The organism is Mycolicibacter senuensis (assembly GCF_002101885.1).
GTDB classification, from domain to species: Bacteria; Actinomycetota; Actinomycetes; order Mycobacteriales; family Mycobacteriaceae; genus Mycobacterium; species Mycobacterium senuense.
In genome coordinates this window covers 1-230,686 of record NZ_LQPS01000043.1, presented here as the reverse complement: position 1 = coordinate 230,686, position 230,686 = coordinate 1, and the positions used below count along the sequence as shown (strand labels likewise).

Genomic DNA, 230,686 nt, shown 5'->3' with positions numbered 1-230,686 from the left:
GACTGGCTTCCCGTTTGCAAGTGCGCGCTTCTCCGGGAGCGGCATCCGTCTCATTCGCGGCTCCAATGTCAAACGTGGCGTGCTGGATTGGTCGCCCGACATTGCAATGTACTGGCCGGCAGAGGACCCCATCGCTTCGCGCCTTCCGGCTGGTAGACGGCGACATCGTCGTTGCCATGGACGGTGCTCTTGTCGGTCGAAGCCACACGCGGATATCTCCCTCCGACCTGCCCGCCTACCTAGTACAAAGGGTTGCTCGCCTTCGCGGCATGTCTATTCATCAGGAACTTCTACATCAGTGGATAGCGTCGGACCACTTTGTGCAGCATGTCGACTCGGTTAAGACGCACACTGCGATCCCCCACATCAGCCCGCGTGACATCCGAGATTTCCAACTCCAGATTCCCGCAAGCGTCCGTGAGCAGCAGCAGATTGCCGACGCGCTTTCAGACGCTGACAAACTCGTCGCCGCGCTCGAACGGCTGATCGCCAAGAAGCAGACGATCAAGCAGGGCATGATGCAGCAGCTCCTTACGGGCAAAACCCGCCTTCCCGGCTTCGCCGCGCCATGGAAAGCGGTCAGCGTGGGCGACTTGATGGAGTTCAGAAACGGCCTCAACAAGGCAAGTCAGTTCTTCGGGTCGGGTACGCCGATCGTGAATTTCATGGATGTGATGAACGGGCCGCTCATTACCACCCGAGATGTAGGGGGGCGAGTCACTCTTACTGGCGATGAGATCAAGCGGTTCTCCGCGAAGCGGGGCGACATCTTCTTCACTCGAACCTCTGAGACCGTTGAAGAAGTCGGAACGGCGGCCGTTCTCATCGACGACATACCCAATGCAGCCTTTAGTGGCTTCATACTGCGAGGGCGGCCATACTCAGGCAAGTGTGATTCGCGATTCCTCGCCTATATGTTTCAAATCAGCGATGTTCGAAAGCAGATTACCGCGTCGGCCAGTTGCACTACGCGCGCGTTGACCAACGGTAAGTCATTAAGCCAGGTAGTCGTGCAGATCCCGCCGGTGAAAGAGCAAGTTGCGATCACCTCGGTGTTCGAGGACGTTGTTCGCGAAATCGCTGGTCTCCAAAGACGCCTCACCAAAACCCACGCCATCAAACGAGGCATGATGCAGCAACTCCTCACCGGCCGCACCCGCCTACCGGTCCTCGAACCATGAGCGAGCTGGAACCCACCCCCAGCCAGTTTCTCGTCTACCGCGATGAAGCCGGCAACACCCGCGTCGACGTCCGGTTCGACGGCGAAACCGTCTGGCTGACCCAATCCCAGATCGCGGAGCTGTTCGAGACCACGCAGCAAAACGTCAGCCTGCATATCCTGAACATCCTGGAGGAGCAGGAGCTGCCCCGGGAAGGAACTCACAAGGATTACTTGTCGGTTCGTCGCGAGGGCAGCCGCGACGTGCGGCGCACGGTTACGCACTACAACCTGGACATGATCATCTCGGTCGGCTACCGGGTGAAGTCGCGGATCGCCACCGCGTTCCGGATCTGGGCCACCCAGCGGCTGCGCGAATACCTCGTCAAGGGCTTCGTGCTCGACGACGAGCGGCTGAAGAACCCCGACCTGCCGTTCGACTATTTCGATGAACTGCTGTCGCGGATTCAAGACATCCGCACCTCCGAGCGGCGCTTCTATCAGAAGATCACCGATGTGTACGCCACCTCGCTCGATTACGACCCGGCCGCCGAGCTCACGCAGACGTTCTACGCCACCGTGCAGAACAAGCTGCACTGGGCGATCACCGGCCAAACCGCCGCCGAGGTGATCCGCCGCCGTGCTGATGCGGCAAAACCCAACATGGGCTTGACCAGCTGGCGCGGGCGCTCGGATCAAAAAGTCCGACACCACGATCGCCAAGAACTACTACACCGAGGACGAGCTGCGCGCGCTGAACAACCTGGTCGAGCAGTACCTGGTGTTCGCCGAAGGGCAGGCACAGCGCCGGGTGCCGATGCGGATGGCTGACTGGGTCGCCAAGCTCGATGGGTTTCTCACTCTCAACGACCGCGACATCCTGACCTCAGCCGGCAAGGTCTCCCACGACTTGGCGGCCGAACACGCAGCGGTGGAGTTCGACAAGTTCAAACTGCAAGAGTCCGAAGCTGTCGAGTCGGACTTTGACCGGTTCAGCAGGGGGATGCTCGATCGAGGCAAAAACGACGATCAACCAGAGCCGGGAGGACAAGCATGAGCGTCGGCAAGTCGGTGCGGCTCTTCCTGGCCGATGGCACGCCGGGCGGGTTGCTGACTGCGGAGATCATGAACTGGACCGGCCATGTGGTTGCCGCTCCCCGCTCCGAACTGGCGGACTTGCTGAAGCGTCCGGAGACCTCGCGTACCGGTGTCTATCTGCTGCTCGGCGACGACCCGGACAGCATGGGCGGCCAGGTCGCCTACATCGGCGAGGGTGATGACATCAGCAAGCGTCTCTACCAGCATTCGCGCCCAGAAGATCAGGGCGGCAAGGATTTCTGGGACCGTGCCATCGTGTTGACCAGCAAGGACGCCAACCTGACCAAGGCTCATGCCCGCTACCTGGAGAGTCGGTTCATCACCTTGGCGCAGCTGGCCAAGCGTGCCAGGCTCACCAACGGAACAGCGTCAACCCCCATCGCCCTGCCCGAGGCAGACGTATCGGACATGGAGTACTACATCGCCCAGGCCAAGATCATCCTGCCGGTGCTGGGCGTCAACCTATTTCGTTCGGCAACGACCGCCATCGTTGCAACGGCCGCGTCCGCTGCCGATCGCGTTCCGGTGGCCGTTGAATCTCCCATTTTCGAGGTGCATCTGAAGAAAGAAGGCATCACCGCCCATGCTCGCGAGATCGACGGTGAATTCACGGTCATCGAGGGATCTCATGCCCGGGCGACGTGGGTCGGCGTTGGCAACGACGGCTACAAGGCGCTGCATGAAAAGCTCCGGCAGGATGGGACTATCACCCCCAACGGCGAGGGGCCACTACGCTTCACCCACGACCAGGTCTTTGCCAGCCCGAGTGCGGCGGCTGCGATCGTCCTCGGCCGCAGCGCAAACGGCCGTATCGAATGGAGGACCCAGGATTCGGGTACCAGCTATGGCAGCTGGCAGAGCCAGGGCGTCGACGAAGCTGCCGGAGACCAGCCATGAGCACCGTGGGCCAGAGTGAACGCAAAACCCAGGAACACGTCGTCGAGATCTTCCGCGACACGCTGAAGTATGACTACCTGGGCAACTGGGCGCACCGGGACGGCAATTCCAATGTCGAAGTCGAACTGCTGGAAGCCAACCTGACACCTCGCGGCTATCACCCCAACTTGATCAACAAGGCCATCGATCGGCTGAGAAGCGACGCCTCCCTCGGTAGTGGCCGCGACCTCTACGAAGCCAACCGCGACGTCTACGGATTGCTGCGCTACGGAGTCAAGGTCAAAGCCGGCGCCGGGGAACACTATGAAACGGTCTTTCTGATCGACTGGAAGAACCCGCAGGCCAACCAGTTCGCCATCGCTGAAGAGGTCACCGTCGCCGGTAACCACACCAAGCGGCCCGACCTGATGCTCTACGTCAACGGCATCGCGATCGCCACCATCGAACTCAAACGATCCAAAGTGGCGGTGTCCGAGGGGATCCGCCAGACCATCGGCAACCAGAAGGCCGATTTCATCCGGCCGTTCTTCACCACCGCACAGTTTGTGTTCGCCGGCAATGAGGTCGAGGGCCTGCGGTATGCCGTGATCGACACCCCGGAGAAATACTGGCTTGCCTGGAAAGAACCCTCCGACATCGCGGCGCCGCTGGACCGGGCAGTGACCCAGATGTGCGGCAAGGAGCGGCTGCTGGAACTCATCCACGACTTCATGGTGTTCGACGCCGGGATCAAGAAGACCGCCCGGCACAACCAGTACTTCGGGGTCAAAGCCGCCCAGTCCCGCGTCGCCGCCCGGGAGGGCGGCATCATCTGGCACACCCAGGGTTCGGGCAAATCGCTGACGATGGTGTGGTTGGCCAAGTGGCTGCGCGAACACCAGCCCGATGCGCGGGTGCTGCTGATCACCGACCGCACCGAGCTCGACGAGCAGATCGAGCAGGTCTTCAGCGGCGTCGACGAGCAGATCTACCGCACCACCTCCGGCGTGGACCTGTTGGCCACCCTCAACCAGAGCGCGCCGTGGCTGATCTGCTCATTGATCCACAAGTTCGGCGTCGCCGAAGGCCGCGACGACGACGGCGCGGACTTCATCGCCGAACTGAACTCCACGATGCCGAAAGATTTTGCCGCCAAGGGCAATCTCTTCGTGTTCATCGACGAGGCACACCGCACCCAATCGGGCAAGCTGCATGAGGCGATGAAGACCCTGCTGCCCCGGGCGATGTTCATCGGGTTCACCGGCACCCCGCTGCTCAAAGCCGACAAAGCCACCAGCATCGAAACCTTCGGCAGCTTCATCCACACCTACAAGTTCGACGAGGCGGTGTCCGACGGAGTTGTGGTCGACCTGCGCTATGAAGCCCGAAGCATCGACCAAGACCTCACCTCCCCCGCCAAGGTCGACCAATGGTTCGACGCCCAGACCAAAGGCATGACCGACCTGTCCAAGGCCGAACTCAAAAAGCGCTGGGGCACCGCGCAAAAGGTGGTCAGCTCCGAGCCCCGCGCCCGCCAGATCGTCGACGACATCCTGATGGACATGGCCACCAAACCGCGCCTGATGGATGGGCGCGGCAACGCCATGTTGGTCAGCTCCAGCATTTATCAGGCCTGCAAGTTCTACGAGTTGTTCTGCCAGGCCGGATTTGCCGGCAAATGCGCCATCGTCACCAGCTACTCCCCCAGCCCGGCCGACATCGCCAAGGAGGACTCCGGTCACGGCGCCACCGAGAAGCTGCATCAGTACCAGATCTACCGGCGGATGCTCGCCGAGCATTTCGGTGTATCCGAAGACACCGCGATGGGCAAGGTCGACCAGTTCGAAAAGGACGTCAAGCACACGTTCGTCACCGAGCCGGGCCGGATGCGGCTGCTGATCGTTGTGGACAAGCTGCTGACCGGCTTCGACGCACCCAGTGCCACCTACCTCTACATCGATAAGACGATGGCCGATCACGGCCTGTTCCAAGCGATCTGCCGAGTCAACCGGCTCGACGGCGACGACAAACAGTACGGCTACATCGTCGACTACCGCGACCTGTTCAACTCGCTGGAAACCGCGATCACCGATTACACCGGCGGCGCACTCGACGGCTATGACAAGACGGATATCGAGGGCCTGCTCACCGATCGGCTGGCAAGTGCACGTTCCGATCTTGACGAGGCACTGGAGCGGATCCGGGCGTTGTGCGAGCCGGTCGCCCCGCCCCGGGGCATTCAGCAGTTCCAGCACTATTTCTGCGCCGCCGAGCAAGGCAACGCCGAGCAGATCAAGGCCAATGAGCCCAAGCGGGTCAAGCTGTACAAGATGATCGCGGCGGTGACCCGGGCCTATGCCAACCTTGCCAACGACATGACTGCCGCCGGCTACAGCGCCGCGGACGCGGCCGCCATCAAGATCGAAGTCACCAGATACACCTCGCTGCGTGACGAGATCAAACTCGGCGCCGGGGAGAACGTCGACTTCAAGCAGTATGAGGCCGGTATGCGGTATCTCCTCGACACCTACATCAGTGCCGAGCCCTCAGAGGTGGTGTCGAATTTCGATGATACCGGCCTAGTGCAACTGATCGCCCGACTCGGCGCGGGCGCGATCGATAAGCTGCCGCAGGGGATCAAGAAGGACCCGGAGGCGGTCGCCGAGACCATCGTCAACAACATGCGCAAAGTCATCGTCGACGAACACCCCACCAACCCGAAGTATTACGAGGCCATGTCGGCACTGCTCGACGCATTGCTGGCGGAGCGCCGCCGCGGGGCCCTGGAGTACCAGGCATATCTGGCAAAACTGTTGGAGCAGGCCGAGAAGCTCGGCAAGGGTGAGACCGACACCGTCTACCCCGATTGGGCCGACAACCGGGCGCGGCGTGCACTGATCGACTTCGGCTGGCCCGACCCGGCCACCCCGGTCAAGATCGACGAGGCGATCCTGACCCACAAGCATCACGACTGGGTCGGCGACCCGCTGAAGGAGAAGGTGGTCAAGCGTGCCATCGCCGCGGTGCTGTCCGACGGGTTCGATCGGCTCGATGAACTCTTCGACCTGGTGAAGGCTCAAGATGGCTACTGGTAGCGGCTATCTCAGTGTGGCCGGAATCGATGTCGACGTCGTCTACAAGGACATCAAGCACCTGCACATCGGGGTCTACCCGCCGCTGGGGCGGGTGCGCGTGGCCGCCCCCCGGCGTCTCGATGATGAAGCCGTGCGCTTGGCGGTGATCGACCGCCTGCCGTGGATCAAACGGCAGCGTCACCGGCTCCAGGCGACCGTACGCCAGTCGCGACGCGAAATCCTCACCGGCGAATCACATTACGTGTGGGGCGTGCGGTACCGCCTCAAGGTGGTGCAGCGTCCCGGGCGGGCGCACGTGGAACTCGACGGCGACCGCCTGTTGCTGTACACCCCAGCCGAATCCGAGTCCGAACAGCGGCACGACGTACTCAACCGCTGGTACCGCCAGCAGCTGCGTGACGCTCTGCCGCACCTGATCGCCAAATGGGAGCCCGTGATCGGTGTTTCGGTTCCGCGCTGGAGCATCCGGCGGATGAAGACCAAGTGGGGCTCGTGCAACCGCGAGAGCGGCCATATCTGGTTCAACATCGAGCTGGCCAAGAAGCACCCGGATTGCCTGGAGTACATCGTGGTTCACGAGATGACTCACTACCGGGAACGCCACCACGGCGAGCGGTTCACCGCGCTGATGGACGGGTACCTGCCGGACTGGCGGGCGCGGCGCGACCTGCTGAATGATTCGCCGTTGGCGCATGAGGAGTGGGCTGGGTAGTCAGGCAAGCAGAGCAGTCGCAATTCACCGACAGGCACTCATGCCCGAGATCACGAAAATCCGGGTATAGGCACCGTTCTAACTAATCGGGCAGCGGCACAGCATTCCCGCTATCCGCCGGTTATGGGACATGGCGTCCGCAATCACCAGTCCACACCACAGCGCGGGTCGTTGAGCCGGAAGATGTCGGACCCCCCTGCCATGCTGAAGTCATGTCCTCGATCACCACTGATGCCGGCCCGCAGGCGGGTCCTACCCAGCGTCTTGAAGGGCTGTTCGAGGAGTTGGCGGAGTTGACCGGACAGCGCAACGCCATCGATGGCCGCATCGTGGAGATCGTCGCCGAGATCGACCGCGACGAACTGTGGGGCGCCACCGGGGCGCGCTCGATCCCGGCCCTGGTGGCCTGGAAGACCGGAGTGTCCCCGAGCAACGCCCACACCATCACAGCAGTGGCGCAACGAAGCGCGGAGTTTCCCCGCTGTGTCCAGGGCCTGCGGGAAGGCCGTGTCTCGCTGGACCAGGTCGGGGTGATCGCTCAGCGGGCCGCCGACGGCTCCGATGCGCACTACGCTCAGCTGGTCGAGGTGGCCACCGTCAGCCAGTTGCGGACCGCGGTCAAACTGGAACCCCGCCCCGACCCCGAACCTGATCGCCGGCCCGAGCCGGAACGCTCGGTCAGCAAAACCAGCGACGCGCACGGCAGCTGCTGGCGGATCACACTGAACCCTTTGGATGCCGCCAAATTCGACGCGGCGCTGCAATCCCACCTGGATACCCTGATAGCCGAGTGGAAACACGACCACGATGGCGCGGACTGCGACCAAGCACCGCCGCTGCCGACCACTGGGGATGCGTTTATGCGCCTGGTCGAAACCGGATGGGACGTCGAGGCCGCGCGCCGGCCCCACGGGCAACACTCCACCGTGGTCGCCCACCTCGATGTGCAGCAGCACGCCGCCGCTGTGCACCTGGGCCCACTACTGACCGACGCCGAACGCCAATACCTGCTGTGCGACGCCACCTTCGAAGTGTGGTTCGAACGTGACGGCGTGCCCATCGGCGCCGGCCGCAGCACCCGCGCCATCAACCGCCGACTACGCCGTGCCCTCGAGCACCGTGACCGCAGCTGCGTGATCCCCGGTTGCGGGGCCACCCGAGGGCTGCACGCCCACCACATCCAACACTGGGAAGACGGCGGCTCCACCGACCTGAACAACCTGGTACTGGTCTGCCCGTATCACCACCGGCTGCACCATCGCGGCATCATCACCATCACCGGACCCGCCACCGACCTCACCGTCACCGACAACAACGGGCACCCCCTTCGCCCCGGATCACTGGCCCGACCACCCACCAACCCACCACCGGCGGCCCCACCCTGCCCCGGACCACTCGGCGAACGCGCCGACTGGTGGTGGTACCAACCCTTCCAACCCCAAGCACCCCCTACCACCAATTAGACCGGCCACCCGTTCCTTGCCGGAACTCAAATACATTGGAGCGTTGCGGAATTCATTCGCACTGCCCGCGCTGCCGCATCGAGAAAGCCGGCCAGGCAGGAACCAGTCGGCGGCCGTGACCTGCCGGTGCAGCGGATTCGAGATACGCGCCCACATATAACGCGCCTACGAGCCCAGCTTCGCCGCCAGCCGCCGGTTCACCGGTTCAGGCAGCAGATCGGAGACATCCCCACCCATCGAGGCCACCTCCTTGGCCAGCGACGACGACACGAACGAATAGCGCGGCGTGGTGGCCACGAAGAAGGTGTCCACCCCGGCGATGTGCTTGTTCATCTGCGCCATCTGCAGCTCGTACTCGAAGTCGGTGCCGGTGCGCAGGCCCTTGATGATCGCGGTCAGTTTCCGTTCCCGGACGAAGTCGACCACCAGCCCCTGGCCGGATTCAGCCCGCACGTTGGGCAGGTGCGCGGTAGCTTCGGCGATCATCTCCAGGCGCTCGTCCAGGCTGAACATGCCCTTTTTGGCCGGGTTGATCAGGACGGCTGCCACCACCTCGTCGAACTGGGCGGCCGCACGCTCCAGGATGTCGACGTGTCCCAGGGTCACCGGGTCGAACGAGCCCGGGCATACCGCGCCACTCATGGTCCATGACGCTAGCAGCACGGGTCAGGCCAACTCGGCCAGCTCCAACCGGGTGTCGCCGTAACGGCGATCCGGCCACGCATCCCATCCGTCCGGCCACGCCACCGGCGGGCTCGATGCGGCGCGTTCGATCACCACGACGGTGCCCGGACCGGCCCAGCCGCCGGCGACCAGCAGCCCCGGAAGCGCATCGATGTCGGCGGCGGAAACCTCATAGGGCGGGTCGGCCAGCACCAGATCCACCGGGGCGTCAATACCACCGGTCAGCACCGCGGTCACCGTGCCGCGGCGCAGCGTGGCGCCGGGCAATCCCAGCGCGGCGATGTTGCCGGCCAGCACGTCGGCGGCGCGGCGGTCCGATTCGACGAACAGCGCGCTGGCCGCCCCCCGCGACAGCGCCTCCAATCCCAGCGCCCCCGAGCCGGCGTAGAGGTCCAGCACCGCCGTCCCGTCCAGGTCCAGCCGGGCATCGAGCACGTTGAACAGTGCCTCCCGCACCCGGTCGGTGGTCGGCCTGGTGCCGCGCGGTGGCACGGCAATGCGTCGCCCGCCCGCGACGCCACCGACGATGCGGGTCAGCTCAGCACCACCAGCAGGTCACCACCTTCGACCTGTGCGGTCTCGGCGACCGCCACCCGCTCCACGGTGCCGTCGGCCGGGGCGGTGATGGCGGCCTCCATCTTCATCGCCTCGATGGTGGCCACGGTCTGTCCCGCGCTGACCTGTTCGCCCTCGGCCACCCCGATGGTGACGACTCCGGCGAACGGCGCAGCGACGTGGCCGGGCTTGGAGCGGTCGGCCTTCTCGGCCACCGGCGCCTCGCTGGCCACACTGCGGTCACGCACCTCGACCGGCCGCAGTTGGCCGTTGATGATGCACATCACGGTCCGCATGCCGCGTTCGTCGGGCTCGGAGATGGCTTCCAGGCCGATCAGCAGTTCCACGCCGCGCTCGAGGCGGACCCGGTGCTCCTCGCCTTGGCGCAGTCCGTAGAAGAACTGGTTGGCCGACAGTTGCGAGGTGTCGCCGTAGAGGTCGCGGTGCTCCTCGAATTCCTTGGTGGGGCCCGGGAACAGCAGCCGGTTCAGCGTGGCTTGGCGCTTCGGGCCGGTCAGCGCCAAGACCGCCTCGTCGTCGGCGGACAACTGCTGCACCTCGCGCGCCTGCCCTCGACCGTCCAATGCCTTGGTGCGCAAGGGTTCCGGCCAGCCGCCGGCCGGCTCGCCGAGTTCCCCGCGCAGGAAGCCGATCACCGAGTCGGGGATGTCCACTTTCGCCGGGTCGGCCGCGAACTCCTCGGCGGTGATGCCGGCACCGACCAAGGCCAGCGCCAGGTCTCCGACCACCTTCGAGCTCGGGGTGACCTTGATCAGCCGGCCCAGCACGGCGTCGGCCCCGGCGTAGTTGGCTTCGATCTCCTCGAACCGGTCGGCCAGCCCCAGCGCTTTGGCCTGCTGGTGCAGGTTGGACAGCTGGCCGCCGGGAATCTCATGCCGGTACACCCGACCGGTCGGTCCTGCCAATCCGGATTCAAACGGCGCGTAGACCTTTCGCACGCCTTCCCAATACGGTTCCAGGTCGCACACCGCGGCCAGCGACAGGCCGGTGTCGTAGTCGGTGTGGGCCGCCGCAGCCACGATCGAGCTGAGCGCAGGCTGGCTGGTGGTGCCGGCCAGCGGTGCGGCCGCCCCGTCGACGGCGTCGGCGCCGGCGTGCCAGGCCGCCTCGTAGGCGGCCAACTGCCCACCCGGGGTGTCGTGGGTGTGCACGTGGATCGGCAGGTCGAAGCGGCTTCGCAGCGCACCGACCAACGTGGTGGCCGCCGCCGGCCGCAGCAGCCCGGCCATGTCCTTGATGGCCAGCACGTGCGCGCCGGCGTCGACGATCTGCTCGGCGAGCTTGAGGTAATAGTCCAGGGTGTAGAGGTTCTCGGCCGGATTGGTCAGGTCACCGGTGTAGCACATGGCGACTTCGGCTACCGCGTTGCCGGTTTCGCGGACCGCGTCGATCGCCGGGCGCATCGAGTCGACGTTGTTGAGCGCATCGAAGATCCGGAAGATGTCAATGCCGGTTGCGGTCGCCTCGGCCACGAACGCCGAGGTGACCAGCTCCGGGTACGGCGTGTAGCCCACGGTGTTGCGGCCCCGAAGGAGCATCTGCAGGCAGATGTTGGGCAGCGTCTCGCGCAGCACCGCCAGCCGCTCCCAGGGGTCCTCTTTCAAAAAGCGCAGCGCCACATCGTAGGTCGCCCCGCCCCAGCACTCCATCGACAGCAGTTGCGGGGTGGTCCGGGCGATGTAGGGAGCCACGTTGAGCAGACCTTTGGTGCGCAATCGGGTGGCCAGCAGCGACTGGTGGGCATCCCGGAACGTCGTCTCGGTGACGGCAACGGCCGGCGATTCCCGCAACCAGCGCGCGAACCCCTCCGGCCCGAGTTTCATCAGCCGCTGCTTGGAGCCCGGCGGCGGTGTGCTCGACAGGTCGATGTCGGGCAGCTTGTCGCGCGGGTAGACCGCCGAGGGTCGCCCACCGTGAGGCTGATTGACGGTGACGTCGGCCAGATAGGTCAGGATCTTGGTGCCGCGGTCAGCTGATGCGTGTGAGGTCAGCAGTTGCGGGCGCTCGTCGATGAACGACGTGGTGATGTGGCCGGCCCGGAAATCCGGGTCGTCGAGCACGGCCTGCAGGAACGGGATGTTCGTCGAGACCCCCCGGATACGGAACTCGGCGATCGCCCGGCGTGCCCGGTTCACCGCGGTGGGAAAGTCCCGGCCCCGGCAGGTCAGTTTGACCAGCATCGAATCGAAATGCGGGCTGATCTCCGCGCCCAGGTGGGTGCCACCGTCCAGTCGGATGCCGGCGCCGCCCGGGCTGCGGTAGGCGGTGATTCGCCCGGTGTCGGGCCGGAATCCGTTCGCCGGGTCCTCGGTGGTGATCCGGCACTGCAGCGCCGCGCCGTGCGAAACGATGGCGTCTTGGCGCAGCCCCAGGTCCTGCAGGGATTCCCCGGCGGCAACCCGCAGCTGAGCCGAGACCAGATCCACGTCGGTGATCTCCTCGGTGACCGTGTGCTCCACCTGGATTCGCGGATTCATCTCGATGAACACATAGTGGCCGCGCTCGTCGAGCAGGAACTCCACCGTGCCCGCGCAGCTGTAGCCGATGTGGCGCGCGAAAGCGACCGCGTCGGCGCAGATCTTGTCCCGCAATACCGGATCCAGGTTCGGCGCCGGCGCCAACTCGACGACCTTCTGGTGGCGACGCTGCACGCTGCAGTCCCGCTCAAACAGGTGCACGATGTTGCCGTGGGTGTCGGCCAGGATCTGCACCTCGATGTGGCGTGGGTTGATCACCGCCTGCTCGAGGTACACCGTGGCATCCCCGAACGCCGATTCGGCTTCCCGGCTGGCCGCCTCGACCGCCTCGGCCAGCCCGTCGAGGTCGGCGACCCGGCGCATCCCGCGACCGCCCCCGCCGGCGACCGCCTTGACGAACAGCGGAAACGCCATGTCGGCTGCCGCCGACACCAACTCGTCGACCGAGCGTGACGGCTCCGATGACGCCAGCACCGGCAGGCCGGCCTCACGCGCTGCGGCCACTGCATGCGACTTGTTGCCGGCCAGCGCCAGCACGGCTGCGCTGGGCCCGACGAACGCGATGCCGGCGTCTTCGCAGGCCTGCGCCAACTGCGGGTTCTCCGAAAGGAAGCCATAGCCCGGGTAGACCGCATCGGCGCCGCAGCGCTTGGCGGTGTCGACGATGGCCTCCACCGACAGGTAGCCGCGCACCGGATGACCCGGCTCGCCGATCTGGTACGACTCGTCGGCTTTGAGGCGGTGCACCGAATTGCGGTCTTCGTAGGCATAGACCGCCACTGTGTCGATCCCGAGCTCATAGGCGGCGCGAAACGCGCGGATCGCGATCTCTCCGCGGTTGGCGACCAGCACTTTGGAGATCACACCGCACCCCTTAAACCAACGTCAACCAGTAGTCCTGAAATCTGATGAATACCAACAGGAATAACCCGATAAACCATAATGCAATCAGCGTCCACCGCCACTGCTGCAAAAGTTGCAAACTTTTGTGTATTCGGCCGGGCTGCGATGCCAAGGCCGCGAAGGCCACCAACAGCAGCATCGTGGCCGCCCAGACCACCATGCAATAGGGGCACAGCGCGCCGATCCGATACAGGCTCTGGAAGATCAGCCAGTGCACGAAGCCGGCCCCGGCCAGGGTCCCGACCGCCAGTGCGGTCCAATACCAGCGCGGCAGCGGCACTTTCGCCACCGCCAGCACCCCGGTGACCACCACGACGGTGAACGCCACGATGCCCATCAGCGGGTTCGGGAAGCCCAGCACCGAAGCCTGCGGGGTGGCCATCACCGGGCCGCAGGACAACACCGGGTTGAGATTGCACGAGGGCACATATGCCGCATCGGTGAGCAGCCGGATCTTCTCCACCGTCAACGTGACCGACGCCAGCAACCCGATGGCCCCGGCGATCAGCGTCACCCAGGCCGTTGATGGCGCCGGTTGCACCCCCGACGCCGGCGGCGCGGGTGCTTCGACCGTCGAAGTGGCGATGCTCACGACTCCTGGGCCGGCGGCACGTCCATACCCGGCAGATCGCCGACGATCTCCCGGATCTTGGCGACCAGGGCCTCCGGTGTCGACGGGCGGTAGTCCTCACCGTTGATGCGCAGCGTCGGGGTGGCGTGGATGCCGGCGGCCTGGGCCAGGCCGCCCACCATCTTGAGGTACTTGCCGCTGTTGATGCAGGCCGGAACGCTGCCGGCGGCGCCGGCCTGGCGGGCCAGCTCGATCAGCCGCTTGTCGTCGGGGAACTCCGTGCCGATCTCGGACGGCTGCAGTTCGGCGGTGAAGAGCGCGTTGTGGAACCGGCGGAACGCGTCGATGTTCTCGTCGGCGACGCAGTAGGCCGCCGCCCCTGCCCGCGATGAGTAATTGTCATTCTGCGACCGGTCCAGAATCGCGACCATGTGGTAGTCGGCCGCGATCGCCCCGCTGTCGATCAGCCGGGACACCGTCGGGCCGAGCACCCGTTCGAGGTTGCCGCAGGCCGGGCAGAGGAAGTCCTCGTAGAACGTCAGCACGGCCTTGGGCTCGTCGCTGTCGTCCTTGGTGACCAGCTTGCTCGAGGTCACCCGGACCGCCTCACCGGCCCCGGCGCCCTTCTTGTGACTGTTGGACATCACGATGTAGCCGATCAGTCCCACCGCGAACACCACCACGATGGCGATGAGCCCGATCTGCAGGGCGAGGTTGCGTTTGTGATCGCCGGCCTTCAGGCCGGAGGCGCCGGGGCGTTTGGGTTTGCTGGCCACAGTCGGTTGATCCTCGTGTTCGGTGGTCGGGTTTGCGGTTCAGCGTACCGGCGTGGGCTCGGCGGCTCAGCTGCGGCTGAGGTGGGCGCGCAGCGCCGAGATCAACGCGTCGGTCGCGGTGGCGCTGCCGCCGCCCAGGCCGAACAGGTTGATGAATCCGTGCGTCAACGACCGCATCCGCCGCAGATCGACCACGACCCCGGCGTCGCGCAGGGCGGCGGCGAACTGTTCGCCTTCGTCGTGCAGCGGGTCGAAGCCGGCCACCGTGATCAGCGCGGGCGGTAACCCGGACAGGTCGCCGGCCAGCAGCGGTGACACCCGCGGGTCGGTCGGCTCCAGCTGCGAGCGGCCCACGTACTGGGCGGTGAACCAGTCGATGTCGTGCTTGGTGAGCAGGTAACCGTCGCCGTAGAGGGTGCGTGAGCGGGTCACGGCCACGCAGTCGGTCACCGGGTAGATCAGCCACTGCAGGATCGGCGCCGGGCCGGAGTCGTCGCGGGCCAGCAACGCCACCCCGGCGGCCAGGTTGCCGCCGGCGCTGTCGCCGCCGACCGCGATCCGCCCCGGGATACCACCCAGTTCGTGGGCATGCTCGCAGGCCCACCGGAACGCCGCGTAGGCATCGTCGAGGGCGGCCGGCGCCGGATGTTCGGGGGCCAGCCGGTAATCGATCGACAGCACCGCGACATCGGCGTCGCGGCAGGTCAGCCTGCACACGGCGTCGTGGGTGTCCAAGTCCCCCACCACGAATCCACCGCCGTGATAGAAGACCAGCAGCGGGTGGGCGGTGCCGTCCGGCCCACCGACCGGGCGGTAGTGCCGGGCGGCGATCTCCCCGGCCGGGCCCGGCAGCACGATGTCACGGACCTCGCAGCCGTGGATGTCGGCCCCGCCGAGCCCCGCGGTCAGCTCCCGCAACTGGGCCCGGGAGGCGGCCGCGTCGTCGTCGACGATGATGCCGTTGATGCCCAGCGCGCGCTGCCCGGCCAACGCCAGCCGCAACGTCGGGTCCAAGGTGTTGCCGTCGATGGTCACCGACCGTCCGCCGGTCATCAGCCGCTGCAGCCCGATGGGCAGCATCGGCGTCACCTTCATGCCGACGTTGAAGACGGTGCTCTGTAGCTGTTCGGCCCACCGCGCCGCCGCCCCCGGGCCGGCCCCGGATGGCAGACTTCCTGGCATGACTGTTCGACGTAACTTGCGCTCGGTCACGCTCAACGACGGTAATTCGATCCCCCGCCTCGGTTTCGGGGTTTACCAGATTTCGCCCGCCGAGACCGAACAGTCGGTGAGCACCGCACTTGCGGCCGGGTACCGCCACATCGACACCGCGGCGCTCTACGGCAACGAGCGCGAGGTCGGCCGTGCGGTCGCGGCGTCGGGGCTGGTTCGCGACGAGGTGTATCTCGTCACCAAGGTGTGGAACGCCGACCAGGGATACGATTCGACGCTGGCCGCGTTCGAGAAGAGCATGGACCGGCTCGGTCTGGACGTCCTGGATCTCTACCTGATCCATTGGCCGCTTCCGGCACGTGGCAAATTCGTCGACACCTTCCGGGCGCTGGCCCATCTACGCGATCAGGGCCGGATCCGCTCGATCGGGGTGAGCAACTTCGAACGCGAGCACCTCGAGTTGCTCATCGACGGGACCGGCATCGTGCCGGTGGTCAACCAGGTCGAGCTGCATCCGCGATTCAGCCAGCCCGAATTGCGTGAAGTGCACGCCCGCCTGGGTATCGCCACCGAGGCGTGGGCGCCGTTGGGGCGCGGCTCGCTGCTGGCGCACCCGGTGGTCACCGAGGTTGCGCAGCGTTGCGGTAAGACTCCGGCGCAGGTGCTCATCCGGTGGCATCTTCAGCTCGGTAATATCGTGATTCCGAAATCGGTGAACCCTGAGCGCATCATCAGCAACTTCGAAGTCTTCGACTTCGAACTCGGCGCGGCCGAGATGGCCGCGATATCCTCGCTCGACGACCGCGCCCGACTGGGACCCGATCCGCGCACGTTCGATTACACAGGTAGGTGAGATGACGCCGGGAACTGCGATCCCCACCGTCGCGCTCAACGACGGCCATTCCATGCCGACGCTGGGCCTCGGGGTGGCCGAATTGTCCGACGCCGAGACTGAGCGCGCGGTCGCCGCCGCGCTCGAGTCGGGCTGCCGGCTGATCGACACCGCCAAGGTGTACGGCAACGAGGCCGCGGTGGGCCGGGCGATCGCCGCCTCAGGGATCCCGCGCGAGGAGGTGTTCGTCACCACCAAGCTGGCCAACGCCGACCAGGGACTGACCGCCGCCATCGAAGCCTGCAAGGCCAGCCTGGAGCGGCTCGGAATGGACTATGTGGATCTGTACCTGGTCCACTGGCCGGCTCCCTCGTTGGGCATGTACGTCGACAGCTTCGGCGGCCTCATCCAGACCAGGGAACTGGGACTGGCCCGGTCCATCGGGGTGTGCAACTTCACCGCGAACCACCTCGAGGACGTGATCGACCTGGCGTTCGAGACCCCCTCGGTCAACCAGATCGAGCTGCATCCGCTGCTCAACCAGGCCGAGTTGCGGGCCGTGCACGCCGAGCGCGGCATCATCACGCAGGCCTACAGCCCGCTGGGTGTGGCCCGGTTGCTCGACCACCCGGCGGTGACCGCGATCGCCGGCGAGTACTCCAAGACCCCGGCTCAGGTGCTGATCCGGTGGAACCTGCAGCTGGGCAACGTGGTCATTCCGCGGTCGTCCCAGCCCGAACGCATCGCGGCCAACCTCGACGTGTTCGGTTTCGAGCTGGCCGACGAACACATGGCCAGCCTCAACGGGCTCGACGACGGCACCCGCTTCCGCGAAGACCCGCTCACCTACACCGGTACCTGAGTCTGCCCTGCCGGCGAGCGGTGTCGCAGCCCTACCCGGCCGGGCACGTCGCAGCGGCTTCGCGCAGCGCGTCGGCCGACGGCTGGTCGAGACGCAGGGCGTAGCCCCGCAGCACGGCGATGTAGGCGACCGCGTACTGGCAGGCGAACGATTTGTTCGGCGGCATCCATTGCCCCGGACCGGCGTCGCCCTTGTCCTGGTTGGCCTGCCCGGCGACCGCCAGCAGGTTGGCCGGGTCGTTGGCGAACCGCAGCCGCTGCCGGTACGGCCATGCCGAGGCGCCCATGTCCCAGGCGTAGGCCAGCGGCACGATGTGGTCGATCTGCACCGCCTCACCGATCTTGGCGCCGCGGCTGAAGGCGACCGCGGCGTTGGTGTAGGGGTCGTGCAGGATGCCGGTGGCGACGGCGGCCGCGCAGCGTTTCGTCGACACGTGGGTGATGTCGACCAGGTCGCGGTTGAGGATGTCGTTGCGGGTGTCGCAGCCGTTGCGCCCACCGGGCGCGTCGTTGTCGTCGTTCCAGGCGTCGCCGAACAGTGCGCGGCGGTAGTCGTAGCGGTGGGTGCGCGCCGGCACCACCGTGATCCCCGCCAGCACGTCGGCGCCGGGCGCCACGGTGGGCATGCCGGCCTGCGCGGCGATGGCACGGCTGTCGTGGTTCGCTGCGGACACGGTCTGAACGGCTACGACGACGGCCAGCAGCGCCGCCGCGGCCAGCCACAGCAGGGTCTTGCGGCTCGGGTTCATGCCTTGTCCAGATATTCGATGTCGGTGAAAGGCTCGGCCAGCAGTGCCAAGCCGGGATCGGACGGGTCGGCGGCCCAGGCCTGCACGCAGAAGTCGCGGGCGGCTTCGATCAGCTCACCGTGATCGGCCAGCGAAAGCAGTTTCAGGCCGCCGCTCCAACCGGACTGGTTGCGGCCCAGCACATCTCCCTCGCCGCGCTCGGTCAGGTCCAGGTCGGCCAGCGCGAACCCGTCCAGTGTCCCGGCAACGGCCTCCAAACGTTTTCCGGATTTGGATTTCGGGCTGCTCGAGGTCACGAACAGGCAGAGGCTGGCGTGCTGGCCGCGGCCGATCCGGCCACGCAACTGGTGCAGCTGGCTGATGCCGAACCAGTCGGCATCGGCGATCAGCATGACGGTGGCGTTGGGCACGTCGACGCCGACCTCGATCACGGTGGTGCACACCAGCACATCCACCTCCCCGGAACGGAACGCGCTCATCACCGCGTCCTTCTCGTCGCCGCTGAGCCGTCCGTGCATCAAGCCCAGCCGCAACCCCGACAGCGGTCCGGCCCGCAGCTGATCGAACAGGCCGACCGCGGTGGCCGAGGTTCGGCCGTTCTCCTCGGCCCCGCCGGACCTGGTGTCGTCGGACTCATCGATGCGGGGCGCCACCACATAGGCCTGTCGGCCGGCGGCGACCTCTTCGCGGATGCGCTGCCAGGCCCGCTCCAGCCAGGCCGGTTTCTCCTTTTCGAAGATCACCGAGCTGACGATCGGCTGGCGGCCGCGCGGTAGCTCACGCAACGTGGAGGTCTCCAGGTCACCGTAGACGGTGAGCGCGACGGTGCGCGGAATAGGCGTCGCGGTCATCACCAGCAGGTGCGGGGTGATGCCGTCGGGGGCTTTGGCGCGCAACCGGTCTCGCTGTTCGACGCCGAACCGGTGCTGCTCGTCGACGACCACCATGCCCAGGTTGGCGAACTCGACCGCGTCGACCAGCAAGGCATGGGTTCCGACCACGATGCCAGCCCGACCGTCGGCGATCTGGGCGCGAGCCTGCTTCTTGGCGGCCGCCGGCATCGAACCGGTGAGCAGCGCCACCGCGGTGGCATTGTCCGACCCGCCCAGCTGACCGGCGAGCGCCAGCGGCCCGAGCATGTCTTGGATCGACCGAACATGTTGGGCGGCAAGCACTTCGGTGGGGGCCAACAACGCGCATTGATAGCCGGCATCAACCAGCTGCAGCATCGCCAGCAGCGCCACGACCGTTTTTCCCGAACCGACTTCGCCCTGCAGCAGCCGGTTCATCGGGCGCGACGCGCCCAGCTCGGCCTTCAACACGTCGAGCACATCACGCTGCCCGGCCGTCAGCTCGAACGGCAACCGCCGCAGCAGTTCTGCGACCAACCCGTTCGCACGGCGCGGCGCGGGCAAGCCGGATTCGGACAGTTCACTGTGCCGGCGCATCGCCAGCGCCCATTGCAGACCGAAGGCTTCGTCGACGGCCAACCGGTCGCGGGCACGGTCCCGTTCGGCTGCCTTCTCCGACAGATGGATCCCCCGCAACGCGTCGTCTTCGCTGAGCAGACCACGTTCGGTGCGCACCGCGGCCGGCAACGGGTCGGGCACCGGATCGAGCACCGCGAGAACCTGCCGGACACAGGCGAAGATGTCCCAGCTCTGCAGTTTCGCGGTGGCCGGATAGATCGGGTAGCAGCTGCGTTCGAAGTCCGACTGGTCGATCTGCCCGCTGACCTTCTGCGATGCGTCGGCGATGTTGCGCAGCGAACTGCTGCCGAAGTTGCGGTCCTGCGCTTCGCCGTCGGCTTCTTTGAGTACCAAAAAGTCCGGATGGGTGAGCTGGATCGCGCCCCGGTACAGCTTGACCTCGCCGGACAGCATCACCCGGGTGCCGGGCGTCAGCCGCCAACGCAGGCCTTTGGGGTTGAAGAAGGTCGCACTGACCTTGTTGCGGCCACTACCGACGGTGACGGCGAGGAATTTGCCCTTGCGGCGCTGCATGTCTTTGAGCACCGCGGAGGAGATGGTGTCGACGACGGTGATGTGGTCGCCTTCTTCGGGGCGGCTGTCCGCCGCGCCGCGGACCCCGGTGCCTTCGACGTAGCTGCGCGGATAGTGCCGCAGCAGGTCACCGACGGTACGGATGCCGAACGCATCGTCGAGCTTTCCCGCGGCATCGGAGCCGACGATGAAATCCAGCCGGTCAGCCAGCGTGACCATCGCTACTCGACCCCGATCAGCAGCGCGTCGCCCCGGTGCCCGGTGACGTAGGCCGCCAATTCGATGCCCGGGTGCCGATCGTGCACGTGCTCGGCCAGCACGTCGACGACATTGCCCGGCAAGCCGTCGTGCTCAGCCCCGATCAGCACCGTGACCAGTTCACCACCGGCGGCCAGCAGCAGGTCGATCAGGCCGATCGCGGCAGCGCCCACGTCACCGGCCACGATCAACACCTCGTCGCCGGCGATGCCGAGCCCGTCGCCGGGGCGGCAGGTGCCGGCCCAGGTCAGCGCCTGCTCGGTGGCGACGCGCACCGAGCCGTGCCGGGTGGTGCCGGCCACCCGGGCCATGGTGTACCCGTCGTCGACGACCGGCCGGCCCGGATCGTGGACGGCCAGCGCGGACAGCCCCTGCACCATCGACCCGGTCGGAACCGGGACCACGTCGATACCCCAGCCGATGGCCGCGGTGCACCCGGCCACCAATTCCTCGGCGGCGACATAGCCGTTGGGCAGCAGCATCACCTGGGCGGCACCGGTGTCGACCACCGCCCGCAGCAGCTGCTGGGCGGTGACCATCATCGTCGGGTCGGCGCTGTGGGCGTCGGGCCGCAGCACGCAGGCTCCCTCGCCGTGGAACAACTCCTGCGCGCCCTCGCCGTCGACCACGGCCAGTACCGCGCGCTCACGGGCCCAGCTGCCCGGCGGCAGGCCGGTGGCGCCGGCCAGCGCCGAGATCTGGATGCGCCGCGGCCGGCCGAACGCCAGGCCCGCCTCCACGGCGGCACCGGCGTCGTCGGTGTGGACGTGCACCGAATAGCCGCCGACCACCCCCGACGTCGCGATCGCCACCGATTCGCCGAGCTGGGTGAGCCGTTCGCGCAGCGCTTCGGTGTCTTCGGGCGCGCATTCGCCGAGCAGGTACATCACCTCGAACTGCGGTGCGGGTTGCTCGGTGACGGCTTCGGCGGCCCGCGGCCGTGGCGACGGCTGGTAAACCGGCCGGACGGGCGCCTGTCCGGTGATCGTCGACCGCAGCGCATCGAGCAACACCAGCAGTCCGCGGCCGCCGGCGTCGACGACACCGGCCTGCGCCAGCACGTCGAGTTGTTCGGTGGTCTTGTCCAGCGCCTCGGCGGCGGCATCGGTGGCGGCGCTGACCGCCACCGCCAGCCCGGCCCCCCGGGCGGCGCACTGCTCGACGGCCGCGGCCGCCGCCTGCAGCACCGAGACGATGGTTCCCGGCACCTCGCGACCGCCCATCGAGGTGATCACCAGCCCGACGCCGTGCCGCAGGCCGGCGCCGAGCAGCGCGGCATCAACGACGGTGGGGTCGGCGGTGCCCTCTTCGGCGGCGGTCACATCGGCCAGGCCGCGCAGGATCTGCGACAGGATCACCCCGGAGTTGCCGCGGGCCCCGTGCAGCGCCCCCGACGACAGCGCGGCGGCGACCCGGGCCACCTCCCCGGAGGCGGCCTCGGTGTTGGCCTCGGCCAGGGCCGAACGCATGGTGAACAGCATGTTCGTGCCGGTGTCGGAATCGGCGACCGGGAAGACGTTGAGCTGGTTGATCTCGTCGGTGTGGGTGATCAGATCGCCGACCGCGGTGTGCGCCCAGTCCCGCAAGGTGGCCGCATCCAGCCGCCGATCCGGGTTGCCCACCGCCACGCACCTTCCTGCCGCCACCACCGGTGGCTGCAAGCCTAATCATTGCGGGCGACACCACAGCTCACGCCGCGTCGCGAGCCGTGCCGGGGCGTTTTGGTGGTTGCCCGGCCCGGCGGGTATCCTGATCAGGTTGTCGGGCCACCCGCTCTGAGGTTGTTGGCCCTCAAGCAGACGTTTTGAGGAGTGTCACATATGGCTGCGGTGTGCGATATCTGCGGAAAGGGACCGGGCTTCGGCAAGTCGGTGTCCCACTCGCATCGTCGGACCAGCCGTCGATGGGACCCGAACATCCAGGTCGTGCACGCTGCCCGCCCCGGCGGCAACAAGCAGCGCCTGAACGCCTGCACCTCCTGCATCAAGGCCGGCAAGGTCCTGCGCGGCTGAGTCCGCCCCCTGCCCCTTCCTGCGCGAGCGCCGCTATTCCAGGCGCCAGTCGATCGGCTCGGCTCCCAGCTGTCCCAGCAGTTCGTTGGCGCGGCTGAACGGCCGGGATCCGAAGAATCCCCGTGACGCCGACAACGGCGACGGGTGCGGTGACTCGATCGCGACGCAGTTGTCGGCCAGCATCGGCTTCAGCGTTCCCGCATCGCGACCCCACAGGATCGCCACCATCGGCTGACTGCGGGCCACCAGCGCGCGGATCGCGCACTCGGTGACCGCCTCCCAGCCCTTGCCCCGGTGGGAGGCGGGGGTGCCCGACCGCACCGTGAGCACCCTGTTGAGCAGCAGCACCCCGCGTTGCGCCCATACCGACAGGTCACCGTTGGCCGGGCGGGGATAACCGAGGTCGGCGGTGTATTCGGTGAAGATGTTCTCCAGGCTGCGCGGCAGCGGCCGCACGTCCGGGGCGACCGAGAAGCTGAGGCCCACCGCGTGCCCGGGAGTCGGATACGGATCCTGCCCGACGATCAGCACCCGCACGGCATCGAACGGAAACGTGAACGCCCGCAAGATGTTCTGCCCGGCAGGCAGGTAGTGCTGCCCGGCTGCCGTCTCCTCCCGCAGGAACTGCCCCATGGCGGCGACGTGCTCGGTCACCGGCGCCAGCGCGGCGGCCCAACCGGTCTCGACGAGTTCAGCAAGTGGGCGCGCGGTCATGGTGTCTCAACGTAACGGGCCCGGCGAACCGTAGGACTGCCAGCCCGCATCCCCATCCCATGGCGCCCCGTCGACCAGCACCCGGGCCGGCCCGTCGGCGACCCGCCCGATCGCCCGCCAGCCGGCCGGAACCGCGCCGGGAAATGTGGCGACCAGCGCATGGTCCTCTCCCCCGCCCAGCACCCATGTCCAGGCGTCCGCGCCGACGGCTGCGGCGGCCGCGCCCAGCGCCTGTTGATCGGCCGTCAGCGCGGCGGTGGACACCTCGATCGTCACCTGCGACGCGGACGCCAGGTGTCCCAGATCGGCGACCAGGCCGTCGGAGACGTCGGTCATCGCCTGCGCCCCGGCGTCCGCGGCCGCCGCCCCCTGCCCATAGGGCGGCTCCGGGACGAGGTGACGGCGACGCAGCTCATCGAAGTTCTCCGAGCCGGCCACCCCGCGCTCCCAGAGTCGATAACCGGCCGCTGAGCGGCCCAGCCCGCCGGCCACCGCCACCACCGCGCCCGGTCGCGCCCCGGAGCGCAGCACCGGTGCCCGGCCGGCCAGCTCACCGAGCACCGTCACCGCGACCACCCAGGAGTCGGCCTGCACCAGATCACCGCCGACCACGCCGGCACCCAATCGCCCGGCTTCCTCCCACATCCCGTCGGCCAGCGCCGCGGCATCGGCGGCCGCGGTATCCGCCGGGGCGCCGAAGCCGACGACGAACGCGGTGGGCCGCGCGCCCATCGCCTCGATGTCGGCGGCGTTCTGTGCGATCGCTTTGCGGCCGACGTCGTGCGGGCTGGACCAATCGAGCCGGAAATGCCGGCCTTGCACCAGCATGTCGGTGGAGATCACGGTGCGACCGTCGGGGCAGCGCACCACCGCCGCGTCGTCGCCGGGCCCCAATTCGGTGCTGCCGGGCTGACGCCGACCGGCCACCAGCCGGTCGATCATGGGAAACTCTCCAAGCTGACCCAGCGTGGGCTCGTTACCGCGCACAGCCACCGAGTGTAAGTGCGAACAGATAGGTGGGCGGGCTTGATCGATCCCCGAGACGACGCCGACGGGCCGCCGCGTGTTGCGCTGATCGCTGCGTTGGTGGTCGCCGTCGCCGCGGTGGTGGCCGCGTTGGCGGTCGCGGCCGCGCACCGGCCGGAAAGCCAACCGGAGGCGCCGCTGCGCATCGCCACGGTGCCGGCCCCGCATGCCGGCGGCGCGGCCTGCCGTGCCGTTCTCGACGGGCTGCCCCAGCAGCTGGGTGATTATCACCGGGCCGAGATCGCGGACCCGGCCCCGGAGGGCGTGGCGGCGTGGACGGCCGGCGCCGACGGGTCGGTGGTGCTGCGATGCGGGCTGGACCGACCGGCCGACTTCGTGGTGGGTTCGCCGATCCAGGTGGTCGATCAGGTGCAGTGGTTCGAGGTCCGCGAAGGCGAGCGCGCCACCTGGTATGCCGTGGATAGGCCGGTCTATCTGGCGCTGACGCTGCCCCGGGGCTCGGGGCCTACGCCGATCCAGGAGTTGTCCGATCTGATCGCCGACAGGGTGGACGCCGTGCCGATCAGGCCGGGTCCGCCCGGCTAGCCAACGTGCGCAAAAACGTTTGAGCACGCGGCGTGTCGAGCGGGGACACGCTCCCCCGCAAGCGCGAGGTGCCCCCAACTCGCGGGAAGAGGTGCTAGCGCAGCCCCACCCCGCGGGCCAGCGCGGTGTCGACCATCGTCGCCAGCAGCGTCGGGTAATCCACACCGCTGGCCGCCCACATCCGCGGGTACATCGAGATCGTGGTGAACCCGGGCATGGTGTTGATCTCGTTGACCACCGGACCGGCGTCGGTGTGAAAGAAGTCCACCCGCGCCAATCCCTGGCAATCCAGCGCAGCGAAGGCACGAATCGCCAACTGCCGCACCGTGTCCGCGACGTCGTCGTCGATCTTGGCGGGCACGTCGAGTTCGGCGGCGTCATCGAGGTATTTGGTGGCGAAGTCATAGAAGGAATCGTCACGATCGCGCACCCCGGCCACCCGGATCTCGCCCACCGTGCTGGCCGCCACCGTGCCGTCGGGGAATTCGAGCACACCGCACTCGAGTTCGCGGCCGACGATGGCCGCCTCGACGATCACCTTGGGGTCGTGCCGGCGGGCTTCGGCGATGGCGGCGGGAAGCTCGTCGTGCGACGCCACCCGGCTGACCCCGATCGACGATCCGCCGCGCGCGGGCTTGACGAACAACGGCAGCCCCAGGCGCTCCCGGTCCTCGATCGACAGCGTCGCCTGGTCGGCCCGCAACACCGCGTACGGGCCGATCGGCAGCCCCTCGGCGGCCAGCAGCTTCTTGGTGAACTCCTTGTCCATCCCGGCGGCGCTGGCCAGCACCCCGGCACCGACATAGGGCACCCCGGCCAGCTCCAGCAGCCCCTGCACGGTGCCGTCCTCGCCGTATGGGCCGTGCAGCACCGGGAACACCACGTCGACCGACGCCAGCAGCTCCGTGGGCGCCCCGCCGGACAACGCGACCAGCTGGCCGCTTCGCTGCGGGTCAGCCGGCAACGTCAGTTCGGCGCCGGATGCCTTGCTCACCGCGGGCAGCTGTCGGCCGCTGATCGCCCAGGCGTCCGGGTCGCCGCTGGTGAGCACCCACACTCCCTCCGGCGTGATCCCCACCGCGATGACCTCGAAACGCTGCGGATCCAGGTTGCGCAGGATGCTGCCCGCGGACACGCAGGAGATCGCGTGCTCGCTGCTGCGCCCGCCGAACACGACGGCCACCCGGGTGCGTGCGTGGGAATTCACACGCCAGAGGGTACGGCAACGCCGAACTCACTCCGGTTTCGTGCGACGTCCCAGCAGCAGCGCCACCGCCTCATTGACCGACAGGCCGGTGTGGCAGACCCGGTGAACGGCCTCGGTCAGCGGCATCTCCACGTCGTAGCTCGACGCCAGCGCCAGCACCGACTGGCACGACGTCACGCCTTCGACGACGTGGCCGTCGGTGGTGCTCGCCAGGCCCGTTGACCCCGGCAACGGCGGCATGGCCTCGCCCTGGCCGAGCCGTTCGCCGAACGACCGGTTGCGTGACCGAGGCGACGTGCAGGTGGCCACCAGATCGCCCACCCCGGCCAGACCGGCCAGCGTGGCGCCTTTGGCGCCCAGCGCCACACCCAGGCGGATGATCTCGGCCAGCCCGCGGGTGATGATCGCCGCCGCCGTGTTCTCGCCCAGCCCCACCCCGGCCGCCATCCCGCAGGCCAGGGCGATGACGTTCTTGCAGGCGCCGCCGATCTCGGTGCCGATCACATCGGCGTTGGTGTAGGGACGGAAGTAGCCGGTGTTGAGCATTCGCTGCAGCGCCACGGCGCGGCCGGAGTCGGTGCAGGCGACCACCGTCGCGGCCGGCTGCTCGGCGGCGATCTCGGCGGCCAGGTTGGGGCCGGACACCACTGCGACCTGGCCGGGGTCCACTCCGGTCACCGAGGCGACCACCTGGCTCATCCGCATCAGGGTGCCCAGTTCGATGCCCTTGGCGACGCTGACCAGGGTCGCGCCGTCGGTCAGCTGCGGCACCCACGCCTCGAGGTTGGCCCGCATGGTCTGCGCCGGCACGGCGAGCACCACCGTGGTCAGGCCGTCCAGCGCCTCCGCTGCGTCGGTGGTGGCGCGGACCGCCTCCGGCACGGTGAAGCCCGGCAGATAGTCGGGGTTGCGGCGGGTCTCGTTGATCTGGGCGGCGATGTCGGACCGGCGCGCCCACAGCCTGACCTGGCTGCCCGCGTCGGCAAGCACCTTGGCCAGCGCCGTGCCCCACGCCCCGGCTCCCATCACTGCGACAGTGTCCTCAGCGCCCTCGGTGCCCAACGCACACCACCTCCCTATAGGGGGATCACCCTAGCGGGGTGGAGCCGGACCGAGCGGGCCACCGCCGACTGCCCGCGCGGGGACGATGCGTCGATCGCCGAGAACCCGGCGCTGGCAGGATGTCGGTTGTGAACGCCATGGCCGAGGACCCCGGGATCGGCCTGATCATCGCCGTCAAGCGGCTCAGCGTGGCCAAGACCAGGCTGGCGCCGGCATTTCCGGCGCCGCTGCGAGAGGCCGTGGTGCTGGCGATGCTGGTCGACACCATCACCGCGGCGTCGGCGGTGCAGGGCCTGCAGCACATCACCGTGGTCACCCCCGACGCGGCCGCCGCGGCGGCCGCGGCCGAGCTGGGGGCAGCGGTGCTGGCGGACCCGACCCCGGACGGGCACCGGGACCCGCTGAACAACGCGCTGGCCGCCGCGGAACGCACGGTGGCCGAATCGGTGCGCAATATCGTTGCACTGCAAGGCGATCTGCCGGCATTGCAGTCCTACGAGCTCGACGAGGCGATCGCCGCGGCCCGCGCCCACCCGCGCAGCTTCGTGGCCGACCGGCACGGAATGGGCACCGCTGCGCTGTTGGCGTTCGGCACCGCGCTGAATCCGCGGTTCGGCCGGGATTCCTCAACGCGGCACCGGCAATCCGGCGCCTTGGAGCTGACCGGGGTCTGGCCTGGCCTGCGCTGCGACATCGACACGCCCGAGGACCTGGCGGTGGCGCGCCGCCTCGGGGTCGGTGCGGCCACGGCGCGCGCGCTCGCACAAGCCAAGACCGGTGGCAGTGCCACCCGCGATGAGCAATGATCTCGGAGTGGATGAAATCGAGGTCGGCCAACGTACCGAACCGCGCGCCGACGAAACGGACTGGCGCCCCAACGACGCCACGCCGAGCGCCCCGCCGGCCGCCACCGCGGTCCCGCTGACCGAAGACGCCGACGAACTGCCCGCGAACCGCTACCTGAACCGGGAGCTGAGCTGGCTGGACTTCAACGCGCGGGTGCTCGCGCTGGCCGCCGACACCTCGCTGCCGTTGTTGGAGCGGGCCAAGTTCCTGGCGATCTTCGCCTCCAACCTCGACGAGTTCTACATGGTCCGGGTCGCCGGGCTCAAACGCCGCGACGAGATGGGACTGTCGGTGCGTTCGGCCGACGGTCTGACGCCGCGCGAGCAACTGCGCCGGATCGGCGAGCAGACCCAGCAGATCGCCACCCGTCACGCCCGGGTGTTCCGCGAGTCGGTGCGACCGGCGCTCGCCGACGAAGGCATCCACATCGTCACCTGGGCCGACCTGCAACCGGGCGAACGCGAGCAGTTGTCGGAGTACTTCCAAGAGCAGGTGTTCCCGGTCCTGACGCCGTTGGCGGTCGACCCGGCGCACCCGTTCCCGTTCGTCAGCGGCCTCAGTCTGAACCTGGCGGTGACGGTCAAGCGCCCCGAGGACGGTGGAAACCACTTCGCCCGGGTGAAGGTTCCCGACAACGTCGACCGGTTCGTCGAACTCGACGCCGGCGCCAAGGGCGGCGAAGACCGCGGTGAGATCCGTTTCCTGCCGATGGAGGAGTTGATCGCGGCGTTCCTGCCGGTGCTGTTCACCGGTATGGAGATCGTCGAGCATCACGCCTTCCGCATCACCCGCAACGCTGACTTCGAAGTCGAAGAGGATCGCGACGAGGACCTGCTCCAAGCGCTGGAAAGGGAGTTGGCGCGACGCCGATTCGGGTCACCGGTGCGCCTCGAGGTCGCCGACGACATGACCGAGAACATGTTGGAGCTGCTGCTGCGGGAGCTCGACGTGAATCCCGGCGACGTCATCGAGGTGCCCGGGCTGCTGGACCTGTCGTCGTTGTGGCAGGTGTACCGGCAGGACCGCCCGGATCTCAAGGACCGCACCTTCGTCCCGGCGACCCACCCGGCATTCGCCGAACGTGAAACCCCCAAGAGCATTTTCGCCACCTTGCGCGAGGGTGATGTCTTGGTGCACCACCCCTACGACTCGTTCGCCACCAGCGTGCAGCGGTTCGTCGAACAGGCCGCCGCCGACCCGGGGGTGCTGGCCATCAAACAGACGCTGTACCGCACCTCGGGTGATTCGCCGATCGTCACCGCGTTGATCGACGCCGCCGAGGCCGGAAAACAGGTCGTGGCACTGGTCGAGATCAAAGCCCGGTTCGACGAGCAGGCCAACATCAAATGGGCCCGCAAGCTGGAACAGGCCGGGGTGCACGTGGTGTACGGCCTGATCGGGCTGAAGACGCACTGCAAGGTCTCGTTGGTGGTGCGCCGCGAGGGGTCGGCGATCCGGCGGTACTGCCATATCGGCACCGGCAACTACAACAGCAAGACCGCGCGGCTTTACGAGGACATCGGGTTACTGACCGCCGACCCCGATATCGGCGCCGACGTCACCGACCTGTTCAACTCGCTGACCGGTTATTCGCGCAAGGACACCTATCGCAACCTTTTGGTGGCTCCGCACGGCGTGCGGGCCGGGATCGTCGAACGCATCGAACGCGAGGTCGCCGCGCACCGCGACAGCAGTGCGCAGGGACGGATCCGGTTGAAGCTCAACTCCCTGGTCGACGAGCAGGTGATCGATGCGCTCTACCGCGCCTCGCGCGCCGGTGTGCAGGTCGAGTTGGTGGTGCGCGGAATCTGCGCACTGCGGCCGGGTGTCGAAGGCTTCTCCGAAAACATCGTCGTTCGGTCGATTCTCGGTCGTTTCCTGGAGCACTCGCGCGTCATCGAATGCAGTGCCATCAACGAGTTCTGGATCGGCAGCGCCGACATGATGCACCGCAACCTGGACCGGCGGGTCGAGGTGATGGTGCAGGTGAAGGATCCGCGATTGAGCGCGCAACTGAGCGACATGTTCGATTCGGCGATGGACCCCGCCACCCGCTGCTGGGAACTCGGGCCCGACGGCCAGTGGACTGCGGCACCACGAGACGGAGCGACCGTGCGCGACCACCAGGTGTCCCTGATGGAACGACACCGCAATCCCTGAACCGAAACCGCCGGCAACCGCCGTCGAGCTTCGTCGATGAGGCCCGAATCGACCTGCAGGAGTGAACGTGCACACAAAGTCCTCGTCGAACGGCTCCGTTCCACCGGACAGAACCATCCACGCCGCAGGGGCGGTGCTGTGGCGGACGCGGCGCAAGACCGTCGAGGTGGCGCTCATTCACCGACCCCGTTACGACGACTGGTCACTGCCCAAGGGCAAGGTCGATCCCGGCGAGACCGAACCGGTGACCGCAGTACGAGAGATCCTCGAGGAGACCGGCCGGCATGCCGAGCTGGGGCGCCAGCTGGGATCGGTGAGCTACCCGGTCGCCCACGGCATCAAAAAGGTGCGCTATTGGAGCGCCCGGGCGCGCGCCGGTGACTTCGTACCCAACCGCGAGGTCGACGATCTGGTCTGGTTGCCGGTCGGCGATGCACTCAAAGAACTGAAATACCCCTACGACCGGAAGATATTGCGGCGGTTCGCCAAGGCTCCCGCCGACACCCGGACAGTGCTGATCGTGCGGCACGGCACCGCTGGGCGCCGGTCCCGGTTCTCCGGCGACGACACCCTGCGCCCGTTGGACAAGAACGGCCGCGCGCAGGCCGAGGCGCTGACCGAGTTGTTGCTGGCCTTCGGCGCCACCGATGTGTACGCGGCCGACCGGGTCCGCTGTCATCAGACCGTCGAACCGTTGGCGGCCGAGCTCGGTGTGGTCGTGCACAACGAGCCGACGCTGACCGAAGAGGCCTACTCCGATGCGCCGAAGAAGGCCCGCCGCAGGGTGCTGGAGATCGCCCGGCTCGGCGGCACACCGGTTATCTGTACGCAGGGCAAGGTGATTCCGGACCTGATCTCCTGGTGGTGTGCCCGCGACGGCGTGAGCCCCGACAAGTCGCGCAACCGCAAGGGCAGTACCTGGGTGCTGTCGCTGTCGGGCGGGCGGTTGATCGCCGCGGACCACATGGGCAGTCCGCTGGCGAAACAAGTGCTGGTGTGAACAACCGAGCGCCGCGGGGTTCACCCCGCGGCGCTCGGCTATTCGTGGTTACTTACGGCCTTTTCGTGCTGTGGCCTTGGTCGCTTTGCGGGCCGGGGCCTTGCGCGCCGCGGTCTTCTTGGCCGCCGTCTTCTTGGCGGTCACCTTCTTGGCCGGGGCCTTGGTCGCCGCCTTCTTGGCGGTCACCTTCTTGGCCGGGGCCTTGGTCGCCGCCTTCTTGGCGGTCACCTTCTTGGCCGGGGCCTTGGTCGCCGCCTTCTTGGCAGTGACCTTCTTGGCGGCGGCCTTCTTCGCCGGTGCCGCCTTGGTGGCCTTCTTCGCCGCGGTCTTCTTGGCGGCGGCCTTGGTGGCCTTCTTGGCCGGCGACTTCTTCGCGGCCTTCTTCGCCGCCGTGGTGCCGGCGCCGGCACCGCGCTTGACCGCGAGCCCCTCGGATGGGACGCGCTGCGCGCCAGAAACAATCGCCTTGAACTGCGCGCCCGGACGGAATGCGGGCACCGAAGTCGGCTTTACCTTGACCGTCTCACCCGTGCGGGGATTCCGGGCCACGCGCGCGGCGCGCCGGCGGCGCTCGAACACGCCGAACCCGGTGATGGTGACGCTCTCGCCCTTGTGGACGGCGCGCACAATGGCATTGACGAAGTGCTCGACGGCTTCGGTCGCCGACCGACGGTCGGTGTCCAATTCCTTTGTGAGCACCTCGATGAGCTCTGCTTTGTTCATCCAATCCCTCCGAGACCAGTGGCCCTACTTGAGCCGACTAGAGCACACGGTAAACCCTGATACCACTGATATCCAAGAGCCACGCGCAATTTCAGATGAGATTATCGGCGAATTCCGCAATCCGGTTACTGCCCTTGGGAGCTGGCCAGACTGCTCGATCGACCGGAATTAGGCTCCGGCGGGTGCCGTCAAGAGGCCGGAACGGTACGCGGTTTCCAACTTGGGCGGTCGGCCTCGAACGCGGCGATCTCGTCGAGTTTCCGCAGCGTAAGGCCTATATCGTCAAGCCCTTCGGTCAGTCGCCAAGCGGTGTAGTCGTCAATAGTGAACGCCACCACCGTCGTTCCGGCGGTGATATTCCGATCTTGAAGATTGACAGTGATTTCCAGCCCCGGGCTTGCCTCGATGAGTTTCCAGAGCAGTTCCACGTCGTCCTGGGCCACCTGGGCCGCCAGCAACCCCGCCTTGCCAGCATTGCCGCGGAAGATGTCGGCGAAGCGTGCGGAGATCACCACCCGGAACCCGTAGTCCAGTAGCGCCCACACCGCGTGTTCCCGCGACGATCCGGTGCCGAAATCCGGCCCGGCGACCAGCACCGAACCTTCGTCGAACGGCTTGAGATTCAAGATGAACGACGGATCGGTGCGCCAGGTGGCGAACAGGCCGTCCTCGAATCCCGTCCTGGTGATGCGCTTCAAATAGACCGCCGGAATGATCTGGTCGGTGTCGACATTGGACCGCCGCAGCGGGACGCCGATTCCGGTGTGGGTGTGAAAGGCTTCCATGAGTAAACTCCTTTAAATACCGTGGCGGTCAGTTCAAGTCGGCGGGCGCCGACAACGTCCCGCGCACGGCGGTGGCGGCGGCGACGGCCGGAGAGACCAGGTGGGTCCGCCCGCCCTTGCCTTGCCTGCCCTCGAAATTGCGGTTGGAGGTCGACGCGCACCGCTGACCCGGCGAAAGCTGATCCGGGTTCATTCCCAGGCACATCGAGCATCCGGGCTGGCGCCATTCGGCACCCGCGGCGGTGAAAACCTCGGCGAGGCCTTCGGCTTCGGCCTGGTTGCGCACCCGCATCGATCCCGGCACGACGAGCATCCGCACGCCCTCGGAGACCCGCCGGCCGCGCAGCACGTCGGCCACCGCGCGCAGATCCTCGATGCGCCCGTTGGTGCACGACCCGACGAACACCGTGTCGACCGCGATGTCACGCATCGGCGTCCCCGGATGAAGGTCCATGTAGGCCAACGCCTTCTCCGCGGCCCGTCGCTGTGCCTCGTCGCCGATCGTCTCCGGGTCGGGCACCGCCGCGCCCAACGGCACTCCCTGCCCGGGGTTGGTGCCCCAGGTGACGAACGGGGTCAGCGTGGCCGCATCCAGGAACACCTCGGCGTCGAACGTCGCGCCCGGATCGGTGCGCAGGCCGTCCCAATGGGCGACGGCGGCATCCCAGTCCGCACCGGCCGGCGCGTGCGGCCGCCCCCGCAGGTACTCGTACGTGGTTTCGTCGGGCGCGACCATGCCGGCCCGGGCTCCGGCCTCAATGCTCATGTTGCAGATCGTCATCCGGGCCTCCATCGACAGCGCCTCGATGGCGCTGCCCCGGTACTCGATGACGTAGCCCTGGCCACCGCCGGTGCCGATCTGGGCGATCACCGCCAGGATGACGTCCTTGGCCGTCACCCCTTCGGGTAGCACTCCCTCGACGTTGACCGCCATCGTCTTGAACGGCCGCAGCGGCAGCGTCTGGGTGGCCAGCACATGTTCGACCTCCGAGGTGCCGATACCCATCGCCAGCGCACCGAATGCGCCGTGGGTGGAGGTGTGGCTGTCGCCGCAGACCACGGTCGTGCCGGGCTGGGTGAGACCCAGTTGCGGTCCGATGATGTGCACGATTCCCTGCTCGATGTCGCCCATCGGGTGCAACCGGATGCCGAACTCGGCGCAGTTGTGCCGCAGCGTCTCGACCTGGGTGCGCGATACCGGGTCGGCGATCGGTTTGTCGATGTCGATCGTCGGCACGTTGTGGTCCTCGGTGGCGATGGTCAGATCCGGGCGCCGGACGCCACGGCCTGCCAGGCGCAGGCCTTCGAACGCCTGCGGGCTGGTGACCTCGTGCACGAGGTGCAGGTCGATGTAGATCAGGTCGGGCTCGGTCCCGCCGCCTGAGACCACGACATGGTCGGCCCAGACCTTTTCGGCCAGCGTACGAGGCTGTTGCTTCTTGGACATCACTGTCTTCCCCAAATCTCTACGTCTCATATGCTGAGACGCTAGTATCTGTATATGGGACAGCATAGCGGCATCGGTGTTCTGGACAAAGCTCTGGTGGTGCTCCACACTGTCGCCGAATCACCCTGTGGCCTGGCCGAACTGTGTGAACGCACCGGCTTGCCCCGGGCGACGGCACACCGGCTGGCCGCCGGCCTGGAGGTCCACCGGCTGCTCGGGCGCGACGACGACGGGCGCTGGCAGATCGGTCCGGCGGTCAGCGAGCTGGCGTCCCGCGCCGACGATCCGCTGCGGGCGGCCGGTGCGGCGGTGCTGCCGCGGCTGCGGGAGATCACCGGCGAGAGCGCGCAGCTGTATCGCCGCGAGGGATCCTCCCGGGTCTGCGTCGCGGCGCTGGAACCTCCTGCGGGGCTGCGTGACACGGTTCCGGTCGGCGCCCGGCTGCCGATGACGGCCGGTTCCGGCGCCAAGGTGCTGCTGGCATTCGCCGATCCGGCGCTGCAGCAGGAAGTGCTGGCACAGGCGAAGTTCACCGGCCGCACCCTGTCGGAGGTGCGCCGGCGGGGCTGGGCGCAGAGCATCGCCGAGCGCGAACCGGGGGTGGCCAGTGTCTCGGCGCCGGTGCGCGACCGGCGCGGGACGGTGGTGGCGGCCATCTCGGTGTCCGGCCCGATCGACCGGATGGGACGACGCCCCGGGGCACGCTGGGCCACCGACCTGCTCGCGGCCGCCGACGCACTCACCGCCCGGCTATAACGGATCTCGGTGACCACCTGCCAGACTGCTGGCATGGGAACCAAGCAACGCGCACAGATCGTCATGACCGACGCCGAGATCGCCGACTTCGTCACCACCCACCGCACCGGGACGCTGGCCACCATCGGCGCCGACGGGCAACCGCACCTGACGGCGATGTGGTACGCGGTGCTCGACGGCGAGATCTGGCTGGAGACCAAGGCCAAGTCGCAGAAGGCGGTCAACCTGCGGCGTGATCCGCGCGTCAGCTTCCTGCTCGAGGCCGGCCAGACCTACGACACGCTGCGCGGGGTGTCCTTCGAGGGCGTCGCGGAGATCATCGACGACCCCGACATCCTCTTCCGGGTGGGCGTCAGCGTCTGGGAGCGCTACACCGGCCCCTACACCGACGAGATGAAGCCGGGCGTCGACGCCATGATGAACAACCGGGTGGCTGTGCGCATCGTCACACGGCGCTCCCGGTCCTGGGACCACCGCAAGCTGGGCCTGCCGGCGATGCCGCTGGCCGGTTCCACCGCTCCGACGGGCGGCTGAACCGACCTCCAAGACCACAACGGCCCGCGCCTCGTGCGAGGTGCGGGCCTTGCGGTATGTACCCCCGATGGGATTCGAACCCACGCTACCGCCGTGAGAGGGCGGCGTCCTAGGCCGCTAGACGACGGGGGCCAGAACTTCCGGGTTGTCAGCATAGCCCAACCCACACGGGCCCGCCTAATCGCTTGTGGCGGACCGCTTTTGCTGGGGTACCAGGACTCGAACCTAGAATGGCTGAACCAGAATCAGCTGTGTTGCCAATTACACCATACCCCAATGACCCCTAGAGGCCTGGCCATAACCGCTGGTCAGAGCGCCGGTTGGGCGCTTCGAGCCAGCTGCTTCGGGCCGACGTGCAGACTACCAAACTTCTACCGCGAAGTACTCATCGCACTCACCCGAGGCCGTCGCGGGCGGCCCGCAACCGCGCCAGGCTGCGCGCCGAACCCAGCAGCTCCAGCGACTCGAACAACGGCGGGCTGACCAACCCGCCGGTGACGGCGACCCGGACCGGGCCGAACGCCTTGCGCGGTTTGAGCTCCAGACCGTCGAGCAGCGCAGCCTTCAGTGCGGCCTCGATCCCGGCGGTGGTCCAGTCCCCCACGGCCTCCAGGGCGGTGATGGTCGCGTCCAGGACGGCAGCCGCGCCGGCGCCCAACTCCTTGGCCACCGCACGCGGGTCGAGCGCGTACTCGTCGTCGTTGAAGAACTTGAGCAGTCCCCAGGCGTCGCCCAGCACGACGACACGGGTCTGCACCAGCGCCGCAGCGGCCGCGAATCCGGCCTCGTCGAGCCCGGTGCGGTAACCGTGGGTGTCGAAGTAGCCGCGCAGCCGCGTGGTGAAGTCGTCGGCATCCAGCAGCCGGATGTGCTCGGCGTTGAGCGCGTCGGCCTTCTTCTGATCGAACCGGGCCGGGTTGGAGTTGACGTCGACGACGTCGAATGCGGCGACCATCTCCTCGAGACCGAACACGTCGCGGTCATCGGCGATGGACCAGCCCAGCAGCGCCAGGTAGTTCAACAGGCCCTCCGGGATGAAACCCCGATCGCGGTGCGCGAACAGGTTCGACTGCGGATCGCGCTTGGACAGCTTCTTGGTTCCGTCACCCAGAACTGTTGGAAGATGGGCGAATTCGGGAATCCTGTCGGCCACCCCGATGCGCATCAAGGCCTGATACAGCGCGATCTGGCGTGGCGTGGACGGCAGCAGGTCCTCGCCACGCAGCACATGGGTGATCTTCATCATCGCGTCGTCGACCGGGTTGACCAACGTGTACAACGGATCCCCGCTGGCGCGGGTGAGCGCGAAGTCGGGAACAGTGCCCGCCGGAAAGCTCGTCGGCCCGCGCACCAGATCCTGCCAGCCGAGGTCGCCATCGGGCATGCGCAACCGCAGCACCGGCTTGCGGCCCTCGGCGAGGTAGCCGGCGCGCTGATCGTCGGTCAGGTCGCGGTCGAAGTTGTCGTAGCCCAGCTTGGGGTTTCGGCCGGCGGCCAGGTGGCGGGCCTCGACCTCCTGCGGTGTGGAGAAGGCCTCGTAGACCTCGCCGGCCGCCAACAGCCGTGCCACCACGTCCCGGTAGATGTCGGCGCGCTGCGACTGACGGTAAGGGCCGTACGGTCCGCCCACTTCGGGGCCCTCGTCCCAGTCCAGACGAAGCCAGCGCAGGGCCTCGAGCAGCGCCTGATAGCTCTCCTCGCTGTCACGCTCGGCGTCGGTGTCCTCCACCCGGAACACCAACGTGCCGCCCGTGTGTCGGGCATAGGCCCAGTTGAACAGTGCGGTGCGGATCAGCCCGACGTGCGGCGTCCCGGTCGGTGACGGGCAGAACCGGACCCGCACCGGTGAATCAGCCTGGAAACCTTGAGTCACGACATTCCTTTGCGAATAACCGGGTTGGTGAGGGTGCCGATGCCTTCGACGGAGACCGACACGGTGTCCCCGTGTTCGATCGGGCCGACGCCGTCGGGGGTACCGGTGAGGATGAGGTCACCGGGCAGCAGGGTCATCACCGCGGAGATCCATTCCACGATCGCGCCGATGTGGTGGATCATCAGCGAGGTGCGGCTGTCCTGTTTGGTCTGGCCGTTGACCTCGGTGCGGATCGCCAGGTCCGTCGGGTCGAGGTCGGTGACGATCCAGGGCCCGATCGGGCAGAACGTGTCGTGCCCCTTGGCGCGGGTCCACTGCCCGTCGGATTTCTGCTGGTCACGGGCCGACACGTCGTTGCCGATGGTGTAGCCCAGGATGTTGTCCTTGGCCCGGGCGGCCGGAACGTCCTTGCAGGGCCGGGAGATCACCACCGCCAGCTCGCCTTCGTAGTGAACCGGGGAAGCGTTGGCGGGCAGCTGAATCGGAACGTTCGGCCCGATGATCGCGGTATTGGGCTTGAGAAACATCATCGGGTTGGTCGGCGGCGCGCCACCCATCTCGGCGATGTGGGCGGCGTAGTTCTTCCCGATGCAGACCACCTTGCTGGCCAGGATCGGGGCCAGCAGGCGCACGTCGGCCAGTGGCCAGGATCGGCCGGTGAACTCCGGTGTGCCGAAGGGGTGCTCGGCGATCTCGCGAGCTGTCATCTCGTGGGGCCGGTCCGGATCGCCCTCCAGGCTGACGAAGGCGACGCCGTCCGGGCTGGCAATTCGACCGAGGCGCATTCGAGCAAGCCTAATGGCGATCGCAAGCGCGGCGGAGCCGGGCGCTGGGGGTCGCCATCAAACCCGCACAGGCGATCGTCACCGGACGGATGTCGCACCTGCACGGCGTTAACTTGTGGAACCATTGCCGGGTGACCACCGAGTCGATCAGCAGCGCCGCGCGCTGGTCAGTGGTACTCGTGGCGCTGGCGGCGACGTTGTGCTCGTTCGTGTTCATCAACGGGATCGCGTTCGTCATCCCGATGCTGGAGACCAAGCGGGAGACCAACCTGGCGCTGGCGGGTCTGCTGGCCTCGATGCCCAGTTTCGGCATGGTGCTGACGCTGTTCGCGTGGGGCGCGCTGTTGGACCGCATCGGGGAGCGGATCGTGCTGACCGTCGGCTCCGCGCTGACCGCGCTGGCCACCTTCGGGGCGGCCTCGATGAACTCCCTGGTTGGGGTCGGAGCCTTCCTCTTCCTGGGCGGCATGGCCGCCGCCAGCGCCAACAACGCCAGCGGCCGCCTGGTGACCGGCTGGTTCCCGCCGCACCAACGCGGTCTGGTGATGGGTATCCGCCAGACGGCGCAGCCGCTGGGAATCGCGTTGGGGGCCGCGGTGATTCCCGAACTGGCCGAACACGGGCTGGCACGGGCGCTGATGTTCCCGGCGACACTGTGCGCGGTAGCGGCCGTGGCGTGTGCTCTCGGGGTGGTCGACCCGCCGCGCCGGCCACGTTCGGCGGCGACCGGCAAAGAGCTGGCCAACCCCTACACCGATTCGAAAGTGCTGTGGCGCATCCATTGGTCGTCGTCGCTGCTGATGGTTCCGCAGTGCGTGTTGTCCACCTTCATGCTGGTGTGGTTGATCGTCGACACGAACTGGTCGATCGCCGCCGCCGGCGCCCTGGTCACCGTGGCGCAATTGCTCGGTGCGGCCGGGCGCGTGCTGGCCGGTCGGTGGTCCGACCGGGTCCGTTCGAGACTGCGGCCGATCCGCAGCCTCGCCGTCGCGAGCGCGGTGGCCATGTTGGTGCTGGGAGTGACCGATCACCTGCACTCCCACCTGGCCGAGACGGCGTTCGTCGTCGCAGCGGTGATCAGCGTGCTGGACAACGGATTGTCGTCGACCGCGGTCGCCGAGATCGCCGGTCCGTACTGGAGCGGGCGTGCGCTGGGCACGCAGAACACCACCCAGCGACTCACCGCCGGCATCGCTCCCCCACTGTTCGGCGCGCTGATCGGTGCCGCCGGTTATCCGGTGGCGTTCGCGCTGTGCGGGTTGTTCCCGCTGGCCGCCGTGCGGTTGGTGCCGGTCAGCGCCGAGCCGGAGGGCCGCTCGGTGCTCCAGGCGCTGCGCACGTTGCGGGTGCCGCCGCAGCCGTTGCCGCCGGTACGACCCCCTCCGGAGGGCTGACACCCGCCATCCCCGGCCGACACCGAGATCGGCTGCCGGTAGCGTCGACGAGATGACCGAACCGGCTCACATCGCGCTCCGGACACCGACGGTGGCCGACGGCCCGGCCCTGTGGAAGATGGCCCTCGACAGCGTCACACTCGACGTCAACGCCCCTTATGCCTATCTGTTGTGGTGCCGCGACTTCGCGGCCAGCTCGGTGATCGCTGAGGTCAGCGGCGAACCGGCCGGTTTCATCACCGGCTACCGCCGCCCGGATCAGCCGCAGACCCTGATGGTCTGGCAGGTCGCTGTGAACGACGCGCATCGCGGGATGGGCCTGGCCGGCCGGATGCTCGACCACCTGGGGACCGCTCTGGTCGCCGATGGCGGCACCCATCTTGAGACGTCAATCACACCGGACAATGAGGCCAGCCGACGGCTTTTCGGGGCATTCGCCCGGCGATGGGACGCCGGCCTGGAATGCTCCGAGTTGTTCGGGGCCAGCTTGTTTCCCGAATCCCATCTGGCCGAGGAACTGTTTCGAATCGGGCCACTGCGGGTAAACATCGACCGTTGAGGACAGCATGGCAAGGTTGAGATCACAAAACGGTCTCGGTAAGGTCACGTCCGCGCAAACGTGAGCCCCGGCAGACCTAGCCGGGGGCATCCGAGCGGGGTGGTGGGTCGAGCCGAAGATCACCCACGGCACGAGTTTTGAAATCGACCTGTCGTTCCGTTCCGTTGTATGTGACCGACGGACGGAGGAAATCATGACTATTTTTGAAACCCTTGAATCCGAGGTGCGGAGCTATTGCCGATCCTGGCCGGTGACATTCGACCGGGCCCTCGGTTCCCGCATGTGGGATGTCGACGGCAATGAATACATCGACTTCTTCGCCGGCGCCGGTGCGCTGAACTACGGACACAACCATCCCGACCTGAAGGCACCGCTGCTGGAATACCTGACCGCGGACCGGGTCGTGCACAGCCTCGACATGAACACCGTGGCCAAGGGCGCGTTCCTGGAACGGTTCGAAGAGGTGATCCTCAAGCCGCGCGGGCTGGACTACAAGGTCCAGTTCCCCGGCCCCACCGGCACCAACGCGGTCGAGTCGGCGCTGAAACTGGCCCGCAAGGTCACCGGCAAGGAAAGCATCATCAGCTTCACCAATGCCTTCCATGGCATGACGCTGGGCTCGCTGAGCGTCACCGGCAACTCGATGAAGCGCGGCGGCGCCGGGATCCCGCTGGTGCACGCCACCCCGATGCCCTACGACAACTACCTCGACGGCGTCACTCCGGACTTCATCTGGTTCGAGCGACTGTTGCAGGACAGCGGCAGCGGCCTCAATGAACCGGCCGCGGTGATCGTCGAGACCGTGCAGGGCGAAGGCGGGATCAATGTGGCCCGGCTGGAGTGGCTGCACGGGCTGGCCGAACTCTGCAAGCGTCACGGGCTGCTGCTGATCGTCGACGACGTGCAGATGGGTTGCGGACGCACCGGGCCGTTCTTCAGCTTCGAGGCGGCCGACATCGTGCCGGACATCGTCTGCATGTCCAAGTCGATCAGCGGCTACGGGCTGCCGATGGCGCTGACGCTGTTCAAGCCCGAACTGGATGTGTGGGAGCCCGGCGAGCACAACGGCACCTTCCGCGGCCAGAACCCGTCCTTCGTCACCGCCACCGCGGCGCTGAACTTCTGGAGCGACAACCTGCTGGAGAAGCAGGTACTCCGCAAGGGTGAGCAGATCGACCAGGCCCTGCGCGAGGTGATAGCGCCCTTCGACGGGGTCGAGTCCCGGGGCCGCGGCCTGATCCGCGGTGTGGCCTTCGACCGACCCGAGCTGGCCGGCGCCGTGCAGAAGGAGGCCTTCTCCCGCGGCCTGCTGCTGGAGACCTCGGGACCGGAGGGCGAGGTGGTGAAACTGATGCCACCGCTGGTCATCGATGACAACGATCTGGCCGAAGGGCTGACACTCGCGGCCCAATCGATCGAGGCGGTCGCCGCCCGAGAACTTGCCGGTACTACCTCAGGAGCCAAGCAATGATCGTTCGTACCCTCGCCGAGATCAAGGGCACGGACCGCGATGTCCAGGCCAAGACCTGGAACAGCCAGCGGCTGCTGCTGGCTCGCGACGGCCAGCGGTTCTCGATGCACGAGACCATCCTGTACGCCGGTACCGAAACCGCGATGTGGTACGCCAACCACGTCGAGGCGGTGTACTGCGTCGGCGGCGAGGGTGAGCTGATCAACGAAGAAACAGGCGAGACGTTTCCGCTTGCCGACGGCACCCTGTACCTGCTCGACGGTCATGAGCACCACCGTGTTTCGGCCCACACCGACCTGCGCATGGTGTGCGTGTTCGACCCGCCGGTCACCGGGCGGGAGGTGCACGACGAGACCGGCGCCTACCCCCTGCTCACCGAGGAACCTCAAGAAGCTGCGCCATGACCCGTCCCATGACCAAGGCTCTCACCGACCACTACCCCACTCGCAACAACGTCACGATCGGCATCGAACCGCGGCGCGACCCGGTGGTGTGGACACCCCCGGGCGGAGGCGGTCCGCTGAGGCCTGACAGCGTCGCGGCATTCGACGCCGACGGCTTCCTGTCGGTGGACGACCTGGTGGATGCCGATGTCGTCGCCGACCTGCGCAACGAGTTGGACAACCTGCGCGCCGACCCGGTGCTGGCCGTCGACGAGCGTTCGATCTGCGAGCTCGACAGCGGACAGATCCGGTCGATCTTCGAGGTGCACCGGATCAGCCCGGCGTTCGCCGCACTCATCGCTGACCCGCGGCTGGTCGGCCCGGTCCGCCAACTGCTCGGCTCGGAGGTGTATGTGCACCAGAGCCGGGTCAACTTCAAACCCGGCTTCAACGGCCGGGAGTTCTACTGGCACTCCGACTTCGAGACCTGGCACGCCGAGGACGGAATGCCCACACCGCGGGCGGTCAGCGTCTCGGTGGCGCTCACCGAGAACCTGGACAGCAACGGCTCGCTGATGATCATGCCCGGATCGCACCGCTGGTTCGTGTCATGTCCGGACGAGACTCCGCCCGACCACTACCGCTCGTCGCTGAAGCAGCAGGAGATCGGCACCCCCGACGACGACAGCCTGGCCTGGATGGCCGACCAGCACGGCATCCGTCAGATCACCGGTCCGGCCGGGTCAGCGGTGTTCTTCGACAGCAACTGCATGCACGGATCCAGCAGCAACATCACCCCCTATCCGCGGTCGAACGTCTTCATCGTCTACAACAGCGTGGAGAACACCTTGCTGGAACCGTTCGGCGCCGCTGCGCCGCGGCCGACGTTCATCGCCAGCCGCACCTTCGATCCGGTGTAGGGACCCGACCGGCGGGAAGAGGTTTTCCGTGGCACGTTTTCTGTCCATCACGTTGACCAGCCGCGGTGTGGCCTGCCGGGCGCGACTGCTCGACGACGAGGCCCCCCGCACCTGCGCCGCGGTGTGGGATACGTTGCCGGTCACCGGCCAGGCCTATCACGGCAAGTACGCCCGCAACGAGGTCTACACACTGTTGCCGCCGTTGGGCACGCCGGGCCGGGAGAACACCACCGTGACGCCGATCCCCGGCGACGTCTGTTTCTTCAGCTTCGGCCCGGGCGAGATCGGCAATCCGGCCTACGGCTACGACGAAGGCGCGCAGGCGAATTCACCGGCCGGTGCAACCGACCTGGCGATCTTCTACGGCCGCAACAATCTGCTGCTCAACGGCGACGTCGGCTGGGTGCCCGGCAATGTGTTCGCCACTATCGAAGACGGCTTGGCCGAGATGGCGGCCGCCTGCAACGACCTGTGGATGGCCGGTGCGGTCGGCGAACAGTTGGCGTTCGCCCGCGCCTGAGTCCCGTCAGAGACCCAGCACCCGCTCGGCGAACAGGCCGGCCGCCAGCACCAGATCGTCACTGTGCCGCGGTCCGACGATCTGCAGGCCGATCGGCAGACCTTGCGAGGTCGTACCGATCGGGATGCTCAACGCCGGCTGTTGAGTCATGTTGAACGGGTAGGTGAATGGCGTCCACTGCGCCCACCAGCGCATGCCGGAGTCGGTCGGCACGTCGTGGCCGGCGGCGAACGCCGGGATCGGTGTGGTCGGCGTGATCAGCAGGTTGTGGCGTTCATGGAAGCGCCCCATGATCAGACCCAGGTCGACACCGACCTGGCGGGCGGCCAGGTAGTCGACCGCTGAGGCCGCCAGGCCGCGTTCCCACATCTCGGCCAGGCCCGGGTCGACGAGCCCGCGGTCCGCCTCGTGGCCGCGCAGGCTGCCTGCCGCCCCGGTCGCCCACAGCATTTCGAACGCGTCGACCGGATCGGCGAAGCCGGGGTCGGCCTCGGTGACGTTGAGTCCGGCGTCGGCCAGTACGCGGACCGCCGCGGCGACCGCGGCCTCGATCTGCGGATCGACATCGGCATAGCCCAGGGTCGGCGAGTAGGCGACGCCCAGACCGACCACGTCGCGCCGGACTTCGCCGCGGTAGGTGGTCAGCGTCGGCGCCAACGACGTCGGGTCGCGGTGATCGGGCAGCGCGATGATGTCCAACAGCACGGCGGCGTCCTCGACGGTCCGGGTGATCGGGCCGGCGTGCGCCAGGGGCCCGAACGGGCTGATCGGATACATCGGCACCCGCCCGTGGGTGGGTTTGAAGCCGACGACGCCGCAGAACGCGGCCGGGATGCGGATGCTTCCCCCGCCGTCGGTGCCGATCGCCAACGGCGCCATCCCGGCGCTGACCGCGGCGGCGCTGCCGCCCGACGACCCGCCGGCGGTCCGGGTGATGTCGACAGGGTTGCGGGTGATACCGGTTCGCGGGCTGTCGGTGACGCCCTTCCATGCCAGTTCCGGGGTGGTCGTCTTGCCCAGCAGCACCATGCCGTCGTCGCGCATCTTGCCGACCGCCGGGCTGTCGTCGGGCCACGGCCCGGCGGCGTCGGAGAGCAGCGATCCCCGCAGTGTGGGCCAGCCGGCGGTGCGGAACACGTCTTTGACGGCGACCGGGACCCCGTCGAGCAGGCCCTTGGTGTAGTTGCCGCTCCAACGGGCTTCGGATTTGCGGGCCGCCGACAGCGCGGCCTCCTCGTCGACGAGGCAGAAGGCGTTGACCTCACCGTCGTGCGCGCTGATCACCGAGAGCGCGGCCGCGGTCGCCTCAACCGGCGAGAGTTCGCCGGAGGTGTAGGCGGCGACCAGTTGCAAAGCCGTCAGTTCGGTGGGATGAGTCATGTGACACGCCTCCTCAACCAGTCCCGCTCGGCGCGTGTCCGTGGCCTTTGTCGATGACGTTATGGAGCGGTTGGCCGGCCACGTACCGTTGAAAGTTGGCGATGAACTGCTGCTGCAACGCATTTCGCCAGCCCTTGATGTCGCCGCTGTTGTGCGGCGTCAGGCGGACGGTGGGCGCACTCCACAGCGGATGGTTCGGCGGCAGCGGTTCGGGGTCGACGACGTCGAGTGCGGCACCGGCGATCGCGCCGTCCCGCAATGCCGACACCAGCGCGTCGGTGTCCACCAGTTCGCCGCGTCCGACGTTGATCAGTCGCGCGGTGGGGCGCATCGCCGCCAGCACGGCGGCATCGACCATGTGTCGGGTCTGCGGTGTCAGCGGTGCGGCGAGCACGACATAGTCCGCGTCGGCGACCGCGGAAACCACATCGGTGGTGATGGCGCCGAAGTCGGGGTCATCGCGTGGGGAGCGCCCGACGCCGCGCACCGACATGCCGACCGCGCGCAGCAACCGGGCGACGGCCCGCCCGACCGGGCCGGGGCCGACGACGGTGACCGACGATCCGGCGATCGGCTCGGTGTCGAAGTGCTGCCACCGCTGGGCGCCCTGCGCGTCCCAGGTCCGCCGGAAATCCTTGGCGAAGGCCAGGATCTGGCCCAGCACGTACTCGGCGATCGGTTCCTCGAAGATGCCGCGGGAATTGGTGACGACGACGTCGCTGTCGATCAGCGCGTCGAACAACACCGCGTCGACCCCGATGGCGGCGACTTGGACCCAGCGCAGCGCGTCGGCGTCGGACCACACCGACGCCAGGGCCGGAGAGGAGAAGTCGTAGACGAACAACACGTCGGTCCCGGCGATCGCCTCACCGAGCCGCGACGACGGAATCATCCGCAGTTCCGCTGCTGCGCTGATCGAATCGAGTTGGGCGGGAACCGACTCACCGTGCTGGACGGTCACCACCGGTCGCGCGTCCACATTGACACGGTAGAAACCGATCGTATGATTGTCAACAATCCAGGGGCGGCCTGGGGTTGCGACGTCAGTATGGGGACACGCATGGATCTGTCCCAGTTGCCGGACTTCGACGGGCCGGTCGATCAGCGCGGTATCGGCATCATCGCGCCGTTCGATCTGGCCATCGAGCGCGAACTGTGGCGCTGGATACCCGCCGAAGTCACGCTGCACCTTGCGCGGACGCACTACGAACCCGTCCCGGTGAGCCGGGCGATGGCCGAACTGGTCTCCGATACCAACCACCTGCAGGCCGCCACCCGCGACGTACTGCACGTCGAGCCGGAGGTGGTCGCCTACCTGTGCGCCTCGGGCAGCTTCGTCCACGGCGTCGAGTACGAGAAAACGCTGGTGGCCGCGATCGAGACGGCGGGCGCCAAAGCCGCGGTCACCACCTCGGGGGCGCTGGCCGAAGCGATCATCGCGCTGAACATCTCCCGGATCTGCGTGCTCACCCCCTACGACGAGGAGCTCACCGACCTGCTGCGGGTCTTTCTGAATCAATTGGGGGTGGCGGTGCGTCATTCGGATTACCTCGGCCTGGGCGGGGGCATCTGGAAGGTCAACTACCGGACCGTGGCCGAGCGGATCCTCGCCGCCGACCGCCCGGAAGCCCAGGCCATCTTCGTCAGCTGCACCAACCTGCGCACCTACGACATCATCGCCCCGCTGGAGCAGATGCTCGGCAAACCGATCCTCACGGCGAACCAGCTGACGATGTGGGCGTGCCTGGGCCGGATGAACCTGCCGATGATGGGCCCGGGCCAGTGGCTCCGCGACGTCTTCACCGGAGCCCCGCAGTGAGCCGCGCCGGCTTCATCTATCCCGGCCATGCCGCCGAGTCCGACTATTCGCTCGCCGCCGGGCTGCTGGGGGTGGAACTGCCCGTCGTACACATCTACGGCACCGACCTGCACGCCCTACCGGAGCTGCTGGATCTCGGCAGTCCGGCCAGGCTCGCCGAGGGGGCCGCGCTGCTGGCCCCGCAGCAGCCGGCCGCCGTGGTCTGGGCCTGCACGTCGGGCAGCTTCGTATTCGGCCCCGACGGCGCCGCCGAACAGGTCGACCGGCTGGCCGCCGCAGCCGGTGTGCCCGCGTCCAGCACGTCGTTCGCCTTCGTGCACGCCCTGGCCGCACTGGGCTGCCGCCGCGTTGCGGTCGCCGCCAGCTATCCGCACGACATCGCCACGATGTTTGCCGATTTCGTTGCGGCCCAGGCCGTCTCCGTCGAGTCGATGGGCGACGCCGGCATCCCGACGGCCGCGCAGGTCGGCCGGCTGACCCGCAGTCAGATCCGGGATCTGGCGCGGGTCAACGATTCACCGCGGGCGCAGGCGCTGTTGATCCCCGACACCGCCATGCACACCGTGGACCAGGTCGACGAGCTCGAGCAACTGCTCGGCAAGCCGGTGCTGACGGCCAACGCCGTGACGATATGGGAGGGTCTGCGCATCGCCGGGATATCCCGGCGCACAACGGGGCTCGGCGCCTTGTTCGAACACCTGACGCTCGAGGACAACCGATGACGCTCTCGCACGAGGCCGGGTTCGAGCCGTTGAGCAGACCCTCGACGCCCGAGCTGATCGCCGAGCGGCTCCGGGAGGCGATCACCCGCGGCCGGCTGTCGCCCGGACAACAACTCGGCGAAGCCGGCCTGGCCGGGCAGTTCGAGGTGTCTCGCGGCCCGCTGCGCGAGGCCATGCAGCGGCTGGTGGCCGAAGGCCTGCTGCGCAGCGAACGCAACCGGGGCATCTTCGTCGTGGAGCTCAGCGATGACGATGTCCGCGACGTCTACCAGGCACGCAAGGCCATCGAGCGCGCCGCCGTGATCGACGTGCTGCGCGGCGACCCGGCGGCGGCCGCCGCCCGGTTGCGGGGCCCGGTCGAGGCACTGCGCGCCGCCGCCGCCCGGGGCGACGGCTCCGCGGTGGCCGACGCCGACCAGGCCTTCCATGAGGTCTTGGTCGACTGCGCGGGCAGTCCCCGCCTGCTCCGGGCGATGCGGACCCTGCTCTCGGAGACCCGGATCCTGCTCGGGGAGCTCGAAGAGGCCTATCCCGATCTGCGCGAGCAGGTCACCGAACACGTGGTGCTGCGCAAGGCGATCGCGGCCGCCGACGAGGCCGCCGCGGTCCGGCTGATCGACGAGCACATGGACGATGCCGTCCGCCGGCTGCTGGCGCGCCGAGCGCAACCGGTGTTGTAGCCGCCGGCTACCCGATCTGGTCGCCGATCTCTTTGGCGGCCTCGACCAGCAGGGCCGCCACCGCCCGGTACCGCGACGGATTCAGTCGGTGAACCGGCGCGGCGGCATTGAGCGCCAGCAACACACCGGGCGCACGCGTCGGAATGGGAACCGCAACCGAGGCGACACCCTCCTCACTCCCCTCCCGGTTCACCGCGTACCCCTGTTGGCGTATCCGGCTGAGCTCCTGCTGCAATTCGGTCCTGGTACCGGCCGAATGCGCCGTGACGCCCTCGAGTTCGTCATCCGGGTACAGGCGGGCGATGTCGGCATCAGACAGTCGTGCCAGCAGCGCCTTACCCGTCGAGGTGCAGTGCGCCGGCATCGTGCGTCCGAGCCGGGATGCGACCCGAACCGCCGTCGGCCCCTCGGCGGCCGCGATGAACCGAACGTGGCCGCCCTCGATCATCCCGATATGAACCGACTCCTTGAGCTCCTCACTGAGACGACGCAGCACCGGACTCGCCATGCCCTCGATGTCGAAGCGGTTGAACACCGACGACGCCACACTCATCAGCGCGGGCCCGGGGTAGTAGGCCTTGGACACCGGATCCTGGCGCGCGAAGCCGCGGTACTGCAGCATCGCCAACAGCCGATGGGCCGTCGATGACGCGACGGCCAGGTGCTCGGCCGCGTCCGTCAACCGCAGCCGCGGTCGTTCCCCCAGCAACAGGATGAGCTGCAGTGCCCTGTCCACCGATCCGATCGGGTACTGCGGGATCCCGTGCTCGGCGGCCGCGGGGCCGCCGGGCACTGTCCGGGCCCGCCGGTGTCTCTGCATACCAGAAACGATACCGGGCCAATTGACCACTGACCCGGGTTTCTGGCAGAATTTCCGCTATCGACCAGGGCTTTTCTCTGTACAGCAGACATCTTCCTGGCGAACTCGAGACTGGAGTCGCATCGATGAGTGATCACCGGCAAGTCCTCGACGAGGTCCGGCGAGGGATGATCCCGGCGCACATCTACAACGACGCCGAGATCTTCGAACTCGAGCGCGAGCGGCTCTTCCGCCGCGCCTGGATGTTCGTGGCGCATGAGTCGGAGATCCCGCAAGACGGCGACTACGTCGTACGGCGCCTGCTCGACGACTCGTTCATCATCGCCCGCGACTCGAAGGGCGACGTGCGGGCCATGTTCAACATGTGCCTGCATCGCGGCATGCAGGTCTGCCGCGCCGAGATGGGCAATGCCTCGAATTTCCGGTGCCCGTACCACGGCTGGTCGTACCGCAACGACGGGCGGCTCACCGGCCTGCCCTTCCACCAGGAGGCCTACGGCGGCGAGGCGGGGTTCCAGAAACGCGGCCAGACGCTGTTGCCGGCACCGAATCTCGCCAGCTATAACGGCATGATCTTCATCAGCCTCGACGCGCAAGCGCCGCCATTGGAGGAATTTCTCGGCGACTTCAGGTTCTACCTCGACTTCTACACCAGGCAAAGCGGGGCCGGTTTGGAGGTGCGCGGTCCGCAACGGTGGCGCATCAAGGCGAACTGGAAGATCGGCGTCGAGAACTTCGCCGGCGACATGTATCACACACCCCACACCCACGCCTCGGTCGTCGACATCGGGTTGTTTCGCGAACCCAAGGCGCAGAAACGCAAAGACGGCGCAACGTACTGGGCCGGCTGCGGCGGTGGCACGACTTACAAGCTGCCGCCGGGCACCTTCGACGAACGGATGCGCTACGTCGGCTACCCCGACGACATGGTGGGGCGGATCAAGCAGATGTGGTCCGACGACCATCAGCGCGTCGTGGGTGACGACGGCTTCATGATCTCGGCGGCATCCTGTTTCCCGAACATGAGCCTGGTGCACAACTGGCCGAAGATCCAGGACAGCGACGATGTGTTGCCGTTCATATCGATTCGCACCTGGCAGCCGATCAGCGAGAACGAAACCGAGGTGTACTCGTGGTTCGCGGTCGACGCGGCGGCGCCCGATCAGTTCAAGAAGGACTCCTACAAGGCCTACCTGATGTGCTTCGGTTCCACCGGCATGTTCGAACAGGACGACGTGGAGAACTGGGTCTCGCTGACCAACACCGCTGCCGGATCCATGGCCCGCCAACTACTGCTCAACGGCCGGATGGGCCTGCTCGCTGACGGAACCCCGGTGGTGAATGCGCTGCCGCCCGAACAGTTCCACGGACCGGGCGTCGCCCAGGTCGGCTACAACGAGAACAACCAGCGCGCCATCCTGCGGATGTGGGCCGATCACCTGGAGATGCCTCCGGTGGCGCCGAACCCGGCGACCATCGGCGGCCGGCCCGACGGGATCACCCCGCTGGCGCAGACCAACGGCACTTCTGCATGCCAAGCCGCCCACCAGGAGGTCTAGTTATGACATCCGCCGAACGAAACGGGCGCGCCGGGTTCCGGTGGCCCGACGACGCCGCACGCCCATGGCAGCTGGCAGTCCTGGGCGGCCACGCGCCCCAGCAGGTCCGCACCGGCAATCCCTTGCCGTTCCACGATGTCCGGCACCAGCAGGCGCATCAGTTCCTGGTCGACGAGGCCTATCTGCTCGACGCAGCGCGCTACGGCGAATGGCTCGACACCCTTACCGACGACATCCACTACTTCGCCCCCGTCCGGGTGACCACAGCCGCGGGCGCCGGTTTCGACACCTCACCCGGCATGGCCCACTTCGATGAGAACAAGTACTCGCTGAACCGGCGCGTGGCGCGCTTTGCGACCGAACACGCCTGGACCGAGGACCCGCCGTCACGGCTGCGCCATCACATCACCAACGTGCGCACCTTCGCCTGCGACGATGACGCGCACCTGATCGTGGAGTCGGCCGAGTTGCTGTTCCGCAGTCGTGGCGATGTGAACGAGGCGGCACTGATCTCCTGCGGCCGAGAGGATCTGCTGCGTCTCACCGATCAGGTCTGGAAGCTGGCACGCCGCACGATCCATCTCGACGAATCGGTCCTTCGCATGCAGAATCTGGCGGTGTTCCTGTGAGCGAACTCGATGACCTCATCGACTGCGCGGTGGGCGAAACCATCGCCATCGCCAATGAATTCACCGAGGTGACCTTGCGTCGAGTCGACACCCGCAACGGTTCGCGGCTGCTGGTCACCTCACCGAAGTCGGGACAGTGGATCAGCCTCGACGCCTTGGAGATCGAAGCCCTGACCTGGCAGAACAGCTACACGCTGGCGGCGATGGTCGGAAAGATGCACGAACCGCTGCTTCGCGACGAAACCGAACTGCCATGACGCGGTGGCTCGAGGGCAAACGGGCGCTGGTCGTCGGCGCCGGGTCCGGCATCGGTCGAGCGGTCGTGGACGCGTATCTCGAGGAGGGAGCGCAGGTCGCCGTACTGGAGCGCGATGCCGCCAAATGCGCTGCCCTGCAGCATGAGTTACCGGGGCTGCCGGTGACCCAGGGAGACGCGACGACGGCCGAGGCGAACGAGCGGGCGGTCGCGACAGCCGTCGCGGCCTTCGGCGGGCTGGACACCCTGGTCAACTGTGTCGGGATCTTCGACTTCTACAAGGGAATCAGTGACATCTCGATCGATGAGCTGGCACCGGCCTTCGACGAGATGTTCACGACCAACGTGTTGAGTCACCTGCAGTCGGTGAAGGCCGCGCTGCCGGCGCTACGGGCCCAGGAGCGATCCTCGATCGTTCTCACCGAGTCCACGTCGTCGTTCCACCCGGGCCGCGGCGGTGTGCTCTACGTCGCCTCGAAGTTCGCGGTGCGCGGCCTGGTCAGCACGCTCGCTCACGAACTCGCGCCGCACATCCGCGTCAACGGCGTCGCACCGGGTGGAACGTTGCACACCGACCTGCGCGGCCTGCGCAACCTGTCGCTGGACCATATCCGCCTGGACGACACCCCCGACCGTGCCCGCGATCTGGCGGCGCGCACTCCGCTCAATGTGGCCCTCACACCGCAGGATCACGCCTGGAGCTTCGTCTTCCTGGCATCGGACCGCTCCCGCGGCATCACCGCCGGAAGCATCCATCCCGACGGCGGTTTCGGGATGGGTGCAGCGCCTACCGGGGACAACGCGTGACGACGGCCGAGCTGGCGGCCGCGCGGGCCGAGATCGCGCAAGCGTGCCGGGTGGCCGCCGCGCGTGGCCTGGTCGACGGCATTCTCGGACACATCAGTGCCCGAATCGACGAAGACCGTCTGCTCATCCGGTGCCGCAGCGACTCCGACGACGGTGTGGCATTCACCCGCCCCGACGACATCCGGCTCATCCGCTTCGACGGAACACCCGGGGCGACCGGCGAACTGGACGGCTACCGGGTACCCAACGAGTTGCCGATCCACGTCGAGACGCTGCTGGCACATCCCGAGCACCGCGCGGTGGCCCACCTGCATCCACCGGCCGTCGTGGCGGCCGACCTGGCCGGTATCACGATCGAACCCATCTACGGCGCCTTCGATATCCCGGGCGCGTGGCTGGCCCGTCACGGTGTTCCGGTCTACCCGAAGGCAGTGCTGATCCGCACTGCGGAACTGGGCAAAGAGATGGTCGCCGCCATGGGAGACAGGCCGGTGGTGATCTGTCGTGGCCACGGCATAACCAGTGCCGCCGCCACGGTCCCGCAAGCCGTCCTGCAAGCGATCAGCCTCGACCAGTTGGCGGCCATGTCGCTACGCATCCGCGCCGCAGGCGGTACGTTGACCCCGATCGACGAATCGGATTGGGCGGACCTGCCCGACCTGGGCCCGTCGTTCACGGCAGACGCCGCCTGGCGCCACGAGATCGCCCGAGTGGAAACCGGCTGAACCGATGACACCTACCGATACCGTGTCGCTATGACCGGCCAGGCGGAGATCAGCGCCGAGATCGCGGCGATCCAGACCGGGTACCGGGCCGCCGGTATCGCGGAAAGCCAACCGAGGCTCGACTATCCGCCGTACCGCAGCAGCGTTCTTCGCCATCCCCGGCACCCGTTGCACCTCACCGATCCGGAGACCGTCGAGTTGACGGGGCCCTGCTTCGGCGAAACCGATGTCGACGCAGCCGACGCAGATCTGACGGCCCGGCACACCGGCGCCCCGATCGGGGAGCGCACGGTGGTGACCGGGCGCATCCTCGACGGTGACGGCAGACCGGTCCGCCGGCAACTCGTCGAGATCTGGCAGGCCAACGCCAGCGGGCGCTACATCCACCACCGGGACCAGCACCCGGCGCCGTTAGACCCCAATTTCACCGGTGTGGGACGGTGTCTCACCGACGACGACGGCCGCTATCGGTTCACGACGATCAAACCGGGCCCCTACCCGTGGCGTAACCACCACAACGCATGGCGCCCGGCGCATATCCATTTCTCGGTGTTCGGCAGTGATTTCACCCAGCGGATGATCACTCAGATGTACTTCCCCGGCGACCCGCTGCTGGCCTTGGACCCGATCTACCAGGCGATCACCGATCAGCAGGCCCGCGACCGGCTCGTCGCGAGCTACGACCACGACATCACCAGCCACGAATGGGCCACCGGCTACAGGTGGGACGTGGTGCTCACCGGCGCGGCCGCAACGCCGTTGCAGGAGCCGCGGTGAGCAGACCGACCGCCACTCCGGGGCAGACCGTCGGCCCGTTCTTCGGGTTCGCGCTGCCGTTCGACCGTGGCAACGAACTCGTCTCCCCCGGCTCCCACGATGCGATCCGGTTGCACGGCACCGTCACCGACGGCGCCGGAGCGCCGGTTCCCGATGCGTTGCTGGAGATCTGGCAGACCGACAACGACGGCGCGGTTCCAACGGCCACCGGATCCCTGCTGCGGGAGGACCGGGCGTTCACCGGCTGGGGACGCGCTGAGACCGACGCGCATGGCCACTACCACTTCACCACCGTGAAACCCGGTGCGCTGCAACAGTCGACACCATTCATTGCCGTCACGGTATTCGCGCGAGGTCTGCTGAACCGGTTGTTCACCCGCGCCTACCTACCCGGCGACCAACTGCACGCCGACCGACTGCTCAGCTCGCTGCCCGACGATCGGCGCCATACCCTCATCGCGGTGACCGACGAACACGGATTTCGCTTCGACATCAGGCTGCAGGGCCCCGATGAGACGGTGTTTCTGCAGTATCGGGGGCAACCGTGACGGACTTGTTGTGGCCCGGCGACCACCGGGCCGGGCACCTCTTCAGCGACACGGCCTGGCTGACCGCAATGGTGCGGGTCGAAAACGCCTGGCTGGGCGTGCTTGTCGACGCCGGTATCGCGCCGGCGTCGGCGCGAGCAGACCTGACCGCGACGATCACCGCAGCTGACGTCGAGCCGGTGGCCGTAGCGGCCGATGCCACCGGCAACCCGGTGCCCGGGCTGGTGGCCCTGCTTCGTGAGCGCACCGGCGGTGAACCGGCGCGCTGGGTGCACCGAGGCTTGACCAGCCAGGACGTCGTCGATACCGCGCTGATGGTCTGTCTTCGTGAGGCGCTGGACCGACTCCACGGTGAAATCGTTGCGCAGGTGCGCCGATTGGCCGAGCTGGCCGAGACCTACCGCGACAGTCCCATGCTCGCCCGCACCCTGACCCAGCCCGCGTTGCCCACGACGGTCGGCATGAAGGTCGCACATTGGCTTGGCGGGGTTCTCGATGCGGCTGACTCCCTGACCGCACTGCCGGCACTTCCGGTTCAGGCCGGAGGTGCCGTGGGCACGCTGGCCGCTGCCACCGAGCTGGCCGGCTCACCCGGTGAAGCCGTCACACTGTCGCAGCGACTGGCCGCCGCGCTCGGCCTCACTGACAGCCCGCCGTGGCACACCACTCGCTCCGTTCTGACCCGCGTGGGTGACGCGTTGGTGACGTGTTGCGATGCCTGGGGTCACATCGCCGGCGATGTTGCGATCGGCAGCAGGGCCGAGATCGGCGAACTGGCGGAGGGCCGGGGTGGCGGCTCATCCACCATGGCGCACAAGAACAATCCGGTGTTGTCCATCCTGATCCGGCGTGCCGCGTTGGTTGTGCCGTCGCTGGCAGCCGCCTTGCACGTCGCGTCGGCGGTCGGCGTCGATGAGCGCTCCGACGGCGGCTGGCATGCCGAATGGGCCACTCTCCGGACATTGTGCCGTCACACCGTCGTCGCCGCCGCTCAGACCACCGAACTGCTCGCCGGCGTGGTGATCGACACCGACCGCGCCGCGGCGAACCTGGCCGCCGCCGGTGACCTGCTCGCAGAGCAGCGATCGATGACCGAGTTGACCGGTCGGACGGCTCGGCCCGACTACACCGGCGCGGCAGACCATCTCATCGATGCTGTACTGAAACGCGCACACCACACAACGGAGGCGACATGAGCGTGCCGCGGCTGGTCGGCACCGACTTCGGCGGACCGCAGGACGCCGACCTGCTGCTGCTCGGGCCATCCCTGGGCACATCGGCAAGCGCGCTGTGGGGCCCGGCCGCTGAACAACTCGCCGCGCAGCTGCGCGTCGTCGCGTGGGATCTTCCCGGGCACGGCCGTAGCCAGGCAGCGCGGTTCCGGATACCGGATCTGGCGGCCGGTGTGCTCGCCTTGGCCGAGGAGCTCCGCCCGCACACCGCGTTCCACTACGCCGGTGTCTCCATCGCCGGGGCGGTCGGTCTGCAGCTGCTGCTCGATGCGCCCGAGCGGTTGTCGAGCGCCACGCTGTTGTGCACCGGCGCCAGCATCGGGCGGGCCGAGGATTGGTCCACACGTGCCGCCACGGTGCGCACATCGGGCACCGGCGCGGTCATCGAATCGTCCCAGCAGCGCTGGTTCGCCCCCGGTTTCGCCGAGCGCCGGCCCGATGTCGCCGCGGCGCTGTCGGAGGCGCTGGGCCTCACCGACGCCGAATCGTATGCGCAGGCGTGCGAGGCCCTGGCCGAGTTCGATGTCACCGCGCGACTTGCTCAGATCGCTGCGCCGGTGTTGGCCGTTGCGGGCTCAGAAGATGTCGCCACTCCCCCGGAATCGCTGCGGCGTATCGCTTCCGGTGTCCGGCACGGCCGGCTGGTGACACTCGACGGTGTTGGCCACCTTGCCCCGGCGGAGGCGCCCGATGCCACCGCCAACCTGATTCTCGACCAGCTGATGGTGCGCGATCCGGTCTACACCTCGGGAATGGCCGTGCGGCGACAGGTTCTCGGCGATGACCACGTCGATCGGGCGATCGCGCACACCACCGACTTCACCGCCGACTTCCAGGACCTGATCACCCGCTACGCGTGGGGCAGCATCTGGACCCGGGACGGCCTCGACCGACGCAGCCGGTCGATCGTCACGCTGACCGCTCTGGTGGCCCGTGGCCACCATGAGGAGTTGGCGATGCACCTGCGCGCGGCGCGCCGCAACGGTCTCAGTGACGACGAGATCAAGGAGGTGCTGATGCAGACCGCCGTCTATTGCGGTGTGCCCGATGCCAATGCGGCGTTCCGCATCGCGGCGCGGGTGCTCGCCGGCCCCGCGGGTTCCGACGGCGACTCACGCTGATTCCGGGCCGCGACAGGACCGCTGCCGCAGCCTCAGAGCAGGCCCAGGATCCGATCGCCGGTCGCGGCCGTGGACAGCTTCGTCTCACCGCGGGTGGCCAGGTGCTGGGCGACGGCCTCGTCGACCCGCTGGGCGGCGGCGTCCTCGCCGACGTGGGCCAGCAGCAGCGCCACCGACATGATCGCCGCGGTCGGGTCGGCGATGCCCTGACCGGCGATGTCCGGCGCGCTACCGTGCACCGGTTCGAACATCGACGGGTTGGCGCGGGTGGCGTCGATATTGCCGCTGGCTGCCAGTCCGATTCCGCCGCAAACCGCAGCGGCCAGGTCGGTGACGATGTCACCGAACAGGTTGTCGGTGACGACCACGTCGAACCGGCCCGGGTCGGTGACCAGATAGATGGTCGCGGCGTCGGTGTGGCAGTAGGCGATCTCGACATCGGGGTATTCGCCCGCGATCTCCTGCACCGTGCGCCACCACAGGTCCCCGGCGAAGTTGAGCACGTTGGTCTTGTGTAACAACGTCAGGTGCTTGCGTCGGCGCTGGGCCCGGCCGAACGCATCGTGCACCACGCGGCGCACCCCGAAGGCGGTGTTGACGCTGACCTCGGAAGCGATCTCGTGCTCGGTACCGCGCCGCAGGAAACCACCGGTGCCGGCGTAGGGCCCCTCGGTGCCCTCGCGCACCACCACCAGGTCGATCTCCGGATTGCCGACGAGCGGGCCGCTGACCCCGGGATAGAGCCGGGCCGGACGCAGATTGACGTGGTGGTCCAGCGCGAAGCGTGCTTTGAGCAACAGGCCGCGCTCCAGTACCCCGGACGGCACCGACGGATCGCCGATCGCGCCGAGCAGGATCACGTCGTGTCCGCCGAGCTCCTCGAGCACCGAGTCGGGCAGGACCTCACCGGTGGCGTGATAGCGCCTGGCCCCGAGATCGTAGGTGGTCTTCTCGGTGCCGGGCAGTACCGCGTCGAGCACCTTGACGGCTTCGGCGATGACCTCCGGGCCGATGCCGTCGCCGGGGATGACCGCGAGTTTGACACTCATGCGAGGTCGACCTCCTCGAACTTGTTGGCGCCCACAGCGGCGGTGATCGCCGACTGCACGTCCGCCGGTACCGAGCGGTCCACCCGCAGCAGGATCGTCGCCGCCGGCCCTTCGGCGTCTTCGGACAGTTGCGCGGCATGGATGTTGATGCCGGCCGAGCCCAGCAGGGTGCCGATCTTGCCGAGCGCCCCGGGCTGGTCGGAGTAGTTGATGATCAGGTTGACACCCTCGGCGCGCAGATCGAAGTGCCGTCCGTTGATCTGGACGATCTTCTCCACCAGCTGCGGGCCGGAGAGGGTGCCGGCCACGGTCACGGCCGCACCGTCGGCGGCGACCGCCTTGAGCTCGACCACGCTGCGGTGGTTGGGACTTTCGGTGGCCGTGCCGATCTCGGCGTCGACTCCCCGCTCAGCGGCCAGCGCCGGCGCATTGACGAACGTCACCGGGTCTTCGATGACCGCCGAGAACAGCCCCCGAAGCGCTGAAAGACGCAGCACCCCAACGTCGTCGGACGCCAACTCACCACGCACCTGCACCGACAACGACACCGGCAGGCCATCGGAGAGCGCACCCGCCAGCAGCCCGAGCTTGCGCACCAGATCCAGCCAGGGAGCCACTTCCTCGCTGACCGCACCGCCGCCGACGTTGACCGCGTCGGGAACGAATTCCCCGGCCAATGCCAGCTTCACGCTCTTGGCGACGTCGGTTCCGGCCCGGTCCTGGGCCTCGGCGGTCGAGGCCCCCAGGTGCGGGGTCACCACCACCTGCGGCAGGTCGAACAACGGGGAGTCGGTGCACGGCTCGGTGGCGAACACGTCCAGCCCGGCGGCCCGCACATGGCCGTTGGTGATCGCATCGGCAAGCGCCGCCTCATCGATGAGCCCACCGCGGGCGGCGTTGACGATGATCACCCCCGGCTTCGTCTTGGCCAGCGCGTCCTTGCCGATCAGGCCCGCGGTCTCGGGGGTCTTCGGCAGGTGAACCGAGATGAAGTCGGCGCGCCCGAGCAACTCGTCCAGGGACAGCAACTCGATGCCCAACTGGGCGGCGCGTGCGGCCGACACATACGGGTCGTAGGCGATGATGTGGGCGCCGAACGCGGCCAGGCGCGCCGCCACCAGCTGGCCGATCCGGCCCAGGCCGACCACGCCGACGGTGTGGTCGAAGATCTCGGTGCCGGAGAACGACGAGCGTTTCCATTCCTTGCCGTGCAGCGAGGCATCGGCGGCCGGGATCTGCCGCGCGGCGGCGAGCATCAGCGCGATGGCATGCTCGGCGGCGCTGTGGATGTTCGAGGTCGGGGCGTTGACCACCAGTACACCCCGCGCGGTGGCGGCGTCGACGTCGACGTTGTCCAAGCCGACCCCGGCGCGGGCCACGATCTTGAGCTTGGTGCCGGCCGCGAGCACCTCGGCGTCGACGGTGGTCGCCGAGCGCACCAGCAGCGCGTCGGCTTCCGGTACGGCGGCCAGCAGCTTCTCCCGGTCGGGACCGTCCACCCAGCGAACCTCGACCTGATCACCGAGGGCGGCGACGGTGGATTGGGCGAGTTTGTCAGCGATCAGTACCACGGGCAGAGTCACCCGGACAGCCTAACGATGGCCCCCGGAGCGGCGTAGCCGGGCGCGGGCGGGACCTCACTGCGGGCCGCGCCGTTTCGGCTGCGGCTGGAGCGCGCCTGAACCGGAGCACTTTGATCGGCGACCATATTCCGAAGGCACAGACCTACCGGGGCCATAAGCCGTAGTTTCCACTAATTTTTAGCTAAGTATGGACTTTCTTGCACTTGAGTGTAATCTCAGTTCGTCTATGACGAACGTCACACACGACGAGCGTCGCGACGCAGATCACATCCCGTTAGAGGAGCAGCCATGAACGCCACCCTTCGTCCGTTTGCCCTGGCGGGCGCCGCGCTCATCGGCGCTGGCGCAATCGCCGCCACACCCGTGATCGTCGCACCCGTGCACGTGCCGATATCGGCCATCGAACTCACCGCCGACGACAGCGGCGCGTTCGATGGCGTATTGGGCTCCCTCGGCGACATTCTGAACAATCTGCTGGGTGGCCTGAACCTGTCGGAGCTCATCTCCGACATCTTTGGCGGCCTGAACCTGTCCGAGCTCATCAGCGACCTCTTCGGCGGCCTGAACCTGTCCGAGATGTTGGGCGACTTCTTCACCAACTTCGACTTGTCCAGCCTCTTCAGCGGCATCACCGACTTCTTCGCCAACTTCGACCTGTCCGGCATCTTCAGCGGCATCACCGACTTCTTCGCCAACTTCGACCTGTCCGGCATCTTCGCCGGCATCACCGACTTCTTCGCCAACTTCGACCTGTCCAGCCTCTTCAACGGGATCGGCGACTTCCTCGCCGACCTCGACTTCTCGGAGCTGCTGGGCGGCCTGGATCTGTCCGGCTTGCTCGACGACGTGTTCGGCATGCTGTAAACCGGCGGCGCCGAACATAGCGGTGCCCGTGTCGACCTCGGGTTCAGCCGCACCCGTGACAACAACTGAGTGGCCCCTTTCATGGAAGGGGCCACTCGTTTCGCTGGACTGCGTTCGCCACCGTAGCCGTTGAGCGCCAACAACTTCGACAGCCTATGAGTCTTCCCAGACATCAAGCGTGCCCCTCGTTGTCGTCGTCTTCGAACAGCGGCCGGATGCCGTGGCGGCCCGGATCTCGTCGTTGCTGATTCCGGCGGCCACCCTCGGCCACGACTGCGCGTCCGCGCCGACGACGAAGTCGATCAACACCGGGCGGTCGGCACGCGGCCGACTCGGGCCCGGACGCTTGAAAGGTTTCTGACGTTGGAGAATATTTCTAATGCTCTTCCTATGTTACTCAAGAGTATGTAGGGTGCCCTCTGAGTCAGTCCAGAACATGTAACCCAAAACGATGGGTACCCGGAAGAGGAGTTCCGACATGCAACACCGCACCCTTTGGGCGGCAGGCGCCGCTAGCAGTGGCCTCCTGGCCACTGCGTTCCTGTCAGCGGCGGTCGCCGTCGCCGAGACCGGCGCCGACAGCACCATCACCGACAACGCGTTCACCATCGGCGCCTTCACCTTCGACCCGGGCGATGACGGATACACCTCGATCCCCCCGCTGTCTCAGCTTTCTCCGCTGTTGGGCATCGGGGGCGCCTCGATCAACCAGTCGCTGACCTCAGCTGGGCTTGCCCGGCAGGACTTCGACGTCTACGGCAACGACGGCACCGCGCTGGGAACCGTCGAGACCAACGTCAACGTGCAGAACCTGTTGGGCATCGAGTCCATCCAGCTGCGGGTCATCGACGCCGACGGCGGCACCGACGCCGCGGGCCTGCCGGCGGTCGGCACGGTCTACAGCGTCACCGACCTGGGTGGCGGCTTCCAGAACATCTACATCGCCACGCCGGGCGCCGACGGTGGCCCCGGCACCGTCACCGATGTGCTGGTGACCCCGCTGGGCAACATGAACCTGGACTGGCTCTTCGCCGGCTACGACGCCACCCACGGGCTCAACCCCGGCGATGCCTTCGCCGGCCTGGGCGCCGGAACCGGCGAGTTCAGCGAACACGCCTTCACCATCGACGGCACGACGTTCGACCCGGGCGCCAGTGGGTTCCACGAGGCCAACGAGCTGTTCGGGATCGCGCCGCTGATGAACCTCGGTGGCGGCGTCGCCGTGCTCGGCGGCATCTTCGAGCTCCCGATGTACAAGCAGGACCTCGACATCTACGGCGCCGACGGCACCGAACTCGGGACCGCGCACACCACGGTCAACACCCTCAACCTGCTGGGCATCGACGCCACCCAGTTCACCGTCACCGGCAGCGACCTTGCCGACGGTGGCGAAGGCGGCCTGCCGGCTGACGGGACGGTGTACTCGGTCACCAACCTCGGCGGCGGCATCATGAATATCTACACCGCGGTCCCCGGAGCCGACGGCGGGTCGGCCACCATCACCGACACTTTGGTGACCCCCTGGGGCACCACCGACCTGAGTTCACTGTTCGCCGGGTTCGACGCCACCCAGCCGCTTGACCCGGGCGCTGCGCTCACGGCGCTTGGCGTCGGTGCCGGTGACTTCGGCGAAGACGCCTTCACACTCGGCGGTCTCACGTTCGACCCCGGCGCCGACGGCTTCGCCGGCATCAACCCGATGTTCGGTGTCGCCCCGCTGCTGGCGATCGGTGGCGGTGAGCTCGCCGGCTCTGCATTGGCGCCCCAGGATCTCTTCGTCTACGGCACCGACGGCAACCTGCTCGGCTCGGTCGAGACCGCGGTGAATGTCTCGAACCTGTTCGGCATGATCGAGACCACCCAGTTCACCGTCACCGGCGGTGAGTTCGAAGACGGTGTCACCGCCGGCCTGCCCGCAGACGGCACGGTCTATTCCGTGACCGACCTGTTCGGCTGGACGAACATCTACCAGGCCATCCCCGGTACCGGCGACGATGCGGCGAGCATCTCCGACGTGCTGGTGACGCCGTTCGGCAACATGGACCTGAGCTGGATGTTCAGCGGGTTCGACGCCACGGCGGCATTCGACCCGGGCGACATCCTCGCCGGACTCGACTTCGATCTCGGCTAGAACCGCGGGCTACGCGAAAACCCCACCTGGCGAAGCCGCCAGGTGGGGTTTTCGTTTTCGCTGTTGCGCCGCCACGGCTCCCGGATGTCCGAAAGGCCACGGAGCGGGCGCCCCTACCCCGCGCTCGCGCTGAAGGGGGTCAGGCGGTCTCGGTAATGGGCCGGTCCACCCAGCTCATCAGGTCCCGGAGCTTCTTGCCGGTGACCTCGATCGGGTGCTCGGCGTTGGCCTTGCGCAGCCCTTCGAGCTCCTTGTTGCCGCCTTCGACGTTGGCCACCAGGCGCTTGACGAACGTGCCGTCCTGGATGTCGGCGAGGATGTCGCGCATCCGCTGCTTGGTGTCGGCGTCGATCACTCGCGGACCCGACACGTACCCGCCGAACTCAGCGGTGTCGGAAACCGAGTAGTTCATTCGGGCGATACCGCCCTCATACATCAGGTCCACGATCAGCTTGAGCTCGTGCAGCACCTCGAAGTAGGCCATCTCCGGGGCGTAGCCCGCCTCGACCATCACCTCGAAGCCGGCCTTGACCAATTCCTCGGTGCCACCGCACAACACGGCCTGCTCACCGAACAGGTCGGTCTCGGTCTCCTCCTTGAAGGTGGTCTTGATGACCCCGGCCCGGGTGCCACCGATGCCCTTGGCATACGACAGCGCCAGCGCCTCACCGTCACCGCGCGGGTCCTGCGCGACCGCGATCAGCGAAGGCACGCCCTTGCCGTCGACGAACTGCCGGCGCACCAGGTGCCCCGGCCCCTTCGGGGCGACCATCCCGACGGTGATGTCGGCTGCCGGCTTGATCAGACCGAAGTGGATGTTGAGTCCGTGGCCGAAGAACAGCGCATCCCCGGCCTTGAGATTGGGTTCGATGTCGGTTGTGAAGATCTCGGCCTGGGCGGTGTCGGGTGCGAGCAGCATGATGACATCAGCCCAGGCGGCCACTTCCGCTGGCGTGTCGACCTCCAGGCCCTGCTCGGCGACCTTGGCGCGCGACTTCGACCCCTCCTTGAGGCCCACCTTCACCTGCACGCCGGAGTCGCGCAGGCTCAGCGAGTGCGCATGGCCCTGGCTGCCGTAACCGATCACGCCGACCTTGCGACCCTGGATGATCGACAGGTCGGCGTCGTCGTCATAGAACATCTCAACTGCCACTTTGTGTCACTTCTTTCTGTTCGTTCTTCGATGAAGTATTCGCGGGGACTACTTGGCCGTGCCGATGCCGCGCGGACCGCGCGACAACGATACGAGACCCGACTGGACGATCTCGCGGATGCCATAGGGTTCCAGCACCCGCAGCAGTGCCTCGAACTTGGCCGGGGTGCCGGTGGCTTCGATGATCAGCGACTCCGGCGAGACGTCGATCACCCTGGCGCGGAACAGGTTCACCGCCTCGATGATCTGCCCGCGGGTGCCGGCGTCGGCGCGGACTTTGATCAACGCGATCTCGCGGGAGACCGAGTTGTCGTCCTCCTGCTCGACGATCTTGATGACGTTGATCAGTTTGTTGAGCTGTTTGGTAATCTGCTCCAGCGGGGTGTCCTCCACCGAGACGACGATCGTCATCCGTGACATGTTCTTGGTCTCGGTGGCACCGACGGCCAGTGACTCGATGTTGAAGCCGCGCCGGGAGAACAGCGCCGCGACCCGCGCGAGCACGCCGGGCTTGTCCTCGACCAGCACCGACAGCGTGTGGGTCTTCCAGGCGGTGGTCATCAGGCGTGCCCCTCGTTGTCTTCATCGTCGAACAGCGGACGGATACCGCGGGCGGCCTGGATCTCGTCGTTGCTGGTGCCGGCGGCCACCATCGGCCACACCTGCGCGTCGGCGCCGACGATGAAGTCGATCACCACCGGGCGGTCCGTGATGGCCCGGGCCGCCTTGATCACGTCTTCGACGTCTTCTTCACGCTCGCAACGCAATCCGACGCAACCGAATGCCTCGGCCAGCATCACGAAGTCGGGAATGCGGTGTGAGTGGGTGGCCAGGTCGGTCTGGCTGTACCGCTCCCCGTAGAACAGGGTCTGCCACTGCCGCACCATGCCCAGGTTGCCGTTGTTGATCAGCGCGACCTTGATCGGGATGCCCTCGATCGCGCAGGTCGCCAACTCCTGGTTGGTCATCTGGAAGCAGCCGTCGCCGTCGATCGCCCACACCTCGGCGTCCGGGCGGCCCATCTTGGCCCCCATCGCCGCCGGGATCGCAAAACCCATGGTGCCCAGTCCCCCGGAGTTGAGCCAGGTGCGCGGCTTCTCGTATTTGACGAACTGCGCCGCCCACATCTGGTGCTGACCCACGCCGGCGACGTACAGCGCTTCGGGTCCGGCGATCTGGCCCAGTTTCTCGATCACGAACTCCGGACCGAGGCTGCCGTCGCTCTGCGGCCCGTAGCTCAGCGGATAGGTGGAGCGCACATCGTCGAGGTAGCCCCACCAGTCGGTGAGTTCCAGTTCGACCTTCTCATGGCGAAGCGCGGCGATCAGCTCGGTGATAACGGCCTTGACGTCGCCCACGATCGGCACGTCGGCATGCCGGTTCTTGCCGATCTCGGCCGGGTCGATGTCGGCGTGGATGACCTTGGCGTCCGGGGCGAACGAGTCCAGCTGGCCGGTGACCCGGTCGTCGAAGCGGGCGCCCAGGGTGATCAGCAGATCGGAGCGCTGCAGGCCGGCCACCGCCGACACCGTGCCGTGCATACCGGGCATGCCCAGGTGCTGGCGGTGACTGTCCGGGAAGGCGCCGCGGGCCATCAGGGTGGTGACCACCGGGATGTTGGTCAGCTCGGCCAGCTCACGCAACTCCGCGCAGGCCTCGCCGCGGATCACCCCGCCGCCGGTGTAGAGCACCGGCCGGCGCGCCGCGGCGATCAGCTTGGCGGCCTCGCGGATCTGCCGGTTGTGCGGTTTGGTGGTGGGTTTGTAGCCGGGCAGGTCCAGTTTCGGCGGCCAGGCGAAGGTGCACTGACCCTGCAGGATGTCCTTGGGGATATCGACCAGAACTGCTCCGGGCCGTCCGCTTGCCGCGATGTGGAATGCCTCGGCGATCACCCGGGGGATGTCGTCGCCGTTGCGGACCAGGAAGTTGTGCTTGGTGATCGGCATTGTGATGCCGGAGATGTCGGCCTCCTGGAAGGCATCGGTGCCGATCAGGGACCGGCCGACCTGCCCGGTGATGGCAACCACCGGAATCGAGTCCATCTGCGCGTCGGCCAGCGGGGTGACCAGGTTGGTGGCGCCCGGTCCCGAGGTGGCCATCATGACGCCGACCCGCCCGGTAGCGTGCGCGTAGCCGCTGGCGGCGTGCCCGGCGCCCTGCTCGTGACGGACCAGCACGTGGCGCAGCTTCTTGGAGTCGAACAGCGGGTCATAGACCGGCAGCACCGCACCGCCGGGGATGCCGAAGATGACGTCGACGTCGAGTTCCTCCAGCGACCGGATCACCGACTGGGCACCGGTGAGCTGCTCGGGGGCGACGGGCCGGGCCGCGGGTTTGGCTTTCTCGGCGGCGGGGGTCCCGTTGGCCGGCTGCGGCCCCTCGGTTGCGGCCGACCGCTGCGACGGTCGCGTGGTGGGTGCGCTCACGGTTTCCTCTTTGTCTCTGGTGATCTGGACTGGTGGCAACAAAAAACCCCCGCCAGCTCAGCTGCTGCACGAGGGTTGCGCGTTGGTGGTTGAAAGCTCAGGCAACAACCAACGCGCAGGGGGCTACTACGAGCATGCCGTTGTCCATAGCCGAAGACGGTAGTCGCTGGACCCACCAGGGTCAAATGGCCCCGGCGGGTGCTCAGTGCAGGTGGTCGACGAGCGAGCCGCGTTCGCCGAAGAGCTCGGACTCCCAGCGCCCCAGCAGCACGCTGTTGTCGTGGTCGTCGGGGTGGAAGCCGGGCCGCAGGTAGTCGCCGAGCCGGCGAAAGACCGCGCGGGTCAAAAACGGTGAGTGCCGCAGCGCGGCGAAGCTGCGGACCAGGCGCACCGGATGGTAGGCGGCTCGGTCGGAGAACAGCGAGATGATGGTGTTCATCGTGACCGCGATGGGAAAACTGAACCGGATGACGCGCATCGTCCGGATCCGCCGGGTCTCGTCGCCACCGACCGCGCGGTAGACGTCGAACGCCACCGAGCGGTGCTCGGATTCCTCGACGGCGTGCCACAGCAGCATCGACCGCACCTCCGTCGTGCCGAGCAATTCCTGGGCCCGCTCATCGGCGAGCAGGGTCTCGGCGAAGACCGCGGTGAAGTGTTCGAGTGCGGCCGTGATCGAAAGCCGGGTCAGCGGCGAGAAACGTCGCTCGGCCGCCTTCAGGCGACGGTGCACCAGTCGGTCGATCCGGCGGGTCGGGTAGCCCATCTGCTGCAGCCGCTCATTGAGCGCTCGGTGCTCGCGGCCGTGGGTGACCTCCTGGCCGATGAAGCCCTTGACCTGATCCCTCAGGACCGGGTCGGTGATATGGGCGGCGTAGTGGCGCACCGAACGAATGAAGAAGTCCTCGCCTTCGGGGAACACCGCCGACAGGTGCGCGATCATGTGGCTCATCACCAGGTCGCCCTGCACGAAGTGACGCTGCAAGGCCGCCACCGGGTAGTTGAACCGGATGCGGCGCGGCTGCACCGCCGGATGCGTGGAAGGCCGGCCGCTGTTCTCGACGGTCATGACGTCTCCTCCGGTTGTTCAGCTGTTGGTTGTCGATCTGCCGGGCCGGCCACCAGCGGCCGGGCCAGCGTCTTGAAGGTCTCGAGGATGTCCTCGGGCGGCACGGGTTCGTAGCCGTCGATCGACCGCGACATCGCCAAGCCGTTCATCAGCACGAATGCCATCTGCAGGCCGACGCGTGAGGGCGGGGCAGCGGCTCCGGCGGCGTCGGCCGGCCCGAGCAGTTGGTCGTAGACCCGCTCGCAGGCGTCGGCGAACTGGCGATCGGTTGCGATGACGGCCGGCGCCAGGTCCGGGTCGGTGCGCGCCGCCACCCACAGTTCGATCGTCGCGGTGAAAGTCGGGCCGGAGAACATCGACCACAACAGGTCGAATGCTTCGTCGAGCTTGTCGGCCGCGGGGTCCAGGCTCGCCATCAACACCTGGAACTCCTCGATGCGGCGGTTGAGCGCGAACTCGATGGCGGCGGTCAGCAGGCCGATCTTGGTCGGGAAATGTCCTTGCAGCGCCCCTACCGAGACCCCGGCCCGACGGGCCACCTCGGTGGTCGTGGTGCCTTTGAAACCCACTTCCACCAGCGCGTCAAGCGTCGCGTCCAGCAGCGCCCGCCGAGTCTCGGCGGTCCGCTCCGCCTGGGTTCGGCGGGGTTTGGTCGGTGGCACGCGACCATCATGTCGTACAAAAAATAAGTCGTCAATATTTTTTTAGCGGGGTTGGTCGTCTCCCCAGCTCATCCGCCCGTCCGTACCCGATCGGAACGGCGGTGACATCATGCGGGGGTGCCCTCCGCATCACACGATCCCGAACCGTTGGTGATCCGCATCTCCCCGATGGCCCACTTCGCGGTCGGCTTCTTCGCCCTGGGCCTGCTGATCCCGGTGATGACCTGGCCACTCACCGCGCCGCTTCTGCTGCTACCGGTGCTGGTCTCGGCGCTGATCGTGCGGTGGCGGACCGTCGCCGACGCCGAACAGGTCACGGTGCAGACCCTGCTGGGAAGCCGGTCGGTGAGCTGGGATGACATCGCCGGCCTGGGGTTCAGCCGGGGTAAGTGGGCGCGGGCGCACCTGCGCAGCGGCGAGCGGTTGCGCCTGCCGGCGGTCAGCTTCGCGACGCTGCCACTGCTCACCGAGGCCAGTGGCGGGCGGGTGCCCAACCCGTATCGGTGAGGCCGTCCTCGACTCCGGCCCGCCGGATGCGCACTGCCGGAAAAGCTAGGCCAGCGGGTTCGCCCCGTTGAGGAACACCCACATCGCCACGCCGCCGGCGACCCCGAGCAGCAACGCCGCAACCGACCCGATGAACGGGCGCCGGGCCCAGCCGCGGTCACCGTCGAGCCCGTAGCGGCCCGGCCCGACCAGCACGATCGCCACCGCCACCACGATCAGCATGATGTGGTACTCGTGGCCGTCCGGCAGGAAGTAGGCGAAGCGCCCCTGACTCTGCGCGGAGACACCGGCGAGCACACCGTTGATCAAATAGGCCAGGGCGCCGGCGGCGGCCAGCGGCGTGAACAACCCGAGCACCAGTAGCAGACCGGCGGCGATCTGCCCGCCGCCGGCGGCGTAGGTCAGGATGTCGGCGTGCTGGTAGCCGACCTCGGCGATCGAGCTCTTCAATCCGGTCAGTCCCTGGCCGCCCCACCAGCCGAACAGCTGACGCAGCCCGTGGGCAACCAGCGACACCCCCAGGCCCAGCCGCAGGATCAGCAGACCCAGATCCTGGGTCCCGCGACGGTCCTCCACCCGGAACGGGTCGTCGGCGTCCGCATCAGCGCCACCGGAACCGATCACCCGCCCGGCGGTGGCCTGCGGCTCGGCGTAGGGCAGCGGGTTGTAGTCGCCACCGAGCGGGCGCGCACCGGTCGGGTCGTAGGGCGGGATCGCCGCAGTCTCGAAATCACCGGTGTAGGTCGGCGATGGCATGTCGTCCTCCGGATCTACCAGACGTGCCGACTTGGGACGTCCTTTGCCTGCGTCGCCAGCATCACCCGGCCGACGCCAGTGTGAGCCCTCACCTTGACTCTTCACCCTGCAAGGGTAAGGGCAACCCCCGCGGGATTGGGGATTTGAACGGCTTCGTTAGCGAATCGATTCCGGCCCGGTGCAGCCGGGGCGAGGCGCCGCCGCGGTGATGCCGCGGCGGGCGTCGTGGCGAAACCGGACCCGGTATCCGTACCCTGTCGGGCATGCGGATGCGCAGGGCGGTTCTCCGGGTGCCTGTCGTGCTGGGCGTGGCCTTGCTGGCTCTGACCGGTTGCGCGCATTTCGACGACGCCCAATCGCAGCCGTTCACCACGGTGCCGCGCCGCGGGATGGCGCCCACCACGACGCCTCCGCCGCCCCCGCCGCTGCCCGCCAACCCGTTCCCCAAGCAGTGCCCGGCCCCCGGGGTGATGCAGGGCTGCCTGGAGAGCACCAGCGGGTTGATCATGCACGCCGACAGCAAGTCGGCGTTGGTAGCCGAACGGACCACCGGCGCGGTCAAGGAGGTCTCACTGACCGCCGAGCCCAAGGTGAAGACCGTCATCGGTGTCGACCCGGCCGGCGATGGCGGGTTGATGGACATCGTGCTGTCGCCGACCTACCGGCAGGACCGGCTGATGTATGCCTACATCAGCACCCCCACCGACAACCGGGTGATCCGGATCGCCGACGGCGACGTGCCGAAGGACCTCTTGACCGGCATCCCCAAGGGCCCGACGGGCAACACCGGCGCGCTGATCTTCACCAGCCCCACCACGCTGGTGGTGCTGACCGGGGATGCGGGGAACCCGGGCGCGGCCGCCGACCCGGATTCGATGGCGGGCAAGGTGCTGCGCATCGAGCAGCCGACCACGATCGGACAGGCCGCCCCCACCACCGCGCTGAGCGGTCTGGGCGCCGGCGGCGGGTTGTGCATCGACCCTATCGACGGCTCGCTCTACGTCACCGACCGCAGCCCCGGCGGCGACCGCCTGCAGCGCATCACCAAGGACTCCCATGTGTCGACGGTGTGGACGTGGCCGGATAAACCCGGCGTCGCCGGTTGCGCCGCGATGGACGGGATCATCCTGGTCAATCTGATCGACACCAAGCAGACCGTCGCCGTGCGACTGGCCTCCGGTACCGGTTCGGTCACCAGCGAACCCGAGGTCATGCGTCAGGACACCCACGGCCACGTCTGGGCTGTCGAGATGTCGCCGGACGGCAACGTCTGGGGTGCGACGGTGAACAAGACCGCCGGCGACGCGGAGAAGCTCGACGACGTGGTGTTCCCGCTGTTCCCATCGGGCGGCGGTTTCCCGCGCGCCAACGACGACAAAGACTGAGCAACGATTCGCTGACCTGAACGCCTACTAAGCGATCTCAGCCCAAGGTTCGTCTCTGCCCGAAAACACGGTCGCTCGTGTCGCCTCCGCGTGAACCGGAAGACGGCGCTGACTCGGCCGCGGACGCCACCGCCGGAATCCGCCAAATCACTACTAACTGGGGTTTTTCCTGGGAGCAAGTCCGACGATACGCACCATAGTCCGGCATCTGGTCACGGTCGTGTCAAACAAATCGGCCGCCATTGGCACCTAAGCTACTTTCAAGTAACCTTTCATCCGCTGTGCCACCTGTCACATAAATTGTAATTAGGAGCCCCATGCAAAACGTTGTTCGCTCGCCGTTGGTCATCGCCGCCGCGGCGCTCGCCGGCGCCGGCGCCATCGCCGTCGCCCCGGTCACCACCCCGCTGCCGAGCCTGCCTGCCGGCAACTCGCCCGCGGTGGTGCTGACCGCGGACTTCGATCCGTTCGCAGCCTGGCAGGACATGTTCGACACCGCCAAGACCAACGCCACCACCCTGTTCGACCAGATGTCCGCGGCCCCGATGGTGGCCGGACAGCAGCTGATCTACGACCTGATGCACGGCGTGAACATCGACCCGCAGGCCATCATCGACGCCGTTGTGCAGCCCAGCATGCAAACCGACCTGCCGATGTCACCGCTGCTGCTGAGCAATGACGCGCTGCAGGCACTGATCACACTGGTGCTGCCGCAGTACATGCCCGAGGACTTCCCCCTGTCCACCGATGAGCTGACGCCGGTTCTCTCCTTCCTGGCGTCACCGTTCAGCGGTGTGCTGATCGGTGCGCTCGGCCCGTCCATCAGCCCGCTGATTGCGCTGAGCAACAGCATCAGCGACATCAGCACCGCACTGTCCGGCGACAGCCCGGACTGGACGGCGGCGCTGCAGGACATCGCCAACCTCCCCGCCAACATGGTCGGCGGGCTTCTCAACGGGGCCACGCTCAACCTGGACGCGCTGCTGCCGAGCCTGACGGAGGCCGGCCTGCTGTCCGCGGACCTGGACGTCTCCGCGCTCAGCTACACCTTCGGCGGGCTGCTGTCCCCCGGCGTCACCGGTACCGACGTCGAGGGCTTCGTCAACTTGATCAACGATGGCAGTTCCCCCGGTATCGGCGGCTCGATCATCAACGGACTGGGACTGACCACCGGGCTCATGGGCTTCCCGCTGGTGGTCGACGGCCACGGCGTCGGCCTGCTGGGCGCTTGGCAAAGCCTGCAGGAGATCATCGCCAACGCTCTGGGCTGGGACGGCGTGGGTAATCCGCTCGACGATCTGGCCGGCAGCGGCAGCTCCGCGGCGGGCGACCTGCTCGCCGATCTCGTGAGTTCGATCGGCCTGTAAGACCTTCCCCCGGCGCGGCAGTGGCCCCTTTCGATCCCGAAGGGGGCCACTGTCGTTGTCGACGCCGCCGGATCGGTTCTCACCAAAGCTTTACCGACCCCGCCCGACCGCCTTAAATATCCGGCCTACCTTGGGAGTCATCTAGGGAAAAGGATGACGACACAATGTTGATCGACGTTCGGTGGCTGCAGTTCATCTTCGAACACTGGAACCACCCGCCGGCTCGCAGGCCGCAGCAGATCAACGGCGGCGTCTCCGGCTGACGCCTCGCGGCTACCCGCAGGCCGCCAGTACCAACTCTCGGACCCGAGCGGCATCGGCCTGACCCTTGGTGGCTTTCATCACCGCACCCACAATCGCACCGGCCGCCTGCACCTTGCCGCCCCGGATCTTCTCGGCCACATCGGGATTGGCGGCCAGCGCCTCGTCGATCGCCGCCTGGATCACCGAATCGTCTCGCACCACGACCAGGCCACGGTCGGTCATCACCTGCTCGGGTTCACCCTCACCGGCCAGCACCCCCTCGACCACCTGGCGGGCCAGCTTGTTGGACAGCTTGCCCGAATCCACCAACGCCACCACCTCGGCGACCTGCTTCGGGCTGATCGCCAGCGCGTCGAGTTCGACACCCGTCTCGTTGGCCTTTTGCACCAGGAAGTTTCCCCACCAGGCCCGAGCCGCCTCGCTGCCCGCCCCGGCCGCCACGGTGGCCGCCACCAACTCGACCGCACCCGCGTTGACCAGATCGCGCATCACCTCGTCGGAGACGCCCCATTCGTCTTGAATCTTCTTGCGGGCCAGCCACGGCAGCTCTCCGATGGTGCCGCGCAGCCGTTCCACGAGTTCGGCGCTCGGCGCCACCGGCTCCAAGTCGGGCTCAGGGAAATAGCGGTAGTCCTCGGCGGTCTCCTTGGTCCGTCCGGGGCTGGTGTAACCGGCCTCGTGGAAGTGCCGGGTCTCCTGGATGACGATGCCGCCGCCGGTGAGCACCGCACCCTGGCGGCGCATCTCGTAGCTGACGGCCACCTCGACGCTCTTCAGTGAGTTGACGTTCTTGGTCTCGGTGCGGGTTCCGAATTCGGTTGCCCCGGTGGGCATCAGCGAGACGTTGGCGTCGCAGCGCATCGAGCCCTGATCCATCCGCACATCGGAGACATCCAGCGAGCGCAGCAGGTCCCGCAGCGCGGTCACATATGCCCGGGCGATCTGCGGGGCGCGCTCGCCGGCTCCGGTGATCGGCTTGGTGACGATCTCGATCAGCGGGACGCCGGCCCGGTTGTAGTCGACCAGTGATTCGCTGGCGCCCTCGATGCGGCCGGTGTCGCTGCCCACGTGGGTGAGCTTGCCGGTGTCCTCCTCCATGTGGGCGCGCTCGATGTCCACCCGCCAGATCGTGCCGTCGTCGAGCGGCACGTCCAGGTAGCCGTTGAACGCGATCGGCTCGTCGTACTGGGAGATCTGGTAGTTCTTCGGCTGGTCGGGATAGAAGTAGTTCTTGCGGGCGAACCGGCACCAGGAGGCGATCTCACAGTTGAGTGCCAGCCCGATCCGGATCGCGGACTCCACACCGACGGCGTTGAGCACCGGCAGCGAACCGGGCAGCCCGAGACACACCGGACACACCTGGGTGTTGGGTTCGGCGCCGAATTCGGTCGAGCAGCCACAGAACATCTTGGTGGCCGTGGACAGTTCGACGTGTACCTCCAGGCCCAGCACCGGGTCGAAGCGGGCGACGACGTCGTCGTAGTCGAGCAGTTCGGCGACAGCAGCGGTCATGGAAGGAAAGTCTAGGTGACCGGGTCACACCGGCCAGTCCTCCATCCGGTGGGCGGCGTCGAAGAACATCCACTCGTAGCGCGCGCTGGTGTGGAAATGCCGCCGCATCAATTCCTGCGTGGCCGGCGACGCCTGCGCGCCGATCCCGTCGGCGACGGCGAGCACCTCATCGACCACGGCCTGGAAATCCTGGCCGGCATAGGTGTCGATCCAGCGTTGGAACAGCGGCTCCGGTGAACCGTGGCGCTGTAGGTGTTCGCCGACCCGCGCGTAGACCCAGTAGCAGGGCAGCACCGCTGCGACGGCTTCGGCGTAGGAGCCCGATCCGGTGACGGCCAGCAGGTAGCTCGCGTAGGCCTGCGTTGTCGGGGCGATCGGCAGCGCTGCGGCCCGCTGGGCGTCCGTTCCCAGTTCGGTGAGCAGCCCGGTGTGCAGGTCACGCTCGGCGCCGAGCGCCACCCCGGCATGCTCGACGAACATCGTCAGCTCCGCTTCAACCGGCGCTTTGGCCGCGCAGCCGGCGAGTGCCCGGGCGTAGGCCCGCAGGTAGTGGGCGTCCTGGGCGATGTAGTAGCGGAATCGGTCGTGCGCCAACGACCCGTCGGTCAGCCCGGTGATGAAGGGGTGTTCGCAGATTCGCCGGTAGATCTCGGCGATACCGGCCCAGAGCACGTCGCGCATACGGTCTGCCATGCCTCAGGCTAACCGGGCGGTACCGTTTGGCCATGGCTGAGCGCAACGTACTGGGCGGCCCGCTGGAGCCGTGCGGCAGCGACCCCGTCACCGGCTTCTACCGCGACGGCTGCTGCTCGTCCGGACCGGAGGACCTCGGACTGCACACCATCTGCGCGGTGGTGACCGGCGAGTTCCTCGAGCATCAGCGCTCGATCGGCAACGACCTGTCCACGCCGATGCCGGCCTACCGATTCCCCGGGCTGACCCCCGGTGATCGCTGGTGTGTCACCGCGCTGAACTGGTTGCGGGCGCACCGAGACGGCCGTGCGGCCCCGGTGGTGCTGGCCGCCACCCATGAACGCACCCTCGACGTGGTTTCGCTGGATGTGTTGCGCGCCTACGCCGTTGATGTGCCCGATGACCCGGGCGAGCTGTGAAGCGTCAGTAGCCGAGCACGGCGCCGATACCGCCGTTCTGCTGCTGCTGCTGGCGGCGTTGGACATACCGGACGAATTCGTCGACCAGGCCGCCGTATTCGGGACAGTCCACGGTCACCGATCCGGCCAGCATGCGGCCTGTCTGGTTCTCGGGCAGCCCGCTGGTCCCCAGGATGTGGTTGACCGCGCCCTTGACCCCGGCCAGATTGGGCTGGTCGTCCATGAACGCACAGACCTCGCCACCGTGATCGGCGACGTAATCGCTTACCGCGTCGCCGATCCCGTGAGCCGGTGCGGCCAGCACAAAGCCGATCGGCAGCGCCCCCAGCGCGGTGGCCGTCCGCGACAGCTTTCCCATTCCGGCCCCCCAACCTTCGTCCACCCGGCAAGCGAACAGTAGTCCACCGAACATCCGGCGACCATTCGGTGACTATTGCCCCAATAGACCGTGCACAAACGCGGGCTACCCGAAGAACGCCGCCGCGTCGTCGTAGCGGCTCTGCGGCACCACCTTGAGCTGGCGCACCGCGTCGGCCAGCGCCACCCGACCGATCTCCTGGCCGCGAAGCGACACCATCATCCCGTACTCGCCGGCGTGGGCGGCGTCGGCGGCATTGACACCGAACCGGGTTGCCAGCACCCGGTCGTAGGCGGTCGGGGTGCCGCCCCGCTGCACGTGGCCGAGCACGGTGGTGCGCACTTCCTTCTTGACACGGCGCTCGATCTCGACGGCCAACTGGGCGGCGACCCCGGTGAATCGCTCGTGGCCGAACTCATCGATCCCGCCGGAGCGCAGTTCCATCGACCCGGCCGCGGGTTTGGCCCCTTCGGCAACGACGCAGATGAAGTGCGACGAGCCGTGCTGGAAGCGTTGCTTGACCAGCCGGCACACTTCTTCGACATCGAACGGCTGCTCGGGGATCAGCGTCATGTGCGCGCCGGATGCCAGCCCGGCGTTCAGTGCTATCCAGCCGGCATGGCGCCCCATCACCTCGACCAGCATGACCCGCTGGTGGGATTCGGCAGTCGAATGCAACCGGTCGATGGCCTCGGTGGCGACCTCCAGCGCGGTGTCGTGCCCGAAAGTGACGTCGGTGCAGTCGATGTCGTTGTCGATGGTCTTGGGCACCCCGACCACCGGGACATTCTCCTGGGACAGCCAGTGCGCCGCGGTCAGGGTGCCCTCCCCGCCGATCGGGATGAGCACGTCGATGCCGTTGTCGTCGAGGGTCGCCTTGACCTGGTCCAGCCCGGCACGCAACTTGTCCGGGTTCACCCGGGCGGTGCCGAGCATGGTGCCGCCCTTGGCCAGCAGCCGATCGTTGCGGTCGTCGTTGGCCAGCTGGATACGCCGGTTCTCCAGCAGGCCGCGCCAGCCGTCCTGAAAGCCGACCACCGACGAGCCGTACCGCGCATCGCAGGTGCGTACCACCGCCCTGATCACCGCGTTCAGCCCGGGACAGTCACCGCCACCGGTGAGGACTCCGATCCGCATGCCCCCATCTTGCCCGGTGGGCGGCCACCGGTTTTCCCATTGCCCGGATCAGACCTTGGGAACAGACCACTCCAACTCGAATTCGACCTGGTATTTGATGCTGGTGCCCTTGTCCTCGCGCTCGATCTCGATCTCGCGCTCCAGCGCCTCGGGAACCTCGAGGCTGCCGCCGGTTCCGTAGGAGATCGTCCCGGCCTCCAGTTCGTCGGCCAGCCGACGCAGGTCCGCCGCGGCCTCCGCCCGGGTCATCATCCGTTCTTCCTCGTGAATCGTCTCTTCAGCCATATTCCCAGGGTACGGAAGAAAATCGCCCTCAGAGCGGCGCCGGCAGTGCGCCGCGAGCGGCCTCATAGGCCGCGCCCACCCGGTAAAGCCGGTCATCGGCCAGCGCCGGCGCCATGATCTGCAGACCCACCGGCAGCCCGTCGTCGCCGGACAGCCCGGACGGCACCGACATGCCGCAGTGCCCGGCCAGATTCAGCGGCAGGGTGCACAGGTCGAACAGGTACATCGCCAGCGGGTCGTCGACCTTCTCGCCGAGCCGGAACGCCGTGGTGGGCGTGGTGGGCGAGATCAGCACGTCGACGGACTCATAGGCGGTGTCCAGGTCGCGGGCGATCAGGGTGCGCACCTTCTGCGCCTGGTTGTAGTAGGCGTCGTAGTAGCCCGCCGACAGCGCGTAGGTGCCGAGCATGATGCGGCGCTTGACCTCGGGACCGAAGCCGGCCGCGCGGGTCAGCGCCATCACCTCCTCGGCGCTGTGGCTGCCGTCGTCGCCGACCCGCAACCCGAAGCGCATCGCGTCGAAGCGCGCCAGGTTGGACGAGACCTCCGAGGGCAGGATCAGGTAGTAGGCGGACAGCGAGTAATCGAAGTGCGGGCAGTCCACCTCGGAGATCTGGGCGCCCAGCGCAGTCAACTGTTCGACGGCGGCGTTGAACGACGCCAGCACACCGGGCTGGTAGCCCTCCCCGCTGTGCAGCTGGCGCACCACCCCGATCCGCACGCCCGACAAATCCCCGGTGGCCCCGGCGCGCGCGGCGGCCACGACGTCGGGCACCGGAGCGTCCAGCGAGGTGGAATCACGCGGGTCGTGCCCGGCGATCACCGCATGCAGCAGCGCGGTGTCGGCGACGGTGCGGGCGCACGGGCCGCCCTGGTCGAGCGACGACGCACACGCCACCAGGCCGTAACGGCTTACGGTGCCGTAGGTGGGTTTGACCCCGACGGTGGCGGTCAGTGCGGCCGGCTGGCGGATCGAGCCGCCGGTGTCGGTGCCGATGGCCAGCGGCGCCTGAAACGCCGCCAGCGCCGCGGCACTGCCGCCGCCGGACCCGCCCGGCACCCGCTCGACGTCCCACGGGTTGCGGGTGGGGCCGTAGGCGGAGTTCTCGGTGGAGGAGCCCATCGCGAACTCGTCCATGTTGGTCTTGCCCAGGATCGGGATACCGGCTGCCCGCAGCCGGGCGGTGACGGTCGCGTCGTAAGGGGGCTGCCAGCCCTCCAGGATTTTCGATCCGCACGTGGTGGGCGCGTCCACGGTGGTGAACACGTCCTTGAGAGCCAGCGGCACGCCCGCCAGCGGTGAGGGCGCCTCGCCGGCGGCGATGGCCTTGTCGGCGGCCGCAGCGGCGGCCAGCGCTTCCTCGGCGCCGACGTGCAGGAAGGCGCCGTAGCGTTCGTCGGTCGCCGCAATCTGGTCCAGATGCGCTTGGGTGACTTCGACCGAGGACACCTCACCGGCGGCGATCCGAGCCGCCAGGGTGGTCGCGTCGGACCGGATCAGCTCGCTCACCGGCTCTCCCCCAGGATCTGCGGGACGGCGAACCGGTTCTCGGCGACGCGCGGAGCAGCCGCCAGCGCCTGCTCCTGGGTCAGACCCGGCACGATCTCGTCCGGCCGGGTGACGTTGACGGCCTTGAGCGGGTTGTCGGTGGCCTCGACGCCGGTGACGTCTACGGCCGCAATCGTGCTGACATGGGTCAGGATCGCATCCAGCTGGCCGGCGAAGCCGTCCAGTTCGTCGTCGGTCAGCGCCAGCCGGGCCAACCGGGCCAGGTGGGCGACGTCGTCACGGGAGATCTGGGGCACGACTGGCAAGACTAGTCGGCGTCACTTTCGGTGCGGCCACTGTGGGACAGTTTTGCCGTGTCTTCCTATCTGTTGCGCGTCGAACTCGACGACCGCCCCGGCAGCCTCGGCTCGCTGGCGGTGGCGCTGGGCTCGGTGGGAGCCGACATCTTGTCGCTGGACGTCATCGAGCGCGGCTCCGGATCGGCGATCGATGACCTGGTCGTCGAGTTGCCTCCCGGAGCGATGCCCGATGTGCTGATCACCGCCGCCGAGCGCCTGGAGGGCATCCGGGTGCACAGCGTTCGCCCACACACCGGGTTGCTGGAGGCGCACCGCGAGCTCGAGCTGATCGACCACGTCGCGGCGGCCGGTGACCGTCGAGCCAAGCTGCAGAAGTTGGCCGACGCAGCACCGCGGGTGCTGCGGGTCAGCTGGTGCACGGTGTTGCGCGCCGACGGGTCCGCTGCCGGGTTCCGCCGGCTCGCGGGCAGTGCGGGCACTCCCGAGACCGACGTCGGTGCGGTGCCATGGCTGCCGCTCGAGCGCGCCACCGTCCTGGACAACACCGCCGACTGGGTGCCCGCGGTGTGGCGGGAGATGGACACCGCGCTGCTGGCCGCCCCGCTGGGAGACCCGCGCACCGCGATCGTGCTGGGCCGCACCGGCGGCCCGCCGTTCCTGCCTGCCGAGGTGGCGCGGTTGGGTTACCTCGCCGGGATCGTGGCGACGCTGCTGAGCTAATCGGAGCTAATCGGTCGCGCCGTCGGCCGGCCCCTCGGCCAGCAGCTTGACGAAACCCGCCTCGTCGAGGACCGGTACGGCCAGCTCGACGGCCTTGTCGTACTTGGACCCCGGCGCATCACCGGCGACCAGATAGGCCGTCTTCTTCGACACCGAACCCGCCGCCCGGCCGCCGCGCGTGATGATCGCCTCTTTGGCCTCATCGCGGGAGAACCCGGTCAGCGAGCCCGTCACGACGATGCTCAGGCCCTCCAGCGTGCGTTCGATGCTCTCGTCACGTTCGTCGGCCATCCGCACCCCGGCGGCCCGCCACTTGTCGACGATCGCACGGTGCCAATCGACCTCGAACCATTCGGTGACCGCGGTGGCGATGGTGGGCCCGACACCTTCGACAGCGGCCAACTGCTCGGTGGAGGCAGTGGTGATCGCGTCCAGGCTGCCGAATTCGGTAGCCAGGGCGCGCGCCGCGGTGGGGCCCACGTGGCGAATCGACAACGCCACCAATACCCGCCACAACGGCTGGGACTTGGCCTTGTCGAGGTTGGTCAACAGTTGGCGACCGTTCTTGGACAGCACACCCTTCTGGGTGGTGAACAGCTCGGTGCGCAGCAGGTCGTCCTCGGAGAGGGTGAACAGGTCGCCCTCGTCGGTGATGACGCCGGCGCCCAGCAGCGCTGTCGCCGCCTCGTAGCCCAGCGCCTCGATGTCGAAGGCGCCGCGGCCGGCGACGTGGAACACCCGCTCGCGCAGCTGCGCCGGGCAGGATCGGGCGTTGGGGCAGCGGATGTCGACGTCGGCCTCCTTGGCCGGCGCCAGCAGGGTGCCGCATTCCGGGCAGTGGGTCGGCATGACGAACTTGCGCTCGGTGCCGTCGCGCAGGTCGACGACGGGCCCGAGCACCTCGGGGATGACGTCACCGGCTTTGCGGATCACCACGGTGTCGCCGATCAGCACCCCCTTGCGTTCGACCTCCGAGGCGTTGTGCAGGGTGGCCAGCCCCACCGTGGAGCCGGCGACCTTGACCGGGGTCATATAGGCGAACGGGGTGACCCGGCCGGTGCGGCCGACGCTGACCCGGATGTCGACCAGCGTGGTCTGCGCCTCCTCGGGCGGGTATTTGTAGGCCACCGCCCAGCGCGGCACCCGTGAGGTGGCGCCGAGGCGGCGCTGCAGCGTTCGCTCGTCGACTTTGACGACCACACCGTCGATTTCGTGTTCGACGTCGTGGCGGTGCTCGCCCCAGTAGGTGATGCGTTCGGCCACCGCCGCCATCCCCTCGACGCGCGCGGTGTGCGCCGAGACCGGCAGGCCCCAGGCCTTCATCGCGATGTAGGCCTCGTGCAGGGTGTCGGGGTTGAAGCCCTCGGTGTAGCCGAGGCCGTGGCACACCATCCGCAGGTTGCGCCGGGCGGTGATCGCCGGGTTCTTCTGCCGCAGTGATCCGGCCGCGCTGTTGCGGGGATTGGCGAACGGCGCCTTGCCCTCGGCGACCAGTCCGGCGTTGAGGGTTTCGAAGTCCGCCAGTCGGAAGTACACCTCACCGCGCACCTCCAGCACCGCCGGGATCGGGAATTCGCTGTCGGCGCTGAGGAATTCGGGGACGTCGGCGATGGTGCGCGCGTTGAGGGTCACGTCTTCACCGACCCGGCCGTCGCCGCGGGTGGCGCCGCTGACCAGTCGGCCGTCGCGATACACCAGACCCAGCGCCACCCCGTCGACCTTGAGCTCGCACAGGTAGCTGGTGTCACCGCCGATCTCACCGGCGACCCGGCCCGCCCAGGCCGTCAGCTCGTCGGGTGAGAACACGTCTTCCAGCGACAGCATCCGCTCCAGGTGCTCGGCCGGGGTGAATTCGGTGGTGAACCCGGCCCCGCCCACCAGCTGGGTCGGCGAGTCGGCGGCCCGCAGCTCCGGATGGGCGTCCTCGAGTGCGAGCAGCCGGTTGAACAACTCGTCGAACTCGCCGTCGGTGATGATCGGCGCGTCCTTGACGTAATAGCGGAACTGGTGTTCGCGCACCTCTTCAGCCAGGTCGTGCCACTGCCGCCGGATGTCGGGGCTCACGCTGTCGGCCTCTGGATTCACCCTCGCAGGCTATCGGCTGACTACCCTGTCGGCATGCCACACCCGATCATGTTCCGCGATGACGACCCGGGCCTGGCGGAGCTGCGCCGCATCGCGCTGGGCTTTCCCGAAGCCGTCGAGAAGGTCTCGCACGGCCGCCCGGTGTTCTGCGCCCCCAAGATGTTCGCGATCTACGGAGGTAGCACCAAGGCCACCGGGGAGATGGTGCGCTACCCGCACGCGCTGTTGGTCAAGGTCGACGAATCCGAGCGGCGGGCACTGGAGCAAGACTCGCGGTTCTTCTATCCGATGTACCTGGGGCCGTCCGGCTGGCTGGGGTTGAATTTCGGTGCGGCCCCGGTGGATTGGGGCGAGGTCGGCGAGCTGGTCGACGCCTCGTTTCGGCTGACCGCTACACCGCGGTTGATCCGGCTCCTGGACGGGGACTAAGCCGGACTAAGCCTCGACGTCCTCGGCCTGGCGCGGTGCGTCAGATGGCCTCCGGGTCACCCGCCAGCACCTCGCCCACCTGCCGAACCAGCCCGACCGCGGTGCGTGCCCACGCGGTGGTGGCGCCCGCCAGCCCGCAGACCGGGCTGATGCCGACCCGTTCGGCCAGCACCGGGCGGGCGAAGCCGATCCGGTCGGTGATCGCGGCGGCCGCGGCGGCGATCTCGTCGACGGCGGGTCGTCGTGCCGGCTGCACCGCGGGAATCAGCCCGAACACCACGGTGCGACCGGATTCGATGAACGCGCCGATCCCGTCGTAGTCGACCGGCCCCAACGCGGTGCAGTCCAGCGACAACGCGGCAATCTTACTGGGCTGCAGAACATTCCACGGCAGCTCTGCAGCACAGCTGTGCACGATCACCTCGCCGCCCACCGCATCGGCGCAGCCGTCGAGCAACGCAGTGGCCACCGCGTCATCGATCGCCGGTACCGGGCTCAGCGAGGTGACCCCGGCCAGACCTCCGGTCACCGCCGCGGTCAGCACCGGCTCGTCGAGCTGCACGACCACCTGCGTGTCGAGCCGGCGGCACAGCTCGGCCCGGTGCGCCCGCAGCCCCTCGGCCAGCGAGGCGGCCAGATCCCGCAGTGCCCCCGGGTCGGTGATGGCACGGTGCCCGTTGGCCAACTCCAGTTGTGCGGCCAGCGTGAGCGGGCCGGGCGCCTGCACCTTGACCGGGTGCCCGCTGCCACGCAGGCCGCCGATCTCCCAGGCCTCTTCGAGGGCGTCGGTGTCCTCGCCGAGCAGGCTGACCGCCCGCCGGGTCACCGCGCCGGGGCGCGCGGCCAGCCGGTAGCCGCGCGGGGCGGTGTCGATGGCGATGTCGACCAGCAGCGCGCCGGACCGGCCGATCAGGTCGGCGCCCACCCCGCGGGCCGGCAACTCCACCAAGTGGGCCAGGCTTGCGCCCAGCTCGCCGACGACCACCTCGGCCGCCTGGCGCGCCGAGGTGCCCGGCCAGGAGCCGATAGCGGTGGCGAAGGCATTCACCCGGCAACCGTATCGGGATAGCCTTTCAGCGGTGAAAACATGGCGGCGGGCCCTGATCTGTGGCCCGGCCGCGGTCGTGCTGGGCTGCACCCGGCTGATCGACGGTTCGGCTCTGCCGCCGCTCGCGCCGCTGGTGCCCGACGGCGCCGTGCACGTCGGCAGGCTCATGCTCGACACCCCCCGGATGCGCGCCATCACCGGCACCGGCGAGGAGCTGACGATCATTCCCACCATGGACTCCGCCACCCCGGTCGACATCGACGGGCTCGCCGCAACCGTGCCACCGCCGTGCCGCTTCATCTATGCCGAGACCACGGTGTTCGGCACCGAGCACACGCAGTTCCACAAGACCACCTACCAATACCCGCCCCGGGGCGCCTTGATCTCCGAGGGTGCCGCGGCCTACCCGGACCCGGAGTCGGCCCGGCGGGCCTTCGATGCTGTGGTGGCGGCCGTCGCCGAATGCGCCGACAGCCCCGCCGGACCGGGTTTGGTCGGCGACCAGACGGCCGACGAGCAGTTCCTGCACACCGGTGCCGGCGATTGCGGTCGCGCCTACCAGCTGAAGTCGGTGGTGCTGCTGGAGGTCACGCACTGCGGCTTCTCGGAGTCGATCGCCGATCTGGTGCTGACGAATCTGGCGGCCGGGATTCCCGGCTAGCCGGCGACTCAGGTGCCGGTGCCGGCGATCGTGGCGCTGGCGATCACCTCGTCGCCTCGCGCGTCCGGGCGGTAGCAGGCCAGGGTCTGGCCGCGGGCCACACCGCGCAGCGGTTCGCGCAGCCGCACCTGTAGATCCTCGCCGACCGGTTCGGCGACCGCACCGACCGTCTCCCCGTGGGCCCGCACCTGCACCTCGCACTCGACGGGCCCGTGCCACGCCCCACCCGAGGTGAATACCGGCGCCCGGCCGGTCAGCTCCAGCACCTCAAGGTCGGCGACGGTTCCCACGGTCACGGTGGCGGTGGCGGCATCGATGCCGGTCACATAGCGGGGCCGGCCGTCCGGGCCGGGGCCGGCGATGCCCAGGCCCTTGCGCTGCCCGATGGTGAAGCCGTGCACGCCGTCGTGTTCGGCCAGTACCTCGCCGCCGGTGTCGACGACGGCGCCGGGCCGCACACCGATGTGGCTGCCCAGGAAGGTCCGGGTGTCGCCGGTCGGGATGAAACAGATGTCGTGACTGTCGGGTTTACCCGCCACCGCCAGGCCGCGCTCGGCGGCCTCGGCCCGGATCGCCGGCTTGGGGGTGTCACCGACCGGAAACGCCGCGTGGCTGAGCTGTTCGGCGGTCAGCACCGCCAGCACGTAGGACTGGTCCTTGTCGACGTCGACCGCACGGCGCAGCCGTCCGTCGGCCAGCCGGGCGTAATGGCCGGTGGCCACCATGTCGAAGCCGAGCGCCAGGGCGCGGGCGGCCACCGCGGAGAACTTGATCTTCTCGTTGCAGCGCACGCACGGGTTGGGGGTCTCGCCGCGCGCGTAGGACTCGACGAAGTCGTCGATCACCTCTTCTTGGAACTGCTCGGAGAAGTCCCACACGTAGAACGGGATGCCCAGCACATCGGCGACCCGTCGAGCGTCGTCGGAGTCCTCCCGCGAACAGCACCCCCGGGAACCGGTGCGCAGCGTGCCCGGATTGCGTGACAGCGCCAGATGCACGCCGACCACGTCGTGTCCGGCGTCGACCATGCGGGCCGCCGCGACTGACGAGTCCACCCCGCCGCTCATGGCCACTACGACCTTCACCGGGCCACCTTCATGCCACCGGCCCCCGCGGCGGCCAGCATGGCGTGGCGTGCCCGCTCCACCGCGCCGGGAAGCACCGCCAGCACGGCGTCCACGTCATCGTCGACACTGGTGTGTCCCAACGACAGTCGCAACGAACCACGAGCGGCGACCGGGTCGGCGCCCATCGCGGTCAACACATGCGAAGGCCGCGCCACCCCCGCAGTGCAGGCCGAACCGGTGGAGCATTCGATACCGTTGGCGTCCAACAACATCAGCAGCGAATCGCCTTCGCAGTCGGCGAATGTGAAGTGCGCATTGCCCGGCAGCCGGTCGGTGCGCGACCCGTTGACGCAACTGTCCTCGATCGTCGCGAGCACGCCGTCGATGAGCCGGTCGCGCAGCGCCGCGACCCGGCCCGAGGTGGCTTCCAGCGACCCGACGGCGATCTGCAGCGCGGTGGCCATTCCGGCCGCGCCGGCGACATCGAGTGTGCCCGAGCGGATATCGCGCTCCTGTCCCCCGCCGTGTGTCAGCGGAACACACGTCACGTCGCGGCGCACCAGCAGGGCGCCGACGCCGCATGGCCCGCCGAACTTGTGGGCGGTCAGGCTCAGCGCCGACAGGCCGCTGGCGGCGAAATCGACCGGCAACTGCCCGACGGCCTGCACCGCGTCGGAGTGCATCGGCACCCCGAACTCCGCGGCGACCGCGGCCAGTGCGGCGATCGGCAGGACGGTGCCGACCTCGTTGTTGGCCCACATCACCGACACCAGCGCCACATCGTCGGCCCCGCCGTCGGCCAGTTCGTCGCGCAGCATCTCCGGGGAGACCGAACCGTCGGCTCGGGTGGGCAGCCAGGTGATCTCGGCGCCTTCATGCTCGGCGAGCCAGCCGACCGAATCCAGCACGGCGTGGTGCTCGATCTCGGTGGTGATGATCCGGCGGCGGCGCGTGTCGGCGTCGCGGCGGGCCCAGTAGATGCCCTTGACCGCCAGGTTGTCGCCGTCGGTGCCGCCGGCGGTGAACACCACCTCGGACGGTCGGGCGCCCAACCGGGCGGCGATGGATTCCCGGGACTCCTCCATCCGGCGCCGCGCGGCGCGGCCGGCGGAATGCAGCGAGGAGGCATTGCCGACGGTGCCCATCACGGCCGTCATCGCCTCGATGGCCTCGGGGTGCATCGGGGTGGTGGCAGCGTGATCCAGATAGACCATGACCCGCCCAGGATACCGGGCAGCTCTGCTCGGCCCGGTGGTGCGGCGAGCAGCCGGGTTCAACAGAAGATGCAGGCTCGTCGGCCCGGCAGCGGCTGGCACCCCACCCGGCAACCTACTGAGGCCTGACAGCGCGCGGCCAGTTCGCGCCGATCGGTCCCCGGCAGCTGCAGCGACGCGACGTGTACCTGCGCCACGGTGCGCCGCGCGGTGATCATTCGCCGCATCGAGGCCACCAGGGTGTCGTCGCCGACGAAGGCCGGCAGAGTCGAGCGTGACCCGTCGTGGTGGTGATAACCGAGCCGCAGCGGCTGCACCGGCCGCGACGCGTCCACAGCGGCCTGGAACATCGCCGGGTAGAACCGGCCGTGGGCCCGACCGCACCAGGTGGTGCCCTCCGGGAAGGCCACCACCGTGCGGCCGGCCCGCAACCGGGCTGCCACCGCCTCGACCACCGACGGCAGCCCGAGCAGGCTGTCCCGGTCGATCGGAATGATCCGCATCAGCCGGGCCAGCGCCCCGATCCCGGGCCAGCTGATCAGGTCGGCGCGCGCCACGAACGTTCCCGGCGAGACCGCCCCGACGACGAACACGTCCAGCCACGATGCGTGCGTACTGACCACCAGCATGCCGCGCAGGTTGCGCACCGGCCCGCCGGTGGTCATCACCCGCACCCCGAAGCAGCGCAACACCAACCGGCAGCAGCCGCGCTGGAACCGCACCCGGCCCGGCAGCGGTACCGCCAACAGCGGCAGCAGCGGCGCCAGCAGCACCACCAGGGCCAGCCGCAACGCCACCACCACCGGCGAGGCCCGGGCCACGCCGCCGCGCACGCACGCCGGCGTACAGAATCCCCGGGGCGCCCAGGGGTGCACCACCGCCGGGGTCACGCCGGCGCGGGGCCGTCGGCCGCTGACGACAGCGAGGACACCGCAGCCACCGACCGCAGCCGGTGCAGATAGCGGGTGTCGGCCTCGCTTCGGCACAGCAACGCCGGGAAGTCCCCCACGCCGAAGCCGGGGTCGTGGGCCGGCTCGCCGCAGATCCGCGCGCCCAGCCGCAGGTAGCCGCGCAGCAACGGGGGCAGGTTCGGCCGGGCCGGCGGCGCGATCTCGTCGAGACGCTTCCCGTCGACGATCACCGGCTGATACGGCGTGACCCGGTGCGGTGAGGCGTGGCGGCGCCGGACGAAGTCGCGGACACCGCGGATCTGACTGCCGGGCGCACCCTCGCCGTGGACGGGCACCGACACACAGCCCGTGACGTAGTCGTACTGGTAGCGGTCCAGGTAGGCCAGGATTCCGGCCCACATCAACAACACCACGGCGCCGTTGCGATGTCCCGGGCGTACCACCGCCCGGCCCATCTCGACCAGCGACGGCCGCAGCGGGTCCAGCGCGGAGACGTCGAATTCGCCTGCGGTGTAAAGGCCGCCGGCGGCGATGGCACCGGTCGGCGGCAGCATCCGGTAGCAGCCGACCAGTGCACCGGAGTTGTCGTCGCGCACCAGCAGGTGCTCGCAGTATTCGTCGAATCGGTCGGCGTCGAGGCCGGGGCGGTCGTCGGCGGAGCCGGTGAGGCGGAATCCCGGCTCGGTGCTGAACACCTCGTAGCGCAGCCGCTGCGCGGCTTCGATGAGGTCGGGTTGGGCTGATACCAGCAGCGAGTATCGCGGGGTGTCGTTCGTGGTGGTGGGATCGGGCGCGATGAGTACAGAACCAGTGCTCACACCGGTCACGGTCGCGTAGTCATGCGGCGCCCAGGCAATCACCGCATGACATGCCGGTGCACGCTCGGTGACGAATTCAGGCGGCCGCGCCACCACCGTCGGCGTGCAGGGTGGAGCCGGTGATGAAGCTGGATCTCGGCGAGGCGAGGAACAGCACGGCTTCGGCGATCTCGGTCGCTTGCGCGGTGCGGCCCAACGGAAGCGCCCGGCCCAGTTCGTCGTTGACGTCGCCCCATTCGGCGGCCACTCCCGCCGTGGCGGTGGGGCCGGGCGCGACGCTGTTCACCCGCACGCCGTGCGGCCCGAATTCGGCTGCCCAGGTGCGGGTCAGCGATTCCAGGGCGGCCTTGGAGGCGCTGTAGCTCGACGCTCCCGGGACGCCTTTGAAGGCGACCATGCTGGTGACGTTGACGATGCTGCCGTGCCCGCGCCGCAGCATGCCCGGCGCCAGCGCGGCCACCAGGAAGTACGCGCCCCGCACGTTGGTGTCGAACGTCGACTCGAACGACGAGACATCCTGTTCGACGGTCAGCGCACCGGGAAAGCTGGCGGCGTTGTTGACCACGATATCGACGCCGCCGTCGCCGCATTGGGCGACAAGGGCTTTCACCGATTCGAGGTCGGACAGGTCGGCGGCTACGAACCGCACCCCGGGTCCGAGCTCGGCGGCGGCCTCAGCGCCGCGGCCGGCGGACCGGCCGGTGATGATCACGGTGGCGCCGTGGCGGGCCAGCAGCCGCGCGGACTCCAGGCCGATGCCGGCGGTCCCGCCGGTCACCAGCGCGGTCTGGCCGGACAGCTCGTTCACCGGGTCGCCAGCCAGTCCGTCAGGCGGGTCTGGGACAACGTCGCGTCGGCTCCGGTGACCAGTCCGGTGTCGCCGACCTTGGTGCCGAAGTAGACGGCCGCCGGGTCGACGACGATCGGCAGGGTCTCGCCGCGGTGCGCCAGCGCCGCGGCGGCCAGCTCGGCGAAGGTCATCTTCTCCGGGCCGCCGACGTTGACGATCCCGTCGGCCGGAGCCGCCTGCGCGGCGCGGGCCACCGCGGCGGCCACGTCGGCGCCGGCGATCGGCTGGATGAGGCCCTCGGGGACCCGCACCACCCCGTCGACGGTCAGTGAGGCGGTGATCGCCTCGGCGAATTCGTGGAACTGGGTGGCGCGCACGATGGTGTAGGGCAGCCCGGATTCGGTGATGATCCGCTCCTGGGCGACCTTGGCCCGCATGTAGCCGCTGTCGGGCAGGCCGTCGCAGCCCACGATCGACAGCACCACGTAGTGGCTGACGTCGGCTTTGCGGGCCGCCTTGACCTGGTTGGTGGTGGAGCGGGTGAAGAAGTCCAGCACCGGGTCGTCGTCGAAGTTCGGTGAGTTGACCACGTCGACGAGCACGTCGGCGCCGGAGAGCGCCTCGGCCAGGCCCCGGCCGCTGAGCACGTCGGCACCGGTGTCGCGCGAGGCGGACACCGGCTCATGGCCGGCGGCGGCCAACAGTGCGACCACCTTCGAGCCGATCTGTCCGCTGGCGCCCATCACAGTGATTTTCATCTCGCTAGACCTTCCCTTCTGCCGTGTGCCTTCGACACTGGCACCGCACCGAGGGTGGCCGCACCCTGGAAAACCCGTAGTCTCACCCCGGCGCGGAGCGGCGCCACGGGGCGTCGCGCAGTTCGCGGCGCGACCGGATGCCCAGCTTGGCGAAGACCTTGCGCAGGTGCCATTCGACGGTGTGCGCGCTGATGAACAGCTGCACACCGATCTCGGCGTTGGTCAGTCCCGCGCCGGCCAGCTCCGCGATCTGCTCTTCCTGCGTGGTCAACGCGTCACCGGTGGCGACCGGCTGCTTGCGGGCCTTCTCCCCGGTCGCCTGCAGCTCGCGGTGGCTGCGCGCGGCGAACGCTCGGGCTCCGAAACCGCTGAACATCGTGTGGGCGAGCCGCAGTTGGGTCCGGGCGTCACCGCGGCGGTTCTCCCGGCGCAGCCACTCCCCGTAGAGCAGATGGGTGCGCGCCAGCTGCACGGCGATCCGGGTTCTGCCCAATCGTTCGATCGCCTCGGTGTACAGGCTTTCCGCCGCGTCGCCGTCACGCAGCAGCGCCGCCGACCGGGCCCGCACCCCCAGCGCCCAGTCGGTTCCGGCGGCCCGGGTTCGATCGTCGAGTTGCTCCAGCGCATCGGCGGCCAGGGCGTGCCGGTCGGTTCGCACCGCGGCCTCCACCAGTTCCGCCAGGTTCCACCCGTAGAGCCCCAAGTCCTCGTATTCGCCGGCCCGGCCCAGCCCCTCGCAGGCCGCCTGGTAGCGCCCCAGCGCGTTGTTGAGCACCGCTCCGGCGTAGCCGGCCAGTGCGGTCACCCGTCCCTCGCCGCGCACCGTCGCGTAGCGCACCGCCGCGTCGAGCAGCCTGGTCGCCTCGGCTTCGTCGCCGATCCAGGCGGCCAGCGCCAGTTCGTGATAGCGCAGCGGGGTCTGGCCGGCGGCGGCCGTCAGGGCGCCGGCGTCGGCGATCAACGCCCTGGCCGAGGCGAACTCACCGGCCTGGACATGCACCCCGGCCAACGTGGTCAACGCCATCGGCAACACTGCCAGCGCGCCGGTGTCGGTGGCGACCCGCACCGCGTCCGTGGCGATCCGGTGCCAGGATTCGTCGTCCCACAATTCGTGCAGCACCGCCTCGTGGGCGATCGGAAAGGCCTGCCACGACCAGGATTCCGGGGTGATCGCCGCGATCGCGGCCCGCAGCGGCACCGCGGCGGCGGCGCACCCGTCGAGCACCCGGACGACCAGGGCGTGCAGCAGCAGGCCGGCCGCCCGGTTCGGGTCCGCCCGCACCCGGTCCGCGAGTGACACCGCGGTGGCAAAGCGCGCATCCTGTCCGAACAGCCGCCCGGTGTACATCGCCGCGCTGACCGCCTCCAGCAGCGCGTCCTGGCCCATGACGGTATCGTGTCGCTCCAAAGTCGCTGCGGCGTCGAATAATTGCCGTACCGACAGATTCAGCGTCGGGGCGTCTCCACTGCCCCGGCCCCGGGCGAACACCAACATCGCGCGGGTCCGCGCCGCCCGGGCACGCTGCAGGTCGTCCAGCGGCGCCAGCTCGGCGGTGTCCAGCAGGGCGTCAGCCGCGTCGAACTCGGCGGCGGCCCGCATCGCCTCGGCCGCGTCGAGAGCCCGTCCGCCGCGCCGGGCGGCATCCGGTGTCAGCTCAGTGGCCCGCGCCAGAAACGCTGCCGCCGCGGCGGTTCCACCGCGAAGCTGGGCCCGTCCGGCCGAGTGCTCCAGTTCGGCCGCGACCGATTCATCCGGGGCCGCCGCGGCGTGGGCGAAGTGCCAGGCGCGCCGGTCGGGATCGTGCGCCGAATCGGTCGCCTCGGCCAGCGCGCGGTGGGCCTGCCGGCGCTGCGCCGGGTCCGCGGCACGGTAGACCGCCGAACGCACCAGCGGATGCCGGAACCGCACCCGCCGGCCGGTCTCGGAAAGCCCGGCCGCCTCGGCCGGCGCCAGCGCCTCGGCCGGTAGCCCGAGCAGCCGCGCCGCGGCCAGCAGCAATGTCGGGTCCCCCACCGGTTCGGCCGCGGCCAGCAGCAACAACCGCTGGGTGTCGTCGGGCAGCGACCGGACCTGGGCGAGAAAGTGCTGTTCGAGCTGGCCGGCGACCGGCTGGACATCGGGCCGGTAGTAGCCGCCGGCCAGTTCGGCGGCCGACAGTCCCCGGGGCAACTCCAACAGCGCCAGCGGGTTGCCGTGCGTCTCGGCGACGATGCGATCACGCACCTGGGTATCGATGCGCCCGGTGACCGCGGAGGCCAGCAATTCGCGGGCGTCGGTGTCGCCGAGCCCGCGCAGCACCAGTTTCGGCAGTCCGGTCAGCCCGTCGACCGGCTCGCGCAGCGCGAACACCAGCGCGACCGGTTCGGCGACCAGGCGGCGCGCCACGAAACCCAGCGTCTGCGCCGTCACCCGGTCCAGCCAATGGGCGTCGTCGACCAGGCACAGCATCGGGTGTTCGCCGGCGGCCGCTGCCAGCAGGCCCAACACGGCGAGTCCGACCAGAAACCGGTCCGGGGCGGGACCCGAACTGAGCCCGAAGGCGACCTGCAGCGCCTCACGTTGCGGCTCCGGAAGCGCACCGGCGCAAGGCATCAGCGGGGCGCACAGCTGCTGCAGACCGGCGAAGGCCAGCTCCATGTCGGACTCCACGCCGGCGGTGCCGATCACCTCGAACCCGGTCGCGCTCTCGGCGAGATAGTCCAGCATGGCGGTCTTGCCGATGCCGGGCTCGCCCCGCAGGATCAGCACCTGACTGTCGCCGGCGCGGGCCCGGGCGAGCAGTTCCTGGAGCTGGCGCTGTTCGCCGCCCCGGCCCACCAGCCCGGGGCCCGACGCAAAGACCCCCGACACGCCTGGCGTGCGGGGGCCTTTGCCGTTACTGCTCACACAGAAGAAATTAACCCTTGCGGGCCTTGACCGCCTCGGTCAACTGCGGGGCGACCTTGAACAGGTCCCCGACGATGCCGTAGTCGGCGATCTCGAAGATGGGGGCTTCCTCGTCCTTGTTGACCACCACGATGGTCTTGGAGGTCTGCATCCCGGCCCGGTGCTGGATCGCCCCGGAGATGCCCAGCGCGATGTACAGCTGCGGCGAGACCGTCTTACCGGTCTGGCCGATCTGGAACTGGCCCGGGTAGTAGCCCGAGTCCACCGCGGCACGCGAGGCGCCCACGGCCGCACCGAGCGAGTCGGCCAGCTCCTCGACCACCGAGAAGCTCTCCGCGCTGCCGACGCCACGACCGCCGGCCACCACGATGGGGGCCTCGGTGAGCTCCGGACGGTCACCGGCCACCACGGGCTCCCGCGACGTGACCTTGGTGGCGTTCTCGTCGGCGGCGGGCACCTCCACGGTGACCTGCTCGCCCGCTCCGGCGGCCGGGGCCGGCTCCACGGCGCCCGCCCGCACGGTGATCACCGGGGTGTCGCCGGTGGGCTCGGCGTCGACGGTGTAGGCGCCACCGAAGATGGAGTGCACCACCTTGGCGCCTTCGGAGACCTCGACCACGTCGACCAGCAGACCGGATCCGATCCGGGCCGCCAGCCGGCCGGCCACCTCTTTGCCGTCGGCGTTGGCGGCGATCAGCACCGCGGCCGGGGCCGCCGACTCGGTCAGCGCGGCCAGCACGTCGACCGTCGGGGTGACCAGGTAGCCCTCCACCACGTCGGATTCGGCGACGTAGATCTTGGCGGCGCCGGCTTCCTTGAGTCCGTCGACCAGGGGCGCAGCGGCGCCGGGGGCGCCCACCACGACCGCGGACGGTTCGCCGAGCGCACGCGCGGCGGTGATCAGTTCGGAGCTGACCTTCTTCAGCGCTCCGTCGGCGTGCTCAACGAGCACCAGTACTTCAGCCATGTTTGTCTACTTCCGTCTCTCGTCTGGGCGCTTAGATGAGCTTCTGGCCGACCAGGTACTCGGCGATCTTGGTGCCACCGTCACCCTCGTCGGTCACCTTCTCACCGGCGGTCTTCGGCGGCTTCGGCGTCGTCGCGGTCACCTTGGAACCGGCGGTGGCGACGCCGACCTCGTCGGCCTCCACACCGATCTCGGCCAGCGTGTAAACGGTGACTTCCTTCTTCTTGGCGGCCATGATGCCCTTGAAGGACGGGAAGCGCGGCTCGTTGATCTTCTCGTTGACACTCACCACCGCCGGCAGCGAGGCCTCCAGGGCGAACACGCCGTCGTCGGTCTCGCGCTCGCCGGTGACCTTGCCGTCCGCGACGGTCAGCTTGCGCAGGTGGGTCAGCTGCGGCAGGCCCAGGTACTCGGCGATGATCGCCGGAACCGCGCCGCCGACGCCGTCGGTGGACTCGTTGCCGGCGATGACCAGCTCGGTGCCCTCGATCTGGCCCAGTGCCCGGGCCAGCGCCCAGGCGGTCTGCAAGACGTCGGAGCCCTTCATACCGTCGTCGAGGATGTGCACGGCCTTGTCGGCCCCCATCGACAGCGCCTTGCGGATCGCCTCGGTGGCCCGCTCGGGGCCGGCGGTCAGCACGGTGACGGTGCCTTCGGCGCCTTCCTTCTCACGGATCAGCAGCGCCTCTTCGACGGCCCGCTCGTTGATCTCGTCCAGCACGGCGTCGGCGGCGTCACGGTCCAGCGTGAAGTCACCGTCGCTGAGCTTGCGCTCCGACCAGGTGTCTGGGACCTGTTTGATCAGGACCACGATGTTCGTCATGAGTGTGGTTCGTCCTCCTCGAAGGGGTCCTGCGGCGGCGGGCCACAAGACTTCGGTCACGATTCACGCAGCCACACGGATGAGTTACTCATGGGTAACTTAGTGCGGTTCGCCTGTACAGAGTAGCGGGTCGTGATAGGGCCACTGCGGGGTAGCCGGTTCGCGGACCGTGGCGTTCGCGTTAGCCTGCCTGTGCGATGAAATCCACGAAACCCGCCGGGGACCCTGCCGGCACCCCACCCGGCGACGTCACGTTGATGCTGACCGGGGAACGCACCATCCCCGGGCTCGACGTCGAGAACTACTGGTTTCGCCGTCACGAGGTGGTCTATGAGCAGCTGGCGCCGCGCTGCGCCGACCGGGAGGTACTCGAGGCCGGGTGCGGCGAGGGGTATGGCGCCGACCTGATCGCGCAGGTGGCCCAGCGGGTGATCGGACTGGACTACGACGACGCGGCGGTGGCCCACGTAACCGCCCGTTACCCGCGGGTCGAAGCGGTGCAGGGCAACCTCGCCGAGTTGCCGTTGCCCGACGCCGCCGTGGACGTCGTGGTCAACTTTCAGGTCATCGAACACCTGTGGGACCAGGCGCAGTTCATCGCCGAATGCGCGCGGGTGCTTCGCCCCGGCGGGCTGCTGATGATCTCGACACCCAACCGGATCACCTTCTCCCCCGGGCGCGACACCCCGATCAACCCGTTCCACACCCGCGAACTCAACGCCGCCGAGCTGACCGAACTGCTGGTCGACGGCGGGTTCGTGATGGACGGGGTTTACGGCGTCTTTCACGGCCCGGCGCTGCGCGAGATGGACGCCCGACATGGCGGGTCGATCATCGACGCCCAGATCGAACGCGCCCTGGCCGATGCGCCGTGGCCGGAACCGCTGACCCGCGATGTGGCGGCGGTGCGCACCGCGGATTTCGAGCTGGTCCCGGCTGGTACGGACACCACAGCTCACGACATTGACGACAGCCTGGATCTGGTCGCGATCGCGGTGCGGCCGTGACCGAAAAGCCTTCGGCGCCGGGCCTGTTCACCCTGGTGCTGCACACCCACCTACCGTGGCTGGCCCACCATGGCCGCTGGCCCGTCGGCGAGGAGTGGCTCTACCAGTCCTGGTCGGCGGCCTACCTGCCGCTGCTGCGGGTGCTGCGGACGCTGGCCGCCGAAGGGCGGCGCAACCTGCTCACCTTGGGGGTGACGCCGGTGGTCGCCGCCCAACTCGATGACCCGTACTGCCTCGACGGCATGCACCACTGGCTGGCGAACTGGCAACTGCGCGCCACCCAGGCCACCACGTTGCCGGATCTGCGCCCCTTCGGCGACCACGAATGCGCCAGGGCCGAGCAGGCGCTCGACGACTTCGCGCTGCTGTGGCGCCACGGCGCCAGCCCGTTGCTGCGCGAGCTGGCACAGACCGGCACCGTCGAGATGCTGGGCGGCCCGCTGGCCCACCCGTTCCAGCCGCTGCTGGCGCCGCGGTTGCGCGAGTTCGCGCTGCGGGAGGGCTTGGCCGACACCCGGACGCGGCTGGCCCACGCTCCCACCGGGATCTGGGCGCCGGAGTGCGCCTATGCCCCCGGCATGGAGGCCGGCTACGCGGCCGCCGGAGTGTCGCACTTCATGGTCGACGGGCCGTCACTGCACGGCGACACCGCGCTGGGCCGCCCGGTCGGCGACTCGGGAGTGATCGCATTCGGTCGTGATCTGCAGGTCAGCTACCGGGTCTGGTCACCCAAGTCGGGCTACCCGGGCCACGGTGCCTACCGGGATTTCCACACCTATGACCATCGCACCGGGCTGAAACCGTCGCGGGTCACCGGCCGCAACGTCGACCCGGAAGACAAGGCGCCCTACGACCCGCAGCGCGCCGACGCCGCGGTCGACACCCACGTCGCCGACTTCGTCAAGGTGGTCCGCAACCGGCTGCAGGACGAGTCCGAACGCATCGGCCGGCCCGCCCACGTGATCGCCGCCTTCGACACCGAGCTGTTCGGCCACTGGTGGCACGAGGGACCGCAGTGGCTGGCCCGGGTGTTACGCGCCCTGCCGGAAGCCGGGATTCGCGTCGGGACGCTGTCGGACGCGATCGACGCCGGGTTCGTCGGGGACGCGGTCGAGTTGCCGCCGAGCTCGTGGGGCTCCGGCAAGGACTGGCAGGTGTGGTCCGGGGAGAAGGTCGCCGACCTGGTGCAGCTCAACAGCGAGGTGGTCGAGACCGCGCTGGGCGCGCTCGACAAGGCGATGGCGGCTGCCGCGACTCCGTCGGGGCCCAATCCGCGCGACCGGGTCGCCGACCAGATTCTGCGGGAGGCACTGCTCACCGTCTCCAGTGACTGGCCGTTCATGGTGAGCAAGGACTCCGCCGCCGAATACGCCCGCTACCGCGCCCAGCTGCACGCCCACGCCACCCGGGAGATCGCCGACGCGCTGGCATCCGGGCATCGCGACGTGGCCGAACGCCTGGCCGAGGGCTGGAATCGCGCTGACGGTCTGTTCGGCGCGCTCGATGCCCGTAGGCTGCCACGGTGACCCCCCTCCCGCGCGGTCGTGCGTGTGCCCGGCGCGACACGCCGCGCAACGACCGTTTCCGCGCACCCTCGCGCCGTGCACAGCGGCCGCGCCGACCTCAACGACGAGGACAAGCCACGTGAAGATCCTGATGGTGTCGTGGGAATACCCGCCGGTGGTGATCGGCGGGCTGGGCCGGCACGTCCACCACCTGTCCACGGCGCTGGCCGCCGCCGGGCACGACGTCGTCGTACTGGCCCGGCGCCCATCGGACACCGACCCGAGCACCCACCCCTCGTCGGACGAGATCACCGAGGGTGTACGGGTGGTCGCCGCGGCCCAGGACCCGCACGAGTTCTCCTTCGGCGATGACATGATGGCCTGGACCCTGGCGATGGGCCACTCGATGGTGCGCGCCGGCTTGTCGTTGAAGATCGACGGCGGCCAGACGTTGTGGCGACCCGACCTGGTGCATGCCCACGACTGGCTGGTTGCGCACCCCGCGATCGCGCTGGCCGAATTCTACGATGTCCCTTTGGTTTCCACGATCCATGCCACCGAAGCCGGGCGGCACTCCGGCTGGGTCTCCGGTCCGCTGAGCCGTCAGGTGCACGCAGTGGAATCGTGGCTGGCCCGGGAATCCGACTCGCTGATCACCTGTTCAGCCTCGATGCGCGACGAGATCACCGACCTGTTCGGCCCCGGGCTGGCCGAAACCACCGTGATTCGCAACGGTATCGACGCCGCACGGTGGCCGTTCGCCCGCCGCGGGCCGCGTACCGCACCGCCGGAACTGCTGTTCGTCGGGCGGCTCGAATACGAGAAGGGTGTACACGACGCGATCGCGGCGCTGCCGCGGATCCGCCGGGCCCACCCGGGCACCACGCTGACCGTCGCCGGTGACGGCACTCAGCAGGACTGGCTGACCGAGTGCGCCCGGAAACATCGGGTACTCAAGGCAACCCGGTTCGTGGGGCGGTTGGACCACGAGGAGCTGTTGCACCTGCTTCATCGAGCCGACGCAGCCGTGCTGCCCAGCCACTACGAGCCGTTCGGCCTGGCCGCCCTCGAAGCCGCCGCCGCCGGTACCCCGCTGGTCGCATCGAACGTCGGCGGCCTGGGTGAGGCCGTCATCGACGGCGACACCGGGATGTCGTGTCCGCCGCGCGATGTGCCGGCGCTGGCCGCGGCGGTCTGCGCGGTGCTCGACGACCCGGCCGCGGCCCAGCAGCGCGCCGTGGCCGCCCGCGACCGGCTCAGCGCCGACTTCGACTGGCACACCGTCGCCGACGAGACCGCGCAGGTGTACCTGGCCGCCAAACGCCGCGAGCGCGAGCCGCAGCCGCGCCGACCGATCATCGAGCACGCGCTACCCGACAGGTAACCCTCGCCGTGTGGGACCGCATCTCGGCCGGAGTCACGCACCGTGGTTCGTGGCTGCTGGCGCTGGTCATCCTCGCGGCCTCGGCCGCACTGATGGCGTTGGGCGGCAACAGCAGCGACGCCACCGCGTCGCCGGAACTGCTGCCCGGCTCCTCCGAGTCCGCCGCCGTCGCCGCGGCGCAGCACGGCTTTCCGCAGGGCGAGCAAGCCGCGGCGATCCTGGTCGTCACCCGCTCCGACGGTTCAGCCCTGACATCGGACGACCTGGCGGCGGTCGGGCAGGCACGCGACCGGATGCAGCGGATCCCGCAGGCGCTGCCCGGCGGGCCCGCCCCGGTGCCGGTCTCCGCCGACGGCAAAGCCGCGATCGCCACCGTGCCGCTCAACGGCGCACTGTCGGGCTTCGAGCTCCGCGACGCGGTGCAGGCGCTGCGGACGGCGGTGAACGGCGGACTGCCCGGTCAGCTCACCGCGCACGTCACCGGTGGCCCGGCATTCGGCGCCGATATCGCCGACGCCTTCTCCGGCGCCAATGTCACGCTGCTGGCGGTGACCGCACTGGTGGTCGCACTGCTGTTGATCGTCACCTACCGCTCGCCGGTGCTCTGGCTGTTGCCGCTGCTGGCCGTCGCGTTCGCCGATCGGGTCGCCACCGTGGCGGGCGGGGTGATCGCCGAGGCGGCCGGGGTGAGCTTCGACGGCTCGACGTCGGGGATCACCAGCGTGCTGGTGTTCGGCGCCGGCACCAACTACGCACTGCTGCTGATCTCCCGATACCGCGAGGAGCTGCGGCGGGCACCGGATCACCGGCTGGCGCTGCGCGCCGCGGTGCGTGGCGCCGGCCCGGCGATCGTGGCCAGCAACGCCACCGTGGTGCTGGCACTGCTGACCCTGATCGCGGCGAGCATTCCCAGCACCCGCAGCCTGGGGATCTGCGCGGCCTGCGGGCTGGTGGTGGCGGCAGTGTTCGTGCTGCTCGTGCTCCCGCCGCTGCTGGCGTTGTGCGGACGAAACATCTTCTGGCCGTTCATTCCCCGAATCGGTGACGGCCCGGCGACCACCGGCTGGCGGCGGATCGCCGAGGCGGTCGGCCGCCGGCCGGTCCCGGTCTGCGCGGTGGCGGTGGTGGCGCTGGCGGTCTTGACCACCGGGCTGCTCGGTACCCGGATCGGCCTGTCGCAGACCGAGCAGTTCCGGGTCCGCGCCGACTCGGTGACCGGCTTTCAGACGCTGGCGGAGCACTTCCCCGGCGGGGCATCCGACCCGACGGTCGTCATCGGTTCCACCGCCCGCACCGCACTGCTGCGCGATGCCATCATCGGGGTTCCCGGGGTGTCGTCGGCGTCTCCCACCGGGCTGTCGCCGGCCGGTTCGACCCGGTGGTCGGTAGTGATCGATGCCGCACCGTCCACCGCCCGGGCGTTCGACACCGTTACGGCGCTGCGGGATTCAGTCCGCGCCGCCGACCCCGGTGCGCTGGTCGGCGGCGCCGATGCCCAGGCGCTCGATATCCGCGACGCCGCAGACCGCGACCGTCGAGTACTGATCCCGGCGATTCTGGCGGTGGTGCTGGTGGTGCTCTACGTCCTGCTGCGCGCCGCGCTCGCCCCGCCGGTACTGGTCGCCGCGACCGTGCTCAGCGCGCTGGCCGCACTGGGCCTGGGCGGCTGGGCCAGTATCCACCTGTTCGGGTTCCCCGCGCTCGACAACGGCACGCCGCTGTTCGCATTCCTGTTCCTGGTCGCACTCGGTGTCGACTACACGATCTTCCTGGTGACCCGCGCCCGGGAGGAGACCGCCGAACAGGGCACCCGCGAGGGCATGGTGGCCGCGGTCGCGGCCACCGGTGGCGTGATCACCAGCGCGGGAATCGTTTTGGCCGCGGTGTTCTGCGTGCTCGGGGTGCTGCCGCTGATCGTGCTCACCCAGTTGGGCATCATCGTGGGCATCGGCATCCTGCTGGACACCTTCGTGGTCCGCACCCTGGTCATCCCGGCCTTGTTCACCATGGTCGGCGACCGCATCTGGTGGCCGTCGATGCCGGCGGGCACCCGGCATGATCACACGGTGCCTACAACGACTCCAGATACCGCACCCGGTCACCGATAACCCGTTGCGACACATCGGCGTCGGGCACCAGCAGGTCGAACGCGTGCGGACAGCCGGGGTACAGGTGCAACTCGACGGGCACTCCGGCAGCCAGCAACCGCTGCGCGTACCCGAGGTCCTCCGGGGCGAAGATGTCCAGCCCGCCGACGTCGAGGTAGGTGGGCGGCAGCCCGGCCACGTCGTCGGCGCGCGCCGGCGCGGCGTAGCCGGTTGCGGGCTGACCGCCCAGCAGCGCACCCCAGCCGGTGGCGTTGTCGTCGTAGCCCCAGGTCAGCAGCGCGCCGTCCGTCGGGCCGCCGGCACACGTCCGGTCGTCGAGCATCGGGTAGCTCAGCAACTGGGCGGCGATCGACGGCCCGCCGCGGTCACGCGCCAGCAGGCAGACCCCGGCCGCCAGTCCCCCGCCGGCGCTGTCTCCCATCACGGCGACCCGGGACGCATCGACGCCCAGTTCGCCGGCGTGGTCGGCCAGCCAGCGCAGTGCCGCATAGCAGTCCTGCAGCGGCACCGGATACGGGAATTCCGGGGCGACCCGGTAAGCGACGACCAGCATCGGTACGCCGGAGGCGGCGACGTAGCTACGCACCACCGCGTCATAAAGCCCACCGACGCGTTCCCAGTCCAGGATCATCCCGCCGCCGTGCAGGTAAAGCGCCGCGCTGCCGGGCTGGTCGGCCGCGGCCCGCCGATACCAGCGCAGCCCGATCGCGGTGCCGTCATAATCCAGCGAGAACTCTTGGGTCACAATGCCGGTGATCGGTGGCCGCGACGCCAACACGTGGCTGAACAGCCGGCCGGCGTTGCGCCGGCGGGTGATGACGTCGCCGATCGCCGCCGGCGGCACCTCGTCGGCGCCTTCGCGCAGCGCCAGCAACGCCGCGAGCACCTGCGGGTCGGGGGGCCCGCCCATCAGTGCACCGCCCGGTGAGCCGGGGTCGAGGTCGGCAGCGGTGCAATCCATTGATCGATCATGTCGTGGGCTACCGTAACGCCGGAGGAGGTGATCGGTCCGTCTCATGCCGCTATTGAGCGCCCTGCGCCTGAACATGACCAATGTGCCCGGCGCCGGGCACGCCCAGCGTTACCGGGCGGCATTGGAGATGGCGTCCTACGCCGACGCCCACGGGGTGACCGCCATCGGCTGCGAGGAGCATCACCTCGCGGAGACCGGCTGGTTGCCCTCCCCGCTGCTGATGGCCGCCGCCGTCGCCGGATGCACCCAGCGGATCCGGATCAGCGTCGGCGCACTGCTGGTGCCGCTGTATGACCCGGTGCGGCTCGCCGAGGACATCGCGGTCCTCGACCAGCTGTCGGCCGGGCGCGTCAGCTATGTAACCGGGATCGGTTATCGCCCGGCCGAATACCATGCCGTCGGCAAGGATTTCCGGCGGCGCGGACGGCTGATGGACGAAGCCCTGGCGGTGCTGTTCCGGGCGTGGGGCGACGAACCGTTCCGGTTCAACGGCCGATTGATCGATGTGACGCCCAAGCCGTACACCCGGCCGCACCCGGTGTTGTTCGTCGGCGGCATGAGCGTCGCGGCGGCGCGCCGGGCGGCCCGGTTCGGGTTGCCCTTCTCGCCGCCGATGCCGATGCCCGAGCTCGAAGCCGTCTATCAGGCCGAGTTGTCGCGAAACGGCAAGCAGGGATTCGTCTTCAGCCCGGCCAACGGCAACACCGTCACCCATCTGAGCACCGACCCGGACCGGGCCTGGGCCCGCTGCGGTGACTACTTCCTCAACGAGGCACGCGAATACAGCTCCTGGTCCGTGCCGGACGTGCCGCGCCCCAACGAAAGTTCGGCGCGCACCATCGCCGAGCTGCGCGCGGCCGGCACGGTGGAGGTGTTGACCCCGGACCAGCTCATCGCGCAGTGCCGCGACGGGCGTACCGGCGTGACCCTGCATCCGCTGATCGGCGGTCTGCCGCTCGAGGAGGGCTGGGGCGCCCTGCGGCTGCTGGTCGAGCAGGTGCTGCCGAAGCTGACGCCCTGAGTCCTCACGCCTGGGACGCGCCCGCCCCGGCCATTCGGGCAGAACCCCAGCTGCGCTGGATGTATCCCAGTACCCGATCCAATTCGGTCTGGGTGACCGCGGCCCGCTCGCCGGGTTCCAGCGGATCGAAGTGGAAGATGTAGAGCCGCGAGGCGAACTGATCGAACGGCAGCGACGCCTCGCCGAAGCGTTCACCGTGCCCGGCAGTGCTGACCACCACGCCGTCGCCCCAGTCCTGTCCGCTGTCGTTGTTGGGGTTGTAGAAATACACCCGCATGGTGCCCTCGGGGTCCAGGCTCACCCGCAGCACCGTGATCGCATGCCAGCCCACGAAGCGTGCGGAGCTGTCGGTCACGGCGACACCGGCCGGCTGCGGGTGGATCAGCGGTTGGTTGCCGTTGTAGAACGGGTGGTAGGCGGCGTAGAAATGCCGCAGAAACCCGTCGAGGTCAACCAGATTCCCGGTCTCGACATCGACATTGATGCGAAAGCCCCGCCCCGACCACCAGCCGTGGAACTCCGGATTGACCCACCGGTGCGGGTCGCCGTCGCGACCGACGCACCGCCGGAACATCTCCGCATAGACGCGGTCCAGGTGCGGGACCACCAGCAACGACACCGGGTCGAGGTCGACCGGCAGATGCGCGGCCACTCCCTCACCGCTGCCGATCGACGAGATCGGCTGCCCCTCGAAGTGCATGACGATCTCGTCATCGCGCGCCGCCCACGCGATGGTCTGCAGCAGATAGTCGGGATCGTTGTAGGACCACATCGACAGGGCACGCGCCGCCTGGCAGGTCGGGTTATCGCCCTGCCCGACGCCCAGGGGCAGCCCGAGCATCGACAACGTCCCCGCCAGCAGCCAGGTGTGCGGATCCTGCGCCGGCCCGAACACCTGGGTGAGCCGCTCCCGGGACTGTTTGGAGACCGGCAGCGCCAGTTGACGCCACAGCGACGGCGCCACCGGCGGCTGGTAGAGGATGCCGCGCTCCAGCAGCAGCGCCAGCCCGTAGATGCACTGCGCCGTCTCGACGTGCACGGCGCTCGAGATCAGGCTGTGCACCAGATCGTGGAAGCACAGCAGGCTGTCGCGGCCGGTGCTGGACAGGCCCAGCGCCTCGACGATCAGATAGTCGCTCTTCTCCAGCAGGAAGCGCAGCAGCACCGCGTGATACGGCGACACCAACCCGGTGTCGTGCATCGACCGCGCGAAACCGGCGGCCTCGTACTGCAGGGTCGGCTCGTCCATCGATTCCAGCCGGCTGCGGTACACCTGCACCCCGGGGTCCTCGCGGCAGCCGTCGGTGGTGCCGTACAGGCTGGTGATCAGCCGGTCGGTTCCCACCGCACCGCTGCCCAGGTCGATGCCCGGATCGGCGCGCACGATCGAGATCTGGGTGATCATCGCCTTGATCTGGTCGACTTGGATGGGCCGCTGCCGCAGGATCCGCCAGATCTCGTCGACCAGCCGGTCCAGCACGCCCTCATAGCCGATCTCGTCGACCAGGTAACCGAACAACTCCCGGGTCAGCCCGGCCATCCGGCCCTGCAGTTCGCGCTCCGCCTCGGTCGGCGGGGTCAGCAGCAGCGACAGGTTGATCGCCAGCACCTGCGCGAGATGGTGCCGCGCCTGCTCCGCGGTGATCAGCGGATGGACGTAGTCGCCGTTGGCGACTGCCAGCAGCCGCAGTTCGTTGACGGCCTCCAGCACCACGGTGTCCGGGTTCGGGCTGCGCAACGAACCGGTGGTCAGCGCCGGCAGCAGGGTGCGCGGCGACGCCCAGTCGGTCCCGAGGAACACCCCGGCCTCCTCCAGCGCGGCGCTGCGGGCCCGTACCTCCGGGTAGCCGCCCGGTTGCAGCAGTACCAGCCGAAGCCCGTCCAGGACGCGGCGCAGCCGGTCCGGCTTGCCCACCGCACCGGCCTCCGCCAGCGCCCTGGTCGCGTCGTCGAGCCGCTTCAGGCGGCTTTCCAGGGTCGCCGCCTCGCCGTTCGTCCGGCCCTCGGGTGAATTCCCAGTCACAACGGGTTCCTCACGTGCGTGCCGCCGCCTCAGACGTAGAAGTCGAGCCCTTCTTGCCGCTTGAGCAACCGCCGCATCTCATACGGATCCTCACCGATGAAGTAGACCAGACCCCAGTGGGTGCCGAATGCGGTGCGCTTGGTGACAGTCTCTTCGAGCGGCGCGGCGAGTTCGTGCGATTCGAAGTATTGGTGGTCCTCGGTCTCGGCGGGGATGGCGAGCCTGCTGACCACCCGGCGGCGGGGATACACCCCGAAACAGCCCGCGTGGCCGTCGGCGTCGACGATCTCGCGCGGGAAGAACTGCTCGAGTTCCTCCTCGGTGGTTTTCGGGTCGAACACCAACACCAGGGCCTGGTAGCCGTTGAACCCGTAGACACGCTCCAACAGTTCGAAGACCTTGAAGCCCGGTGGCCGGTAGGCGACCTCACCGAAGTACATCTCCCCGTCACTGGTCACGAAGTACTCGGGGTGGACGAATCCGAAATCGATGTCGAACGTCTTGATCAGTTTTTCGATCTGAGCGGTGATCTGGGACCGGTAGCGTTCCAATTCCGGCGATGCCGGCACGAACACCGAATAGCCCAGCGTGACGTATTCGGAAATGTTGAGAAAGCGGATCTTTCCGTTGTGCACCCACGCCTCGACGGCGAATTCCCAGCCGTCGAGATGCGATTCCATCAGCGCCGGGAACTCCTCGTCCGGAATCGAGTCGATGTCGTCGGGGGCGCGAATCACCCGATGCCCCAGGCAGCCGGCCTTGTCGAAAGCCTTGAAATGGATGGGGTCGTTGGGGTCGCCGTCGAGTTTGAGCAACGTCTGGTTGACCCGCTTGAGGAAACGGATGACGTCATCGCGGTCATGGGCTTCCTCGAAGATGCCGACCCGGATCCCGCCCAGTTGAGCACGACGCTTCATCAGCGATTTGTCCCGCAGCAGCATGGCTTGGCCGAGCAGTCGCGGATTGTCCAGCAGGACGGAGTTGATGGCCCCCGCCCATTCGACGGTCTCTTCGAAGAGCGGGATCGCGACGTCGACGCCGCGCTCCTTCAGAGTTTCGGCGATCTCCATCGATCGCTCATTGAGCCGCTCGAAATTCCAGGCGATATAGGGGATATCGTGCTGCTGGCAGTATTCTTCAGCCCAATCCGGCGCAACGACCACGTAGCGGCGATCAAAACGGTCAACCGCGTCGATGGCGTTCAAACTCCAACCGAGTAACGCGATATAGCCCTTGTCCGGATTCCGGCGTTTCTCCGAGGTCCGCTCAGCTGTGATCGTCGCGGAAGTCTGCAAAATCCCTCCATTACTTCGGGTTTGCTGCGTGCGCTTTCGCATCCACGGTACCTGCCGGGCGCAGGTGGGCACCGGCCCCCGCGGCGGGCCCCGGAGCGGCGCGCCCGGCCACCGGCGGGCGGCGGCGGCCCGGCAACGGCGGGCATCCCGCCGGTTCAGCCGAGCGTCAACGCGCGGCCTTCTTGCGTTCGATGTCGGCCAGCGCGGCGGCCAGCTCGGCCCGCTCGGCGGCCGTGGTCTCCCACGCCAGCTTGCGGTTCTTGACCACCTTGGCCGGCGCCCCCACCGCGATCGAGTAGTCCGGGATGACGCCCTTGACCACGGCGTGCGCACCGAGCACGCAGCCGCGGCCGATGCTGGTCTCGCGCAGGATGGTGACCTTGGCGGCGACCCAGGTGTCCGGACCGATCCGGACCGGACTCTTGATGATGCCCTGATCCTTGATCGGCACGTTGATGTCGTCCATCTTGTGGTCGAAGTCGCAGACGTAGCACCAGTCGGCCATCAGCACCGAATCCCCGAGTTCGATGTCGAGATAGGTGTTGATGACGTTGTCGCGCCCCAGCACCACCTTGTCACCGAAGCGCAGCGAGCCCTCGTGGGCACGGATGGTGTTCTTGTCGCCGATGTGCACCCAGCGACCGATCTCCATGTACGACATCTCCGGAGTGGCCTGGATCTCCACGCCCTTGCCGAGGAAGACCATGCCACGGGTGATGATGTGCGGGTTGGCCAGCTTGAACTTCAGCAGCCGCCAGTAACGCACCAGATACCACGGGGTGTAGGCCCGGTTGGCCAACACCCAGCGCAGCGAGGCCAGCGTGAGGAAGCGGGCCTGGCGCGGATCCCGCAGGCGCGAACCGCGCCAGCGTTTGTGGATCGGAGCACCCCACATGGTCGTCATGGCCGGAAAGCCTACGCGAGCGGCTCGGGCGCACGCGCTACCCTCACCTGGACTCGTTCACCGGTGATTGGGGATTGCCACTGTGTTGCGGCGACGTGGTGTCCTGGCGTCCATCGCGCTGCCGGCGCTGACGGCGGTCACCGTGGCACTGGGCGGTTGCGCCAACACCGACTCGTGGGTGGAGGCCACCCCCGCAGCAGGCTGGCCGGCCCAGTACGCCGACGCCGCCAACAGCAGCAACACCACCACCGCGGGGGCCACGGACCTGCAATTGGATTGGACCCGCTCGGTCAAGGGCGAGTTGGGCGCCGGCCCGGCGCTGGGTGCGCACGGCTGGCTGGTGCTCAACGCGCAGACCGAGGACGGTTGTTCGTTGATGCAGTGGGAGAACGCCGAGCACGGCAGGCAGCGCTGGTGCACCCGGTTGCATCAGGGCGGCGGGTTCTTCGGCCCGCTCATCGACGGCTTCGACAACGTCTACGTCGGCCAGCCGGGGGCGATGTTGTCGTTTCCGCCGACCCAGTGGATCCGCTGGCGCGCACCGGTGATCGGGATGCCCTCGACGCCACGGATTCTCGGTGACGGCCTGTTGCTGGTGGTGACACACCTGGGTCAGGTGCTGGTGTTCGACGCCCACCGCGGCACGGTCGTCGGGACGCCGCTGGACCTGGTGGACGGCGTCGACCCCACCGACTTCCGGCGTGGCCTGTCCGACTGCGACGGCGCCAGGCCGGACTGCCCGGTGGCGGCCGCACCCGCCTTCTCCGCGGCGAGCAACACCGTGGTCGTGAGCTTGTGGCAGCCGGGCGCCGAGGAGTCCGGCCTGGTCGGCATCAGGTACCACCCGGGCGGCACCCCGTTGATCACCCGGGAGTGGACCAGCGATGCGGTCGCCGCCGGGGTGCTGGCCAGCCCGGTGCTGTCCGCCGACGGCGCCACCGTCTACGTCAACGGACGCGACCAGCGGCTGTGGGCGATCGACGCGGCCGACGGCAAGGCGAAATGGTCGGTGCCGCTGAAGTTCCTGGCCCAGACACCGCCGGCGGTGACCCCCGGTGGGCTGATCGTGGCAGGCGGCGGGCCGGAGACCGAACTGGTCGCGTTCGCCGATCGCGGTGACTACGCCGAGCAGGTGTGGCGCCGTGACGACGTCACGCCGCTGTCGTCGTCGAGCCTGGCCGGCAAAGTCGGCTACACCGTCGCCGCCGGCACCAGTGTCGGCCCGGCCGGTTTGTCACTGCTGGTGTTCGACCCCGACGACGGCCACAGCGTCAACAGCTATCCGCTGCCCGAATCGCGCGGCTTCCCGCTCGGGGTGTCGGTGGGCCGCGACCAACGGGTGGTGGTCACCACCAGCGCCGGGCAGGTCTTCAGCTTCGCCCCGGTGTAGCCGACCGCTCAGATCGCCAGCGGCGGCAACGCGGTGCGCGGCACCTTGACCGAGGTGGCCCCCGCGCTCATCGGCAGCAGTTCGCCGGGCGCGAAGTAGAAGATCACCTCGTCGTTGGTGATGGCGAAGTTCTGGTAGTGCGACGGGTCCATCCCCGAACCCGCGGAGATCAGGATCGCCGGGACCCCGGTCTGGCGCTCGAGGTCTCGTTGCACCACCGGAAAGATCGTGTCCAGCGGCTTGCTGCCCGGCGCGAACAGCGTGTCGAAGGTGATCGGCTTGCGCGCCGCCAGGTCGTAGTTGAAGGACTGGTACCAGGTGGAGGGCTGCGGGCCCCCGAGGTCCTGGAAGATCTTCAGCACGACGCTCTGCGTGCCCTTGGGCGGCTGGCCGGAACGGTGCTGCTCGGAGATGGCGTCCATCTCGTAGGGCATGTCCCGCGAGCCGGGGGATTTGGCCACCGTCAGGAACCCGTCCCGGTTCTGCACCAGGTAGTCGGTCAGTGTCTGCTGGTCGGGGTAGTCGACCGGAAACTTCATGTCCAGCGTGTAATTGGCCGTCGAGGAGTGGACGTGGCACAACTGCCCGGACTCCACCGACCCGCCCAGTTCGGCGCAGGACGAGGTCGCCAGCGCCGACGGCAAATTCGCCACACCCAGCCAACCGCCCACAGCTCCGCCCGCCAACAGGGCGGCCACCAGAATGCGCATTGTTCGGTTCGTCTCGCTTTGTGTCGACTTGCCGCAGCAAGCAGGAATGGCCCCGAAGCCGATAGCCTACCGGGCCGCTCAGCGGGACGGACGGCAGACGAACGCAATCGGCCGGGCCGCAGTCCCCGCCCCGATGCGGGTGATCACGACCGACAACGACAGCCCGCCGCGTAGCCGCAACCGGCGCCGCAGTCCGTCGGGATCGGCCTGCGCGTCCCGCACGCCGCGGACCAAGATCTCCAGTGCACCGCAATCGTGTGCCACCAGCGCCTGACGAAGGCGCTTCTCGCTGTAGGGCAGTGCCTCGAGCACCTCGAATCCGCGCACCCCGTCCGGCAGCCGGTCACCGGACAGGTAGGCGATGCCGGGATCGAGTTGCCACAGCCCGTGCCGAACCCCGTACTGGCGGACCAGGCCGGCTCGCACCACCGCGCCGTCCGGGTCGATGATCCAGCGACCTGCCGCCCGTACGTCGCAGTCGTCCGGGTCGGCGTCGGTGAGCTGCTCGCCGCGGTCCAGGATCGTGGCGCGGCGACGAACACCGGGTGCGGCCAGGCCGGGCGACCACAGGCAGGCCTCGCGCACCGAGGCCCGCCATGAGGTGACCTCGATCTCGCCCTGAAACCCGAGCCTCGTGATCGTGTCGAAATCGATTCCGGGCGCGGTCTTTACGACCATGTCGCGGCCGGTGTAGACCTCCAGCAACCGATCCAGGGCGGGCTGGTAGTCGGCGGGGTCGAAGCGGCGGCGCCCACCGCCGCGGCGGCCCGGGTCGGCCAGCACCACCGCGTCGCGGGTGACCGGCGCCAGGGCGTCGGCTTGAACAAGACCGGCCAGGGTGGCCCCGGCCAGGTTGTGGCGCCCCATCGCCAGCCGCACCGGGTCGAGGTCGCTGCCCAGCAAGCGATCGGTCCGCTCGGACAGCGCTGCCAACTCGGTGCCGATCGAGCAGGTCACGTCGTGCACCACGGCATCGGGCGCCGCGGTGCTGATCCGGTGCGCGCGGTGCCGCGCGACCGGCGCCGCGCTGGCCTGCTGCAGCGCCTCGTCGGTGAACAGCCACTGCGATGTCCCCGGCAGCTCGGCCAGCTTGGCCGCCGCCCGCCGGCGCAGCAGGGTGGTCTCGACCAGGGCGGGTGTCCGGTCGCCGAACCGGCTCCGCAGCGCGGCGGTGTCGGCGAGGCGGGTGGCGTCGGTCAGCGCGAACCCGGCGACCTCGGCCAGGTCGGCATTGCCGGCCGCCGAGCTCAGGTAACCGACGTCGTCGGCCTGAAAATCTAGGACGGTTTGACTCCGGTGACCATCACGTTGTAGAACCAGCCCTTCGGCACCACCCGGCGCAGCACGTTGGCGTCGACCCAGCTCAGCGTCGTCCAGCTGCGGAACGCGAACTTCGCCCACCCCCAGCCGAGCTTGCCGGGGGGCACGGTCGACTCGAAGGTCCGCACCGGCCACCCCAGCATGGCGGCGGTGAACTCTTCGCTGGCGGTGCTCACCTGTACCGCTCCGGCGTTGGCCGCCATCTGCTCCAGGTCGCGCGGCTCGAAGGTGTGCAGGTCGACGATCCATTCCAGGGCCGCCGCCCGCGAGTTCTCGTCAAGCTCTTCCTGCGGCCGGCGCCAGGAGCCCATCCCGGGCAGCTTCATCGCGGCGACCGTGGTCTTCCAGGTCAGGTCGGCCAGCCGGCGCGCGTAGAAGTTGCCGACCGTGGTGGGTTCGCCGGCGAAGACGAACCGGCCGCCGGGCTTGAGCACCCGGACCACCTCGCGCAGCGAGAGCTCCACGTCGGGAATGTGGTGTAGCACGGCGTGGCCGACTACCAGGTCGAAGGTGTTGTCCTCGTAGGGAATACCCTCGGCGTCGGCGACCCGGCCGTCGACGTCCAGGCCGAGGTTCTTGCCGTTGCGGGTGGCGACCTTGACCATGCCCGGCGACAGGTCGGTCACCGATCCGCGCCGGGCCACGCCGGACTGCATCAGGTTGAGCAGGAAGAACCCGGTGCCGCAGCCCAATTCCAGGGCCCGGTCGTAAAGCGGCGCCGGCCCGGACCTTTCTGACGGGGGCACGATCACGTCGAAGCGGCCGCGCGCGTAGTCGATACAACGCTCGTCGTAGGAGATCGACCACTTGTCGTCGTACTGCTCGGCTTCCCAATCGTGGTAGAGCACCTGGGCGAGCTTGCTGTCGTGCCGGGCGGCCTCCACCTGTTCGGCGGTGGCGTGCGGGTTCGGCGTCGGTTCCGTACTCATGATCGGTCAGCCTAAAGCCTGGTTGCCGGGGTGGCGAAGCCGGGCGCAGCGACGATATCGCCGTGCCGGGGCCTGCCGCCAGCGGTTCAGCCCGCCAGGGTCGCCAGCGCGTCGCCGATCACGTCACCGGTGTCCGCGGCGCTGCCGCCGGCGGCGTCGCCCATGGCTCCGGTGAGGGTGTCCATCACGGCCTGCGGGAACCCGGTGAACGCCGCGACCACGTCGTTGAAGCCGGTCTGCAGCGCGGCGGTGATGTCGGCCGAGTCGCCGCCCTGGATGGCCTCCCACAGGTGCCACAGCGCGATCTGCGGCGCGGTGATCAGATCACGGAAGTCGACGAACAACCCGGTGAACAGGTCCGGGGTCGGCGAGACGGGTATGCCGTCCCAGCTGACCAGTGTCCAGCCGTCGGTCGGGTTGCCCTCGAGAACGGCCTGGCCTCCGTTGGGGGGCGGACCGCCGTTTTCGAGCACGGTCTGGATGATCGGCCAGACATCCGGGTTCTTGACGTTCATCAGAATCCAGATGGCGATGACGCCGCCACTGGAATACGCCACGTCGGTCATCGGACCGTCGCCGGCGAGGGTGTTGTCGTACATCGTCTGGACGGCGCTGTCGATCTGATCGTCGAACACCACCCCGTTGTAGGCGGTCCCGGGCTCCGAGACAAAGAGGTTGCCCAGAATCCACGACGCCATCGGCAAGAAGAACGAGGCTTCGGTGAGCAGGTTGCGGGGCTGTTCCTCGAACAGGCCGGCGGGGATCTCGTTGAGGTCCGACAGCACCTGTACGTCCGGCATCCCGGGCAGCAGGGCCAGTGCGGCCGCGGACTCCTGGGTCCGGACCAGTTCTGAGGCGTAGATCCCGGCGATACCGTCGGGGTACTCCTGCTGGATGGCGGCGGCGACGTCGTGCGCCTGCTGCTCACCCAGATCGGTCAGATGAGCACCGGGGGGCAAGGTGCCGAGAATGTTGTTGAGATCGTCAGTCGACTGGCCGTGCCGCACCAGATCCAGCGTGATGTCCTCGGCGGTCAGCGCGATGTCGAAGGCATGTGCGGACGGGGGCGGCGACGCCACCGGTATTGCGACGACGATCCCGGCACCGGCTACCGCGATGCCCGCACTGGCCCACCGATAGCTGATTAGTGGCAACATGTTAAGCCTCCCCCGAAGTTAACGCTGCGACTGCTCTCACGTTACTCACGTTTCGATCAGCTGAGCAATGCCCTTTCTCGGTGAATTCGACATCTCCGGTTCAGCCCGTGCTGACACGAAGCCGGGCGCAGCGGGTTTCCGCTGCGCCCGGCTCCGCTGTTGTTACGACCTAGCTCGCCAGGGCCTCCAGTGCGTCGCCCAGTGCGTCGGCCGCGCTGCTGCCGACGGTGTCGCCCAACGATCCGGTGATGGTGTCGATCACCGCCTGCGGGAACGCCGTGATCGCCGCGAACACGTCGTTGAAGCCGGTCTGCAGTGCGGCGGTGATGTCGGCGGGGTCGCCGCCCTGGATGGCCTCCCAGATATGCCAGCCGGCCATCTGTGGCGCGACCATCAGGTCGCGGAAGTCCACGAACAGCCCGGTGAGCAGGCCCGGATTCTCCGCCACCTCGGTTCCGTTCCAGCTGACCAGCGTCCAGCCGTCGGTCGGGTTGCCCTCGATCACGACCTGACCGGTGTTGGGCAGAATGCCTTGCAGCAGCGAAGTGAAGTAGAGCTCGAAGTCCGGGTTCTTGACGTTCATCATCACCCAGGTGGAGATCGACGCGGCGTGCGAGAACGCGACGCTGGTGAAGTCTCCGTCGGCGTCGGCGGCGCCGTTGCTGTAGATCTGTTCGACGGCGTCAGCGAACCGGTCCTGGAACGCCATGCCGTTCGGGTCGATCGTCGAACCCAACTGCGGCACCCAGTACTGGCCGAACATCCACGACAGCGGGCCGACCAGGTACAGCAACGCCATCAGCTGGTTGTCCTGCGAGGTGCCCTCGAGAAAGCCGGCGTTGAGCTCGTTGAGCCCCGACAGAATCGACACCGGGTGGTCCGGGGCGCCGGCTGCCGCCAGCCACTCGGTGGCGGTCTCCTGGGGTCGGAGGAACCCCGACGCGTAGATGCCGTTGTAGAAGTCCGGGTCGGCGAGGTGCTGCGGATTGGTGGGATCGGCGAGGTAGGCGGCCTGCTCGGCGCCTTCCTCGGTGATCGGCGCGCCCGGGGGCAGCGTCCCGATGATGCCTGCCACATTGTCCTCGGACTGGCCGTGCCGCACCAGGTCGAGCACCATGTCGACGGCGGTCAGCTCGATGGCGGGCATGGCGATGCCCGGCAACGGGCCTGAGATCGGGATGACCGGAGCGGCGGCCACCATGCCGGCGCCAACGAGCGCGACTCCGGTGGTGATCCACGGGCGGGTTTGGCGCATGACTTTCTCCTTCAGCGAATAGCATCACTTCCGTTACGATCCGATGCGTAGCGCAATGCTGTTTCTGAAGTTAACCCGTCAATTTACCTATGTCAATGCTTAAGCGGGCCGAAATCCCGCGGAAGCCTAGGCGCTGAACGCGTCGGTGAAGGTGTCGATCACTGCCTGCGGGAACGCGCTGATGGCAGCGACGACCTGATCGAACCCGGCTTCCAGCGCGGCGGCGATCTCGGCTTGGTCGCCGCCCTCGATCGCCTCCAGGATGTGCCACGTGGCGATCTGCGGGGCCGTGGTCAGATCCCGCCAGTCGACGAACAAGCCGGTGAACAGGTCCGGGGTGGCCGACACCTCGTGACCGTCCCAGCTGACCAGCGTCCAGCCGTCGGTCGGGTTGCCCTCGATGACCACCTGAGCGGCGTTGGCCAACGGACTGAGCGTCTTGATCCCTTCGCTGATGACCAGCCAGAGGTCGGGGTTCTTGACGTTCATCAGTGTCCAGATCGCAATGGTCCCGGCGTGCGCGAACGCCACGCTCGTCGTCGGGCTGTCCGGGTCGGAGATGGTGTTGCTGTAGATGGCCTCGATCGCCTCGGTGACGCGGTCGTTGAACACCACGCCGTTGACATCGATCGTCGATCCCAGTTGCGGCATCCAGTACTGACCCATGATCCACATGGCCGGCGCGAAGATGTAGCCGATCTGGGCGAGGGTGTCGAGCGACTGACCTTCCAGAAAGCCCCCGTGGAGTTCGTTGAGCCCGGCCAACGTGGTGATGTCCATGTTCAGCAGGTCGGCCAGCGGCTGTGCGGTGTCCTGGGCCCGCAGAAACTCCGAGGCGTAGATGCCGTCGATCCCGTCCGGGAACGCCTCCCGGATCTCGGGTGCGACGTCGGCCGCCTCCTGCTGCCCCAGCGCCGTCAGCGCCGCGCCGGGCGGGATGGTGCCCAGGACGTCCTCGGCGTTGTCCACCGACTCACCGTGTCGCACCAGGTCGAGCGTGATGTCCTGGGCGGCGAGCAGGATCTCGGCCGCGGCCGGGAGGGACCACGGCGCCGCGACCGGATTGACCACCGGCCCTGCCGCGACGGCGCTCGCGCTGACGAGCGCAACGGCGCCGGCGATCCAGGGGCGGGTGACACCTTGCTGCATTGACGTGTTCCTATCGGCGACCCCGCGGACTTCTCCGCGCCAACTTAAATGTTGGCTGATAGTAACATGAAAACGGACCATTTTCCGTGAAGGCGAACGACGCACGCCGAAGCGCGAGAAGGACGGCGAAGCGGTCCGGGATTCGCGTCGGGCAACCGCCCAACCGCACGCCGTGCTGTGATTCAGTTCACAGTCGCGAGCTAGGGCTGGTCGACGGATCCGTCGATCGCGGATTTGATCGCGGCCAAGGCCTGCAGCGGGGTGTCGACGAAGCGCCCGGCCCACTTGACCGCCGCGTCATAGACGCCGTCAGGGGCCACCATGTCGTCGACCACTCCCAGCGCCAGCGCCTCTTCGGCGTCGAAGAACCGCCCGCTGTACGCCAGTTCCTTGGCGCGGCTCGCGCCGATGGTGTGCGCCAACCGGGCCAGCCCGGCCACCTCGGGAACCAGGCCGGCCAGAATCTCGGTGGCGCCGAACTTGACGTTGTCGCCGCTGATCCGCCAGTCCGCGGCCAGCGCCAGCGCCAGGCCGCTGCCCAGCGCGTAGCCGGTGACCGCCGCGACCGTCGGCTTGCCGATGGCCGCCACGGCCTGCACGGCATCGTGGCGGACGCGGGCGAACTGCTCGGCCTCGGCGGCGATCAGGGTGCGCAGTTCGGGCACGTCGTCGCCGGCACAGAAGATCTCGTGCCCGCCGAACAACACCACTGCAGCGACGTCGTCACGGGTCGACACCTCCACCGTGGCCTCGGTGATCTCCCGGTAGACCTGCCGGGTCAAGGCGTTGGTCGGCGGACGCGACAGCACCAGGGTGGCAACCCCGGGGGCATCCGATGAGGTGTGGACGGAAACGAATTCGCTCATCCGGGCCACCGTTTACCGCGCGCCGCGTTGTAGCGCTCCGAGTTGAAGAATTCGATCTCCCAGTTGTCGCCGTGACGAGTCAGCCCCGGCTGCGTCACCACGATCTCGCGTTCCAGCGCCAGCACGTCCTCGACGCTGCGACCGGCCAGCGAATCCAGTTGGGTCCAGGTCGGCGGCAGCAGGAAGCTGCGTCCGGCCGCGAAATCCTCGATCGCGGCGTCGGGGGTGAGCCAGCCGGCCCGGTCGGATTCGGTGTTCTCACCGTCGGCCCGCTGCCCGACCGGCAGTCCGGCCACGAAGAAGTAGGTGTCATAGCGGCGGGTGCGCTCGGCTTCCGGCGTCACCCAGTTCGCCCACGGCCGCAGCAACTCGGCGTGCAGCACCAGGTTCTCGGTGCGCAGGAAGTCGGCGAACGACAACTCGCCGACGGCCAGTGCGCGGCGGGCGTCGGAGTACACCGAGGCATCGCCGACCACGCGCCGCGAGTCGTCGGCCGGCCCGGCGAACAGCACACCGGCTTCCTCGAAGGTCTCCCGCACCGCCGCGCACACCAGCGCCGCGGCCAGGTCCACGTCAACGCCGAAACGCTGTGCCCACCAGGCCGGCTCCGGACCGAACCAGGCGACCTCGGCACTGCGATCCCGGTCGTCGACACCGCCGCCGGGAAACACCATCACGCCCGCGGCGAACTCCATGGCGGCGTGACGGCGCATCAAAAACACGTCCAGGGGCCCGCGCCCGCTGTCCCCGTTGCGCACCAGCATCACCGTGGCCGCTGGTCGCGTCGGCAGCGGTGGTGGCTGCGGAGCGCTCATGCGCGCCTCCGGTGCGCTGCCCGGCTGCGGGTTCGGCGGGCGAAATACCGCCCGTCGATGACGTCCAGGGAGATCGACTGGCCGAACGCGGCCGACAGATTCTCGGCGGTCAGCACATCGCTGAGCAGGCCGGCGGCCACGGTGCGGCCCTCCGCCAGCAGCAGGCAGTGACTGAATCCGATCGGGATCTCCTCGACGTGATGGGTGACCAGCACCAGCGCCGGGGCGTCGGGGTCGGCGGCCAGATCGGCCAGCCGGGCCACCAGTTCCTCGCGCCCGCCCAGGTCGAGCCCGGCCGCCGGCTCGTCGAGCAGCAGCAGTTCCGGATCGGTCATCAGCGCGCGGGCGATCAGCACCCGCTTGCGCTCGCCCTCGGACAGCGTGCCGTAGGTGCGGTCGGCCAGGTGCTCGGCGCCGAGACTTTCCAGCAGGTCGATCGCGCGCTCGTGGTCGACGGCGTCGTAGCGTTCCCGCCACCGCCCCAGCACCGCATAGCCCGCCGAGATGACCAGATCGCTGACCGTTTCGTTGTCCGGTATCCGCTGTGCCAGCGCCGCGGAGCTCAGGCCCACCCGGGCGCGCAGCTCGGTGGTGTCGACCCGCCCGAGCTGTTCACCGAGCACGAAGGCGACGCCGGAGGACGGATGCTCGGTGGCAGCGGCGATCCGCAGCAGCGACGTCTTGCCGGCCCCGTTCGGCCCGATGATCACCCAGCGTTCGTCGAGTTCGACCGACCAGTCCAGTGGACCCACCATGGTTCGGCCGTCACGGCGCAGCGAAATCCCCTCGAAGTGGATCAACAGGTCTGGATCGGCCGCTGCGGGGTGGCCGGGGCGTCCGGTGTCGGGCACGGCCCTATGGTGCCGTACCCGGCCCCCTCGGCGACCGACGGGGGTGCCGGTGGCCCCGGGTGCGCCGAAAAAAGCTGCCCGGCAGGAACCGGCGGGCCGATGTTGTAACTTGAATCACAGTTAGCGCACACCTGTGCCTCGGTTACCGTTCAGGGGGCTCCCATGGTTCGTGGTTCCGGCGCAATCGCCGTCATCCTCACCGGCGCCTGCCTGTTCAACTCCCCCGCCCCGCCGGCGAGGGCCGCCGAGGTGCAGTCGCTGCGGCTCGCCTCGTCCATGGGCGGCGGTACCGCGCTGATTCTGGGCCCCAGCGGCATCTCGACCCCCAGTCAGGGCTACGCCGATCTCGTCAACGAGTTGTACCTGGCACCGCACGGCTTCACCGGCACCACCGAGATCCTGACCACCCCCCAGGGGCTGTACCCGTTCCTGGGCCCGTTCGGCGAGACCCTGGACAGATCACTGGTACAGGGCAATGAGGTCCTCGAGGCGGCGATCCTCGAACAGATCGCCGGCGGCCACGTCGACGCCGACAACCCGGTGGTGGTGTTCGGGTGGTCGCAAAGCGCGGTGATGTCCGCACAGCTGATGCAGCAACTCGCCGACCAGGGCGTACCGAGCGACTACGTCCACTTCGTCCTGCTCGGTGATGAGACCGTGCCCAACGGCGGCATGCTGGCCCGCTTCGATCTGCCGCTCGGGACGAACCCGACCATCCCCAGTCTGGGCCTGACATTCAGCGGCGCGCAGCCGACGACGCTGTTCCCGGCCGTCGTCTACACCCATGAGTACGACGGGTTCGCGTCCTTCCCGCAGTACCCGATCAACTTCCTGTCGGTGCTCAACGCCGTGATGGGCATCCTCTTCCAGCACAGCACCTATCTGGGGCTGACCCCCGAGCAGATCGCCGACGCCGTGCTGCTGCCGACCTCGGGGCCCGACGTGCTGACCGACTACTACATGATCCCGACAGAGACCCTTCCCCTGCTGGCGCCCCTGCAGCTGCTGCCGTTCATCGGCAACCCGCTGGTCGACCTGCTGCAGCCGGCCCTGCGGGTGCTGGTGAACCTGGGCTACGGCAACATCGAGAACGGCTGGAGCCCCGGCTTCGCCGACGTCCCCACCGGGCTGGGCTTCCTGCCGGATGCCAGTGTGCTGCAACAGGTTCCACAAGCGTTTGCCAACGGTGTCCAACAGGGCATCACCGACTTCTTCGCCCGGTTGGCCGATCCGGACAACTACGTCTACTCGCTGCCGGCCTGGGCCCAGCAACTGCTCAACGAGGCGCAGTTCCTTGCGGGCAGCGAATTCTCAGTACTGTCCATGGTGCCCACCACCTGGCAGGATCTCTTCGAGACCTTCCCTCCGCACACCGGCATTCCGCCGCTGGACATGCTCAGCGCAGTGTTGTTCACCCTGCCCGAGTACAACTACGAGATCTTCGCCTCCGAACTCGCCGACGGCAACCTGCTCGACGCGATCGGCATTCCGCTGGCCGCCGACCTGGGGCTGCTGCCGCTGATCATCGTCGGTGCGCTGTTCTGATCCGGCCCCGGGTCATGCCGGCGGGATCTCGACGCGGCGCAGCACTCCGTCGTGGGCGTCGGCGGCCTCGATCTCGGCGCGGGTGACACCCAACAGGAACAGCACCGTGTCCAGATACGGGTAGCTCAACGAGGCATCAGCGACCTCGCGCAACGCCGGTTTGGCATTGAACGCCACACCCAACCCGGCGGTGGTCAGCATGTCGATGTCGTTGGCGCCGTCACCGACGGCGACGGTCTGCTCCAGGGGCACGCCGGCCTTCTCGGCGAACTCCCGCAGCGCATCGGCCTTTCCGGGCCGATCCACCACCGGCCCGATCACCCGGCCGGTGAGTCTGCCGTCGACGATCTCCAACTCGTTGGCGGCCACGAAGTCCAGCTGCAGTTCGTCGGCCAGCGGTGCGATCACCTGCCGGAAGCCCCCGGAGACCACCCCGCACTTGAAGCCGAGCCGGCGCAGCGTGCGCAACGTGGTGCGGGCACCCGGGGTGAGCTCGATCTGCTCGCCCACTTCGTCGATGACATCGGCGGGCAGGCCCGCCAGGGTCGCCACCCGGTGGTGCAGCGACTCGGCGAAGTCGAGTTCGCCGCGCATCGCTGCCTCGGTGATCGCCGCGACCGCGTCGCCGGCGCCGGCTCGGGCGGCCAGCATCTCGATGACCTCGCCCTGGATCAGGGTGGAGTCGACGTCGAAGACGATCAGCCGCTTGGTCCGCCGCGACAGGCTGGCATCTTGGAATGCCACGTCGACGCGCTGCTGCGCGGCGACCTGGCTCAGCGCCGACTGCAACCGGCCCGATGCGCCGCCCGGCACCGATACCCGCAGTTCCAGACCGGTCACCGGGTAGTCCGAGACGCCCCGGATCATGTCGATATTGGCATCGATCTCGGCGATCTCGCGGGCCAGTGCTCCCAGCGCAGCCGGAGCCACCGGCCGTCCCAGCACCACGATCCGGTGCGTGGACGGCACCGCGATGATCGGGGCGTCGTCGCCGCGTTGGATCGTGACATCCAGGCCGACGCCGTGGATGGCCGCGGTGACCTCGGCCGCCAACGTCGTTCCGTCGGCCACCTCCGGTGGCGCCGACACCAGCACGCCCAGCGTCAGCCGGCCGCGGACCACGACCTGTTCAACGTTGAGCAGCTCGACCGGGTACTGCGACAGCACCTCGAAGAGCGCTGACGTCACGCCCGGCTGATCCACGCCGGTGACGGTGATCAACACCGGCAGCTTGGGCACGCTCACCCGCGGCGGCTGGCCGACCGGACCCGGCGCCGCCTCACCCCCGACGGATTCATCAGACCGGGGTGGGCTCGTACACCTCGTCGCCGGGGTGACGGCCGACGTGTGCCTCGGCACGGAGCCGATCGATCATGTGCGGGTAGTGCAGTTCGAATGCCGGCCGCTCCGAACGGATCCGGGGCAGTTCGGTGAAGTTGTGCCGCGGCGGCGGGCAACTGGTCGCCCATTCCAGCGAGTTGCCGTAGCCCCACGGGTCATCGACGGTCACCACCTCGCCGTAGCGCCAGCTCTTGAACACGTTCCAGGTGAAGGCGAGCATCGAGGCACCCAGGATGAACGCCCCGACGGTGGAGACGATGTTGAACGGCTGGAACCCGTCGGTGGGCAGGTAGTCGGCGTAGCGGCGCGGCATCCCCATGTTGCCCAGCCAGTGCTGGATCAAGAACGTGGTGTGGAAGCCGATGAACGTCAGCCAGAAGTGCAGCCTGCCCAGCCGCTCGTCGAGCAGCCGGCCGGTCATCTTCGGGAACCAGAAGTAGATCCCGGCGAACGTGGCGAACACGATGGTGCCGAACAGCACGTAGTGGAAGTGCGCGATCAAGAAGTAGCTGTCACTGACGTGGAAGTCGATCGGCGGGCTGGCCAGCATCACCCCGGTCAGGCCACCGGCCAAGAAGGTGACGATGAAGCCGAGTGAGAACAGCATCGGCGTCTCGAACGTCATCTGACCCCGCCACATGGTGCCGATCCAGTTGAAGAACTTCAGTCCGGTCGGGATGGCGATCATCAGGGTCAGCAGCGCGAAGAACGGCAGCAGCACGGCGCCGGTGGCGTACATGTGGTGCGCCCACACCGCCGTCGACAGGCCGGCGATGCTCATCGTCGCGTACACCAGGGTGACGTAGCCGAAGATCGGCTTGCGGGCGAACACCGGGATCACTTCGCTGACGATGCCGAAGAACGGCAGCGCGATGATATAGACCTCGGGATGGCCGAAGAACCAGAACAGGTGTTGCCATAGCAACTCGCCACCGTTGGCGGAGTCATAGATATGCCCGCCCAGGTGCCGGTCGACGGCCAGGCCCAGCAGCGCCGCGGTCAGCAGCGGGAAGACGATCAGCACCATGATCGAGGTGACCAGGATGTTCCAGGTGAAGATCGGCATCCGGAACATCGTCATCCCGGGGGCCCGCATGCAGGCCACGGTGGTGATCATGTTGACCCCGCCCAGGATGGTGCCCAGGCCGGCGACGGCCAGGCCCATGATCCACAGGTCAGCGCCGGCGCCCGGTGAGTGCACCGCGTTGCTCAGCGGGGTGTAGCCGGTCCAGCCGAAGTCGGCCGCACCGCCCGGGGTGATGAAACCGGCCAGTGCGATCGTCGCGCCGAACACGAACAGCCAGAACGAGAACGCGTTGAGGCGCGGGAAGGCCACGTCCGGCGCCCCGATCTGCAGCGGCAGCACCAGGTTGGCGAAGCCGAACACGATCGGGGTGGCATAGAACAGCAGCATGATCGTGCCGTGCATGGTGAACAGCTGGTTGAACTGCTCGTTGGACAGGAACTGCAGTCCGGGTGCGACCAGCTCGGTGCGCATCAGCAGCGCCAGCAGGCCGCCGATGAAGAAGAAAACCATGCAGGCGACGCAGTACATGATGCCGATCAGCTTGTGGTCGGTGGTCGTGACCATCTTGTACAGCAGGCTGCCCTTGGGGCCCAGCCGCGGCGGGAACGGCCGACTGGGCTCGAGTTCTGCGCGCGGGGGTGCTTCGGCGGTCAAGATTCCTCCAAACATGGGCATCCCGTGGTCTTGGGTCGAATCCTAACCCCGAGCAACGCCCCGCCGGTATAGGCCTCCTACAAAACGTCGTATTCGTCTCACCGGTGGGCGCGGCGCCGGTCGGTGTTACCGTCACCGCGTGATGAGGGCGGACCGGCGGGCGGTGTCGGCGGCGGCACTGGCCGTACTGGTGGTCGCGGCCTCGGGATGCGGGGGCAAGAGCGCCGAGACGGCCCCGACCGCCACCACCACGACCATGGTCGCCGGGGCCGGGGTGCTCGGCAATGACCGCCGGCCCGACGAGTCCTGCGCGGCGGAGCCGGCCCGCGCGGACCCGGGTCCAGCGATGCGCACGGTTCACAATGCGGCCGGGGTGGAACCACCCGGTGTCGAGGTCCCCGAGGAGCCGGAGCGCATCGTGGTGCTCTCCGGTGACCAGCTCGATGCGCTGTGCGCCCTGGGACTGCAGTCCCGCATCGTCGGCGCCGCGCTGCCGGACGACTCGGAGCACCAGCCGTCATACCTGGGCGCCGTGGTGCACGACCTGCCGGCGGTGGGCAGCCGCAGCCAGCCCGACATCGACGCGATCGCCGCGCTGCGTCCGGATCTGATCTTGGGCGCCCAAGGCCTGACGCCCGGCTATTCGGAGCTGGCGTCGATCGCCCCGACTGTGTTCACCGGGGCGCCGGGCGCGGCGTGGGAGGACAACCTGCGCGGTGTCGGCGCTGCCACCGCGCGCAGCGGCGCGACCGATGCGGTGCTCGACAGGTTCGGCCAGACCGCCGCTGAAACCGGCCAAGCCGGCGATGCCACCCACTTCCAGGCGTCGGTCGTGGTGCTCACCGACGCCGGTGTGCGGGTGTACGGGGCGGCCAACTTCGCTGCCAGTGTGCTCAAGGCCGTCGGTGTGGACCGGCCGCCGGCACAGCGGTTCACCGACCAGCCCTACATCGAGATCGCGGCCAGCGATGCCGACCTGGCCGGCCGGGCGGACTTGTCGGCGGCCGACGGTGACATCGTCTACGTCTCGTTCGCCTCGCCGGCGGCCAAAGCACGGGCGGCCGCCGTGTTCGACAGCGTGTCCTGGCGCCGGCTGGCGGCCAACCGTGACAGCCGGGTGTTCGTGGTCAACAACGAGGTGTGGCAGACCGGGCGGGGACCGATCGCCGCCCTCGGAGTGGTCGACGACCTGCACTGGCTGAACGCACCCATCAATTAGGCGGCCCCTGCCCGATCACCCGCCGCAGTTCGGCCGACGCCTGCTCCCTGGCCGCGGCTGCGTCCTCGCGTAGCCGGCGCATCTCGGAGTCCAGACCGCTGACCCGGTGCTGCAGGTCGTTCAGTTCGCGCACCTGCCTGGCCCGCAGGTCCCCTTCGGCGCCGTCGGTTCCGAGCACCTGCAGTTGCTCGGCGATGCGGCTCTGCGCGGTGTAGAGCGCGTCGCGCTGCTCTTCGGCCTCGTCGCATTGCTCGTCGAGCCGGCGAGCCGTGTTCTGGTGCTCCAGTACCTGCCGGAGCGCGTTGACCGTCTTCCGGCCCAGCGAGCGGCCCGCCAGCCAGTCCTCCAGTCGGCCCGGCTCCAGGTCCTCGTAGTCGATCTCCGAGGAGATCGGCCAGCTCTCCAGCACCGTCGCCTCGGCGGTCTGGTGCCCGGGAACCGTGACGCTGAAGCGGCGCCACCGCCCGTCCTGGCCGGCCTCGGCGGCACCATCCTGCGCGGTCACCGAATGGCCCGGGGACACCGCCAACTCGAAGATGACGTCGACCGGGTCGTCGTGGTCGTTCTCGGCGGTCAAGGTGTGCCACCGCTCGCGACGCTGCTCCTCGACGACCGCGTGGTCCGTCAGCCGAATCCGGGTGGTGACCGTCCGCAGCGTCGCTTCGCGGCGGCAGCGCACCGCGAGATCCTTGGCGAAGGCCAGCCGCACGTCGGCGCCGCGGGCGGTGAAGTCCAGCATGGCTTCTCCGGCATAGCCGTCCTGCTCGTAAACCACGGCGGGGCCCTCCTCGAGCACCAGGCCGGTGGTGTTGGTGAACGCCAGCACGATGTCGGGGGCGGCCCCGCGGTCTTCCCGCCAGACCACCTCTCGGCGCCCTGCATCGACGGGCGCCGCCGCCAACGGCACCATCGCCGCCCCGCCCCGCTTCAGCGACAGCGGGGTGGCCAGCCGGTATTCGAAATACTCACCGCGGTCCGCGGTTTCGACCTCCGCCACGGACTCGTCGTAGGCGCCTGCCGACGAGGGCAAGCCGTCCGGAACCGCCGACGCGAGCGGCATGCCTTCGCGCCCCCGCCGCGGCGCCGCGGCGCGCTCACTTTCGGCCACCACCACCCGCTGCACCCGCCGGCCGTGGTAGAGATCGATGTCGAACGAGATCGGTTGGCCGGTGGTCAAAGTCACCGCGACGTCGGTCAGATCCTCATCGATCGGATTGTGGATGATGCCGGTCGCGATCAGCGTCACGGTGTCGCCGTCGCGGATCGCCCGATAGGAGACCCGCCACATCGGCGCGGCGACGATGTAGGACACCCGCACGTCGTCGGCGGCGCCACGGATCTGCACCGTGACGTCGCAGTTGCGGCCGGCCGTGGCGGTGCGGGACCGGTCGATCAGGAATTCCAGGTCGTCTCTGGACGGTGCCTCGAGCAGTTCGATGCGACGGGCGTCGGTCAGGTCGACCAGGCTGATCACGCCGGAATCGGCCCGAAGCACCAGCAGTCGCCGGGCCGGCTCACCGGCGAGGTCGTCCACGCCGATCACCTCACCGCGGTGCGCCTGCTCGCCGGCGTAGACCTCGACGGCCCGGCCGCGCAGCGCGTCGAGCAGATCGACCAGCGCCTCCCCGGAGTCCAGGAGCAGGTTGCGGTCGGCCAACTCGGTACGTGGATCGGTGGGGGTGTCGAAGGACACCGCCCCTACCGATGCACCGCCGGCGACGGCGTGCACGGTCAGCGACTTCAGCACGTCTTTCATGTCGTCGCGACGGAATGTCAGTTCGAAGTCGCCGTCGACCGGGCCGCTGCGGCCCACGAAAGCCACGCCATGCTTATAGAGAACCAGTCGGTCAACCTTGGGACGTCTGTTCATACCCGGACCCTAATCTCGGGCGCCGACACCGTGCGGGTACCGGGCGCCGGGGTGAGCGGTGACCGAATTCACCGCGGCCGGACAACCGCTCCACCAATAAACTTTGCTAAGCTATGTTTTTATGCTTGATGCAGATCTGAAGAGGGATTTCCACTGATGAGCACCGTTTCCGCTTACGCCGCCACCTCGCCGGAGGCGCCACTGACCAAGACCACCATCACCCGCCGCGACCCCGGCCCGCACGACGTCGCCTTCGACATCGCCTTCGCCGGCATCTGCCACTCCGACATCCACACCGTCAAGGCCGAGTGGGGCCGCCCGCAGTATCCCCTGGTCCCCGGCCACGAGATCGCCGGTGTGGTGACCGCAGTCGGCGCGCAGGTCACCAAGTTCAAGGTCGGTGACCGCGTCGGTGTGGGTTGCTTCGTCGACTCGTGCCGCGAGTGCCCCAGCTGCCTGGCCGGCCACGAGCAGTACTGCACCGGCGGCGGCATGGTCGGCACCTACGCCGGCGTCGACCGCGACGGGCAGCCCACCCAGGGCGGCTACAGCGGCGCGATCATCGTCGACGAGAACTACGTGCTGAGCATCCCGGACGAGATTCCGCTGGATGCCGCCGCGCCGCTGCTGTGCGCCGGGGTCACCACCTACTCGCCGCTGCGCCACTGGAATGTCGGTAAAGGCAAGCGAATTGCGGTCGTCGGCCTCGGCGGACTGGGTCACCTGGCCGTCAAGCTCGGCACGGCGATGGGCGCCGAGGTGACCGTGTTGTCCCAATCCCTGAAGAAGATGGAGGACGGGCTGCGGTTGGGCGCCGAGCACTACTACGCCACCAGCGAACCCGAAACGTTCAAGAAGCTGCGCGGCAACTTCGACGTCATCCTCAACACCGTCTCGGCGAGCCTGGACCTGGGCGCGTACCTGAACCTGCTCACCCTGGACGGCACGCTGGTCGAGCTGGGCATGCCCGAGGGTTCGCTGGCGGTGCCGCCGGGCCCGCTGGTCCGGATGCGCCGCAGCGTGTCGGGGTCCTTGATCGGCGGGATCGCCGAGACCCAGGAGATGCTGAACTTCTGCGCCGAGCACGGCGTGCGCCCCGAGATCGAAGTGATCGAACCCGATTACGTCAACACCGCCTACGAGCGGGTGCTGGCCTCCGACGTGCGCTACCGCTTCGTCATCGATACCGCGTCGCTGCGCGGCGCCTAGCCCGGCCGCGGACGGTCGGCGGGGCCGCTCAGCTGCGGCGAATCCCCAGCACCCGTAGCAGTTCGGGCCGGCGCAGCACGAGCGCGATCCACACCAGCACACCGACGTAGACCCCGGACAGCACGAAGCCGGCCAGCGGTTTGTCGCCGTGCAGGTTGATCGTCACCGCTCCGCCCAGGTAGGCGGTCAGGCCCACGGCGCCCAGCACCGCGGTTCGCGGGATCAAGAAGGCGATCAGGCAGGCCAGCAGAACCCAGCCGATGACAGCGGTCTTGTCCGGGGAGAAGCCCAGTGCTTCGGTACCTTCGCGGGCGAACGACATTCCCACGATCTTCGGGATGGCGTCGATCGCGAAGAACAACCCGAGCACCGCGGTGATCACCGCTCCGGTGATCCATGCCCGGGAACGTGGCGTGCGGTCGGTCTCCGTGGTCATCGTGGTCTCCTGACTTCGATCGCCTGACCGCAACACTAGGCGCGGACCGGGGTGTCCGGCTCGCGGGCGCGCAGGAACACCGCGGTGTAGACGAACAGCAGCACCGCGGTGGCGACCAGCATCATCAACCCCACCGCGTAACTGTTCCGGGCCGCGTCGTAGGTCGCGCCCATCACCAGCGGCGGGAAGTAGCCGCCCAGTCCGCCGAAGGCCGCGACGATCCCGGTCACCGAGCCGACCGAGCCGGCCGGGGCCCGGTGGGAAACCCAGGCGAACACCCCGCCGGTACCGATGCCCAGCGCCACCGCCAGCGGCAGGAACGTCAGGCCCGACCAGATGTCGGCCGGCGGCTTGAACACCGAGATCAGGGTCTGCACCGCGATCCCGGCCAGCGAGGCCAGCACCACATACTTGGGCGCGATGTGGTCGGCCAGGGTCCCGCCGACCAGCCGGGCCAGCACGGCGGCCAGCGCGAACGCCGCGGTGCGCTCCCCCGCGCCGACCTGCGAGAACTGGTAGACCGCCTTGATGTAGATCGGCAGGTAGCTGGAGAACGCCACGAACCCGCCGAACACCAGGCCGTAGAGCAGCGACATCTCCCAGGTCACCCGCAGCCGGGCCGCCGCCTTCAGCTTCGGCAGCACCGGCGCGGTGTTGGGCACGAAACGCGGGCCGTTGCGCATCAGCACCACGCACAGCAGTACCGAAATCGCCAGGGCCGCAGCGACGACCAGGTGGGTGGCGAACAGGCCGACCGATGTCACCAACCGCGGGGTGACGAACGCCGATACCGCGGTTCCGACCATCCCCATACCGAACACTCCGGTGGCGAAACCGCGGCGTTGCGGGGCAAACCAGTTGTTGGCGAACGGAATTCCGATGGCGAACACGGTTCCGGCCACGCCGAGGAAGAACGCGGCCACAAGTATCAGCGGATAGGAGCCGATCTGCGCCGCATAGCCGACCACGAGCACCGGCACGATCGAGGCCAGCGACACCCCGATGAACATGGCGCGGCCCCCGAACCGGTCGGTCATCGGCCCGGTGACGGTCCGGCCCAGCGCGCCGATCAGGATCGGCGTCGCCACCAGCAGCGCCTGCTGGTTGGAGCTCAACGACATCCGGGTGGCGTACTGCGTCGAGAGCGGTCCGACCAGGTTCCACGCCCAGAAGCAGATCACCGAGACCCAGGTGCCCAGGAGCAGGTTGACGAGCTGCGATCTCCTGGATTCCGGGGTGCCAGCGACCGTCATGCGGTCATGAAAACACGGCCCGGGGCCGGGTCAGGCAGATTCAGCCCGTCACGTTGCGGACTTTCAGCATCGGCGCCGGGGTATCAGCGGCTCAGAACTCCCAGTCCTCGTCTTCAGTGATGACGGCCTTGCCGATCACGTACGACGAGCCCGACCCGGAGAAGAAGTCGTGGTTCTCGTCGCCGTTGGGGCTCAGCGCCGACAGGATCGCCGGATTGACGTCGGTCTCATCCCGCGGGAACAGCGCCTCATAGCCGAGGTTCATCAGCGCCTTGTTGGCGTTGTAGCGCAAGAACTTCTTGACGTCCTCGGTGAGTCCCACCCCGTCGTAGAGATCCTGGGTGTATTCGACCTCGTTGTCGTAGAGCTCGAAGAGCAGCTCGTAGGTGTAGTCCTTGAGCTCGGCGCGCTTGGCCTCGTCCAGGGTGGCCAGCCCGCGCTGGAACTTGTAGCCGATGTAGTAGCCGTGCACCGCCTCGTCGCGGATGATCAACCGGATCACGTCGGCGGTGTTGGTCAGCTTGCCCCGGCTCGACCAGTACATCGGCAGGTAAAACCCGGAGTAGAACAGGAAGCTCTCCAGCAAGGTGGAGGCCACCTTGCGCTTCAGCGGCTCATCCCCGCGGTAGTACTGCATGACGATGGCGGCCTTGCGCTGCAGGTTGGTGTTCTCCTCCGACCACCGGAACGCCTCGTCGATCTCATTGGTCGAGCACAGCGTGGAGAAGATCTGGCTGTAGCTCTTGGCGTGCACCGACTCCATGAACGCGATGTTGGTGTAGACCGCTTCCTCGTGCGGGGTGATGGCGTCGGGGATCAGGCTGACGGCGCCGACGGTGCCCTGGATGGTGTCCAGCAGCGTCAGGCCGGTGAAGACCCGCATGGTGAGCTGCTTCTCCTCGTCGGTGAGCGTCCCCCAGGAGGGCAGGTCGTTGGAGACCGGCACCTTCTCGGGAAGCCAGAAGTTTCCGGTCAAGCGATCCCAGACCTCGAGGTCCTTGTCGTCTTGCACCCGGTTCCAGTTGATCGCTGACACCCGGTCGATCAGCTTCAGTTTTTCGCTCACCAGAACCCCATTTCACCCGCGGAAAGCTAGGCCTCCGACACTACCCCTGGGGGCCGACAACCCGTGGCAACACAAGAAGTTGTGTCTGCGTGTCGCGTCAGCCGGCTCCGGAGAAGCGGTACTCGTCCGGGCGCAGCTTGCGGGTGACGCGGCGATACTGCCATGTCATGCCGCTCCACAGCGTCCGGTTGACGCCGTGCTCGTCGAGGTACCAGCTGCGGCAGCCGCCGGTGTTCCACACCGACCCGCCCAACTGCTGCTGCAGTTCGTCGTTGAAACGGTCCTGGGCGGCACGGGTCGGCGCCAGCGCCTGCGCCCCGACGGCGTCGACCGCGGCGATCGCTTCGGCGACGTAGTGGATCTGCGACTCGATCATGATCACCACCGAGGTGTGCCCCAGGCCGGTGTTGGGACCCAGCAGGAAGAACAGGTTGGGCATGTCGGCGACCGCGACGCCCCGGTGCGCCACCACCCCTTCGGTGTTCCACCGGTCCACCAGGTCCTCGCCGCCCGGCCCCTTGATGTCGACGTAGGTGTAGGAGTCGGTGACGTGGAAGCCGGTGGCGTAGATGATGACGTCGCACGGGTGCGCCACACCGTCGGCGGTGACGATGCCCCCGGCGGTGATCTTCTCGATGCGCTCGGTGATCAGCTGCGCCTTCGGGTTGGCGACCGCCTGGTAATAGTTGGGCGCGTAAAGGATTCGTTTGCAGCCTGCCCGATAGCTCGGGGTGAGTTTGCGGCGCAGTTCCTTGTCGCCGACGTTGCGGCGGATGTTCCAGCGGCCGACCAGCTCGACCGCCCGCAACAGGCCCGGACGCCGGGTCATGGCATAGCCCAGTCCCTCCAGCCCGCAGTAGATCCCGGCGCGCACCGCACGGCGCAGGCCCGGGATGGTCGAGAACGCCGTCAGCAGCGCCCGGGGAAACGGGCTGTTGGGCCGCGGCACCACCCACGGCGGGGTGCGCTGGTACAGCTGCACCTGGGCCACCTTCGCATCGTCGCGAACCAGCTCGGGCACGATCTGGATGGCGCTGGCACCGGTGCCGATCACCGCGACTCGCTTGCCGGTCAGGTCGATGCTGTGATCCCACTGCGCGGAATGGAAAGCCGCCCCGGCGAAGTCGTCCCTGCCGTCGATGTCGGGCAACCGCGGGATATGCAGTGCGCCGGCACCGGAGATCAGGAACTGGGCGCAGAACTCCTGGCCGGTGGTGGTGAACACGTGCCAGCGGAATTCGTCGTCGTCCCAGTGCGCCCGCTCGACCTGCGACCCGAACCGGATGTGGCGGAGCAATCCGTGCTTGTCGGCGACGCCCCGCAGGTAATCCAGGATCTCCGGCTGCGGCGAGAACAGTTTGCTCCAGGTCGCCTTCGGCTCGAAGGAGAAGGAGTACAGGTGCGACGGGACGTCGCAGGCGCAGCCGGGGTAGGTGTTGTCACGCCAGGTTCCGCCGATGTCGTCGGCCTTCTCCAGGATCAGGAAGTCGACGCCGCGGCGTTGCAGCTCGATGCCCATGCCGAGTCCGGAGAATCCGGTTCCGATGATCAGCGCACGGGTTTGCACCGGCTTGTCGCCGGGGGTTTCGCGCGCCGGACGCTCGGCTTCCTGCTTGACAACGGACATCTCACACCACTTTCCGGGAACGCCGGTACTGGGTATTTTCCAGTGTCGCCACGGCAGCGGTAGGTGTCAACGCGCTCCTGCGGCCGGCGCGGATTCGAGAATCAGGCGACGGGCTGGCGCTGAACGGCCTCATGAATCGGTTGATCGGGGTCCATCACGATTCCGAGGCTGTTGGCGGTGCCGTCGACGACGCTGATCATGATTGTCGTCAGGTAACCCACGAAGGTGTCGCGCGGCATTCGCCGCGGGCTGTCCAGCTCCGGACCGAGCCACCAGTCGGTGGCCGAGGTCGCCGTACCGAAGGCCGCGAACGCCGCCAGCTCGAGCGTCTCGCCGTTGAGGTCGAGCTCTCGCAGTTCATTGCTGAACATCTCGGCCATTGCCAGGGTGATCGTCCGGCCTTCGTTGAGCGTCCGCATCGTCGGCACGGACTGCGCGCGCACCCGGCCCTGAATGAAGAACCGCAACACATTGGGGTGTGCGTCGACCAGGGCCACGTACTCTTCGACACTGCGCTGGACGATCTCGCGCAGCGAGTTGGTGGCGACGTCGATGGAGGCGAAGATCGCCGTCCACAGGTCGTCGCGCAGCCGGGTTCCGACCGCCTCGAACAGGTCGTCCTTGTCCGTGAAGTGCCGGTAGATCTTGGGCTTGGCGGTGCCGGCCTCCTCCGCGATCTGCCGCACGCTCAGATCGGGTCCGAGCCGGTCGATCGCCCGGAAGGCCGCCTCGACGATCTCGCCGCGGACCTTCTTGCGGTGTTCGCGCCACCGCTCGCTGCGCGCGTCGACCTTCTGCTCACCGTTGTCGGCCGACTTGGCCTTACTCGTTCCGCGCACGTCAAGCACCATACCGCCTAGCCCTGGCTGACCTGGGGAGACCGCGCGGTGACCTGGTCCGTTAGCATCGATAGACGGTTCCGCGGCGCCTCGAGGCGCATATTTGAGACGAGAAGTAGTGACCCAACGATTCGACCTGGCCATCGTCGGCGGCGGCCCGGCAGGATCAGCGGCCGCCTGGCAGGCCCGTCAGGCCGGCGCGAGCGTCGTCGTCCTGGACAAGGCCGACTTCCCGCGCGACAAGCCCTGCGGTGACGGGCTGACCGCCCGCGCGGTCAGTTATCTGCAGAAGATGGGACTGGCCGAACAGGTTGCCAAGTTTCACCAGGTCAACCGGGTGAAGGTGTTCAGTCCCAGCGAGTGGGAACTGTCGTTTCCGCGCCGTCCCGGAATGCCCGACCACGGGTACGTCGCGCGCCGGCCCGAGCTGGACACCCTGCTGCTCAAACATGCCGAGTCCGCCGGCGCCCAGGTCCGGCAATCGGCCGAGGCCACCGCGCCGATACTCGACGATTCCGGCCGGGTCACCGGGGTCTTGCTGAAGAGCGGCGAGAAGGTGCTGGCCGACGCGGTGATCGCCGCCGACGGCGCTTACTCGCCGATCAAGCGCGCGCTGAAACTGGACTCGGACTACACCGGCTACTCCGCGATCGCGATCCGTGCCGAGATGCCGGCGGTACGTCCCGACGTCGACTCGCTCGACATCTACCTGAAGCTGGTGTTCGAGGGTGACCAGCTGCCCGGCTACGGCTGGGTGTTCCCGCTGGGCGACGGGCGGGTCAACATCGGCCTGGGCTACGTCAACAGTTACAAGAACTGGCAGGCCATCAACGCCACGCGCTTCCTCGGCGAATTCCTGGAAACCCTCCCGCGGGAGTGGGAGCTGCCGTCGATCACCGAGCTGAAACAGTCCAAGACGGTGCGGGCCTGGCGGCTGCCGATGGGCTTCACCGCGTGGCCGCCGTGGCGTCCCGGTGTGTTGTTCGTCGGCGACTCGCTGGGTGCGGGCCGGCCGACCTCCGGCGCCGGTATCTCCAAGGCGCTGGAATCGGGGCTGACTGCCGGTGAGTGCGCCGTCGCGGCGTTGACCAACGGCGGGCCCGACGACTTCACCAATTACGCCCAGCGGATGGAAGCGGCCTGGGGCCGGGAATACCGGCGCGGCCGGTTCTTTCACCGGCTGGCCGGCGTGCCGAGGCTGGCCGGCGCCGGCCTCAAGCTGCTCGACAACGCGCGCTTCCGCGAGATGATGCTCAAATACCTCTACGCCAAATCCGAAGGACGCCCCGACCACAGCTACTGACATCGCAGCCCGCATCGCCACGCGGTCGCCGAGACTGAATCTCACGACGCGACACACGCCGGTGCAGCGTCGCACACTTTCCCAATCGACGCGGCTCGGCCGGCTACAGGCCGCGGGCGCCCAGCCAGGCGTAGATGCGTTCTGCTACCGCTTCCCAACCGGGTTCGAGCATCATGTTGTGGCCCATGCCGGGCACGATCTCGGCGATGGTGCCATAGGCGCGCGCCAATGCGTGCTGCTCGGAGACCGCCAAGGCGCCGTCGTGCTCTGCACCCACGACCAGCAGCGGCGTGGTTATCCGCTGAGGTCTGACAGCATTCAACATCAGCACATCGAGCAATACTCGCTGGCTTTCCTCCTGCAGCAGCGCTTTGTAGCGCACGACGTCGGCGTCGGGAGTCGTCGCCGAGTAGAGCAGTTCCCGGACCCGTTCCGGCGTGTTGAACAACTGCAGCGATCTGCCCGTGAAATGAAAACCCATCATCAGCCAGGGGTGCCGGAAGTTCAGTCGCCGCGAAAGGCCGACAGCGCCGCGCGCCGATATGGACGCCAGCAGCACCCCCGCGGGGGCCGGCGACGACTCCAAATATTTCTGCACCACATAGCCGCCCATCGAGTGGCCGATCAGCACCGGCGGAGTAGGCAGAGCATGCGCCACCGAACGGACGTCGTCGACATAGTCCGCGCCCGAACAACCACGCAGCCGCTGCTGCAGCGAGCTCTTGCCATGGCCTCGCAGGCTGACCGCTAGTGCTCGATATCCCCTGCCGGCGAAGAAGTTCAGATAGTGTTCGGCCCAACACCACGCGCCATGCCAGGCGCCGTGCACGAACAGCAGCGGGGCTTGGTGGGCGGGGGTGCTGGCACCCACGTCGATGACTTCAAGCCGGTCGGCTTCGCACCGCTGGACTGAATTCTGCGGTCCGGGCTGCGCCGTCACAGCAGTGCGCCTTCCCGCGCCTTGATGCGCGCATAGATCGGCGCGGCGGCGACCGTGGTGAACGGTACCGCTAGCGGGAATTCATCGCTCAGCGAGCTGATTTCGCAGTGCCGCACGCAGGTGGCCAGCGCCAGGGTCGCTTCCAGCATGGCGAAGTGATCACCGATGCACTTGCGCGGTCCACCGCCGAACGGCAGATACTGCCATCGGTTGCGACCAGCGGAATTCTCCGGGCTGAAGCGGTCGGGGTCGAACTCGTCGGGCCGCTCCCACAGCGCCGGATCGCGGTGCAACGCGTAGACGCCGACCTCCACGATGGACCCGGCCGGCACCCGGTAGCCGTCGACGGCGATGTCGCGCACCACTGTTCGGCCGTTTAGCGCTCCCGGCGGACATAATCGCAGCGCCTCGTGCAGTACCTGGACGGTGTAGGACAGTCCGGCCACATCGTCAGGGGTCAGCTCCGCAGTCGGGACCGCCGCGACCTCGGCGGCGATCCGGCGCTGGATATCGGGGTGGTTGCCCAGCGCCCACAATGCGTAGGCCAGTACCGTCGCGGTGGTGTCGTGGCCTGCAAGCATGAACACGATCAGCTCGTCGCAGATCTCGCGGTCGGTCAACCCCCGGCCGGTTTCGGGATCGGTGGCGCCCATCAATCCGCGCACCAGCGGCGCGTCACGAGTCGGGTCGGATCGGCAGGTTTGCAGGATGTCGTCGGCGTAGCGATGCAACGTCGCGCTGGCGGCCCGCGCCCGGTACCGCGCCGGGGTCGGCAGCCAGCGCGGGGCACGCACCGGAGCGAACACCCGATCGGTGACATAAGCCAGCGCAACGCGCATCGTCTCGGCCACGGAATCGACGTGGTCGTCGAAGTCGACGCCCAGCACCGACCGCCCCAGTGCCCGCATCGTCAGCCTGCGGCATTCGGCATCCAGATCGACCGTCATGCCGTCGCGCCACCCGGTGGCCACCATCTCGGCAGCCTGCGCCATGCGTCCACCAAAGCCGCGGACGTGCTGCTTGGTGAACAACGGTTGCAGCATGCGCCGCCGGGGCAGCCAGGGCTCATTTCGGAGATCGAACAGGTTGGGGCCGAGCAGATACCGGACCTCATCGTGCGTCGGGGCGCGGTCGACGTCCCCGCTGCTGAGCACGTCGTGCGCGCCCTGCGGCGAGGTCACCACCACGATCGGGGGCGTCAGCCACGTCGGCGCCAGTACCACGCGGGTCACCGGCCCGCCGGCATCTCGCAGCTTCTCAATCCCGGTATGCATCTGCCGAACCTCGCGCAATCGCTGCCAGTACGGTAGCGGGTTCTTCGGCGCTAACGGCAGGGCGCGAACGTCGACGGTCTCGGTCATGGCGTGAGCCAATCAGGCCCGCAGCGCCGCCGCCTCATCCGAATGGTTGAGATTTTCCCAGGAAATCGGAGGGATCACCGCCCCGTCGAGGGAGCAGAATCTCCGTTATCCGGGCGACATGCCCCTTGAACGAGAGACCGGCGATGTCGACGACGATGGCCATTGACGACTTCTCGCGATTAGTTGCGGCCGTCTACCGCGCGGTGATGTCACCCGCAGACTGGACTGCGGTCCTGTGCGAACTGCAGCGGACACTCGACGCCCAGTGCGCATTAGTGCGCGTGGATGAGTCGGGCCGAACGATTCAGAATGCGAGCCTGGCAGCTGAAGCGCGCGCCGACTACGAACAGCACTACCGCCGGATCGACTACGTGCTTGCCGCCGTGGAACAGAGCCCGGTCGGGGTGTTGCGCAGTGGACGTTCACTGATCGCGTTGCAGGCCAAATCGGAGTTTCACGTCGACTGGCTGCGCCCGCTGGAGATGACCGACGGCTTGTTGGTGCGACTAACCGGTGGCCCCGCACCGCAGGCGTTCCTCGCCGCCGGGCCACGCTCGCCCGAGCCCTTCGTCCCGCTGATCAGTGCTCTGGTGCCGCATCTGCAGCAGGCGCTGCGCTGCCAAGCGCGTCTGGCAGCGGCAGATCGCCGTGCCGTGGACCTTGCCAACGTCACTGAGGCGCTGCGCCAGGCCGTCATCGTGGTCACCACCGACTCCCGAATCGTCTACGCCAACGCTGCCGCCGAGGACATGCTGCGGTCAGGCGGCGGACTCCGAATGCGCGGCGGGCGACTCGAAGCGGTAGCCGCCAGCGCTGACAACGCACTCCAACGCGGCATTCACGACGCCCTGGCGGCAGGAGACAGCACACCGTCTGGAAGCTCAGTGTTGTGCACCCGACCCGCAAACCAGCGTCCCTACATCATCGAGGTGTTGCCCGCCGAATCGGCCGCCGGCGGCTCCGCCAGGCGCGCTATGGTCATGGTCTTCGATCCAGAGCATGAATCCGACACCACCCCAGCGCTATTGCGCCGCCACTACGGCCTGACGGCCGGTGAGACCGAGGTCGCCGTCATGGTGCTGAGCGGCAGCGGCGTCAAAGACATCGCCGAACGCATGTCGCTGTCGCAGGCCACCGTCAAGACGCATCTGCAGCACGTCTTCGACAAGACGGGAACCCACCGCCAGGCCGATCTCATCCGGTTGCTGCTCAGCCTGCGCTCGCCCCGCCGGTGAACTCAGCGTCGACCGCGCTGGCCCGATCCTGGCTTCCTTGCGACCTTGCCCGCCGCGGCCCGGGCGGCCTGCTTGGCGAGGGTCTTCTCCCGCGCGGTGCGTTTCGGTGCCGGCTGAGACTGCCCACGCGACGACCCGGGTTTGCGGCCGCGCACGATGCCGACGAACTCGTCGACCAGTTCGGATTGCGTCCCTTCCGGGAAGGCGAGCGCCACGGCGCAGGTAGGCGCGTCGATGATCGGTCGGTAGGTCAGGTCCTTGCGGTGATACAGCCGCGCCAGCGACTGCGGAACGATCAGAGCGCCCATCCCGGCGGCCACGAGTTCTATTGCGTCCTGGGTGGTGTCGGGCCGGTGGTCGATCGGGTCACCGGGCGGGTCCGCCCAGCCGACGACGTCGTCGAGCGGGAGCAGGATCGGCTCGCCGCTGAGCTCCGCGGCGGTGATCTCGTCGGCGGCGCACACCAGGTGTTCCGTCGGCACCACGGCCACCGTCGTCTCGTCATAGAGCGGGATGACAGCCAACCCGGAGGTGTCGGCCGGCGGCCGCAGCAACGCCACGTCGACGGTGCCGGCCCGCACCGCTGCGACCGCCTCTGCCGCAACCACGCTGTGCAGCCGCAGCGGAACGTCCGGGTGGCGCTGCGCCCAGATCCGAGCCCACTTCGCCGGCGTCGCGCCCGGGACGTACCCGAGGGTCAGGGAAGGCCGGCTCACCGCATCAGGCTACCGATAAGGTCATGGGAATGAGCAGGCCGAACTCGCAGTCCATGAAGCCCGCCACCGCGGCAAAGAAGCTGGACGTCTACCTGCCCGCCACGCCGGCGGAGTTCCAGCAGAACCCGATCACCCGCACCGAACTCGCCGCGCTGCAGGCGGACCCGCCGCCGTGGCTCAAGGACCTGCGTAAGAACGGGCCGCACCCGAAGAACCTGGTGGCGGCCAAGCTGGGCGTCTCGATCGCCGCTCTCGCCCGCAACGGAGTCGAGAGTGCGCTCACCACCGAGCAGATCAATCAGCTGCTCGAGGAGAAACCGGACTGGCTGGCCACCGAACGCGAGGGCTACCAGGAGGTGCTGCGCGAGCAGCGACGCCTCAAATCGCTGCAGGCCGAACAGGCCCGCGAGAAGCGACCCTGAGCTGTCACAACATGCAGCTGACGCAGCCCTCCACCTCGGTGCCCTCCAGCGCCATCTGCCGTAGCCGGATGTAGTACAGCGTCTTGATTCCCTTGCGCCAGGCGTAGATCTGCGCGCGGTTCACATCGCGGGTGGTGGCGGTGTCCTTGAAGAACAGCGTCAGGCTCAGCCCCTGGTCCACGTGCTGGGTGGCCGCGGCGTAGGTGTCGATGATCTTCTCGTAGCCGATCTCGTAGGCGTCGGAGTAGTACTCCAGGTTGTCGTTGGTCATAAACGGCGCCGGGTAGTAGACCCGGCCGATCTTGCCTTCCTTGCGGATCTCGATCTTGGAGACGATCGGGTGGATCGACGACGTCGAGTGGTTGATGTAGGAGATCGACCCGGTCGGCGGAACCGCCTGCAGGTTCTGGTTGTAGATCCCGTGGGCCTGCACCGATTCCTTTAGCCGCTGCCAATCGCTTTGCTCGGGGATCCGGATACCGGCGTCAGCGAAGAGTTGGCGCACCTTGACCGTCTTGGGTTCCCACACCTGGTCGATGTATTTGTCAAAGAACTCCCCGGTGGCGTACTTGGACTTCTCGAAGCCCACGAACGACTTACCCCGTTCCAGGGCAAGGCGATTCGATGCCCGCAGCGCGTGATACAGCACGGTGTAGAAGTAGATGTTGGTGAAGTCGATGCCCTCTTCGGAGCCGTAGTGGACGTGCTCCCGGGCCAGGTAGCCGTGCAGGTTCATCTGGCCCAGGCCGATGGCGTGCGACTCGTTGTTGCCGTGCTCGATCGAGGGCACCGACCAGATGTGGGTCTGGTCCGACACCGCGGTCAGCGCCCGGATGGCGACCTCGATGGTCTGGCCGAAGTCCGGCGAGTCCATCGCCTTGGCGATGTTGAGCGAGCCCAGGTTGCAGGAGATGTCCTTGCCCACCTTCGCGTAGCTCAAGTCGTCGTTGTACTCCGACGCGGTGGAGACCTGCAGGATCTCCGAGCACAGGTTCGAGTGGGTGATCTTGCCCTCGATGGGATTGGCCCGGTTGACGGTGTCTTCGAACATCACGTACGGGTAACCGGACTCGAACTGCAGCTCGGCCACGGTCTGGAAGAACTCACGTGCCTTGATCTTGGTCTTGCGGATGGCCGAGTTGTCGACCATCTCGTAGTACTTCTCGCTGACCGAGATGTCGGCGAACGGCACGCCGTAGACCCGCTCGACGTCGTAGGGCGAGAACAGGTACATGTCCTCGTTCTTCTTGGCCAGCTCGAAGGTGATGTCGGGGATCACCACGCCCAGGCTCAGCGTCTTGATCCGGATCTTCTCGTCGGCGTTCTCCCGCTTGGTGTCCAGGAACCGGTAGATGTCGGGATGGTGGGCGTGCAGGTAGACCGCCCCGGCACCCTGGCGGGCGCCGAGCTGGTTGGCGTAGGAGAACGAGTCCTCCAGCAGCTTCATGATCGGGATGACCCCGGAAGACTGGTTCTCGATGTTCTTGATCGGCGCGCCGTGCTCGCGAATGTTGGTCAGCAGCAACGCCACTCCCCCGCCGCGCTTGGACAGCTGCAGGGCGGAGTTGATCGAGCGGCCGATCGACTCCATGTTGTCCTCGATGCGCAGCAGGAAGCAATTGTGCACGACAGTGCCGCGAATCGTGTAGGTGTGCGTGCCCTCGACGTGGAGGTTGTACACAGTGTCGGGAACATCTGCGGTGCGCTCGACAGCGCGTACGCCATACACATGACGGCCGTGCACGACCTGATACGTCGAACGATTTGTGCCCTTACGTCCTACGTAGTTGTGCAGATTCTTGCCGACATCAAAGATGAAGTCTTCGTTGATGCCGGGTAGCCCGGGAACGAAGACGTGACCGGTGGGATTACCCGCCTGGTTGATGTAGCGGCGAACCACCGACATGATGCCCAGCCGACGCAGGATTAGCTGCACCTGGTCGACCAGCTCCGGGTTGACGAGGTCGAGAACCATTCCGCCGGAAGTACTGCAACCGTCGCCGCGGAAGAGCCCGGCGAGCAGACCACGCTGAAAATCTTCATCTGCGGACAGAACATCGTGTGTCAGCCGCTTGTTTCCGTATCCCGTTCCGGCCATCGACAGCAGTAGTGAGGCCACGACTTTGCTATTGCAGGCCATCTTGATGGAGTGATCGGATTCGTTGGTGTTCGAAGTCAAGTCGACCCCGAACACCTGCTTGAATGCCATGTTCAACTGGCCCTGGTAGTCGACCTCGCGCGCACCCAGCGTGAAGTGGACACCGTTGGGTCGCAGGCCAGCCACTCCAGACCTCTTGGAGACATGCCCTTCGGCGACGTACCAACCGAGGATCAGCCCCAATTCGTAGGACTCTTCGACATATCGATTGACCGCAATAAAGTTTTGACTGTGCCGCTGCCTATTTCGATGCTTGGCATCGGTATTGACCTTACGAATCAGTCCATCGACCTCTTCGTATACACCGTCGCCAACGTGGTCCATGAGGTCGAACACGCGGCGTTCGCGCTCCTCTAGCGGAGCAGCGGTCACGATGAAGTCAGACGGCTGCACGTCCTGGGCAGCCAGCCATACAAAGCCGTTGAAGGGGTCGGCACCGTCGCCGTCGATCAGCGAGTCGACTGCGCGTGTGGTCCAGACCAGGATTGGATGCTCGGGCGTGCAACGGATTGAATCCTTGTGCCCGAAGTGCGAAATCGACACCAGCGGTTGGTCGTTTGGATTCGTAACCAGGGCCTCCACCTCGCGGTAGGAGCCGTCGTGCGACAAGACCCGATCACCGGGCCCCAAATCCTCGATAGCTCGAGGTCCGTCGATCGTGTCAACCTCTGTGCCGGCGGGAAAACAGCTGACCGCCTCGCCGCGCTGCTTCTTACCGGCGTTCAGAAACGTCGGGGTGGCGGGCTGAAAACGGCCGTCGATGATCTCGTCGACGAGCTGCTCGGCCAGCTTGGTGTCGCCGGAGGCCAGGGTCAGCGCCACCATGCACACCCGGTCCTCGAACCGTTCCAGGTAGCGCTTGCCGTCGAAGGTCTTCAGCGTGTAGGAGGTGTAGTACTTGAACGCGCCGAGGAACGTCGGGAACCGGAACTTCTTGGCGTAGGCGCGATCCAGCAGCGACTTGACGAAGTTGCGCGAGTACTGGTCGAGCACCTCGCGCTCGTAGTACTCCTTCTGGATCAGGTAGTCGAGCTTCTCGTCCTGATTGTGGAAGAACACCGTGTTCTGGTTGACGTGCTCCAGGAAGTACTGACGGGCCGCCAGCACATCCTTGTCGAACTGGATCTTCCCGTCGCTGTCGTACAGGTTGAGCATCGCGTTGAGCGCGTGGAAGTCCAGCTCGCCCACCGGTGCGCTGCGGGTGGTTGGGGTTACCTGCTCTGCAGTTGCAGCGGTAGGTGGCATGCCTCGTCCTTCCAGAAATCGGTCAAGCCGGCGCGGACGGCTTGCACGTCCTCGTCGGTTCCCATCAATTCGAATCGGTACAGGTACGGCACCCCGCACTTGCTGGCGACCACGTCGCCCGCGTAGCAGAACTCCGCACCGAAGTTGGTGTTGCCGGCGGCGATCACGCCACGCAGCAAGCTCCGGTTGTGTTCGTTGTTCAAAAAGGCGATGACCTGCTTGGGCACGTAGCCGCCTGCGGCGTCATCGGTGATGTTCGGTGTGCCGCGGCCGCCGCCGTAGGTCGGCAGCACCAGCACGTAGGGGTGGTCGACCTCGATGCGTCCGTGCAGCGGAATCCGGATGGCCGGCAGTTGCAGCTTCTGCACGAAGCGGTGGGTGTTCTCCGACACCGAGGAGAAATACACCAGGCTGCATTCAACATCCGCCGACACGGCGACCCCCTTCAGCTCTCAGTCAGACTCCACCCGTACCCGACGAGGCGGCCGATTATGCGCTGAGCGCGGTCTGTGCCAGCGCCTTGATGCGGTCCGGCCGGAAACCCGACCAGTGGTCGTTGCCGGCGACGACGACCGGGGCCTGCAGGTAACCCAGCGCCATCACGTAGTCCCGCGCATCGGAGTCGAGGGTGATGTCCACGATCTCGTAGGCGATGCCCTGGTTGTCCAGCGCCTTGTAGGTGGCGTTGCACTGCACGCATGCGGGCTTGGTGTAGACGGTGATGCTCATGGCGCCAGACTCCTCAGCGAATCGTCGACAACGAACAGGGAACGAATCAGGTAGTGCTTTCAGCGGACCTTCAAGGCCGTGGATCTCCGGCTTCCGCCGCAGCTCCGGGCACTGATTCGATGCCGTTCGCCGCAGTCCGGTCAGCCGGATCATCCGGGGCCTGTCGGTGCTTGAAACACTACACCTAGTGGGTGACCTTGAGAAGCCATACAAGATGTTCCGAACAACATTCTTGAAATTCGCTGGTTGTAAGCCTGCGGCCGTTACCGCGTCGGCGTGTCGCACGTCACAAAAATGCCCGAAGTGGCCCATGACGACAGGTCTACCACCGGCCACCGACGACCACGGCGGGTCACCCGGCCGGCGCCGGGCTCCCAGCAAAGACTTCGCGGGCGGCGCTCAGCGCGCCTCGACCGCCAGTTTGGCGATGACAGCCCGTACGTCGGACACCAACTGCGCGTGATCGCGGGGATGCTTTCCTCCCAGCGTGCCGATCGGCACTGAGAGCTTGATCTCCTCGACCACTCGCGGCCCGGCGAGACCGAAGGACTTGCGGGTCTCGTCGTGGGCCCACACGCCGCCGTACCGGCCCAGCGCCGCCCCGATCACCGCCAGCGGCTTGCCCTTCAGCGCACCGTCGCCGAACGGGCGCGACAGCCAGTCGATGGCGTTCTTGAGCACACCGGGGATGGTGCCGTTGTACTCCGGGGTGACCACCAGGGCCGCGTCGGCGCCGGCGGCCACCGCGCGCAGGGCAGTCACCGCCGGCGGCACGGTCGCGGGCGTGTCGAGATCCTCGTTGTAGAACGGCAGCTCGCCGAGCCCCTCCCTGATCGTCACGCTGACACCGACTGGAGCGGCCTCGACCGCCAACTGCGCGATCTGGCGGTTGACCGACGCCGTGCGCAGGCTGCCGACCAACGCCAATACCGTGATCTCGCGGCTCACCTCGTCACGGATTTTTGCGAGGGCAGCAGGGCCCGGCTGAACACGCGGTTGGCCTGGCGCATCGCAGCGCTGTAGGGCAGCCAGGCCAGTCGCTTGAACGCGTACAGCGCCCGGATGTCACCGGAGGTGTAGACCAGGTAGCGGTTGCGGGCCACCCCGGCCAGAATCTTCTCGGCCGCCTTCTCCGGCGACACGGCGTGGCCGGCGAAACGGCCCACCCACTTCTCCACCTGCGGGTCCTCGCGGTCGACGCCGGCGATCTCGACGGTGTTGACCAGCCCGGTCTTGACCGCGCCGGGCACCACCACCGACACCCCGATGCGGTGCCGGGCCAGGTCGAAGCGCAGCACCTCCGACACCCCGCGCAGCCCGTACTTGCTGGCGCTGTAGGCGGCATGCCAGGGCAAGGCGACCAACCCGGCGGCCGAGGATACGTTGACCAGGTGCCCGCCGCGACCGGCGGCGACCATCGGCGGCAGGAACGTCTCGATGACGTGGATGGGGCCCATCAGGTTGATGTCGACCATCTTGCGCCACTGCTGATGGGTCAACCGGTCGACGGTCCCCCACGCCGACACGCCCGCGATGTTCATCACGACGTCCATCGGCTCGTGCCGGGCATGGATGTCAGCGGCGAACGCGGCGACGTCGTCGTAGTCGGCGATGTCGATCACCCGGTGTTCGGGGACCTGTGCTCCCAGCGCGCGCGCATCGGCGACGGTTTCGGCCAGTCCGTCGGCGTTGCGGTCGGTCAGATACAGCTCGGCGCCCGCCTCGGCGAGCCGTAACGCGGTGGCCCGGCCGATGCCGCTCGCCGCTCCGGTGATGAAGCACCGCTTGCCCCGGTAGTAGTGCGCTACGCGTGTCATGGCAGCAGACCCTACCGCCCGGGTTACCGCACCGGCGGCGGATGATTCAACCCCGCGCCGCGTCCCCGCCCCACAGCGCGGTGAGCCACAGCGCCTCGAGCACCCGCACCCCGCGTCCCACGTCACCATCGGCTCCCAGAAACGCGGTGTCCCCGGACAGCATGTAGCCGGTGGTGGCGGCCAGCGTCCGCACGAGTGCGGGGATGTCGTCACTGATCGGATTCGCGGTGCCCGCGGCGATCTCGTCGTTGACCACGCCGACGATCTGGTTGATCACCGCGTCGATCTGGGCGTCGAGCAGTTCCCGGATCTCGGCGTCGCTGTTGCGCGCCATGTTGCACGCCGACATCACCGGATCGTTGTGGGCATAGACGGCCGCCGCACTGCCCACCATGCGTTCTGCGAAGGCCGCCGGCGATTCGTCGGCGCCGCGCGCCGCGAAATAGTGGGTCAGTTCTTCGAGCTCCTGGCTCGCCTCGGCGAGGATGTGCGCCAGCACGGCGTACTTGGAGTCGAAGTAGAAATAGAAGCCCGACCGCGCCACCCCGGCCCGGTCGCTGATGGTGCTGACCGACAACTCCGCGAACGGCTTTTCCTCCAGCAATTCTCGCACTGCCTGCACAATCGCCTGGCGTTGCTTGTCCCCGCGCCGCAGCGGCAGATCGTCGGGAGTCGAGCCGGCCGAGTCGTGCTGGGTACTCACCCTTGCACCTTGCACCACGCCGCGCCGTATTCAAACTTGACACCCGTCAATTTTGATCTGAAGATGTGGATGGGTGACGGTCGCCACAGACCGTCATAGGCGCTGCGCACCTGACGTCCACGAACGAGAGGTAGTCATCCGATGACGACCATGACCACCCCGCAGTATCTTCTCGACCAGGCCCGGCGCCGGTTCACCCCGACGCTGAACACCATCCCCGGGATGGGCGCCATCGAGAAGCGACTGCTCGACGTGGACTGGAAGCAGAAGACGCTGGCCGAGCCCCCGGCCGGTAGCGAGCTCAAGCCGATCGTCGGCGACTCCGGGCTGCCGGTGTTGGGCCACATCGTCGAGATGTTCCGGGGCGGCCCGGACTATGCGATGCACATCTACCGCAAGCACGGTCCGGTGTACTTCGCCGAATCGCCGATCCTGTCCTCGGTGGTCGCGCTGGGCCCCGACGCCACCGAGACGGTCTTCGCCAACCGCAAGAAGGACTACTCCACTACCGGATGGATCCCGGTCATCGGCCCGTTCTTCAACCGCGGGCTGATGCTGCTGGACTTCGAGGAGCACTTGGCGCACAAGCGGATCATGCAGGGCGCGTTCACCCGCCCGCGGCTGGCCAGCTACGTCGAGGACATGGACCGGGTGGCCACCGAGCTGGTGGCGAAGTGGCCCACCGACAACCCCCGATTCCTGTTCTACCCGGCGGTCAAGGAACTGACCCTGGATGTGGCCTCGGTGGTGTTCATGGGCATGGACCTGCGTGACGACCACAAGACGGTGGCGAAGGTCAACCACGCGTTCGAGCAGACCACCCGGGCCGGCGGTGCGATCATCCGCACGCCCGTGCCACCGTTCAAGTGGTGGCGCGGCATTCAGGGCCGCAAGGTGCTCGAGGACTACTTCACCCAGCGGGTGCGCGAGCGCCGCAACGTCGAGGGCACCGACATGCTCACGGTGCTGTGCCATACCGCCGACGAGGACGGCAACACCTTCAGCGACGCCGACATCGTCAACCACATGATCTTTTTGATGATGGCCGCCCACGACACCACGACCTCGACCCTGACCACCATGGTCTACCACCTGGCGGCCCATCCGGAATGGCAGGAGCGGGCGCGCGAGGAGTCGGCACGGCTCGGCGACAGCCCGCTGGACATCGAGGCGCTGGAGAAGCTGGAGACCCTCGATCTGGTGATGGACGAGTCGCTGCGGCTGGTCACTCCGTTGCCGTTCAACATGCGCCAGGCCGTGCGCGACACCGAACTGCTCGGGCACTACGTTCCGGCCGGCACCAACGTGACGCTGTGGCCGGGGATGAACCACTGGCTGCCCGAGCTGTACACCAACCCGCGCCAGTTCGACCCCGAACGGTTCCTGGAGCCGCGTTCGGAGCACAAGAAGCACCGCTATGCGTTCGCGCCGTTCGGCGGCGGGGCGCACAAGTGCATCGGGATGGTCTACGGACGGCTGGAGGTCAAGACCGTCCTGCACCGGTTGCTGCGCCGCTACCGGCTGGAGCTGTCGCGGCCCGACTACCGACCGAAGTGGGACTACGCAGGTATGCCGCTGCCGATGGACGGCATGCCGATCGTGTTGCGCCCGATCTGATCCACGCACCGCTCTCGGTGCGCACCGCGGCGCCCCGCACCACGCCGCAGTGGACGCAAACTTGACAGGCGTCAAACTTGATCCAAGTATTAGGTGTCAAGTGACGTGCATCACCGTCTGCCCCGGCCTGTCAAAGGAGCGTCCGTGTCCACGATCAGCACCCCGCACTACCTGATCGACCAGGCTAAACGCCGGTTGACCCCGTCGTTCAACAACTTTCCGGGGCTGGCGGCGCTGGAGAAGCGCCTGCTGACCATGGAGTTCCCGGAGAAGAAGCTCGCCGAGCCGCCCCCGGGCAGCGGACTCAAGCCGGTCCTGGGCGACGCCGGGCTCCCGATCCTCGGGCACATGATCGAGATGCTGCGCGGCGGACCCGATTACCTGATGCGCATGTACCACACCCACGGGCCGCTGCTCTTCGGTGATTCCCCGGTCCTTCCCGCGGTCGCGGCGCTGGGCCCCGATGCGACGCAGGTCATCTACGCCAACCGGGACAAGGACTACTCGCAGCGAGGCTGGATCCCGGTGATCGGGCCGTTCTTCAAACGCGGCTTGATGCTGCTGGACTTCGAGGAACACATGTTCCACCGCAGGATCATGCAGGAGGCGTTCGTACGGCCCCGCCTGGTCGGCTACGTCGAGCAGATCGACCGGGTCGCCTCCCAGGTGATCGCCGACGACTGGGTGACCAACGATGCGCGCTTCCTGCTCTACCCCGCGATGAAGGAACTCACCCTCGACATCGCCGCGCTGGTGTTCATGGGACACGAACCCGGCACCGATCGTGAACTGGTCACCAAGGTCAACAAGGCGTTCACCACGACGACCCGCGCCGGCAACGCAGTGATCCGCACCAGCGTGCCACCCTTTACCTGGTGGCGCGGCCTCAAGGCGCGTGAGCTGCTGGAGAACTACTTCACCGCCCGGGTCCGCGAGCACCGCGGCAAGGACGGTAATGATCTCCTCACCGCGCTGTGCTACGCCGAGGACGAGGACGGCAACCGGTTCACCGACGCCGACATCGTCAACCACATGATCTTTCTGATGATGGCCGCCCACGACACCTCGACGTCGACGGCCACATCGATGGTCTACAACCTGGCGGGCAATCCGGAATGGCAGCAACGCTGCCGCGACGAATCGGATCGGTTGGGCGACGGGCCGCTCGACATCGAATCGCTGGAGAAGCTGGAATCGCTCGACTTGGTGATGGACGAATCGATCCGACTGGTGACGCCGGTGCAGTGGGCGATGCGCCAGACGGTCCGCGACACCGACCTGCTGGGCTACTACATCCCCAAGGGCACCAATGTCATCGCCTACCCCGGGGTGAATCACCGTCTTCCCGAATTATGGACGGACCCGATGAAATTCGACCCGGATCGGTTCACCGAACCGCGTAATGAGCACAAGCAGCACCGGTATGCGTTCAATCCGTTCGGCGGCGGCGCGCACAAGTGCATCGGTATGACGTTCGGCCGCCTCGAGGTCAAGGCGATCCTGCACCGGTTGCTACGCCGGTATCGGTTGGAGTTGCCGCACCCCGGCTACCAGACGCGCTGGGACTACGGCGGCATGCCGATCCCGATGGACGGGATGCCGATCGTGTTGCGACCGCTCTAGCCCGCTGCTGTCAGCAGCCGGTTGGCACAGGTGGTCACCGCCTGCACCGCCGACCGTCCGGCGTCGACGGAAAAGCCCACCGCCCACGCCGTGGTGCGGCCGTTGGAGCCGTGGATGAACGTAGCGGTCTCGTCGCCGCACCGAAGCTGGTGGAAACCCAGGATTTCCAGGGTGATTCCGCAGTCGTGAAGCATCGTGGTGAGCGCGGCCAACGGCCCGTTCGCCGCGGCGGTGCAGGTGCCCGTGCGCTCGCCGACCGCGATCGTCGCCTGATACCGCCGGCCCTGCGGTCCCAGTCGTGCCGCGGGGCGGTCGGGGTCCAGGCAACGCCACCGGCCGACCCGCAGCGGCCCGGCGGCACGCCCGTAGGTGGCCACGAAGCGGTCCCAGCTCAACCGGGCGGCCACGTCACGCAGCTCACGCGGTAGCCGGGTGTCGAATCGGTCTTGAAACGAGGTGCTGGTCATGTCTCGGTCTCTTCTGCTCGAGGGGAGCGACCGACGGGTAGTAGCTTCCGACCCACAGCGGGGGTCGGTCTGGATCAGACCCCGCTGCGGGTACCGGCTACTACAAGCAGATGACGCATGATCCGGCCAGGCTAATCCCGCTCGCGCCGGCGTGCAACCCGATTATCCGGGTCAATCCAGAATGCGCCGGGCCACATTGGTGGTCACCAGATCGAGCAGTTCGTCGGCGCGGCCGGCCAGGATGGTCCTGATCGCGTAGAGCGAGAACCCCTTGGCCTGCTCGGCGGTGATCGCCGGCGGGATCGACAGTACTTGACGGGCCGTGACGACGTCGACCACGGCCGGACCGTCATGGTCGAACGCCTCGGTCAGGGCCGACTCCAGATCACCGGGCCGCTCCACCCGCCGGCCGAACATGCCCAGCGCGGCGGCGACCGCGCCGAAGTCCGGATTCTGCAACTCGGTCCCGAAGTTGACGATCCCGGCGGCCTTCATCTCCAGCTCTACGAAGTTCAGCGACGAATTGTTGAACACGATCACCTTGACCGGCAGCCGATTCTGCGTCAGCGTCAACAGCTCGCCGAACAGCATCGCCAGCCCGCCGTCACCGGCGAAGGCGACGACCTGGCGCTTCCGATCGACGGTCTGGGCGCCGATCGCGTGCGGCAGCGCGCACGCCATGGTGCCGTGGTTGAACGACCCGATCAGCCTTCGCCGCCCGTTCATCGTCACGTAGCGCGCCGCCCACACCACCGGGGAGCCGACGTCGACGGTGAACACGGCGTCGTCGGCGGCCAACCGGTTCGCCACCGCCGCAACGTACTCGGGGCGGATCGGAGTACGGTCGCGATCATTGGAGGCCAGCGAGTCCAGCCGCTTGCGGGTCTTGCGGTAGTGCTTCAGCGACCGCTCCAGATGGGTTCGGTCGTCCTTGGCCGTTAGCCTCGGGCGCAACGCGGCCACGGTGTCGGCCACCGTGCCCACGAGTCCGAGATCGATCGGGGTGCGCCGGCCCAGGTTTCGGCCCCGGATGTCGACCTGGATGATCTGCGCGCCCTCGGGATAGAACTGCTGATAGGGGAAATCGGTACCGAGCATCAGCAGCACATCGGCCTCGGCGATCGCCTTGTAACCGGAGGCGAAGCCCAGCAGCCCCGTCATACCGACATCGTGGGGGTTGTCGTACTCGATGTATTCCTTGCCGCGCAAGGCATGCACGACCGGAGCGGCCAGCGTGTCCGCCAGTTCGATGACCTGGTCGTGGGCGCCGGCCACCCCGGCGCCGGCCAGAATGGTGACCCGGGAGGCGCCGTTGAGAATCCCCGCCGCCGCGGCCAGACCGGGCTCGTCAGGTCGGCACACCACCCCGGCGGCGGTCACCGGTCGCGACCCCCAGTCGGTGGCGTCGACGCGGTCGGACAAGATCTCGCCCGGCACGACGACGACGGCGACGCCGTTCTCCTCGACCGCGGTGCGCATCGCCATCTCCAGGATGCGGGGCGCCTGTTCGGGCGTGCTGACCAGTTCGCAGTAGACACTGCACTCACGAAACAGGTTCTGCGGGTGGGTTTCCTGGAAGTAATCGGAGCCGATCTCGGCCAGCGGGATGTGGGCGGCGATCGCCAGCACCGGCACCCGGCTGCGGTGCGCGTCGAACAGGCCGTTGATCAGGTGCAGGTTGCCGGGTCCGCAACTGCCGGCGCACACCGCCAGGCGGCCGGTCATGGCGGCGTCGGCAGCGGCGGCGAAGGCCGCGGTCTCCTCATGGCGCACCTGTTCCCAGCCGAAGTCACCGGCCCGGCGGATCGCGTCGGTGAAGCCGTTGAGGCTGTCCCCCGGGATGCCGTAGACGCGGTAGACGCCACTGCGTTTCAGGGTGGCGATGAGGTGGTCGGCGACGGTGGCCATTTCGCGGTCCCCTTCCCGGCGCGAGCGTGCGCAAAAAGGTTCCGGCCTCGGCGTGTCGACCGGGGACGCGCACGCTCGCGCAAAAATGCGGTGAAGGAGACGCTACTTGATCAGCGGGTCGCGGGGCATCCCCAGAATGCGCTCGGCGATCTGGTTACGGGTCACCTCCGAGGTGCCGCCGGCGATCGCGATGCCGCGCGCACCCATCACCATCCGGCCGGCCATCGCGCCCGGCCCGTCGTCGAGTGCGACGTCCGGGCCCAGCAGTGCCGCCCCGATCGCCGCCCCGTCGCCCATGTGCTCGGCGAGCTTGAGCTTGGTGACGTTGCCCTCCGGCCCGGGCCCGGCGCCGGCGATGCTGCGCGCCACCCGGCGCAGGTTGAGCAGTCGCAGCGCGTGCTCGTCGGCGACGAAACGGCCGATCCGCACCGCGGCGTCGGCCACCTGCTGCCGGCCCTGCTGGGCCAGCGCGATCAGGTGCTGGTCGACCCCGGCGGTGAAGGAACCACCGCCGCCGATGCTGACCCGCTCATTGCCCAGCGTCGCGCGAGCCACCTTCCAGCCCTCGTTGACCTCGCCGACGACGTCCTCGTCGGGCACGAAGACGTCGTTGAAGAACACCTCGTTGAACTCCGAACCACCGGTGATCTGGCGCAGCGGCCGCACCTCGACCCCGGGCGCCTCCATGTCGACGATCACCATCGTGATGCCGGCGTGTTTGGGGACGTCGGGATCGGTGCGCACGGTGGCCAGCCCGCGCCGGCACAGGTGCGCGCCGGACGTCCAGACCTTCTGGCCGTTGATCTTCCAGCCGCCGTCGACCCGGGTGGCCTTGGTCTTGACCGCGGCGGCATCCGAGCCGGCGGCCGGCTCGGAGAACAGCTGGCACCAGATCTCCTCCTGGCGCAGCGCCTTCTCCACGAACCGCTCGATCTGCCAGTCGGTGCCCTGCTGGATCAGGGTCAGGATCACCCAGCCGGTGATCGAGTAGTCGGGTCGCTGCACCCCTGCGGCGCTGAACTCCTGCTCGATCACCAGCTGCTCGACCGCGTCGGCGGCGCGGCCCCAGGGCTTGGGCCAATGCGGCATCACATAGCCGGTCGCGATCAGCCGGTCCAGCTGCTCCTCGGCGCCCAACGCGGCGATCTCGAGCGCGTCGGCGTGGATCCGGGTGCGCAGTTCCTCGGCCTCCGGCGGCAGATCCAGGCTGTTGGCCCGGGTGATGCCGGCTGCGGCGCTCTCGAACACCGCCAGCGCCGGTGCGTCACCGCCGAACAGCGCCTGCACCGTCAGGGCCCGGCGCAGCTGCAGGTGGGCGTCGTGTTCCCAGGTGTAGCCGATGCCGCCGTGCACCTGGATGTTCAGCTCGGCATTACGCACGTAGGCGGGGAACGCCAGGGTGGCGGCGACCGCGGCGGACAGCCGGAAGGCGTACTCGTCCTCGCCGTCGGCGCGCGCGGCGTCCCACACCGCCGCGGTGGCCGACTCCGCTGCGACGAGCATGTTGGCGCAGTGGTGCTTGATGGCCTGGAAGGTCGCGATGGTCCGGCCGAACTGTTCGCGCACCTTGGCGTACTCGACAGCCGAGTCGGTGCAGTCGGCCGCCCCACCGACCGCTTCGGCGGCCAGTAGCACCCGGGCCCGCGCCAGCGCCGACTCACGCCCACCGGCCAGGGTGTCGTCGGCGCTGATCCCGACACCGGTCAGCGTGACCCGCCCGGAGCGCCGGGTCGGGTCGAGGTTGCCGGGCACGTCGACGCTGACGCCGGCGCGGTCCCGCTCGAGCACCAGCACGTCCTCTCCGGCGGCCAGCAGCAGCACGTCGGCCAGCCCGGCGCCCAGCACGATCCCGGCGTCACCGGAGGCCACGCCGCCGTCGAGGACCACCCCGCCGGCCAAGCCCACCCCGGCGGTCACCGAACCGTCGATCAGGCCGGGCAGCAACTGAGCCTGTTGGTCGGGGGTGCCGGCGGCGGCGATCACCGCCGAGGCGATGACCGTCGGCAGGAACGGTCCCGGCGCCACCGCCCGGCCCAGTTCCTCGACCACCACCACCAGCTCGGGCAGCCCGAACCCCGAGCCGCCGTACTCCTCGGCGATATGCAGGCCCAGCCAGCCCAGGGAGGCCAGCTCACCCCAGAACGGCGGCCGGCCCTCCTCGGTGGCGTCCAGCAGCGCACGGGACGCCGTGCGGGCCTGCTGCGCGGTCAAGAATCCGCGGGCCACCTCGGCCAGTTCGCGGTGGTCGTCGGTTACGGCGATACCCATGGCAGGTCTCCTGTTCGGTAACTACTTGGGGGCGAACCGCTGGCCGGCGTCCAGCCGCAGGCACTGCCCGTTGAGCATGGGATTGTCGACGACGGCGGCGGCCAGCTTGGCGAACTCCTCGGGCCGGCCCAGGCGCTTGGGGAACGCGGCGTCCTTGGTCAGGGCACTGGCGAACTCCTCCGGGATGCCCTTGGTCAAGCCGGTGGCGAACAGGCTCGGCGCGATCGCCAGCACCCGGATGCCCACCGAGCCGAGGTCGCGGGCCATGGTCAGGCACATGCCGGCGACGCCGGCCTTGGCGGCGGCGTAGGCCACCTGCCCGATCTGGCCCTCGAACGCCGCGATCGAGGCGGTGTTGATGATGACCCCGCGCTCCTCGTCCTCGGGCTCGTTGGTGCTCATGTGCGCCGCGGCCAGCCGGTTGAGGTTGAAGGTGGCGATCAGGTTCAGGTCGATCACCGAACGGAAGGACTCCAGGTCGTGCGGGCCGGACTTGGACAGTGTGCGCTTGGCGATGCCGCCGCCCGCGGTGGTGACGATGACGTGCAGACCGCCGAGGCCCTCGACCGCCGCAGCCAGCGTCTTCTCCGCGGCGGCGAAGTCGGTGATGTCCACCGGGTGGAAGGTGCCCGCTCCACCTTTCAAGCCGGCCGCCACCTCCTTGCCCTCGGACCCCTCCCGGTCGAGCACCGCCACTGCTGCGCCACCGGCGGCAAGCAGCTCCGCGGTGGCCCGGCCCATCCCCGAGGCGCCACCGACGACGACGACCTTCTTGCCACTGATCTCCATGCGAACTCCCTTAAGCCAAGTACTTGAGTATCAGGAACAAGTTATCGTTCCGCTCGGAAACCGCTGCCACTCGGGCATCCGGCAGGCCCCAAGGAGGGACACGTGGCCGCACCGACCGCGCCCGAGGTTATCGCGCGATACGACGGTCCGGTGACCTATCTGCACACCGATCCCGCCCTGCCCCCGGTCGCCATTGTCGACCGCTCCCCGATCTCGACGCGTCACAAACTGGTGCTCGGTGCGCTCGCCGTCGTGGGCGCGGTGGCGTGGGCACTGATCGCCTTCGTCCGCGGCGAGTCGGTGAACGCGGTATGGTTCGTGGTCGCCGCGTTGTGCACCTACATCATCGGATTCCGTTGCTACGCAAGGTTTATCGAACGCAAGATCGTCCGTCCGCGCGACCAGCACGCCACGCCGTCGGAGCTGTTCGAAGACGGCACCGACTACCTGCCGACCGACCGCCGGGTGCTGTTCGGCCACCACTTCGCCGCAATTGCCGGCGCGGGCCCGCTGGTCGGCCCGGTATTGGCCACCCAGATGGGCTATCTGCCCGGCGTCATCTGGATCGTGATCGGCGCGGTGGTGGCCGGTTGCGTGCAGGACTACCTGGTGCTGTGGTGCTCGGTGCGGCGGCGCGGCCGTTCGCTGGGGCAGATGGCACGCGAGGAGCTCGGCCCGGTCGGCGGCGCCGCAGCGATCATCGGGGTGCTGGTGATCATGGTCATCCTGATCGCGGTGCTGGCGCTGATCGTGGTGCGGGCCCTGGCGGTCAGCCCCTGGGGCGTGTTCTCCATCGCGATGACGATCCCGATTGCGCTGTTCATGGGCCTCTATCTGCGGTACCTGCGTCCAGGCCGGGTGTCCGAGGTGTCCCTGATCGGGATCGTGGCACTGCTGGGCGCGGTTGCATCCGGCCGGTGGGTCGCCGAAACATCTTGGGGTGCCGCATGGTTCACGCTGTCCCCGGTGACGTTGTCGTGGTGCATCATCGGCTACGGCTTCGCCGCGTCGGTGCTGCCGGTGTGGTTGCTGCTGGCGCCGCGTGACTACCTGTCGACGTTCATGAAGGTCGGCACCATCGCGCTACTGGCAGTCGGCATCCTGATCGCCCGACCGGCGATGGCCGCTCCGGCCGTCTCGGCGTTCGCCCACACCGGCGACGGGCCGGTGTTCGCCGGGTCGCTGTTCCCGTTCTTGTTCATCACGATCGCGTGTGGAGCATTGTCGGGATTCCACTCCCTGATCTCCTCGGGTACCACCCCGAAGCTGCTGGAAAAAGAGAGCCAGATGCGGCTCATCGGCTACGGCGGCATGCTCACCGAGTCCTTCGTGGCGGTGATGGCGCTGATCACCGCCTCGATTCTGGACCAACATCTGTTCTTCACCCTCAACGCCCCGGTCGCCGCGACCGGCGGCACCGCCGAGAGCGCCGCCGCCTACGTCAACGGACTCGGTTTGGGCGGCGCACCGGTGACCGCCGACCAGATCAACGCCGCAGCGGCCGCGGTCGGCGAGGAGTCGATCGTCTCGCGTACCGGTGGGGCTCCGACCCTTGCGGTGGGGATCGCCGAGGTGTTGGGCCGGGTCTTCGGTGGGCCGGACCTCAAGGCGTTCTGGTACCACTTCGCGATCATGTTCGAGGCGCTGTTCATCCTGACCACCCTCGACGCCGGCACCCGGGTGGCCCGGTTCATGCTCGCCGACTCACTGAGCAACCTCGGCGGCCCGCTGCGCCGGCTGGCCGACCCGAGCTGGCGGATCGGGGCGTGGGTGTGCAGCGTGGCCGTGGTCGCCGGATGGGGCTCGATCCTGTTGATGGGGATCACCGACCCGCTCGGCGGGATCAACACCCTCTACCCGCTGTTCGGCATCGCCAACCAATTGCTGGCCGCGATCGCCTTGACCGTGGTGACGGTGATCGTGATCAAACGCAGCCGACACCGATCCGACTTGAAATGGGCGCTGATACCGGGCATTCCACTGCTGTGGGATCTGACGGTGACCATGACGGCGTCGTGGCAGAAGATCTTCTCGTCCGATCCGCGAGTGGGCTACTGGACGCAGCACTTCGCCTACCGGGCCGCCGAGCGGGCCGGTGAGACGTCGTTCGGATCGGCGGCCGACGCGGCGCAGTTGCGCGACGTCGTCCGCAACACCTTCATCCAGGGCAGCCTGTCGATCGTGTTCGCCAGCCTGGTGGCGGTGGTCTTTGTGACCGGGATCGTGGTCTCGGTCAAGGCGATTCGCGGTGCTGTGCCGTCCATCGAACCACCGCCGGTACTGTCCCGGCGGTTCGCGCCGGCCGGACTGATCCCGACGGCGACCGAGCGAGAGGTACAGCAGCAGTGGGACGCGCAGCAAGCGGTCTAGTCCGGGCGGCCCGCCACATCGGCTGGTATTGGGCGTCCCTGCTCGGCGACAACCACTACCGCCGCTACCTGCAGTACCGCCGGCAGGCGCATCCCGGCGAACCGGTGCTCTCCGAGCGGGACTACTGGCGGCGCCGCTACGGCGCCGATCCCGGTGGACGCTGCTGCTGAGGCCGTTCATCGGGCATGATCGATGGGTGGCTGACATCACCCGTCGGGGGGCGGCGCGCAATGCCAGGCTGGTGGGCCTGCCGCTGGGCTTCGCCGGCCGGGCCGCGCTCGGGTTGGGCAAACGGCTGGCCGGCAGGTCGAAGGACGAGGTCACCGCCGAGCTCATGGAGCAGGCCGCCGAGCAGATGTTCACCGTTCTCGGCGAGCTCAAGGGCGGCGCCATGAAGGTCGGCCAGGTGCTCTCGGTCCTGGAGGCGGCGGTGCCGGCGGAGTTCGGCGAGCCCTACCGCGAGGCGCTGACCAAGTTGCAGAAGGATGCCCCGCCGCTGCCGTCGGCCAAGGTGCACCGGGTGCTCGACGCCCAGCTGGGCACCCGGTGGCGGGAGCGGTTCAGCTCCTTCGACGACGATCCGGTCGCCGCGGCCAGCATCGGCCAGGTGCACCGGGCGGTGTGGTCCGACGGTCGCGCGGTGGCCGTCAAGATCCAGTACCCCGGCGCCGACGAGGCGCTGCGCGCCGACCTCAAGACGCTGCGGCGGCTGACCGGGGTGCTCAAGCCGCTGGCACCCGGGGCCGACGTGCAGGGCATCGTCGACGAGCTCATCGAGCGCGCCGACATGGAACTGGACTACCGGCGCGAGGCCGACAACCAGCGCGCGTTCGCCAAGGCCTATGCCGGCCACCCGCACTTCGCGGTGCCGCACGTGGTGGCCAGCGCCCCCAAGGTGGTGATCCAGGAGTGGCTCGACGGCGTCGCGATGTCGCAGATCATCGCCGACGGCACCGCCGAGCAGCGCGACCTGCTGGGCACCCGGCTGGTGGAGTTGATCGGGGACGCGCCGGCCCGGGTCGGAATGCTGCACGGTGACGCCCATCCGGGCAATTTCATGCTGCTGGCCGACGGCCGGATGGGTGTCATCGACTTCGGTGCGGTGGCGCCGCTGCCCGACGGCCTCCCGGTGGAGCTGGGCATGGCGCTGCGGTTCGCCGGCCAGTCCGACTACGACCTGCTGCTGCCCACGTTGGAGAAGGCCGGCTTCATCCAGCCCGGCGAACAGATCTCGATCGAGGACGTCGACGACATGCTGCGCCGCTACGTCGAGCCGATGGCGCCCGAGGTGTTCCACTTCAGCCGCGACTGGTTGCAGACGCTGGTCGCCGCGCAACTGGACCAGTCGATTCACCAGATCAAGACCGCCCGCCAACTGGACCTGCCGCCCAACCTGGTGATGCTGGGGCGGGTCATCGGTACGACGACCGGCATTCTGGCCCAGTTGGACGCGCACGTACCGGTCCGGGGGCTCGCACTGGAGCTGCTGCCCGGTTTCGCCGCGTAGCCTTCCGCGCCCGCACCCGGCCGTGGCCAAAACTTGATGAAGCCTTGACCCGTTCGTGCGCATGTGCACCCGGGATCGGGGGCCCGGTCTACCTACGATCAACCTCGTAAACACCAGTAGTTTTGGTCGGGAAGGTACGCCGGAGATGTGGACATCGGTACGCGCTGCAGTCGTGGTGGTGGGAGTGGCTCTGACAACGGTGGTGATGCCCCCGGGAACGAGTTCGGCTGCCGCCGACCAACCCTCGGGCATCGCCTCGATCCAGCCGGCGTCGGGCGCCGTCGTCGGGGTGGCACACCCGGTGGTGGTGAGGTTCTCCACGCCGGTCGGCGACCACCGGGCCGCCGAACGCGCCATCCCGGTGCGGACGGACCCGCCCATGACCGGCACGTATGAGTGGGTCGACGACACCGAAGTCCACTGGGTTCCGGACCGTTACTGGCCGTCGCACAGCACCGTGGCGCTGTCGGTGGGCAAGCTCTCCGCCGACTTCAGCACCGGCGCGAAGGTGGTGGGGGTCGCCAGCGTGTCGGCGCACACCTTCACCGTGAGCGTCGACGACGAGGTGGCCGACCCGCTGCCGGCACCGCACCACCGCCCGCACTGGGGCGAGGACGGGGTGATGCCCGCCACCATGGGCAAGTCCGCATTCCCCACGCCGACAGGCCGTTACACCGTGCTGGCCAAGGAGAAGAAGGTCCTGATGGACTCCAGCAGCGTCGGGATCCCGGTCGACGACCCCGAAGGCTACCGCTTCGACGTCGAGCAGGCGGTGCGCATCAGCCGGCGGGGCCTCTACGTGCACTCGGCGCCGTGGGCGCTTCACTCGCTGGGCCTGGAGAACGTCAGCCACGGCTGTGTCGGTCTGAGCCCGACCGATGCCGAGTGGTACTTCGACCGGGTCAATATCGGCGACCCGGTGATCATCAAGGAGTGACGCCGCGCGTCAGGGCGACCCCGAAGTCATCGCAGCGTCACCGAATTCCACCGGCATCGCGTCGATCCCGTTGATCCAGGGCAACACGGATCGCGAGGCGCGGTCCAGCCGGCGAATGTCGGGGATGATGTCGGCCAGCGCCCCGAAGATCAGGTTGATCTGCATGCGGGCGAGGTTGGCCCCGATGCAGTAGTGCGCGCCGGGAGCCCCGAAGCCCAGATGCGGATTGGGGCTGCGCCGGATGTCGAAGGTGAACGGGTCGTCGAACACCTCTTCGTCGTAGTTGGCCGAGCCGTAGAACATCCCGACGCGCTCCCCCTTGGTGATGTGTACCCCGCCGAGCTCGACGTCGCGCAATGCCGTGCGCTGGAAGGAGATCACCGGCGTGGCCCAGCGGACCACCTCGTCGACCATGGTCGGCGGGCGTTCTGACACGAACAACCGCCACTGGTCGGGGTGGTCGAAGAAGGCCAGCATCCCCTGCGAGGTGGCGTTGCGGGTGGTCTCGTTGCCGGCGACCATCAGCATCATCACGTAGTAGCCGAATTCCAGCGCCGTCAGTGCTTCTCCGTCGATCGTCGCGGTGACCAGTGCCGTCGCGATGTCGTCGCGCGGGTGGGCCTTGCGGTCTTCGGCCATCTGGTAGGCGTAGCCCAACAGCTCAGCGGAGGCCTGCATCCCGTCGGCCGCGGCCTCCGGGTCGCCGTTGCCGCCGCCCACCAACCGATTGCTCCAGTCGAAGACCTGCTGGCGCTCATCCGCCGGAACACCGATCAGCTCACAGATGGTCGCCAACGGCAGCTGGGAGGCGACCTCGGTGACGAAGTCGCCGCTGTAGTGCTCGGCGGCGGCCGCGACGATCTCGCGGGCCTGGCGTTCGAGTGAATCCCGCATGCCGGCGACGACTCGCGGGGTGAATCCGCGGGAGACGATCCGGCGCAGCTTGGCGTGTTTGGGTCCGTCGAGGAACAGCATGATGTTGTCGCGGCTGGCGTCGTGCAGGTCTTGGTTGCTGGTGGTGTTGGTCCGGATCAGCGAGGTGTTCTCATGCGAGGAGAACACCTCGTCCTGCAGCGACACCGCCCGTACGTCGGCGTGCTTCGTCACCACCCAGTAGCCCTCGTCGGGGTAGCCGGAGACGCCGAACGGCTGGGCGTTCCACCAGATCGGCTCGGTCTTGCGCAGCAGTGCGAACTCCTCGTGCGGGATCCGCTCGCCGATGAGCGTGGGGTCGGTGAAGTCGAACCCCTCCGGCAGCAGGCGCGGTGTCTCGGTCATCGTGCTCCCTCTCGCTCTACCAGCGGTTGCCACACCATTCCGCCGTCGGCGCTGTGGACGTAGCCGCCCGACGGGGCGGCGAAATGCGATCCGAGCAGTAGCGCGCGCTCGTCGGCGACCCGGCGCAGCAGTTCGAGCCGGCTGGCGCGAGCCGCACCCGGGTCGGCGTCGGGCAGGGCGCAGATCCCGGGGTCGCCGATCTGCGCCGGGTGATGCACGACGTCGCCGCTGATGTAGGCGACGGCGCCGGCGGGTTCATGGGGCGGTCCCAGCTTCGCCTCTCCTCCGTCGAGCCTCGCTGAACCGCCGCGTTCATGGGGCGGTCCCAGCTTCGCCTCTCCTCCGTCGAGCCTCGCTGAACCGCCCGACTCGATGCGCACCGACACGTGCCCCGGGGTATGTCCGGCGGTCGGCACCAGCCGGATGCCGTCGGCCACCCGGTGATCCGCTTCTGTCAGCCGCAGCCTGCCGCATTGTTTCAGCGGCGCAACGCATTCCGGTGCCACTCGGTCCTCACCGGTGAACTCACCCCAGTGCTCGTGTTCGGCCGCGGTCACCAGATAGTCGGCGTTGGGGTATGCCGGCACCCACTGCCCGGCCCGTTGCACGGTGTTGCCGCCGGCGTGGTCGCGGTGCAGGTGGGTGCATACCACCGTGGTGATGTCTTCGGGGCGAAATCCGGTGGCGGCCAACGACTCGGCGAAGCGATCCGGTATCTGCCGAGTCCGCAGGAAGCTGTCACCGAAGCAGGTGTCGACGAGAACGCGGGCCTGCCCGGATTCGATCAGGTAGGACTGAATCGCCATCAGGATGTTGCCCGACGAGTCGCAGTAATCCGGCGCCGCCCGGAGCAGGGCGGGCGCATCGGCGAACATTCGCGAGGGTGGGATCGGGATGACCGCCTGCAGGACCGCGTGGATGCGAACTTCGCCGACAGTCCAGTGCTGCACGCCCGTGGTCCCCTTCTCGCACGGCGATCGTATGACACAAATCATTTGGATTCAACGGTTATCGGGCCGGTTGAGCCGGGTCGATCTGGCACACTCGACCAGGTGGCAGCACCCACCGTCCGATTCCGGCGGCTCGCCGAACAGGTGGCAGACGAGCTCCGCCGGCGCATCCTCACCGGCCAGCTCACCGACGATCAGGTGCTGCCCAAAGAGGACGAACTGCTGACGGAATTCGCCATCAGCAAGCCGTCGCTGCGCGAGGCGATGCGGATCCTGGAGGCCGAGGGCCTGCTCACCGTGCGCCGTGGCAAACACGGCGGCGCGGTCATTCATCGCCCCACCCCAGCAAACGTCGCCTACACGATGGGCCTGGTGCTGGGCTCCCAGCAGGTGAGCCTCGCCGATGTCGGCACCGCCTTGCTGCAGGTCGAACCGGCCTGTGCGGCGCTGTGCGCTCAGCGGCCCGACCGCAAGAGCACCGTGGTGCCGATCTTGCGGCGCTTGCACGAGGAATCGGTGGCGGCCGTCGACGACTTACCGCAAGCAACCTCGGCCAGCCGGCGCTATCACGAAGCGCTCGTCACGCACTGCGGCAACGCCACCATGCTCGTGATGGCGGGTGCCCTCGAGACCCTGTGGTCGGCCCACGAGCAAAGCTGGTCGACGCAGGTCACCGACCACTCGACGGTGCCGGTGTCCGAACGCCGCGCCGTCTTGGAGGACCACCGTCAGGTGATCGACGCCATCGACGTCGGCGACGCCCAGCGGGCCCGGGACCTCGCGGCGGCGCACCTGGTGCACGCTCAGCGCTACCCCGGATGGGCGGGCGTGGTCGATCCCGCGATGATCCGCCCGGGCGGGCCTCGCGCCTCGCGCGACGGCGGCTCACTGAACGGCGGTGACGGTGATTGACGCACCGTCTCATTTCCATATGATTTGGTCATGACCGAGCCGACGACGGGCCACCGTGAGCGCCGCTGACCTGACCCGGCCCGGTGGCTCGGCGGTCTGGGTGCCCTCGGTGGTGCCGCCGATCGGAGTCGAACTGAGCGACGCCCAGGCGCTCGCCGTGGCGTTTCGCCACCTCGCCGAGATCGGCTTCGCCGAGAACATGGCCGGTCACATCACCTGGCAGCCCAACGGCCAGACCGAGATGCTGGTCAATCCCTGGGGACTGTGGTGGGCCGAGCTCACCGCCTCCGACATCTGCACCGTCGACGAGAACGCCCGGGTGGTCCGGGGCCGCTGGGACGTCACTCCGGCCATCCATATCCATACCGAGTTGCACCGGGCCCGCCCGGACGCCCGGGTGGTCATCCACAACCACCCCTACTACGTCAGCCTGCTGGCAGCACTGCAGACGCTGCCGGAACTCGTCCACCAGACCGGGTCGCTGTTCCTCGACGACCTGTGCTTCGTGGACAGCTACGACGGCGAAATCGACTCTGCCGCCCGGGCTCGAGAGCTGGTCGAGCGCACCGGTGGCGCGAATCTGGCCATCCTGGCCTCGCACGGGGTGATCGCCACCGGTCGAACCCTGGCCGAGGCGGTCTATCGGTCCGCGACCATCGAACGGGTCTGCAAGCTGGCCTATCACGTCATGCTGACCGGTCGAACGCCGTCACCGATGAAGCGCTCGGATATGGCCGGCATGCAGGCATCGCTGATCGAACGCGCCGCCGACGTGTACTGGGCCGGAGCGGCGCGCATGACCATCAAGGCCGACCGCCGCGTGCTGGACTGAAGAGAATCGAGGGCCGTCAGTGAGATCGATCGATGAACTGAGCTCCGACCCGAACTTCACCACCGCCACGGCCGGCCCCGAGCGCACCGTGACGTTCCTGCCGGAACCGCCACGCGCGCAACGGCGTTACACGGTGATCTCGGTCGACGATCACATCGTCGAGCCGCCCGACACCTTCGAAGGCCGAGTCCCGCGCAAACTGGCCGACCGGGCACCCAGGGTGGTCGAGACCGCGAACGGCGGCCAGACCTGGATGTATGACGGCCAGTCACTACCCAACGTCGGGTTCAACGCCGTGGTCGGCCGGCCGGTGTCGGAGTACGGGTTCGAACCCGCCCGATTCGACGAGATGCGCCGCGGCGCCTGGGACATCCACGAACGTATCAAGGACATGGATCTCAACGGCATCTACGCCTCGCTGAATTTCCCGTCATTCCTGCCGGGCTTCGCCGGGCAGCGCCTGCAACTGACCACCGGCGACGGCGAGCTCGCGCTGGCCTCGGTGCGGGCATGGAACGACTGGCATCACGAGGTATGGGCCGGCTCCTACCCGGACCGCATCATCGGCTGCCAGCTGCCCTGGCTGCTGGACCCGGAACTCGGGGCGGCCATGATCTACGAAAACGCCGAAAGAGGCTTTCGCGCGGTCACTTTCAGCGAGAACCCGGCCATGCTGGGCCTACCGACCATCCACTCCGGGCATTGGGATCCGATGATCGCCGCGTGCGCCGAGACCGGCACCGTGGTCAACCTGCATATCGGATCATCCGGATCGGCGCCGTCCACCACCGAGGACGCACCGCCCGATGTCGCCGGCGTGCTGTTCTTCGCCTACGCCATCTCCGCCGCGGTCGATTGGCTCTACTCCGGGCTGCCCAGCCGGTTCCCCGAGCTGAAGATCTGTCTGTCCGAGGGCGGGATCGGCTGGGTCGCCGGGCTGCTGGACCGGCTCGACCACATGCGCAGCTATCACGAGATGTACGGAACCTGGAAGGCGCTCGGCGAGACCCTGACACCCGCTGAAGTGCTGCAGCGCAACTTCTGGTTCTGCGCCGTCGAAGACCAGTCGTCGTTCTGCCAGCATGAGCGCATCGGCACCGACCACATCCTGCTCGAAGCCGATTACCCGCACTGTGACTCGACCTGGCCGCACACCCAGCGCGTCATCCACGAACAGATCGGCGATCTTGCCCCGGACGTGATCCGGAAGTTGACCTGGGAGAACGCTTCTCGGCTGTATCAGCATCCGGTGCCCGAGGAGGTCCAGCGCGACCCGGACGCGTTCTGATGACCGCCACCACTTCCCCGCTGAAAATCGCGGTGCTCGACGACTACCAGGGCATCGCCGAAACCGTGGACTGGTCGGCCATCCCGCGGCCCGTCGACCTGCTGGCACTGCGCGAGCACATCGCCCCCGGCGACGAACTCGTCGCCCGACTGGCCGACCGCGAGGTCGTGGTGGCGATGCGGGAGCGCACCGCCATCGACGCCGACCTGCTGGGCCGACTGCCGTCCCTGAGACTGCTGGTCACCACCGGGCCGTTCAACGCCGCCATCGACACCGCGGCAGCTCACCGGCTGGGGATCACCGTGAGCGGCACCGGCGGCATCATCACCCCGACGGTCGAACTCACCTGGGCGCTGATCCATGCCCTGCAGCGCCACCTGATCGTCGAAGACCGGGCACTGCGCGCCGGCCGCTGGCAACAGACCGTCGGCGCCGATCTCGCGGGGGCGACGCTGGGACTGGTCGGACTGGGCCGCATCGGCCGGTTGGTCGCCGCGGTGGGCCACGCCTTCGGCATGCGGGTGGTGGCGTGGAGTCCGAACCTGACCTCCGAGCGCGCCACCGAAGCGCAGGCCGAACTGCTCGACCGGCGCAGCCTGTTCGAGGCCGCCGATGTCGTGTCGGTCCACCTGGTGCTCTCCGAGACGACCCGCGGTGTCATCGGCCGCGATGAGCTCGCAGCGATGAAGCCCAGCGCGATCCTGGTCAACACCTCCCGCGGCGGGCTGATCGACGAGGCGGCGCTGATCGAGGCACTACGCGAAAGGCGGATTCGCGGTGCGGGGCTCGACGTCTACGCGCAGGAGCCGCTGCCGGCCGGGCACCCGCTGACGTCGCTGGAGAACACCGTGCTCACCCCGCACCTGGGTTATGTCACCGAGAAATGCATGGACCGGTTCTACCGGGATATCGTCGACGACATCGCGGGTTACTGTGCGGGTACTCCACGACGGCTTGTGAACATTTGAATGACATCGCCTATCGGGTTTCGATAAACATAATTCTGTAACGGATGAGTCGCTTCGGAATAACAATTCGAGAAAATATTCCGCATCCGGCATTCGCACCATTTCGACGCGGAAAGGGGCCTGCGACCGAGTGGTCGCAGGCCCCTTTACCGAGGGGTCTCTATTTAGTGCCGCCGGCCAAGCCGATAGGGGCACTGATAGCTTCGGTCGCCGCCGCCGCGATAGGGCTCGCGGCGGCCGCGCCGGCCGGCCCCGGCGCGACGAAGGGCACCGGCGGGGGGGCACCCGGCAGCACCGGGATCGGGGCGATCGGCACCGGAGGCACCGGACCGGGAAGTCCCATCGGCACGGGCCCCGCAAGAGTGGTCAGGTCAGCCGCAGCAGGTCCGCAGGGCACTCCCGCGCCGGCCAGCACCGCCGCGTCGGCCACACCGGCAACCGGCGCCGCCTCACCGGAGGTGAGAGCGACGACGCCACCCGCACACACCGGACCACCCACCGGCAACGGCGCCACCGAAAATGGCGCCGCCGCCGCACTGGCACTGAAAATCAGCGCACTTGCATACAAGCCAATGCCGGTGAATAACGCGATACCGGCTCTCCCGAGGCTCTTCAACGTGAACTCCGATTGTTAGTATCCAGCCCCCCGGACACGCAATCTGATGACTGCAAACGAACCGTATCACAACGGTGTAAGTTGTCCGGTCGCCCGATTTATTCCGTTACCGTACCGATGCGGATCAGCCGCATTGACTCGGCGTCGGCCCGAATAATTGCCCCGCACTTCGGTGCGGTCAGCGCGGACGGGACGGAGTACTCAACGAATGAGTGGAGCTAAGGGGACTCGAACCCCTGACCCCCACACTGCCAGTGTGGTGCGCTACCAGCTGCGCCATAGCCCCGCGATGTCGTGCTCATCGAAGCTACACCACCGCTACGCCCAGGCTCAAAACACCTGGTCGCTCATCCACCCGGTCAGGCCGGGTGCTGCGTCTTGTGCAGCCCGAAAGGCACCGCGTCGAGCAGTGTCACCGTCACACTGGCACCGCTGGGCACCTGATACGTGCGCTGCTCGCCGCGCCGTGCCCCGGTGATGGCCTTACCGAGCGGTGACTGCGGGGAATAGACCTCCAGCCCACTCTGATCGTCGTCACGCACCCCCAGCAGGAAGGTCTCGGTGTCGCCGTCGTCGTAGCGGACCTTGAGCACCATGCCCGGCTCGGCCACACCGTCGTCCGGCGGGTCCTCGCCGACGACCGCGACCGACAACAGGTCGTGAATCTGGTGGATTCGCGCCTGGCGGGACTGTTGCTCGCTGATGTCGGCGGTGCCGGAGCCGATATGCGGCTCGGACAACTCGGCCAACTCGGCCAGCAGCCGGTCCTTGGTCTCCTGTGTCATCCAGACACCTTGCGAATCAGTCATCGACGATCTCCTTTACGAACGGAATCAGCTTGGAGTACTACCGGGTTCAGCGCAACGGATCGAGTTCACGCAATACCGCGGACTGTTTGCCGGTGGTGATCTGCTCCGCCAGCAACCGGCCCGTCACCGGGCCGTGCGTCAGGCCCCACATACCGTGGCCACCCGCCACGTAAACGGTACGCGGGCTCACCTCCCCCACCAGGGGGCGCCCGTCGGGGCTGACCGGGCGCGGGCCCACCCACACATCGGTGCGTTCGGCCCAGCGCACCCCGTCGAGCAGGGGGCGTGTTGCCGCGATGATCGCCTCGACGCGGGCGGGGACGATCGGGGCGTCCGGATCGCCGAACTCCATGGTTCCGGCGACCCGCAGTTTGGCGTTCAACGGTGTGCAGGCCACCCGGGCGTCCGGCAGGTAGATCGGACCGGTGACCGGCCCGTCGACCGGCACCGTGAAGGAGTAGCCACGGCCGGCCCGCACCGGGACCCGAATCCAGCGCGCCGTCAGCTGCGACAGCCAGGCGCCGCTGGCGATCACCGCGGCCGCCGCAGTCAGCGTCGTACCGTCGCGGCCCGTCACCACGGCGCCGTCGCCGGTGGGCGCCACGTCTGTCACGTCCATGGTGTGCAGCACGGCACCGCGCTCGACCACAGCGCGACCCAGCGCGGTCACGAACCGGCCCGGGTCGAGGAAACGCTGGCCGTCGATCTGCACCGCCGCGGCGACGGCCGAGGACGCCAGCGGCACGCGCTCGCGCAGCGCCGCACCGGTCAGTTCGGTGCAGAACACCGGCCGGCTTGCTTCCGAGAATCGCCGCAGCTCGTCGAGCAGGCGCTCGGCGTCGGCGGAGGTGCGGAAGATCGCGGTGATCGGAGCATCGGTGACCGGGGCGTCGACGCCGTTGGCCACCAGCACGTCGTAGGCCTCGATGCACTCGGCGCTCAGCGGCGCGTTGGCCCGCACCGCGCGGCGCCACGCCGAGGGCCGGCTGTTGGCGGCGAAACGCGCCAGAAACGACCACAGTGCCGGCCCGGCGTTGAGCGGAACCTGCAACGGCGCGGCCCGGCTGAACAGCGACCGCAGCCCGAAGCGCAGATTGGCGGGCTCGTTGAGCGGGATAGCCAGTGCCGGGGAGATCCAGCCGGCATTGGCCCACGACGAACCGGCCGCGACACCGACACGATCGACGATCGTGACCTCGACACCGCGGTCCTGCAGGAACCACGCGGTCGACAACCCGACGATGCCGGCGCCCACCACGATCACCGACCGTGGCACGCCGTCGATCCGGTTGTCCGCACCCATTGCTCCATGATGCGGCGATCACCCGATCTGCGGTTTAACCGGTTCGAACAACGGTGCCGTCAGGGTTTGTCGAAAACCGACAGGTCACCGGCTGCCAGCTCGATCATCGCCGCGAGCCGGGCGCGGGCGTCGTCGAGACCCAGCGGGGTCACCTCGGCCATCTTGCGCAACCGGTAACGCATGGTGTTCTCGTGCACGCCCAGCCGCTCGGCGGCGCGAGCCAGATCGCCCTGGGCGTCGAGCCAGGCCCGCAGCGTGACCACGTACGGCGTGCCGTGCACCGCGTCGTGGTTGCGCAGTTCGGCGACCGGCCCGCGGGCCGGTATCCGACCGGATCGTGCCGCGGTGTAGAGCCGCCGCAACACGATCTCGTCCCAGGCCTCGTCGTAGGCCGGCGGCGCGAGATCGTGCGGCCCGGCTTCGTGCAGCGCCAGGCATTCCTCGGCCTCGCGGCGCGCGGTGGCCAGCTCGGTCACGCCTGCCACTGCGCTGATCCCGGCCAGCACGGCGGCCTGTTGCGGCAGGACCGAGCGCAGTCCGCGCACCCATTGCCGCGCCTGCGCCGCGTCCTGCGCGGGCAGCACCGTGTACACGGTGTTGGCCGCCAGCGCACTACGGCCCGGACGCGACCAGCCGAAGCCGGTGGTGACCGCCTCGAAGGCCAGCAACAGCCCGGCATGCGGCTGGGTGGCGATCCGGATGTGCACAGCGACCACGCGCAGCGGGGTCTGCGGCAGCCCCAGCCTGGCGATCAGGGCGGCGGCCTCGGCGGAGTCGGTCCGGCCGTCCAGCAGCCGGTTCACCCAGTCGGATTCGACCTGACGTTCCAGGTCCGCGCTGGCGCGCGACCGCAAGACGTGCAGTGCCACCGTGCGGGCGCCGTCGGCCAGTGCCGTCAGCCGGTGACCGTTCAACGGGGCCGGGCACGCCACCCACACCGCTCCCAGCAGTTCCCGGCCGACCCGCACCGCCGCCACCATCCGGCCGGTCAGTCCGTGCTCGGGGGCGGCGGCGACGAACAGCGGTTCGTCGTGGCATTCCAGATGCGCCAGCACACCCCGCTTTTCGAACAATTTTCGCAGCGGCCCGGCCTCCTGCCGGTTCAGGATCGTCGCCGATCGCGCCGGATCGGCGTGCCGCTGACCGCGCGAGTAGGCCAGCACCCGACCCAGCTGATCCTCGACGGTGACCGCCCCTCCGACGGCATCGGCGAGGCTGTCGGCCACCGCGAACAGATCGGTCGGCCCACGGCCCGACTCGGTCTCCCGGCCCTCGAGCACCAGTCCGTAGACGATCGCGGCCAACTCGCTCCAGGACACCGCCGGATCGACCACCAGCACCGCCAGCGACTCACCCTCGCCGGCGAACGCGGTCTTGTCCTCGGCGTCGCGCACCAGTACCGCGACCGCCTTGGCGGCCACCGCCCAGCGCACCGCCTCCTTTACCGAGCGGGCGCCGACGGCCAGCAGGACGTCGCCGACGGCGGCGCGCTCACCGGTCACCTCGTGCATCACGACGCTGCTCAGCGTCGTCGTCCGCGGGACGGAACAGAACCGGAGGCGAACCCCGTAGCTCCCCACTACGTTGACCAGCCGGTCCAGCGTCACCATCAACCGAGCCTAGCCACGTCGCACCGGTGATCTCGCCGATCGGGGCTCGCGCGCGCGTCTCCGGCGCCAGCATCCAGGCGACGGCCGCCACCAGCAGCACGCCGCCGCTGATCGCGAACCCCCACTCGAACGACAGCCGTTGGGCGATCTGCCCGACCGCCAGTGATCCCACGATCGACCCGAAATCGGCCATCATCTGGTAGGCGGCCACCGCGGTCCCGGCCCGGGCCTGATTGCCGACCAGGTCGGCGATGACGGCCTGCTGCGGCGCGCCGTACATGCCCGAGGCCAGACCGGCCAGATATGCCGCGGCCAAAAACATCGCCAGCGACCCGCTCGCGCCGAGCAAGATGGTGGCGACCCCGGCCACCGAGACACCGATGATGAGCGGGCCGCGCCGGCCGATCCGGTCGGAGAGGTGGCCGCTGGGCAGCACCGCGCACACGTTGCCGATCCCGATGGTGGCCAGCGCCAGACCGGCGACCGCGGGCCCGCGGTCCAGGACTTCGGTGACGAACAGCGGCACCAGCGCGACCCGCAGGCCGAACACCGACCAACCGGTGGCGAAGTTCGACAACAGCGCCGACCGGTAGGCGGGATGGGCCAGCGCCGCGCGCACCGACACCGTGGGCCCCGACGAGTCGGCCGGTTCGGCCAGATGCGAATGGCGCAGGCTGACGAACACGCCGGTGGCCGCCACCAACAACACCGATCCATAGAACAGGAACGGCGCGCTCAGACCGAAACCCGCTGTCAGACTGCCCAGTACCGGCCCGCCGACGGTGCCCAGCAGAAACGCCGTCGCGAACATCCCGGCGACCCGCCCCCGGGCATCCGCCGGACTGACCCGGATCATCAGGCCGACCGCGGCGATGAAGAACATCGTCGATCCGACGCCGCCGAGCGCTCGGAAGAACAGCAGCTGCCAGTAGGTCTGGACGAAGGCGCACGCGGTGGTCGACACCGAGACGATCAGCAGTCCGGTCACATAGACCCGGCGTTCCCCGATCCGCTGGACCAACATCCCGCTCACCGGCGCGAAGCACAACCGCGTCAACGCGAACGCGGTGATCAGGAACGTCGTCGCGGAGATACTCACGCCGAAATGCCGGGCATAAACCGGCAATACCGGCGACACCACGCCGTAGCCGAGCGCGATCAGGAAGTTCGCGCCCAGCAATACCCCGACCTCTCGCGGCAGCCGCGTCCGGGCAGCTGAAGAGTCGGAAGGCACCTGACAACTTTAGTCATCGGTCCAACGTGGCCTGCACGCCACGTGAGGGTGCGCTGCGAGCCGGGCCATCGCCACCGCCCCGGTAATCTCAGGCCCGGAGGCTTGATCATGACGAAATACTGCGGCGGCGACGGGAGCCGGCGATGAGCGACGTGGCCGGCGCGGCCCGCACCGCGGGCCCGCCCGGCCCGTCGCAGCAGCCGGCGCTGCTGCGGCTGTGGGACGAGCGGGCGGGATTCAAACCGTTTGCCGTGGCCGGCACCGCTGCGGTGGTGGGCGGTGGCGCGCTGGCCGCCGCGATCGCGGCGCCGGCCCCGACCCGCCATGGTGTCTGGGCGGTCGCCTACCTGGTACTGGTGCTCGGCGTCGGCCAGTTGGTGCTGGGCGCGGGCCGGGCCGTGCTGGCGGCCGAAGCACTGACGCCGGGCGCGGCGGTGGTCACCGCGGCAGCGTTCAACGTCTCCGGTGCGGCGATCGTGCTCGGTGTCGTCACCGACCACATCGTGGTGTTCGACCTCGGGTCCGCGCTGCTGTTGGCCGTGCTGGCGTGGCTGCTCTACGGTGTGCGACGCCCCGCACGACGCGGCTGGCGGCTGTTCGCCTACCGGCTGTTCATCGCGGCGCTGATCGTGAGCATCCCGATCGGAATGCTGATCACGACCGCGGGCCGGGGCTAGGCTCCCGGCTCGGGTCCGGCGTCAGCGCTGCGCGAGCAGCTCGGCCAGCACCGCGGCCTGACTGCCGTCCACATCGCGGGTCGCGGTCACCAGCGTGACGGTCTTCGCGCCGCGGGTCAGCTCGCGCAATTCTTCGAACGCGATGGCGCCCTGCGGGGTGGCCAGTTCGTCTTTGTAGCGGGCGACGAACTCGTCGAAACGCTCCGGCCGGTGGTCATACCAGCTGCGCAGTTCCCGAGAGGGCGCCGCATCTTTGAACCAGTGGCCCACCCGGGGGTCATCCTTGCGGAATCCGCGCGGCCACACCCGGTCGACGAGAATCCGTTGTCCGTCTTCGGCCCGGGGTTCGTCATAGACGCGGGCCACGCGGATGGTGGTTTTCGCGGCCATACCCCAGGTTATCGCCGGTCAACGGGGCCGGCCAGGATTCGCTGCCCTGCGGTGCACGGCTGCGTCGAATGGCTGTGCCGTCGATCACCGAGGCCCGCAGCGGATGCGAAGTTAGATTAGGCAATGCTACCTTTGATTACATGTGTCAAGTCCCGTTTCGCGGACTGCGGTGCCGTCTCGCGGACAGCGGCCGGATAGCTGCGCTGATCACGCCGGTCGGTCCCTCGGGCAGGGCGGCTACCGTCGGCGCGTCACGTCGTTAGACGCCGATGCCCTCGATCTGGATCGCGGCACCACCGGAGGTGCATTCCGCGCTGCTGGCCAACGGGCCCGGCCCGGGCGCGCTGTTGACCGCTGCCGGGGCCTGGTCGGCGCTGAGTGCCGAATATTCTGCGGCGGCAACGGAGCTCGTCGCTCTGCTCGGCGCCACCCGGTCGGCGGCTTGGCAGGGCCTGAGTGCCGACCGCTACGTCGCAGCGCACGCCCCGTACCTGAACTGGCTGGCCCGGGCCAGTGCCGACAGCGCCCGCGCCGCCGCCCAACACGAGGTCGCCGCAGCGGCCTACGGCACCGCCTTGGCCACCATGCCCACCCTGGCGGAGTTGGCACTCAACCACACCGTCCACGGCGTACTGACCGCGACGAACTTCTTCGGCATCAACACCATCCCGATCGCACTCAACGAGGCCGACTACGTGCGCATGTGGGTCCAGGCCGCCACCGTGATGGCCACCTATGACGCGGTGTCGGGCGCTGCGCTGGCGTCGATGCCGGCTACCGACCCGGCGCCGCCGATTTTGGCCTCCGACACCGGCCCGACCGACCCCGGCGGTGGCGAGACGGATCCGGCCGAGGAGGCCAACCGCTGGTTCTGGTTCTGGTTCTGGAACATCGTCTTCTGGTCGAATGTCCTGCACCTGGTGACCATTGCGGTGCGGATCCCGATCTTCCTCCCGCTGTTCATCTCCGCCATCAACGAATTCATCGCGTCGATGCAACCGCAGCCCGAACCGGAAGCCGACGAAGCCGCGATAGCACCCGCGCCGGTCCCACTCGGCCCGGCCGTACTGCACGCCGCCCCGCGGTCTGCGGATCGTCCCGCCGCGATGGGTTTCGGCATCGGCCCCGGCATCGCCGGGTCGGCGGGGACGTCGGCCGGTGCGCCGGCGCCGGCCACCACCGCACCGGCCATGCCGGTGAGCGGAGCCGAGATGCTCGGCTATCTGGTCGGCGGCAATCACTCCGAAGATTTCGGCCCCACCCTGATCGATCGGGACCAGGCCACCGCACCGGCCGCCGGCCTCTCGGCTCTCAGCGCGGCCAGGGCGCCGTCGGCGCGGGCGCCGTTGCGGTCGCGGAAGCGCCGGCGCGCGGCGATGAAGGAATACGCCGACGCCACCATGGTGATGGACCCCGAATTCGCCGACCCACCGTTCGATCCGGCCGCCGGCAGCTCCGAAACCGGCGCCGGCCCGCTGGGCTTCACCGGAACCGCAGAGCGCGCCGCTGCCCGGTCGACCGGACTGATCCGGTTGCGCGACGACGGGTTCGGCGACGGCCCGGTGATGCCGCTGCTGCCCGAGACCTGGGACCGTGTCGAGGAGAAGGTTCAGGACTGACGCTCGGGCGCGCCTGAAAAGGAAAGCCGGCCAGAGCTTGTCGCTCTGGCCGGCTACCCGAAGTGGAGCTGCCGGGAATCGAACCCGGGTCCTACGGCATTCCCTCAAGACTTCTCCGTGCGCAGTTCGCTATGCCTCTACTCGGATCTCCCGGTCACGCGAACCAGCCGAGATGACGATCCCAGTCGCTGTTGGTGTCCCGATAAATCCCGCGACCGGACGTATCGGTGGATCCCTCTAGTCGATGCCAGGGTCCGGGCCGAGGGCTTTCCCGGTCTGACAGGCCCGCTATCGCTTAGGCAGCGAGAGCGAAGTCGCTCTGGAGAGCGACCTTAGCCGGAGTAAGTGCAACCTTGGCGCTTACTTGGTTACAGCGACGCTTAACGGTGGTCTCCTGCCTGCACCGGCACGCTTCCCTTGATTCGACACACGCAGTCGAAACCTTTCAGCCCCCTGTCCTGGGTATTTTCCGCCGACGCTCGGCGGACACTTCATGGTACGTGGTTGCAACGACGAACGGGCCCCGTTCATTCCCCCGCTGCAAACACGTCATCCCGCGGTGATCATCGCCACCGCGACGACGGCCGCTACCATGCCGACCACCTGCCAAAGATGCACCCGCTCGCGCAGTACCACGATGGCTAGCATCACCGTCACCGCCGGGAACAGCGAGATCAGCACGCTGGCCAGCGACAACTGCGAGCCGCGCAGGGCGAGCAGCATAGCGACGTTGGCACCGGTATCTGCCAACCCCGCCAGCAGCGCAAGCTTCAGCGTCCCGCCGGAGGGCAGCCGCAGTTCGCCGGCGCCCGTCGCGATGATGACGACCACCACCGTGGCCGCCAACCTGGCGAACATCAGCGGCCACAACACCGACTCGACCGGCGCCTTCTCGATGAACACGAAGTTCAGCCCGAATCCCACTCCGGCGCCGATGGTCAGCCACGCCACCTTCGGGGTGAACCGGTGCGGTCGGACGTCCTCGTCGGTGACTTCCCGGCTCACCAGGACCACCGCCACCAGGGCCAGCACGATGCCGACGCTGGCGACCGCACTGGGCCGCTCACCCCGGATCAGGCCCACCGTGACCGGTACCCCGGCTGTCACGACGGCGGACAGCGGCGAAACCACCGAAATGGGGCCGGATCTCAGTGCCGCGTAGAACCACCAACTGGCCACCCCCAGCGCCAGACCGCAGGCCGCACCCCAGCCGACAGCACCCGGACGGATCGGACCGCCGGTGGCAACCGCGATCGCCGTCAGACCTACCAGCGCCAGCGGGGTGGAGACCAGCAGCACCTGCAGCGGCGAGACCCGCCGCGAGGCGAGGCCGCCGACGAAGTCGCCCATCCCGAAGCCGGCCGCCGCTACCAGCGCCAGCGCCGAACCGATCAGGTCATACCCTTGGCACGTCGGCCCAGCGCACGGGTCACCTCACGCTGGGCGTCGCGGCGAGCCAGGTCCTGCCGCTTGTCATGGGCTTGCTTGCCGCGGGCAAGCGCCAGTTCGACTTTCACCTTGCCTTCGGCGAAGTACACCGACAGCGGCACCAGCGTGAGATTTCCGTCGCGGATCTTGCCGATCAGCATGTCGATCTGGCGCCGGTGCAACAACAGTTTGCGGGCGCGGCGCGGATCATGGTTGGTCCAACTGCCGTGCCGGTACTCCGGGATGTGCATGTTGCGCAGCCACACCTCCCCATCGTCGACGGTGGCGAACGCGTCGACCAGCGACGCCTGGCCGGCCCGCAGGCTTTTCACCTCGGTTCCCAGCAGCACGACCCCGGCCTCGTATACGTCGAGAATCGAATAGTTGTGCCGCGCTTTGCGGTTGGACGCGACGATCTGTTTGGCGGCCTGCTTCTTGGCGTCCTTGCCGCCCGGCTTCTTGGCCACCCGCTACCGCCGGACGTAGAGGCGCAGCGTCACGTACGCGGTCGCCCCGGCCATCGCAGCTCCCAGCAACAGCAAGATCGGTGAGATATAGAGGATGTCGGCATAGTCGATACGGGCGATCAGGTGTGCTTGATAGAACTGGCTGAGCGCGTTGTCGAGGAACAATGCCCGCACCACGATCAATCCGGCCACCGCGATGATCACACCCAGGGTCGCAGCCAGCACCGCCTCCACCAGGAACGGCAATTGCGTATACCAGCGACTGGCCCCCACCAGTCGCATGATCGACACCTCGGTACGCCGGGTGTAGGCGGCGACCTGAACCATGTTCGCGATCAGCAACACCGCCCCGACCGCCTGCACCAGGGCGACCGCGAACGCGGCGCTGGACAGTCCGTCGAGCACCGCGAACAACCGGTCGATCAGCTTCTTCTGGTTGAGCACGCTGAGCACACCGGGCTGGTCGGCCATCGCGGCGTCGAAATCCTTGCTCAGCTCCGGGTTTTCCAACTTGACGATGAACGACGCCGGGAACGAGTCCTTGCTCGCCACATCCTTGAACTCCGGGAACTTGCGGATCGCGTCGGCGTAGGCGTCGTCGGAGTTGAGATAGCGCACCGACTTCACGTCGTCGCGGTTCTCGATCCGCTCGCGCAGCGCCTTGCACTCCTGCGCTTCGCAGTTCGGGTCGTCGGCGGCGACGTCGGCGTTCAAGAACACCTGCGATTCGACCCGGTCCAGATAGATGTTGCGGGACTGGTCGGCCAACCGCACCACCAGCAGGCCGCCGCCGAACAGTCCGATCGAGATCGCCGTGGTCAGGATCATCGCGACCGTCATGGTGACGTTGCGGCGCAGCCCGGTCAGGACCTCGTTGAAGAGAAAACCAAAGCGCACGTCAGCGGTCCATTCCGTAGACACCGCGCTGTTCGTCGCGGACCAGCCGGCCCAGTGACAGCTCGACGACGCGCTGGCGCATCGAGTCGACGATGTGGTGGTCGTGGGTCGCCATCAGCACCGTCGTCCCGGTTCGGTTGATGCGCTCCAGCAGATCCATGATGTCCTCACTGGTCTCCGGGTCCAGGTTGCCGGTCGGCTCGTCGGCCAGCAGCACCAGCGGCCGGTTGACGAACGCCCGCGCGATCGCCACCCGCTGTTGCTCACCGCCGGACAGCTCGCCGGGCAGCCGGTTGGCCTTGCCGGACAACCCGACCATCTCCAGCACCTCGGGGACCACCCGGTTGATCATCTCCGGCTTCTTGCCGATCACCTCGAGGGCGAACGCGACGTTCTCGAACACCGTCTTCTGTTGGAGCAGCCGGAAATCCTGGAACACACAGCCGAGCACCTGCCGCAGGCTCGGGATGTGCCGGCCGGGCAGCTTGTTGACGTGGAACTTCGACACCTGAATGTCGCCCTTGGTGGGGGTCTCCTCGGCCAGCAGCAGCCGCATGAACGTCGACTTGCCCGAACCGGACGGTCCGATCAGGAAGACGAACTCACCCTTGTCGATCTTGACGCTGACATTGTCCAGTGCCGGACGGGCCGACGATTTGTACTGCTTGGTGACATGGTCGAGCGTGATCATCACGGCACGCAGTGTAGCCGTGCGGCGCGCTGTCGCGGTCAGGCCACGGGCTAGGGCTGGGCTAGGGCGCCGCCGGCTGCGTGGTCACCGGCCCGGCCGGAGCCGAGGGCGTGGGCACGCCCGGCGCCGGAGGTGACCCCGGTAGCGGGCTCTGACCGGGTAGCTCCGGCGGAGTCGGCGCCGGCGGAGTCGGCGCCGGCGGCGGACACAACGGCGGACAGAACGGGAAGCCGGGCACCGGTGTCGGGGTCGGCGGTTCGGTCGGGCTGGTCGTCTCGGTGGTCGTCGGCGCCGGGGTCTCGCTGACCGTGGCCGAGGGTTGCTGGACCTTGGTGCGCGGCACCCAGGTGTAGGCCGGGTCGGGGATGAAGCCGGGCGGCACCACCTGCGGTGCGACCGGCGGCGTCGGCTGCGGGCGGTAGGTGTCGTAGACCCACCACACCGCCACGAACGCGATGATCAACAGCACGGTGGAGGTGCGGACCCGGCCGTTGAACAACTGCGCCGGCCAGCGCCACCGCCGGCCGTTCGGCTGAGCGGGCTGCGGGTCGGACCGGCCGGCCGTCACGGGGTCTCCACCGGTTGCACCTCACCGGCAGTGACGACACCGGCCGACGCGAGCGCCCGCACCACCTGGATGCGCAGCCGGCGTCCCACCTCGAACTGTTTGCCGGGCAGCGTGCGAGCCACCATCCGCAGATTGACGACACCGAGTTCGATGCTCTCCACCCCCATGATCGACGGCGTGTCCAACAGCAGGTCACGCAACGGCGCGTCGGCCTCCATGGCGTTCTCGCACACCTGGTGCAGCACCTCGTTGACCCGGTTGAGGTCGGCGCTGGTGGGCACCGGGATGTCGACGACGGCGCGCGCCCAGTCCTTGGACAGGTTCAGTGACCGGACGATATTGCCGTTGGGCACGGTGAACACCTCGCCGTCGGCGGTGCGCAGTTTGGTCACCCGCAGCGTCACGTCCTCGACGGTGCCCAGCGCCTCCACCGACGCCCCGATCATGCTCAGCTGCACCAGGTCACCGAACCCGTACTGCCGCTCGGTGATGATGAAAAAGCCGCTGAGCAGGTCCTGCACCAGTTTCTGGGCGCCGAAGCCGATCGCGCCGCCGATCACCGCCGCCGGGCCCACCAGCGATCCGATCGGGATGTCGAGGATCCCGGTGATCTGTACGGCCACCACCACGCACAGCATCACCACCGACACCCAGGAGATCACCGAGGCGACCGCCTGGCGATGCTTGGAGGCCTCCGAGCGCACCAGCGCATCACTGGTCTGGAAGCCCAGTTCCAGCCGTCGGGTGACCCGGCGCGCCGCCCAGGTGATGAACCGCGATGCCAGCACCGCCCCGATCAGCAGCAGGACGATCCGCAATCCCTTGTCGATGACCCACTGGCCGATCTCACCGCTCCACACGTCGTGCCAGCGCTGCCCCGGGGAGAAGGCCGAAATCATCGTTTCAGTCGCCCTCCGGCCGGTTGCGCCACCGGATTCCGGCTTCCAGGAAGCCGTCGATGTCGCCGTCGAGCACCGCGGCCGGGTTGCCGACCTCGTATTCGGTGCGCAGGTCCTTGACCATCTGGTAGGGGTGCAGCACGTAGGAGCGCATCTGGTTGCCCCACGAGCTGCCGCCGTCGCCCTTGAGTGCGTCGAGTTCGGCTCGTTCCTCGGAACGCTTGCGCTCCAACAGCTTCGCCTGCAACACCCGCATCGCCGACACCTTGTTCTGCAACTGGGACTTCTCGTTCTGGCAGGTGACGACGATCCCGGTCGGGACGTGGGTCAGGCGCACCGCGGAGTCGGTGGTGTTCACCGACTGCCCGCCCGGCCCGCTGGAACGGTAGACGTCGACGCGGACATCGCCTTCGGGAATGTCGATGTGGTCGGTGGTTTCCACCACCGGCAGCACCTCGACCTCGGCGAACGACGTCTGCCGGCGGCTCTGGTTGTCGAACGGGCTGATCCGCACCAATCGGTGGGTGCCCTGCTCCACCGACAGCGTGCCGTAGGCGAACGGGGCGTGCACCGCGAAGGTGGCGCTCTTGATCCCGGCCTCTTCGGCGTAGGAGGTGTCGAATACCTCGACGCCGTAGTTGTGCTGCTCGGCCCACCGGATGTACATCCGCATCAGCATCTCGGCCCAGTCGGCGGCGTCCACCCCGCCCGCTCCGGAGCGGATGGTGACCAGCGCCTCGCGTTCGTCGTAGTCGCCGGAGAGTAGGGTGCGGACCTCCATCGCCTCGACGTCGGCCCGCAGCGACGCCAGCTCGGCGTCGGCTTCGGCCTGGGCGTCCGCGGCGGCCTGTCCCTCCTCTTCGGCCGCCAGCTCGTAGAGCACCGGCAGGTCATCGAGGCGGCTGCGCAGCTCCTCCACCCGGCGCAACTCACCCTGGGCGTGCGACAGCTCACTGGTCACCCGCTGGGCGCGGGTCTGGTCGTCCCAGAGGTTGGGGTCGGACGCCTCATGCTCGAGTTTGTCGATGCGGCTGCGCAGGCCATCGACGTCTAGTACCCGCTCCACCGTGGTCAAGGTGGTGTCCAGGGCGGCGATATCGGGCTGGCGGTCGGGTTCCACGTTTATCGAGGTTACCGGCGCCGGTTGCGGGTCGACCTCTAGCATCGGGGATACGCGCCTGCGTGCATGTTTTCCCGACAGGAAAGAAGGTTCGAGGATGCGGCCCTACCATGTCGCGATCGTCGGCTCTGGGCCATCCGGGTATTTCGCCGCGGCATCTCTGCTCAAACTGGCCTCCGGAGGCGAGGTCGACGTGCGGATCGACATGCTGGAGATGCTGCCCACGCCATGGGGTCTGGTGCGCTCCGGGGTGGCGCCGGATCATCCGAAGATCAAATCGATCAGCGCGCAGTTCGAGAAGATCGCGGCCGATCCGCGGTTCCGGTTCTTCGGCAACGTCGCCGTCGGCGAGCACGTTCAGCCCGCGGAACTCGCCGAACGCTACGACGCGGTGATCTACGCCGTCGGCGCCCAGTCCGACCGGCACCTGGGCATCCCGGGCGAAGACCTGCCCGGCAGCGTCGCGGCCGTCGACTTCGTCGGCTGGTACAACTGCCACCCGCACTTCAAGGACGTGACGCCGAACCTGACCGGTAAGCGCGCGGTGGTGATCGGCAACGGCAATGTGGCGCTGGACGTGGCCCGGATCCTGGTCAGCGACCCCGCCGAGCTGCGAGGCACCGACATCGCCGACCATGCGCTGGAATTGCTTGACCCGCGCGGTGTCGAGGAGGTGGTGATCATCGGCCGGCGCGGTGTGCTGCAGGCCACCTTCACCAGCCCGGAACTCCGTGAACTGGGCGAGATGAAGAGCCTGACGAACGTCGACGTGGTGATCGCTCCCGAAGAGCTGGCCGGGATCACCGATGCCGACGTCGAAGCGGCAGCCAAGCATCCTCGGGCGAACTTCAAGGTGCTCAATGGCTACGTCGGCCGCGAGCAGCAGGCGGGTAATCGGCGCATCGTGTTCCGGTTCTGCACGTCCCCGGTCGAGATTCGCGGCGACGGGCGGGTCGAGGAGATCGTATTGGGCCGCAACGAGCTCGTCACCGACGAGACGGGCAGGGTCAGTGCCCGCGACACCGGGGAGCGCGAGGTGCTGCCGGTGGACCTGGTGGTGCGGGCGGTCGGCTACCGCGGGGTGCCGACGGCGGGTCTGCCGTTCGACGAGCGCAGCTGCACCATTCCGCACACCGACGGCCGTATCGAGGGCACCCGCAATCAGTACGTGGTCGGGTGGATCAAGCGCGGGCCGTCGGGGGTGATCGGTTCCAACAAGAGCGACTCGCAAGCCACCGTCGACACCCTCGCCGCGGACCTGGCCACCCGGGCCGCGGCAGCCGAGCTTCCCGAGGTCGACGCCGACTATGACGCGCAACTACAGAAGTGGCTGCTGTCGCGCCAGCCGGCGCTGGTCACCGGCGAGCACTGGCAACTGATCGACGCCCACGAGCGGTCCACCGGTGAGCCGCACGGCCGGCCCCGCATCAAGCTGGTCGATGTCGCCGAGATGCTGCGGGTCGGCCACGGCTGAACCGGCCACGGCGACTCGCCGGAATCAGCCGGCCGGTTCGGTCAGATTCCAGTTATCGGGATTGCGCGGCGAGTACACCACGGGCAGCAGCTCGCCCACCGTCGGCCAGTTGTCGACGTCGACCGCGCGGCGCTGGTAGACCTCGTGCTCAGCCACCGTGGGTCCGGTGATGACGCCGGTGATCGTGACGTACTGCGTCCCGAGGGCGTCGGGCCGGGGGCTGACGCCGGTGATCAGCAAGGTGCCCTGTTGCGCTCCGCTGCCGGGCCCCGGCCGGAAGAACCGCGGTGCCACGAACACCGCCAAGATCGCCAGCAGCAACAGCAGCGCCCAGATCTCCCACATCAGCTCATGGTAGGACTTTCGCCATGGCGCAGATCAACGACAATCTCGACCCCCGTCTCCACGACGACCTGACCCTGGCCCAGGAGCTGGCCGACCGGGCGGATGCGATCACCCTGGCGCGATTCGGCGCGCTCGACCTTCGCGTCGACACCAAGCCGGACCTCACCCCGGTCACCGATGCCGATCAAGCGGCCGAGACGGCGCTGCGCGAGGTGCTGGCCACCGAGCGCCCCGACGACGAGATCCTCGGCGAGGAGTTCGGCGGCAGCGCTTCGTTCACCGGCCGCCAATGGATCATCGACCCGATCGACGGCACCAAGAACTTCGTACGCGGGGTCCCGGTCTGGGCCACCCTGATCGCGCTGCTTGACGACGGCGTGCCGATCCTGGGGGTCGTCAGCGCTCCGGCGCTGCACCGGCGCTGGTGGGCGACCAGCGGGCAGGGCGCATTCGGGTCGGTGGCCGGCGGCCCGCAACGACGGCTGTCGGTGTCTTCGGTCGCCGATGTGGACTCGGCGAGCCTGACGTTCGCGGGGCTGAACCTGTGGGCGGGCCGCGGCCTGCGCGAGCAGTTCCTGGGTCTGACCGAGTCGGTGTGGCGGACCCGCTCCTACGGCGATTTTTGGGCGTATTGCCTGGTCGCCGAGGGGGCTGTGGACGTCGCCGTCGAACCGGCGGTGTCGGTGTGGGATTTGGCCGCCGTCGACATCCTGGTGCGCGAGGCGGGTGGGGTGTTCACCGACCTGTCGGGCAATGCGGGCCCGCACGGCAACTGCGCCGTGGCGGCCAACCCCGGCCTGCACGCGCAGGTGCTGGCCGCCTTGACCCCCGAATAGCCTGCGCGCCGCCGGGCCGCTGAGGACTTCGTCACACCTTACTGTTGAGTCATCTTACTTCGGAGTAAGGTGGCCTTATCGATTCTTCCTTTTTCAGTGAGGCTCTGACATGACTGACACTGCATCCGCCGCGCCCGGCTCGAAGAACAAGCGGTCCGGACGATCGAGTGCCATCGGACTGAACAAGCCGAAGCGCACCCCGATCGCCGCCGCCCTGGCCCTGGTCACTCCGCTGGTCAGCCAGTCGTTCCTGGACCGGCACAACCTGCGCGACCCGCTCAACCGCAGCCTGAACTACGGCGTCAGGGCGGTGTTCTCGACGGCCGGCGCGGCCACCCGCCAGTTCAAGGCGGTGCAGAACTTGGGCAAATCGCCGGTGCGGCTCAAGGCCAGCGGCGCCGACTACTTCGATCTGACTCCCGACGACGAGCAGCAGATGATCGTCGACACGGTCGGCGAGTTCGCCGCCGAGATCCTGCGCCCGGCCGCCCACGACGCCGACGAGGCCGTCGACTACCCGCGTGAGCTGATCGGCAAGGCCGCCGAACTGGGCATCACCGCGATCAACATCCCGGAGGACTTCGACGGCATCGCCGCGCACCGTTCTGCGGTCACCAATGTGCTGGTCGCCGAAGCGCTGGCTTACGGCGACATGGGTTTGGCGCTGCCGATCCTGGCGCCGGGCGGCGTAGCCGCGGCATTGACCCATTGGGGCAGCGCCAGCCAGCAGGCCACCTACCTGCCGGAGTTCGCCGGTGAGAACGTGCCGCAGGCCTGTGTGGCAATCGCCGAGCCGCAGCCGTTGTTCGACCCCACCGCGTTGAAGACGACGGCGGTGCGCACCCCCAGCGGCTACCGGCTCGACGGCGTCAAGTCCCTGGTGCCGGCGGCCGCCAACGCCGAGTTGTTCATCATCGGCGCCCAGCTCAACGGCAAGCCGGCACTGTTCCTGGTGGAGTCGTCCGCCAACGGCCTGAGCGTCAAGCCCGACCCGAGCATGGGTGTGCGGGCCGCCGCGCTGGGCCAGATCGAGCTGAAGAACGTGTCGGTACCGCTGAGCGCCCGGCTGGGCGACGAGGACCGAGCCGAGGCCGAGTACGCGCAGGACTACTCAGAGGCGATCGCGCTGTCGCGGTTGGGTTGGGCGGCGCTGGCGGTCGGCACCAGCCACGCGGTGCTCGACTACGTGATGCCCTACATCAAGGAGCGCGAGGCGTTCGGTGAGCCCATCGCCCGCCGTCAGTCGGTGGCGTTCATGTGCGCCGACATCGCCATTGAACTCGACGGGCTGCGGCTGATCACCTGGCGCGGCGCCGCCCGTGCCGAACAGGGGCTGCCGTTCATCCGGGAGGCCGCGCTGGCCAAGCAGATCGCCGCCGACAAGGGCATGCAGATCGGCTCCGACGGCGTGCAGCTGCTCGGCGGCCACGGCTACACCAAGGAGCACCCGGTCGAACGCTGGTACCGCGACCTGCGCGCGCTCGGCGTCGCCGAAGGCGTCCTGGTCATCTAGCCCACCCTCCATTCGTCGACTACCGACCCGAAAGACTTGTCATGGCAATCAATTTGGAACTCCCCAAGAAGTTGCAGGCTATCGTCGAGCTGACGCACGCCGGCGCCGCAGAAATGCTGCGCCCGATCTCGCGCAAATACGACCTGGCCGAGCACGCCTACCCGGTGGAGCTGGACACCCTGGAAACACTGTTCGACGGCGTCTCCTCGGTGGACAACTCCGGGATGGCCAGCGCCACCGAGGCTTTCCGCAGCGGCGATGAGGCGGCCGGCAACCGCAACGGCGCCAACATGGCGGCGCTGCTGCAGGTGCTGGAGATGAGCTGGGGCGACGTCGCGTTGATGCTGTCCATCCCCTACCAGGGCCTGGGCAATGCGGCGATCTCCGGAGTGGCCACCGACGAGCAGCTCACGCGGCTCGGCAAGGTGTGGGCGGCGATGGCGATCACCGAACCCAGCTTCGGCTCGGACTCGGCGGCGGTGACGACCACGGCCAAGCTGGACGGTGACGAGTACGTGCTCAACGGCGAGAAGATCTTCGTGACCGCCGGATCCCGGGCCAGCCACATCGTGGTGTGGGCGACGCTGGACAAAAGTCAGGGCCGGGCGGCGATCAAGTCGTTCGTCGTGCCGCGTGAGCACCCCGGCGTCATCGTCGAGCGCCTCGAGCACAAGCTCGGCATCAAGGGTTCCGACACCGCGGTGATCCGGTTCGACAACGCCCGGATTCCGGCCGGAAACCTGCTCGGCAGCCCGGAGATCAACACCGAGAAGAGCTTCTCCGGTGTGATGGAGACCTTCGACAACACCCGACCGGTGGTGGCCGCGATGGCCGTCGGGGTGGCCCGTGCCGCGCTGGAGGAGCTGCGCAACATCCTGACCAAGGCCGGGGTGGAGATCGACTACGACAAGCCCGCCCACGTGCAGCACGCCGCCGCCGCGGAGTTCTTGCGGATGGAGGCCGACTGGGAGTCGGCCAACCTGCTGACGCTGCGGGCGGCCTGGCAGGCCGACAACTCGATCCCGAACTCCAAAGAGGCGTCGATGGCCAAGGCCAAGGCCGGCCGGATGGCTACCGAGATCACCTTGAAGGTCGTCGAGCTGGCCGGCACCGTGGGCTACTCCGAGCAGACGCTGCTGGAGAAGTGGAGCCGCGACTCGAAGATCCTCGACATCTTCGAGGGCACCCAGCAGATCCAGCTGCTGGTGGTGGCCCGTCGCCTGCTGGGCTTGAGTTCCTCCGAACTGAAGTAACCTGCCTGCGCTGAGCAGACACGTAAGCCCCCAATTCCGCGTGGATTTGGGGACTTACGGCACCTCCCGCGGTGTTCGCCCCGGCCGGCAACCCAGGCGCAGGTGGGCAGCGCCGTGCGCGCTGCTGGCGGGAACGCCTACGGCAAGTGGCTGGACGCAACCACCGACCCCGGCTACGTCATCCCCTGTTGATTGCTCATCGGCGGCCGAATCAACGGCCCGAAGCTGGCATTGACGGCGTCGAGCGCCCGGGTGTCGCGGGCGGATAGCGCAATGACGAAGGCGCCCTGGATGAGGGCCAGCACGGCGTGCGAAAGCTCCTCGGCGGAGCGGTCGTCGCGCACGTCGCCGCGCTTCTGACCGGCCTGCATCAGCTCGCTCAGCGCGCGGTGCCAGCCGGACAGTGCGACGGTGAGGCGGTCGCGAAAAGGTGCGGAATCAGCCGCCAGCTCGGTGGAGAACTTGCCGGCCAGACACGCCCGCTGGAAGCCGGACCGGACGAACCCGGCAGTGAGTTCAGCGAAGTAGCCGGTGAGTTTGTCGGTGGTGCTGCGGGTTTCGTCTTCGGCCCATTTGGCCAGCGCGTCCAACTGGATCTGCATATAGCGGTCCAGCACGGCTAAGCCGAACGCATCCTTGGACCCGAAGTGATGGTAGAAGGAGCCCTTCGGCACCCCGGACGCCGCCAAGATGGCGTCGACGGTGGTGCCGTGAAATCCGGAGGCATAAAACGACCTCATCCCCTGGCGGAGCAGTCGCTCCTTGTGGGGCAGGGCTTTTGCCGCGGCTGCCATCGAATCCCTCTACTCTTGACGATCTGGTCTAGACGATCTAGTCTAGCCGATATCCGAGCAGGAGGACGCGTGTTCCCAGAACTGTTTTCCGTGGCCGGCAAGACGGCCCTGGTCACCGGCGGCACCAGCGGAATCGGCTACATGATCGCTGAGGGTTACCTCCGCGCCGGAGTTCGGGTGTATGTCTCGTCGCGCAAACCCGAGGCCTGCCGACAAGCCGAGCAGGATCTCTCGCAGTTCGACGAGGTGCACGCAATCTCCGCGGACGCCAGCCGGGAAGACCAGTGCCGCAGCATGATCGATGCCATCGCAGCACGCGAAGGCCGGCTGCACATTCCGGCATCCGGCTCTAAAGGAGGACATTGTCGTGAGTTATGAGACGTTGACGACCCGCCGCGACGGCCATGTGTTCATCATCGGCCTCGACCGCCCCGACAAGCGCAACGCGTTCGACGCCGTCATGCTGCGCGAACTGTCCGCCGCCTATGGGGAATTCGACGCGGATGCCGGCCTGCGGGCCGCCGTGCTCTACGGCGAGGGACCGATGTTCACGGCCGGCCTGGACCTGGCCAATGTGGCCGGCGACATCGCCAACAACGTCTCCTACGTTCCCGACGGCGGCATCAATCCCTGGCAGGTCGACGGCCGGCAGCTGTCCAAGCCGCTCGTCACCGCCGTCCACGGCAAGGTGCTCACGCTCGGCATCGAGCTCATGCTCGCCGGCGACATCGCCGTCGCGGCCGAGTCGGCCACCTTCGCGCAACTGGAAATCGCCCGGGGCATATACCCGTTCGGCGGCGCCACCATCCGATTCCCGCGAGCAGCGGGATGGGGCAACGCCATGCGGTGGATCCTGACTGCCGACACCTTCGACGCCCGAGAAGCCCATCGCATTGGCATCGTCCAGGAGGTTGTACCCGACGGCGAGCAGGTGAGCCGCGCCGTCGAGATCGCCCAGACCATCGCCCGACAGGCCCCGCTGGGCGTGCAAGCCACCCTGCGCAGCGCCCGCCAGGCGGTGCGCGACGGCGACGCCGCGGCCGAGGCCGACTTGGTGCCGGGAGTCCAGAAGTTGTTCGCCAGCGAGGACGCCGCCATCGGGGTGCAGGCGTTTCTGTCCCGCAGCACCGCGGAGTTCGTCGGCCGCTGAGTCCGCGGAAGTCGCCCCTCCCCCGCCGAACAGTCCCCCGCAAGCGGGAGGTGCCCCCAACATAAGCCCCCAATTCGGTGCGGATATGGGGCTTACGCGACTGCTCGCGGCATCAAGGCGCCCCTTGCCTCGGCGCAGAACAAAAAGTAATGTTGCTTTTACTTTTGAGTGACTGGTCTGGGGGCCGCCGATGGAATCCTTTGTTCACCTGCGCAAAGGCGTCACGCCCAAGCGCGTTCACGCTGACCTGGACGGGCTGAAAGACGACGAACTGGGCCGCGGCGGGTTCACCGGCCGCACCGCCAACATGTACCGGCGTCATGATCCGACCGCCTACCGGGCCGAGGGTCCGCTGCGGCCGATCGACGTGCTGGCCGCCCAGCTCGAACCGTCCGACGCCGCCGACCCGGCGGGCCAGCCGCTGCGGTTGTTCCACAACGACGACTGCGCCATCTCGCTGTCCCGGCGCTCCGCCGAGATGCCGTTTCACGTCCGCTACGTCGACGGCGATCTGCTGTGCTTCGTCCACACCGGCTCCGGACGGCTGGAGACCGAGTTCGGTCCGTTGGATTACCGCGAGGGCGATTGGGTGTATCTGCCCAAGGCGACCACCTGGCGCCAGTTGCCCGCCGCCGAGACCACACTGCTGATGATCCAGGCCACCGACGAGTTGCGGGTGCCGCCGCCGGGCCCGCTCGGCCGGCACTTCCCGTTCGACCCGTCGCAGGCGGTCATCCCCGAACCTGCCCCCATCGACCCCGACCCCTTCCGAGATGGACGCGACGAGTATGAAATCCGGCTGGTCCATGAGGGTGGTCCGACAACGCTGTACTACCAACACAATCCGATCGATGTGGAAGGGTGGCGCGGCGACAATTTCGCGTTCACCTTCAACATCGCCGACTACAACGTCGTCACCTCCGACAGCTTGCACCTCCCCCCGACGGTGCACCTGTTCATGCAGGCCACCGGGGTGTACGTGATGAACTTCCTGCCCAAGCCCGCCGAAGGCGTACCGGGCACCGAGCGCACCCCCTGGTATCACCGCAACGTCGACTACGACGAGATCGCCTTCTTCCACGGCGGATCGCTCTATGGGATTCCGATGCCGCCGGGCCTGATCAGCCACGCCCCGCAGGGTGTGCACCACGGCGCCCCAGAGAAGGCCCGCGAACGCGCCCGCCGCAAGTTCGACGACTACCAGCGCGTCGATTGGCAGGTGATCGCCATCGACACCCGCCGCCGCCTCATCCCCGCGCCGGAAGTTCTCGCCGCCGACCTAGGACAGCACGCATGACCGCCAAGCACGACTACGACCGCATCCCCTATCTCATTGCCTACCAGAATAATTCCGGTGTCCGCGACGTCTACGGTGGCGTCGCGGAGCTGGTGGTGCTCGAGAGCTACCTGCTGCGGCCGAAGGACTCCCCGAGCGACACCGTGGTGGTGTTCATGCACCCGATCGGCGGCGGCGCCTACCTGCCGATGGTCAACGCGCTGGCGCGCGCCGGGCACCACGTCATCTACTGCAACAGTCGATTCCGCGGCACCGACTCCGCCCTGCTGATGGAGAAGGTGGTCGAAGACCTCGGGGAATGCCTCAAAGACGCCAAAAACCGGCTCGGCTATTCCAAGGTGGTGCTGGCCGGCTGGAGCGGCGGCGGTTCGCTGTCGCTGTTCTATCAGCAGCAGGCGCAGCATCCGACGGTGACCGCCAGCCCCTCGGGCGACGGGCCCGACCTGACCAAGCTCGGGCTGATCCCCGCCGACGGGATCATGCTGCTGGCCGCCCACATCAGCCGGCACGGCACCATGACCGAATGGCTGGACGCCTCGATCCTCGACGAGTCCGATCCGACCCAGCGGGACCCGGAGCTGGACCTCTACAACCCGGACAATCCCAACCAGCCGCCGTACACCGAGGAGTTTCTCGACCGCTACCGGGCCGCACAGATCGACCGGAATCGCCGGATCACCGCCTGGGTCAAGGCGAAACTCGCGGAGCTCAAGAGCAGCGGTCAGCCCGCTGCAGACACAGCCGAGTTCTCGTTCGTCGTGCACGGCACGATGGCCGACCCGCGCTGGCTGGATCCGACGGTGGACCCCAACGAGCGCACTCCCGGCAGCTGCTATCTGGGGGACCCCCGGGTGGTGAACATGAGCCCGGTCGGCTTGGCGCGCTTCTGCACGCTACGTAGCTGGCTGTCGCAGTGGAGCTACGACGACGCCAACGGTGATGGCGTGGACTGCGGCCACGACATCGCGGTGCCGGCCCTGGTGATCGGGAACTCCGCCGACGACGCCTGCACCCCCAGCCACACCCGCCGGCTGTTCGAGGCCATCGGCCACCCGGACAAGGAGATCCACGAAATCCCCGGGGCCAACCACTATTACGCCGGCCCGGATCAGCGGCCGGCGCTGCGTCAGGCGGTGGCCATCGTCACCGATTGGCTGGCCCGGCATGATTTCGTAGGCTCGTCGGTATGACACCCCCCGCGGGCGCGCTCGACGGCATCCGGGTCATCGAGCTCGGCACGCTGATCTCCGGCCCGTTCGCCGGACGCCTGCTCGGCGACATGGGTGCCGAGGTCATCAAGGTCGAGCTGCCCGGCAAACCCGACCCGCTGCGCACCTGGGGGCAGGCCGAACACGACGGGCACCACTTCTTCTGGACCGTGCACGCCCGCAACAAGAAGGCCGTCACGCTGGACCTGCGCACCGACCGCGGGCGCGAGCTGTTTCTGGAACTCGTCGAGCAGTGCGACATCATCGTGGAGAACTTCCGCGCGGGCACGCTGGAACGCTGGGGCCTGGGGTTCGAGGTGCTGCGCCAACGCAACAACGGCATCATCCTGGTGCGGGTCTCCGGCTACGGACAGACCGGGCCGGACGCCCACAAGGCCGGTTACGCCTCGGTCGCCGAGGCGGCCAGCGGGCTGCGGCACATGAACGGCTTCCCGGGCGGCCCCCCGCCGCGGCTGGCGCTCTCCCTGGGCGACAGCCTGGCCGGCATGTTCGCCGCCCAGGGCGCACTCGCCGCCCTCTACCGGCGCACGGTCACCGGCGACGGCCAGGTGGTCGATGTCGCCCTGACCGAATCCTGCTTGGCCATCCAGGAATCCACCATCCCCGACTACGATGTCGGCGGTGTGGTGCGCGGACCGTCGGGCACCCGCCTGGAAGGCATCGCACCGTCGAACATCTACCAGGCGAGCGACGGCAGCTGGGTGGTGATCGCCGCCAATCAGGACAGCGTGTTCGCCCGGCTGTGTCAGGCGATGGGCCGGGCCGAACTGGCGAGCGACCCGCAGTTCGCCGACCACGTGGCCCGCGGCCGCAACCAGGACGAGCTGGACGCGATCATCGGCGAATGGGCCGCCCAACGTAAGCCCGACGACATCATCGCGACGCTGAGCGATGCCGGGGTGATCTCCGGGCCGATCAACACCGTCGCCGAGGTGGTCAACGACCCGCAGCTGCGGGCCCGCGGCATGTTCGCCGAGCACTGGGACGAAGGCGCCGAACGCACGGTGCTGGGTCCCGGGATCGTCCCGGTGCTCTCGGAGACCCCGGGCGCAATCCGCAACGCCGGCTCGGCGCGGCCCGGACAACACAACGACGAGGTCTACGCCGGGCTGCTGGGCAAGACCGCCGCCGAACTGGAGGCCCTGCGCGCCGAGGGGGTGCTGTGATACCCGACAAAGTCGCGATCCGCGAGGTGGCACTGCGTGACGGCCTGCAGATCGAGCAACCGATCCCGTTGCGCGCCAAGCTCGAACTGCTCTCCGCGATCGCTGCCACCGGCGTGCGCGAGGTCGAGGTGACCTCGTTCGTCTCCCCCACCAAGGTCCCCGCACTGGCCGATGCCGCCGAACTCGCCGCCGAACTGTGGCGCTATCCCGACCTGGAGTTCTCCGCACTGGTCGCCAGTCCGGGAGGCGCCGCCCGGGCGGTGGCAGCCGGCCTGACCTCGATCGAGTACGTTGTGTGCGCCTCGGATTCGTTCAGTTCGGCCAACGTGGGCCGCCCGACCGCCGACGCCGTTGCGGCGATCGGCGACATCGCCGGCATCGCCCATGACGCCGGTGGCTCGGTCGAGATCATCATCGCCACCGCGTGGGACTGCCCGTTCGATGGGCCGACGCCGATGCAGCGCGTCACCGACGTCGCCGAATCGGCGGCCGCGGCCGGCATCGACCGGCTGGCGATCGCCGACACCATCGGCACCGCCACCCCGCGGCGGGTCACCGACCTGATCGCCGCGGTGCGAGACATCATCGGCGACACACCGCTGGGGGCGCACTTCCACAACACCCGCGGCGCCGGTCTGGCCTGCGCCTACGCTGCGGTTCAGGCGGGTATCACCCGTCTCGACGCCTCGGCCGGCGGACTGGGGGGCTGCCCGTTCGCGCCTGGCGCCACCGGCAACATCGCCACCGAGGATCTGGTCTACCTGCTGGGCGACTGCGGGGTCGACACCGGCATCGACCTCGACGCCGCCATCGCCGCGGCGGCCGTGGCCAGCTCGGTCGTCGGTCACGGGCTACCCAGCGCGCTGCTGGCAGCCGGCGACCGGAAACGGAACTGACCATCACGATGTCCAGCCAGCGTGAGCTCAGCTCCAAGGGCCGCCAGACGCGCCAGGCAATCGAGCAAGCCGCCCGGGAGCTGTTCGCAGAGCGCGGCTTTCACGGCACTACCCTGGCCGACATCACCTCGGCGGCCGGCAAGTCCACAGCGGTGCTCTACCGGTACTTCCAGGACAAGGAGGATCTGCTGGCGGCGCTGGCGGAGTCATTCCTGTCCGACGTGGTGGAGCCTTCCGGGCTGAAGATGCGGTTGCCGGACTCCCCGCAGGACACCGAGTTCTTCACGTCCGTGGTCGGCGCCTACTGGTCGATGTTCAAGCAGAACATCGGCGTCATGATCGCCGTCGCCCAGCTCGCGGCCACCAACCAACGGTTCGTGTTGCTGCAGAACGAATTCCGTCGGTTCGGCATGGAGATCGTCGCCGCATCGGTTCGGCGCGCCCAGCAACAGGGGCACGGCCGTGACCTCGACCCCGACCACATCGCCGCGGCGATCGCGCTGCTGTTCGAGAACTTCACCGTCGTCTTCGTCGGTCCGTCCGGACCGGGCTGGCGAATCAGCGACAACGACGCCATCGCGACGCTGTCGACGATCTGGAGGAAGACCCTGTACGGCTGCTGAACACGGAGGACTTGCCATGGATTTCACATTGCCCGAACACCTTCCGGCGCTGCTCGCCGAAATGGACGACTTCATCGAGCGCGAGATCGCGCCGCTGCAGGCCGAGAACATGCAGTACTTCGACCACCGGCGGGAGTTCGCCCGCACCGACGTGGAGAACGGCGGCGTCCCGAACCGGGACTGGGAGGATCTCCTGGCCGAGATGCGCCGCCGCGCCGACGCCGCCGGCTGGCTGCGCTACGCGCTGCCGTCGTCGCTGGGCGGCCGGGACGGCAGCAACGTCGACATGGCGGTGATCCGGGAGCACCTGGCCCACAAAGGGCTCGGTTTGCACAACGACCTGCAGGACGAGTCCTCGATCGTCGGGAACTTTCCGCAGGTCATCATGATGGAGCGGTTCGGCACCGACGAGCAGCGCCGGGACTGGTCGGAGGCCCTGATCACCGGTGAGCGGTCGATGGCGTTCGGCTTGACCGAACCGGACCACGGCTCGGACGCGACCTGGCTGGAGACCCGCGCCGAACCCGCCGCCGGCGGTTGGGTGATCAACGGCGCCAAACGGTTCAACACCGGCGTGCACCGCGCCACCCACGACCTGATCTTCGCGCGCACCTCGGGTGAGGCCGGCTCGGCACGCGGCATCACCGCCTTCCTGGTTCCCACCGACACGCCGGGATTCAGGGTCCCGTTCTACTGGTGGACGTTCAACATGCCCAGCGATCACGGCGAGGTCGAACTCACCGACGTTCGGGTACCCGACGACGCGGTGCTCGGCGAGGTGGACCGCGGCCTGGAGGTCGCCCAGACCTTCCTGCACGAGAACCGGATCCGCCAGGCCGCCTCCAGCCTGGGCGCCGCCCAGTACTGCATCGACCGGGCTGCCGAATACGCGACCAAGCGCGTGGTGTTCGGCAAACCACTCTCGGTCAACCAGGCCGTCCAGTGGCCGCTGGCCGAGTTGCAGACCGAGGCCCAGATGGTCCGGCTGCTGGTGAACTACGCGGCGTGGCACCTGGACCGCGACCACCACCTGGAGGTCTCCGACAAGGTGTCGATGGCCAACTATCGGGCCAACCGGTTGGTGTGCGAGGCCGCCGACCGCGCCATCCAGACCTTCGGCGGGATCGGCTACACCCGCCACGAGCCCTTCGAGCACATGTACCGGCATCACCGGCGTTACCGGATCACCGAGGGCGCCGAGGAGATCCAGATCCGCCGGGTCGCGCAGCGACTGTTCGGATTCGACCGTCGCCGATGACCGCCGATCAACTGGCCGAACGGCTTTCGGCTGTGCTCACGCCGGTGCTGGGCCCGGTCACCGTCGAGGGCCTGCGGGCGCTGACCGGAGGGGCCAGCCGGACCACGTGGGCGTTCGACGCCGTCGGCGACTCGGGGCGCCGCGCGCTGATCCTGCGGACCGGCCCACCCGATGAGATCCACGCCAGCATGGAGCTGGAAGCGCACGCCCAACGCGCCGCGCGCACCGCCGGGGCCCCGGTCCCGACCATTCTGATCGCCGACAATTCTCCAGCGGCGCTGGGTAATCCATTCCTGATCTGCGATGAGATCGACGGCGAGACGGTGGTTCGACGCATCGACCGGCAGCTCGATGACACCGGACGCGAGGCCTTGTTGCGGCAATGCGCGCAGGCGCTGGCCGCCATCCACCGCGCCGAGCCGGCCGGGATCGCCCTGAGCGACGAGGATCAGCTCGCCGCCTGCCGCGATCAGCTGGACGCCATGGGCGACACCACCGCCGTCTTCGAGTGGGCGTTTCGGTGGCTGGCCGCCCACCGTCCGCCGCCCGGGCAGCCACAGCTGGTGCACGGCGACTTCCGGATGGGCAACCTGATCGTCGACGGCGCCGAGCTGGCGGCGGTGCTGGACTGGGAGCTGGTGCATCTCGGCGACGGCTGTGAGGACCTGGCCTGGTTCTGCCAGCGGGCCTGGCGCTTCGGCGCCCCGCCCGAGCGTGCCGCCGGCGGGCTGGGCGGCATCGAGGCGTTCCTGACCGCCTACCAGCAGGCCTCCGGCACGGCGGTGGATCGCCGGCGGTTCGACTGGTGGTTGGTGCTGGGCACGCTGCGGTGGGGAATCATCTGCCGTTACCAGGCCGAACGGCACCTGAGCGGGCAGACCCGCTCGGTGGAGCTGGCGACCATCGGCCGGCGGGTCTCCGAAACCGAATGGGATCTGCTGCGGCAGCTCGACGGGACGCCCGGCGATCCCCGGTCCGCGGCGCCGGTTGCGGATTCCGGGCCGTCAGCACCGGGCGCGACCGGCCGGCGGCCGAGCGCCGCCGAGCTCGTCGCCGCGGTCGCCGAGTTCCTCGACACGGCGTTTGTGAACCGCGACGGCCGCAGGCCCACCGACGGCCAGGTCAATTTCCACGCCCGGGTCGCCGCCAACGCGCTGCGCATCGTCGAACGGGAGTTGCGCGATGTCGCCGACGGCGCCGCACAGCAGGCCCTGACCGGACTGGGTTTCACCGACGAGGCCGCCCTGGCCGCCGCCATCCGGGCCGGTGACCTCGACGACCGACCCGATGCGGTCGAGACGTGCCTTTACGCCTTGGTACGCCACCGGCTCTCGATCGACCACCCCGGCTATGATCGTTGAGCGTTAGAGTCACTGCGCGACAGTCACTTCGGCGGTCGTCGGCCAAACCCGCTCTCGCGGCGCGATAGCGCAGTAGCATTCCCAACGTGTCTGACTCCACGTCTTCCTCCCAAGCGCTGCGGATCCTGGTCTACAGTGACGACGCCGCGACCCGCGCGCGTGTCATGACCGCGTTGGGCAAGCACCTGCACCCGGATCTGCCGGAGCTGAGCTATGTCGAAGTCGCGACGGAACCGGTGGTGATCCGGCAGATGGATGCCGGCGGCATCGACCTCGCCATCCTGGACGGGGAGGCCACCCCGGCGGGCGGCATGGGCATCTGCAAACAGCTCAAGGATGAGCTCACGCCGTGCCCGCCGATCGTGGTGTTGACCGGCCGCGCCGACGACGTGTGGCTGGCAAGGTGGTCCCACGCCGACGGGGCGCTGCCGCACCCGGTGGACCCGATGGCGCTGAGCCGCGCGGTGCTGGGGCTGTTGCGCACACCAACCCCGGGCTGATGCGGCGGTCCCGGCTTCGCCTCTCCTCCGTCGAGCCTCGCTGAATCACCGGGTTCATGCGGCGATCCCAGCTTCGCCTCTCCTCCGTCGAGCCTCGCTGAATCACCGGGTTAGGGCAGCAGAAGCGAATTGCCCTGTGGCCGTTGGGCGCTGAAGGGGTGATGCCGGTCACAGTTACCGGCAATTTCGTATTCTCGGCGACCTCCCGGTTGCCGCGGGTTAGGCTGTGCCTGAACTCACAATCGACGCCCGGAAGGGAACCACGTCACTGAGCATGAACCAGTATCTGCCGATCCTCGCGCTCGCCGCCCTCGCCGCCGGTTTTGCCGTGTTTTCCGTGGTCGCCGGGGCGCTGGCCGGTCCCTCGCGCTACAACAGGGCGAAGCTGGAAGCCTACGAGTGCGGCATCGAGCCCACCGACCAGCCGGTCAGCGGACCGCATGCCCCGCCCGGGCAGCGCTTCCCGGTGAAGTACTACCTGACCGCGATGTTGTTCATCGTCTTCGACATCGAGATCGTTTTCCTCTACCCCTGGGCGGTCGCCTTCGACGGCCTCGGGGTGTTCGCCCTGATCGAGATGTTGCTGTTCGCCGCCGTCGTCTTCGTCGCGTATGCCTACGTCTGGCGGCGCGGCGGCCTCAATTGGGATTGATTCGGAGTAGGCGGGCTTACCGATGGGATTAGAAGAACAGCTACCGAGCGGTCTCCTGCTGTCCACCGTGGAGGACCTCGCCGGTTATTTCCGCAAGGGCTCGCTGTGGCCGGCGACCTTCGGCCTGGCGTGTTGCGCGATCGAGATGATGTCGTCGATGGCGCCCGACTACGACATCTCCCGGTTCGGCATGGAGGTGTTCCGGGCTTCGCCGCGCCAGGCCGATCTGATGATCGTGGCCGGCCGCGTCAGCCAGAAGATGGCACCGGTGCTGCGGCAGATCTACGACCAGATGGTCGAGCCGAAGTGGGTGCTGTCGATGGGCGTGTGCGCTTCCTCGGGCGGGATGTTCAACAACTACGCGATCGTGCAGGGGGTGGATCATGTCGTCCCGGTCGACATCTACCTGCCCGGCTGCCCGCCGCGGCCGGAGATGCTGATGTACGCAATCCTCAAGCTGCACGAGAAGATTCGCGATATGCCGCTGGGCGCCAACCGGGAGCAGGTGATCACCGCCACCGAGGAGGCGGCCCTGTCGGCACCGTCCACCTGGCAGATGAGGGGGTTGCTGCGGTGAGCCAGGGCACTGCCGACGGTGAAAACCAGGCCGGCTCCGAGGATGTGATCAAGGTCCGTCGCGGCCTGTTCGGCGCCGGCAGGCCCGGCGACACGTCCGGGTACGGAGGCCTGGTGAGCGAGGCCGCGCTAGCGGGTGAGACACCGCGGCCCTACGGCGGCTACTTCGACGAAGTCGTGGACACCCTCACCGCGGCGCTGCAGCGCGAAGGGATCGAATTCGCCGATGCCGTCGAGAAAGTGGTGGTCTACCGCAGCGAGCTGACGCTGTATGTCCATCGGGCCCAGTTGCCGGCGGTCGCCCAGCTGCTGCGCGACGAACCAGACCTGCGCTTCGAACTGAGCCTCGGGGTCTCCGGCGTGCACTACCCCACCGACACCGACCGTGAGCTGCACGCCGTCTACCCGCTGCGGTCCATCACGCACGGACGGCGGATCCGGCTGGAAGTCGCTGCGCCGGATGCCGATCCGCACATCCCGTCGCTGTACGGGGTTTATCCCACCACCGACTGGCACGAGCGCGAGACCTATGACTTCTTCGGGATCCTCTTCGACGGCCACCCCGCGCTGACCCGGATCGAGATGCCCGACGACTGGCACGGCCACCCGCAGCGCAAGGACTACCCGCTGGGCGGCATCCCGGTCGAGTACAAGGGCGCGCAGATACCGCCGCCGGACGAGCGGAGGGCCTACAACTGATGAGCACCGAGACACCACGGACCGTCCTGAACGTCGGCGGTCAGGAATGGGACCAGGTGGTCGAAGCGGCCAGGGCCGCCGACCCCGGCGAACGCATCGTCGTCAACATGGGTCCCCAGCATCCGTCGACGCACGGTGTGCTGCGGCTGATCCTCGAACTCGACGGCGAGACGGTGACCGAAGCCCGTTGCGGCATCGGCTATCTGCACACCGGTATCGAGAAGAACCTGGAGAGCCGTTACTGGACCCAGGGAGTCACGTTCGTGACCCGGATGGACTACCTGTCGCCGTTCTTCAACGAGGTCGCCTACTGCCTCGGCGTGGAGAAGCTGCTCGACGTCACCAACGAGATCCCGCCGCGGGTCAGCCAGATCCGAGTGCTGATGATGGAACTCAACCGGATCTCCTCGCATCTGGTCGCGCTTGCCACCGGCGGCATGGAGCTCGGCGCGCTGTCGGTGATGCTGTTCGGCTTCCGGGAACGCGAACTGGTGCTCGACATCTTCGAGACCATCACCGGGCTGCGGATGAACCATCAGTACATCCGGCCCGGCGGGGTCTCGGTGGACCTGCCCGACGAGGCGATCGGCCAGATTCGCGACTTCCTCAAGCTGATGCCCAAGCGGCTCAAGGACATCGAGGATCTGCTCACCGACAACTACATCTGGAAGGCCCGCACGAAGGGTGTGGGCTACCTGGATCTGACCGGCTGCATGGCGCTGGGCATCACCGGCCCGATCCTGCGGTCCACCGGCCTGCCGTATGACGTCCGCCGGGAAGAGCCCTACTGCGGCTACCAGGACTACGAGTTCGATGTGATCACCGATGACGGCTGTGATGCCTACGGCCGCTACCTGATCCGCATCGCCGAGATCAAGGAGTCCCTGAAAATCGTCGAGCAGTGTGTGGAAAAGCTGGTCAAGTCGCACGGCGAACCCGTCATGATCGAAGACCGCAAGATCGCCTGGCCGGGTGACCTGACGATCGGCCCGGACGGGCAGGGTAACTCGCGCGAGCACATCGGCTGGATCATGGGCCACTCGATGGAGGGGCTGATCCACCACTTCAAGCGGGTTACCGAGGATCTGTGGGTGCCGCCCGGCCAGGTGTTCGTCTCGGTCGAGTCGCCGCGCGGCGAGCTGGGGGTGCACATGGTCAGCGACGGCGGAACCCGGCCCTACCGGGTGCACTACCGGGACCCGTCGTTCACCAACCTGCAGGCGGTCGCGGCGATGAGCGAAGGCTCACTTATCGCCGACGTGATCGCCGCGGTGGCCAGCATCGACCCGGTGATGGGCGGGGTGGACCGGTGAGCGAAACGGACGGCCTCGAAAAACAAGATGTCAACAAGACCGGGCGTGGGCGGCTGATGCCGCCGACCGCAGGCACCGACGGCAACCGGGTGTTCCTGCAGCTGGGCCGGCCGCCGGAGGAACCGAACCAGTTCAACCACCCCGACGCGCCGCGCAGCTACTCCGATGAGGCGCGCGCACGCCTGGAGGCCGACGCCAAGGAGATCATCGGCCGCTACCCGCAGCCACGCTCGGCGATCCTGCCGCTGCTGCACCTGGTGCAGGCCGAGGACTCCTACATCACCCCGGCCGGCATGTCATTCGTCGCCGACGTGCTCGGGCTGACCCTCGCCGACGTCGCCGGGGTCGCCTCGTTCTACTCGATGTACCGGCGCAAGCCGACCGGCGAGTATCTGGTCGGCGTGTGCACCAACACGCTGTGCGCGGTGATGGGCGGCGACGCCATCTACGACGCCCTCAAGGAGCATCTGGACGTCAACGACGCACAGACCACCGCCGACGGCAAGGTCACGCTGGAGCGCATCGAATGCAACGCCGCCTGCGACTGCGCCCCGGTGGTGATGGTCAACTGGGAGTTCTTCGACCAGCAGACCCCGGAGTCGGCGCGCGATCTGACCGATGCGCTGCGCTCCGGTGGCGAGGTTCGGCCCAGCCGCGGGCTGCCGCTGACCAGTTTCCGCGACACCGCGCGGGTGCTGGCCGGATTCGCCGACGATCGACCCGACGACGGCCAGGGCGGCCCGGCCGGGCCGACGCTGGCCGGGCTGCGCTTCGCCCACGAGCACGGCATGGCCGCGCCGGAATCCGACACCGACGGGAGCGGAACGTGACTTCCCCCCCGAGCGCCGCCACCGCGGCCACCCCACTGACCCCGGTATTGAGCGGCTACTGGGACGATCCCGAATCCTGGACGCTGGAAACCTATCGTCGCCACGGCGGCTACCAGGGCATGCAGCGGGCGCTGAGCATGGCTCCCGACGACGTCATCGAGCTGGTCAAGGATTCCGGGCTGCGCGGCCGCGGCGGTGCCGGGTTCTCCACCGGGACCAAGTGGTCGTTCGTCCCGCAAGGCACCGACGGAGCGGGCGCCAAACCGCACTATCTGCTGGTCAACGCCGATGAATCCGAGCCGGGCACCTGCAAGGACATCCCGCTGCTGCTGGCGACGCCGCACGTGCTCATCGAGGGCATGATCATCTGCAGCCACGCGATCCGCGCCCGGCACGCCTTCATCTATGTCCGCGGCGAGGTGCTGCCGATCCTGCGACGACTGCACAACGCGGTCGCCGAGGCGTACGCGGCGGGGTTGCTGGGCACCGATATCGGCGGCACCGGATTCGACCTCGACATCACCGTGCACGCCGGGGCGGGCGCCTACATCTGCGGCGAGGAGACCGCGCTGATCGATTCGCTGGAGGGCTACCGGGGCCAGCCGCGGCTGCGCCCGCCGTTCCCGGCGGTCGCCGGGCTGTATGCCTCCCCGACGGTGGTCAACAATGTCGAATCCATCGCCAGCGTGCCCTCGATCCTGCGTAACGGCGCGGACTGGTTCCGGTCGATGGGCACCGAGAAGTCCCGCGGTTACACGCTGTATTCGCTGTCCGGGCACGTCAATCGCCCCGGACAGTACGAGGCTCCGCTCGGCATCACGCTGCGGGAACTGCTGGAGTACGCCGGCGGGATCCGCAACGGCAACCGGCTGAAGTTCTGGACGCCCGGCGGGTCGTCGACCCCGCTGCTGACCGATCAGCACCTCGACATCCCGCTGGACTACGAGGGTATGGCATCAGCCGGGTCGATGTTGGGCACCAAGGCATTACAGATCTTCGACGAGACGACCTGCGTGGTGCGCGCAGCGCGGCGCTGGTCGGAGTTCTACAAGCACGAGTCCTGCGGCAAGTGCACGCCCTGCCGCGAGGGCACCTACTGGCTGGTGCCGATCTATGAGCGACTGGAGACCGGTCGCGGCACACCCGAAGACCTCGACACCTTGCTCGACATCGCCGACGTGCTGTTCGGAAAATCCTTCTGCGCCTTGGGGGATGGTGCTGCGATGCCGGTGAAGTCGTCGATCGAGTACTTCCGTGACGAATACATCGCCCACCTTGACGGGGGCTGTCCGTTCGACCCGAAAGCGAGCATGTTCGTGCCTAACGGATCCGACGGCGGTGCGGCATGACCGGGCCCGACCGTCAGGAGAACCCGGAGTCGGTGACCTTCACCATCGACGACCAGCAGATCACGGTGCCCAAGGGCACCCTGATCATCCGGGCCGCCGAGCAACTGGGTATCGAGATCCCACGGTTCTGCGATCACCCGCTGCTGGACCCGGTCGCCTGGTGCCGGCAGTGCATGGTCGAGGTGGAGGGCCAGCGCAAGCCGCAGCCCTCCTGTGCGGTGGCCGCGGCCGAGGGAATGGTGGTGCGCACCCAGCACACCTCCACCGAAGCCGATCGGGCCCAGCACCTGGTGATGGAACTGCTGCTGATCAACCATCCACTGGACTGCCCGACCTGCGACAAGGGCGGTGAATGCCCGCTGCAGAACCAGGCGATGACCCACGGCCGCACCGAGACCCGCTTCGAAGAGGCCAAACGGACCTACCCCAAGCCGATCAACATCTCCTCGCAGGTGCTGCTGGACCGCGATCGCTGCATCCTGTGTGCGCGCTGCACCCGGTTCGCCGACGAGATCGCCGGGGACAAGTTCATCGAGATGATGGACCGCGGCGCCCTGCAGCAGGTCGCCATCTACACCGAGACGCCGTTCGACTCCTACTTCTCCGGCAACACCGTGCAGATCTGCCCGGTGGGCGCACTCACCGGCGCCTCATACCGGTTCCGGGCCCGCCCGTTCGACCTGGTGTCGACGCCCAGCGTCTGCGAGCACTGCGCATCCGGGTGTGCCCAGCGCACCGATCACCGCCGCGGCAAGGTGATGCGCCGGATGGCCGGCGACGACCCGGACGTCAACGAGGAATGGAACTGCGACAAGGGGCGGTGGGCGTTCACCTACGCCGTCCAGCCCGACCGGATCGGCACTCCGCTGGTGCGCGACGACAGCGGGGAGCTGGTCCCCACCTCATGGCCGCATGCGGTGGCGGTGGCGGCGCGCGGCCTGGCGGCGGCGCGCGAACGCACCGGCGTATTGGTGGGCGGCCGGGTGACCGCCGAGGACGCCTACGGTTACGCCAAGTTCACCCGGGTGGCGCTGCGCGGCGACGACATCGACTTCCGGGCGCGAACGCAATCACCTGAGGAGGCCGCGTTCCTGGCCGCGCGGGTGGCCGGCCGCGGAATCGGCGTGCGCTACGCCGACCTGGAAGCCGCCGCAACGGTATTGCTGGTCGGCCTGGAGCCCGAGGAAGAGGCACCGATCATCTTCCTGCGGCTGCGCAAGGCCGCCCGCAAGAAGAGCGCCGGCGTGTTCGCCATCGCGCCGTTCGCCGACCGCGCGCTGACCAAGATGTTCGGCACCCTGCTGCCGACCGCTCCGGGCGGCGAGGCGGCGGCGCTGGACGGCATCATCGACGGCTCCGGCCAGGCCGAGCTCAACGAGCTGCTGCGCCAACCCGGTGCGGTGGTGCTGGTCGGTGAGCGGCTGGCGGGCTCACCCGGCGCGCTGTCCGCGGCCATCCGGCTGGCCGAGGCGACCGGTGCGCGACTGGCATGGGTGCCGCGACGCGCCGGGGAGCGCGGCGCGCTCGACAGCGGCGCCCTGGCCGGCTTGCTGCCCGGGGGGCGGCCACTGGGCGACGCTGCCGCACGGGCCGAGGTGGCACAGGCCTGGGGCCTCGACGGCCCCGACGACCTGCCGTCCCAGCCGGGGCGTGACACCGAGGCCATCCTGGCGGCCGCCGCCGACGGGACCCTGGGGGCGCTGCTGGTCGGCGGGATCGAACCCGGTGACCTGGCCGACCCGGCCGCCGCACTGGCCGCCCTGGACGCGGTCGGATTCCTGGTCAGCATCGAGTTGCGGCACAGCGAGGTCACCGAACGCGCCGACGTGGTGCTGCCGATCGCGGCGGCGGTCGAGAAGTCCGGCACCTATCTCAACTGGGAGGGCCGCCCCCGCCGGTTCGGCGCCGCGCTGGATGAGCGCGGGACCTTGTCCGACGTGCGGGTTCTCGACGCGCTCGCCGAGGAGATGGGTGTCGAGCTCGGGCTTCCCACGGTGGCGGCGGCGCGCGAGGAGCTGACCCGGTTGGGCCCCTGGAACGGCGAACGGGTGGCCGCCCCCGACGTGACGGCGGGCCGGCCGGGGCAGCCAGACTCCGGCGAAGCCGTTTTGGCCAGCTGGCGGATGCTGCTCGACAACGGACTGATGCAGGCCGGCGAGCCGAAGCTTGCCGGTACCGCCCGCAAACCGGTGGCGCGGCTGTCCGCGCCGACCGCCACCGAGATCGGTGCCGCGGCCGGCGATCAGATCACGGTCGGCACCGAGCGCGGACAGGTCACCCTGCCGCTGGTCATCACCGAGATGCCGGACCGGGTGGTGTGGCTGCCGATGAACTCTTCCGACTCAGCGGTGCACCGGAATCTCGGGGTCGGCCCGGGCGCGGTGGTACGGATTGGACGCAGATCATGAGCGCTCCCTGGTGGCTGGTGCTGGCCAAGGTCCTGGCCGTCTTCGCATTCCTGGTGCTGACGGTGCTGTTCGCCATCGTCATCGAACGAAAAGTGCTGGCGCGCATGCAGATGCGGCCGGGCCCTAACCGGGTCGGGCCGAAGGGCTGGCTGCAGAGCCTCGCCGACGGCATCAAGCTGGCCCTCAAGGAGGACATCGTCCCCGCCGGCGTCGACCGGGCGATCTACGTGATGGCCCCGGTCATCTCGACGGTGCCGGCGATCACCGCGTTCGCGGTGATCCCGTTCGGCCCGGAGGTCAGCGTCTTCGGCCATCGCACCGATCTGCAACTGGCAGACCTGCCCATCGCGGTGTTGTTCATCTTGGCGATGTCCTCGATCGGGGTGTACGGCATCATCCTGGCCGGCTGGTCGTCCGGGTCGCCGTACCCGCTGTTGGGCGGCATCCGCTCCACCGCGCAGGTGATCTCCTACGAAGTCGCGATGGGATTGTCGTTCGCCTCGGTGTTCCTCTACGCCGGGACGATGTCCACCTCGAGCATCGTGGCCGCTCAGGACCGGATCTGGTTCGCGTTCCTGTTGCTGCCGTCGTTCATGGTCTATCTGACCGCGATGGTCGGTGAGACCAACCGGGCGCCATTCGATCTGCCCGAAGCCGAGGGCGAGCTGGTCGGCGGATTCCACACCGAGTACTCGTCGTTGAAGTTCGCGCTGTTCTTCCTGGCCGAGTACATCAACATCACCACGGTGTCGGCGCTGGCCGTCACGTTGTTCTTCGGCGGCTGGCACGCGCCGTTCCCGCTGAACCTGTGGGCCGGCGCAAACCAGGGATGGTGGCCGCTGCTGTGGTTCACCGCCAAGGTGTGGGGATTCATCTTCATGTACATCTGGCTGCGCGCCACCCTGCCCCGGCTGCGTTACGACCAGTTCATGGCGCTGGGTTGGAAGATCCTGATCCCGGTGGCGCTGCTCTGGGTGCTACTCGCGGCGGTGATGCGCAGCCTGGGCAACGAGGGCTACCAGCACTGGGAGGCGGTGCTGATAGCGATCAGCACACTCACCACGCTGCTGGTGCTGGTGGCGCTGCATCGCCGCTTCAGTGCGGTGAACACGCTGCCGGTCGAACCGGCGCCGCCGCCGGTCACCACATCCGAAGGTTCTTTTCCGACACCACCGCTGCCGCAGCGTAATTCACCGCGGGTCAAGGAGGATGTCAATGGCTAGGCTCAGAGACGCGCTGGCCGGGTTCGGCGTCACCTGGCGGACGATGTTCAGGCGGCCGATCAATGACGGCTACCCGGAGCAGAAGAAACCCACGGCGCGGCGCTATCACGGTCGCCACCAGCTCAACCGGCATCCGGACGGGTTGGAGAAGTGCATCGGCTGCGAACTGTGCGCGTGGGCGTGTCCGGCCGACGCCATCTATGTGGAGGCCGCCGACAACACCGACGATGAGCGCTTCTCCCCCGGCGAACGCTACGGCCGCGTCTATCAGATCAACTATCTGCGCTGCATCGGCTGCGGACTGTGCATCGAAGCCTGCCCGACCCGCGCGTTGACCATGACCAACGACTATGAGATGGCCGCGGACAACCGAGCCGATCTGATCTTGGAACGCCACCAGCTGCTCGCGCCGCTGGAGTCCGACATGACCGCACCGCCGCACCCGATGCCGCCGGGCGCCACCGAGAAGGATTACTACCTGGGCAGGGTCGGCCCGGAGGGGCTCGACGAGAATCCCGACCTCTTCGTCATGCTGGACCGGAAGAAGCAGGGTAAGGCCTGATGGACGCCGCACTGCTTGCCTCCGACATCGTGGTCCGCACCTCCACCGGGGAAGCGGTGACCTTCTGGATCGTCGGGGCCCTGGCCCTGGTCGGCGCCGTCGGGGTCGTCACCGCCGCCAAGGCGGTGTATTCGGCACTGTTCCTGGCGATGACGATGCTGTCGCTGGCCGTTTTCTACTTCGTCCAGGACGCGATGTTCCTCGGCGTGGTGCAGATCGTGGTCTACACCGGCGCGGTGATGATGCTGTTCCTGTTCGTGATGATGCTGATCGGGGTCGACTCCGCCGAGTCACTGGTGGAGACCCTGCGCGGGCAGCGGATCGCCTCGACGCTCGCCGGGATCGCTTTCGGGGTGCTGCTGATCGCCGGGGTCGGCGGCGCGACGATGCACCTGCGCGGAATCGGCGCCCCGGCCACCGGCGGCTCGTCCGACTCCGGCATGGTCGGCGAGGGCAACGTCGAGGGCCTGGCGGCGCTGATCTTCACCCGTTACCTCTGGGCTTTCGAGCTCACCAGCGCGCTGTTGATCACCGCGGTGGTCGCGGCCATGGTGCTGACCCATCGGGAGCGGCTGCAACCGCGGCTGACGCAGCGGGAGCTGTCCATCCTGCGTTTCCGGTCCGGCAACCGCCCCACCCCGCTGCCGACGCCCGGCGTCTACGCCCGCCACAACGCCGTCGACATCGCCGCGCGGCTGCCCGACGGCTCCTATTCGGAGCTGTCGGTGTCGGACACCTTGCAGCACCGCTGGGTCGGCGCCGCCGGCAACGCGGCCCACGCCGACAGTGACGATGCCGAGGAGCAGCGGATGGCTCCGGCGAGCAACGGCGAGGAGTCAGGCCAGTGAACCCGGAGAACTATCTCTACCTGTCGGCGATGCTGTTCACCCTCGGCGCCACCGGAGTGATGTTGCGGCGCAACGCGTTGGTGATGTTCATGTGTGTCGAGCTGATGCTCAACGCCGCCAATCTGGCGTTCGTCACCTTCGCCCGGCTGCATTCGGCGCTCGACGGTCAGATGGTCGCCTTCTTCACGATGGTCGTCGCCGCCTGCGAGGTGGTGATCGGCCTGGCCATCATCATGACGATATTCCGGGCCCGGCGATCCGTGTCGGTCGACGACGCGAACCTACTGCGCGGCTAGGAGTTGGGAAGCTCTATGACGAATCTGAGCCAGCTGAGCTGGCTGCTGGTGGCGCTACCGGCGGCCGGCGCGTTGATCTTGCTGCTCGGCGGGCGACGGACCGACCGCTGGGGGCACCTGCTGGCCTGCGCCGCCGTGCTCTCCTCGTTCGGGATCGGGCTGGTGTTGCTGACCGAGATGCTGGGCCGGCCGGGCGAGGACCGGGCGATTCACAGCCACCTGTTCAGTTGGGTGCCGGTCGGTGCGCTGCAGGTCGACTTCGGGATGCTGATCGATCAGCTGTCGATCTGCTTCGTGTTGCTGATCAGCGGAGTGGGCGCGTTGATCCACATCTACTCGATCGGCTACATGAAAGACGACCCCGACCGTCGACGCTTCTTCGCCTACCTGAACCTGTTCGTCGCGGCGATGCTGCTGCTGGTCGTCGCCGACAACTACCTGGGCCTCTACGTGGGCTGGGAAGGTGTCGGCCTGGCGTCTTACCTGCTGATCGGCTTCTGGTACGCCCGGCCGGTCGCGGCGGCGGCCGGCAAGAAGGCGTTCGTGTCCAACCGGGTCGGTGACATCGGGCTGTCACTGGCCATGTTCGTCATGTTCGCCGGCTTCGGCACACTGTCGTTCGACGGGCTGTTCGGCGCGGTCGAAGAGGCCGGGTCCAGCGGGTGGACCACCGCCATCGGGTTGCTGCTGCTGCTGGGAGCCTGCGCCAAGTCCGCGCAGGTTCCGCTGCAAGCCTGGTTGTTCGACGCGATGGAGGGCCCCACGCCGGTGTCGGCGCTGATCCACGCCGCGACCATGGTGACCGCCGGGGTGTACCTGATCGTGCGGTCCGGCCCGGTGTTCGACCTGTCCGCCGACGCGCGGCTGGCGGTCGTGGTGGTCGGTGCGATCACACTGCTGTTCGGTGCGATCATCGGCTGCGCCAAAGACGACATCAAGCGGGCGCTGGCCGCCTCCACCGTCAGCCAGATCGGCTACATGGTGCTGGCCGCGGGCCTCGGCCCGGCCGGCTACGCCGTCGCGATCATGCACCTGCTCACCCACGGCTTCTTCAAGGCCGGGCTGTTCCTGGGCTCGGGCTCGGTGATGCACGGGATGAACGACGAGCAGGACATGCGCCGCTACGGCGCGCTGCGTGCCTTCATGCCGGTGACGTTCGTGACGTTCGGACTGTGCTACCTGGCGATCATCGGGGTGCCACCGTTCGCGGGCTACTGGTCCAAAGACGCGATCATCGAGGCCGCGCTGGCAACCGGCGGGACCCGAGGCTGGGTCTTGGGCGCGGTGACGATCCTGGGCGCCGGGATCACCGCGTTCTACATGACCCGGGTGATGCTGATGACCTTCGGCGGCGAACGCCGCTGGGCGGCCGACGAGAGCGAGGTGAGCCAGGAGCGGGCGCTGCAACATCCGCACGAGTCCCCGCGGGTGATGACCTGGCCGATGATCGTGCTGGCCGTCGGCGCCGTGTTCTCCGGGGCCGCGCTGGCCATCGGCGGTCGCCTCGAGCACTGGCTGGAACCGGTGGTGACCGGCGCCGCAGCCGCCGGTCACGAAGCGGCGCACCTCATCCCGGCCTGGCTCACCGGCGCGATCACGTTGGGGATCGTGCTGCTCGGAGTCGCGGTGGCATACCGGATGTACGGCCGCAAGGCGATACCCATCACCGAACCCACCGACGTGTCGCCCCTGACGGTCGCGGCCCGCCAGTATCTCTACGGCGATGCCTTCAACGAGGAGGTGTTCATGCGTCCGGGAAACCGACTGGCGCAAGCCCTGGTCGACGTCGACGACCGGGTGGTGGACGGCTCGGTCAACACCGGAGCCGGGCTGGTCGCGCTCGCATCGCTGCTGCTGCGGCGACTGCAGACCGGGTTCGTGCGCAGCTATGCGCTGACCATGCTGGCCGGCGCGGTGCTGGTCGTCGCGGTAGTGCTGGCGGTGCAACTGTGAATATGAACCTGCCCTGGCTGAGCCTGCTCTGGTTGGTGCCACTGGCCGGCGCCGGCGCCGTCATCGTGCTACCGGCTGCCGCGACACGACTGGCGAAGTGGACCGGCCTGCTGGTGAGTCTGGTGACGCTGGCGATCGCGGTGGTGATCACCGCCGAGTTCGACACCACCCCGGTCGCCGCCCCGTATCAGTTCGTCGAATCCCATGCCTGGATACCGGCTTTCGGGGCGCGCTACACGCTCGGTGTGGACGGTATCGCGGTGGTGCTGGCGTTGCTGACCGCCGGGCTGGTGCCGCTGCTGATGCTTGCCGGCTGGAACGACGGTGAGGGTAAGCGTCGCCGCGGCCCGCACGCCTTCGCCGCGCTCACCCTGGCCGTCGAGGCGATGGTGCTGATCTCGCTGGTCTCGCTGGACGTACTGCTGTTCTACGTCTTCTTCGAGGCGATGCTGATCCCGATGTACTTCATGATCGGCGGCTTCGGCAATGGCGCCAAGCGTTCCCAAGCGGCGTTGAAGTTCTTGCTGTACAACCTGTTCGGCGGTCTGATCATGCTGGCCGCGGTGATCGGTGTGTACATGGTGAGCGCCCGGGAAGGTACTGAGGGCTCATCGGGCGGCACCTTCGACTTCCGCGAACTGGTCTCGTTGTTCTCGTCGGCCACCACCACGGTGGATCCGGGCGTGCTCAAGCTGCTGTTCGCCGGCTTCATGTTCGCGTTCGCGGTCAAGGCGCCACTGTGGCCGCTGCACCGGTGGCTGCCCGATGCCGCGGTGGAATCCACCCCGGCCACCGCGGTGCTGATGATGGCGGTCATGGACAAGGTGGGGACCTTCGGCATGCTGCGCTACTGCCTGCAGCTGTTCCCCGACGCCTCAACGTATTTCCGTCCCGCAATCATCGTGCTGGCGGTGATCGGGGTGGTCTACGGGGCGATGGTGGCGATCGGCCAGCGCGACATCATGCGATTGATCGCCTACACGTCGATCTCGCACTTCGGCTTCATCATCCTGGGGATCTTCGTGATGACCAGCCAGGGTCAGAGCGGTTCGACGCTGTACATGCTCAACCACGGGTTGTCGACCGCGGCGCTGTTCCTGATCGCCGGGTTCCTGATCTCCCGGCGCGGCGGCACCCGGGCCATCGCCGACTACGGCGGCGTGCAGAAGGTGGCCCCGGTGATGGCCGGTACCTTCATGGTCGCGGCGATGGCCACCCTGTCGCTGCCCGGGCTTGCACCGTTCATCAGCGAATTCCTGGTGCTGGTGGGCACGTTCAACCGGTACTGGCTGGCGGCGACTGTCGGCACCACCGCGCTGGTGCTGTCGTCGATCTACATGTTGTGGCTCTATCAGCGGGTGATGACCGGCCCGGTCACCGCGGGCAACGAACGCATCCGAGATCTGGTGCCCCGCGAGCTCGTCGTCGTCGCACCGTTGATCGCGTTGCTGCTGTTTTTGGGCTTCTACCCGAAACCGGTGCTCGACATCATCAATCCGGGCGTCGCGCACACCTTGACCACGATCGGTGAGACCGACCCGGCACCGCTGACCGCCGAGGGGGCGCACTGACCATGTCGGGCATGCCAACACCCCACATCGAATACGACCTGTTGTTGCCGCTGCTGATCGTCTTCGGCACCGCGGTCACCGGCGTGCTCTTCGAGGCGTTCGTGGCGCGGCGGGCGCGCTACCTGATGCAGGTCCTGCTCGCCATCGGCGGGCTGGCCGCGGCGTTCATCAGCCTTGTCGCGGTGGGACGTGACCTGCCGGCCGACGGCCACATCACGGTGCTCGGCGCGATCGCCGTCGACCGGCCGGCGTTGGTGCTGCAGGGCATCGTGCTGCTGGTGGGGATCATGGCCATGGTCTTCATCGCCGAACGCAACATCGGCACGGGGGCTCCCGAGGGACCGGGCGCGGCGACCGCACCCACTGCCTCTCCCGCGGTCCGCGGGCGGGCCGGGCTGGACTCCTTCACCCCGCAGGGATCGGCGGTGCCGGGCAGCGCCGCCGAACTCGACGCGGCCCGCAGCGGGATAACCCAGACCGAGGTGTTCCCGCTGACGATGCTGGCGATCGGCGGGATGATGGTCTTCCCGGCCGCCAACGACCTGGTGACGATGTTCGTGGCCCTCGAGGTGCTCTCACTGCCGCTGTACCTGTTGTGCGGGCTGGCCCGGTACCGCCGGCTGCTGTCGCAGGAGGCGGCGCTGAAGTACTTTCTGCTGGGCGCGTTCTCCTCGGCGCTGTTCCTGTTCGGGGCCGCCCTGCTCTACGGCGCCACCGCATCGCTGACGTTGTCAGAGATCGGCGAGCAACTGTTCTCCCACAGCAACGATCCGTTGGCGCTGATCGGCGCCGGACTGCTGTTGGTGGGGCTGTTCTTCAAGGTCGGCGCGGTGCCGTTCCACTCCTGGATCCCGGACGTCTATGTCGGGGCGCCGACGCCGATCACCGGCTTCATGGCGGCCGCGACCAAGGTCGCCGCATTCGGGGCGATGCTGCGGATCATCTATGTCGCGCTGCCGGCGCTGCACGACCAGTGGCGTCCGCTGCTGTGGCTGATCTCGGTGCTGACCATGGTGGTCGCCACCATTGCGGCGATCACCCAGACCGAGATCAAGCGGATGCTGGCCTACTCCTCGATCGCCCATGTCGGCTTCGTGCTCACCGGCGTGCTGTCGGCGACCTCCGCGGGTGTCTCCTCGACGCTGTTCTACCTGGCCGCCTACAGCTTCTCCACCGTCGGCGCATTCGCGGTCGTGAACCTGATCCGCGGCCCCGGCGGGGAAGAAGAGCTCGACATGTCCCGGTGGGCCGGATTGGGGCAGCGTTATCCCGTTGTGGGGCTGCTGTTCTCGATGTTCCTGCTGGCGTTCGCGGGCATCCCGTTGACCAGTGGATTCATCAGCAAGTTCGCCGTGTTCTCCGCGGCCGCCGAGAGTGGCGCCGTGCCACTGGTGGTGATCGGTGTGATCGCCAGCGGTGTCGCCGCCTACTTCTACGTACGGGTGATCGTGCTGATGTTCTTCACCGACTCCCCCGACGACCCGCCGCAACTGGTGCTGCCCAGCGTGTGGAGTAAAACGGCGATCGCGCTGTGCGCCGCAGTCACCGTGGCGCTGGGGGTGTTTCCGCAGCCGCTGCTCGACCTGGTGGACGCCGCGACCCAGTTCGCCTTCTGACACCCGCCCCGGGCGGGCTGGTCCGCACGACCCGGCCAGCCCCGGAGTCAACCGTCGCTATATCACGCCGTATACTCCACGTAAATGGACCGCTGATCTCCAGTCAAAGGCGCATCGACTTCCCATGGCTAGACAAGGCTCAAAGCGCCGTGCGCTGGTCTCGAGCCTGGTCGAGGTCCTGACCTGGCCGCACAGCATCGACCGGTACACCGAGCTGGTGGTGCCGACGTGGTCCGCGGGCGAGGCCCGAGCGAAGGTCGTCGCGGTGCGGCACCGGACGCCGCGCAGTGTCACCATGACGTTGCAGCCCAACACCGCCTTTCCCGGCTTTCGCGCCGGGCAGCACCTGAACCTCACGGTGGACATCGACGGGCGGCGCCACACTCGCTGTTACTCACCTGCCAACGCCGAGGGGCAGCGACTCATCGAGCTGACCGTCGGCTTGCACGATGGTGGACTGGTCTCGAGCTACCTGCACCAGCACGCCCGCCCGGGCCTGGTGGTCGGGCTCACCGGCGGCAGCGGCGACTTCGTGCTTCCGGCCGCCCGTCCGCAGCGGATCCTGATGGTCTCCGGCGGCAGTGGCATCACCCCGGTGATGTCGATGCTGCGCACCTTGCGGGCCGAGGGCCATGTCGCCGCCGGGGGCCAGATCAGTTTCGTGCACTACGCACGTAGCCGCTCCGAGGCCTGTTACCGCGACGAGCTTGCCGCCATGGCCGACGTGCGGGTGTTGCACGGGTTCACCCGGGCGAATGAACCCGGCGATCTGCCAGGCTATTTCGGTGCCGACCATCTGAATGCCACGATGCCGGCTCCCGACCTGGTGTATGTCTGCGGCCCGCCGGCCCTGGTTGCGGCGGTGCGGGAACACTGCGCCGACGCAATCGCCGAGAACTTCGTGCCGCCGCAGTTCGCACCGGCCGCCGATCTCCCCGGCGGCCGCGTGAGCTTCCTCGGCAGCGACATCACGGTGGTCGACGACGGCCGGCCGCTGCTGCTGCAGGCAGAGTCCGCCGGTCTGCAGCCGGCGAGCGGATGCCGGATGGGTCTGTGCAAGACCTGCACCTGCCGCAAAACCGCCGGCACGGTGCAAAATCTGATCACCGGGGCACTTTCGGACGCGGGCGAAGAGAATATCCAGATCTGCGTCTCGATCCCGGTCGGCGACGTCGAACTCAGCTTGTAAAGGACGTCGGGAACCAATCATGGCAGAACCGGAGATGACGCTTACCCCTGACCAGGCCGATGCATTGGGACGCGAGTTCGACGCCATCAGGACACGGGTACTGGCCGACCTCGGCAAGCGGGACGCCGACTATATCCGTCGAATCGTCCGGGTACAGCGCACCCTCGAGATCGGCGGTCGTGCACTGCTTTTCGCCGGCATCCGCCGACCCGCCTGGTTGGCCGGCGTCGCGATGCTGTCCATGTCGAAGATCCTCGACAACTGGGAGATCGGCCACAACGTCATGCACGGCCAGTACGACTGGATGGGCGATCCGGCGCTGCACGGCCCCACCTTCGAGTGGGACAGTGCCTGCCCGTCCGACCACTGGCGTTACGCGCACAACTACCTGCACCACACCTACACCAACATCATCGGCGTGGATCGCGACATCGGTTACGCCGTCCTGCGGGTGAAAGAAGACCAGGCCTGGGATTGGCAGAAGCTGCTCAACCCGATCAACGCCCTACTGGGTTTCGTGCTGTTCCAATACAGTCTGGCGGGCTACGAGCTGGAGATCGAGCGGATGCCCCACGAAATCACCATGGCCGACAAACGCGAGGCCCTGGGGGTGATCGCCCGCAAGGTCTTCCGCCAGGTATTGAAGGACTATGTCGCGTTCCCACTGTTGGCCGGCCGGTCGCGGCGCTTCGCGTTGACCGGCAACCTGGCGGCGAACATGATCCGCAACATGTGGACCTTCGCAATCACCTTCTGCGGGCATTTCCCCGACGGAGCCCGGGTGTTCACGGTCGAGGAGACCCGCGGCGAGTCCCGCGGCCAGTGGTACTACCGACAGATCCTGGGCACCGCGAACATGAGCGGGGGCAGGCTGTTTCACATCATTTCGGGCAATCTGTCGCACCAGATCGAGCATCACCTGTTCCCGGACCTGCCGGCCCACCGCTACGCCGAGCTCGCGCCGGAGGTGCGCGAGATCTGCCGGCGTTACGGCATCCCGTACAACACCGGTTCCCTGCCCAGGCAGCTCGGCACCGTACTGCTCAACATCTTCCGGCTTGCATTCCCCTAGGCCGAAGTCTGCGGCGCCCGGTGCTGGGCACGCCGGCGTCGGCGGGTACATCATGGACGGGTGGACGACGAATCGTTTCAGCGCCTGGTCGCAATGCTCGACTACACCATGTTCGTGGTGACCACTGCGGCCGACGGTCACGCCTCGGGCTGTCTGGTCGGGTTCGCCACCCAGGCCAGCCTGCAGCCGCCGAGGTTTCTGGTCGGAGTATCCGAACGCAACCACACCTACGGGGTCGCGGCCCGGTCCGACCATCTGGCCGTCCATGTCCTGGCGCGCGGGGACCTCGAGCTCGCCCGGCTTTTCGGCGGCCGAACCGGGGACGACATCGACAAATTCGAGCGCTGCTCCTGGCACAGCGGGCCCGCGGGCATGCCGATCCTCGATGACGCTCCGGCATGGTTCGTCGGCAAGACGCTGAGCCGTATCGAACTCGGCGACCACCTGGGCTATCTGCTGGAACCGATCGCCGGGTACGCGCCCCCGCACACCGGGGGCCTGCTGGCATTTTCCGACGTCGACGACATCGAAGCGGGCCACGGCGCCTGAACACCCCGAGCCGCGGGTTGGGCACTGCTCAGCTGGGTTGCCGCACCGCGAGGCCGGCGGCCCGATAGATCGCGTCGATGACGGTCATGTTCTCGATCGCGTCCTCGGGCGTGGTCCGCACCGGTGCGCCGCGCAGCACGGCGTCGGCGAACGCATCGAGCTGATAGGCATACGACGCCCGGTGGGCGAAACGCTCGACGCGCTTGCCCTGCTGCGAGCGGACCCGGAGCCGGTGCAAGTACTGGGGCATCAGCGGGTTGAGCGCCCGCAACTCGCCGCGATCACCGATCACGCGGGCGCTGACCTGCAGCAGGTTCGACGACCACAGTGAGCAGCGAATCGCCCCGGTGTGCCCGGCCGGGAACCGCAACTGCGCGGTCATGGCCCGATCGATCTGCGGGTCACGCAGTTTCGCCTGCGCGGAAACGACTTCCGGTGTCGCGCCGCCAAAGGTGCGGACCATGTGCACCGGGTAGCAGCCGGCGTCCATCAGCGCCCCGCCGGCCAGCGAGATGTCGTAGCGGATGTCGGAGAACCGGGGCAGCGGGAAGCTCAGGGCGGCCTCCACCCGCCGCAGCGTCCCCAACTCCCCCGAGGCGATGATCTCCTCGATGCGCAACGTCATCGGGTGATAGCGGTAATGGAACGCCTCCATCACCACCCGGTCGGTCTTCGCGGCCACCGCAGCGATCTCGCGGGCCTCGTCGGCATTGGCGGTGAACGGCTTCTCGCACAACACGTGTTTCCCGGCGGCCAGCGCCGCCCGCGTCCACCGCCCGTGCAGGTTGTTGGGCAGCGGGTTGTAGACGGCATCGACCTCCGAGTCGGCGATCAGCGCGTCGTAGCTGTCGTGGACTCGGCCGATGCCGTGCTTGCCGGCGAACGCACGCGCCCGCCCGGCGTCACGCGCCGCGATCGCGCTCACCACCACCTCGGGGTGGTCGGCAGCGGGTTTGAGCAGCGACACCGGGGTGATCCGCGCGGCGCCGAGCACGCCGATCCGCAGTACCGGGGTCATCCGGCCGTGCTCCGTTGCAGACTGAACCCGGCCACTCGCGCACCGTGCTGCGCCGATGTCGTCATGTCGATCACCGCACGCGCCTGCTCGCGCACCGGGGTGTCGGGGTCGAGCACCGACAGGTAGACCTCGTGGGCGGCAAGGGCGTCCACCGCGGCATCGAGGTAGCCGTCCACGGTCTCGACGTGCGTGGGCGCCGGCCCGTTCTGGAACAGCCAGCGCGGCGGCTTCTCCAGCGCGTCCCAGACGTCGGTGACCGCGGCGGCGAACTCGATGTGGTCGCGTTGGTTGGGGGCGTCCGGGGCGAACTCCGCGCCGCCGTAGATGCTCACCACCACCTCGGGGCGGACCTCGGTGATCACCGAGGCGATCTTGGCGCGCAACTGCGGCGTGTTGCGGATATCGCCGTCGGGGAAGTCCCAGAAATCGACCCCGTCGTCCGGGTGCACCCCCACGACGGCCGCCGCCCGCCGCTGCTCGGCCTCCCGGAGCGGCCCGGCCTGCTGCGGTGGCATGCCCTCGATACCGGCCTCGCCGCGGCAGGCCAGCGCGTAGCGGACGGTCTTGCCCGCCGCGGTCCACTTGGCCACGGCGGCGGCCATCCCGTACTCGGGATCGTCGGGATGCGGCACCAGCACCAGCAGTGATGTCCACTCGGCGGGGAACGGCAGCGGTTCGGAGAATCCGGACATCGGCTAGGCCAGCACGCCGTGAGCGAGGATGTCGGCGGTCTGGCGCGCCCAGTCACCCCCGAGTTGGTCGTCGGGCCGCAGGAACATGGCCAACAGCGTTGCCCCGCCAATCAATTCGACGAGCCGGTCGGGATCCACAGCTGCTCGCACCTCACCGCGGGCCACCGCATCGGCCACCCACCGACGCATCACCTCGAACAGGTCCCCGAATCGTTCCAGGGACCGTGCCGTGAGCTCGGCGTTGGTCGCCATGTCGGCGATCAGGCCGGGCAGGGCGGCCCGCACCACCGGGTTGGTCAGCGCCTCGCGCGCGCCGGCCATCATCGCCCGGAGATCACCGGCCACATCGCCCGGCGGCGCCGTCACCGCACTCGGGGGCACCGAGAGCACGGCCTCATGCACCAGTTCGGCTTTGCTGGGCCACCGGCGGTACAGCGCGGTCTTGGTCGTCCCCGCCCGTTCCGCGACGGCCGCCAGGCTCAGATTCGAATATCCGACCTCGACGACCAGTTCCGCGGCGGCCTTCAATATGGCAGCGTCGATACGGGGATCGCGGGGCCGCCCGGCGCCGGAGCCCTTGTCAACCGGCAAAGGTTCTGCTTTCATAACGCTACCTGTCGTATCGTAATTAATCTGACGGAGGATGCAACCGTGGTCGACCAACCGACTGTGGAACGAGATGTCGGCCGGATCCAACGTTCCAGCCGTGATGTCACCACACTGCCCACGGTAATGTCTCGCTGGCTGGCGACACAGTTGCCCGGCGGGACCACGCCGGAGATCACCGTGGAAAGCGGCGTCGACACCAACGGCATGTCGTCGGAGACCATCATGATCACCGGCCGCTGGATCGCCGACGGCGCCCCGGTCGAGCAGCGCTGGGTGATGCGAGTGGCTCCGGCGGGCGAAGACATCCCGGTGTTCGAGACCTACCGCCTGGATCACCAGTTCGAGGTGATGCGGCGCGTCGGCGAGCTCACCGACGTCCCGGTGCCCAAGGTCCGCTGGATCGAACCCACCGGCGAGGTGCTGGGCCGGCCGTTCTTTCTGATGGACCGCGTCGACGGTGAAGTCCCGCCTGACGTCATGCCCTACACCTTCGGTGGCAACTGGTTCTCCGACGCGAGCCCCGAGCAGCAACGGGCCTTGCAGGACGCCACAGTCGAGGTGCTGGCCAAGCTGCACGCGATTCCGGACGCCACCCGGCAATTCGGCTTCCTCGACGAGGGCGACGACGGGTCCACCGAAAACACTGCGCTGCGCCGGCACTTCGACCGTGTGCGGCAGTGGTACGAGTTCGCGGTGCCCGACATCGGGCGCTCGGCGCTGCTGGACCGCACCATCGGCTGGCTGGAGCAGCACTGGCCGGCCGACGCCGCCGCCAGCGAGACGGTGCTGTGCTGGGGCGACTCCCGGGTCGGCAACGTGCTCTACCGCGACTTCTCCCCGGTCGCCGTGCTGGACTGGGAGATGGTGGCACTGGGGCCACGCGAGCTGGATGTCTCGTGGGTGATCTTCGCCCATCGGGTATTCGAGGAACTCGCCGGGCTGGCCGGGTTGCCGGGCCTGCCGCAGGTGCTGCGCGAAGACGATGTGCGGGCCAGCTATCAGCGGCTCACCGGCGTCGAACTCGGGGACCTGCACTGGTTCTACGCCTACGCCGGCCTGATGTGGGCGATCGTGTTCATGCGTACCGGGGCTCGCCGGGTGCACTTCGGCGAGATGGAGAAACCCGATAGCCCAGAATCCCTCTTCTACCACGCAGGATTGCTGAAAAAGCTGATCGGAGAACAGAACTGATGTTGGGACCACTCGACGAATACCCGGTCCACCAACTGCCGCAGCCGATCGCCTGGGCGGGATCCTCGGACCGCAACTTCTACGATCGCTGCTACCTCAACGCCCACGATCGCACCGGGGACATCTTCGTGGTCACCGGCTGCGGCTACTACCCCAACCTCGGCGTCAAGGATGCGTTCGTGCTGGTACGGCGCGGCGACACCCAGACCGCGGTGCACCTGTCGGATGCCATCGATCAGGATCGGCTCAACCAGCATGTCGGCGCGTACCGCATCGAGGTCACCGATCCACTGCGCTCGCTGCGGGTGGTCATGGCCGAGACCGAGGGCGTCGCGCTCGATCTGCGCTGGCAGGGACTGTTCGACCCGGTGCAGGAGCAGCGGCACTTTCTGCGGTCCGGCAACCGGGTGACCCTGGATGCACAGCGCTTCGCCCAGCTGGGGTCCTGGAGCGGGCAGATCGTGATCGACGGCGAGCAGATCGCCGTCGACCCGGCGGTGTGGATCGGGTCGCGCGACCGGTCCTGGGGTATCCGCCCGGTCGGCGAACGCGAACCGGCCGGCCGGCCCGCCGACCCGCCGTTCGACGGCATGTGGTGGCTGTATGTGCCGATGGCGTTCGACGACTTCGCGGTGGTGATGATCATCCAGGAGGAGCCCGACGGGTTCCGGTCGCTCAACGACTGCACCAGAATCTGGCGAGATGGCCGCGTCGAGCAGCTGGGCTGGCCGCGGGTGGCCACCCGCTACCGCTCCGGCACCCGCATCGCGACCGGCGCCACCATCGAGGCCACCCGGCCGGACGGCACCCCGGTGGTCTTCGAGGTGGAATCCAAACTGCCGGTGCCGATCCATGTCGGCGGCGGGTACGGCGGCGACACCGACTGGCTGCACGGGGAATGGAAGGGCGAGAAGTTCACCGAGCGGCTGACCTACGACATGACCGATCCCGGGGTCATCGCGCGCACCAGTTTCGGGATGATCGACCACGTCGGGCATGCGGTATGCCGCGAGGGCGACGCCGCCCCCGTGGAAGGCTGGGGACTCTACGAGCACGGCGTGCTGGGACGGCACGACCCGACCGGGTTCCCCGACTGGGTCACCATGGCGCCTTGAATCAGCGCAGTTCGCTGACGATCTCGCCGATCAGCGCCGGGGCGATCGGCGCCGCCTGGTAGACGCAGACGGTCTCGGAGACGCCCTCGACCCGGTCGCGGATGTGCGCGGCCACCTGCGCCGGAGTGCCGCAGGCGGCGATGGTGTGCAGGATCTCGTCGGTGATCGCCGCCCCCATCTGCGCCCACTGCCCCTGCTTGGACAACGCGTTGAGTTCGGGTTGCAGCTCTTGCCAGCCGTGGGCGGCCAGCACCGGGGCGTATGCGGGTGTGGACGCGTAGAAGCCGAGCAGCATCCGGGTGGCGGCTTCGGCGGCCTCTCGCTCGGCATCGGTGGCGCCGGTGGCCACGATGACTTCGGGCACCACCGCGAAGTCTTCCGGTGCGCGCCCTGCTTGTGCCAGCCCATCGCGGACCGCTGCCATGGTGTTGTGGTGCAGGAATCGCTTGGTGGAGAACGGCATCACCAGCAGCCCATCGGCATGTTCGGCGGCTGCCCGGGTCAGCCGCGGGCCCAGCGCGCCGACATAGATCGGCGGGACGCCGTACGGGTTCGGCCCCGGGCTGAACGTCGGGGTCATCAAGGTGTGCCGGTAGTAGTGGCCGCGAAAGTCCAAGCGGGCGCCGGTGTTCCAGGATTCGAAGATCGCCCGAAGCGCGGCGACCAACTCGACCATGCGGTCCACCGGCCGGTCGAAGGCCGCACCGAACCGCTTCTCGATCTGCGCGCGCACCTGGGTGCCCAGACCCAGGACGAACCGTCCGCCGCTGAGCAGCTGGTGGTCGTTGGCCTGGTGCGCGAGGTGGATCGGGTTGCGCGGGAAAGCGATCGCGACGTTGGTCATCAGGTCCAGGCCGCCGACACCGGCCGCCAGCGTCAGGGGTGCGAACACGTCGTGCGGCCCCTCGAAGGTGAAGACGCCGCGCACACCGGCATCCCGCAGCTCGCGGGCTTGCTCGACGACGCCGGTCAGTCCGCTAAGCGCGGTGAGGACTTTCACTGCTGTCAGGAGCCGTCAGAACCGCGCTAGGAGATGATTCCCTGATCGGCGGTCATGCCGGCCGCCGATCCGGTGACCAGTTCCACGAGCTCACGCAGCTCGCGATTCACCACGGTGGGGTGTTCGAGGATCGAGCAGTGTCCCCCACCGACCTCGACGAACCTGGCGAGATTGGGTGCGATATCGGCGATGCGCCGCGACGCCACCATGGGCAGCAGCCGGTCGCGGGTACTGCCGATGACCAGGGTCGGCACGGTCAGCCCGTCGAGGTTGAGGTAAGACGAGGGGCCAAGCGAGTCGACGAGGGTGCGCACCCAGTGACCGCGGCCGGCCGGCGGGGTGCGGGCGAACAGGTCGCAGATCAATGATGTGACCACGGGGTCGGCCTCACCGCCGACAGCGAGCATGTGCACGAATCGCCGGACCGCCAAGTTCGCCGGCCCGACGATCGGGACACTGCCGAACGTCAGCAGCGCCCGGCGCGCCGCCTGCACCCGCGCCCGCTGCAGCGGTGGTGCCACCGAGAACAAGTCGACTTCGGCGAGCAGGTTGCCGGTGGTGGTGTTGATCAGAGCTACCGCATCCGCGCGCTCTTCGACCCGGTGGCGATAGCGGTCCGACCAGGCGCTGATCGCGATGCCGCCCATCGAGTGCCCGGCGATCACGGCGCGCTCACCTGGAGCCAGCGTGGCCTCCAGCACCGAATCCAGATCGGATGCCAGGTGGGTCAGGGTGTATCCGCCGCGCTTGGGCACCCCGCTGCTGCCGTGACCGCGATGGTCATAGGCGATCACCCGGTAGTCGTTGGCCAGCTCGGCGATCTGGTTTCCCCAGACCCGGATGGCACAGGTGATGCCGTGGGCCAGCACGACCGGGTAGCCGTCGGCCGGGCCGAACACCTGGGTGTGCAGCTTGGTTCCGTCGGCGGCCCGAACCGCCATGGTGCGAGCGGGCGGTAACGCCGCCGGAAAGGTGCCGGCGCCCCGTCGCCGACCGGACCCCGAAGAACTCAGAGCACTCATCGCCACCTCATCAAAAGTGCGGCAACGCTGCCGCATCGCGAGTCTACGCCGAGGTGGTTTAAGTTTTTCCTCAGCCACTACATACGGAGGTCGCCCATGCGCGCGGTACAGATATCCCATCTCGACGGACCGACAGCCGCCCGGGTGGTCGATCTCGACGAGCCGTCCGGTGACGACATGGTCATCATCGACGTGCACGCCGCCGGGGTGGCATTCCCCGATGTGCTGCAGTCACGCGGGCTCTACCAGCACAAACCCGAGCTGCCGTTCGTGCCGGGCGGGGAGGCGGCCGGGGTGGTGCGCAGCGCCCCGGCGGGCGCCCATGTCCGCGCCGGCGATCGGGTGGCCGCGCTGACCATGCTCAACGGCGCGATGGCGCAGGTGATCGCGCTGCCCGCCGCCCAGGTGTTCAAGCTGCCGGACGTGGTGTCGTTCGAGGCCGGGGCCGGGCTGCTGTTCAACGACCTCACAGTGCTGTTCGCGCTGACCACCCGCGGCAAGCTGTCGGAGGGCGCGACGGTGCTGGTGCACGGCGCTGCCGGCGGCATCGGCACCTCGGCGCTGCGGCTGGCGGCTCCGCTGGGAGCGTCGCGGGTGATCGCCGTGGTGTCCACCGAGGCCAAGGCCGAGGTAGCCCAGGCCGCCGGCGCCACCGACACGGTGTTGGCCGAGGGATTCCGCGGTGCGGTGGCCGAGCTGACCGGCGGCAAGGGTGTCGATCTGGTCCTCGACCCGGTCGGTGGTGACCGATTCACCGACTCCCTGCGTTCGCTGGCGCCCGGCGGGAAGCTGCTGGTGGTGGGGTTCACCGGCGGTGAGATTCCCACGGTGAAGGTGAACCGGCTGCTGCTCAACAACATCGACGTGGTCGGCGTCGGCTGGGGCGCGTGGGTGATGTCGCATCCCGGCGAGCTGCAGCGGCAGTGGGACGTGCTGGAGCAGCTGTTGGCCTCGGGGACGGTGCCGGCGCCGCAACCGGAGGTGTTTGCCCTGGAGGACGCCGCTGATGCGCTGTCGGCGCTGGAGAACCGCACCGCGGCGGGCAAGGTCGTGCTGCGACTGCTGGGGTAGCGCCCGGCCGCCGATTCGCTGCTTCCCGCGGCCTGAACCTGGGTACCCGCATCGGGCAGGGATCCCAGACGACAGAAGCCAGCGGGGACAGTGATGGACACCAAGTTGAATCAGGCCGAGTGGCCACGTACTGCGGCACGCTGCTTCGGCGCGGTGCTGCTGACCATCGGGGCGATGCTGCTGTCTCCGGCAGCGACGGCATCAGCGCAGCCGTGCCCGGACGTGGAGGTGGTGTTCGCCCGCGGTACCGGTGAACCGCCCGGTGTCGGCGGCGTCGGGCAAGCGTTCGTCGACGCGTTACGCGCCGAAGCCGGCGGCAGATCGGTCGAGGTCTACCCGGTCAACTACGCCGCCAGCGGCGATTTCGGCGCGGGTATCGACTTCGCCCGAACCGTCGTCGACGGGATTCGCGACGAGGCCGACCACATTCAGGCGACCGCGGCGCGCTGCCCCGATACCAAGCTGGTGCTCGGCGGCTTCTCCCAGGGCGCCGTCGTCACCGGTTTCGTCACCTCGCCGTCGGTGCCCAAGGAGGTGCCGGCTGAGTTCCTGGGCTATGTGCCCTCGCCGATGCCGCCGGAGGTGGCCAACCACGTTGCCGCGGTGGCCCTGCTCGGTCTGCCGTCCGAAGACTTCCTTCGCGGCTACGGCGCACCGCCGGTCAAGATCGGCCCACTGTATGCGCCCAAGACCATCGAACTGTGCGCTCCCGAGGACACCATCTGCAACGGCGCACCCGGCGGGCCGCCGAACATCGCCCATGCCATGTACCCGGCGAACGGCATGGTGGGCCAGGCGGCGCGGTTCGCCGCGCAGCGTCTCTGACCTGACGGCGACTGCCGAAGGCGAGACCGCATACGTCGTGTCTGGCAAGATATCGCCTAGTCTGTTCACTGGACACTCTGTCCAGCGAAATGGCACGGGCGCGAGGAGCACGACGAGATGGCAGAGACGGTTGCCGCCGTGGGGTCCCAACCGGCACGGTACGACGCCGAGTGGGTACGGGCGAAGTACGCGCTGGAGCGCGACAAGCGGATGCGCCCCGATGCCGTCGACCAGTTCATCGAGGTCACCGCGGACTTCTCGCACTACGCCGACGACCCGTGGTCCGAACGCGTCGAACGCGAGCCGGTGTACGACCACGTCCAGGTGGCGATCATCGGCGCCGGCCTGGGCAGCCTGATCGCCGCCGCGCGACTGCACGAGGCCGGAATCGACGACATCCGGATGATCGACACCGCCGGGGACTTCGGCGGCACCTGGTACTGGAACCGCTACCCGGGCGTGCAGTGCGACGTCGAGTCCTACATCTATCTGCCGCTGCTCGAGGAGCTGAACTACCTGCCCACCGAGCGCTACGCACACGGACCGGAGATCCGTGCGCACCTGCAGAACATCGCCACGCACTACGGCCTGTACGAGAACGCGTTGCTGGGCACCACCGTCACCGGCCTGCGCTGGGATGAGACGTCGAAGCGCTGGCAGGTCAGCACCGATCGCGGCGACGCGTTCACCGCGACCCTGGTCGCCGTCTCCCCCGGGTCGCTGACCCGGCCGAAGCTGCCGGGTATCGCCGGCATCAACGAGTTTCGCGGGCACACCTTCCACACCAGCCGCTGGGACTTCGGCTACACCGGCGGTGACGAATCCGGCGGGCTGACCCGACTGGCCGACAAGCGCGTCGGCGTCATCGGCACCGGTTCGACAGGGCTGCAGTGCATTCCGCACCTGGGCGAGTGGGCCCGGCAGCTCTACGTGTTCCAGCGGACCCCGAGCACGGTCTCGGTGCGGGGCAACCGGCCCACCGATCCGCAGTGGGCAGCCGGCCTGAAGCCGGGGTGGCAGCGCGAGCGCATGGAGAACTTCACCCGGGTCACCTGCGGGGTGGAGATGGACCTCGACCTCACCGACGACGGCTGGACGCAGAAGGCCCTCGAACTGAGCGAGTCCGCGGTGATGCGGGAGACCCAGCGGCTGGGCCGGGCGATGACGCCCGAGGAGATCGGCGACTTCCTGTTCCACGCCGACTATGTGGCGATGGAGCGGCTGCGGGCACGGATCGACGCAACCGTGCGCGACCGCAAGACCGCCGAGTCGCTCAAACCCTGGTACCGGCTGAACTGCAAACGTCCCGGCTACCACGACCAGTACCTCGATACGTTCAACCGGGACAACGTCACGTTGGTCGACACCGACGGGCGCGGCGTCGAGCGGTTCACCGAAACCGCCGTCGTCGTCGACGGGGTCGAATACGAACTCGACGCACTGGTGTTCGCGACCGGCTTCGAGGTGGGCACCGAGTTCACCCGCCGACTCGGTTTCGAGATCGTTGGCCGTGACGACGTGCGGCTGAGCGACAAGTGGGCCAAGGGCATGCGGACGCTGCACGGCCTGCAGACCCACGGCTTCCCCAACTGCTTCTTCCTCGGCTACACCCAGTCCGGGGTCTCCCCCAACTACACCCATACCGCCGAGGAACGCGCGCAGCATTTCGCCTACCTGATCAACACGTTCGTGCAGCGCGGCGCGAACACCATCGAGGCCACCCGGGCCGCCGAGGATCAGTGGCTGGCCGCGATGGATGCGGCCTCGGAGAAGCCCAAGGCCTTCTACGCCGAGTGCACACCGAGTTACCTCAGCTCCGAAGGCGACAAGGAGAATCCGCACGGCATGCTGTCGACGAACTTCGGCGGCAAGCCCGTCGAGTTCTTCGACATGTTGGCAAAATGGCGCTCGACCGGCCGGCTCGACGGGGTGGTGCTGCAATGACCACCACCACACCAAAACTCACGATGCGCGACCGGCACCGCATCATGACCCGCGACCACATCATGGCCGCCGCGCTGGAGGCCTTCGCCGAACGCGGCTATGTCGCGGTGACCATCGACGACATCGCACGCCGGGCCGGGATCGGACGCGCGACGTTCTACCTGCACTTCGACTCCAAGGCGGCGGTGCTGCGCGAGCTGCGCAACACCCGGATGACCGTATGGGCCCAGCAGGACGCACCGCGCGGCGGCAGATCGGGCCGGCCTTCGATCAGAGCATTCTTCGAGAAGGTGGTCGACTTCTACACCTCCGCCCCGCAGCTCTACACGGCACTGCACCAGGCGCGGGCGGCCGATCCGGAATTCGCCGCAGCCCACCGGGCCACCATGGAGGCCAACGTCACCGAGTGGATCGACGCCGACGCCATGCCCGGCGCCACCGAAGCGCAGCTGCGGCTGGCCATCGCGATGATGTACACCATGGTCGACTCCTTCATGCATCTGTGGTTGGTCGACGGTTGGCCGCTGGAGCGTGAAGCCGCCATCGAGGCGATGACCGACGCCCTGCACGCCACCATGCGATGACGACGAGCTCGGCGGACCGGGCCGAACGTCGGGGCGTCCTGCAATCGCTGACCGGGCTCAGCGTGCGCTACGTCGAGCGCCTGATGCCCGACCCGTACCTGTTCGCGGTGATCCTCACCCTGATCGTCGCCGGCCTGGTCGCGGTGCTGGTGCGGGGCGCGTCGGCCGGCGGAATGGTGACCGCCTGGTACAGCGGCGTGTGGGGTTCGGAGAACATCTTCACGTTCGCCTTCCAGATGGTGCTGATCCTGGTGACCGGCTACACGCTGGCCGAGGCGCCGGTGCTCAAGCGGGCCATCGTGCGCGTCGCGGCAACACCGCGCAGCCAGACCCGGGGCGCGCTGCTGTGTTTCACCGTCAGTGCCGTGCTGTCCCTGCTGAACTGGGGTCTCGGCCTGGTGGCGGGCGCACTGGTCGCCCGCCAGGTCGCGAGACGGTTCCCCGACTCGCATTTCGGCTACCTGATCGCCGCGGCGTTTATGGGTTTCATCGTCTGGACGCAGGGGCTGTCGTCGTCGATCGCGCTGGCCAACACCGATGCCGGCAGTCCGATCAACGTGATCCACAAGATCACCGGGTTCACCGTGCCGTTGCGCCAGACCATCTTCCAGCCCTACAGCTGGTTGTCGGTGCTGATCGTGCTGGCGGTGCTCGCCCTCGCGGTGTGGCGGATGGAGCCTTCGGTGGGGCTTGCGCCGGACGCCGCGGTATTCGACGACGAAGATCCGCCCGTAGCGCCGCAGACCGGCAAGACCTTCGCCGACTGGCTGGAGAACCAGTGGCTCCTCAACGTGCTCGTGTTCGCCGCGGGGATGACGTATTTCGTGCTGAGTGGTTTCACGCTCAATATGGCCTCGATGATCATGCTGTTCACCATCACCGCCGCCCTGCTGCACGGCACGCCGATCCGCTTCATCCGGGCGTTCACCGGTGCCGCCAAGGTCTCCGGCCCGCTGCTGCTGCAGTACCCGCTCTACGGCGGGCTGATCGGCCTGCTGGCGTATCAAGGCGCCGAGGGCTCCACGCCGCTGCAGACCGTGCTGGCCCAGATGCTGGTGAACGGCGCCACGCAGTACACGCTGCCGTTCCTGACGTTCCTGGGTTCGGTGATCATCAGCCTGTTCGTGCCCTCCGGCGGCGGGCACTGGGCGGTGCAGGGCCCGATCGCGGTCGACTCCGCGCTGGCGATCGGCCAGCACTCATCCGCCTATCTCGGGTTGATCTCCATGGCGGTCGCCGTCGGCGAAGGCGTGGCGAACATGATCCAGCCGTTCTGGCTGCTGCCGCTGCTGGCCATCGCGAAACTCAATGTGCGTCAGGTCATGGGGTTTACGGTGGTGGCGTTCGTCCTCGGGTTGGCGGTGATGGGGGCGATGACCTTGATCGCGCCGTGGGTGCTGTGAGGAGGCCCGAATGGGAAGTGGGCAATCGGCGATTCGCGCACTGGCATCGGTCACGGCGGTGGTGACGATGCTCGGGCTGGCTACGGCTTGCGACTCGAGCACCTCCGACGGCCCGGAGTCGGCGACCACGGCGACCTCGGCAAGCTCGGCGACAGTGCGGGCCACACCGCTGACCGGCTTCATCGAACCTGACGACGGGACTCGCGGAACCGTCACCTACCAGGCGGAACTTCCCCAGCTGCGCGGCGGGGACGCCGCGGTGCGCGAGATGTTCAATACCGAGATGCGCGCGGCCCTCGACCGTTACCTGCAACCCGCCGATGACGACACGCCGGTTACGGTCGCGCCCGGAATCCTGGCCCGGGACCACCGAAGCGAGGTCTCCCACATCGGCACCGGCGCGGTCGCCGGGGTGCTGGTTCTCAACATCTATCCAGACCGCGCCGCGCATCCGTACAACGTGGTCGCCACGGCGGTGATCGACGCCCACGCCGCCAGGCCGCTCGCCCTGACCGATCTGTTCACCGATCCGGCCGCCGGCCTGACCGCGGTGGTCGACGGATTGAAGGTCGAGATCGCCGACGATGAGTTGCTCGCCGGCCAGACACCGCCGCAGCCGGTCGCCGATCAGCTGGCCGACTGGGTGCCTGCCGCCGACGGGCTGGTGATCTACCTGCCGGTCGCCCACGTGCTCGGCGACTACTACCCGGTCACGGTGGGCTGGGATGTTCTCGCCGGTGTACTCAAGCCGGGGATGCGAGAAACGCTGACGGCGTAACGCAAGCGCATCCACCGAAACCTCTGCAAGGGCCCCGGTCGCGAAGCAGCACACGGCGATGATGACACCGGAATGACCGGCAGCGTAGACCGGATCACCGCCGCCCCGCCCGCTCGGAGTTTTTTGACAGCTGTCAGAAATTGAGTAATCTGTGTTGTGTCCTAGTTCACAGAACGGCGGGAATCATGGTTTCGTCTCCAACAGTGGCGATCATCGGTGCGGGCATCAGCGGTTTGACCACGGGCAAAAACCTCGCCGACGCCGGCATCGAGTACGACTGCTTCGACTCGTCCGACCGGATCGGCGGAAACTGGGCGTTCCGCAACCCGAACGGCCACTCCAGCGCTTATCGGTCGCTGCACATCGACACCTCACGCGAGTGCCTGTCGTTTCGCGACTTCCCGATGCGCGACGACCTCCCCGACTTCCCGCATCACTCCCTGATCAAGGGATACCTGGACGACTACGCCGACACGTTCGGCCTGTTGAAGCGCATCCAGTTCCAGAACGGGGTCAAGCACGCGCGACGTCTGCCCCCGGGGGGCTGGGAACTCGAGACCGCGGATGGACAGACCCGGCGGTACGACGCCCTGGTCGTCGCCAACGGGCACCACTGGGACCCGCGCACCCCCGACTTCCCCGGCGAGTTCACCGGCGAGAGCATCCACGCCCACCGCTACATCGACCCCACCGAACCGCTCGATCTGCGCGGCAAGCGCATCGTCGTCGTCGGCATCGGCAACTCGGCCGCCGACCTGGTTTCCGAGCTTTCCCAGAAGTCCTGGCGCAATACGGTTTATCTCTCCACCCGCTCGGGCGCCTGGGTGGTGCCCAAGTACATCTTCGGCAAGACCGCCGACCAGGTCGCGCGCTCGCTGCCGGTGATCCCGCTGTCCTGGCAGCGCCGGGCGATGCAGCCCTTCGCGCGGTTGATGTTCGGTGATCCGCAGAGCTACGGCCTGCCCAAACCCGACCACCGCTTTCTCGAGGCGCACCCCACCCAGTCCGCCGAACTCCTCATGCGGCTGGGATCGGGCGATGCGACCGCGAAGCCGAATATCGAACGCCTGGACGGCAGTTCGGTGAGATTCGTCGACGGTACGTCCGTCGACGCCGACGTCATCATCTATGCGACGGGATACAACATCACGTTCCCGTTCTTCGACCGCAGTTTCATCGAGGCCCCGGACAACCGACTGCCGCTGTACAAACGAATCCTCAAACCGGGCATCGACGACCTGCTGTTCATCGGATTCGCCCAGGCGGTGCCCACGCTGTTCCCGTTCGTGGAGTGCCAGGCCCGGTTGGCCGCGGCGTATCTGGCCGGCACCTACCGGCCCCCGTCCGAGGCCGAGATGACGCGCGTCATCGCCGCCGACGAACGCAAGTACGTCGGGCACTTCGCCGACAAACCGCGGCACACCCAGCAGGTGGACTACTGGGACTACGAGCGCGATATGCGCAAGCGTGAACTGCCCGCCGGGCGGCGCCGTGTCGAGAAGCTGGGACCGGTACAGCTGGCCGGTCGGGCCCGCGAGGCCGCCGGTGCCGCCTGAGACGACGCAGACGTCGCGACGCAACCCGCGCCGGCCGCAACCGCGCGGCGACCAGAGCAGGCAGCGGCTTCTGGAGGCTTTCGAGAAGCTGTTGCAGACCCAGTCGCTGGCCGAGATCAGCATCGCCGAGGTGGCCCGGTCGGCGGGTCTGAAACGGCCGGCGTTCTATTTCTACTTCGCCGGCAAGCATGAAGCCGTCACCGAACTGCTGAGCAACATCTTCCACGACGACGTCTTCACGATCGGGGGTGCCCTCGCGGGCGGCGGTGACCCGCGCGCCTCCGTCACCGACGCGATGATGCGGACCTTCGAGTCGTGGCGCACCCACCGGACGCTGTTCCGGGCGATGCTCGACGCCCGCGACTACGACCCCGAGGCACGGGCGATCTGGGACCAGTGGTTACGGCGCTACGAGGAGTTCGTCTGCGACTTCATCACCATCCAGCCCACCATCGACATTCCCGACGCCGCAGCACTCGCCCACTCGCTGATCTCGATGAACGAACGGGTCCTCGACCGCCATGTCCGGTCCGACGACGGCCCGGAAGCCGCTGGACCGCTTCGCGAAGCGATCATTCACGTCTGGCACACAGCGCTTTTCGGAGCGGCCGCACAGTGACATCGGCCCTGATGCAGATCCCGGTCGCCGGCGAGAACATCGCGGCGCGGCACTTCCCGGCGACGACGGACGCGTTGACCGGTCCCCCCGGCCGCCCCTGCGTCGTCATGGCCCACGGCCTCGGCGCGACCCAGGACTGCGGGTTGTTCGAGTTCGCTGCGGCGCTGGCCGCGGCGGGCACTGACGTCGTCACGTTCGACTACCGGCACTTCGCCGAATCATCCGGTCAGCCAAGGCAATTGATCGTCCCCGCTCGGCAGATCGCCGACTACCACGCGGTGGTCGACTACGCGCGGCGATTCGACGGCGTGGATGCGGCGCGGGTCGTGGCGTGGGGAGTGTCGCTGTCGGGCGGGCACGTCATCCGGGTCGCGGCGGAGGATCCGACGCTGGCCGGGGTCATCTCGCTGACGCCCGCGACCGACGGACTGCCCGTGGTGACCCACATGCTGCGGACGCTCGGGCCGCGACACATCATGCGAGTGATGGCTCGCGGCGCGCGTGACGTCATGGCGGCCCTGCTCGGCCGCCCGCCCGTGCTCATCCCGGTCGTGGCCGCACCCGGGGACGTGGCCGGCCTCAGCGCCGAGGGGGCCGTCGAGGGGATGGTCCGCATCGCCGGGCCGACCTGGCGCAACGAGTTCGCCGCACGACTGGTGATGGTGATGGGCTTATACCGGCCGGTTGCGAGCGCCGACCGGGTGCGCTGCCCGGCCCTGGTGCAGATCGGCGATCAAGACCGTATCGCCCCGCCCGCAGCGGCGACCGTGGCGGCGACGCGGATGCGGGCGGCGGTGCACCACTACCCTTGCGACCACTTCGACGTATATCCCGGCGCCGGTTGGCATGAGCGGGTCGTCAAGGATCAGGTTGCGTTCCTGCAGCGCATCCTCGCCCCCGGGTAGCGACCGCCGCTCGGATGGTCCACCGACCGAACTCACGTCGGTGTCGACCAGCTCGAAGATCGCCTCACCGGTCGCGTTCGGATCGCCGATGGGAAACGGCCCCCGGAATGTTCTCCGGGGGCCGATCTCACTAGTAGCGGGGACAGGATTCGAACCTGCGACCTCTGGGTTATGAGCCCAGCGAGCTACCGAGCTGCTCCACCCCGCGTCGGTGTCTACGAGGTTACCGAACGGGTGGCCGCGGCGCCAAATCGGCAGCATCCGGCGGCTGCCGCGCCGGGCCGCGACCCGGCGCCAACCAAGATCGTTGCGTAACTGAAATTAACTAATCCGGCCTCCGCGCCGAACTGGCCCGCTCGCCCCCAGCCCTGCACCGGCACCCGGGCCCGGGTTCGATGACGCATGGTATTCGCAGCTCACACGACTTTTTCATTATCAGTCACGTGCAGCAACGGACCGGCTGGTCGGCCCGATCTCCGCAGCGGCGGATTCCCCCACAACAGTCCAGGGTGGAACCAAAATTAACTTTTCTCTTGCCCGCCGCTTACTCGCTGTGCCATGCTGCACCCGCAGCACCAAGTGCGTCCTGCATCACACCCGCGCCGGCGGGGGCGGGACATCGAAAAAGTCGGGAGAGACGGATGTCTGGAATCGACGGCATAGGCCGACTGCTCAGTTACCGGATGAGCGTCGCAGAACTCATCGGCCTGGGCCTGATCGTCGGCACGCCCTACCTGATCGTGGGGCTGATCTGGTCGTTGACCCACACCGCCCACCTGCACGAGATGCAAGGCATCGACCTGGTGGTGTCCTTCCTCGGGTCGATCGTGTCGTGGCCGGTGCTGCTGTTCTCCAACGTCTGCATGCAGTGATGGCTGCACCGGAATCCTCGCGCCGGCTGATCCGAATCGCCGATGAACAACTGGCCGGCCGGCCGGGTCTGCGGACCGTGGTCGACTGGTTCCTGCAGTACCTGAAGAACCATCCCATCGCGTCGCTGGGCACCGGCGGCAGCCAGGTGGTGCTCGGCGTTCGGGCGATCCAGTACCTGTTCGTCGACCTGTTCACCGGGCGCTTCCTGGTCGGTGAATTCATCGATCAAACCGCCTTCGTGGCCGGCGCCGCGTTCCTGCCAACCGTTTTCGTCACCATCCCGGTGGGCGTGACCCTCTCGATCCAGTTCAGCGTGCTGGCCGGCCAGGTCGGCGCGTCTTCGCTCGCCGGTGCGGCCACCGGGCTGGTCATCATCCGCCAAGCCGCTCCCCTGGTCGCCGCGATGCTGCTTGCCGTCGCCGTCGGATCCGCGGTCTGCGCCGACCTGGGATCGCGGACCATGCGCGAGGAGATCCAGGCCATGGAGGTCATGGGCGTCTCGCCGGTGCGGCGCCTGGTGGTACCGCGACTGGCCGCCCTGATGACGGTCGGGGTGCTGCTCACCGGCATCACCTTTTTCGTCGGTTACGTGGCCGGCTACATCTTCAACGTGTTCCTGCAGAACGGGACCGCGGGCTCGTTCATCGCCACGTTCTCGTCATTCTCCGATGTCGGTGACATGTGGTTGGCGTTCGCCAAATCCATCGTCTTCGGGATCATCGTGGCGATCGTGAGCTGCCAGAAGGGCCTGGCCAGCCACGGCGGGCCGGCCGGCGTCGCCAACTCGGTGAATGCCGCAGTCGTCGAATCCATCCTGCTGCTGATGTTCGTCAACGTCTTGATGAGCCAGCTCTACGTGATCCTGTTTCCGAGGCAGGCATTGTAGAAGATGGTCATTCCCAGTGCTTTTCAGCTCCCCGGGCTACGCCCGATCGCCGGGTCGGCCCACGGAACCTTCCTGGCGGTGGCCCGCGCCGGGCATCTGGTGCACTTCTTCGGGCGCACCCTGACCGCCATACCGGCGATGCTGCGGCATTACCGGCGCGAGATGCTGCGGTTGCTCTCGGACATCGCCTGGGGCAACGGGTCGATCGTGGTGGGCGGCGGCACCATCGCCGTCGCGCTGGCGCTGGGGGCGATCGCCGGTGCGCTGGTCGCCGTCGAGGGCTATAACGTTTTGGACCTGCTCGGCCTGGGACCGGCCACCGGCCTGATCTCCTCGTTCGCCACCACCAGAGAACTCGCCCCGATCATGGTCGGAATGGCGTTCATCGCCCAGGCCGGCTGCCGGTTCACCGCCCAGCTCGGCGCGATGCGCATCAACGAGGAGATCGACTCGCTGGAAGCCATGGCGATCAACCCGATCCCGTTCCTGGTCACCACCCGGGCGGTCGCCTCGGTGATCGCAGTGGTTCCGCTGTTCCTGGTGGCGCTGGGCATCGCCTACCTGTCCTGCCAGTTCTCCGTCATCCTGATCTCCGGGCAATCCAACGGCTCTTACCTGCACTACTTCTCGCTGTTCGTCAACGGGCGCGACGTGCTGTACGCGACGTTCAAGGCCACCGTCTTCGTGTTCGTCTCGTCGACCATCCAGAGCTACTACGGGTTCGTCGCCTCGGGCGGCCCAGCCGGGGTCGGCGTCGCCGCCGGACGCGCCATGCGCACCAGCGTCACCGCCGTCGTCGTGGTGAACATGTTCATGACCATGGCGCTGTGGGGCGTCGAGACCGGCGCCAGGTTCGGGGGTTAGCCGATGCCGAACTCGTTCGACACCGACCCCCGCGGACCCTCCAACCTGCGGGTGTTCGCCCTCGGCGTGGTGTTCATCACCGTCGCCGTCGCGACCGCGACGTTGATGGTCGCCAAGTCCCAAGGACGGCTGGACAACCTGGTCCGGATCGACGTGCGGCTGTCCAACATCGGCGACGGCCTGCCGCCCCGGTCCGACGTGAAGTATCACGACCTGCTGGTCGGTTCGGTCGCCGACATCACCCCGTCCACGCACGGCCTGCCCAACGACGTTCACGTGGTGCTCAAACCCGAACATGCCGCCAAGATCCCCAACACCGTGACCGCCCGCGTCGTGCCGGCCAACCTGTTCGCGGTGTCGGCAATCCAGTTGGTCGACAACGGCGCCGGCTCAGACCACCTGCGTTCCGGCTCGGTCGTATTCGAGGACGAGTCACTGCCCACCGTGCTGTTCCAGAACGTGTTGAACAAGCTGCGGCAACTGGTCAGTCCGCTGGGCCGCAAGCCCGACGACACCACCGTCGGCGTGATCGCCGCCCTGGGCACGGCCACCCACGGGCGGGGCAAGGAGTTGACCGACACCGGCCACAATCTCAACGAGATCCTCGCGCAACTGAATTCCGTGGTCGCCACCGACGACACCGACCCGACCACCCTGTCGGCCCTGGCAGCAGCAGCCGAAGGCCTGCATCGCGTCTCCCCTGAGCTGTTCGACGCGCTGGACCGATCGATCCGGCCCATGACGACCATCGCCGAGAAGGGACCGCAGCTGTCCAGCCTGTTGACCGGCGGGCATGACACCGCGACCACCCTAGCCGCCGCGCTGGAGAACCAGGCCGATCGGATGATCACCATCACCACTGCGCTGACTCCGCCGATCGGGGTGATCGCAGATCATGGCGACGAATTCCATGGCGTCTCAACGAAACTGCAGAACCTCGCCAACCGGGTCTACGACGTCATCTGGGATCCGGACGACAACCTCCTGCGGGTCAAGGCGGCGATCGCGCTCACGCCCAGTCGCACCTACGTCCGCGTCGACTGTCCCCGCTACGGCGAGTTGGCCGGGCCGAGCTGCGCCACCGCCCCGGAGGTGCCCACCGCACCGGAGCTGTTTCCCGCGCTGGAATCCCAGGGCGTCTCCCCGCCCCCCGGGATGACGGAAAACCGCCCGAACATCACGCCGCCCCGGCACTCGATGCCCGGCGACCCGCAGGGGCTTGTCGTCCGGATCCCAGATG

214 protein-coding genes, 4 tRNA genes, 1 other RNA gene and 4 pseudogenes are annotated in these 230,686 nt (G+C 68.1%); 113 read left to right on the top strand and 110 right to left on the bottom strand.

Annotation, left to right across the window (positions count from 1 at the left end; all coding sequences use genetic code 11):
- The first annotated feature begins 65 nt into the window (after positions 1-65).
- The 6 genes and pseudogenes from AWC24_RS15390 (at position 66) to AWC24_RS15365 (ending at position 8,403) form a co-directional block, all read left to right on the top strand.
- Positions 66-1,181 carry a restriction endonuclease subunit S gene (locus tag AWC24_RS15390; protein ID WP_085086345.1) on the top strand — a complete coding sequence of 372 codons (1,116 nt, stop codon included), beginning with the start codon at positions 66-68 and terminating at the stop codon, positions 1,179-1,181.
- A pseudogene (locus tag AWC24_RS15385) lies at positions 1,178-2,216 on the top strand (virulence RhuM family protein). Before AWC24_RS15390 ends, AWC24_RS15385 begins: the two are co-directional and overlap by 4 nt.
- Positions 2,213-3,154 carry a GIY-YIG nuclease family protein gene (locus tag AWC24_RS15380; RefSeq protein ID WP_085086343.1) on the top strand — a complete coding sequence of 314 codons (942 nt, stop codon included), beginning with the start codon at positions 2,213-2,215 and terminating at the stop codon, positions 3,152-3,154. Before AWC24_RS15385 ends, AWC24_RS15380 begins: the two are co-directional and overlap by 4 nt.
- A complete protein-coding gene (locus AWC24_RS15375; protein WP_085086341.1) occupies positions 3,151-6,228 on the top strand; it encodes a type I restriction endonuclease subunit R in 3,078 nt (1,025 codons plus the stop codon). Before AWC24_RS15380 ends, AWC24_RS15375 begins: the two co-directional genes overlap by 4 nt.
- A complete protein-coding gene (locus AWC24_RS15370; protein WP_085086339.1) occupies positions 6,215-6,940 on the top strand; it encodes a M48 family metallopeptidase in 726 nt (241 codons plus the stop codon). The genes AWC24_RS15375 and AWC24_RS15370 overlap by 14 nt, the downstream gene beginning before the upstream one ends.
- Before the next feature lie 212 nt (positions 6,941-7,152).
- Positions 7,153-8,403: an HNH endonuclease signature motif containing protein gene (locus AWC24_RS15365; protein WP_085086337.1), complete on the top strand. Its 1,251-nt coding sequence runs from the start codon at positions 7,153-7,155 to the stop codon at positions 8,401-8,403.
- A 165-nt stretch (positions 8,404-8,568) separates the two neighbouring features.
- Here AWC24_RS15365 and coaD read toward each other — a convergent pair whose 3' ends face one another.
- The 6 genes from coaD to AWC24_RS15335 form a co-directional block, all read right to left on the bottom strand.
- A complete protein-coding gene (gene coaD / locus AWC24_RS15360; protein WP_085086335.1) occupies positions 8,569-9,045 on the bottom strand; it encodes a pantetheine-phosphate adenylyltransferase in 477 nt (158 codons plus the stop codon).
- A gap of 24 nt (positions 9,046-9,069) precedes the next feature.
- Complete coding sequence (gene rsmD, locus AWC24_RS15355; protein WP_085086333.1) at positions 9,070-9,624, bottom strand: 16S rRNA (guanine(966)-N(2))-methyltransferase RsmD; 555 nt, start codon at positions 9,622-9,624, stop codon at positions 9,070-9,072.
- Positions 9,621-13,004 (bottom strand): pyruvate carboxylase, encoded by a 3,384-nt coding sequence (locus tag AWC24_RS15350; RefSeq protein WP_085086331.1) that lies wholly within the window; start codon positions 13,002-13,004, stop codon positions 9,621-9,623. The genes rsmD and AWC24_RS15350 overlap by 4 nt, the downstream gene beginning before the upstream one ends.
- A gap of 10 nt (positions 13,005-13,014) precedes the next feature.
- The gene (locus AWC24_RS15345; RefSeq protein ID WP_085086329.1) at positions 13,015-13,635 is read right to left on the bottom strand and encodes a vitamin K epoxide reductase family protein; all 621 of its coding nucleotides are present in this window, start codon (positions 13,633-13,635) and stop codon (positions 13,015-13,017) included.
- Positions 13,632-14,390: a DsbA family protein gene (locus tag AWC24_RS15340; protein WP_085086327.1), complete on the bottom strand. Its 759-nt coding sequence runs from the start codon at positions 14,388-14,390 to the stop codon at positions 13,632-13,634. Before AWC24_RS15340 ends, AWC24_RS15345 begins: the two co-directional genes overlap by 4 nt.
- 66 nt (positions 14,391-14,456) lie before the next feature.
- Positions 14,457-15,572 (bottom strand): alpha/beta hydrolase, encoded by a 1,116-nt coding sequence (locus AWC24_RS15335; protein ID WP_085086325.1) that lies wholly within the window; start codon positions 15,570-15,572, stop codon positions 14,457-14,459.
- Between AWC24_RS15335 and AWC24_RS15330 the strand changes: the two genes are divergently transcribed.
- Positions 15,571-16,416 (top strand): aldo/keto reductase, encoded by an 846-nt coding sequence (locus AWC24_RS15330; RefSeq protein ID WP_174813598.1) that lies wholly within the window; start codon positions 15,571-15,573, stop codon positions 16,414-16,416. The two genes, AWC24_RS15335 and AWC24_RS15330, sit on opposite strands and share 2 nt — an antisense overlap.
- 1 nt (position 16,417) lies before the next feature.
- Positions 16,418-17,257 carry an aldo/keto reductase gene (locus AWC24_RS15325; protein WP_085086321.1) on the top strand — a complete coding sequence of 280 codons (840 nt, stop codon included), beginning with the start codon at positions 16,418-16,420 and terminating at the stop codon, positions 17,255-17,257.
- Positions 17,258-17,288: 31 nt separating this feature from the next.
- Here AWC24_RS15325 and AWC24_RS15320 read toward each other — a convergent pair whose 3' ends face one another.
- Genes AWC24_RS15320 through fakA form a run of 3 tightly spaced genes read right to left on the bottom strand, consistent with a single transcriptional unit; the run spans position 17,289 to position 21,888 of the window.
- Positions 17,289-18,005, bottom strand: a complete 717-nt coding sequence (locus AWC24_RS15320; protein WP_085086319.1) for an HNH endonuclease family protein — start codon at positions 18,003-18,005, stop codon at positions 17,289-17,291.
- Positions 18,002-20,227, bottom strand: coding sequence for an ATP-dependent DNA helicase RecG (gene recG / locus AWC24_RS15315; protein WP_085086317.1), 2,226 nt, complete (start codon positions 20,225-20,227; stop codon positions 18,002-18,004). Before recG ends, AWC24_RS15320 begins: the two co-directional genes overlap by 4 nt.
- 2 nt (positions 20,228-20,229) lie before the next feature.
- The gene (fakA, locus tag AWC24_RS15310; protein ID WP_163705313.1) at positions 20,230-21,888 is read right to left on the bottom strand and encodes a fatty acid kinase ATP-binding subunit FakA; all 1,659 of its coding nucleotides are present in this window, start codon (positions 21,886-21,888) and stop codon (positions 20,230-20,232) included.
- A gap of 198 nt (positions 21,889-22,086) precedes the next feature.
- Here fakA and rpmB point away from each other — a divergent pair, with 198 nt between their 5' ends.
- On the top strand, positions 22,087-22,278 hold the full coding sequence (rpmB, locus tag AWC24_RS15305) for a 50S ribosomal protein L28 (RefSeq protein WP_083039039.1): 192 nt from the start codon (positions 22,087-22,089) through the stop codon (positions 22,276-22,278).
- A 33-nt stretch (positions 22,279-22,311) separates the two neighbouring features.
- Here rpmB and AWC24_RS15300 read toward each other — a convergent pair whose 3' ends face one another.
- Both AWC24_RS15300 and AWC24_RS15295 read right to left on the bottom strand, forming a co-directional pair.
- Positions 22,312-22,992, bottom strand: a complete 681-nt coding sequence (locus AWC24_RS15300; protein WP_085086313.1) for a uracil-DNA glycosylase — start codon at positions 22,990-22,992, stop codon at positions 22,312-22,314.
- 6 nt (positions 22,993-22,998) lie between these two features.
- Complete coding sequence (locus tag AWC24_RS15295) at positions 22,999-23,985, bottom strand: thiamine-phosphate kinase (protein ID WP_109560495.1); 987 nt, start codon at positions 23,983-23,985, stop codon at positions 22,999-23,001.
- Positions 23,986-24,021: 36 nt separating this feature from the next.
- Here AWC24_RS15295 and AWC24_RS15290 point away from each other — a divergent pair, with 36 nt between their 5' ends.
- Positions 24,022-24,564, top strand: a complete 543-nt coding sequence (locus tag AWC24_RS15290) for a DUF3515 domain-containing protein (protein WP_407663440.1) — start codon at positions 24,022-24,024, stop codon at positions 24,562-24,564.
- 94 nt (positions 24,565-24,658) lie between these two features.
- Here the strand turns inward: AWC24_RS15290 and AWC24_RS15285 are convergent, their stop codons facing one another.
- Together AWC24_RS15285 and AWC24_RS15280 are read right to left on the bottom strand one after the other, a co-directional pair.
- Positions 24,659-25,771 carry a D-alanine--D-alanine ligase family protein gene (locus tag AWC24_RS15285; RefSeq protein WP_085086310.1) on the bottom strand — a complete coding sequence of 371 codons (1,113 nt, stop codon included), beginning with the start codon at positions 25,769-25,771 and terminating at the stop codon, positions 24,659-24,661.
- A 27-nt stretch (positions 25,772-25,798) separates the two neighbouring features.
- Positions 25,799-26,833: an NAD(P)H-dependent glycerol-3-phosphate dehydrogenase gene (locus tag AWC24_RS15280; RefSeq protein ID WP_272937716.1), complete on the bottom strand. Its 1,035-nt coding sequence runs from the start codon at positions 26,831-26,833 to the stop codon at positions 25,799-25,801.
- A 119-nt stretch (positions 26,834-26,952) separates the two neighbouring features.
- Here AWC24_RS15280 and cofC point away from each other — a divergent pair, with 119 nt between their 5' ends.
- The 3 genes from cofC to mutT1 all read left to right on the top strand — a co-directional run bounded on the left by cofC (position 26,953) and on the right by mutT1 (position 30,839).
- The gene (gene cofC / locus AWC24_RS15275) at positions 26,953-27,639 is read left to right on the top strand and encodes a 2-phospho-L-lactate guanylyltransferase (RefSeq protein WP_085086306.1); all 687 of its coding nucleotides are present in this window, start codon (positions 26,953-26,955) and stop codon (positions 27,637-27,639) included.
- The gene (locus tag AWC24_RS15270) at positions 27,629-29,839 is read left to right on the top strand and encodes an RNA degradosome polyphosphate kinase (RefSeq protein WP_085086304.1); all 2,211 of its coding nucleotides are present in this window, start codon (positions 27,629-27,631) and stop codon (positions 29,837-29,839) included. The genes cofC and AWC24_RS15270 overlap by 11 nt, the downstream gene beginning before the upstream one ends.
- A 67-nt stretch (positions 29,840-29,906) precedes the next feature.
- Positions 29,907-30,839, top strand: coding sequence for an 8-oxo-(d)GTP phosphatase MutT1 (gene mutT1 / locus AWC24_RS15265; protein WP_085087095.1), 933 nt, complete (start codon positions 29,907-29,909; stop codon positions 30,837-30,839).
- Between the two features lie 48 nt (positions 30,840-30,887).
- Here the strand turns inward: mutT1 and AWC24_RS15260 are convergent, their stop codons facing one another.
- The 3 genes from AWC24_RS15260 to leuC all read right to left on the bottom strand — a co-directional run bounded on the left by AWC24_RS15260 (position 30,888) and on the right by leuC (position 33,794).
- Entirely contained in the window at positions 30,888-31,562 is a 675-nt protein-coding gene (locus AWC24_RS15260) for an HU family DNA-binding protein (RefSeq protein ID WP_085086302.1), read from the bottom strand.
- A 188-nt stretch (positions 31,563-31,750) separates the two neighbouring features.
- Positions 31,751-32,347 (bottom strand): 3-isopropylmalate dehydratase small subunit, encoded by a 597-nt coding sequence (gene leuD, locus AWC24_RS15255; RefSeq protein WP_085086300.1) that lies wholly within the window; start codon positions 32,345-32,347, stop codon positions 31,751-31,753.
- A 28-nt stretch (positions 32,348-32,375) separates the two neighbouring features.
- A complete protein-coding gene (gene leuC / locus AWC24_RS15250) occupies positions 32,376-33,794 on the bottom strand; it encodes a 3-isopropylmalate dehydratase large subunit (RefSeq protein WP_085086298.1) in 1,419 nt (472 codons plus the stop codon).
- A 54-nt stretch (positions 33,795-33,848) separates the two neighbouring features.
- On the opposite strand from leuC, the gene AWC24_RS15245 reads away from it, so the two are divergent.
- Together AWC24_RS15245 and AWC24_RS15240 are read left to right on the top strand one after the other, a co-directional pair.
- Complete coding sequence (locus AWC24_RS15245; protein ID WP_085086296.1) at positions 33,849-34,550, top strand: IclR family transcriptional regulator; 702 nt, start codon at positions 33,849-33,851, stop codon at positions 34,548-34,550.
- Between the two features lie 33 nt (positions 34,551-34,583).
- Complete coding sequence (locus AWC24_RS15240; RefSeq protein ID WP_085086294.1) at positions 34,584-35,084, top strand: pyridoxamine 5'-phosphate oxidase family protein; 501 nt, start codon at positions 34,584-34,586, stop codon at positions 35,082-35,084.
- Between the two features lie 59 nt (positions 35,085-35,143).
- Here AWC24_RS15240 and AWC24_RS15235 read toward each other — a convergent pair.
- From AWC24_RS15235 to AWC24_RS15220, 4 genes are all read right to left on the bottom strand, one after another.
- Positions 35,144-35,216 (bottom strand) — tRNA-Glu (locus AWC24_RS15235).
- A gap of 72 nt (positions 35,217-35,288) precedes the next feature.
- Positions 35,289-35,360, bottom strand: a tRNA-Gln gene (locus AWC24_RS15230).
- A 118-nt stretch (positions 35,361-35,478) separates the two neighbouring features.
- On the bottom strand, positions 35,479-36,957 hold the full coding sequence (gltX, locus tag AWC24_RS15225; RefSeq protein WP_085086292.1) for a glutamate--tRNA ligase: 1,479 nt from the start codon (positions 36,955-36,957) through the stop codon (positions 35,479-35,481).
- The gene (locus AWC24_RS15220) at positions 36,954-37,742 is read right to left on the bottom strand and encodes a fumarylacetoacetate hydrolase family protein (protein WP_085086290.1); all 789 of its coding nucleotides are present in this window, start codon (positions 37,740-37,742) and stop codon (positions 36,954-36,956) included. Before AWC24_RS15220 ends, gltX begins: the two co-directional genes overlap by 4 nt.
- Before the next feature lie 131 nt (positions 37,743-37,873).
- Here AWC24_RS15220 and AWC24_RS15215 point away from each other — a divergent pair, with 131 nt between their 5' ends.
- From AWC24_RS15215 to AWC24_RS15190, 6 genes are all read left to right on the top strand, one after another.
- The gene (locus tag AWC24_RS15215; protein WP_109560532.1) at positions 37,874-39,136 is read left to right on the top strand and encodes an MFS transporter; all 1,263 of its coding nucleotides are present in this window, start codon (positions 37,874-37,876) and stop codon (positions 39,134-39,136) included.
- A 52-nt stretch (positions 39,137-39,188) separates the two neighbouring features.
- The gene (gene ectA, locus AWC24_RS15210; RefSeq protein ID WP_085086287.1) at positions 39,189-39,695 is read left to right on the top strand and encodes a diaminobutyrate acetyltransferase; all 507 of its coding nucleotides are present in this window, start codon (positions 39,189-39,191) and stop codon (positions 39,693-39,695) included.
- 193 nt (positions 39,696-39,888) lie between these two features.
- Positions 39,889-41,166 carry a diaminobutyrate--2-oxoglutarate transaminase gene (ectB, locus tag AWC24_RS15205; RefSeq protein WP_085086285.1) on the top strand — a complete coding sequence of 426 codons (1,278 nt, stop codon included), beginning with the start codon at positions 39,889-39,891 and terminating at the stop codon, positions 41,164-41,166.
- Complete coding sequence (locus AWC24_RS15200; protein WP_085086283.1) at positions 41,163-41,570, top strand: ectoine synthase; 408 nt, start codon at positions 41,163-41,165, stop codon at positions 41,568-41,570. Before ectB ends, AWC24_RS15200 begins: the two co-directional genes overlap by 4 nt.
- Entirely contained in the window at positions 41,567-42,469 is a 903-nt protein-coding gene (gene thpD / locus AWC24_RS15195; RefSeq protein WP_234807389.1) for an ectoine hydroxylase, read from the top strand. The genes AWC24_RS15200 and thpD overlap by 4 nt, the downstream gene beginning before the upstream one ends.
- A gap of 28 nt (positions 42,470-42,497) precedes the next feature.
- On the top strand, positions 42,498-42,989 hold the full coding sequence (locus tag AWC24_RS15190; RefSeq protein WP_085086279.1) for a DUF3830 family protein: 492 nt from the start codon (positions 42,498-42,500) through the stop codon (positions 42,987-42,989).
- Positions 42,990-42,995: 6 nt separating this feature from the next.
- Here AWC24_RS15190 and AWC24_RS15185 read toward each other — a convergent pair whose 3' ends face one another.
- Positions 42,996-44,369 carry an amidase gene (locus AWC24_RS15185; RefSeq protein ID WP_085086277.1) on the bottom strand — a complete coding sequence of 458 codons (1,374 nt, stop codon included), beginning with the start codon at positions 44,367-44,369 and terminating at the stop codon, positions 42,996-42,998.
- A 13-nt stretch (positions 44,370-44,382) separates the two neighbouring features.
- Positions 44,383-45,348: a D-2-hydroxyacid dehydrogenase gene (locus tag AWC24_RS15180; RefSeq protein ID WP_085086275.1), complete on the bottom strand. Its 966-nt coding sequence runs from the start codon at positions 45,346-45,348 to the stop codon at positions 44,383-44,385.
- A gap of 81 nt (positions 45,349-45,429) precedes the next feature.
- On the opposite strand from AWC24_RS15180, the gene AWC24_RS15175 reads away from it, so the two are divergent.
- From AWC24_RS15175 to AWC24_RS15165, 3 genes are read left to right on the top strand one after another with little or no spacing between them, the layout of a single operon-like run.
- The gene (locus AWC24_RS15175) at positions 45,430-46,188 is read left to right on the top strand and encodes a maleate cis-trans isomerase family protein (RefSeq protein WP_085086273.1); all 759 of its coding nucleotides are present in this window, start codon (positions 45,430-45,432) and stop codon (positions 46,186-46,188) included.
- Positions 46,185-46,910 (top strand): maleate cis-trans isomerase family protein, encoded by a 726-nt coding sequence (locus tag AWC24_RS15170; RefSeq protein WP_085086271.1) that lies wholly within the window; start codon positions 46,185-46,187, stop codon positions 46,908-46,910. The genes AWC24_RS15175 and AWC24_RS15170 overlap by 4 nt, the downstream gene beginning before the upstream one ends.
- On the top strand, positions 46,907-47,590 hold the full coding sequence (locus AWC24_RS15165) for a GntR family transcriptional regulator (protein WP_085086269.1): 684 nt from the start codon (positions 46,907-46,909) through the stop codon (positions 47,588-47,590). The genes AWC24_RS15170 and AWC24_RS15165 overlap by 4 nt, the downstream gene beginning before the upstream one ends.
- 7 nt (positions 47,591-47,597) lie before the next feature.
- Here AWC24_RS15165 and AWC24_RS15160 read toward each other — a convergent pair whose 3' ends face one another.
- Positions 47,598-48,410, bottom strand: a complete 813-nt coding sequence (locus AWC24_RS15160; protein WP_085086267.1) for an IclR family transcriptional regulator — start codon at positions 48,408-48,410, stop codon at positions 47,598-47,600.
- A 125-nt stretch (positions 48,411-48,535) separates the two neighbouring features.
- Here AWC24_RS15160 and AWC24_RS15155 point away from each other — a divergent pair, with 125 nt between their 5' ends.
- From AWC24_RS15155 to pcaDC, 9 genes are read left to right on the top strand one after another with little or no spacing between them, the layout of a single operon-like run.
- Positions 48,536-49,969: a Rieske 2Fe-2S domain-containing protein gene (locus tag AWC24_RS15155; protein ID WP_085086265.1), complete on the top strand. Its 1,434-nt coding sequence runs from the start codon at positions 48,536-48,538 to the stop codon at positions 49,967-49,969.
- Positions 49,970-49,971: 2 nt separating this feature from the next.
- A complete protein-coding gene (locus AWC24_RS15150) occupies positions 49,972-50,598 on the top strand; it encodes a 3-phenylpropionate/cinnamic acid dioxygenase subunit beta (protein ID WP_085086263.1) in 627 nt (208 codons plus the stop codon).
- Positions 50,595-50,855, top strand: coding sequence for a dihydrodiol dehydrogenase (locus AWC24_RS15145; protein ID WP_085086261.1), 261 nt, complete (start codon positions 50,595-50,597; stop codon positions 50,853-50,855). The genes AWC24_RS15150 and AWC24_RS15145 overlap by 4 nt, the downstream gene beginning before the upstream one ends.
- Positions 50,852-51,661: a 3-(cis-5,6-dihydroxycyclohexa-1,3-dien-1-yl)propanoate dehydrogenase gene (gene hcaB / locus AWC24_RS15140; RefSeq protein ID WP_085086259.1), complete on the top strand. Its 810-nt coding sequence runs from the start codon at positions 50,852-50,854 to the stop codon at positions 51,659-51,661. The genes AWC24_RS15145 and hcaB overlap by 4 nt, the downstream gene beginning before the upstream one ends.
- On the top strand, positions 51,658-52,386 hold the full coding sequence (gene phtC, locus AWC24_RS15135; RefSeq protein ID WP_109560493.1) for a 3,4-dihydroxyphthalate decarboxylase: 729 nt from the start codon (positions 51,658-51,660) through the stop codon (positions 52,384-52,386). The genes hcaB and phtC overlap by 4 nt, the downstream gene beginning before the upstream one ends.
- 30 nt (positions 52,387-52,416) lie before the next feature.
- Positions 52,417-53,163 carry a protocatechuate 3,4-dioxygenase subunit beta gene (pcaH, locus tag AWC24_RS15130; protein WP_085086257.1) on the top strand — a complete coding sequence of 249 codons (747 nt, stop codon included), beginning with the start codon at positions 52,417-52,419 and terminating at the stop codon, positions 53,161-53,163.
- Positions 53,160-53,711: a protocatechuate 3,4-dioxygenase subunit alpha gene (gene pcaG / locus AWC24_RS15125; protein ID WP_109560492.1), complete on the top strand. Its 552-nt coding sequence runs from the start codon at positions 53,160-53,162 to the stop codon at positions 53,709-53,711. The genes pcaH and pcaG overlap by 4 nt, the downstream gene beginning before the upstream one ends.
- Positions 53,708-54,907 (top strand): 3-carboxy-cis,cis-muconate cycloisomerase, encoded by a 1,200-nt coding sequence (gene pcaB / locus AWC24_RS15120; RefSeq protein ID WP_085086253.1) that lies wholly within the window; start codon positions 53,708-53,710, stop codon positions 54,905-54,907. The genes pcaG and pcaB overlap by 4 nt, the downstream gene beginning before the upstream one ends.
- Positions 54,904-56,064, top strand: a complete 1,161-nt coding sequence (gene pcaDC, locus AWC24_RS15115) for a bifunctional 3-oxoadipate enol-lactonase/4-carboxymuconolactone decarboxylase PcaDC (RefSeq protein ID WP_085086251.1) — start codon at positions 54,904-54,906, stop codon at positions 56,062-56,064. Before pcaB ends, pcaDC begins: the two co-directional genes overlap by 4 nt.
- A gap of 32 nt (positions 56,065-56,096) precedes the next feature.
- On the opposite strand, the gene AWC24_RS15110 is transcribed toward pcaDC, so the two are convergent.
- Together AWC24_RS15110 and serA are read right to left on the bottom strand one after the other, a co-directional pair.
- Positions 56,097-57,113: a 3-isopropylmalate dehydrogenase gene (locus AWC24_RS15110; RefSeq protein ID WP_085086249.1), complete on the bottom strand. Its 1,017-nt coding sequence runs from the start codon at positions 57,111-57,113 to the stop codon at positions 56,097-56,099.
- Positions 57,110-58,696: a phosphoglycerate dehydrogenase gene (serA, locus tag AWC24_RS15105; RefSeq protein ID WP_085086247.1), complete on the bottom strand. Its 1,587-nt coding sequence runs from the start codon at positions 58,694-58,696 to the stop codon at positions 57,110-57,112. Before serA ends, AWC24_RS15110 begins: the two co-directional genes overlap by 4 nt.
- 288 nt (positions 58,697-58,984) lie before the next feature.
- Here serA and AWC24_RS15100 point away from each other — a divergent pair, with 288 nt between their 5' ends.
- From AWC24_RS15100 to AWC24_RS15095, 3 genes are all read left to right on the top strand, one after another.
- Complete coding sequence (locus tag AWC24_RS15100; protein ID WP_085086245.1) at positions 58,985-59,560, top strand: hypothetical protein; 576 nt, start codon at positions 58,985-58,987, stop codon at positions 59,558-59,560.
- 178 nt (positions 59,561-59,738) lie between these two features.
- Entirely contained in the window at positions 59,739-59,921 is a 183-nt protein-coding gene (locus AWC24_RS22535; protein WP_163705288.1) for a hypothetical protein, read from the top strand.
- Between the two features lie 117 nt (positions 59,922-60,038).
- Entirely contained in the window at positions 60,039-61,691 is a 1,653-nt protein-coding gene (locus tag AWC24_RS15095) for a hypothetical protein (protein WP_085086243.1), read from the top strand.
- A gap of 139 nt (positions 61,692-61,830) precedes the next feature.
- On the opposite strand, the gene ilvC is transcribed toward AWC24_RS15095, so the two are convergent.
- The 5 genes from ilvC to AWC24_RS15070 form a co-directional block, all read right to left on the bottom strand.
- The gene (gene ilvC / locus AWC24_RS15090; protein ID WP_085086241.1) at positions 61,831-62,844 is read right to left on the bottom strand and encodes a ketol-acid reductoisomerase; all 1,014 of its coding nucleotides are present in this window, start codon (positions 62,842-62,844) and stop codon (positions 61,831-61,833) included.
- 48 nt (positions 62,845-62,892) lie between these two features.
- Positions 62,893-63,405, bottom strand: coding sequence for an acetolactate synthase small subunit (gene ilvN / locus AWC24_RS15085; RefSeq protein WP_083039088.1), 513 nt, complete (start codon positions 63,403-63,405; stop codon positions 62,893-62,895).
- Positions 63,405-65,270, bottom strand: coding sequence for an acetolactate synthase large subunit (locus tag AWC24_RS15080; RefSeq protein WP_085086239.1), 1,866 nt, complete (start codon positions 65,268-65,270; stop codon positions 63,405-63,407). Before AWC24_RS15080 ends, ilvN begins: the two co-directional genes overlap by 1 nt.
- Positions 65,271-65,472: 202 nt before the next feature.
- Positions 65,473-66,339 carry a metal-dependent hydrolase gene (locus AWC24_RS15075; protein ID WP_085086237.1) on the bottom strand — a complete coding sequence of 289 codons (867 nt, stop codon included), beginning with the start codon at positions 66,337-66,339 and terminating at the stop codon, positions 65,473-65,475.
- Positions 66,336-67,001, bottom strand: coding sequence for a TetR/AcrR family transcriptional regulator (locus AWC24_RS15070; RefSeq protein WP_085086235.1), 666 nt, complete (start codon positions 66,999-67,001; stop codon positions 66,336-66,338). The genes AWC24_RS15075 and AWC24_RS15070 overlap by 4 nt, the downstream gene beginning before the upstream one ends.
- Positions 67,002-67,169: 168 nt before the next feature.
- On the opposite strand from AWC24_RS15070, the gene AWC24_RS15065 reads away from it, so the two are divergent.
- Entirely contained in the window at positions 67,170-67,508 is a 339-nt protein-coding gene (locus tag AWC24_RS15065) for a PH domain-containing protein (RefSeq protein WP_085087091.1), read from the top strand.
- Positions 67,509-67,553: 45 nt separating this feature from the next.
- On the opposite strand, the gene AWC24_RS15060 is transcribed toward AWC24_RS15065, so the two are convergent.
- Positions 67,554-68,264, bottom strand: a complete 711-nt coding sequence (locus AWC24_RS15060; RefSeq protein WP_109560491.1) for a DoxX family membrane protein — start codon at positions 68,262-68,264, stop codon at positions 67,554-67,556.
- A gap of 263 nt (positions 68,265-68,527) precedes the next feature.
- Here AWC24_RS15060 and AWC24_RS15055 point away from each other — a divergent pair, with 263 nt between their 5' ends.
- Together AWC24_RS15055 and gjpA are read left to right on the top strand one after the other, a co-directional pair.
- Entirely contained in the window at positions 68,528-69,649 is a 1,122-nt protein-coding gene (locus AWC24_RS15055) for a PQQ-dependent sugar dehydrogenase (protein WP_407663414.1), read from the top strand.
- A gap of 317 nt (positions 69,650-69,966) precedes the next feature.
- Positions 69,967-71,016 (top strand): outer membrane porin GjpA, encoded by a 1,050-nt coding sequence (gjpA, locus tag AWC24_RS15050; protein ID WP_085086231.1) that lies wholly within the window; start codon positions 69,967-69,969, stop codon positions 71,014-71,016.
- A 273-nt stretch (positions 71,017-71,289) separates the two neighbouring features.
- Here gjpA and gatB read toward each other — a convergent pair whose 3' ends face one another.
- Positions 71,290-72,792, bottom strand: a complete 1,503-nt coding sequence (gene gatB, locus AWC24_RS15045; RefSeq protein ID WP_085086229.1) for an Asp-tRNA(Asn)/Glu-tRNA(Gln) amidotransferase subunit GatB — start codon at positions 72,790-72,792, stop codon at positions 71,290-71,292.
- A 24-nt stretch (positions 72,793-72,816) separates the two neighbouring features.
- Positions 72,817-73,485 carry a thiaminase II gene (gene tenA / locus AWC24_RS15040; protein ID WP_085086227.1) on the bottom strand — a complete coding sequence of 223 codons (669 nt, stop codon included), beginning with the start codon at positions 73,483-73,485 and terminating at the stop codon, positions 72,817-72,819.
- A gap of 32 nt (positions 73,486-73,517) precedes the next feature.
- On the opposite strand from tenA, the gene AWC24_RS15035 reads away from it, so the two are divergent.
- Positions 73,518-73,904, top strand: coding sequence for a DUF2237 family protein (locus AWC24_RS15035; RefSeq protein ID WP_085086225.1), 387 nt, complete (start codon positions 73,518-73,520; stop codon positions 73,902-73,904).
- A 4-nt stretch (positions 73,905-73,908) separates the two neighbouring features.
- Here AWC24_RS15035 and AWC24_RS15030 read toward each other — a convergent pair whose 3' ends face one another.
- From AWC24_RS15030 to gatC, 5 genes are all read right to left on the bottom strand, one after another.
- Positions 73,909-74,262, bottom strand: a complete 354-nt coding sequence (locus AWC24_RS15030) for a DUF732 domain-containing protein (RefSeq protein ID WP_085087087.1) — start codon at positions 74,260-74,262, stop codon at positions 73,909-73,911.
- Positions 74,263-74,367: 105 nt separating this feature from the next.
- Positions 74,368-75,399, bottom strand: a complete 1,032-nt coding sequence (locus AWC24_RS15025) for an ATP-dependent 6-phosphofructokinase (protein ID WP_085086223.1) — start codon at positions 75,397-75,399, stop codon at positions 74,368-74,370.
- Positions 75,400-75,447: 48 nt separating this feature from the next.
- Complete coding sequence (locus AWC24_RS15020) at positions 75,448-75,684, bottom strand: amphi-Trp domain-containing protein (RefSeq protein WP_163705311.1); 237 nt, start codon at positions 75,682-75,684, stop codon at positions 75,448-75,450.
- A gap of 28 nt (positions 75,685-75,712) precedes the next feature.
- Positions 75,713-77,194, bottom strand: coding sequence for an Asp-tRNA(Asn)/Glu-tRNA(Gln) amidotransferase subunit GatA (gatA, locus tag AWC24_RS15015; RefSeq protein ID WP_085086219.1), 1,482 nt, complete (start codon positions 77,192-77,194; stop codon positions 75,713-75,715).
- Positions 77,191-77,490 carry an Asp-tRNA(Asn)/Glu-tRNA(Gln) amidotransferase subunit GatC gene (gene gatC, locus AWC24_RS15010; protein ID WP_085086217.1) on the bottom strand — a complete coding sequence of 100 codons (300 nt, stop codon included), beginning with the start codon at positions 77,488-77,490 and terminating at the stop codon, positions 77,191-77,193. Before gatC ends, gatA begins: the two co-directional genes overlap by 4 nt.
- A gap of 57 nt (positions 77,491-77,547) precedes the next feature.
- Between gatC and AWC24_RS15005 the strand changes: the two genes are divergently transcribed.
- Complete coding sequence (locus AWC24_RS15005) at positions 77,548-78,213, top strand: ACT domain-containing protein (protein WP_109560490.1); 666 nt, start codon at positions 77,548-77,550, stop codon at positions 78,211-78,213.
- Between the two features lie 6 nt (positions 78,214-78,219).
- Here AWC24_RS15005 and ligA read toward each other — a convergent pair whose 3' ends face one another.
- A complete protein-coding gene (ligA, locus tag AWC24_RS15000; protein WP_085086215.1) occupies positions 78,220-80,298 on the bottom strand; it encodes an NAD-dependent DNA ligase LigA in 2,079 nt (692 codons plus the stop codon).
- 33 nt (positions 80,299-80,331) lie between these two features.
- On the opposite strand from ligA, the gene AWC24_RS14995 reads away from it, so the two are divergent.
- Entirely contained in the window at positions 80,332-80,727 is a 396-nt protein-coding gene (locus AWC24_RS14995; protein ID WP_085086213.1) for an MmcQ/YjbR family DNA-binding protein, read from the top strand.
- A gap of 40 nt (positions 80,728-80,767) precedes the next feature.
- Here the strand turns inward: AWC24_RS14995 and AWC24_RS14990 are convergent, their stop codons facing one another.
- Positions 80,768-81,775, bottom strand: coding sequence for a uroporphyrinogen decarboxylase/cobalamine-independent methonine synthase family protein (locus tag AWC24_RS14990; protein ID WP_085086211.1), 1,008 nt, complete (start codon positions 81,773-81,775; stop codon positions 80,768-80,770).
- A gap of 31 nt (positions 81,776-81,806) precedes the next feature.
- On the opposite strand from AWC24_RS14990, the gene AWC24_RS14985 reads away from it, so the two are divergent.
- Positions 81,807-82,436, top strand: a complete 630-nt coding sequence (locus tag AWC24_RS14985) for a sensor domain-containing protein (RefSeq protein WP_207568329.1) — start codon at positions 81,807-81,809, stop codon at positions 82,434-82,436.
- 8 nt (positions 82,437-82,444) lie between these two features.
- Here AWC24_RS14985 and mnmA read toward each other — a convergent pair whose 3' ends face one another.
- The 9 genes from mnmA to AWC24_RS14940 form a co-directional block, all read right to left on the bottom strand.
- Positions 82,445-83,521, bottom strand: coding sequence for a tRNA 2-thiouridine(34) synthase MnmA (mnmA, locus tag AWC24_RS14980; protein ID WP_085086209.1), 1,077 nt, complete (start codon positions 83,519-83,521; stop codon positions 82,445-82,447).
- Entirely contained in the window at positions 83,518-84,717 is a 1,200-nt protein-coding gene (locus tag AWC24_RS14975) for a cysteine desulfurase family protein (RefSeq protein WP_085086207.1), read from the bottom strand. Before AWC24_RS14975 ends, mnmA begins: the two co-directional genes overlap by 4 nt.
- Positions 84,718-84,776: 59 nt before the next feature.
- On the bottom strand, positions 84,777-85,607 hold the full coding sequence (locus AWC24_RS14970; RefSeq protein WP_407663413.1) for a lysophospholipid acyltransferase family protein: 831 nt from the start codon (positions 85,605-85,607) through the stop codon (positions 84,777-84,779).
- Positions 85,604-86,446, bottom strand: coding sequence for a GNAT family N-acetyltransferase (locus AWC24_RS14965; protein WP_085087078.1), 843 nt, complete (start codon positions 86,444-86,446; stop codon positions 85,604-85,606). Before AWC24_RS14965 ends, AWC24_RS14970 begins: the two co-directional genes overlap by 4 nt.
- Before the next feature lie 76 nt (positions 86,447-86,522).
- Positions 86,523-87,254: an SDR family NAD(P)-dependent oxidoreductase gene (locus tag AWC24_RS14960; protein WP_085086205.1), complete on the bottom strand. Its 732-nt coding sequence runs from the start codon at positions 87,252-87,254 to the stop codon at positions 86,523-86,525.
- Positions 87,251-87,994 (bottom strand): SDR family oxidoreductase, encoded by a 744-nt coding sequence (locus AWC24_RS14955; protein WP_085086203.1) that lies wholly within the window; start codon positions 87,992-87,994, stop codon positions 87,251-87,253. The genes AWC24_RS14960 and AWC24_RS14955 overlap by 4 nt, the downstream gene beginning before the upstream one ends.
- 82 nt (positions 87,995-88,076) lie before the next feature.
- Positions 88,077-90,845, bottom strand: coding sequence for an AAA family ATPase (locus AWC24_RS14950; RefSeq protein WP_234807387.1), 2,769 nt, complete (start codon positions 90,843-90,845; stop codon positions 88,077-88,079).
- Between the two features lie 46 nt (positions 90,846-90,891).
- Complete coding sequence (locus AWC24_RS14945; RefSeq protein ID WP_085086201.1) at positions 90,892-91,848, bottom strand: electron transfer flavoprotein subunit alpha/FixB family protein; 957 nt, start codon at positions 91,846-91,848, stop codon at positions 90,892-90,894.
- Positions 91,849-91,879: 31 nt separating this feature from the next.
- Entirely contained in the window at positions 91,880-92,671 is a 792-nt protein-coding gene (locus AWC24_RS14940) for an electron transfer flavoprotein subunit beta/FixA family protein (RefSeq protein WP_085086199.1), read from the bottom strand.
- A gap of 197 nt (positions 92,672-92,868) precedes the next feature.
- Between AWC24_RS14940 and AWC24_RS14935 the strand changes: the two genes are divergently transcribed.
- The 4 genes from AWC24_RS14935 to AWC24_RS14920 all read left to right on the top strand — a co-directional run bounded on the left by AWC24_RS14935 (position 92,869) and on the right by AWC24_RS14920 (position 98,675).
- Positions 92,869-93,678, top strand: coding sequence for a class I SAM-dependent methyltransferase (locus AWC24_RS14935; protein ID WP_085086197.1), 810 nt, complete (start codon positions 92,869-92,871; stop codon positions 93,676-93,678).
- Positions 93,675-95,204, top strand: a complete 1,530-nt coding sequence (locus AWC24_RS14930) for a 1,4-alpha-glucan branching protein domain-containing protein (RefSeq protein ID WP_085086195.1) — start codon at positions 93,675-93,677, stop codon at positions 95,202-95,204. The genes AWC24_RS14935 and AWC24_RS14930 overlap by 4 nt, the downstream gene beginning before the upstream one ends.
- A gap of 118 nt (positions 95,205-95,322) precedes the next feature.
- The gene (locus tag AWC24_RS14925; RefSeq protein ID WP_085086193.1) at positions 95,323-96,567 is read left to right on the top strand and encodes a glycosyltransferase family 4 protein; all 1,245 of its coding nucleotides are present in this window, start codon (positions 95,323-95,325) and stop codon (positions 96,565-96,567) included.
- An 8-nt stretch (positions 96,568-96,575) separates the two neighbouring features.
- Positions 96,576-98,675 carry an MMPL family transporter gene (locus AWC24_RS14920; protein ID WP_085086191.1) on the top strand — a complete coding sequence of 700 codons (2,100 nt, stop codon included), beginning with the start codon at positions 96,576-96,578 and terminating at the stop codon, positions 98,673-98,675.
- Here the strand turns inward: AWC24_RS14920 and AWC24_RS14915 are convergent.
- Positions 98,638-99,636, bottom strand: coding sequence for an alpha/beta hydrolase (locus AWC24_RS14915; RefSeq protein ID WP_109560489.1), 999 nt, complete (start codon positions 99,634-99,636; stop codon positions 98,638-98,640). The genes AWC24_RS14920 and AWC24_RS14915 overlap by 38 nt on opposite strands.
- Before the next feature lie 55 nt (positions 99,637-99,691).
- Between AWC24_RS14915 and AWC24_RS14910 the strand changes: the two genes are divergently transcribed.
- Positions 99,692-100,669 (top strand): LLM class flavin-dependent oxidoreductase, encoded by a 978-nt coding sequence (locus tag AWC24_RS14910; RefSeq protein ID WP_085086189.1) that lies wholly within the window; start codon positions 99,692-99,694, stop codon positions 100,667-100,669.
- A 4-nt stretch (positions 100,670-100,673) separates the two neighbouring features.
- Here AWC24_RS14910 and AWC24_RS14905 read toward each other — a convergent pair whose 3' ends face one another.
- The 3 genes from AWC24_RS14905 to AWC24_RS14895 all read right to left on the bottom strand — a co-directional run bounded on the left by AWC24_RS14905 (position 100,674) and on the right by AWC24_RS14895 (position 104,891).
- Positions 100,674-102,692 (bottom strand): hypothetical protein, encoded by a 2,019-nt coding sequence (locus tag AWC24_RS14905; protein ID WP_234807386.1) that lies wholly within the window; start codon positions 102,690-102,692, stop codon positions 100,674-100,676.
- Between the two features lie 29 nt (positions 102,693-102,721).
- The gene (locus AWC24_RS14900) at positions 102,722-103,762 is read right to left on the bottom strand and encodes an ATP-grasp domain-containing protein (protein ID WP_234807401.1); all 1,041 of its coding nucleotides are present in this window, start codon (positions 103,760-103,762) and stop codon (positions 102,722-102,724) included.
- 391 nt (positions 103,763-104,153) lie between these two features.
- Positions 104,154-104,891: an acyltransferase gene (locus AWC24_RS14895; protein WP_085086187.1), complete on the bottom strand. Its 738-nt coding sequence runs from the start codon at positions 104,889-104,891 to the stop codon at positions 104,154-104,156.
- A gap of 118 nt (positions 104,892-105,009) precedes the next feature.
- On the opposite strand from AWC24_RS14895, the gene AWC24_RS14890 reads away from it, so the two are divergent.
- Positions 105,010-106,281: an outer membrane protein assembly factor BamB gene (locus tag AWC24_RS14890; protein WP_109560527.1), complete on the top strand. Its 1,272-nt coding sequence runs from the start codon at positions 105,010-105,012 to the stop codon at positions 106,279-106,281.
- An 8-nt stretch (positions 106,282-106,289) separates the two neighbouring features.
- On the opposite strand, the gene AWC24_RS14885 is transcribed toward AWC24_RS14890, so the two are convergent.
- The 9 genes from AWC24_RS14885 to AWC24_RS14845 all read right to left on the bottom strand — a co-directional run bounded on the left by AWC24_RS14885 (position 106,290) and on the right by AWC24_RS14845 (position 115,333).
- A complete protein-coding gene (locus AWC24_RS14885) occupies positions 106,290-106,991 on the bottom strand; it encodes an esterase (RefSeq protein WP_085086183.1) in 702 nt (233 codons plus the stop codon).
- 78 nt (positions 106,992-107,069) lie between these two features.
- Positions 107,070-108,311: a THUMP-like domain-containing protein gene (locus AWC24_RS14880; RefSeq protein WP_085087068.1), complete on the bottom strand. Its 1,242-nt coding sequence runs from the start codon at positions 108,309-108,311 to the stop codon at positions 107,070-107,072.
- Complete coding sequence (locus AWC24_RS14875; protein ID WP_085086181.1) at positions 108,269-109,240, bottom strand: class I SAM-dependent methyltransferase; 972 nt, start codon at positions 109,238-109,240, stop codon at positions 108,269-108,271. The genes AWC24_RS14880 and AWC24_RS14875 overlap by 43 nt, the downstream gene beginning before the upstream one ends.
- 86 nt (positions 109,241-109,326) lie before the next feature.
- Positions 109,327-110,397, bottom strand: a complete 1,071-nt coding sequence (locus AWC24_RS14870; protein WP_085086179.1) for a phosphoglycerate mutase family protein — start codon at positions 110,395-110,397, stop codon at positions 109,327-109,329.
- A 169-nt stretch (positions 110,398-110,566) separates the two neighbouring features.
- Positions 110,567-111,652, bottom strand: coding sequence for a histidine phosphatase family protein (locus AWC24_RS14865; RefSeq protein WP_085086177.1), 1,086 nt, complete (start codon positions 111,650-111,652; stop codon positions 110,567-110,569).
- Between the two features lie 126 nt (positions 111,653-111,778).
- Positions 111,779-112,801: a histidine phosphatase family protein gene (locus tag AWC24_RS14860; protein WP_085086175.1), complete on the bottom strand. Its 1,023-nt coding sequence runs from the start codon at positions 112,799-112,801 to the stop codon at positions 111,779-111,781.
- A gap of 200 nt (positions 112,802-113,001) precedes the next feature.
- Positions 113,002-113,667, bottom strand: a complete 666-nt coding sequence (locus AWC24_RS14855) for an enoyl-CoA hydratase (protein WP_085087066.1) — start codon at positions 113,665-113,667, stop codon at positions 113,002-113,004.
- Positions 113,664-114,482 (bottom strand): NUDIX hydrolase, encoded by an 819-nt coding sequence (locus AWC24_RS14850; protein ID WP_085086173.1) that lies wholly within the window; start codon positions 114,480-114,482, stop codon positions 113,664-113,666. Before AWC24_RS14850 ends, AWC24_RS14855 begins: the two co-directional genes overlap by 4 nt.
- Positions 114,479-115,333, bottom strand: coding sequence for an ABC transporter ATP-binding protein (locus AWC24_RS14845; protein WP_085086170.1), 855 nt, complete (start codon positions 115,331-115,333; stop codon positions 114,479-114,481). Before AWC24_RS14845 ends, AWC24_RS14850 begins: the two co-directional genes overlap by 4 nt.
- Positions 115,334-115,495: 162 nt before the next feature.
- Between AWC24_RS14845 and AWC24_RS14840 the strand changes: the two genes are divergently transcribed.
- Positions 115,496-116,878: a PE-PPE domain-containing protein gene (locus tag AWC24_RS14840; protein WP_085086168.1), complete on the top strand. Its 1,383-nt coding sequence runs from the start codon at positions 115,496-115,498 to the stop codon at positions 116,876-116,878.
- A 12-nt stretch (positions 116,879-116,890) separates the two neighbouring features.
- On the opposite strand, the gene serB is transcribed toward AWC24_RS14840, so the two are convergent.
- Both serB and ctaD read right to left on the bottom strand, forming a co-directional pair.
- Positions 116,891-118,117 carry a phosphoserine phosphatase SerB gene (serB, locus tag AWC24_RS14835; protein WP_085087064.1) on the bottom strand — a complete coding sequence of 409 codons (1,227 nt, stop codon included), beginning with the start codon at positions 118,115-118,117 and terminating at the stop codon, positions 116,891-116,893.
- Between the two features lie 58 nt (positions 118,118-118,175).
- On the bottom strand, positions 118,176-119,900 hold the full coding sequence (gene ctaD, locus AWC24_RS14830) for an aa3-type cytochrome oxidase subunit I (RefSeq protein WP_085087062.1): 1,725 nt from the start codon (positions 119,898-119,900) through the stop codon (positions 118,176-118,178).
- A 142-nt stretch (positions 119,901-120,042) separates the two neighbouring features.
- On the opposite strand from ctaD, the gene AWC24_RS14825 reads away from it, so the two are divergent.
- A complete protein-coding gene (locus AWC24_RS14825) occupies positions 120,043-121,119 on the top strand; it encodes an iron-siderophore ABC transporter substrate-binding protein (protein ID WP_085086166.1) in 1,077 nt (358 codons plus the stop codon).
- Here AWC24_RS14825 and AWC24_RS14820 read toward each other — a convergent pair.
- Positions 121,112-122,941, bottom strand: coding sequence for a DUF4139 domain-containing protein (locus AWC24_RS14820; protein ID WP_234807385.1), 1,830 nt, complete (start codon positions 122,939-122,941; stop codon positions 121,112-121,114). The genes AWC24_RS14825 and AWC24_RS14820 overlap by 8 nt on opposite strands.
- A 204-nt stretch (positions 122,942-123,145) precedes the next feature.
- Between AWC24_RS14820 and AWC24_RS14815 the strand changes: the two genes are divergently transcribed.
- A complete protein-coding gene (locus AWC24_RS14815) occupies positions 123,146-124,198 on the top strand; it encodes an NAD(P)-dependent alcohol dehydrogenase (protein WP_085086162.1) in 1,053 nt (350 codons plus the stop codon).
- A 28-nt stretch (positions 124,199-124,226) separates the two neighbouring features.
- On the opposite strand, the gene AWC24_RS14810 is transcribed toward AWC24_RS14815, so the two are convergent.
- From AWC24_RS14810 to AWC24_RS14790, 5 genes are all read right to left on the bottom strand, one after another.
- A complete protein-coding gene (locus AWC24_RS14810; protein ID WP_085086160.1) occupies positions 124,227-124,634 on the bottom strand; it encodes a DoxX family protein in 408 nt (135 codons plus the stop codon).
- A gap of 35 nt (positions 124,635-124,669) precedes the next feature.
- Positions 124,670-125,887: an MFS transporter gene (locus tag AWC24_RS14805; RefSeq protein WP_085086157.1), complete on the bottom strand. Its 1,218-nt coding sequence runs from the start codon at positions 125,885-125,887 to the stop codon at positions 124,670-124,672.
- Between the two features lie 91 nt (positions 125,888-125,978).
- Complete coding sequence (gene nrdF / locus AWC24_RS14800; protein WP_109560488.1) at positions 125,979-126,953, bottom strand: class 1b ribonucleoside-diphosphate reductase subunit beta; 975 nt, start codon at positions 126,951-126,953, stop codon at positions 125,979-125,981.
- A gap of 97 nt (positions 126,954-127,050) precedes the next feature.
- Complete coding sequence (locus AWC24_RS14795; RefSeq protein ID WP_085086155.1) at positions 127,051-128,580, bottom strand: flavin-containing monooxygenase; 1,530 nt, start codon at positions 128,578-128,580, stop codon at positions 127,051-127,053.
- A gap of 101 nt (positions 128,581-128,681) precedes the next feature.
- Complete coding sequence (locus tag AWC24_RS14790) at positions 128,682-129,431, bottom strand: TetR/AcrR family transcriptional regulator (protein ID WP_085086153.1); 750 nt, start codon at positions 129,429-129,431, stop codon at positions 128,682-128,684.
- Between the two features lie 106 nt (positions 129,432-129,537).
- On the opposite strand from AWC24_RS14790, the gene AWC24_RS14785 reads away from it, so the two are divergent.
- Positions 129,538-130,722 (top strand): NAD(P)/FAD-dependent oxidoreductase, encoded by a 1,185-nt coding sequence (locus AWC24_RS14785; RefSeq protein ID WP_085086152.1) that lies wholly within the window; start codon positions 129,538-129,540, stop codon positions 130,720-130,722.
- Between the two features lie 103 nt (positions 130,723-130,825).
- Here the strand turns inward: AWC24_RS14785 and AWC24_RS14780 are convergent, their stop codons facing one another.
- Together AWC24_RS14780 and AWC24_RS14775 are read right to left on the bottom strand one after the other, a co-directional pair.
- Positions 130,826-131,662: an alpha/beta hydrolase gene (locus AWC24_RS14780; RefSeq protein WP_085086151.1), complete on the bottom strand. Its 837-nt coding sequence runs from the start codon at positions 131,660-131,662 to the stop codon at positions 130,826-130,828.
- Positions 131,659-133,023 carry a cytochrome P450 gene (locus AWC24_RS14775; RefSeq protein ID WP_085086150.1) on the bottom strand — a complete coding sequence of 455 codons (1,365 nt, stop codon included), beginning with the start codon at positions 133,021-133,023 and terminating at the stop codon, positions 131,659-131,661. Before AWC24_RS14775 ends, AWC24_RS14780 begins: the two co-directional genes overlap by 4 nt.
- Before the next feature lie 143 nt (positions 133,024-133,166).
- Here AWC24_RS14775 and AWC24_RS14770 point away from each other — a divergent pair, with 143 nt between their 5' ends.
- Entirely contained in the window at positions 133,167-134,258 is a 1,092-nt protein-coding gene (locus tag AWC24_RS14770) for a helix-turn-helix transcriptional regulator (RefSeq protein ID WP_085086149.1), read from the top strand.
- A gap of 2 nt (positions 134,259-134,260) precedes the next feature.
- Here AWC24_RS14770 and AWC24_RS14765 read toward each other — a convergent pair whose 3' ends face one another.
- Positions 134,261-134,974 (bottom strand): LysR family substrate-binding domain-containing protein, encoded by a 714-nt coding sequence (locus AWC24_RS14765; RefSeq protein WP_085086148.1) that lies wholly within the window; start codon positions 134,972-134,974, stop codon positions 134,261-134,263.
- 29 nt (positions 134,975-135,003) lie between these two features.
- Between AWC24_RS14765 and AWC24_RS14760 the strand changes: the two genes are divergently transcribed.
- Complete coding sequence (locus AWC24_RS14760) at positions 135,004-135,396, top strand: DUF5997 family protein (RefSeq protein ID WP_085086147.1); 393 nt, start codon at positions 135,004-135,006, stop codon at positions 135,394-135,396.
- Positions 135,397-135,400: 4 nt separating this feature from the next.
- Here the strand turns inward: AWC24_RS14760 and nrdE are convergent.
- The 8 genes and pseudogenes from nrdE to AWC24_RS14730 all read right to left on the bottom strand — a co-directional run.
- Positions 135,401-137,017, bottom strand: a pseudogene (nrdE, locus tag AWC24_RS23445) (class 1b ribonucleoside-diphosphate reductase subunit alpha); the annotation flags it as partial.
- A 252-nt stretch (positions 137,018-137,269) separates the two neighbouring features.
- Positions 137,270-138,229 (bottom strand): annotated as a pseudogene (locus AWC24_RS23440) (LAGLIDADG family homing endonuclease); the annotation flags it as partial.
- A gap of 6 nt (positions 138,230-138,235) precedes the next feature.
- Positions 138,236-138,799, bottom strand: a pseudogene (locus AWC24_RS23435) (ribonucleotide reductase N-terminal alpha domain-containing protein); the annotation flags it as partial.
- Entirely contained in the window at positions 138,766-139,233 is a 468-nt protein-coding gene (gene nrdI, locus AWC24_RS14750; protein WP_085086145.1) for a class Ib ribonucleoside-diphosphate reductase assembly flavoprotein NrdI, read from the bottom strand. The pseudogene AWC24_RS23435 and the gene nrdI, both read right to left, overlap by 34 nt.
- 55 nt (positions 139,234-139,288) lie before the next feature.
- A complete protein-coding gene (locus tag AWC24_RS14745; protein WP_085086144.1) occupies positions 139,289-139,528 on the bottom strand; it encodes a redoxin NrdH in 240 nt (79 codons plus the stop codon).
- Positions 139,529-139,927: 399 nt separating this feature from the next.
- Positions 139,928-140,476 (bottom strand): NAD(P)H-dependent oxidoreductase, encoded by a 549-nt coding sequence (locus AWC24_RS14740; RefSeq protein ID WP_085086142.1) that lies wholly within the window; start codon positions 140,474-140,476, stop codon positions 139,928-139,930.
- Positions 140,473-141,345, bottom strand: coding sequence for an SDR family oxidoreductase (locus AWC24_RS14735; protein WP_085086140.1), 873 nt, complete (start codon positions 141,343-141,345; stop codon positions 140,473-140,475). The genes AWC24_RS14740 and AWC24_RS14735 overlap by 4 nt, the downstream gene beginning before the upstream one ends.
- A 46-nt stretch (positions 141,346-141,391) precedes the next feature.
- The gene (locus AWC24_RS14730) at positions 141,392-142,048 is read right to left on the bottom strand and encodes a TetR/AcrR family transcriptional regulator (protein ID WP_085086138.1); all 657 of its coding nucleotides are present in this window, start codon (positions 142,046-142,048) and stop codon (positions 141,392-141,394) included.
- A gap of 141 nt (positions 142,049-142,189) precedes the next feature.
- Between AWC24_RS14730 and AWC24_RS14725 the strand changes: the two genes are divergently transcribed.
- Both AWC24_RS14725 and AWC24_RS14720 read left to right on the top strand, forming a co-directional pair.
- Positions 142,190-143,665: a cytochrome P450 gene (locus AWC24_RS14725; protein WP_085086136.1), complete on the top strand. Its 1,476-nt coding sequence runs from the start codon at positions 142,190-142,192 to the stop codon at positions 143,663-143,665.
- A 144-nt stretch (positions 143,666-143,809) separates the two neighbouring features.
- Positions 143,810-145,288 carry a cytochrome P450 gene (locus AWC24_RS14720; protein ID WP_085086134.1) on the top strand — a complete coding sequence of 493 codons (1,479 nt, stop codon included), beginning with the start codon at positions 143,810-143,812 and terminating at the stop codon, positions 145,286-145,288.
- On the opposite strand, the gene AWC24_RS14715 is transcribed toward AWC24_RS14720, so the two are convergent.
- The 4 genes from AWC24_RS14715 to AWC24_RS14700 all read right to left on the bottom strand — a co-directional run bounded on the left by AWC24_RS14715 (position 145,285) and on the right by AWC24_RS14700 (position 150,720).
- Positions 145,285-145,755: a 2-isopropylmalate synthase gene (locus AWC24_RS14715; RefSeq protein ID WP_085086132.1), complete on the bottom strand. Its 471-nt coding sequence runs from the start codon at positions 145,753-145,755 to the stop codon at positions 145,285-145,287. The genes AWC24_RS14720 and AWC24_RS14715 overlap by 4 nt on opposite strands.
- Positions 145,756-145,926: 171 nt before the next feature.
- Entirely contained in the window at positions 145,927-147,663 is a 1,737-nt protein-coding gene (gene poxB, locus AWC24_RS14710; protein ID WP_085086130.1) for a ubiquinone-dependent pyruvate dehydrogenase, read from the bottom strand.
- A gap of 102 nt (positions 147,664-147,765) precedes the next feature.
- Positions 147,766-149,931: an acyl-CoA dehydrogenase family protein gene (locus AWC24_RS14705; RefSeq protein WP_085086128.1), complete on the bottom strand. Its 2,166-nt coding sequence runs from the start codon at positions 149,929-149,931 to the stop codon at positions 147,766-147,768.
- Between the two features lie 21 nt (positions 149,932-149,952).
- Positions 149,953-150,720, bottom strand: coding sequence for an SDR family NAD(P)-dependent oxidoreductase (locus tag AWC24_RS14700; RefSeq protein ID WP_085086126.1), 768 nt, complete (start codon positions 150,718-150,720; stop codon positions 149,953-149,955).
- A 102-nt stretch (positions 150,721-150,822) separates the two neighbouring features.
- Here AWC24_RS14700 and AWC24_RS14695 point away from each other — a divergent pair, with 102 nt between their 5' ends.
- The 4 genes from AWC24_RS14695 to AWC24_RS14680 all read left to right on the top strand — a co-directional run bounded on the left by AWC24_RS14695 (position 150,823) and on the right by AWC24_RS14680 (position 155,534).
- On the top strand, positions 150,823-153,090 hold the full coding sequence (locus tag AWC24_RS14695) for a carbon starvation CstA family protein (protein WP_085086124.1): 2,268 nt from the start codon (positions 150,823-150,825) through the stop codon (positions 153,088-153,090).
- On the top strand, positions 153,066-153,260 hold the full coding sequence (locus AWC24_RS14690) for a YbdD/YjiX family protein (RefSeq protein ID WP_085086122.1): 195 nt from the start codon (positions 153,066-153,068) through the stop codon (positions 153,258-153,260). Before AWC24_RS14695 ends, AWC24_RS14690 begins: the two co-directional genes overlap by 25 nt.
- Before the next feature lie 26 nt (positions 153,261-153,286).
- Positions 153,287-154,597, top strand: coding sequence for a macrolide-binding ATPase MABP-1 (locus AWC24_RS14685; RefSeq protein ID WP_085086120.1), 1,311 nt, complete (start codon positions 153,287-153,289; stop codon positions 154,595-154,597).
- 145 nt (positions 154,598-154,742) lie between these two features.
- Positions 154,743-155,534 (top strand): L,D-transpeptidase, encoded by a 792-nt coding sequence (locus tag AWC24_RS14680; protein WP_085086118.1) that lies wholly within the window; start codon positions 154,743-154,745, stop codon positions 155,532-155,534.
- 9 nt (positions 155,535-155,543) lie between these two features.
- On the opposite strand, the gene AWC24_RS14675 is transcribed toward AWC24_RS14680, so the two are convergent.
- Both AWC24_RS14675 and AWC24_RS14670 read right to left on the bottom strand, forming a co-directional pair.
- Positions 155,544-156,812, bottom strand: a complete 1,269-nt coding sequence (locus AWC24_RS14675) for a cytochrome P450 (RefSeq protein WP_085086116.1) — start codon at positions 156,810-156,812, stop codon at positions 155,544-155,546.
- Complete coding sequence (locus AWC24_RS14670) at positions 156,809-157,762, bottom strand: MBL fold metallo-hydrolase (RefSeq protein ID WP_085086114.1); 954 nt, start codon at positions 157,760-157,762, stop codon at positions 156,809-156,811. The genes AWC24_RS14675 and AWC24_RS14670 overlap by 4 nt, the downstream gene beginning before the upstream one ends.
- Before the next feature lie 102 nt (positions 157,763-157,864).
- Here AWC24_RS14670 and AWC24_RS14665 point away from each other — a divergent pair, with 102 nt between their 5' ends.
- The 4 genes from AWC24_RS14665 to AWC24_RS14650 are packed head-to-tail and all read left to right on the top strand — an operon-like array spanning position 157,865 to position 161,762.
- Entirely contained in the window at positions 157,865-158,674 is an 810-nt protein-coding gene (locus AWC24_RS14665) for a FadR/GntR family transcriptional regulator (protein WP_085086112.1), read from the top strand.
- A 55-nt stretch (positions 158,675-158,729) separates the two neighbouring features.
- The gene (locus AWC24_RS14660; protein WP_085086110.1) at positions 158,730-159,506 is read left to right on the top strand and encodes a class II aldolase/adducin family protein; all 777 of its coding nucleotides are present in this window, start codon (positions 158,730-158,732) and stop codon (positions 159,504-159,506) included.
- 19 nt (positions 159,507-159,525) lie between these two features.
- A complete protein-coding gene (locus AWC24_RS14655) occupies positions 159,526-160,794 on the top strand; it encodes an amidohydrolase family protein (RefSeq protein ID WP_085086108.1) in 1,269 nt (422 codons plus the stop codon).
- Positions 160,794-161,762 (top strand): D-2-hydroxyacid dehydrogenase family protein, encoded by a 969-nt coding sequence (locus AWC24_RS14650; protein ID WP_174813597.1) that lies wholly within the window; start codon positions 160,794-160,796, stop codon positions 161,760-161,762. The genes AWC24_RS14655 and AWC24_RS14650 overlap by 1 nt, the downstream gene beginning before the upstream one ends.
- A 160-nt stretch (positions 161,763-161,922) precedes the next feature.
- On the opposite strand, the gene AWC24_RS14645 is transcribed toward AWC24_RS14650, so the two are convergent.
- The 6 genes from AWC24_RS14645 to AWC24_RS14620 all read right to left on the bottom strand — a co-directional run bounded on the left by AWC24_RS14645 (position 161,923) and on the right by AWC24_RS14620 (position 167,334).
- Complete coding sequence (locus AWC24_RS14645; protein ID WP_133055731.1) at positions 161,923-162,267, bottom strand: hypothetical protein; 345 nt, start codon at positions 162,265-162,267, stop codon at positions 161,923-161,925.
- 324 nt (positions 162,268-162,591) lie between these two features.
- Positions 162,592-162,664: transfer RNA gene (locus AWC24_RS14640), tRNA-Ala, on the bottom strand.
- 73 nt (positions 162,665-162,737) lie between these two features.
- Positions 162,738-163,187, bottom strand: coding sequence for a GreA/GreB family elongation factor (locus tag AWC24_RS14635; protein WP_085086104.1), 450 nt, complete (start codon positions 163,185-163,187; stop codon positions 162,738-162,740).
- A gap of 46 nt (positions 163,188-163,233) precedes the next feature.
- Positions 163,234-164,490 (bottom strand): NAD(P)/FAD-dependent oxidoreductase, encoded by a 1,257-nt coding sequence (locus tag AWC24_RS14630; protein ID WP_085086102.1) that lies wholly within the window; start codon positions 164,488-164,490, stop codon positions 163,234-163,236.
- Positions 164,491-164,549: 59 nt separating this feature from the next.
- Positions 164,550-166,100, bottom strand: a complete 1,551-nt coding sequence (locus AWC24_RS14625) for a PucR family transcriptional regulator (RefSeq protein WP_085086100.1) — start codon at positions 166,098-166,100, stop codon at positions 164,550-164,552.
- Positions 165,982-167,334, bottom strand: coding sequence for an MFS transporter (locus AWC24_RS14620; protein ID WP_163705310.1), 1,353 nt, complete (start codon positions 167,332-167,334; stop codon positions 165,982-165,984). The genes AWC24_RS14625 and AWC24_RS14620 overlap by 119 nt, the downstream gene beginning before the upstream one ends.
- A 143-nt stretch (positions 167,335-167,477) precedes the next feature.
- Between AWC24_RS14620 and AWC24_RS14615 the strand changes: the two genes are divergently transcribed.
- Positions 167,478-168,011: a hypothetical protein gene (locus tag AWC24_RS14615; RefSeq protein ID WP_085086098.1), complete on the top strand. Its 534-nt coding sequence runs from the start codon at positions 167,478-167,480 to the stop codon at positions 168,009-168,011.
- A gap of 21 nt (positions 168,012-168,032) precedes the next feature.
- Here AWC24_RS14615 and AWC24_RS14610 read toward each other — a convergent pair whose 3' ends face one another.
- A complete protein-coding gene (locus tag AWC24_RS14610) occupies positions 168,033-168,401 on the bottom strand; it encodes a DUF488 domain-containing protein (protein ID WP_085086096.1) in 369 nt (122 codons plus the stop codon).
- Between the two features lie 269 nt (positions 168,402-168,670).
- Between AWC24_RS14610 and AWC24_RS14605 the strand changes: the two genes are divergently transcribed.
- Positions 168,671-170,020, top strand: a complete 1,350-nt coding sequence (locus tag AWC24_RS14605; protein ID WP_085086094.1) for a PPE family protein — start codon at positions 168,671-168,673, stop codon at positions 170,018-170,020.
- Positions 170,021-170,080: 60 nt separating this feature from the next.
- On the opposite strand, the gene ssrA is transcribed toward AWC24_RS14605, so the two are convergent.
- From ssrA to prfB, 8 genes are all read right to left on the bottom strand, one after another.
- Positions 170,081-170,473, bottom strand: a transfer-messenger RNA (tmRNA) gene (gene ssrA / locus AWC24_RS14600).
- 96 nt (positions 170,474-170,569) lie between these two features.
- Positions 170,570-171,415, bottom strand: a complete 846-nt coding sequence (locus AWC24_RS14595; RefSeq protein WP_085086092.1) for a DMT family transporter — start codon at positions 171,413-171,415, stop codon at positions 170,570-170,572.
- Positions 171,412-171,915: an SsrA-binding protein SmpB gene (smpB, locus tag AWC24_RS14590; protein ID WP_085086090.1), complete on the bottom strand. Its 504-nt coding sequence runs from the start codon at positions 171,913-171,915 to the stop codon at positions 171,412-171,414. Before smpB ends, AWC24_RS14595 begins: the two co-directional genes overlap by 4 nt.
- 3 nt (positions 171,916-171,918) lie before the next feature.
- A complete protein-coding gene (gene ftsX, locus AWC24_RS14585) occupies positions 171,919-172,812 on the bottom strand; it encodes a permease-like cell division protein FtsX (RefSeq protein WP_085086088.1) in 894 nt (297 codons plus the stop codon).
- A gap of 1 nt (position 172,813) precedes the next feature.
- Entirely contained in the window at positions 172,814-173,503 is a 690-nt protein-coding gene (ftsE, locus tag AWC24_RS14580; protein ID WP_041318390.1) for a cell division ATP-binding protein FtsE, read from the bottom strand.
- A 61-nt stretch (positions 173,504-173,564) separates the two neighbouring features.
- A complete protein-coding gene (locus tag AWC24_RS14575) occupies positions 173,565-174,071 on the bottom strand; it encodes an Rv3103c family proline-rich protein (RefSeq protein ID WP_085086086.1) in 507 nt (168 codons plus the stop codon).
- Positions 174,068-174,970, bottom strand: a complete 903-nt coding sequence (locus tag AWC24_RS14570; RefSeq protein WP_085086084.1) for a mechanosensitive ion channel family protein — start codon at positions 174,968-174,970, stop codon at positions 174,068-174,070. Before AWC24_RS14570 ends, AWC24_RS14575 begins: the two co-directional genes overlap by 4 nt.
- Positions 174,971-174,974: 4 nt before the next feature.
- Complete coding sequence (gene prfB, locus AWC24_RS14565) at positions 174,975-176,090, bottom strand: peptide chain release factor 2 (RefSeq protein ID WP_085086082.1); 1,116 nt, start codon at positions 176,088-176,090, stop codon at positions 174,975-174,977.
- A gap of 97 nt (positions 176,091-176,187) precedes the next feature.
- Between prfB and AWC24_RS14560 the strand changes: the two genes are divergently transcribed.
- Positions 176,188-177,564 (top strand): FAD-dependent oxidoreductase, encoded by a 1,377-nt coding sequence (locus AWC24_RS14560; protein ID WP_085086080.1) that lies wholly within the window; start codon positions 176,188-176,190, stop codon positions 177,562-177,564.
- Between the two features lie 24 nt (positions 177,565-177,588).
- On the opposite strand, the gene AWC24_RS14555 is transcribed toward AWC24_RS14560, so the two are convergent.
- Complete coding sequence (locus AWC24_RS14555; RefSeq protein WP_085086078.1) at positions 177,589-177,909, bottom strand: hypothetical protein; 321 nt, start codon at positions 177,907-177,909, stop codon at positions 177,589-177,591.
- Between the two features lie 23 nt (positions 177,910-177,932).
- Here AWC24_RS14555 and hisN point away from each other — a divergent pair, with 23 nt between their 5' ends.
- From hisN to AWC24_RS14540, 3 genes are all read left to right on the top strand, one after another.
- The gene (gene hisN, locus AWC24_RS14550) at positions 177,933-178,745 is read left to right on the top strand and encodes a histidinol-phosphatase (protein ID WP_085086076.1); all 813 of its coding nucleotides are present in this window, start codon (positions 177,933-177,935) and stop codon (positions 178,743-178,745) included.
- 109 nt (positions 178,746-178,854) lie between these two features.
- Positions 178,855-180,258 (top strand): acyl-CoA dehydrogenase family protein, encoded by a 1,404-nt coding sequence (locus tag AWC24_RS14545; protein ID WP_085086074.1) that lies wholly within the window; start codon positions 178,855-178,857, stop codon positions 180,256-180,258.
- 41 nt (positions 180,259-180,299) lie between these two features.
- Positions 180,300-181,511, top strand: a complete 1,212-nt coding sequence (locus AWC24_RS14540) for an acyl-CoA dehydrogenase family protein (RefSeq protein WP_085086072.1) — start codon at positions 180,300-180,302, stop codon at positions 181,509-181,511.
- A gap of 173 nt (positions 181,512-181,684) precedes the next feature.
- Here the strand turns inward: AWC24_RS14540 and AWC24_RS14535 are convergent, their stop codons facing one another.
- A complete protein-coding gene (locus AWC24_RS14535; protein WP_085086070.1) occupies positions 181,685-182,305 on the bottom strand; it encodes a TetR/AcrR family transcriptional regulator in 621 nt (206 codons plus the stop codon).
- 69 nt (positions 182,306-182,374) lie between these two features.
- On the opposite strand from AWC24_RS14535, the gene AWC24_RS14530 reads away from it, so the two are divergent.
- The 27 genes from AWC24_RS14530 (at position 182,375) to AWC24_RS14400 (ending at position 210,491) form a co-directional block, all read left to right on the top strand.
- Positions 182,375-182,683, top strand: coding sequence for an SDR family NAD(P)-dependent oxidoreductase (locus tag AWC24_RS14530; protein ID WP_234807383.1), 309 nt, complete (start codon positions 182,375-182,377; stop codon positions 182,681-182,683).
- Positions 182,673-183,455, top strand: coding sequence for a crotonase/enoyl-CoA hydratase family protein (locus AWC24_RS14525; protein ID WP_085086067.1), 783 nt, complete (start codon positions 182,673-182,675; stop codon positions 183,453-183,455). The genes AWC24_RS14530 and AWC24_RS14525 overlap by 11 nt, the downstream gene beginning before the upstream one ends.
- 190 nt (positions 183,456-183,645) lie before the next feature.
- On the top strand, positions 183,646-184,752 hold the full coding sequence (locus AWC24_RS14520; RefSeq protein ID WP_085086065.1) for a homogentisate 1,2-dioxygenase: 1,107 nt from the start codon (positions 183,646-183,648) through the stop codon (positions 184,750-184,752).
- Positions 184,749-185,942, top strand: coding sequence for an alpha/beta hydrolase family protein (locus AWC24_RS14515; protein ID WP_085086063.1), 1,194 nt, complete (start codon positions 184,749-184,751; stop codon positions 185,940-185,942). The genes AWC24_RS14520 and AWC24_RS14515 overlap by 4 nt, the downstream gene beginning before the upstream one ends.
- Positions 185,939-187,147 (top strand): CaiB/BaiF CoA transferase family protein, encoded by a 1,209-nt coding sequence (locus AWC24_RS14510; RefSeq protein ID WP_085086061.1) that lies wholly within the window; start codon positions 185,939-185,941, stop codon positions 187,145-187,147. Before AWC24_RS14515 ends, AWC24_RS14510 begins: the two co-directional genes overlap by 4 nt.
- Positions 187,144-188,043, top strand: a complete 900-nt coding sequence (locus AWC24_RS14505) for a hydroxymethylglutaryl-CoA lyase (RefSeq protein WP_085086059.1) — start codon at positions 187,144-187,146, stop codon at positions 188,041-188,043. Before AWC24_RS14510 ends, AWC24_RS14505 begins: the two co-directional genes overlap by 4 nt.
- Positions 188,044-188,051: 8 nt before the next feature.
- The gene (locus AWC24_RS14500) at positions 188,052-188,666 is read left to right on the top strand and encodes a TetR/AcrR family transcriptional regulator (RefSeq protein WP_085086056.1); all 615 of its coding nucleotides are present in this window, start codon (positions 188,052-188,054) and stop codon (positions 188,664-188,666) included.
- Positions 188,667-188,682: 16 nt separating this feature from the next.
- On the top strand, positions 188,683-189,924 hold the full coding sequence (locus tag AWC24_RS14495) for an acyl-CoA dehydrogenase family protein (RefSeq protein WP_085086054.1): 1,242 nt from the start codon (positions 188,683-188,685) through the stop codon (positions 189,922-189,924).
- Complete coding sequence (locus AWC24_RS14490; RefSeq protein WP_085086052.1) at positions 189,921-191,285, top strand: phosphotransferase family protein; 1,365 nt, start codon at positions 189,921-189,923, stop codon at positions 191,283-191,285. Before AWC24_RS14495 ends, AWC24_RS14490 begins: the two co-directional genes overlap by 4 nt.
- 86 nt (positions 191,286-191,371) lie before the next feature.
- Positions 191,372-191,785 (top strand): Rv3143 family two-component system response regulator, encoded by a 414-nt coding sequence (locus tag AWC24_RS14485; RefSeq protein ID WP_085086050.1) that lies wholly within the window; start codon positions 191,372-191,374, stop codon positions 191,783-191,785.
- 274 nt (positions 191,786-192,059) lie between these two features.
- Entirely contained in the window at positions 192,060-192,437 is a 378-nt protein-coding gene (locus tag AWC24_RS14480; protein ID WP_085086048.1) for an NADH-quinone oxidoreductase subunit A, read from the top strand.
- Between the two features lie 22 nt (positions 192,438-192,459).
- Positions 192,460-193,014: a NuoB/complex I 20 kDa subunit family protein gene (locus AWC24_RS14475; RefSeq protein WP_013829789.1), complete on the top strand. Its 555-nt coding sequence runs from the start codon at positions 192,460-192,462 to the stop codon at positions 193,012-193,014.
- Entirely contained in the window at positions 193,011-193,712 is a 702-nt protein-coding gene (locus AWC24_RS14470) for an NADH-quinone oxidoreductase subunit C (RefSeq protein WP_085086046.1), read from the top strand. The genes AWC24_RS14475 and AWC24_RS14470 overlap by 4 nt, the downstream gene beginning before the upstream one ends.
- The gene (gene nuoD / locus AWC24_RS14465; protein ID WP_085086044.1) at positions 193,712-195,025 is read left to right on the top strand and encodes an NADH dehydrogenase (quinone) subunit D; all 1,314 of its coding nucleotides are present in this window, start codon (positions 193,712-193,714) and stop codon (positions 195,023-195,025) included. The genes AWC24_RS14470 and nuoD overlap by 1 nt, the downstream gene beginning before the upstream one ends.
- A 56-nt stretch (positions 195,026-195,081) precedes the next feature.
- A complete protein-coding gene (gene nuoE, locus AWC24_RS14460) occupies positions 195,082-195,855 on the top strand; it encodes an NADH-quinone oxidoreductase subunit NuoE (protein WP_085087056.1) in 774 nt (257 codons plus the stop codon).
- Positions 195,852-197,204 carry an NADH-quinone oxidoreductase subunit NuoF gene (gene nuoF / locus AWC24_RS14455; protein ID WP_085086041.1) on the top strand — a complete coding sequence of 451 codons (1,353 nt, stop codon included), beginning with the start codon at positions 195,852-195,854 and terminating at the stop codon, positions 197,202-197,204. The genes nuoE and nuoF overlap by 4 nt, the downstream gene beginning before the upstream one ends.
- The gene (locus AWC24_RS14450; RefSeq protein ID WP_085086038.1) at positions 197,201-199,612 is read left to right on the top strand and encodes an NADH-quinone oxidoreductase subunit G; all 2,412 of its coding nucleotides are present in this window, start codon (positions 197,201-197,203) and stop codon (positions 199,610-199,612) included. The genes nuoF and AWC24_RS14450 overlap by 4 nt, the downstream gene beginning before the upstream one ends.
- Entirely contained in the window at positions 199,609-200,835 is a 1,227-nt protein-coding gene (nuoH, locus tag AWC24_RS14445) for an NADH-quinone oxidoreductase subunit NuoH (protein ID WP_085086035.1), read from the top strand. The genes AWC24_RS14450 and nuoH overlap by 4 nt, the downstream gene beginning before the upstream one ends.
- The gene (nuoI, locus tag AWC24_RS14440) at positions 200,828-201,397 is read left to right on the top strand and encodes an NADH-quinone oxidoreductase subunit NuoI (protein WP_234807382.1); all 570 of its coding nucleotides are present in this window, start codon (positions 200,828-200,830) and stop codon (positions 201,395-201,397) included. The genes nuoH and nuoI overlap by 8 nt, the downstream gene beginning before the upstream one ends.
- Complete coding sequence (locus tag AWC24_RS14435) at positions 201,397-202,245, top strand: NADH-quinone oxidoreductase subunit J (RefSeq protein ID WP_085086031.1); 849 nt, start codon at positions 201,397-201,399, stop codon at positions 202,243-202,245. Before nuoI ends, AWC24_RS14435 begins: the two co-directional genes overlap by 1 nt.
- Positions 202,242-202,541, top strand: a complete 300-nt coding sequence (gene nuoK / locus AWC24_RS14430; RefSeq protein ID WP_013829798.1) for an NADH-quinone oxidoreductase subunit NuoK — start codon at positions 202,242-202,244, stop codon at positions 202,539-202,541. The genes AWC24_RS14435 and nuoK overlap by 4 nt, the downstream gene beginning before the upstream one ends.
- A 15-nt stretch (positions 202,542-202,556) precedes the next feature.
- Positions 202,557-204,494: an NADH-quinone oxidoreductase subunit L gene (gene nuoL, locus AWC24_RS14425; RefSeq protein WP_085086029.1), complete on the top strand. Its 1,938-nt coding sequence runs from the start codon at positions 202,557-202,559 to the stop codon at positions 204,492-204,494.
- 2 nt (positions 204,495-204,496) lie between these two features.
- Positions 204,497-206,065 carry an NADH-quinone oxidoreductase subunit M gene (locus AWC24_RS14420; RefSeq protein ID WP_085086027.1) on the top strand — a complete coding sequence of 523 codons (1,569 nt, stop codon included), beginning with the start codon at positions 204,497-204,499 and terminating at the stop codon, positions 206,063-206,065.
- Between the two features lie 2 nt (positions 206,066-206,067).
- On the top strand, positions 206,068-207,681 hold the full coding sequence (nuoN, locus tag AWC24_RS14415; protein ID WP_085086025.1) for an NADH-quinone oxidoreductase subunit NuoN: 1,614 nt from the start codon (positions 206,068-206,070) through the stop codon (positions 207,679-207,681).
- A gap of 124 nt (positions 207,682-207,805) precedes the next feature.
- Complete coding sequence (locus tag AWC24_RS14410; RefSeq protein ID WP_085086023.1) at positions 207,806-208,870, top strand: ferredoxin reductase; 1,065 nt, start codon at positions 207,806-207,808, stop codon at positions 208,868-208,870.
- Between the two features lie 19 nt (positions 208,871-208,889).
- Positions 208,890-209,942 (top strand): fatty acid desaturase family protein, encoded by a 1,053-nt coding sequence (locus AWC24_RS14405; protein WP_085086021.1) that lies wholly within the window; start codon positions 208,890-208,892, stop codon positions 209,940-209,942.
- Between the two features lie 60 nt (positions 209,943-210,002).
- Complete coding sequence (locus AWC24_RS14400) at positions 210,003-210,491, top strand: flavin reductase family protein (protein ID WP_174813596.1); 489 nt, start codon at positions 210,003-210,005, stop codon at positions 210,489-210,491.
- Between the two features lie 28 nt (positions 210,492-210,519).
- Here AWC24_RS14400 and AWC24_RS14395 read toward each other — a convergent pair whose 3' ends face one another.
- Genes AWC24_RS14395 through AWC24_RS14385 form a run of 3 tightly spaced genes read right to left on the bottom strand, consistent with a single transcriptional unit; the run spans position 210,520 to position 212,807 of the window.
- The gene (locus tag AWC24_RS14395) at positions 210,520-211,509 is read right to left on the bottom strand and encodes a Gfo/Idh/MocA family protein (protein ID WP_085086019.1); all 990 of its coding nucleotides are present in this window, start codon (positions 211,507-211,509) and stop codon (positions 210,520-210,522) included.
- On the bottom strand, positions 211,506-212,201 hold the full coding sequence (locus tag AWC24_RS14390) for a PIG-L deacetylase family protein (protein WP_085086017.1): 696 nt from the start codon (positions 212,199-212,201) through the stop codon (positions 211,506-211,508). The genes AWC24_RS14395 and AWC24_RS14390 overlap by 4 nt, the downstream gene beginning before the upstream one ends.
- Before the next feature lie 3 nt (positions 212,202-212,204).
- Positions 212,205-212,807 carry a TetR/AcrR family transcriptional regulator C-terminal ligand-binding domain-containing protein gene (locus AWC24_RS14385; protein WP_085086015.1) on the bottom strand — a complete coding sequence of 201 codons (603 nt, stop codon included), beginning with the start codon at positions 212,805-212,807 and terminating at the stop codon, positions 212,205-212,207.
- Between the two features lie 45 nt (positions 212,808-212,852).
- Between AWC24_RS14385 and AWC24_RS14380 the strand changes: the two genes are divergently transcribed.
- Positions 212,853-214,001, top strand: a complete 1,149-nt coding sequence (locus AWC24_RS14380) for a phosphotransferase family protein (RefSeq protein ID WP_085086013.1) — start codon at positions 212,853-212,855, stop codon at positions 213,999-214,001.
- The gene (locus tag AWC24_RS14375) at positions 214,001-215,116 is read left to right on the top strand and encodes an Rv3169 family protein (RefSeq protein ID WP_085086011.1); all 1,116 of its coding nucleotides are present in this window, start codon (positions 214,001-214,003) and stop codon (positions 215,114-215,116) included. Before AWC24_RS14380 ends, AWC24_RS14375 begins: the two co-directional genes overlap by 1 nt.
- A gap of 1 nt (position 215,117) precedes the next feature.
- Here the strand turns inward: AWC24_RS14375 and AWC24_RS14370 are convergent, their stop codons facing one another.
- Both AWC24_RS14370 and AWC24_RS14365 read right to left on the bottom strand, forming a co-directional pair.
- A complete protein-coding gene (locus AWC24_RS14370; protein WP_085086009.1) occupies positions 215,118-216,116 on the bottom strand; it encodes a TIGR03617 family F420-dependent LLM class oxidoreductase in 999 nt (332 codons plus the stop codon).
- 26 nt (positions 216,117-216,142) lie between these two features.
- Positions 216,143-217,057, bottom strand: a complete 915-nt coding sequence (locus AWC24_RS14365; protein WP_085086007.1) for an alpha/beta fold hydrolase — start codon at positions 217,055-217,057, stop codon at positions 216,143-216,145.
- A gap of 177 nt (positions 217,058-217,234) precedes the next feature.
- On the opposite strand from AWC24_RS14365, the gene AWC24_RS14360 reads away from it, so the two are divergent.
- The 9 genes from AWC24_RS14360 (at position 217,235) to AWC24_RS14320 (ending at position 226,823) form a co-directional block, all read left to right on the top strand.
- A complete protein-coding gene (locus tag AWC24_RS14360; RefSeq protein WP_085086005.1) occupies positions 217,235-218,209 on the top strand; it encodes an NADPH:quinone oxidoreductase family protein in 975 nt (324 codons plus the stop codon).
- 93 nt (positions 218,210-218,302) lie between these two features.
- Positions 218,303-219,034 carry a cutinase family protein gene (locus AWC24_RS14355; RefSeq protein WP_407663407.1) on the top strand — a complete coding sequence of 244 codons (732 nt, stop codon included), beginning with the start codon at positions 218,303-218,305 and terminating at the stop codon, positions 219,032-219,034.
- A gap of 117 nt (positions 219,035-219,151) precedes the next feature.
- Positions 219,152-220,978, top strand: coding sequence for a flavin-containing monooxygenase (locus tag AWC24_RS14350; RefSeq protein WP_085086003.1), 1,827 nt, complete (start codon positions 219,152-219,154; stop codon positions 220,976-220,978).
- A complete protein-coding gene (locus AWC24_RS14345; RefSeq protein ID WP_163705309.1) occupies positions 220,975-221,562 on the top strand; it encodes a TetR/AcrR family transcriptional regulator in 588 nt (195 codons plus the stop codon). Before AWC24_RS14350 ends, AWC24_RS14345 begins: the two co-directional genes overlap by 4 nt.
- Positions 221,559-222,965, top strand: coding sequence for a TIGR00366 family protein (locus AWC24_RS14340; protein WP_085085998.1), 1,407 nt, complete (start codon positions 221,559-221,561; stop codon positions 222,963-222,965). Before AWC24_RS14345 ends, AWC24_RS14340 begins: the two co-directional genes overlap by 4 nt.
- A gap of 10 nt (positions 222,966-222,975) precedes the next feature.
- Positions 222,976-223,743, top strand: a complete 768-nt coding sequence (locus AWC24_RS14335; protein ID WP_085085996.1) for a hypothetical protein — start codon at positions 222,976-222,978, stop codon at positions 223,741-223,743.
- Between the two features lie 185 nt (positions 223,744-223,928).
- Complete coding sequence (locus AWC24_RS14330) at positions 223,929-225,299, top strand: flavin-containing monooxygenase (RefSeq protein ID WP_085085994.1); 1,371 nt, start codon at positions 223,929-223,931, stop codon at positions 225,297-225,299.
- Positions 225,289-225,918, top strand: coding sequence for a TetR/AcrR family transcriptional regulator (locus AWC24_RS14325; RefSeq protein ID WP_085085992.1), 630 nt, complete (start codon positions 225,289-225,291; stop codon positions 225,916-225,918). Before AWC24_RS14330 ends, AWC24_RS14325 begins: the two co-directional genes overlap by 11 nt.
- On the top strand, positions 225,915-226,823 hold the full coding sequence (locus AWC24_RS14320) for an alpha/beta hydrolase (protein WP_109560485.1): 909 nt from the start codon (positions 225,915-225,917) through the stop codon (positions 226,821-226,823). Before AWC24_RS14325 ends, AWC24_RS14320 begins: the two co-directional genes overlap by 4 nt.
- A gap of 134 nt (positions 226,824-226,957) precedes the next feature.
- Here AWC24_RS14320 and AWC24_RS14315 read toward each other — a convergent pair.
- Positions 226,958-227,031: transfer RNA gene (locus AWC24_RS14315), tRNA-Met, on the bottom strand.
- 475 nt (positions 227,032-227,506) lie between these two features.
- On the opposite strand from AWC24_RS14315, the gene AWC24_RS14310 reads away from it, so the two are divergent.
- The 4 genes from AWC24_RS14310 to AWC24_RS14295 form a co-directional block, all read left to right on the top strand.
- A complete protein-coding gene (locus AWC24_RS14310; RefSeq protein ID WP_407663439.1) occupies positions 227,507-227,695 on the top strand; it encodes a hypothetical protein in 189 nt (62 codons plus the stop codon).
- On the top strand, positions 227,695-228,582 hold the full coding sequence (locus AWC24_RS14305; RefSeq protein WP_085085988.1) for an MlaE family ABC transporter permease: 888 nt from the start codon (positions 227,695-227,697) through the stop codon (positions 228,580-228,582). The genes AWC24_RS14310 and AWC24_RS14305 overlap by 1 nt, the downstream gene beginning before the upstream one ends.
- A 3-nt stretch (positions 228,583-228,585) precedes the next feature.
- Positions 228,586-229,446, top strand: a complete 861-nt coding sequence (locus tag AWC24_RS14300; protein WP_407663406.1) for an ABC transporter permease — start codon at positions 228,586-228,588, stop codon at positions 229,444-229,446.
- Positions 229,447-229,449: 3 nt separating this feature from the next.
- Positions 229,450-230,686 (top strand): MlaD family protein (locus AWC24_RS14295; RefSeq protein ID WP_109560484.1); only part of this gene is annotated, 1,237 nt, incomplete at its 3' end.

Coding starts and splice junctions, on each gene's coding strand:
- AWC24_RS15390 (WP_085086345.1), top strand. CDS start 66: ATGTCAAACGTGGCGTGCTGGATTGGTCGCCCGACATTGCAATGTACT.
- AWC24_RS15380 (WP_085086343.1), top strand. CDS start 2,213: ATGAGCGTCGGCAAGTCGGTGCGGCTCTTCCTGGCCGATGGCACGCCG.
- AWC24_RS15375 (WP_085086341.1), top strand. CDS start 3,151: ATGAGCACCGTGGGCCAGAGTGAACGCAAAACCCAGGAACACGTCGTC.
- AWC24_RS15370 (WP_085086339.1), top strand. CDS start 6,215: ATGGCTACTGGTAGCGGCTATCTCAGTGTGGCCGGAATCGATGTCGAC.
- AWC24_RS15365 (WP_085086337.1), top strand. CDS start 7,153: ATGTCCTCGATCACCACTGATGCCGGCCCGCAGGCGGGTCCTACCCAG.
- coaD (WP_085086335.1), bottom strand. CDS start 9,045: ATGAGTGGCGCGGTATGCCCGGGCTCGTTCGACCCGGTGACCCTGGGA.
- AWC24_RS15330 (WP_174813598.1), top strand. CDS start 15,571: ATGACTGTTCGACGTAACTTGCGCTCGGTCACGCTCAACGACGGTAAT.
- AWC24_RS15335 (WP_085086325.1), bottom strand. CDS start 15,572: ATGCCAGGAAGTCTGCCATCCGGGGCCGGCCCGGGGGCGGCGGCGCGG.
- AWC24_RS15325 (WP_085086321.1), top strand. CDS start 16,418: ATGACGCCGGGAACTGCGATCCCCACCGTCGCGCTCAACGACGGCCAT.
- AWC24_RS15320 (WP_085086319.1), bottom strand. CDS start 18,005: ATGAACCCGAGCCGCAAGACCCTGCTGTGGCTGGCCGCGGCGGCGCTG.
- recG (WP_085086317.1), bottom strand. CDS start 20,227: ATGGTCACGCTGGCTGACCGGCTGGATTTCATCGTCGGCTCCGATGCC.
- rpmB (WP_083039039.1), top strand. CDS start 22,087: ATGGCTGCGGTGTGCGATATCTGCGGAAAGGGACCGGGCTTCGGCAAG.
- AWC24_RS15300 (WP_085086313.1), bottom strand. CDS start 22,992: ATGACCGCGCGCCCACTTGCTGAACTCGTCGAGACCGGTTGGGCCGCC.
- cofC (WP_085086306.1), top strand. CDS start 26,953: ATGTCGGTTGTGAACGCCATGGCCGAGGACCCCGGGATCGGCCTGATC.
- AWC24_RS15270 (WP_085086304.1), top strand. CDS start 27,629: ATGAGCAATGATCTCGGAGTGGATGAAATCGAGGTCGGCCAACGTACC.
- AWC24_RS15260 (WP_085086302.1), bottom strand. CDS start 31,562: ATGAACAAAGCAGAGCTCATCGAGGTGCTCACAAAGGAATTGGACACC.
- leuD (WP_085086300.1), bottom strand. CDS start 32,347: ATGGAAGCCTTTCACACCCACACCGGAATCGGCGTCCCGCTGCGGCGG.
- leuC (WP_085086298.1), bottom strand. CDS start 33,794: ATGTCCAAGAAGCAACAGCCTCGTACGCTGGCCGAAAAGGTCTGGGCC.
- AWC24_RS15245 (WP_085086296.1), top strand. CDS start 33,849: ATGGGACAGCATAGCGGCATCGGTGTTCTGGACAAAGCTCTGGTGGTG.
- AWC24_RS15240 (WP_085086294.1), top strand. CDS start 34,584: ATGGGAACCAAGCAACGCGCACAGATCGTCATGACCGACGCCGAGATC.
- AWC24_RS15220 (WP_085086290.1), bottom strand. CDS start 37,742: ATGCGCCTCGGTCGAATTGCCAGCCCGGACGGCGTCGCCTTCGTCAGC.
- ectA (WP_085086287.1), top strand. CDS start 39,189: ATGACCGAACCGGCTCACATCGCGCTCCGGACACCGACGGTGGCCGAC.
- ectB (WP_085086285.1), top strand. CDS start 39,889: ATGACTATTTTTGAAACCCTTGAATCCGAGGTGCGGAGCTATTGCCGA.
- AWC24_RS15200 (WP_085086283.1), top strand. CDS start 41,163: ATGATCGTTCGTACCCTCGCCGAGATCAAGGGCACGGACCGCGATGTC.
- thpD (WP_234807389.1), top strand. CDS start 41,567: ATGACCCGTCCCATGACCAAGGCTCTCACCGACCACTACCCCACTCGC.
- AWC24_RS15185 (WP_085086277.1), bottom strand. CDS start 44,369: ATGACTCATCCCACCGAACTGACGGCTTTGCAACTGGTCGCCGCCTAC.
- AWC24_RS15175 (WP_085086273.1), top strand. CDS start 45,430: ATGGATCTGTCCCAGTTGCCGGACTTCGACGGGCCGGTCGATCAGCGC.
- AWC24_RS15165 (WP_085086269.1), top strand. CDS start 46,907: ATGACGCTCTCGCACGAGGCCGGGTTCGAGCCGTTGAGCAGACCCTCG.
- AWC24_RS15160 (WP_085086267.1), bottom strand. CDS start 48,410: ATGCAGAGACACCGGCGGGCCCGGACAGTGCCCGGCGGCCCCGCGGCC.
- AWC24_RS15155 (WP_085086265.1), top strand. CDS start 48,536: ATGAGTGATCACCGGCAAGTCCTCGACGAGGTCCGGCGAGGGATGATC.
- AWC24_RS15150 (WP_085086263.1), top strand. CDS start 49,972: ATGACATCCGCCGAACGAAACGGGCGCGCCGGGTTCCGGTGGCCCGAC.
- hcaB (WP_085086259.1), top strand. CDS start 50,852: ATGACGCGGTGGCTCGAGGGCAAACGGGCGCTGGTCGTCGGCGCCGGG.
- pcaH (WP_085086257.1), top strand. CDS start 52,417: ATGACCGGCCAGGCGGAGATCAGCGCCGAGATCGCGGCGATCCAGACC.
- pcaDC (WP_085086251.1), top strand. CDS start 54,904: ATGAGCGTGCCGCGGCTGGTCGGCACCGACTTCGGCGGACCGCAGGAC.
- AWC24_RS15110 (WP_085086249.1), bottom strand. CDS start 57,113: ATGAGTGTCAAACTCGCGGTCATCCCCGGCGACGGCATCGGCCCGGAG.
- AWC24_RS15100 (WP_085086245.1), top strand. CDS start 58,985: ATGAACGCCACCCTTCGTCCGTTTGCCCTGGCGGGCGCCGCGCTCATC.
- AWC24_RS15095 (WP_085086243.1), top strand. CDS start 60,039: ATGCAACACCGCACCCTTTGGGCGGCAGGCGCCGCTAGCAGTGGCCTC.
- ilvN (WP_083039088.1), bottom strand. CDS start 63,405: ATGACCACCGCCTGGAAGACCCACACGCTGTCGGTGCTGGTCGAGGAC.
- AWC24_RS15075 (WP_085086237.1), bottom strand. CDS start 66,339: ATGACCGTCGAGAACAGCGGCCGGCCTTCCACGCATCCGGCGGTGCAG.
- AWC24_RS15065 (WP_085087091.1), top strand. CDS start 67,170: ATGGCCCACTTCGCGGTCGGCTTCTTCGCCCTGGGCCTGCTGATCCCG.
- AWC24_RS15060 (WP_109560491.1), bottom strand. CDS start 68,264: ATGCCATCGCCGACCTACACCGGTGATTTCGAGACTGCGGCGATCCCG.
- AWC24_RS15055 (WP_407663414.1), top strand. CDS start 68,528: ATGCGGATGCGCAGGGCGGTTCTCCGGGTGCCTGTCGTGCTGGGCGTG.
- gjpA (WP_085086231.1), top strand. CDS start 69,967: ATGCAAAACGTTGTTCGCTCGCCGTTGGTCATCGCCGCCGCGGCGCTC.
- gatB (WP_085086229.1), bottom strand. CDS start 72,792: ATGACCGCTGCTGTCGCCGAACTGCTCGACTACGACGACGTCGTCGCC.
- tenA (WP_085086227.1), bottom strand. CDS start 73,485: ATGGCAGACCGTATGCGCGACGTGCTCTGGGCCGGTATCGCCGAGATC.
- AWC24_RS15035 (WP_085086225.1), top strand. CDS start 73,518: ATGGCTGAGCGCAACGTACTGGGCGGCCCGCTGGAGCCGTGCGGCAGC.
- AWC24_RS15030 (WP_085087087.1), bottom strand. CDS start 74,262: ATGGGAAAGCTGTCGCGGACGGCCACCGCGCTGGGGGCGCTGCCGATC.
- AWC24_RS15025 (WP_085086223.1), bottom strand. CDS start 75,399: ATGCGGATCGGAGTCCTCACCGGTGGCGGTGACTGTCCCGGGCTGAAC.
- AWC24_RS15020 (WP_163705311.1), bottom strand. CDS start 75,684: ATGGCTGAAGAGACGATTCACGAGGAAGAACGGATGATGACCCGGGCG.
- AWC24_RS14995 (WP_085086213.1), top strand. CDS start 80,332: ATGCCACACCCGATCATGTTCCGCGATGACGACCCGGGCCTGGCGGAG.
- AWC24_RS14975 (WP_085086207.1), bottom strand. CDS start 84,717: ATGGTCTATCTGGATCACGCTGCCACCACCCCGATGCACCCCGAGGCC.
- AWC24_RS14955 (WP_085086203.1), bottom strand. CDS start 87,994: ATGAAAATCACTGTGATGGGCGCCAGCGGACAGATCGGCTCGAAGGTG.
- AWC24_RS14945 (WP_085086201.1), bottom strand. CDS start 91,848: ATGGCTGAAGTACTGGTGCTCGTTGAGCACGCCGACGGAGCGCTGAAG.
- AWC24_RS14940 (WP_085086199.1), bottom strand. CDS start 92,671: ATGACGAACATCGTGGTCCTGATCAAACAGGTCCCAGACACCTGGTCG.
- AWC24_RS14935 (WP_085086197.1), top strand. CDS start 92,869: ATGAAATCCACGAAACCCGCCGGGGACCCTGCCGGCACCCCACCCGGC.
- AWC24_RS14915 (WP_109560489.1), bottom strand. CDS start 99,636: ATGGATTGCACCGCTGCCGACCTCGACCCCGGCTCACCGGGCGGTGCA.
- AWC24_RS14910 (WP_085086189.1), top strand. CDS start 99,692: ATGCCGCTATTGAGCGCCCTGCGCCTGAACATGACCAATGTGCCCGGC.
- AWC24_RS14900 (WP_234807401.1), bottom strand. CDS start 103,762: ATGGAGATCGCCGAAACTCTGAAGGAGCGCGGCGTCGACGTCGCGATC.
- AWC24_RS14895 (WP_085086187.1), bottom strand. CDS start 104,891: ATGACGACCATGTGGGGTGCTCCGATCCACAAACGCTGGCGCGGTTCG.
- AWC24_RS14885 (WP_085086183.1), bottom strand. CDS start 106,991: ATGCGCATTCTGGTGGCCGCCCTGTTGGCGGGCGGAGCTGTGGGCGGT.
- AWC24_RS14875 (WP_085086181.1), bottom strand. CDS start 109,240: ATGAGTACGGAACCGACGCCGAACCCGCACGCCACCGCCGAACAGGTG.
- AWC24_RS14870 (WP_085086179.1), bottom strand. CDS start 110,397: ATGTTGCCACTAATCAGCTATCGGTGGGCCAGTGCGGGCATCGCGGTA.
- AWC24_RS14865 (WP_085086177.1), bottom strand. CDS start 111,652: ATGCGCCAAACCCGCCCGTGGATCACCACCGGAGTCGCGCTCGTTGGC.
- AWC24_RS14860 (WP_085086175.1), bottom strand. CDS start 112,801: ATGCAGCAAGGTGTCACCCGCCCCTGGATCGCCGGCGCCGTTGCGCTC.
- AWC24_RS14855 (WP_085087066.1), bottom strand. CDS start 113,667: ATGAGCGAATTCGTTTCCGTCCACACCTCATCGGATGCCCCCGGGGTT.
- AWC24_RS14850 (WP_085086173.1), bottom strand. CDS start 114,482: ATGAGCGCTCCGCAGCCACCACCGCTGCCGACGCGACCAGCGGCCACG.
- AWC24_RS14840 (WP_085086168.1), top strand. CDS start 115,496: ATGGTTCGTGGTTCCGGCGCAATCGCCGTCATCCTCACCGGCGCCTGC.
- AWC24_RS14825 (WP_085086166.1), top strand. CDS start 120,043: ATGAGGGCGGACCGGCGGGCGGTGTCGGCGGCGGCACTGGCCGTACTG.
- AWC24_RS14815 (WP_085086162.1), top strand. CDS start 123,146: ATGAGCACCGTTTCCGCTTACGCCGCCACCTCGCCGGAGGCGCCACTG.
- AWC24_RS14810 (WP_085086160.1), bottom strand. CDS start 124,634: ATGACCACGGAGACCGACCGCACGCCACGTTCCCGGGCATGGATCACC.
- AWC24_RS14805 (WP_085086157.1), bottom strand. CDS start 125,887: ATGACGGTCGCTGGCACCCCGGAATCCAGGAGATCGCAGCTCGTCAAC.
- AWC24_RS14795 (WP_085086155.1), bottom strand. CDS start 128,580: ATGTCCGTTGTCAAGCAGGAAGCCGAGCGTCCGGCGCGCGAAACCCCC.
- AWC24_RS14790 (WP_085086153.1), bottom strand. CDS start 129,431: ATGGTGCTTGACGTGCGCGGAACGAGTAAGGCCAAGTCGGCCGACAAC.
- AWC24_RS14775 (WP_085086150.1), bottom strand. CDS start 133,023: ATGACCGAGACCGTCGACGTTCGCGCCCTGCCGTTAGCGCCGAAGAAC.
- AWC24_RS14770 (WP_085086149.1), top strand. CDS start 133,167: ATGTCGACGACGATGGCCATTGACGACTTCTCGCGATTAGTTGCGGCC.
- AWC24_RS14760 (WP_085086147.1), top strand. CDS start 135,004: ATGAGCAGGCCGAACTCGCAGTCCATGAAGCCCGCCACCGCGGCAAAG.
- AWC24_RS14745 (WP_085086144.1), bottom strand. CDS start 139,528: ATGAGCATCACCGTCTACACCAAGCCCGCATGCGTGCAGTGCAACGCC.
- AWC24_RS14735 (WP_085086140.1), bottom strand. CDS start 141,345: ATGACACGCGTAGCGCACTACTACCGGGGCAAGCGGTGCTTCATCACC.
- AWC24_RS14725 (WP_085086136.1), top strand. CDS start 142,190: ATGACGACCATGACCACCCCGCAGTATCTTCTCGACCAGGCCCGGCGC.
- AWC24_RS14715 (WP_085086132.1), bottom strand. CDS start 145,755: ATGACCAGCACCTCGTTTCAAGACCGATTCGACACCCGGCTACCGCGT.
- poxB (WP_085086130.1), bottom strand. CDS start 147,663: ATGGCCACCGTCGCCGACCACCTCATCGCCACCCTGAAACGCAGTGGC.
- AWC24_RS14705 (WP_085086128.1), bottom strand. CDS start 149,931: ATGGGTATCGCCGTAACCGACGACCACCGCGAACTGGCCGAGGTGGCC.
- AWC24_RS14700 (WP_085086126.1), bottom strand. CDS start 150,720: ATGGAGATCAGTGGCAAGAAGGTCGTCGTCGTCGGTGGCGCCTCGGGG.
- AWC24_RS14680 (WP_085086118.1), top strand. CDS start 154,743: ATGTGGACATCGGTACGCGCTGCAGTCGTGGTGGTGGGAGTGGCTCTG.
- AWC24_RS14675 (WP_085086116.1), bottom strand. CDS start 156,812: ATGACCGAGACACCGCGCCTGCTGCCGGAGGGGTTCGACTTCACCGAC.
- AWC24_RS14650 (WP_174813597.1), top strand. CDS start 160,794: ATGACCGCCACCACTTCCCCGCTGAAAATCGCGGTGCTCGACGACTAC.
- AWC24_RS14635 (WP_085086104.1), bottom strand. CDS start 163,187: ATGACTGATTCGCAAGGTGTCTGGATGACACAGGAGACCAAGGACCGG.
- AWC24_RS14630 (WP_085086102.1), bottom strand. CDS start 164,490: ATGGGTGCGGACAACCGGATCGACGGCGTGCCACGGTCGGTGATCGTG.
- AWC24_RS14625 (WP_085086100.1), bottom strand. CDS start 166,100: ATGGTGACGCTGGACCGGCTGGTCAACGTAGTGGGGAGCTACGGGGTT.
- AWC24_RS14615 (WP_085086098.1), top strand. CDS start 167,478: ATGAGCGACGTGGCCGGCGCGGCCCGCACCGCGGGCCCGCCCGGCCCG.
- AWC24_RS14610 (WP_085086096.1), bottom strand. CDS start 168,401: ATGGCCGCGAAAACCACCATCCGCGTGGCCCGCGTCTATGACGAACCC.
- AWC24_RS14605 (WP_085086094.1), top strand. CDS start 168,671: ATGCCCTCGATCTGGATCGCGGCACCACCGGAGGTGCATTCCGCGCTG.
- ftsE (WP_041318390.1), bottom strand. CDS start 173,503: ATGATCACGCTCGACCATGTCACCAAGCAGTACAAATCGTCGGCCCGT.
- AWC24_RS14570 (WP_085086084.1), bottom strand. CDS start 174,970: ATGATTTCGGCCTTCTCCCCGGGGCAGCGCTGGCACGACGTGTGGAGC.
- AWC24_RS14560 (WP_085086080.1), top strand. CDS start 176,188: ATGCGGCCCTACCATGTCGCGATCGTCGGCTCTGGGCCATCCGGGTAT.
- AWC24_RS14555 (WP_085086078.1), bottom strand. CDS start 177,909: ATGTGGGAGATCTGGGCGCTGCTGTTGCTGCTGGCGATCTTGGCGGTG.
- hisN (WP_085086076.1), top strand. CDS start 177,933: ATGGCGCAGATCAACGACAATCTCGACCCCCGTCTCCACGACGACCTG.
- AWC24_RS14545 (WP_085086074.1), top strand. CDS start 178,855: ATGACTGACACTGCATCCGCCGCGCCCGGCTCGAAGAACAAGCGGTCC.
- AWC24_RS14540 (WP_085086072.1), top strand. CDS start 180,300: ATGGCAATCAATTTGGAACTCCCCAAGAAGTTGCAGGCTATCGTCGAG.
- AWC24_RS14535 (WP_085086070.1), bottom strand. CDS start 182,305: ATGGCAGCCGCGGCAAAAGCCCTGCCCCACAAGGAGCGACTGCTCCGC.
- AWC24_RS14520 (WP_085086065.1), top strand. CDS start 183,646: ATGGAATCCTTTGTTCACCTGCGCAAAGGCGTCACGCCCAAGCGCGTT.
- AWC24_RS14515 (WP_085086063.1), top strand. CDS start 184,749: ATGACCGCCAAGCACGACTACGACCGCATCCCCTATCTCATTGCCTAC.
- AWC24_RS14510 (WP_085086061.1), top strand. CDS start 185,939: ATGACACCCCCCGCGGGCGCGCTCGACGGCATCCGGGTCATCGAGCTC.
- AWC24_RS14500 (WP_085086056.1), top strand. CDS start 188,052: ATGTCCAGCCAGCGTGAGCTCAGCTCCAAGGGCCGCCAGACGCGCCAG.
- AWC24_RS14495 (WP_085086054.1), top strand. CDS start 188,683: ATGGATTTCACATTGCCCGAACACCTTCCGGCGCTGCTCGCCGAAATG.
- AWC24_RS14490 (WP_085086052.1), top strand. CDS start 189,921: ATGACCGCCGATCAACTGGCCGAACGGCTTTCGGCTGTGCTCACGCCG.
- AWC24_RS14480 (WP_085086048.1), top strand. CDS start 192,060: ATGAACCAGTATCTGCCGATCCTCGCGCTCGCCGCCCTCGCCGCCGGT.
- AWC24_RS14475 (WP_013829789.1), top strand. CDS start 192,460: ATGGGATTAGAAGAACAGCTACCGAGCGGTCTCCTGCTGTCCACCGTG.
- nuoD (WP_085086044.1), top strand. CDS start 193,712: ATGAGCACCGAGACACCACGGACCGTCCTGAACGTCGGCGGTCAGGAA.
- nuoE (WP_085087056.1), top strand. CDS start 195,082: ATGCCGCCGACCGCAGGCACCGACGGCAACCGGGTGTTCCTGCAGCTG.
- AWC24_RS14450 (WP_085086038.1), top strand. CDS start 197,201: ATGACCGGGCCCGACCGTCAGGAGAACCCGGAGTCGGTGACCTTCACC.
- nuoH (WP_085086035.1), top strand. CDS start 199,609: ATGAGCGCTCCCTGGTGGCTGGTGCTGGCCAAGGTCCTGGCCGTCTTC.
- nuoI (WP_234807382.1), top strand. CDS start 200,828: ATGGCTAGGCTCAGAGACGCGCTGGCCGGGTTCGGCGTCACCTGGCGG.
- AWC24_RS14435 (WP_085086031.1), top strand. CDS start 201,397: ATGGACGCCGCACTGCTTGCCTCCGACATCGTGGTCCGCACCTCCACC.
- nuoL (WP_085086029.1), top strand. CDS start 202,557: ATGACGAATCTGAGCCAGCTGAGCTGGCTGCTGGTGGCGCTACCGGCG.
- AWC24_RS14420 (WP_085086027.1), top strand. CDS start 204,497: ATGAACCTGCCCTGGCTGAGCCTGCTCTGGTTGGTGCCACTGGCCGGC.
- nuoN (WP_085086025.1), top strand. CDS start 206,068: ATGTCGGGCATGCCAACACCCCACATCGAATACGACCTGTTGTTGCCG.
- AWC24_RS14410 (WP_085086023.1), top strand. CDS start 207,806: ATGGCTAGACAAGGCTCAAAGCGCCGTGCGCTGGTCTCGAGCCTGGTC.
- AWC24_RS14405 (WP_085086021.1), top strand. CDS start 208,890: ATGGCAGAACCGGAGATGACGCTTACCCCTGACCAGGCCGATGCATTG.
- AWC24_RS14395 (WP_085086019.1), bottom strand. CDS start 211,509: ATGACCCCGGTACTGCGGATCGGCGTGCTCGGCGCCGCGCGGATCACC.
- AWC24_RS14390 (WP_085086017.1), bottom strand. CDS start 212,201: ATGTCCGGATTCTCCGAACCGCTGCCGTTCCCCGCCGAGTGGACATCA.
- AWC24_RS14385 (WP_085086015.1), bottom strand. CDS start 212,807: ATGAAAGCAGAACCTTTGCCGGTTGACAAGGGCTCCGGCGCCGGGCGG.
- AWC24_RS14375 (WP_085086011.1), top strand. CDS start 214,001: ATGTTGGGACCACTCGACGAATACCCGGTCCACCAACTGCCGCAGCCG.
- AWC24_RS14365 (WP_085086007.1), bottom strand. CDS start 217,057: ATGGCGGTTCGGGCCGCCGACGGAACCAAGCTGCACACCCAGGTGTTC.
- AWC24_RS14360 (WP_085086005.1), top strand. CDS start 217,235: ATGCGCGCGGTACAGATATCCCATCTCGACGGACCGACAGCCGCCCGG.
- AWC24_RS14355 (WP_407663407.1), top strand. CDS start 218,303: ATGGACACCAAGTTGAATCAGGCCGAGTGGCCACGTACTGCGGCACGC.
- AWC24_RS14350 (WP_085086003.1), top strand. CDS start 219,152: ATGGCAGAGACGGTTGCCGCCGTGGGGTCCCAACCGGCACGGTACGAC.
- AWC24_RS14345 (WP_163705309.1), top strand. CDS start 220,975: ATGACCACCACCACACCAAAACTCACGATGCGCGACCGGCACCGCATC.
- AWC24_RS14340 (WP_085085998.1), top strand. CDS start 221,559: ATGACGACGAGCTCGGCGGACCGGGCCGAACGTCGGGGCGTCCTGCAA.
- AWC24_RS14335 (WP_085085996.1), top strand. CDS start 222,976: ATGGGAAGTGGGCAATCGGCGATTCGCGCACTGGCATCGGTCACGGCG.
- AWC24_RS14330 (WP_085085994.1), top strand. CDS start 223,929: ATGGTTTCGTCTCCAACAGTGGCGATCATCGGTGCGGGCATCAGCGGT.
- AWC24_RS14310 (WP_407663439.1), top strand. CDS start 227,507: ATGAGCGTCGCAGAACTCATCGGCCTGGGCCTGATCGTCGGCACGCCC.
- AWC24_RS14305 (WP_085085988.1), top strand. CDS start 227,695: ATGGCTGCACCGGAATCCTCGCGCCGGCTGATCCGAATCGCCGATGAA.
- AWC24_RS14300 (WP_407663406.1), top strand. CDS start 228,586: ATGGTCATTCCCAGTGCTTTTCAGCTCCCCGGGCTACGCCCGATCGCC.